At 59.0% G+C, this 228624-nt stretch carries 215 protein-coding genes, 2 tRNA genes and 10 pseudogenes (2 of these 227 cut by a window edge); 103 read left to right on the top strand and 124 right to left on the bottom strand.

Going from position 1 to position 228624, the window contains the following annotated elements:
* From NL116_RS31100 to NL116_RS31090, 3 genes are all read left to right on the top strand, one after another.
* Positions 1-712, top strand: partial view of a toxin VasX gene (locus tag NL116_RS31100; RefSeq protein ID WP_494375376.1) — the end only. The gene continues 2186 nt to the left of window position 1, outside the view; only the last 712 of its 2898 coding nucleotides appear in the window; its start codon lies off the left edge, out of view; it ends in the stop codon at positions 710-712.
* Positions 709-1647: a hypothetical protein gene (locus tag NL116_RS31095; protein WP_494375375.1), complete on the top strand. Its 939-nt coding sequence runs from the start codon at positions 709-711 to the stop codon at positions 1645-1647. Before NL116_RS31100 ends, NL116_RS31095 begins: the two co-directional genes overlap by 4 nt.
* Before the next feature lie 251 nt (positions 1648-1898).
* Entirely contained in the window at positions 1899-2612 is a 714-nt protein-coding gene (locus tag NL116_RS31090; protein WP_494375374.1) for a transposase, read from the top strand.
* Positions 2613-2812: 200 nt separating this feature from the next.
* On the opposite strand, the gene NL116_RS31085 is transcribed toward NL116_RS31090, so the two are convergent.
* The 11 genes from NL116_RS31085 to NL116_RS31035 form a co-directional block, all read right to left on the bottom strand.
* Positions 2813-3457, bottom strand: a complete 645-nt coding sequence (locus NL116_RS31085) for a methionine ABC transporter permease (protein WP_007945290.1) — start codon at positions 3455-3457, stop codon at positions 2813-2815.
* Positions 3447-4568, bottom strand: coding sequence for a methionine ABC transporter ATP-binding protein (locus NL116_RS31080; protein ID WP_494375373.1), 1122 nt, complete (start codon positions 4566-4568; stop codon positions 3447-3449). The genes NL116_RS31085 and NL116_RS31080 overlap by 11 nt, the downstream gene beginning before the upstream one ends.
* A 2-nt stretch (positions 4569-4570) precedes the next feature.
* A complete protein-coding gene (locus NL116_RS31075) occupies positions 4571-5380 on the bottom strand; it encodes a MetQ/NlpA family ABC transporter substrate-binding protein (protein ID WP_494375372.1) in 810 nt (269 codons plus the stop codon).
* Positions 5381-5519: 139 nt separating this feature from the next.
* Entirely contained in the window at positions 5520-6878 is a 1359-nt protein-coding gene (locus NL116_RS31070; protein WP_494375371.1) for an LLM class flavin-dependent oxidoreductase, read from the bottom strand.
* Positions 6878-8071 (bottom strand): SfnB family sulfur acquisition oxidoreductase, encoded by a 1194-nt coding sequence (locus tag NL116_RS31065; RefSeq protein WP_494375370.1) that lies wholly within the window; start codon positions 8069-8071, stop codon positions 6878-6880. The genes NL116_RS31070 and NL116_RS31065 overlap by 1 nt, the downstream gene beginning before the upstream one ends.
* Positions 8072-8109: 38 nt before the next feature.
* The gene (locus NL116_RS31060; protein ID WP_494375369.1) at positions 8110-9351 is read right to left on the bottom strand and encodes an SfnB family sulfur acquisition oxidoreductase; all 1242 of its coding nucleotides are present in this window, start codon (positions 9349-9351) and stop codon (positions 8110-8112) included.
* Positions 9352-9619: 268 nt separating this feature from the next.
* Positions 9620-10384 (bottom strand): hypothetical protein, encoded by a 765-nt coding sequence (locus NL116_RS31055; RefSeq protein ID WP_494375368.1) that lies wholly within the window; start codon positions 10382-10384, stop codon positions 9620-9622.
* 489 nt (positions 10385-10873) lie between these two features.
* A complete protein-coding gene (tcyN, locus tag NL116_RS31050) occupies positions 10874-11626 on the bottom strand; it encodes an L-cystine ABC transporter ATP-binding protein TcyN (RefSeq protein WP_494375367.1) in 753 nt (250 codons plus the stop codon).
* A gap of 4 nt (positions 11627-11630) precedes the next feature.
* A complete protein-coding gene (gene tcyL / locus NL116_RS31045; RefSeq protein WP_494375366.1) occupies positions 11631-12296 on the bottom strand; it encodes a cystine ABC transporter permease in 666 nt (221 codons plus the stop codon).
* The gene (tcyJ, locus tag NL116_RS31040) at positions 12296-13096 is read right to left on the bottom strand and encodes a cystine ABC transporter substrate-binding protein (RefSeq protein ID WP_494375365.1); all 801 of its coding nucleotides are present in this window, start codon (positions 13094-13096) and stop codon (positions 12296-12298) included. The genes tcyL and tcyJ overlap by 1 nt, the downstream gene beginning before the upstream one ends.
* Positions 13097-13296: 200 nt before the next feature.
* On the bottom strand, positions 13297-14289 hold the full coding sequence (locus tag NL116_RS31035; RefSeq protein WP_494375364.1) for a D-cysteine desulfhydrase: 993 nt from the start codon (positions 14287-14289) through the stop codon (positions 13297-13299).
* Positions 14290-14479: 190 nt separating this feature from the next.
* On the opposite strand from NL116_RS31035, the gene epsC reads away from it, so the two are divergent.
* Positions 14480-15406, top strand: coding sequence for a serine O-acetyltransferase EpsC (epsC, locus tag NL116_RS31030; protein WP_494375363.1), 927 nt, complete (start codon positions 14480-14482; stop codon positions 15404-15406).
* A 277-nt stretch (positions 15407-15683) separates the two neighbouring features.
* On the top strand, positions 15684-17639 hold the full coding sequence (gene betT / locus NL116_RS31025; protein ID WP_177327593.1) for a choline transporter BetT: 1956 nt from the start codon (positions 15684-15686) through the stop codon (positions 17637-17639).
* 17 nt (positions 17640-17656) lie between these two features.
* Here betT and NL116_RS31020 read toward each other — a convergent pair whose 3' ends face one another.
* Entirely contained in the window at positions 17657-17917 is a 261-nt protein-coding gene (locus NL116_RS31020) for a hypothetical protein (RefSeq protein WP_494375362.1), read from the bottom strand.
* 138 nt (positions 17918-18055) lie between these two features.
* Positions 18056-18346, bottom strand: a pseudogene (locus NL116_RS31015) (SDR family oxidoreductase); the annotation flags it as partial.
* A gap of 196 nt (positions 18347-18542) precedes the next feature.
* On the opposite strand from NL116_RS31015, the gene mgrA reads away from it, so the two are divergent.
* Positions 18543-19580, top strand: coding sequence for an L-glyceraldehyde 3-phosphate reductase (mgrA, locus tag NL116_RS31010; RefSeq protein WP_494375361.1), 1038 nt, complete (start codon positions 18543-18545; stop codon positions 19578-19580).
* A gap of 79 nt (positions 19581-19659) precedes the next feature.
* On the opposite strand, the gene tauD is transcribed toward mgrA, so the two are convergent.
* The 7 genes from tauD to NL116_RS30975 form a co-directional block, all read right to left on the bottom strand.
* Positions 19660-20502, bottom strand: coding sequence for a taurine dioxygenase (gene tauD, locus NL116_RS31005; RefSeq protein WP_494375360.1), 843 nt, complete (start codon positions 20500-20502; stop codon positions 19660-19662).
* 147 nt (positions 20503-20649) lie between these two features.
* Positions 20650-21483 (bottom strand): taurine ABC transporter permease TauC, encoded by an 834-nt coding sequence (gene tauC / locus NL116_RS31000; protein WP_494375359.1) that lies wholly within the window; start codon positions 21481-21483, stop codon positions 20650-20652.
* On the bottom strand, positions 21480-22274 hold the full coding sequence (gene tauB / locus NL116_RS30995; RefSeq protein ID WP_494375358.1) for a taurine ABC transporter ATP-binding subunit: 795 nt from the start codon (positions 22272-22274) through the stop codon (positions 21480-21482). The genes tauC and tauB overlap by 4 nt, the downstream gene beginning before the upstream one ends.
* 16 nt (positions 22275-22290) lie before the next feature.
* Positions 22291-23268, bottom strand: coding sequence for a taurine ABC transporter substrate-binding protein (gene tauA, locus NL116_RS30990; protein WP_494375357.1), 978 nt, complete (start codon positions 23266-23268; stop codon positions 22291-22293).
* 241 nt (positions 23269-23509) lie between these two features.
* Positions 23510-25093 carry a glutamate--cysteine ligase gene (gshA, locus tag NL116_RS30985; RefSeq protein WP_494375356.1) on the bottom strand — a complete coding sequence of 528 codons (1584 nt, stop codon included), beginning with the start codon at positions 25091-25093 and terminating at the stop codon, positions 23510-23512.
* Positions 25094-25367: 274 nt separating this feature from the next.
* Positions 25368-25751 carry a PaaI family thioesterase gene (locus NL116_RS30980; protein ID WP_104451219.1) on the bottom strand — a complete coding sequence of 128 codons (384 nt, stop codon included), beginning with the start codon at positions 25749-25751 and terminating at the stop codon, positions 25368-25370.
* Positions 25751-28075 carry a Tex family protein gene (locus tag NL116_RS30975; RefSeq protein WP_494375355.1) on the bottom strand — a complete coding sequence of 775 codons (2325 nt, stop codon included), beginning with the start codon at positions 28073-28075 and terminating at the stop codon, positions 25751-25753. Before NL116_RS30975 ends, NL116_RS30980 begins: the two co-directional genes overlap by 1 nt.
* Positions 28076-28436: 361 nt before the next feature.
* Here NL116_RS30975 and ompR point away from each other — a divergent pair, with 361 nt between their 5' ends.
* Together ompR and NL116_RS30965 are read left to right on the top strand one after the other, a co-directional pair.
* Complete coding sequence (ompR, locus tag NL116_RS30970; protein ID WP_494375354.1) at positions 28437-29177, top strand: osmolarity response regulator transcription factor OmpR; 741 nt, start codon at positions 28437-28439, stop codon at positions 29175-29177.
* A gap of 103 nt (positions 29178-29280) precedes the next feature.
* Positions 29281-30594, top strand: coding sequence for an ATP-binding protein (locus NL116_RS30965; protein WP_494375353.1), 1314 nt, complete (start codon positions 29281-29283; stop codon positions 30592-30594).
* 70 nt (positions 30595-30664) lie between these two features.
* Here NL116_RS30965 and rimK read toward each other — a convergent pair whose 3' ends face one another.
* Together rimK and rimB are read right to left on the bottom strand one after the other, a co-directional pair.
* Complete coding sequence (gene rimK, locus NL116_RS30960) at positions 30665-31570, bottom strand: 30S ribosomal protein S6--L-glutamate ligase (protein WP_007949201.1); 906 nt, start codon at positions 31568-31570, stop codon at positions 30665-30667.
* Complete coding sequence (rimB, locus tag NL116_RS30955; RefSeq protein ID WP_007949200.1) at positions 31567-32046, bottom strand: retropepsin-like aspartic endopeptidase RimB; 480 nt, start codon at positions 32044-32046, stop codon at positions 31567-31569. The genes rimK and rimB overlap by 4 nt, the downstream gene beginning before the upstream one ends.
* A 217-nt stretch (positions 32047-32263) precedes the next feature.
* On the opposite strand from rimB, the gene NL116_RS30950 reads away from it, so the two are divergent.
* Positions 32264-32671, top strand: a complete 408-nt coding sequence (locus NL116_RS30950) for an RNA-binding S4 domain-containing protein (protein ID WP_027922234.1) — start codon at positions 32264-32266, stop codon at positions 32669-32671.
* A 116-nt stretch (positions 32672-32787) separates the two neighbouring features.
* Here the strand turns inward: NL116_RS30950 and NL116_RS30945 are convergent.
* Positions 32788-32994 (bottom strand): annotated as a pseudogene (locus tag NL116_RS30945) (phosphatase PAP2 family protein); the annotation flags it as partial.
* Between the two features lie 77 nt (positions 32995-33071).
* On the opposite strand from NL116_RS30945, the gene hslO reads away from it, so the two are divergent.
* Positions 33072-33974: an Hsp33 family molecular chaperone HslO gene (gene hslO, locus NL116_RS30940; RefSeq protein WP_494375352.1), complete on the top strand. Its 903-nt coding sequence runs from the start codon at positions 33072-33074 to the stop codon at positions 33972-33974.
* A gap of 180 nt (positions 33975-34154) precedes the next feature.
* Positions 34155-35696, top strand: coding sequence for a phosphoenolpyruvate carboxykinase (locus NL116_RS30935; RefSeq protein WP_494375351.1), 1542 nt, complete (start codon positions 34155-34157; stop codon positions 35694-35696).
* A gap of 90 nt (positions 35697-35786) precedes the next feature.
* Here NL116_RS30935 and NL116_RS30930 read toward each other — a convergent pair.
* The 3 genes and pseudogenes from NL116_RS30930 to NL116_RS30920 all read right to left on the bottom strand — a co-directional run.
* Positions 35787-35993 (bottom strand): annotated as a pseudogene (locus tag NL116_RS30930) (EamA family transporter); the annotation flags it as partial.
* Positions 35994-36036: 43 nt separating this feature from the next.
* Complete coding sequence (locus tag NL116_RS30925) at positions 36037-36390, bottom strand: DUF1493 family protein (protein WP_494375350.1); 354 nt, start codon at positions 36388-36390, stop codon at positions 36037-36039.
* A gap of 364 nt (positions 36391-36754) precedes the next feature.
* A complete protein-coding gene (locus NL116_RS30920) occupies positions 36755-37042 on the bottom strand; it encodes a hypothetical protein (protein ID WP_494375349.1) in 288 nt (95 codons plus the stop codon).
* Between the two features lie 721 nt (positions 37043-37763).
* Between NL116_RS30920 and NL116_RS30915 the strand changes: the two genes are divergently transcribed.
* The 3 genes from NL116_RS30915 to NL116_RS30905 all read left to right on the top strand — a co-directional run bounded on the left by NL116_RS30915 (position 37764) and on the right by NL116_RS30905 (position 41478).
* Complete coding sequence (locus tag NL116_RS30915) at positions 37764-39698, top strand: RecQ family ATP-dependent DNA helicase (protein WP_494375348.1); 1935 nt, start codon at positions 37764-37766, stop codon at positions 39696-39698.
* Positions 39699-39801: 103 nt separating this feature from the next.
* Entirely contained in the window at positions 39802-41028 is a 1227-nt protein-coding gene (locus tag NL116_RS30910; RefSeq protein WP_494375347.1) for a 3-hydroxyacyl-CoA dehydrogenase, read from the top strand.
* A 30-nt stretch (positions 41029-41058) separates the two neighbouring features.
* Positions 41059-41478, top strand: coding sequence for an acyl-CoA thioesterase (locus NL116_RS30905; RefSeq protein ID WP_494375346.1), 420 nt, complete (start codon positions 41059-41061; stop codon positions 41476-41478).
* Positions 41479-41561: 83 nt separating this feature from the next.
* Here the strand turns inward: NL116_RS30905 and NL116_RS30900 are convergent, their stop codons facing one another.
* The 4 genes from NL116_RS30900 to NL116_RS30885 all read right to left on the bottom strand — a co-directional run bounded on the left by NL116_RS30900 (position 41562) and on the right by NL116_RS30885 (position 46558).
* Complete coding sequence (locus tag NL116_RS30900) at positions 41562-42056, bottom strand: glycine zipper domain-containing protein (protein WP_494375345.1); 495 nt, start codon at positions 42054-42056, stop codon at positions 41562-41564.
* A gap of 337 nt (positions 42057-42393) precedes the next feature.
* Positions 42394-44742 (bottom strand): FdhF/YdeP family oxidoreductase, encoded by a 2349-nt coding sequence (locus NL116_RS30895; protein ID WP_494375344.1) that lies wholly within the window; start codon positions 44740-44742, stop codon positions 42394-42396.
* Complete coding sequence (gene fdhD / locus NL116_RS30890; RefSeq protein WP_494375343.1) at positions 44739-45578, bottom strand: formate dehydrogenase accessory sulfurtransferase FdhD; 840 nt, start codon at positions 45576-45578, stop codon at positions 44739-44741. The genes NL116_RS30895 and fdhD overlap by 4 nt, the downstream gene beginning before the upstream one ends.
* A gap of 92 nt (positions 45579-45670) precedes the next feature.
* Positions 45671-46558, bottom strand: coding sequence for a LysR family transcriptional regulator (locus tag NL116_RS30885; protein ID WP_494375342.1), 888 nt, complete (start codon positions 46556-46558; stop codon positions 45671-45673).
* A gap of 136 nt (positions 46559-46694) precedes the next feature.
* Between NL116_RS30885 and lysM the strand changes: the two genes are divergently transcribed.
* Positions 46695-47135, top strand: a complete 441-nt coding sequence (lysM, locus tag NL116_RS30880) for a peptidoglycan-binding protein LysM (RefSeq protein ID WP_494375341.1) — start codon at positions 46695-46697, stop codon at positions 47133-47135.
* A gap of 99 nt (positions 47136-47234) precedes the next feature.
* Here the strand turns inward: lysM and yrfG are convergent, their stop codons facing one another.
* On the bottom strand, positions 47235-47897 hold the full coding sequence (yrfG, locus tag NL116_RS30875) for a GMP/IMP nucleotidase (RefSeq protein ID WP_494375340.1): 663 nt from the start codon (positions 47895-47897) through the stop codon (positions 47235-47237).
* A gap of 89 nt (positions 47898-47986) precedes the next feature.
* On the opposite strand from yrfG, the gene nudE reads away from it, so the two are divergent.
* Together nudE and cysQ are read left to right on the top strand one after the other, a co-directional pair.
* Positions 47987-48553, top strand: coding sequence for an ADP compounds hydrolase NudE (gene nudE / locus NL116_RS30870; protein ID WP_494375339.1), 567 nt, complete (start codon positions 47987-47989; stop codon positions 48551-48553).
* Positions 48550-49383, top strand: a complete 834-nt coding sequence (gene cysQ, locus NL116_RS30865; RefSeq protein ID WP_494375338.1) for a 3'(2'),5'-bisphosphate nucleotidase CysQ — start codon at positions 48550-48552, stop codon at positions 49381-49383. The genes nudE and cysQ overlap by 4 nt, the downstream gene beginning before the upstream one ends.
* A gap of 161 nt (positions 49384-49544) precedes the next feature.
* Here cysQ and NL116_RS30860 read toward each other — a convergent pair whose 3' ends face one another.
* The 5 genes from NL116_RS30860 to rfbB form a co-directional block, all read right to left on the bottom strand.
* On the bottom strand, positions 49545-50000 hold the full coding sequence (locus NL116_RS30860; protein WP_494375337.1) for a thioesterase domain-containing protein: 456 nt from the start codon (positions 49998-50000) through the stop codon (positions 49545-49547).
* A 40-nt stretch (positions 50001-50040) separates the two neighbouring features.
* Positions 50041-51432 (bottom strand): sigma-54-dependent transcriptional regulator, encoded by a 1392-nt coding sequence (locus tag NL116_RS30855; RefSeq protein WP_494375336.1) that lies wholly within the window; start codon positions 51430-51432, stop codon positions 50041-50043.
* Positions 51429-53237: a sensor histidine kinase gene (locus NL116_RS30850; protein ID WP_494375335.1), complete on the bottom strand. Its 1809-nt coding sequence runs from the start codon at positions 53235-53237 to the stop codon at positions 51429-51431. The genes NL116_RS30855 and NL116_RS30850 overlap by 4 nt, the downstream gene beginning before the upstream one ends.
* A 98-nt stretch (positions 53238-53335) precedes the next feature.
* Positions 53336-53881, bottom strand: coding sequence for a dTDP-4-dehydrorhamnose 3,5-epimerase (gene rfbC, locus NL116_RS30845; RefSeq protein ID WP_494375334.1), 546 nt, complete (start codon positions 53879-53881; stop codon positions 53336-53338).
* An 81-nt stretch (positions 53882-53962) separates the two neighbouring features.
* Entirely contained in the window at positions 53963-55045 is a 1083-nt protein-coding gene (rfbB, locus tag NL116_RS30840) for a dTDP-glucose 4,6-dehydratase (RefSeq protein WP_494375333.1), read from the bottom strand.
* Positions 55046-55220: 175 nt separating this feature from the next.
* On the opposite strand from rfbB, the gene NL116_RS30835 reads away from it, so the two are divergent.
* From NL116_RS30835 to NL116_RS30795, 9 genes are all read left to right on the top strand, one after another.
* Positions 55221-58133, top strand: a complete 2913-nt coding sequence (locus NL116_RS30835; RefSeq protein ID WP_494375332.1) for an aminotransferase — start codon at positions 55221-55223, stop codon at positions 58131-58133.
* A 303-nt stretch (positions 58134-58436) separates the two neighbouring features.
* Positions 58437-59315 carry an N-carbamoylputrescine amidase gene (gene aguB / locus NL116_RS30830; RefSeq protein ID WP_494375331.1) on the top strand — a complete coding sequence of 293 codons (879 nt, stop codon included), beginning with the start codon at positions 58437-58439 and terminating at the stop codon, positions 59313-59315.
* Positions 59316-59320: 5 nt separating this feature from the next.
* The gene (gene aguA / locus NL116_RS30825) at positions 59321-60427 is read left to right on the top strand and encodes an agmatine deiminase (RefSeq protein ID WP_494375330.1); all 1107 of its coding nucleotides are present in this window, start codon (positions 59321-59323) and stop codon (positions 60425-60427) included.
* A gap of 243 nt (positions 60428-60670) precedes the next feature.
* Positions 60671-60883 (top strand): HAD family hydrolase, encoded by a 213-nt coding sequence (locus NL116_RS30820; protein ID WP_123435406.1) that lies wholly within the window; start codon positions 60671-60673, stop codon positions 60881-60883.
* 224 nt (positions 60884-61107) lie between these two features.
* On the top strand, positions 61108-61722 hold the full coding sequence (locus tag NL116_RS30815) for a DsbA family protein (RefSeq protein ID WP_494375329.1): 615 nt from the start codon (positions 61108-61110) through the stop codon (positions 61720-61722).
* Between the two features lie 331 nt (positions 61723-62053).
* Positions 62054-62803 (top strand): 2OG-Fe dioxygenase family protein, encoded by a 750-nt coding sequence (locus NL116_RS30810; protein ID WP_494375328.1) that lies wholly within the window; start codon positions 62054-62056, stop codon positions 62801-62803.
* Between the two features lie 46 nt (positions 62804-62849).
* Positions 62850-63263: a GNAT family N-acetyltransferase gene (locus NL116_RS30805; protein ID WP_185045211.1), complete on the top strand. Its 414-nt coding sequence runs from the start codon at positions 62850-62852 to the stop codon at positions 63261-63263.
* Positions 63260-63979, top strand: a complete 720-nt coding sequence (locus NL116_RS30800) for an AzlC family ABC transporter permease (protein WP_494375327.1) — start codon at positions 63260-63262, stop codon at positions 63977-63979. Before NL116_RS30805 ends, NL116_RS30800 begins: the two co-directional genes overlap by 4 nt.
* Positions 63958-64275: an AzlD domain-containing protein gene (locus NL116_RS30795; RefSeq protein WP_081743912.1), complete on the top strand. Its 318-nt coding sequence runs from the start codon at positions 63958-63960 to the stop codon at positions 64273-64275. The genes NL116_RS30800 and NL116_RS30795 overlap by 22 nt, the downstream gene beginning before the upstream one ends.
* On the opposite strand, the gene NL116_RS30790 is transcribed toward NL116_RS30795, so the two are convergent.
* On the bottom strand, positions 64192-65118 hold the full coding sequence (locus tag NL116_RS30790; protein ID WP_494375326.1) for a LysR family transcriptional regulator: 927 nt from the start codon (positions 65116-65118) through the stop codon (positions 64192-64194). The two genes, NL116_RS30795 and NL116_RS30790, sit on opposite strands and share 84 nt — an antisense overlap.
* 520 nt (positions 65119-65638) lie before the next feature.
* Between NL116_RS30790 and NL116_RS30785 the strand changes: the two genes are divergently transcribed.
* Positions 65639-67252, top strand: a complete 1614-nt coding sequence (locus NL116_RS30785; protein ID WP_494375325.1) for a Fic family protein — start codon at positions 65639-65641, stop codon at positions 67250-67252.
* 50 nt (positions 67253-67302) lie between these two features.
* On the opposite strand, the gene NL116_RS30780 is transcribed toward NL116_RS30785, so the two are convergent.
* Positions 67303-67596, bottom strand: a complete 294-nt coding sequence (locus NL116_RS30780) for a DUF3077 domain-containing protein (protein WP_494375324.1) — start codon at positions 67594-67596, stop codon at positions 67303-67305.
* Positions 67597-68009: 413 nt separating this feature from the next.
* Here NL116_RS30780 and NL116_RS30775 point away from each other — a divergent pair, with 413 nt between their 5' ends.
* The 4 genes from NL116_RS30775 (at position 68010) to NL116_RS30760 (ending at position 70548) form a co-directional block, all read left to right on the top strand.
* Positions 68010-68231, top strand: a complete 222-nt coding sequence (locus NL116_RS30775; protein WP_494375323.1) for a tautomerase family protein — start codon at positions 68010-68012, stop codon at positions 68229-68231.
* Positions 68228-68884, top strand: a complete 657-nt coding sequence (locus tag NL116_RS30770) for a DsbA family oxidoreductase (RefSeq protein ID WP_494375322.1) — start codon at positions 68228-68230, stop codon at positions 68882-68884. The genes NL116_RS30775 and NL116_RS30770 overlap by 4 nt, the downstream gene beginning before the upstream one ends.
* 43 nt (positions 68885-68927) lie before the next feature.
* Positions 68928-69638, top strand: coding sequence for an SDR family NAD(P)-dependent oxidoreductase (locus NL116_RS30765; RefSeq protein ID WP_494375321.1), 711 nt, complete (start codon positions 68928-68930; stop codon positions 69636-69638).
* A 67-nt stretch (positions 69639-69705) separates the two neighbouring features.
* Entirely contained in the window at positions 69706-70548 is an 843-nt protein-coding gene (locus tag NL116_RS30760; protein WP_494375320.1) for an oxidoreductase, read from the top strand.
* A 167-nt stretch (positions 70549-70715) separates the two neighbouring features.
* Here the strand turns inward: NL116_RS30760 and NL116_RS30755 are convergent, their stop codons facing one another.
* A complete protein-coding gene (locus NL116_RS30755) occupies positions 70716-70922 on the bottom strand; it encodes a hypothetical protein (RefSeq protein ID WP_494375319.1) in 207 nt (68 codons plus the stop codon).
* Positions 70923-71347: 425 nt separating this feature from the next.
* Here NL116_RS30755 and NL116_RS30750 point away from each other — a divergent pair.
* Positions 71348-71668, top strand: a pseudogene (locus NL116_RS30750) (hypothetical protein); the annotation flags it as partial.
* A gap of 63 nt (positions 71669-71731) precedes the next feature.
* On the opposite strand, the gene alr reads toward NL116_RS30750, so the two are convergent.
* Together alr and dadA are read right to left on the bottom strand one after the other, a co-directional pair.
* On the bottom strand, positions 71732-72805 hold the full coding sequence (alr, locus tag NL116_RS30745; RefSeq protein ID WP_494375318.1) for an alanine racemase: 1074 nt from the start codon (positions 72803-72805) through the stop codon (positions 71732-71734).
* A gap of 107 nt (positions 72806-72912) precedes the next feature.
* Entirely contained in the window at positions 72913-74217 is a 1305-nt protein-coding gene (dadA, locus tag NL116_RS30740; protein ID WP_494375317.1) for a D-amino acid dehydrogenase, read from the bottom strand.
* A 583-nt stretch (positions 74218-74800) separates the two neighbouring features.
* Between dadA and NL116_RS30735 the strand changes: the two genes are divergently transcribed.
* From NL116_RS30735 to NL116_RS30700, 8 genes and pseudogenes are all read left to right on the top strand, one after another.
* Entirely contained in the window at positions 74801-75961 is a 1161-nt protein-coding gene (locus NL116_RS30735; RefSeq protein ID WP_494375316.1) for a 2-aminoethylphosphonate--pyruvate transaminase, read from the top strand.
* A gap of 298 nt (positions 75962-76259) precedes the next feature.
* Positions 76260-77594: an MFS transporter gene (locus NL116_RS30730; protein ID WP_494375315.1), complete on the top strand. Its 1335-nt coding sequence runs from the start codon at positions 76260-76262 to the stop codon at positions 77592-77594.
* Positions 77595-77640: 46 nt separating this feature from the next.
* Complete coding sequence (gene phnX, locus NL116_RS30725) at positions 77641-78468, top strand: phosphonoacetaldehyde hydrolase (protein WP_494375314.1); 828 nt, start codon at positions 77641-77643, stop codon at positions 78466-78468.
* 135 nt (positions 78469-78603) lie between these two features.
* Positions 78604-80124 (top strand): acetaldehyde dehydrogenase ExaC, encoded by a 1521-nt coding sequence (gene exaC, locus NL116_RS30720; RefSeq protein WP_494375313.1) that lies wholly within the window; start codon positions 78604-78606, stop codon positions 80122-80124.
* A 99-nt stretch (positions 80125-80223) separates the two neighbouring features.
* A pseudogene (locus NL116_RS30715) lies at positions 80224-81255 on the top strand (cache domain-containing protein); the annotation flags it as partial.
* A 162-nt stretch (positions 81256-81417) separates the two neighbouring features.
* Positions 81418-82161 carry a methyl-accepting chemotaxis protein gene (locus NL116_RS30710; protein WP_494378159.1) on the top strand — a complete coding sequence of 248 codons (744 nt, stop codon included), beginning with the start codon at positions 81418-81420 and terminating at the stop codon, positions 82159-82161.
* Positions 82162-82262: 101 nt separating this feature from the next.
* Positions 82263-84218, top strand: a complete 1956-nt coding sequence (gene acs / locus NL116_RS30705; RefSeq protein WP_494375312.1) for an acetate--CoA ligase — start codon at positions 82263-82265, stop codon at positions 84216-84218.
* 587 nt (positions 84219-84805) lie between these two features.
* Entirely contained in the window at positions 84806-85111 is a 306-nt protein-coding gene (locus NL116_RS30700; protein ID WP_494375311.1) for a hypothetical protein, read from the top strand.
* A 604-nt stretch (positions 85112-85715) separates the two neighbouring features.
* Here the strand turns inward: NL116_RS30700 and NL116_RS30695 are convergent.
* The 17 genes and pseudogenes from NL116_RS30695 to NL116_RS30615 all read right to left on the bottom strand — a co-directional run bounded on the left by NL116_RS30695 (position 85716) and on the right by NL116_RS30615 (position 98199).
* Positions 85716-86612: an EamA family transporter gene (locus NL116_RS30695; protein ID WP_494375310.1), complete on the bottom strand. Its 897-nt coding sequence runs from the start codon at positions 86610-86612 to the stop codon at positions 85716-85718.
* Between the two features lie 87 nt (positions 86613-86699).
* Positions 86700-86918: pseudogene (locus NL116_RS30690) on the bottom strand (MFS transporter); the annotation flags it as partial.
* 733 nt (positions 86919-87651) lie between these two features.
* Positions 87652-87861 carry a hypothetical protein gene (locus NL116_RS30685; protein ID WP_494375309.1) on the bottom strand — a complete coding sequence of 70 codons (210 nt, stop codon included), beginning with the start codon at positions 87859-87861 and terminating at the stop codon, positions 87652-87654.
* Positions 87862-88431: 570 nt separating this feature from the next.
* Positions 88432-88938 (bottom strand): GNAT family N-acetyltransferase, encoded by a 507-nt coding sequence (locus NL116_RS30680; protein ID WP_494375308.1) that lies wholly within the window; start codon positions 88936-88938, stop codon positions 88432-88434.
* A gap of 55 nt (positions 88939-88993) precedes the next feature.
* A complete protein-coding gene (locus tag NL116_RS30675) occupies positions 88994-89104 on the bottom strand; it encodes a transposase domain-containing protein (RefSeq protein WP_494375307.1) in 111 nt (36 codons plus the stop codon).
* 14 nt (positions 89105-89118) lie between these two features.
* Positions 89119-89667, bottom strand: a pseudogene (locus NL116_RS30670) (transposase); the annotation flags it as partial.
* Positions 89668-89730: 63 nt separating this feature from the next.
* Positions 89731-90066, bottom strand: a complete 336-nt coding sequence (tnpB, locus tag NL116_RS30665) for an IS66 family insertion sequence element accessory protein TnpB (RefSeq protein WP_494375306.1) — start codon at positions 90064-90066, stop codon at positions 89731-89733.
* On the bottom strand, positions 90063-90395 hold the full coding sequence (tnpA, locus tag NL116_RS30660; protein ID WP_494375305.1) for an IS66-like element accessory protein TnpA: 333 nt from the start codon (positions 90393-90395) through the stop codon (positions 90063-90065). Before tnpA ends, tnpB begins: the two co-directional genes overlap by 4 nt.
* Before the next feature lie 247 nt (positions 90396-90642).
* Positions 90643-91380 carry a hypothetical protein gene (locus NL116_RS30655; RefSeq protein WP_494375304.1) on the bottom strand — a complete coding sequence of 246 codons (738 nt, stop codon included), beginning with the start codon at positions 91378-91380 and terminating at the stop codon, positions 90643-90645.
* A gap of 629 nt (positions 91381-92009) precedes the next feature.
* Positions 92010-92582: a hypothetical protein gene (locus NL116_RS30650; protein ID WP_494375303.1), complete on the bottom strand. Its 573-nt coding sequence runs from the start codon at positions 92580-92582 to the stop codon at positions 92010-92012.
* 92 nt (positions 92583-92674) lie between these two features.
* A tRNA-Thr gene (locus tag NL116_RS30645) sits at positions 92675-92750 on the bottom strand.
* Positions 92751-92827: 77 nt separating this feature from the next.
* A complete protein-coding gene (locus NL116_RS30640; protein WP_494375302.1) occupies positions 92828-93652 on the bottom strand; it encodes an FkbM family methyltransferase in 825 nt (274 codons plus the stop codon).
* Positions 93653-93995: 343 nt separating this feature from the next.
* Positions 93996-95225: a methyltransferase gene (locus NL116_RS30635; protein WP_494375301.1), complete on the bottom strand. Its 1230-nt coding sequence runs from the start codon at positions 95223-95225 to the stop codon at positions 93996-93998.
* Positions 95206-95895, bottom strand: a complete 690-nt coding sequence (locus NL116_RS30630; RefSeq protein ID WP_494375300.1) for an ABC transporter permease — start codon at positions 95893-95895, stop codon at positions 95206-95208. The genes NL116_RS30635 and NL116_RS30630 overlap by 20 nt, the downstream gene beginning before the upstream one ends.
* Positions 95892-96587 (bottom strand): ABC transporter permease, encoded by a 696-nt coding sequence (locus NL116_RS30625; RefSeq protein ID WP_027922191.1) that lies wholly within the window; start codon positions 96585-96587, stop codon positions 95892-95894. The genes NL116_RS30630 and NL116_RS30625 overlap by 4 nt, the downstream gene beginning before the upstream one ends.
* 78 nt (positions 96588-96665) lie before the next feature.
* The gene (locus NL116_RS30620) at positions 96666-97412 is read right to left on the bottom strand and encodes an ABC transporter substrate-binding protein (protein ID WP_494375299.1); all 747 of its coding nucleotides are present in this window, start codon (positions 97410-97412) and stop codon (positions 96666-96668) included.
* 13 nt (positions 97413-97425) lie between these two features.
* On the bottom strand, positions 97426-98199 hold the full coding sequence (locus NL116_RS30615) for an ABC transporter ATP-binding protein (protein WP_007897462.1): 774 nt from the start codon (positions 98197-98199) through the stop codon (positions 97426-97428).
* 551 nt (positions 98200-98750) lie between these two features.
* Between NL116_RS30615 and gabP the strand changes: the two genes are divergently transcribed.
* Positions 98751-100142 (top strand): GABA permease, encoded by a 1392-nt coding sequence (gene gabP, locus NL116_RS30610; protein WP_494375298.1) that lies wholly within the window; start codon positions 98751-98753, stop codon positions 100140-100142.
* 180 nt (positions 100143-100322) lie between these two features.
* Here gabP and NL116_RS30605 read toward each other — a convergent pair whose 3' ends face one another.
* The 4 genes and pseudogenes from NL116_RS30605 to NL116_RS30590 form a co-directional block, all read right to left on the bottom strand.
* Positions 100323-100775 carry a hypothetical protein gene (locus NL116_RS30605; protein ID WP_494375297.1) on the bottom strand — a complete coding sequence of 151 codons (453 nt, stop codon included), beginning with the start codon at positions 100773-100775 and terminating at the stop codon, positions 100323-100325.
* A 6-nt stretch (positions 100776-100781) separates the two neighbouring features.
* Positions 100782-101198: a hypothetical protein gene (locus NL116_RS30600; protein WP_494375296.1), complete on the bottom strand. Its 417-nt coding sequence runs from the start codon at positions 101196-101198 to the stop codon at positions 100782-100784.
* Between the two features lie 30 nt (positions 101199-101228).
* Positions 101229-102203, bottom strand: a complete 975-nt coding sequence (locus NL116_RS30595) for an alpha/beta hydrolase family protein (protein ID WP_494375295.1) — start codon at positions 102201-102203, stop codon at positions 101229-101231.
* Between the two features lie 126 nt (positions 102204-102329).
* Positions 102330-102500: pseudogene (locus tag NL116_RS30590) on the bottom strand (PDDEXK nuclease domain-containing protein); the annotation flags it as partial.
* Positions 102501-102744: 244 nt separating this feature from the next.
* On the opposite strand from NL116_RS30590, the gene NL116_RS30585 reads away from it, so the two are divergent.
* Entirely contained in the window at positions 102745-103206 is a 462-nt protein-coding gene (locus NL116_RS30585) for a carboxypeptidase regulatory-like domain-containing protein (RefSeq protein WP_494375294.1), read from the top strand.
* A gap of 442 nt (positions 103207-103648) precedes the next feature.
* On the opposite strand, the gene NL116_RS30580 is transcribed toward NL116_RS30585, so the two are convergent.
* From NL116_RS30580 to NL116_RS30550, 7 genes are all read right to left on the bottom strand, one after another.
* Positions 103649-104716 (bottom strand): SAVED domain-containing protein, encoded by a 1068-nt coding sequence (locus tag NL116_RS30580; RefSeq protein ID WP_494375293.1) that lies wholly within the window; start codon positions 104714-104716, stop codon positions 103649-103651.
* A gap of 8 nt (positions 104717-104724) precedes the next feature.
* Positions 104725-105180: a Mov34/MPN/PAD-1 family protein gene (locus tag NL116_RS30575; RefSeq protein WP_494375292.1), complete on the bottom strand. Its 456-nt coding sequence runs from the start codon at positions 105178-105180 to the stop codon at positions 104725-104727.
* Complete coding sequence (locus tag NL116_RS30570; RefSeq protein ID WP_494375291.1) at positions 105170-106888, bottom strand: ThiF family adenylyltransferase; 1719 nt, start codon at positions 106886-106888, stop codon at positions 105170-105172. Before NL116_RS30570 ends, NL116_RS30575 begins: the two co-directional genes overlap by 11 nt.
* A complete protein-coding gene (locus tag NL116_RS30565) occupies positions 106885-108090 on the bottom strand; it encodes a nucleotidyltransferase domain-containing protein (protein ID WP_494375290.1) in 1206 nt (401 codons plus the stop codon). Before NL116_RS30565 ends, NL116_RS30570 begins: the two co-directional genes overlap by 4 nt.
* Before the next feature lie 1154 nt (positions 108091-109244).
* Positions 109245-109502: a hypothetical protein gene (locus tag NL116_RS30560; RefSeq protein WP_494375289.1), complete on the bottom strand. Its 258-nt coding sequence runs from the start codon at positions 109500-109502 to the stop codon at positions 109245-109247.
* 1384 nt (positions 109503-110886) lie between these two features.
* The gene (locus NL116_RS30555) at positions 110887-111138 is read right to left on the bottom strand and encodes a bacteriocin immunity protein (RefSeq protein ID WP_494375288.1); all 252 of its coding nucleotides are present in this window, start codon (positions 111136-111138) and stop codon (positions 110887-110889) included.
* A gap of 7 nt (positions 111139-111145) precedes the next feature.
* Complete coding sequence (locus NL116_RS30550; protein WP_494375287.1) at positions 111146-112552, bottom strand: S-type pyocin domain-containing protein; 1407 nt, start codon at positions 112550-112552, stop codon at positions 111146-111148.
* A 308-nt stretch (positions 112553-112860) separates the two neighbouring features.
* Here NL116_RS30550 and NL116_RS30545 point away from each other — a divergent pair, with 308 nt between their 5' ends.
* Positions 112861-113562, top strand: a complete 702-nt coding sequence (locus NL116_RS30545) for a helix-turn-helix domain-containing protein (RefSeq protein ID WP_494375286.1) — start codon at positions 112861-112863, stop codon at positions 113560-113562.
* Positions 113563-115592: 2030 nt separating this feature from the next.
* On the top strand, positions 115593-115886 hold the full coding sequence (locus NL116_RS30540; protein WP_494375285.1) for a hypothetical protein: 294 nt from the start codon (positions 115593-115595) through the stop codon (positions 115884-115886).
* A gap of 565 nt (positions 115887-116451) precedes the next feature.
* On the opposite strand, the gene NL116_RS30535 is transcribed toward NL116_RS30540, so the two are convergent.
* The 9 genes from NL116_RS30535 to NL116_RS30495 all read right to left on the bottom strand — a co-directional run bounded on the left by NL116_RS30535 (position 116452) and on the right by NL116_RS30495 (position 121414).
* Positions 116452-118386, bottom strand: coding sequence for a DUF927 domain-containing protein (locus NL116_RS30535; protein ID WP_494375284.1), 1935 nt, complete (start codon positions 118384-118386; stop codon positions 116452-116454).
* On the bottom strand, positions 118383-118640 hold the full coding sequence (locus tag NL116_RS30530) for a hypothetical protein (RefSeq protein WP_494375283.1): 258 nt from the start codon (positions 118638-118640) through the stop codon (positions 118383-118385). The genes NL116_RS30535 and NL116_RS30530 overlap by 4 nt, the downstream gene beginning before the upstream one ends.
* Positions 118633-119529: a toprim domain-containing protein gene (locus NL116_RS30525; protein WP_494375282.1), complete on the bottom strand. Its 897-nt coding sequence runs from the start codon at positions 119527-119529 to the stop codon at positions 118633-118635. Before NL116_RS30525 ends, NL116_RS30530 begins: the two co-directional genes overlap by 8 nt.
* A 108-nt stretch (positions 119530-119637) precedes the next feature.
* Positions 119638-119913 carry a hypothetical protein gene (locus NL116_RS30520; RefSeq protein WP_494375281.1) on the bottom strand — a complete coding sequence of 92 codons (276 nt, stop codon included), beginning with the start codon at positions 119911-119913 and terminating at the stop codon, positions 119638-119640.
* 5 nt (positions 119914-119918) lie between these two features.
* Complete coding sequence (locus tag NL116_RS30515; protein ID WP_494375280.1) at positions 119919-120194, bottom strand: hypothetical protein; 276 nt, start codon at positions 120192-120194, stop codon at positions 119919-119921.
* Positions 120191-120445, bottom strand: coding sequence for a hypothetical protein (locus NL116_RS30510; protein WP_494375279.1), 255 nt, complete (start codon positions 120443-120445; stop codon positions 120191-120193). The genes NL116_RS30515 and NL116_RS30510 overlap by 4 nt, the downstream gene beginning before the upstream one ends.
* On the bottom strand, positions 120442-120642 hold the full coding sequence (locus NL116_RS30505) for a hypothetical protein (protein ID WP_494375278.1): 201 nt from the start codon (positions 120640-120642) through the stop codon (positions 120442-120444). Before NL116_RS30505 ends, NL116_RS30510 begins: the two co-directional genes overlap by 4 nt.
* Before the next feature lie 308 nt (positions 120643-120950).
* Positions 120951-121205 carry a hypothetical protein gene (locus NL116_RS30500; protein WP_494375277.1) on the bottom strand — a complete coding sequence of 85 codons (255 nt, stop codon included), beginning with the start codon at positions 121203-121205 and terminating at the stop codon, positions 120951-120953.
* Positions 121202-121414 (bottom strand): hypothetical protein, encoded by a 213-nt coding sequence (locus NL116_RS30495; RefSeq protein WP_494375276.1) that lies wholly within the window; start codon positions 121412-121414, stop codon positions 121202-121204. The genes NL116_RS30500 and NL116_RS30495 overlap by 4 nt, the downstream gene beginning before the upstream one ends.
* Positions 121415-121762: 348 nt before the next feature.
* Between NL116_RS30495 and NL116_RS30490 the strand changes: the two genes are divergently transcribed.
* From NL116_RS30490 to NL116_RS30470, 5 genes are all read left to right on the top strand, one after another.
* Entirely contained in the window at positions 121763-122053 is a 291-nt protein-coding gene (locus tag NL116_RS30490; RefSeq protein ID WP_494375275.1) for a type II toxin-antitoxin system RelE/ParE family toxin, read from the top strand.
* A gap of 9 nt (positions 122054-122062) precedes the next feature.
* Entirely contained in the window at positions 122063-122389 is a 327-nt protein-coding gene (locus NL116_RS30485) for an addiction module antidote protein (RefSeq protein WP_494375274.1), read from the top strand.
* Positions 122379-122537, top strand: coding sequence for a BrnA antitoxin family protein (locus NL116_RS30480; RefSeq protein ID WP_494375273.1), 159 nt, complete (start codon positions 122379-122381; stop codon positions 122535-122537). The genes NL116_RS30485 and NL116_RS30480 overlap by 11 nt, the downstream gene beginning before the upstream one ends.
* The gene (locus tag NL116_RS30475; protein WP_494375272.1) at positions 122534-122812 is read left to right on the top strand and encodes a helix-turn-helix domain-containing transcriptional regulator; all 279 of its coding nucleotides are present in this window, start codon (positions 122534-122536) and stop codon (positions 122810-122812) included. Before NL116_RS30480 ends, NL116_RS30475 begins: the two co-directional genes overlap by 4 nt.
* Before the next feature lie 207 nt (positions 122813-123019).
* The gene (locus NL116_RS30470; RefSeq protein WP_494375271.1) at positions 123020-123421 is read left to right on the top strand and encodes an addiction module antidote protein; all 402 of its coding nucleotides are present in this window, start codon (positions 123020-123022) and stop codon (positions 123419-123421) included.
* Positions 123422-123668: 247 nt separating this feature from the next.
* On the opposite strand, the gene NL116_RS30465 is transcribed toward NL116_RS30470, so the two are convergent.
* From NL116_RS30465 to NL116_RS30425, 9 genes are all read right to left on the bottom strand, one after another.
* Positions 123669-124280 carry a KilA-N domain-containing protein gene (locus NL116_RS30465; RefSeq protein ID WP_494375270.1) on the bottom strand — a complete coding sequence of 204 codons (612 nt, stop codon included), beginning with the start codon at positions 124278-124280 and terminating at the stop codon, positions 123669-123671.
* Between the two features lies 1 nt (position 124281).
* Positions 124282-124536, bottom strand: a complete 255-nt coding sequence (locus NL116_RS30460; RefSeq protein WP_494375269.1) for a helix-turn-helix transcriptional regulator — start codon at positions 124534-124536, stop codon at positions 124282-124284.
* Positions 124537-124634: 98 nt separating this feature from the next.
* Positions 124635-125225 carry a hypothetical protein gene (locus NL116_RS30455; protein ID WP_494375268.1) on the bottom strand — a complete coding sequence of 197 codons (591 nt, stop codon included), beginning with the start codon at positions 125223-125225 and terminating at the stop codon, positions 124635-124637.
* A 58-nt stretch (positions 125226-125283) separates the two neighbouring features.
* A complete protein-coding gene (locus NL116_RS30450) occupies positions 125284-126495 on the bottom strand; it encodes a tyrosine-type recombinase/integrase (protein WP_494375267.1) in 1212 nt (403 codons plus the stop codon).
* 236 nt (positions 126496-126731) lie between these two features.
* A tRNA-Phe gene (locus NL116_RS30445) sits at positions 126732-126807 on the bottom strand.
* A gap of 103 nt (positions 126808-126910) precedes the next feature.
* Entirely contained in the window at positions 126911-127183 is a 273-nt protein-coding gene (locus NL116_RS30440; RefSeq protein ID WP_494375266.1) for an oxidative damage protection protein, read from the bottom strand.
* Complete coding sequence (mutY, locus tag NL116_RS30435; RefSeq protein ID WP_494375265.1) at positions 127180-128247, bottom strand: A/G-specific adenine glycosylase; 1068 nt, start codon at positions 128245-128247, stop codon at positions 127180-127182. Before mutY ends, NL116_RS30440 begins: the two co-directional genes overlap by 4 nt.
* Positions 128244-130466, bottom strand: coding sequence for an AsmA family protein (locus NL116_RS30430; protein WP_494375264.1), 2223 nt, complete (start codon positions 130464-130466; stop codon positions 128244-128246). The genes mutY and NL116_RS30430 overlap by 4 nt, the downstream gene beginning before the upstream one ends.
* Positions 130467-130545: 79 nt before the next feature.
* Positions 130546-130950 carry an acetyl-CoA sensor PanZ family protein gene (locus NL116_RS30425; protein WP_494375263.1) on the bottom strand — a complete coding sequence of 135 codons (405 nt, stop codon included), beginning with the start codon at positions 130948-130950 and terminating at the stop codon, positions 130546-130548.
* 222 nt (positions 130951-131172) lie between these two features.
* Between NL116_RS30425 and NL116_RS30420 the strand changes: the two genes are divergently transcribed.
* The 7 genes from NL116_RS30420 (at position 131173) to NL116_RS30390 (ending at position 136990) form a co-directional block, all read left to right on the top strand.
* Positions 131173-132837: an OFA family MFS transporter gene (locus NL116_RS30420; protein WP_494375262.1), complete on the top strand. Its 1665-nt coding sequence runs from the start codon at positions 131173-131175 to the stop codon at positions 132835-132837.
* A gap of 270 nt (positions 132838-133107) precedes the next feature.
* Entirely contained in the window at positions 133108-133701 is a 594-nt protein-coding gene (gene hisB / locus NL116_RS30415; protein ID WP_003218037.1) for an imidazoleglycerol-phosphate dehydratase HisB, read from the top strand.
* Positions 133701-134339, top strand: coding sequence for an imidazole glycerol phosphate synthase subunit HisH (hisH, locus tag NL116_RS30410; RefSeq protein ID WP_494375261.1), 639 nt, complete (start codon positions 133701-133703; stop codon positions 134337-134339). Before hisB ends, hisH begins: the two co-directional genes overlap by 1 nt.
* Entirely contained in the window at positions 134340-134597 is a 258-nt protein-coding gene (locus NL116_RS30405) for a DUF2164 domain-containing protein (protein ID WP_050682512.1), read from the top strand.
* Positions 134598-134639: 42 nt separating this feature from the next.
* A complete protein-coding gene (gene hisA / locus NL116_RS30400; RefSeq protein ID WP_017336056.1) occupies positions 134640-135377 on the top strand; it encodes a 1-(5-phosphoribosyl)-5-[(5-phosphoribosylamino)methylideneamino]imidazole-4-carboxamide isomerase in 738 nt (245 codons plus the stop codon).
* Between the two features lie 9 nt (positions 135378-135386).
* Positions 135387-136157: an imidazole glycerol phosphate synthase subunit HisF gene (gene hisF, locus NL116_RS30395; protein WP_007897430.1), complete on the top strand. Its 771-nt coding sequence runs from the start codon at positions 135387-135389 to the stop codon at positions 136155-136157.
* A 77-nt stretch (positions 136158-136234) separates the two neighbouring features.
* A complete protein-coding gene (locus tag NL116_RS30390) occupies positions 136235-136990 on the top strand; it encodes a substrate-binding periplasmic protein (RefSeq protein WP_494375260.1) in 756 nt (251 codons plus the stop codon).
* Positions 136991-137114: 124 nt separating this feature from the next.
* Here NL116_RS30390 and NL116_RS30385 read toward each other — a convergent pair whose 3' ends face one another.
* The 4 genes from NL116_RS30385 to gpmI all read right to left on the bottom strand — a co-directional run bounded on the left by NL116_RS30385 (position 137115) and on the right by gpmI (position 142204).
* Positions 137115-137891: a divergent polysaccharide deacetylase family protein gene (locus tag NL116_RS30385; protein ID WP_494375259.1), complete on the bottom strand. Its 777-nt coding sequence runs from the start codon at positions 137889-137891 to the stop codon at positions 137115-137117.
* A 1-nt stretch (position 137892) separates the two neighbouring features.
* The gene (locus tag NL116_RS30380) at positions 137893-139212 is read right to left on the bottom strand and encodes a S41 family peptidase (RefSeq protein ID WP_494375258.1); all 1320 of its coding nucleotides are present in this window, start codon (positions 139210-139212) and stop codon (positions 137893-137895) included.
* A gap of 31 nt (positions 139213-139243) precedes the next feature.
* Entirely contained in the window at positions 139244-140542 is a 1299-nt protein-coding gene (locus NL116_RS30375) for a murein hydrolase activator EnvC family protein (protein ID WP_494375257.1), read from the bottom strand.
* Between the two features lie 132 nt (positions 140543-140674).
* Positions 140675-142204: a 2,3-bisphosphoglycerate-independent phosphoglycerate mutase gene (gene gpmI / locus NL116_RS30370; protein WP_494375256.1), complete on the bottom strand. Its 1530-nt coding sequence runs from the start codon at positions 142202-142204 to the stop codon at positions 140675-140677.
* Between the two features lie 153 nt (positions 142205-142357).
* Here gpmI and NL116_RS30365 point away from each other — a divergent pair, with 153 nt between their 5' ends.
* Genes NL116_RS30365 through secB form a run of 3 tightly spaced genes read left to right on the top strand, consistent with a single transcriptional unit; the run spans position 142358 to position 143566 of the window.
* Positions 142358-142777, top strand: coding sequence for a rhodanese-like domain-containing protein (locus NL116_RS30365; protein ID WP_494375255.1), 420 nt, complete (start codon positions 142358-142360; stop codon positions 142775-142777).
* A 1-nt stretch (position 142778) separates the two neighbouring features.
* Complete coding sequence (grxC, locus tag NL116_RS30360) at positions 142779-143033, top strand: glutaredoxin 3 (protein WP_008058538.1); 255 nt, start codon at positions 142779-142781, stop codon at positions 143031-143033.
* A gap of 41 nt (positions 143034-143074) precedes the next feature.
* A complete protein-coding gene (gene secB, locus NL116_RS30355) occupies positions 143075-143566 on the top strand; it encodes a protein-export chaperone SecB (protein ID WP_027922165.1) in 492 nt (163 codons plus the stop codon).
* 132 nt (positions 143567-143698) lie between these two features.
* Here secB and NL116_RS30350 read toward each other — a convergent pair whose 3' ends face one another.
* Positions 143699-144154, bottom strand: a complete 456-nt coding sequence (locus NL116_RS30350) for a tRNA (cytidine(34)-2'-O)-methyltransferase (protein WP_133837827.1) — start codon at positions 144152-144154, stop codon at positions 143699-143701.
* Between NL116_RS30350 and NL116_RS30345 the strand changes: the two genes are divergently transcribed.
* Complete coding sequence (locus tag NL116_RS30345; RefSeq protein WP_494375254.1) at positions 144153-144593, top strand: hypothetical protein; 441 nt, start codon at positions 144153-144155, stop codon at positions 144591-144593. The genes NL116_RS30350 and NL116_RS30345 overlap by 2 nt on opposite strands.
* Before the next feature lie 543 nt (positions 144594-145136).
* On the opposite strand, the gene ntrC is transcribed toward NL116_RS30345, so the two are convergent.
* The 6 genes from ntrC to glnA all read right to left on the bottom strand — a co-directional run bounded on the left by ntrC (position 145137) and on the right by glnA (position 151038).
* Entirely contained in the window at positions 145137-146573 is a 1437-nt protein-coding gene (gene ntrC / locus NL116_RS30340) for a nitrogen regulation protein NR(I) (protein WP_027922162.1), read from the bottom strand.
* The gene (glnL, locus tag NL116_RS30335) at positions 146570-147655 is read right to left on the bottom strand and encodes a nitrogen regulation protein NR(II) (RefSeq protein WP_008024908.1); all 1086 of its coding nucleotides are present in this window, start codon (positions 147653-147655) and stop codon (positions 146570-146572) included. The genes ntrC and glnL overlap by 4 nt, the downstream gene beginning before the upstream one ends.
* A gap of 230 nt (positions 147656-147885) precedes the next feature.
* Positions 147886-148506 (bottom strand): DUF4124 domain-containing protein, encoded by a 621-nt coding sequence (locus tag NL116_RS30330; protein WP_494375253.1) that lies wholly within the window; start codon positions 148504-148506, stop codon positions 147886-147888.
* Positions 148503-149012 carry a DUF4124 domain-containing protein gene (locus tag NL116_RS30325; protein ID WP_494375252.1) on the bottom strand — a complete coding sequence of 170 codons (510 nt, stop codon included), beginning with the start codon at positions 149010-149012 and terminating at the stop codon, positions 148503-148505. The genes NL116_RS30330 and NL116_RS30325 overlap by 4 nt, the downstream gene beginning before the upstream one ends.
* Positions 149013-149038: 26 nt before the next feature.
* Complete coding sequence (locus NL116_RS30320) at positions 149039-149446, bottom strand: cupin domain-containing protein (RefSeq protein WP_494375251.1); 408 nt, start codon at positions 149444-149446, stop codon at positions 149039-149041.
* 185 nt (positions 149447-149631) lie between these two features.
* Positions 149632-151038, bottom strand: coding sequence for a glutamate--ammonia ligase (gene glnA, locus NL116_RS30315; RefSeq protein WP_027922158.1), 1407 nt, complete (start codon positions 151036-151038; stop codon positions 149632-149634).
* Positions 151039-151368: 330 nt separating this feature from the next.
* Between glnA and thiI the strand changes: the two genes are divergently transcribed.
* Positions 151369-152823: a tRNA uracil 4-sulfurtransferase ThiI gene (gene thiI, locus NL116_RS30310; RefSeq protein ID WP_494375250.1), complete on the top strand. Its 1455-nt coding sequence runs from the start codon at positions 151369-151371 to the stop codon at positions 152821-152823.
* Between the two features lie 139 nt (positions 152824-152962).
* Positions 152963-154783: a translational GTPase TypA gene (gene typA / locus NL116_RS30305; protein ID WP_027922156.1), complete on the top strand. Its 1821-nt coding sequence runs from the start codon at positions 152963-152965 to the stop codon at positions 154781-154783.
* Between the two features lie 123 nt (positions 154784-154906).
* On the opposite strand, the gene NL116_RS30300 is transcribed toward typA, so the two are convergent.
* Positions 154907-155347, bottom strand: coding sequence for a YkgJ family cysteine cluster protein (locus NL116_RS30300; RefSeq protein ID WP_123435589.1), 441 nt, complete (start codon positions 155345-155347; stop codon positions 154907-154909).
* A 260-nt stretch (positions 155348-155607) separates the two neighbouring features.
* Between NL116_RS30300 and NL116_RS30295 the strand changes: the two genes are divergently transcribed.
* The 5 genes from NL116_RS30295 (at position 155608) to NL116_RS30275 (ending at position 165113) form a co-directional block, all read left to right on the top strand.
* A complete protein-coding gene (locus NL116_RS30295) occupies positions 155608-158058 on the top strand; it encodes a glycogen/starch/alpha-glucan phosphorylase (protein ID WP_494375249.1) in 2451 nt (816 codons plus the stop codon).
* 197 nt (positions 158059-158255) lie between these two features.
* A complete protein-coding gene (locus tag NL116_RS30290; protein WP_494375248.1) occupies positions 158256-161834 on the top strand; it encodes a DUF2339 domain-containing protein in 3579 nt (1192 codons plus the stop codon).
* Complete coding sequence (locus NL116_RS30285) at positions 161831-163204, top strand: DUF3999 domain-containing protein (protein WP_494375247.1); 1374 nt, start codon at positions 161831-161833, stop codon at positions 163202-163204. Before NL116_RS30290 ends, NL116_RS30285 begins: the two co-directional genes overlap by 4 nt.
* Positions 163205-163496: 292 nt before the next feature.
* Positions 163497-164507, top strand: coding sequence for a class 1 fructose-bisphosphatase (locus tag NL116_RS30280; RefSeq protein ID WP_059181786.1), 1011 nt, complete (start codon positions 163497-163499; stop codon positions 164505-164507).
* A 3-nt stretch (positions 164508-164510) separates the two neighbouring features.
* The gene (locus tag NL116_RS30275; RefSeq protein ID WP_494375246.1) at positions 164511-165113 is read left to right on the top strand and encodes a DUF924 family protein; all 603 of its coding nucleotides are present in this window, start codon (positions 164511-164513) and stop codon (positions 165111-165113) included.
* Between the two features lie 78 nt (positions 165114-165191).
* Here NL116_RS30275 and NL116_RS30270 read toward each other — a convergent pair whose 3' ends face one another.
* The gene (locus NL116_RS30270; protein ID WP_370694468.1) at positions 165192-165956 is read right to left on the bottom strand and encodes a methyl-accepting chemotaxis protein; all 765 of its coding nucleotides are present in this window, start codon (positions 165954-165956) and stop codon (positions 165192-165194) included.
* Positions 165957-166097: 141 nt separating this feature from the next.
* Positions 166098-166949 (bottom strand): annotated as a pseudogene (locus tag NL116_RS30265) (cache domain-containing protein); the annotation flags it as partial.
* Positions 166950-167366: 417 nt separating this feature from the next.
* Here NL116_RS30265 and NL116_RS30260 point away from each other — a divergent pair.
* Positions 167367-167621 carry a lipoprotein gene (locus NL116_RS30260; RefSeq protein WP_046052167.1) on the top strand — a complete coding sequence of 85 codons (255 nt, stop codon included), beginning with the start codon at positions 167367-167369 and terminating at the stop codon, positions 167619-167621.
* Between the two features lie 31 nt (positions 167622-167652).
* The gene (locus NL116_RS30255) at positions 167653-168222 is read left to right on the top strand and encodes a lipocalin family protein (protein WP_027922146.1); all 570 of its coding nucleotides are present in this window, start codon (positions 167653-167655) and stop codon (positions 168220-168222) included.
* A 119-nt stretch (positions 168223-168341) separates the two neighbouring features.
* On the opposite strand, the gene NL116_RS30250 is transcribed toward NL116_RS30255, so the two are convergent.
* Positions 168342-169706: a formimidoylglutamate deiminase gene (locus NL116_RS30250; RefSeq protein WP_494375245.1), complete on the bottom strand. Its 1365-nt coding sequence runs from the start codon at positions 169704-169706 to the stop codon at positions 168342-168344.
* A 146-nt stretch (positions 169707-169852) separates the two neighbouring features.
* On the opposite strand from NL116_RS30250, the gene hutC reads away from it, so the two are divergent.
* The 20 genes from hutC (at position 169853) to NL116_RS30150 (ending at position 194395) form a co-directional block, all read left to right on the top strand.
* Positions 169853-170563 (top strand): histidine utilization transcriptional repressor HutC, encoded by a 711-nt coding sequence (hutC, locus tag NL116_RS30245; RefSeq protein ID WP_154505298.1) that lies wholly within the window; start codon positions 169853-169855, stop codon positions 170561-170563.
* Positions 170564-170573: 10 nt separating this feature from the next.
* A complete protein-coding gene (locus tag NL116_RS30240; protein ID WP_494375244.1) occupies positions 170574-171143 on the top strand; it encodes a HutD/Ves family protein in 570 nt (189 codons plus the stop codon).
* A gap of 450 nt (positions 171144-171593) precedes the next feature.
* The gene (hutU, locus tag NL116_RS30235) at positions 171594-173294 is read left to right on the top strand and encodes a urocanate hydratase (RefSeq protein ID WP_494375243.1); all 1701 of its coding nucleotides are present in this window, start codon (positions 171594-171596) and stop codon (positions 173292-173294) included.
* A gap of 167 nt (positions 173295-173461) precedes the next feature.
* Positions 173462-174931, top strand: coding sequence for a purine-cytosine permease family protein (locus NL116_RS30230; protein WP_494375242.1), 1470 nt, complete (start codon positions 173462-173464; stop codon positions 174929-174931).
* 69 nt (positions 174932-175000) lie between these two features.
* Positions 175001-175969, top strand: a complete 969-nt coding sequence (locus NL116_RS30225; RefSeq protein ID WP_027922140.1) for an ABC transporter substrate-binding protein — start codon at positions 175001-175003, stop codon at positions 175967-175969.
* A gap of 70 nt (positions 175970-176039) precedes the next feature.
* The gene (locus NL116_RS30220) at positions 176040-176891 is read left to right on the top strand and encodes an ABC transporter permease (RefSeq protein WP_494375241.1); all 852 of its coding nucleotides are present in this window, start codon (positions 176040-176042) and stop codon (positions 176889-176891) included.
* The gene (locus tag NL116_RS30215; RefSeq protein WP_494375240.1) at positions 176888-177718 is read left to right on the top strand and encodes a quaternary amine ABC transporter ATP-binding protein; all 831 of its coding nucleotides are present in this window, start codon (positions 176888-176890) and stop codon (positions 177716-177718) included. Before NL116_RS30220 ends, NL116_RS30215 begins: the two co-directional genes overlap by 4 nt.
* Positions 177719-177870: 152 nt before the next feature.
* Positions 177871-179394, top strand: a complete 1524-nt coding sequence (locus NL116_RS30210) for an HAL/PAL/TAL family ammonia-lyase (RefSeq protein ID WP_494375239.1) — start codon at positions 177871-177873, stop codon at positions 179392-179394.
* Between the two features lie 120 nt (positions 179395-179514).
* A complete protein-coding gene (gene hutH / locus NL116_RS30205; protein WP_494375238.1) occupies positions 179515-181047 on the top strand; it encodes a histidine ammonia-lyase in 1533 nt (510 codons plus the stop codon).
* 100 nt (positions 181048-181147) lie between these two features.
* Positions 181148-182353 carry an imidazolonepropionase gene (gene hutI / locus NL116_RS30200; protein WP_494375237.1) on the top strand — a complete coding sequence of 402 codons (1206 nt, stop codon included), beginning with the start codon at positions 181148-181150 and terminating at the stop codon, positions 182351-182353.
* A 10-nt stretch (positions 182354-182363) separates the two neighbouring features.
* A complete protein-coding gene (gene hutG, locus NL116_RS30195) occupies positions 182364-183167 on the top strand; it encodes an N-formylglutamate deformylase (RefSeq protein ID WP_494375236.1) in 804 nt (267 codons plus the stop codon).
* Between the two features lie 268 nt (positions 183168-183435).
* On the top strand, positions 183436-184383 hold the full coding sequence (locus tag NL116_RS30190; RefSeq protein ID WP_494375235.1) for a choline ABC transporter substrate-binding protein: 948 nt from the start codon (positions 183436-183438) through the stop codon (positions 184381-184383).
* Between the two features lie 61 nt (positions 184384-184444).
* Entirely contained in the window at positions 184445-185362 is a 918-nt protein-coding gene (locus NL116_RS30185) for an alpha/beta hydrolase (protein ID WP_494375234.1), read from the top strand.
* 104 nt (positions 185363-185466) lie between these two features.
* Complete coding sequence (gene pip, locus NL116_RS30180; RefSeq protein ID WP_494375233.1) at positions 185467-186438, top strand: prolyl aminopeptidase; 972 nt, start codon at positions 185467-185469, stop codon at positions 186436-186438.
* Positions 186435-186872 carry a D-aminoacyl-tRNA deacylase gene (gene dtd / locus NL116_RS30175; protein ID WP_494375232.1) on the top strand — a complete coding sequence of 146 codons (438 nt, stop codon included), beginning with the start codon at positions 186435-186437 and terminating at the stop codon, positions 186870-186872. Before pip ends, dtd begins: the two co-directional genes overlap by 4 nt.
* 321 nt (positions 186873-187193) lie before the next feature.
* Positions 187194-189008 carry a glucan biosynthesis protein G gene (locus NL116_RS30170; RefSeq protein ID WP_494375231.1) on the top strand — a complete coding sequence of 605 codons (1815 nt, stop codon included), beginning with the start codon at positions 187194-187196 and terminating at the stop codon, positions 189006-189008.
* Positions 189001-191571: a glucans biosynthesis glucosyltransferase MdoH gene (gene mdoH / locus NL116_RS30165; protein WP_494375230.1), complete on the top strand. Its 2571-nt coding sequence runs from the start codon at positions 189001-189003 to the stop codon at positions 191569-191571. Before NL116_RS30170 ends, mdoH begins: the two co-directional genes overlap by 8 nt.
* Positions 191572-191774: 203 nt before the next feature.
* Positions 191775-192572, top strand: coding sequence for a transporter substrate-binding domain-containing protein (locus NL116_RS30160; RefSeq protein WP_494375229.1), 798 nt, complete (start codon positions 191775-191777; stop codon positions 192570-192572).
* A gap of 136 nt (positions 192573-192708) precedes the next feature.
* Complete coding sequence (locus NL116_RS30155) at positions 192709-193668, top strand: amino acid ABC transporter permease (protein WP_494375228.1); 960 nt, start codon at positions 192709-192711, stop codon at positions 193666-193668.
* The gene (locus tag NL116_RS30150; protein ID WP_140668167.1) at positions 193661-194395 is read left to right on the top strand and encodes an amino acid ABC transporter ATP-binding protein; all 735 of its coding nucleotides are present in this window, start codon (positions 193661-193663) and stop codon (positions 194393-194395) included. The genes NL116_RS30155 and NL116_RS30150 overlap by 8 nt, the downstream gene beginning before the upstream one ends.
* Before the next feature lie 43 nt (positions 194396-194438).
* Here the strand turns inward: NL116_RS30150 and NL116_RS30145 are convergent, their stop codons facing one another.
* From NL116_RS30145 to ubiE, 11 genes and pseudogenes are all read right to left on the bottom strand, one after another.
* Positions 194439-195143 (bottom strand): methyl-accepting chemotaxis protein, encoded by a 705-nt coding sequence (locus NL116_RS30145; RefSeq protein WP_494378158.1) that lies wholly within the window; start codon positions 195141-195143, stop codon positions 194439-194441.
* Between the two features lie 201 nt (positions 195144-195344).
* Positions 195345-196355, bottom strand: a pseudogene (locus NL116_RS30140) (methyl-accepting chemotaxis protein); the annotation flags it as partial.
* A 130-nt stretch (positions 196356-196485) separates the two neighbouring features.
* Positions 196486-197193, bottom strand: a complete 708-nt coding sequence (locus NL116_RS30135; protein ID WP_494375227.1) for a 16S rRNA (uracil(1498)-N(3))-methyltransferase — start codon at positions 197191-197193, stop codon at positions 196486-196488.
* Entirely contained in the window at positions 197190-197984 is a 795-nt protein-coding gene (gene tatC, locus NL116_RS30130; protein WP_027922121.1) for a twin-arginine translocase subunit TatC, read from the bottom strand. The genes NL116_RS30135 and tatC overlap by 4 nt, the downstream gene beginning before the upstream one ends.
* Entirely contained in the window at positions 197981-198433 is a 453-nt protein-coding gene (gene tatB, locus NL116_RS30125; RefSeq protein WP_494375226.1) for a Sec-independent protein translocase protein TatB, read from the bottom strand. The genes tatC and tatB overlap by 4 nt, the downstream gene beginning before the upstream one ends.
* A gap of 10 nt (positions 198434-198443) precedes the next feature.
* Complete coding sequence (locus NL116_RS30120) at positions 198444-198722, bottom strand: twin-arginine translocase TatA/TatE family subunit (protein ID WP_494375225.1); 279 nt, start codon at positions 198720-198722, stop codon at positions 198444-198446.
* A gap of 25 nt (positions 198723-198747) precedes the next feature.
* A complete protein-coding gene (locus NL116_RS30115; RefSeq protein WP_027922119.1) occupies positions 198748-199080 on the bottom strand; it encodes a phosphoribosyl-ATP diphosphatase in 333 nt (110 codons plus the stop codon).
* Positions 199073-199474 carry a phosphoribosyl-AMP cyclohydrolase gene (hisI, locus tag NL116_RS30110; RefSeq protein WP_046816940.1) on the bottom strand — a complete coding sequence of 134 codons (402 nt, stop codon included), beginning with the start codon at positions 199472-199474 and terminating at the stop codon, positions 199073-199075. The genes NL116_RS30115 and hisI overlap by 8 nt, the downstream gene beginning before the upstream one ends.
* An 81-nt stretch (positions 199475-199555) precedes the next feature.
* Positions 199556-201160, bottom strand: a complete 1605-nt coding sequence (gene ubiB / locus NL116_RS30105) for a ubiquinone biosynthesis regulatory protein kinase UbiB (protein ID WP_494375224.1) — start codon at positions 201158-201160, stop codon at positions 199556-199558.
* Positions 201157-201780 (bottom strand): ubiquinone biosynthesis accessory factor UbiJ, encoded by a 624-nt coding sequence (locus tag NL116_RS30100; protein WP_494375223.1) that lies wholly within the window; start codon positions 201778-201780, stop codon positions 201157-201159. The genes ubiB and NL116_RS30100 overlap by 4 nt, the downstream gene beginning before the upstream one ends.
* The gene (gene ubiE / locus NL116_RS30095) at positions 201780-202550 is read right to left on the bottom strand and encodes a bifunctional demethylmenaquinone methyltransferase/2-methoxy-6-polyprenyl-1,4-benzoquinol methylase UbiE (protein WP_007948968.1); all 771 of its coding nucleotides are present in this window, start codon (positions 202548-202550) and stop codon (positions 201780-201782) included. Before ubiE ends, NL116_RS30100 begins: the two co-directional genes overlap by 1 nt.
* 155 nt (positions 202551-202705) lie before the next feature.
* Between ubiE and NL116_RS30090 the strand changes: the two genes are divergently transcribed.
* From NL116_RS30090 to NL116_RS30080, 3 genes are all read left to right on the top strand, one after another.
* Positions 202706-202981, top strand: a complete 276-nt coding sequence (locus tag NL116_RS30090; protein WP_027922116.1) for a polyhydroxyalkanoic acid system family protein — start codon at positions 202706-202708, stop codon at positions 202979-202981.
* A gap of 249 nt (positions 202982-203230) precedes the next feature.
* On the top strand, positions 203231-203653 hold the full coding sequence (locus tag NL116_RS30085) for a phasin family protein (protein WP_494375222.1): 423 nt from the start codon (positions 203231-203233) through the stop codon (positions 203651-203653).
* 10 nt (positions 203654-203663) lie between these two features.
* Positions 203664-204536 carry a phasin family protein gene (locus tag NL116_RS30080; RefSeq protein ID WP_494375221.1) on the top strand — a complete coding sequence of 291 codons (873 nt, stop codon included), beginning with the start codon at positions 203664-203666 and terminating at the stop codon, positions 204534-204536.
* A 191-nt stretch (positions 204537-204727) separates the two neighbouring features.
* On the opposite strand, the gene NL116_RS30075 is transcribed toward NL116_RS30080, so the two are convergent.
* The 9 genes from NL116_RS30075 to argS all read right to left on the bottom strand — a co-directional run bounded on the left by NL116_RS30075 (position 204728) and on the right by argS (position 215198).
* Positions 204728-205348: a TetR/AcrR family transcriptional regulator gene (locus tag NL116_RS30075; protein WP_027922113.1), complete on the bottom strand. Its 621-nt coding sequence runs from the start codon at positions 205346-205348 to the stop codon at positions 204728-204730.
* Positions 205349-205408: 60 nt separating this feature from the next.
* Positions 205409-207091: a class II poly(R)-hydroxyalkanoic acid synthase gene (gene phaC, locus NL116_RS30070; RefSeq protein ID WP_494375220.1), complete on the bottom strand. Its 1683-nt coding sequence runs from the start codon at positions 207089-207091 to the stop codon at positions 205409-205411.
* 110 nt (positions 207092-207201) lie between these two features.
* Complete coding sequence (gene phaZ / locus NL116_RS30065) at positions 207202-208056, bottom strand: poly(3-hydroxyalkanoate) depolymerase (protein ID WP_123435489.1); 855 nt, start codon at positions 208054-208056, stop codon at positions 207202-207204.
* 145 nt (positions 208057-208201) lie between these two features.
* Positions 208202-209881, bottom strand: coding sequence for a class II poly(R)-hydroxyalkanoic acid synthase (phaC, locus tag NL116_RS30060; RefSeq protein WP_494375219.1), 1680 nt, complete (start codon positions 209879-209881; stop codon positions 208202-208204).
* Between the two features lie 257 nt (positions 209882-210138).
* The gene (locus tag NL116_RS30055) at positions 210139-210516 is read right to left on the bottom strand and encodes a gamma-butyrobetaine hydroxylase family protein (RefSeq protein WP_494375218.1); all 378 of its coding nucleotides are present in this window, start codon (positions 210514-210516) and stop codon (positions 210139-210141) included.
* Positions 210517-210595: 79 nt separating this feature from the next.
* Positions 210596-211936: an ATP-dependent protease ATPase subunit HslU gene (hslU, locus tag NL116_RS30050; protein ID WP_494375217.1), complete on the bottom strand. Its 1341-nt coding sequence runs from the start codon at positions 211934-211936 to the stop codon at positions 210596-210598.
* 55 nt (positions 211937-211991) lie between these two features.
* Positions 211992-212522 (bottom strand): ATP-dependent protease subunit HslV, encoded by a 531-nt coding sequence (hslV, locus tag NL116_RS30045; RefSeq protein ID WP_007899242.1) that lies wholly within the window; start codon positions 212520-212522, stop codon positions 211992-211994.
* Positions 212523-212752: 230 nt separating this feature from the next.
* Positions 212753-213460 (bottom strand): SPOR domain-containing protein, encoded by a 708-nt coding sequence (locus NL116_RS30040; RefSeq protein ID WP_027922107.1) that lies wholly within the window; start codon positions 213458-213460, stop codon positions 212753-212755.
* Between the two features lies 1 nt (position 213461).
* Positions 213462-215198, bottom strand: coding sequence for an arginine--tRNA ligase (gene argS, locus NL116_RS30035; protein ID WP_494375216.1), 1737 nt, complete (start codon positions 215196-215198; stop codon positions 213462-213464).
* On the opposite strand from argS, the gene NL116_RS30030 reads away from it, so the two are divergent.
* Positions 215197-215319: a hypothetical protein gene (locus tag NL116_RS30030; protein ID WP_310266620.1), complete on the top strand. Its 123-nt coding sequence runs from the start codon at positions 215197-215199 to the stop codon at positions 215317-215319. The genes argS and NL116_RS30030 overlap by 2 nt on opposite strands.
* A gap of 36 nt (positions 215320-215355) precedes the next feature.
* Here the strand turns inward: NL116_RS30030 and NL116_RS30025 are convergent, their stop codons facing one another.
* Entirely contained in the window at positions 215356-217575 is a 2220-nt protein-coding gene (locus tag NL116_RS30025; protein WP_494375215.1) for a primosomal protein N', read from the bottom strand.
* A 202-nt stretch (positions 217576-217777) separates the two neighbouring features.
* On the opposite strand from NL116_RS30025, the gene rpmE reads away from it, so the two are divergent.
* The 3 genes from rpmE to NL116_RS30010 all read left to right on the top strand — a co-directional run bounded on the left by rpmE (position 217778) and on the right by NL116_RS30010 (position 220274).
* Positions 217778-218008, top strand: a complete 231-nt coding sequence (gene rpmE, locus NL116_RS30020; protein ID WP_007899231.1) for a 50S ribosomal protein L31 — start codon at positions 217778-217780, stop codon at positions 218006-218008.
* A 14-nt stretch (positions 218009-218022) separates the two neighbouring features.
* A complete protein-coding gene (locus tag NL116_RS30015; RefSeq protein ID WP_494375214.1) occupies positions 218023-218823 on the top strand; it encodes a thermonuclease family protein in 801 nt (266 codons plus the stop codon).
* 182 nt (positions 218824-219005) lie between these two features.
* A complete protein-coding gene (locus tag NL116_RS30010) occupies positions 219006-220274 on the top strand; it encodes a malic enzyme-like NAD(P)-binding protein (RefSeq protein ID WP_494375213.1) in 1269 nt (422 codons plus the stop codon).
* A 159-nt stretch (positions 220275-220433) separates the two neighbouring features.
* Here the strand turns inward: NL116_RS30010 and NL116_RS30005 are convergent, their stop codons facing one another.
* Positions 220434-222875, bottom strand: a complete 2442-nt coding sequence (locus tag NL116_RS30005) for a penicillin-binding protein 1A (RefSeq protein ID WP_494378157.1) — start codon at positions 222873-222875, stop codon at positions 220434-220436.
* 219 nt (positions 222876-223094) lie between these two features.
* Between NL116_RS30005 and NL116_RS30000 the strand changes: the two genes are divergently transcribed.
* The 7 genes from NL116_RS30000 to aroB form a co-directional block, all read left to right on the top strand.
* Positions 223095-224159 carry a pilus assembly protein PilM gene (locus NL116_RS30000; RefSeq protein ID WP_494375212.1) on the top strand — a complete coding sequence of 355 codons (1065 nt, stop codon included), beginning with the start codon at positions 223095-223097 and terminating at the stop codon, positions 224157-224159.
* On the top strand, positions 224159-224725 hold the full coding sequence (locus NL116_RS29995) for a PilN domain-containing protein (protein WP_494375211.1): 567 nt from the start codon (positions 224159-224161) through the stop codon (positions 224723-224725). The genes NL116_RS30000 and NL116_RS29995 overlap by 1 nt, the downstream gene beginning before the upstream one ends.
* Positions 224722-225345: a type 4a pilus biogenesis protein PilO gene (pilO, locus tag NL116_RS29990; RefSeq protein WP_494375210.1), complete on the top strand. Its 624-nt coding sequence runs from the start codon at positions 224722-224724 to the stop codon at positions 225343-225345. Before NL116_RS29995 ends, pilO begins: the two co-directional genes overlap by 4 nt.
* Positions 225342-225869, top strand: coding sequence for a pilus assembly protein PilP (locus NL116_RS29985; RefSeq protein WP_494375209.1), 528 nt, complete (start codon positions 225342-225344; stop codon positions 225867-225869). Before pilO ends, NL116_RS29985 begins: the two co-directional genes overlap by 4 nt.
* Positions 225870-225882: 13 nt before the next feature.
* Complete coding sequence (locus NL116_RS29980) at positions 225883-227949, top strand: type IV pilus secretin PilQ (protein ID WP_494375208.1); 2067 nt, start codon at positions 225883-225885, stop codon at positions 227947-227949.
* 4 nt (positions 227950-227953) lie between these two features.
* Complete coding sequence (gene aroK, locus NL116_RS29975; protein ID WP_027922095.1) at positions 227954-228472, top strand: shikimate kinase AroK; 519 nt, start codon at positions 227954-227956, stop codon at positions 228470-228472.
* 150 nt (positions 228473-228622) lie between these two features.
* Positions 228623-228624: a 2-nt sliver of a 3-dehydroquinate synthase gene (gene aroB / locus NL116_RS29970; RefSeq protein WP_494375207.1), read on the top strand. It continues 1099 nt past the right edge of the window; a 2-nt sliver of its 1101-nt coding sequence is all that appears in the window; only part of the start codon is in view: it crosses the right edge, with 2 bases visible at positions 228623-228624; its stop codon lies beyond the right edge, outside the window.

Raw genomic sequence — 228624 nt, 5'->3', positions numbered from 1 at the left:
CGGGATCTTCCAGCAAACCCCGCTGCAAAACTTCCTGAGCTTCTGCTGCTGGTCAAAGGCGCGGGCGTTTGATCTGGTGCCCGTTGCGCCTAAAGCCCAACAGGATGAACTCGACCGGCTGTACTTCATCCTGTACGCGCCTCGGGTCAGCATGCAAAGCAGATCGGAGCCGACCACTGATAATGGCCCTTCCGGGCTCGCTTTCGTCAGTGCCATCAAGGCCCTGACCATCGACTTGCCAGGTGCTGAGCCCCGCAGTGTCTACCTGGAATTGAGCATCGTCGGTGACCCGGAGGATAGCCAGGGCTACCGTGATCTGATCAAAAATAGCCTCACTGATAATTTCCAGCCACCGCGTCCTTGGCGAGACATGACACCTCACTGGTTGTCCAGCAGCGTCTGTCAGTGGATACCGTTCAAGGAAGGTCAGGGCTTACGCCTGAGTGGCCCGTTTAACACACTGCCAAATGTATTGAGGACACCACCCAGCACCGTTTCCCTACGATTACGTTATCGCACACCATTGACCGCAATACTCGGCGCCCGAACCTTTATCGGCGGCGAGCGAGGGCTTGCCTTTATCCTGAATCACTCAAGGGGCGTGATAGAGCTGCGGGCCGACCCGACGCCCCATTTGGATCGTGTGCCGAACTACCTGCTTGGCGAGGACCACCCCGGCGCGACTTACCTGCAACCCAAGGACAAACGATGAGCACACCCGCGGCAGGCACCACGACAAAACGGACGTTTTCGCGCAATGACTACTTGGCGCCATTGCCCATTCCTACGGGTAGAAAGCCCTCTGATGTGCTCAATACTATCTGGCGCAAGAACGAGGTATTTCTTGATGTTGGTAACTACAGCATCGGCTCTGCGGTGATGGTCATGTGGCCGACGCTGATGGTGTTTGTGCTTATGGCTTACATCACACCTGAGCCTGGAATGATCTGGATCGGGGCATTAATCATCATTGGTATCCCTTCAATGATCTTGATCCAAGGCCTCTTCCGCGAAGTCCCTTTACCTGTGCGCTTCAACCGCCAACGCAGGGAGGTCTGCGTAGCCCGCGACGACGGCGAGTACTGGATCGTCCCGTGGGAAACCGTGACTGCCGCCGCCACCCAGCAGTCGTCAGTCAGTCAGGCCGGTAAAGCCACGATGGGTTTACTGGTCATCGGTTTCGAAAACCCCGACCCGTTAGCCAAGGAAGACAACAAGCATTTTTCGCTGGGCTTCAACTGTGGAGGCGGCACCACGGCCATGGCGTTATGGGAGTGTATGCGCAGTTACATGGAGATTGGGCCTGAAGCTGCACCGGAGGCCGCAGCCGTTAACTCAGGCGCGAACCTGCGTTACTACATCGATTACATGAAAGATAAGGCCAAAGAGCGTGGCTGGTTTTTGACCCTGCTGTGGGAAGGCGTATTTGGCGTATTTATTTTCAATGCGCCTCTCGCTACCTATCTGCAAAGAAAGAAGCTGTACCCGCCACCAGACTTTCCCGATCCCGACATCATCGAATGGTCAAAACCATTGCCCCGCGAGCAGTGGGCCAAACGCTCGCCGGAACTTGAATCAGCCATAGTCAAACGCGACGCTGAACTGGCCGCGCAGGCGGAACAAGCGTTGCTTATGGAACAGCTTTAGAAACTGTAATGCCCCAACTTCCCTCACTGCCCATCTCCGGACACGGCGAACTACCGGACTACGACGCGTGCCTCCCGGCAAACCTGCGTCCCGACGCCGATCGTTTGATCCGCTATCTGCATGAATTGCCGCATCGGCGAGTGAAGTACTGCCCCAGGTGTGGCAATACCAACGTGACCCTCTATAACAATCGCGTCCGACAACGGCTCCCGCGTTACTACTGCGGTTCCTGTCGCAAGAGTTGCAACAGTTTGAGCGATTCTCCCTTTGCACTCCTGCGCCGGATGGACCTGTGGTCAACGTTTGCCGTGTACCTGTTGGCCGGTTGGTCCAGCGTCCAGATAGCGCCGCGTTTGGGCGTGAACCATAAGGTTTACTTCAGCTGGGGGAAGGCGGTTCGGGAGGTGATGGCTGAGGAGTGCCCTGATTTGCATCAGTGGTGGACAACACGCCATTCACGGGAAAATCTGCAACCGCCCGAACACATTGCAGCGCAACAGCAAGCGGTCATCACCTGGATCGAGTCGACGTTGAATGCACTGCACGCGACATGCCCAAGGTGTGGAGGAATACGGACCTATCGAATTAAAGGTGTTCGTCCGAAGTTCAAGTGCGATCCCTGCGTGACCTGCTTCTCCATTCTGTCCGGGACACCGCTGGTCGGGATGATTCGACCTGAACTCTGGGTCGATTTCGTCAAAGGGGTGATGGATGGCCAAAGTATCCCGGACCTGAAACGGCGCTCAGGGCTGGGCATGGGCGGCAGTGCACGCTGGCGTGAGCAGTTTCTATTTCTTATCGATCAACTGGGGCACTCTGAACTGTTGCAATGGATCACTTGGATGCGCAGTCGTCGTAATAACGAAGCGGTCAGCTTTGTGCGCCGGGGAGGGTATCTGGACAAAGCGACACGCTCCGTCTATCCGCAAGGAACGCGAAAGGGCAGGTTTGTTTCGCAAAAATAGGCGCTGCGCAGGCTGCGATCTTTTGATTTATCGCTGCTCCAATTGTGGCGAGAGAGCTTGCTCCCGCGGACTGCGAGGCAGTCCTAAACCCTGACGCCCCATTCCCACCAACACACTGTACCGCCCGACTTACGACAGGTACGCCGCCGAGGACGCGGCGCGCCATCCTTCGCCACAAAGGCTCGGTAATTCCACCCCAATCAGCGTTTGTTCAATCCCCGTGCCAACCGATCCCCGCCCAGTTGAATCACCGCCACCAACACCACCAGCAACACAATCACCGTCAACATGATCTGGCTGTCAAAGCGTTGATACCCATACCGATACGCGATGTCACCCAACCCACCGGCCCCAATCGCCCCGGCCATGGCCGACGAGTTGATCATTGTCACCAGAGTGATGGTGAATCCCCCGACAATTCCCGGCAGCGCTTCCGGCAGCAGCACATGCCAGACGATGTGCCAACGCCGGCAGCCCATCGCCTGCGCGGCTTCGATCAAGCCGAAATCCACCTCGCGCAGGCTGACTTCGGCAATTCGTGCAAAGAACGGCGTTGCGGCGATGGTCAGCGGCACGACCGCTGCCCAGACGCCGTACGTGGTGCCGACGATGAGGCGGGTAAATGGAATCAGCGCCACCATCAAAATCAAGAATGGAATCGAGCGGAACAGGTTCACGAACGCGCCCAAGGCGCGGTTCAGCGTCGGTGCTTCGTAGATGCCGCCCTTGGAACTGGTGACGAGAAACACCGCCAGTGGAATGCCCGCCAACAGCGCGATCAATGACGACACGCCGACCATCAGGAAGGTGTCGATGAAGCCTTGCAGCAAGCGATCAAACCACATAACCCAACACCTCCACTTGTTGCGCCCATTGGCTGGCGCGCTGGCATAGATCCTCGGCATCGAACGGTGAGCCGGTGACTGCCAATAACAACTGCCCCAACGCATGTCCCTGAATCCGCTCCACACCACCTTGCAGCAAGCGCACGCGACCACCGAGGGCGCTGAACAAGGCGGCCAGGTCCGGTTCGTCGGTGGCGCTGCCGGTGAACTGCAAGCGCAGCACCACCGCCGCGTCCGAGGAGTGCGGCAGTGGGCGCAATCGGCTTTGCAGTTCTTCCGGCAGGGCATGTTGCAACGGTGCGAGCAAGGTCTTGCTGACCTCATGCTGCGGGTTGCCGAAGACTTCCCACACCGGCCCTTGCTCGACAATTTTGCCGTGTTCCAGCACCACGACGCGGTCGCAAATATCGCGGATCACCGCCATCTCGTGGGTGATCAGGACGATGGTCAACCCCAGGCGCTGGTTGATCTCGCGCAGCAGGCCGAGGATCGATTGAGTGGTCTCCGGGTCCAGCGCCGACGTGGCTTCGTCGCAGAGTAAAATCGCCGGGTCATGCACCAACGCACGGGCGATGCCCACACGCTGTTTCTGCCCGCCGGACAGCTGCGCCGGATAGGCCGTGTGCTTGCCTTGCAGGCCCACCAGTTCCAGCAACTCGCGAACCTTCTGCTCGCGTTTGTCCTTGGGCACACCGGCGACTTTCAGCGGCAGTTCGACGTTCTGCCACACCGTTTTGGCCGACATCAGGTTGAAGTGCTGGAAGATCATGCCGATCCGTCGGCGCAGCGCCACCAAGCGGTCTTCATCGAACTCGCCGATATCCACCTGATCGATCAGCACGCGGCCGGTGCTCGGTTGCTCAAGGCGGTTGATGGTGCGGATCAGCGACGATTTTCCGGCACCGCTGCGACCGATGATGCCGAACACTTCACCGTGCTGGATCGCCAAGTCGATGCCGTGCAAAGCCGCCACCGGACCCTGCTGGCCGTTGTAGGTTTTGCCCAGGCCGATGAAGCGCACATGCGCCCGATTGAACTCGGGGTGCAGTTCGGTGTGCCGGGCGTTTTTGAGCTCTGGAATCTCCAGTCGCAGTTGGGTGGCGGCCGTCATTCTCAGCTTTCCCAACCGGCTTGGTAGAGCTTGCCATGGGCCTTGTCCAGAGCTGCACGAACGGCCGGCGAATGCTGGTAGATGTCGACGAATTTGATCAGGCGCGGGTCGGTTTTGCTCTTCGGCTGGATCACGAACTGGATCACGTATTCCTTGTGGTCGAGGCCGTCGAACAGCAATGCAGAGCCGGCATCGAAGGTCTTCGACAAACGAATGTAAGCAGGATAGCCCTGGACCAGATCAGCATCGTCGTAGGCGCGTACCAGTTGCACGGCTTCGACCTGGAGGATTTTGATCTGCTTCGGGTTGGCGATGATGTCTTCTTCGGTGGCCTTGTAGCCGACGCCCGGTTTCAGCGTGATCAGGCCGGCCTTGGCCAGCAGTTGCAGCCCGCGCCCGCTGTTGATCGGGTCGTTGGCGATGGCCACGCTGGCGCCTTGTGGGAGTTCGTCGAAGCTTTTGTATTTCTTCGAGTAGAGGCCGACGTTGTTGATGATCCCCGGCGCGAACGGCACCAGGTCAAAACCGGAAGCAGACTTGGCGTTTTCCAGGAACGGAATGTGCTGAAAATAGTTCACGTCGATGTCGCCGGCGGCGAGGCTGACGTTGGGGGCGATCCAGTCGCTGAACTCCACCAGTTCGACTTTCAGGCCTTGTTTGGAGGCTTCTTCGACGGCGGCTTCGAGGGGGATGGCGAAGGCGGCGGTGGTGCCGATCTTCAACGGAGCGTCGGCGGCGAATACCGCCGAACTGAACAGGCCGAGGGCCAGGGCCAGTGCTTTGACTGGGTGGGTCAGAAATGTTTTTTTCATGTGGAATGTCCAGTCATAAGTTTTTTTGGGAACAGCACAGATCAACTGTCGGAGCTGGCTTGCCTGCGATAGCGGTGGGTCAGTTGAAGCAGTGGCTGCTGACACTCCGCTATCGCGGGCAAGCCCGCTCCCACAGGGTTCAATGGCGGTAGGTAGAGCCGGTGTGTTGCTCAGGCAAATGCGCCTCGCCCTGGAACAGCTTCTCGCGCAAGCTGCCCTGGTCATAAGCGGTCTTGTACGACCCACGCCGTTGCAACTCCGGAATCACCAGCTCAATGAAATCCACATAGCTTTCCGGGGTGACAATCCGCGTGAGGTTGAAGCCGTCGAGGCCGGTTTCGGCGATCCACGATTCCAGTTCATCCGCCACTTGCCCGGGCGAACCGACCACCGTGATGTAGCGACCACCGAGGGCGTGTTGTTCGAGCAATTTGCGCCGGGTCCAGTCGTTGTTTTGCAGGTTTTTGGTCGCCGACTGAATCGCATTGCTCTTCACGTACTGGATCGGTTCGTCGATGTCGTATTCGGAAAAATCGATCCCGGTCGACGCCGAAAAATGCGCGACGCCGGCCTCGGCACTCGCGTAGCTCAAGTACTCGGCGTGCTTGGCCCAGGCCAGCTCTTCAGTGGCGCCAACAATCACGTTCAGGCCCATGAACACCTTGATGTCCTCGGGATTACGCCCTGCTTCGACGGCGCTGGCGCGAACCTTGTCCACCTGGATTTTGGTCGTCGGTTTGTTCTGGCCGCTGATGAACACGCACTCGGCATGACGCCCGGCGAACAGCAAACCGCGATCCGAACTGCCGGCCTGGAACAACACCGGTGTGCGTTGCGGTGACGGCTCGCACAGGTGATAACCCTCGACCTGATAGAACTCGCCCTTGTGCTCGACCTTGTGCACTTTCTCCGGCTGCGCGTAGATCCGTTGCTCGCGGTCGTTGAGCACCGCGCCGTTTTCCCAACTGCCCTCCCAGAGTTTGTAGAGCACTTCCAGGTATTCATCGGCCTGGTCGTAACGACGGTCGTGCTCGACCTGTTCGCTCAGGCCCATGGCCTTGGCGGCGCTGTCGAGGTAACCGGTGACGATGTTCCAGCCGACCCGGCCACGGCTCAGGTGATCGAGCGTCGACATGCGCCGGGCGAACAGGTAGGGCGGTTCGTAAGTGAGGTTGGCGGTCAGGCCGAAGCCGAGGTTTTTGGTCACGGCGGCCATGGCCGACACCAGCAGCAACGGGTCGTTGACCGGCAGCTGGATCGATTCTTTCAGCGGCACGTCCACCGAATTCTGATAGACGTCGTACACACCGACGATGTCGGCGATGAACAATCCGTCGAACAGTCCGCGCTCCAGCAATTGCGCCAGTTCGGTCCAGTATTCGAGGGTCTTGTACTGCGTGGAGTTGTCCCGTGGATGAGTCCACAGGCCATGGTTGATGTGCCCGATGCAATTCATGTTGAACGCGTTGAGCAGGATTTTCTTTTTGGCGTCGGCCATCAGATGGTCCCTCGTAACGGAGGGTTTTCAGCGTTCAGGTAGTAGTTGCCCACCGCGTGATACTTCCAGCGCACCGGGTCGTGCAACGTGTGCACGCGCGCGTTGCGCCAGTGCCGGTCCAGCCCGTGTTCGATCAGGGTCGCCTGGCTACCGGCCAGTTCGAACAGCGTGCTGCCGGCGGCGAGGGAAATCTCGGTGCTGATGGCCCGGGCTTCGGCGACGGCAATCGAGGCGGCAGCGACGGTCTCGGCGTTGGTGTCGGCCTGGGCCTTGTCGAGGAATTCGCCGGAGCGTTCCAGCAGGGCTTCTGCGGCGTGCAGGCGAATGCTCAGGTGCCCGAAACTCTTGATCGTCAGCGGATCTTCGGTGGCTTTTCCATGGGTGGCGTCGATCCATGGGCGAGTTTTTGTGCGCACAAAATGCAGCGCATCTTCATACGCCGCGCGGGCGATGCCGGTGTCGATGGCGGCGTGGAGAATCTGCGCCAGCGGGCCGACAGTGGTCGGGCGTTCGAACGCGCTTTGGAACGGAATCACGTCTTCGGCCGCCACATACACGTCTTCGAACACCACCGAACCGCTGCCGGTGGTGCGCTGACCAAAGCCGCTCCAGTCGTCGATGACGGTCAGGCCTTTGCTGTCGCGCGGCACGAACACCAGTTGCTGCACGCCGTATTCATTCACCACCGAGGTCGGGATGCGTTGCGCGTAAATCGCGCCAGTCGCGTAGAACTTGCGACCGCTGATGCGATAGCCGTCACCGTCGCGCTTGAGGCTGGTTACGCGGTCGTGGGCGGTTTTGGTGCCGAGTTCGGCGAGCGCATTGCCGAAGCGCTGGCCGGCCAATACTTCGGCGTACAGGCGCTTTTTCTGTCCTTCGCTGCCGTTCACGCGCAGAACTTCGAGGGCATAGAAATGGTTCTGCGGGATTTGCCCGAGCGAGCCGTCCGCCTGGGCAATCAACGCGATCACTTTGGCCAGCGTCACGTTGGACACACCGGCCCCGCCGTACTCTTTGGGCACGCTGATACCCCAAAGGCCCGAGCGGGAAAACACTTCGAGTTCCGGGTAGGGCAAACGGCGTTCGCGGTCACGCAGTGCGCTGTCGCGTTTGAAGTCGTCGGCCAGATCACTGGCGACGATAAGGGCTTGCTCATCGCTGGTGATGACCGCGACATGGTGGGAATAAGTCATGTGTTTCTCCAGAGATCTGGTCAAAAGGGTACGGGTCATCAGATCCAGGAATGCCGCGCCGGCAGCGTGCCATTGAGGTGATAGGTGCCGACGGCGTAATACTTCCAGCGCACCGGGTCGTGCAGCGTGTGCACGCGGGCGTTGCGCCAATGGCGGTCGAGATTGAATTCGGCAAGGGTGGCGCGGCTGCCGGCCAGTTCGAAGAGCTTTTCGCTGGCCAGCAGCGAGATCTCCGTGGTCAGTACTTTGGCTTCGGCCACGGCAATCGAAGCGCGGGCCGCCGACTCGGCTGTGACGGGGGCGGCGTTGACCTGATCCAGTACCTGACCGGCCTTGCGCAGCAGCGCTTCGGCGGCGTGCAATTCGATTTTCAGTTTGCCGATATCGGCAATCACGTAGAGGTCGTCACTGGCCCGTTCAACGTTGGCGTCGATCCATGGACGCGCGCGGGTTTTTACGAACTCGATGGCGTCGTCGATGGCGCCCCGTGCGATCCCCGCGTCGATGGCGGCCTGAATCAGCTGCGACACGGCGCCCTGGAGATTTGGCGTCTCGTTGATCTTCCAGTTGTCCACCACCAACTCGGCGTCGACCCGCACGTTGTTGAGCAAAATGGTGCCGCTGGCGGTGGTGCGTTGACCGAAGCCCGACCAGTCATCAACGATGCGCAGCCCCGGTGTGCCGCGACGGACGAAGGCCAGCACTTGCTTGCCGTCATCGTTCAATGCTTTGACCGCGACCCAATGGGCGAACAGTGCGCCCGTGGAGTAAAACTTCTGGCCATTGAGGACAAAACCGTCACCGTCGGCGGTGATCCGTGCCTTGAGTTCCAGGGTGTTTTTAGTGCCGCGTTCAGGCCCGGCGTTACCGATGCGCCAACCGTCGAGCACGCTTTTGAACAGCTGCTTTTTCTGCGCTTCAGTGGCGCTGCCCAGTACCAGATTGAGAATGCCGAACTGGTTTTGCGGGATCTGCCCCAATGCCGGGTCTGCCGCGGAAATGATCGCGAACACCTCGGCAACGGTGACGAAAGAAACCTGTGGGCCACCGTACTCACGCGGGATGGCAATGCTGCCTAAGCCGCTGCGGGTGAACTGTTCGATTTCCGACCATGGCAACTTGCGCTGCCGGTCACGTTTGGCCGCGTGCAGACGAGCGACTTGTGCCAGTTCATGGGCGGCTTTGAGGGCTTGTGCGTCGTTGCGCAAGACTTGCGCGGGCAACAACAAGGGGGCGATGTCCAGATCACTCTGAACGATTGCATCTGCCAGACTGGACATCAGTGCCGCTCCTTGGCTGCACGCAATGCCCTGGCGATCTGCACTGGGGTGATTGTGTTCCGGACCATACCTACCTCACATCTCATGGGATCGTCGCGGGGTGGCGACGAATAAAATCAAGAATGTCCGGTGGTCCGGTGTATATACCCTAAGCGCGTATAAATAATTAATAAACTAACTTTTAGGAATATACATAGAAGGGGTCACGCCTCCCTGGAATAGCTCAAGACGCCTCCCCACAAAAAATTCATAAGCCCGGTAATGGGTGTCATTTTTTACGTGGCTCGGCCGCCATCAACATTTCTCTCGGCCGTGCCTTCAGATAGGGGTTGGCGCAGCCAATCTTCAGCCAGCGCGGTGGCGCCCAACGCGAGTTGTTGCCCACACGGTCGAGGATGCAATAGGTCACTTCCAGTCGCAGGTCTTCGCCGGCTTCGAGAATGATTGCCGGCGGCACCCAGACCTGAATCGGCTGGTCCACTTCGTCTGCCTTGAGCCGGGGCAGGTCCATGCGCACATCGCCCCAGCGCAGGGTGATTTCATCGTCGACGGCCATGTTCAGATAAGGCTCGATGGTCAGCGGTACGCCGCGCTTGATCTGGTTCGGATTGACCCCTTGGCGGCGAATGGTTTCGGGGAGGCCCACCGGCGCCAGGCTCTGGTTTTCGTCGCCACACTGGGCTGGTGGCGGGCCACCGGGGCAATCCAGCTTGATCTGCACCCGCGTCGCCGGCGACAACGCAGGCCCTTGCCCTACTTGCATGACCTTGTAATGAATGCGTGCGCAGCCGTTGGCAATGAAGCTTTCCGGCACCCGCAGGCCAATGACTTCACCGACGTCGTCGGCGCACAGCACACGGGATGCGACGTAGCAGTTGTCCCAGAACAGTTCGATCAGGTCGCCAGCGTCCATGCCGGGGTAGGGCGCCACGTCAATCATGAGGTGAGTCGCCGCGATTATGTTGACCCCGGCCTTGTGCGATTGCGCCAGGGTCGGGGCCGCAAGTTCGGGGGTGTTCGAAGTGCTTGTCATGGTTTTTCTCCTTGAAGCCTTGCAGCGAAGTTCCGTTTCTTAACGTTCAAAGACGCGCGTTGCCTGGCAATAAACTGGCTCATTTCTTGAAGATCAAATGATGCTTAAGTGCAAGAGTTGGGCGCCTGTTGGTGACTAGATAAGAGTGCGCTTGAATAGGTGTCAATAGAGTTGGCTGGTTAAGTGTTGGATCGACTGTTATTCAGAATAATCCTACGTGCTGAAGTTAATAAGCTACGGTGCGCTGTCGAACATGACCATGGGTTCAACGGCGCATTCACGCTGCTGATGGCTTGGGCTTGTTCGTTAATAAGCGCTGGGTTTAACAAATATTGGGCGAGAAAGACCTGTTGCAGGACATATATATGTACCGCACAACGCAGTGGCTAAGTTGTTTAAACCAGGGGCGATAAAAATGGGTGGAAGGGGGCGTTGGTCAGGCAGTTGTTACTTCCATCCATGGAAGTTGACAAGTGGAGAGGCGATACTTTAGTGGGTGTTGTTCAAAAACTTGCTGAGGAACTGTTTTGTCCGTTCTTCTTTCGGATTGGCAAACAACGCTTTTGCTTCACCTTGTTCAACGATCACACCCTTATCGAAAAACACCACGCGATTGGCCACGTCCCGGGCAAATTGCATTTCGTGAGTGACGATGACCATGGTGCGCTTCTCTTCGGCGAGGCTGCGGATAGTCGCCAACACTTCACCGACCAGTTCCGGATCGAGCGCCGAGGTCGGCTCATCGAACAGGATCACTTCCGGCTCCATCGCCAGCGCACGGGCAATCGCCACGCGCTGTTGCTGACCACCGGAAAGGCGCCGCGGGTAAGCATCCTCCTTGCCCGCCAGGCCAACCCTGGCCAAGAGCTTTTTACCCAGGACAACGGCTTCGGCGTGCGGGATCTTCTTGACGATGATCGGGCCTTCGATGACGTTTTCCAGTGCGGTGCGGTGCGGGAACAGGTTGAAGTTCTGAAACACGAAGCCAACATGTTGGCGCAGGCGTCGTACCAGACCTTGCTGCTGATTCAGCGGGCGGCTGCCATCGATTTCGATGTCGCCGACCTTGACCCGGCCGCTGGTGGGTTCTTCCAGAAAATTCAGGCACCGCAGGAACGTGGTCTTGCCCGAGCCGCTCGGCCCGATGATCGCCACGACCTCGCCTTCCTTTACTTCAAGATCGATGCCGTTGAGCACGACTTGACCCTTGAACTGCTTTGTCAGTTTTTCCACGACAATCATGGGGTCAGGACTCCTGGTCGTGCCGATTGACCCGTGCTTCCAATGTGTTCTGCAGGTGCGAGAGCACCGTGGCCAGAATCCAGTAGATCAGCGCGGCGGCAAGATACATGGTGAAGACTTCGAAAGTCCGGGCGGTAATCAGTTGTGCCTGACGGAATAGCTCCGGCACCTGAATGGTGGCGGCCAGTGCCGTGTCCTTGACCAGCGAAATGAAGCTGTTGCCCAGCGGCGGCAAGGCCGTGCGCATCGCTTGCGGCAGGATGGCCCGGCGCAGGGTCTGCGCACGGGTCATGCCAATACTCGCGGCAGCTTCCCACTGGCCCCGTTCGATGGAGCTGATCGCGGCACGGAGGATTTCGCAGGCGTAGGCGGCCATGTTCAGCGAGAAGCCAATCAGGGCCGCCGGCAGCGGATCCAGTTCGATCCCCAGTTGCGGCAAGCCGTAATAGATCACGAACAGTTGCACCAGCAACGGCGTGCCGCGAAAGAACGACACGTAGATGCGGGCGATCCAGCTCACCAGCTTGAAGCGCGACAGGCGCATCAGGGCCAGACCGAAACCCATCACCAGGCCGAAGAACATTCCGCCCAGGCTGAGGATCACTGTGTAGTACGCGCCCTTGAGCAGAAAGGGCGCGGAATCCAGTGCGAGTTGGAAAGCTTCTTCCATTATTGGGTGACGTCAGCGCTGAAGTATTTTTCCGAAAGCTTTTTCAGCGTACCGTCGGCACGCAGCTTGTCGATGGCCTTGTCGATTGCAGCCAGCAGCTCAGGCTCGCCCTTGCGCAGGGCAATACCGGCTTCCTGACGGGAGAACGCTTCGCCGGCGGCCACGGTTTTCGGAGCTTTCTTGGCGTATTCAAGCGCAGCCAGACGGTCGATCAGGATGACATCGGTACGGCCATTGTTCAGGTCGGCGAACTTGGTCGGATCATCGTCGTAGGTGCGCACGTCGGCACCTGGCACATTGGCTTTTACCCACTGTTCGTAGTTGGTACCCAGGCCTACGCCGACTTTCTTGCCGGACAAGTCAGCGGCTGTCTTGATGTTAAGCGCGGCTTGCTTATCCTTCAGTACCAGCGCCTGAATCCCGGAAACGGTATACGGCGTGGAGAAGTCATACTTCTTCTTGCGCTCTTCGGAGATGGTCACCTGGTTGATCACCACGTCCAGACGCTTGGATTCCAGCGCCGCGAGGATCCCGTCCCATTTGGTCGGTTGCAGTTTTGCCTTCACACCCAGCTCTTTGGCCAGGGCTTCGGAGAACTCGACTTCGAAGCCGGACAGTTTGCCGTCCTGGTCAACGAAACTGAACGGTGGATAAGTGCCTTCCAGGCCGACGTTGATCACGCCAGCGTCCTTGATTTTTTGCAGCTGCTCACCGGCAACGGCCTGGCCGAGCAAACCGGCGCTCAGCGCCAGGCCCAGCGAACCCACCAGCAGGTTTCGACGTAGTGCGGAAAAATTCATGACAAGCCCCTGTGTTTTCTTATGGAAGACGCTTTAGGAATGTTGGCAAATCCGGGATTTGGACGACTGCGATATCCTGCCCTAAAGCAGCATATGCGTCTCGCTGCAAATTCGCCTGCGGCGCGACTATATGATGATGTCTATAGATTGGAAAATAATAAATATTGATCTGATTATTCCTTTAGTGCATATGTAATCGATCACAAAAAGTCTTTGTAGGCGAACAACGCCGGTGCCCCGCCAGTGTGCAAGAAAATAATCGGCCCCTCATCGAAGCGCCCGCGTCCGATCCCGTCCAGTAGCCCGGCCATGGCCTTGCCGGTATACACCGGGTCCAGCAGTAATCCTTCCTGACTTGCCAGCAGCTTCACTGCGGACAGTGTTCCTGCATTTGGCTCGCCATAGCGCGGCCCGAAATATTCGTCCCACAATTCAATTTTGAAATTCGCTGGCAACTGGACGCCGAGCAGTTCGGCCGTGCGTTCGGCGAGCCCCTGGACTTTCGGTCGCTGGTCTTCATCACTACGGGAAACCGTGACGCCCACAACTGGCAAATCCGGCAACGCTTCACTCAGCGCCAACGCCAGGCCGCTGTGGGTGCCGGCGCTGCCCGAGGCCAGCACCACGGCGGCGAATTTCAAACCGCTGTCCTTGATCTGCTCGGCCAACTCCAGCCCGGCGCGCACATAACCCAACGCGCCCAGCGCATTCGAACCACCAATCGGCACCAGGTACGGCTTCTTGCCGCTGTTGCGAAGGCGTTCGGCCAAGGCCTGCAATTGCTCGTCGGCGTTGTCGAGGTTTTCCACCCGCTCGATCTTGGCATCGAACAGGTCCAGCAACAGGCGATTGCCATTGCCGAGATAGTTGGTGTCGTCGGTGCCCAAGGGATTTTCCAGCAGCGCGACGCAACCCAGGCCCAGTTTGGCGGCAATGGCAGCGGTCTGGCGCACGTGGTTGGATTGCAGCGCACCCGCGGTGATGAGTGTGTCGGCACCTTGTGCCAGTGCATCGGCGGCCAGGTATTCGAGCTTGCGCAGTTTGTTGCCACCCATGGCCAGTGGCGTCAGGTCATCGCGTTTGACGTACACATCGCGGCCCAACCAGGTCGACAAGCGTTCAAGTTTTTCCAGGGCAGTGGGGTGGCCGAGTAAATCGAGACGGTTAAAGCGAGCGAGCTGTTGTTTGATCATGGGTCCGTACTGGCGGAGAAAGATGAAAGGACTATAGGCACGCCCATTTGGCTGGGCAACCGTCAATCGCTTATAGCCAAAGATTCTGAGCTCTGCACAATTGGTTCTTAATTCGGCCTCAAGACCTTGCCGTAAAGTGAACGCCGTCAGCGCGGCCAGACAGTCCGGCTGCCCATGAGGAGTTTTTACCGTGAGCGAGCGTTCCAGTCATTGGCAACTGCAGACTATCGTCAGCCAACTGCGCACGGCGCGTGCGCAGTGGCGCGCACAAAATGGCCGGGCCAGCACCGAGCAGGGCGGACGCGAATTGCCGTCGCGAGCGGCCATGGCGGAGATCCTTGAAGCGCTCTGTGGGGCGTTGTTCCCGATGCGTCTGGGGCCGGTGGATTTGCGCGAAGAGAGTGAGGACTTCTACGTCGGCCACACCCTGGATGTGGCGCTGAATGCGCTGCTGGCTCAGGCGCGACTCGAATTGCATTATGCCGCTCGCCACAGCCAACAGGCGGAGGCCGACATCGAGGCCAACACCATTCAGATCATTCAGGACTTCGCGCTTGCCCTGCCGGGGCTGCGCAGTTTGCTGGACAGCGATGTGCTGGCGGCCTATCACGGCGATCCGGCGGCGCGCAGTGTTGACGAAGTGTTGCTCTGCTATCCGGGGATTCTGGCGGTGATTCACCATCGCCTGGCGCACCATTTGTACCGCGCCGGGTTGCCGTTGCTGGCGCGGATCAGCTCGGAGATCGCCCATTCGGCCACCGGTATCGACATTCACCCTGGCGCGCAGATTGGCCGCAGTTTCTTCATCGATCACGGGACGGGCGTGGTGATCGGCGAGACCGCGATCATCGGCGAGCGCGTGCGGATTTATCAGGCGGTCACGCTGGGCGCCAAGCGCTTTCCGTCCGATGAGGACGGTCAGTTGCAGAAGGGCCATCCGCGCCATCCGATTGTTGAGGATGATGTGGTGATCTATGCCGGTGCGACGATTCTGGGGCGGATCACGATTGGCAAGGGTTCGACCATTGGCGGTAACGTCTGGCTGACCCGCAGCGTGCCGGCGGGGTGCAACCTGACGCAGGCGAATTTGCAGCATGATGACGGGACGCAGAAGTAGGCCTTTCTTAAAAGCAGCCTGGATTCTGTGGCGAAGGGGCTTGTCGGGACGCCGCACCGCCCCCTCGCCACAACAGCACCGCCGAGCTCAGGGATTAGTCCTTAGCCCCCTATTCATGTTTAACTTGAACGTTCATTCAAGTTAAACCGGCGGTTCGCTGCCCGCTCACAACAGGAGGCTTGCCTTTGCTGAGTCCGATTTCTACAGCCACGTTTTACCCCCTTGAGGTGCACGTTTCATGAGTGCATCGTCCCTTCCTCCAAGCGGCCTGGTCCGCATGAACCCGCCGGTGTTCTACTTCTCGGCGAGCTTTATTCTGCTCTTCGGCATTGTCGTTATCGCCATGCCTGAACAGGCCGGTGCCTGGCTGCTGGCGGCGCAAAACTGGGCGGCCAATACGGTCGGCTGGTACTACATGCTCGCGATGACCCTGTATCTGGTCTTCGTGGTGGTCACCGCCTTGTCCGGCTACGGCAAGATCAAGCTCGGTGCCGACCACGACGAACCCGAATTCAGTTACCTGTCCTGGGCCGGCATGCTGTTCGCCGCCGGGATCAGCATCACGCTGTTTTTCTTTTGCGTGTCCGAACCGCTGACCCACCTGGCGCAACCGCCTCAAGGCACGGCCGGTACGCCCGAGGCTGCGCGTCAGGCGATGCAGATTCTGTTTCTGCACTGGGGCCTGCATGGCTGGGGCGTGTTCGCATTTGTCGGCATGGCGCTGGCCTACTTCGCTTACCGCCACAACCTGCCGCTGGCCCTGCGTTCGGCGCTGTACCCGCTGATCGGCAAGCGCATCAACGGCCCCATCGGTTACGCGGTAGACGGCTTCGGCATCATCGCCACGGTGTTCGGCCTCGGTGCCGACATGGGCTTCGGCGTGCTGCACCTCAACTCCGGGCTGGATTACCTGTTCGGCATCGCCCATACGCAGTGGATTCAGGTCGGCCTGATCACGTTGATGATGGGCGCGGCGATCATCGTCGCGGTGTCCGGCGTCGATAAAGGCGTGCGGGTCATGTCCGACATCAACATGCTGCTGGCCTGCGCGCTGCTGCTGTTCGTGTTGTTCGCCGGCCCCACGCAGCACCTGTTGAACACGCTGATCCAGAACATAGGCGACTACCTCGGCGCCTTGCCGATGAAGAGTTTCGATCTGTACGCCTACGACAAACCCAGCGACTGGCTGGGCGGCTGGACGGTGTTCTATTGGGCCTGGTGGATCGCATGGTCGCCGTTCGTGGGCCTGTTTATCGCGCGGATTTCCCGTGGCCGGACCATCCGCGAATTCGTCTTCGGCGTGCTGCTGATCCCGCTCGGTTTTACCCTGGCGTGGATGTCGATCTTCGGCAACAGCGCCATCGATCAAGTGCTCAACCACGGCATGAGCGCGCTCGGCATGTCGGCCATCGACAACCCGTCGATGACCCTCTACTTGCTGCTGGAAACTTACCCGTGGAGCAAAACGGTGATCGCCGTGACGGTGTTCATCAGCTTCGTGTTCTTCGTCACCTCGGCCGACTCCGGCACGGTGGTGTTGTCGACATTGTCCGCCAAGGGTGGCAATCCGGACGAAGACGGGCCGAAATGGCTGCGGGTGTTCTGGGGCGCGATGACCGCGCTGGTGACCAGTGCGCTGTTGTTCTCCGGCAGCATCGATGCGTTGAAGTCGGCGGTGGTGCTGACTTCGCTGCCGTTCTCGCTGATCCTGTTGTTGATGATGTGGGGGCTACACAAGGCGTTCTACCTGGAGTCCCAGAAGCAGATCGCGCAACTGCATTCCCTGGCGCCGGTGGCCGGCTCACGACGCGGTGGCTGGCGTCAGCGCCTGAGCCAGGCGGTGCATTTTCCGTCCCGGGATGAGGTGTACCGTTTTCTCGATACGACGGTGCGCCCGGCGATCGAGGAAGTGTCGGCGGTGTTCGTCGAGAAGGGTTTGAACGTGATCACCCAACCGGACCCGGTAAACGACAGCGTCAGCCTGGAAATCGGTCACGGTGAAGAGCATCCGTTCATTTATCAGGTGCAGATGCGCGGTTACTTTACGCCATCGTTTGCCCGCGGCGGCATGGGCTCCAAACAGCTCAACAACCGTCGTTACTACCGGGCCGAAGTGCATCTGAGCGAGGGCAGTCAAGATTACGACCTGGTGGGTTACACCAAGGACCAGATCATCAATGACATCCTTGACCAGTACGAACGGCATCTGCAGTTTTTGCATTTGGTACGTTAGCAAAGCGGGGCCTGTTTTCAGGCCTCGACGCTCAACACCATGAACAGCACCAGCGCCGCCACCGGCACACTGAACACCACCGTGCCGATGCCCAGCTCCGAGCTCAAGGACTGGCCGGCAGTGACCACGCCGATGGCGCCGTTGATCACAGTCAGCGCCAGCCACAGGAGCACGAAGCTGTAGGTCAGGGTCTGGCGGCTGAAGCCGATTTTCTCGCCGATGAACAGCATCAGGGCGAGGAGGGCCAGGCCGAAGGTGATGATGATGGCTGTGTGCATGGTGGGTTCACCTGGTCGTTGTGTGTTGCCTGATAAACCGCTATCGCGAGCAGACCCACTCCTACAGGGCTCACTACGATCCTTGCAGGAGTGAGCCTGCTCGCGATTCGGGTCGCTGCGGTGTCAGTTTGAGCTTAGTTAAACCCACCCACCATTAGCGCGCAAAATCTGCCCGTCGACCCAGGCCGAATCCGGCCCGACCAGAAGCGACACCACCCGAGCAATATCCTCTGGCTGACCCAGGCGCTCCAGCGGTGGCATCTTGGCGAAGTTCTGAATCTGTTCCTCACTCTTTCCGTGCAAAAACAACTCGTTGGTCACCGTGCCCGGCGCCACGGCATTCACGGTGATGTTGCGCCCGCGCATTTCCTTGGCAAACACTTGGGTTAACGATTCCACCGCTGCTTTGCTGGCGATGTACACCGCGTATGTCACCACGGGTTCAGGTGGTTGTGGATTGGTTGGGGGAGGTGTTGGCGGGGGCGGGGTAGGCGGTCAGATCAGAAATCTGTGAAACGATTCAGCATTTTCTCGAGTCCGAGGTTTATCGGCGTTTGTCTGGGCGTATGCTGGGCAACTTGCGAAGCAGTCGATACCACGTTCAAGACCGACAAGAGAGGATTCGATGACCTACACCGCTGCCGAAAACCGCTACGATTCCATTCCTTACCGCCGCGTGGGTCGCAGCGGTCTGGTGCTGCCGGCGCTGTCCCTGGGCCTGTGGCACAACTTTGGTGACACCACGCCGATCGACACCCAGCGCGCGTTGTTGCGCACGGCGTTCGACCTGGGCATCAACCACTTCGACCTGGCCAACAACTATGGCCCGCCGTACGGCAGTGCCGAGATCAACTTCGGGCGTTTGCTGCGTGAAGACTTCAAGCAGCATCGCGACGAGCTGATCATCTCCAGCAAGGCTGGCTGGGACATGTGGCCAGGGCCTTACGGGCAGGGCGGTGGTTCGCGCAAATACGTGCTGGCCAGCCTGGATCAGAGTCTGCAGCGCCTGGGCCTGGATTACGTGGACATTTTCTACTCCCACCGTTTCGACCCGGACACCCCGCTGGAAGAAACAGCCAGCGCACTGGCCACGGCTGTGCAACAAGGCAAGGCGTTGTACATCGGTATCTCGTCGTATTCGGGGGTGAAAACCCGTGAAATGGCAGCACTGTTGAAAGAATGGAAAGTGCCGCTGCTGATTCATCAGCCGGCCTACAACCTGCTCAATCGCTGGGTTGAAAAGGATCTGCTGGACGTCACCGACGAACTCGGCACTGGCGTGATTGCTTTCACGCCGTTGGCGCAGGGGCTGCTGACCGATAAGTACCTCAACGGCATTCCGAAAGATGCGCGGGTCAATCGTCCGGGCGGTGGTTCGTTGCAGTCCTCGCACCTGTCCGAGGACAACATTGCGCATGTGCGTGGGCTCAACGAAATCGCCAAGCGCCGTGGGCAGAGCCTGGCGCAACTGGCGTTGGCGTGGACGTTGCGTGATCCGCGAGTGACCTCGGCGCTGATCGGCGCGAGCCGGCCGGAGCAGATCATCGAGAACGTCGGGGCGTTGAAGAATTTGAGCTTTAGCGCAGAGGAACTGGCGGAGATTGACCGGTTTGCCCAGGAAGGCGGGATTAATCTTTGGGAGAAGCCTTCGACGGCTGAATAAGCGTTTGGCGCTGGATTATTTGGCGCCTGTTACATCGCCTTCGCGAAGGGGCCATATCAATCACCGTGGAGTTCAGGAATCACCGAAAAAACGGCACATCCCCCAACACCGTCGCCCGCTGCATCACCCGCCGCGCCGGGCGGTAGTCATCCACCGCGTAATGCTGTGTCACGCGGTTATCCCAAAACGCCACGTCATCCTTCTGCCAGCGCCAACGAATGGTGAATTCCGGCCGTGTTGCGTGGGCAAACAAAAACTTCAAAATCGCTTCGCTTTCGGTGTCCGACAGTTCATTGATCTTCGACGTGAAGCCTTCGTTGACGAATAATGAGCGGCGTCCGCTCACCGGGTGGGTGCGAATCACCGGGTGCGATAACGGCGGGTTCTTGCGCCGCGCTTCTTCCCATTGAGCCAACGCTTCAGGCGTATTGCCGTAGCGCTCAAGTGGGAACGAACGAGTGAAATCGTGAGTCGCAGTCAGCCCTTCAAGCAAGGTTTTCATCGGCGCCGACAGCGCTTCATAGGCAGCAATCCCGCTGGCCCACAACGTGTCGCCACCGAATTCCGGCAGCAGCTTGGCGCTAAGTACCGCGCCCATGGCCGGGGTCGGCAGGAAGGTTACGTCGGTGTGCCAGATCGCGTTGTCGCGCACGTCGGTGACGGCGGTGTCGAGGATCAGCACTTCCGGCTGTTCCGGCACATTCGGGTAGATGGGGTGGATGTGCAGGTCGCCGAAATGGGCGGCGAATCGTGCTTGCTGTTGTGGGGTGATCGGCTGGTCGCGGAAAAACAGCACTTGATGCTTGAGCAGCGCTTGTTCGATGGCGTTGCGTTGTTCCGGGAGCAGCGGCTGGCTGATGTCGATGCCGCTGATCTGTGCGCCGAGGGCGGAGCTTAAAGGAACGATGGTCAACTGGCTCATGGTGGTTCTCTTCAAATTCGGGGGGCGTGCTTTTTGTGGAAGCGAGCTAGCTCGCGATAGCGGACTGTCAGGCGACACCTGTGTTGAATGTCCAACCGTCATCGCGAGCAAGCTCGCTCCCACAGGGTTTTTTCACCAGGCAACGGTTCAGTGAGCCTGGCCGTGCCATGGCACCAGTTTGCGTTGCAGGGCACGCAAGCCCATTTCCATGGCGAAGGCAATCAGCGCAATCACCAGAATCCCCAGCACCACCACATCGGTGACCAGGAACTGCGCGGCCGACTGCACCATGAAGCCCAACCCGCTGGTGGCGGCGATCAATTCGGCGGCGACCAGTGTCGACCAGCCCACGCCCAGCCCGATGCGCACGCCGGTCAAAATATCCGGCAAGGCACTCGGCAGAATCACATGACGAATCAACTGCGCCCGGGTCGCCCCCAGCGACTGCGCTGCACGTAATTTGGCCGGGTCAACGGTGCGCACGCCGGTGGCGGTGGCGATGGCAATCGGGGCGAAAATCGCCAGGTAAATCAGCAAGACTTTCGACAACTCACCGATGCCACACCAGATCACGATCAGTGGCAAATAGGCCAGCGGCGGAATCGGCCGGTAGAACTCGATCAGCGGATCGAGGACGCCACGCGCGATGCGGTTATGACCGATGGCGATGCCAACCGGCACCGCCGTCAACACGGCAAAGCCCAGGCCCAGACCGATGCGGCTGAGGCTCGCGCCCAAATGCTGCCACAACGTCGAATCCATGTACCCCGTGGTCGCCAGCAGCCAGCTCTTTTGCAACACGGAGGACGGCGGCGGCAGGAACAGCGGTTCGATCATCCCCGTGGCGGTGACGGCCCACCAGAGGGCAACGAGGGTGACCAGTGTCAGTACGCTGATCCAGCGGGTGCTCAAACTGCGGCGAACCGGAATCACAGTCGAGCCGGGTTTCACCGCGATGGCCGGAATTTGATAGCTGCTCATGCGCGCTCCTGCCGCGTGGCGGCGCTGCGTTGGGAGAACACTTTGGCGAGTACGTGTTCGCGGGTTTCGATAAAGCGTGGGTCGGACTTGATGGCTCGGGCCGACTCACCCGCGGCGTAACGCTGACCGAAATCCAGGCTCAGACGCTCGACGATTTGTCCCGGATTCGGCGCCAGCAGAATCAGGTCGGTGGCGAGGAACACGGCCTCTTCAATGTCATGGGTAATCAGGAATACGGGTTTGGCGGTGCGCTGCCAGACTTGCAGCAGCAACGCTTGCATCTGTTCGCGTGTGAAGGCGTCGAGGGCGCCGAAGGGCTCGTCCATGAGCAAGACACGAGGATCGGCGGCCAATGCGCGAGCGAGGCCGACACGTTGCTTCTGACCGCCCGAGAGCTGCCAGATGCGACGGTTTTCGAATCCGGTCAGGTCGACCAGTGCGAGCATTTCCCGAGCGCGAATTTCGCGTTTCTCCCGGGAAACGCCGGCCAGTTCCAGACCGAATCCGACGTTGGCCAGCACATCCTGCCAAGGCAGTAATGCGTCGTCCTGAAACACCACGCCGCGCTCGGCGCTCGGGCCGTTGACCGGCACGCCGTCGAGGGTGATGCGCCCGGCGCTTGGCTCGACAAAACCGGCAATCAGGTTCAACAGCGAAGTCTTGCCACTGCCGGACGGGCCGAGGGCGACCAGCAATTGCTGGGGCCCAAGGCTCAGGGAAATATCCGCCAGTACCGGTTCCGGGCTGCCGGGGTACTGTGCGCTGATGCGCTCCAGCTGTAGCAAGGCCATCGCGGTTAACTCCCGATCAGTTGGTGATGAACTTGGCGCTGACATACGGCGCGTAGTCCGGCAGCACGGCTTCGACCTTGCCTTGTTCCTTGAGGAACGTGGCGGTGTCGGTAATGGCTTTGGTGGTCGGCGCGCCGAGGGTGATCACTTGATCAGCGGCGAGCGGGTAGACGTTGCCTTGCAGCAGCAGCGGAATGTCGCTGGCCTTGGCACCGGACAGCTTCACCAGTTTGTCGACGTTGGATTGATTGGCGAGCCAGGCTTGCGGGTCTTTGCGGTAATCGGCGTAGGCATCCAGGGTCACTTTGGCGAACGCGGTGACGATTTCCGGGTGCTTCTCGGCGAAGTCTTTGCGCACGATCCAGGCATCGAAGGTCGGCGCGCCAAACTTGGCCAGTTCACCCGAAGTGATCAGCACTTTGCCGTTTTCCTTCGCCACGCCAAGGGCTGGGTCCCACACGTAAGTAGCGTCGATGTCACCGCGTTTCCACGCGGCAATGATCGCTGGTGGCGCGAGGTTGAGCACAGTGACTTTCGATGGATCGATGTTCCAGTGCTTCAACGCGGCGAGCAGGCTGTAGTGACCAGTGGAGACGAAGGGCACGGCGATTTTCTTGCCGATCAGGTCCTGTGGGGTTTTGATCCCGGAACCGTCACGAGCGACCAGCGCTTCAGCGGCGCCGATCTGGGTGGCGATGAGGAAGGTTTCGACTGGGACTTTGCGGGTGATCGCAGCGGTCAGAGGGCTGGAGCCCAGGTAGCCGATCTGCACGTCGCCGGAGGCAATGGCGGCGATGATGTCGGCGCCGTTGTCGAATTTGCGCCAGTCGATTTTGGCGTGGGTGGCTTTTTCGTACGCGCCGTCGGCTTGGGCGACTTTCGCCGGGTCCACGGTTGTCTGGTAGGCGACGGTGACGTCAGCCGCCTGGGCAAAGAAGCTCGCTGCGGCCAAAGAGGCGGCCGCCAGGAAGCGAAGAGGGAAATGCAGTTTCATTGGGAAGCTCCTTGTCAGGCGACCGAGAGTCGGCGTGAAAGGAGACTAAATGATCTAAGAATACGAAAATAAATAACTTTTTCGAATGAGCTTATGTGTGGAAAACGCTATGCCTTCCACTGATCGTTCCCACGCCCCGCAGGGGAATGCAGCCCGTGACGCTCCGCGTCACCTGGACAAGGAGCGTCCTTTGAGGCGTTCCCACGCCAAGCGTGGGAACGATCAAGGACAGAAGTTGGTGTTAGTTACTGATCGCCAGAATACTGGCCTGATACGACCCGACAAACACATCGAAATCGCCGACTTCGTTCTGCTCCAGCTCGATCTGAGCTGCCAGCGACGAACGTGCCAGTGCTTCAAATTTCGCTTGGTCTTCAACACTCAAAGGCTCGCTGCGGAAAAACTCAGCATGCGCCCGGCTCTGACGCAAAGAGAACTGGGCAAAGCTTTCCTTGTGCTCGGCCATGGCCGCGAGCACCTGAGCAGAAGGCGTCAGGGACGGATCCTTGACCTTGGCCAACTGCGTATCCAGCGCCTTGCTATGAGCATCGCCACCCTGGCTCTGATCGAGCATCGCAGCCAGTGGCGCAATCTGCTCCAACAACTCGCTGGCCCACTCTTTCAGGTCCACCGGCTGACCGTTGCGGTGCAATTGCAGGCCCGGACGGCGACCTTCCTTGACCACGCTGAGGAAGTTGGAGGTGGCGTTGCTGCAAGAGGTATTGGTCAACAACGGGCTGTCGTTCAGGGCGCAATACAGCAGGAACGCGTCGAGGAAGCGCGACTCGGTAAGGTCGACGCCCATCGGCAGGAACGGGTTGATGTCCAGGCAACGCACTTCAACGTACTGAATGCCACGGGCCACCAGCGCCTGAATCGGCCGTTCACCGGTATAGGTCACGCGTTTCGGGCGGATGTTGGAGTAGTACTCGTTTTCGATCTGCAGGATGTTGGTGTTGAGCTGAACCCACTCACCGTCCTTGTGCGTGCCGACTTCAACGTACGGCGCATACGGCGTGGCGACCGCTTTGCGCAGGCTGTCGGTGTAGCTCGACAGGTCGTTGTAGCACGGCGTCAGACCAGCCTGGGCGTTGCTCTGGTAACCCAGGTCGCTCATGCGCAGGCTGGTGGCGTACGGCAGGTACAAGGTGTCCGGGTCCAGTTGTTCCAACTGGTGCGAACGACCGCGCAGGAATCCGGCGTCCAGCGCAGGCGAGGCGCCGAACAGGTACATCAGCAGCCAGCTGTAGCGGCGGAAGTTACGGATCAGCGCGATGTAGGCCGAGGACTGATAGTCGCGGTCGGTGCCGACAAAGCCTTCCGACGCCTTGAGCAGCGGCCAGAGCTTTTCCGGCAGGGAAAAGTTGTAGTGGATCCCGGCAATGCACTGCATGGTCTTGCCATACCGCAGGGCCAGGCCCTTGCGGTACACATATTTGAGCTGTCCGATGTTGGACGTGCCGTAATAGGCGATCGGGATGTCTTCCTCGGCCGGCAACGGGCACGGCATCGAGGGGCTCCACAGAAGCTCGTTGCCGAGCTTGCTGTAGGCAAAGCGATGGATCTTGTCCAGGCTCGCCAGCGTGTCTGCCGGATCGGGCAGGGCGGGCGTGATGAACTCCAGCAGCGACTCGGAATAGTCGGTGGTGATTTGTTCGTTGGTCAGCGCGGAACCCAATTCTTCCGGGTGCGGCGTTTGCGCCAGGCGACCTTCGCCGGTCACGCGCAGGCATTCACGTTCGATGCCGTGAAGGCACTGTTCGAGCAGAGAGAGGTTAGCGCGCTCGCCAAGCAGGGCCAGGCGGCGGTTGAGAAGTTCGCTCAAGTTGGATTCCTTCACGCGTCAGTCGCCCCAATATGGGGGTGGGCAAGACGGTCTACAAGGGTGAAGTTAAAACTGGCGTTTTCGCCTGGTTTTTTCGAGCCGCACAGGCCTAATGCCGGTCAGTCAGGAATTGCACAATCCCTGTGGGAGCGAGCCTGCTCGCGATGGCGGTGTGTCAGACGACGAATAGGTTGACTGACACTCCCTCATCGCGAGCAGGCTCGCTCCCACAGGTTGCTTTGCGCTGAAATTAACTCAAATCGATGACATCTAGCTACAGGACAGCGAACGTGCCTTGTGCTTTTGCGACCAGTTTGTCGCCTTGCATCACGTCGGCCTCGACCACCAACGTGCGGCGACCCGGGTGGATCACCCGCGCCGTGCACATTACTTCACCGTCTGAGACGGCGCGAATGTAGTTGATCTTGCATTCGATGGTCGCGCTCTGCTGATCAAAGCCGTGGGTGCTGGAACAGGCCAGCCCCATGGCAATGTCCACCAGACTGAACAAAGCCCCGCCGTGCAGCTTGCCGCCGCGATTGCGCAGCTCTGGCTCCAGTGCCAGGGCGACGTGCGCCACCCCGGTTTCCAGGCTGTGCAAGCGACACCCCAGCAGCTTGAAAAAAGCGCTTTCGGTCAGCCCGGCAGGGATGTCCATCAGCGTTTCTTCAACTGTTTGGCGTTGGCGAACAACGAAGCCATGGCGTTGTTGGCCGGGGCCGCTGCCGTGGTTTCTTTACGCGGTGCGTTGTTTTGGGACGGGCGTGGTGCCGACCCTGGGCGTGCACCGCGAGCGCCATCGATTTTCTCGCCCGGGGTGTCGCTCATGCGCATCGACAGACCCACGCGTTTGCGCGGGATGTCGACTTCCATGACCTTCACCTTCACCACATCACCGGCCTTCACCGCTTCACGTGGATCCTTGATGAACTTCTCCGAAAGCGCAGAGATGTGCACCAAACCGTCCTGATGCACGCCGATGTCAACGAACGCGCCGAAGTTGGTCACGTTGGTGACGACGCCTTCGAGGATCATGCCCAGTTCGAGGTCCTTGAGGTCTTCGACGCCTTCCTGGAACTCGGCGGTCTTGAACTCGGGACGCGGGTCACGCCCGGGTTTTTCCAGCTCTTGCAGGATGTCGGTGACCGTTGGCAGACCGAAGGTTTCATCGGTGTACTTCTTCGGATCAAGACGCTTGAGGAAGCTCGCGTCGCCGATCAACGAGCGGATGTCACGGTCGGTCTCAGCGGCAATGCGCTGCACCAGCGGATAGGCTTCCGGGTGAACGGCCGACGAATCCAGCGGGTTGTCGCCGTTCATCACACGCAGGAAGCCTGCGGCTTGCTCGAAGGTTTTTTCACCCAGGCGTGCGACTTTCTTCAACGCGGCGCGGGTTTTGAACGCGCCGTGTTCGTCACGGTGGCTGACGATGTTTTGTGCCAGGGTCGCGTTGAGGCCGGAGATACGGGCCAGCAGCGCCACGGAGGCAGTGTTGACATCGACGCCCACGGCGTTCACGCAGTCCTCGACCACCGCGTCCAGGCCGCGCGCGAGTTTCAGCTGCGACACGTCGTGCTGGTATTGGCCGACACCGATTGATTTCGGATCGATCTTCACCAGCTCGGCCAGTGGGTCCTGCAAGCGACGGGCAATCGATACTGCGCCACGGATCGATACGTCCAGGTCCGGGAATTCCTTGGAAGCCAGTTCGGATGCCGAGTAAACCGATGCGCCGGCCTCGGAAACCATGACCTTGGTCATCTTCATGGCTGGGTATTTCTTGATCAGCTCAGCGGCCAGCTTGTCGGTTTCACGGCTGGCGGTGCCGTTGCCGATGGCGATCAGGTCGACCGAATGCTTGGCACACAGGGCGGCCAGGATCGCGAGGGTCTGGTCCCACTTGTTGTGCGGCACGTGCGGGTAAACCGTGGCGTGATCCAGCAGCTTGCCGGTGGCGTCGACCACGGCGACCTTGCAGCCGGTGCGCAGGCCCGGGTCGAGACCCAGCGTGGCGCGCGGGCCGGCCGGGGCCGACAGCAGCAAGTCGTGCAGGTTATGCGCGAACACGTTGATCGCTTCGGTTTCCGCGCCATCGCGCAGTTCACCCAACAAGTCGGTTTCGAGGTGGGTGTAGAGCTTGACCTTCCAGGTCCAGCGCACCACTTCACCCAGCCATTTGTCGGCGGCGCGATTCTGGTTCTGGATGCCGAATTGCTGGCCGATCATGCCCTCGCACGGGTGCATGGTGCCCGGCAGCTCGTCGCCGACTTTCAGTGCGGAGCTCAGAATGCCTTCGTTGCGGCCACGAAAAATCGCCAGCGCGCGGTGCGATGGCATGCTTTTCAGCGGTTCGTCGTGTTCGAAATAGTCACGGAACTTGGCGCCTTCCTCTTCTTTGCCGGCGATGACGCGGGCACTGAGAGTGGCTTCCTGCTTCAAGTAGCTGCGCAGTTTGTCCAGCAAACCGGCGTCTTCGGCGAAGCGTTCCATGAGGATGTACTTGGCGCCTTCGAGGGCTGCCTTGACATCGGCCACGCCTTTTTCGGCGTTGATGAAGCGTGCGGCTTCGGTGTCCGGGGTCAGGGTCGGGTCGTTGAACAGACCGTCGGCCAGCTCGCCGAGGCCGGCTTCCAGGGCAATCTGGCCCTTGGTGCGGCGCTTCTGCTTGTACGGCAGGTAAAGGTCTTCCAGGCGGGTCTTGGTGTCGGCGAGTTTGATGTCGCGCTCGAGTTGCGGGGTCAGCTTGCCTTGCTCTTCGATGCTGGCGAGGATGCTGATGCGCCGTTCGTCGAGTTCTCGCAGGTAGCGCAGACGCTCTTCCAGATGACGCAACTGGATGTCATCGAGGCTGCCGGTCACTTCTTTCCGGTAACGGGCGATGAAGGGAACGGTAGAGCCTTCATCGAGTAGCGCGACGGCCGCTTCGACCTGTTGTGGGCGTACACCGAGTTCCTCGGCGATGCGGCTGTTGATGCTGTCCATAAAACCACCTGACAAATTGTGAAAGCAGGCTCGCAGGCCCGGAAATAAAGGCTCTGCGAGTCTGGTTGAGCGGCCTGGCCTGCGCCGCTGCCTGGATCAAAGGGCACCCCATTGACCCGTGAAATCGAACAATTACTGCGCACACCAGGGAAATAAATGGCGCCGCTCTGTAGTACCTGTCTGACGTTGCCTGACACAAAAGGCGGCGCATTATAACCAGCGTTCGGCCGTTCGGGGGCATCGCAGCCTGGACGGACAATGGCCTGTTTGCTGGCGGTGGAGGAAAAATCTGCTAACAATGCACACGGTGCGTATAACGGCAGCTACGCCATAATGCGCGCCGAGATCAAAGGAGCATCTAATGAGCAGCACTGCAAACACTGCTGAAGGCGAAAAAATTCTTATTGTTGACGACGATCCGGGGCTCAGCAGCCTGCTGGAACGCTTTTTCGTCAGCAAGGGCTACCGTGCCCGCGCCGTTCCGAACACCGAGCAAATGGATCGCCTGCTGGCGCGCGAAGTGTTCAACCTGGTCGTCCTCGACCTGATGTTGCCCGGCGAAGATGGCCTGACCGCCTGCCGCCGCCTGCGCACGGCAAACAATCAAATCCCGATCATCATGTTGACCGCCAAGGGCGACGAGCTGAGCCGTATCAAGGGCCTGGAACTGGGCGCCGACGATTACCTGGCCAAACCGTTCAACCCGGACGAGCTGATGGCCCGCGTCAAAGCGGTCCTGCGTCGTCAGTCGACGCCTGTGCCGGGTGCACCGGGCAGCGAAGACGAAAGCGTGACCTTCGGTGATTACGAACTGTCGCTGGCGACCCGCGAACTCAAGCGCGGTGACGAAGTGCACATGCTCACCACCGGTGAGTTTGCGGTCCTCAAGGCATTGGTCATGAACGCGCGTCAGCCATTGACCCGCGACAAACTGATGAACCTGGCCCGTGGCCGCGAGTGGGATGCCCTGGAGCGTTCCATCGACGTGCAGATCTCCCGTCTGCGCCGGATGATCGAACCCGATCCGTCCAAGCCGCGTTACATCCAGACTGTCTGGGGCGTGGGCTACGTGTTCGTTCCGGATGGCGCCGCCACCAAGTGATCGGCGATTTGTAGGAGCGGGTCTGGCGGCCGAAGTTGTCCGCAGACTCGCGATCCGCAATGTGCGAGCATCGCTCGCTCCTGCAAGTGTGTAGCGGTTATCCATGAAAACCCCCGTTTGGTTCCCCCAGAGCTTCTTCTCCCGCACCCTTTGGCTGGTGCTGATCGTCGTCCTGTTTTCCAAGGCGCTGACCCTGGTTTATCTGTTGATGAACGAAGACGTGCTGGTGGACCGTCAATACAGCCACGGCGTCGCCCTGACGCTGCGCGCCTATTGGGCCGCCGACGAAGAAAACCGCGCCAGAATAGCCGATGCCGCCACCCTGATCCGGGTAGTGGGGGCCGGTGTGCCGGAGGGCGAGCAACATTGGCCGTACAGCGAGATCTACCAGCGGCAGATGCAGGCCGAACTGGGCGCCGATACCGAAGTTCGATTACGCATGCACTCGCCACCCGCGCTGTGGGTCCGGGCGCCGAGCCTGGGTGACGGCTGGTTGAAAGTGCCGCTGTATCCGCATCCGTTACGTGGCCAGAAAATCTGGAACGTGCTCGGTTGGTTCCTCGCCATTGGCTTGCTGTCGACTGCATCGGCCTGGATTTTTGTCAGTCAGCTCAATCAACCATTGAAGCGTCTGGTGTATGCCGCCAGACAACTCGGACAGGGGCGCAGCGTGCGTCTGCCGATCAGCGATACGCCGAGTGAGATGACCGAGGTGTATCGCGCCTTCAACCAGATGGCCGAAGACGTCGAGCAGGCCGGACGCGAGCGCGAATTGATGCTGGCGGGGGTGTCCCACGACTTGCGCACGCCATTGACCCGCTTGCGGCTGTCGCTGGAACTGATGGGCGATCGCACCGACTTGACGGACGACATGGTGCGCGACATCGAAGACATGGACGCAATCCTCGACCAGTTCCTGGCGTTCATACGCGATGGCCGTGACGAGTCGGTGGAGGAAGTGGACTTGAGCGATCTGGTTCGCGAAGTCGCTGCGCCGTATAACCAGAACGAAGAAAAGGTACGCCTGCGCCTGGAACCTATCCAGCCGTTTCCGTTGCGTCGGGTGTCGATGAAACGCCTGTTGAACAACCTGATTGGCAATGCCTTGCACCACGCGGGCAGCGGCGTGGAGGTGGCAGCCTATGTCTCCGGGGATACCAGCGCGCCGTATGTGGTGCTGAGTGTCATGGACCGTGGAGCGGGGATTGATCCTTCCGAGCTGGAAGCGATCTTCAATCCGTTCACCCGGGGGGACCGTGCCAGGGGGGGCAAGGGAACCGGGTTGGGTCTGGCGATCGTGAAGCGGATCGCTTCGATGCATGGCGGGAATGTTGAGCTGCGCAATCGTTCCGGTGGCGGGCTGGAAGCTCGGGTGCGGTTGCCGCTGGGGCTGATGTTGCCTCGGGATGCGGTTTAACAGCTGATACTTTGGTTGGGGCTGAAGGCCCTCGCGAAGGCGGCCTTTCAGCCGCCCTAAATTTCAGGGTTTAACCTTTCCCTTTGGTGCGCGTCATATTCGGCCCGCCATTCTTCTCCAGATGCTCAATGATGATCCCTGCCACGTTCTTCCCGGTGGTGGTCTCAATCCCTTCAAGGCCCGGTGACGAGTTCACCTCCATCACCAGCGGCCCGTGATTGGAGCGCAAGATATCCACACCTGCAACGGCCAGGCCCATCACTTTTGCCGCACGCAATGCAGTCATGCGCTCTTCAGGAGTGATCTTGATCAGGCTGGCGCTGCCACCTCGATGCAGGTTGGAGCGAAACTCCCCAGGCTTGGCCTGGCGCTTCATCGCCGCAATCACCTTGTCGCCGACCACGAAGCAACGAATGTCCGCACCGCCGGCTTCCTTGATGTATTCCTGGACCATGATGTTCTGCTTCAGGCCCATGAACGCTTCGATCACCGACTCTGCCGCCGTGGCGGTTTCACACAACACCACGCCAATGCCTTGTGTGCCTTCCAGCACCTTGATCACCAGCGGGGCGCCGTTGACCATGTCGATCAGATCGGGAATGTCATCCGGGGAGTGCGCGAACCCGGTCACCGGCAAACCGATCCCGCGACGTGACAGCAATTGCAGCGAGCGCAATTTATCCCGCGAGCGGGCAATGGCCACCGATTCATTGAGCGGAAAAACGCCCATCATTTCAAACTGACGCAACACCGCGCAGCCATAGAACGTTACTGATGCACCGATCCGGGGGATCACCGCATCGAACCCTTCCAGCGGCTTGCCGCGGTAGTGGATCTGCGGCTTGTGGCTGGCAATGTTCATGTAGGCGCGCAGGGTGTCGATCACCACCATTTCATGGCCACGCTCGGTACCGGCTTCAACCAGACGACGAGTGGAATACAGACGCGGGTTCCGCGACAGCACAGCGATCTTCATGCAACACCTGTGGAGGAGGTAGATACCGGGAACACCGGCTTGTCTTGTACATACTTGATGCCCGGATTGACCACCAGTTGGCCGTGAATCAGGGCTTTGGAACCGAGTAACAGGCGATAACGCATGGATTTGCGGCAGGCGAGCGTGAACTCGACCCGCCAGACCCGATCACCGAGGGCCAGGGTGGTGCTGACCACGTATCGCTTTTGCGCGTGACCATTGGAGCTTTTAATGGTTTTCATCGTCACCAGCGGCGCTTCACAGCGTCGATGACGCAATTGCACCACCGTGCCCAAGTGGGCGGTGAAGCGGACCCACTGCTCGCCATCGCGCTCGAAAGGCTCGATGTCGGTGGCATGCAGGCTGGAGGTACTGGCGCCGGTGTCGATTTTTGCCCGCAGGCCCGCGACTCCCAAATCCGGGAGCGCCACCCACTCGCGCAGACCGACAACGGTCAAATGATCAAATGTCTTCAAAATTGCTCAACCGGTAGAAACCGCACAGGCCCGCAAGCGGCCGAATTCGCGGTATTCACGCAGAATAATGGTTAAAAGGCGACAGATATCTACGGCCCGGATTTCCAGCCCTTCGAGGAGGTTCTGGAATGCATGCATTGTAATCCGCTCCGGTGGAATTCTTGGTACGACTGAAACGGTAGTACAGTTCATCAATATTTCAGAATGAGGAAATCCCATGGCACAAAAAAACGAAGAGGACGACAAAGTCCGTCTCGATAAATGGTTGTGGGCTGCGCGTTTTTACAAAACCCGAGCCTTGGCCAAGGCTGCGATTGAAAGCGGCAAGGTGCATTGCCGGGGTGAGCGCTGCAAGCCAGGCAAGGAGCCAAGAGTAGGCGATGAATTTGTGATTCGCGCAGGTTTCGAAGAGCGCACGGTGGTGGTTCAGGCTCTGTCGATCGTGCGTCGTGGCGCGCCGGAGGCTCAGACGCTCTACGCCGAAACCGAGGCCAGTATCGCCAAACGCGAAAACGCCGCCGCCCAGCGCAAGGCGGGTGCGTTGGGGATGACCACCGATGGCAAGCCGAGCAAGAAGCAGCGCCGGGATCTGTTCAAGTTCCGTGGCAGCAGCAACGACGAGTGAGTTATACAGCCATCGCGGGCAAGTCCGCTTCCACAGGGATATACGGTTGACTGTGGGCGCGTGGCTTGCCCGCGATCGAGTGCGCAGCACTCGCCTGACGCCACCTTATCCCCAGGAAGACTTGCAATTGCCCGATCGAGCAACCATATCGGGTGATTCGCCAGTGGCGCATCGAGCGGACAAACAGCCACTCGTCGAAAATCACACACAGCCTCTGACCTGTAGGCCATAACCAGAAGGCCGGCAGTGCCAGAGACGCAAAATCGCGAGAACCCAAACCGGCGGACGTTCCACCTTGCTTGGAACAACCACGGATTGTTCATAAAATGCCGGCCATGGCCGAGCGCACGCGATTTTTGACCGTTGAACTCCAATGTCACCCATTCAGATACCCAGACCTATGACCGACCTACCGGATAACGACTTCACCCAACGCTTCATCTTCGATGACAGCGACACCCGTGGCGAGCTGGTCTCGTTGGAGCTCAGCTACGCCGAAGTCCTGGCCAAGCACGCCTATCCGGAACCGGTCCAGCAACTGCTCGGCGAACTGATGGCGGCCGCCTCGCTGCTGGTTGGCGCGCTGAAGTTCGATGGCTTGCTGATTCTTCAGGCCCGTTCCGACGGCCCGATCCCGCTGCTGATGATCGAGTGCTCCAGTGAGCGCGATATCCGCGGCCTGGCCCGATACGAAGCCGACCAGATCGCTCCTGATGCGACGCTCGCCGACCTGATGCCCAACGGCGTCCTGGCGCTGACGGTCGACCCGACCCATGGTCAGCGTTACCAGGGCATCGTCGACCTCGACGGCGAAACCCTTTCCGAGTGCTTCACCAATTATTTCGTCATGTCCCAACAGGTCGGTACGCGCTTCTGGCTGTACGCCGATGGCCGTCGTGCCCGTGGCCTGCTGCTGCAGCAACTGCCTGCCGACCGCTTGAAAGACGAAGAAGAACGCGCCGCCAACTGGCAGCACCTCACGGCGCTGGGCAGCACCCTGACCGCCGATGAACTGCTGAGCCTGGACAACGAAACCGTGCTCCATCGCCTCTATCACGAAGAGCAGGTGCGCCTGTTCGATGTACAAAAACTGCGCTTCCGTTGCAGCTGCTCGCGCGAACGTTCGGCCAATGCCCTGGTCAGTCTGGGGGTGGAGGATGCGCAGGATCTGGTCGTCGAACACGGTGGCAACATCGAGATCGACTGCCAGTTCTGCAATCAGCGTTACCTGTTCGACGCCGCCGATGTGACCCAATTGTTCGCCGGAGCGGGCGTCGATACGCCGTCAGATACCCGTCACTAAAACGGTTCAGCGCAGGTAAATTCACTGGTTAGTGCCGGTATTACGCCGTTACGACGGGAGGGCCCTACTCTTTTTGGGCTTTTCTGGCATAATCCGGCCCACTTTTTCTCGCGGTAGTAGTGCACGACTTTCTACTACAAAACGTTTGGAGCACTCGGCCACTGGCCGATGGGGAACCTCATGACGCAAGCCAATAACGCCGTGTACACCGATCTCAGTGTTGATGATCTGGTTAAAGAAGCCCTGAATCGCGGTGAAGGCGAGCTTGCCGATACCGGCGCGCTGGTTGTTCGCACTGGTCACCGTACCGGCCGTTCGCCAGTCGACCGTTTCATCGTTGACGAGCCGACTACCCAGGCTGCTATCGCCTGGGGGCCGATCAACCGCAAGTTCCCGGCCGACAAGTTCGATGCCCTGTGGGATCGCGTCGAGGCGTTCAACAACGCGCAAGAGCATTTCGTTTCCCACGTGCATGTAGGTGCGGCGGCCGATCACTACCTGGCCGTAAAAATGACCACTCAGACTGCCTGGCAGAACCTGTTCGGTCGTTGCCTGTTCATCAACCCGGCTCAGTACAACCCGGCTGGCCGTGATGAATGGCAAGTGCTCAACGTCGCCAACTTCGAATGCGTGCCTGAGCGTGACGGCACCAATTCCGATGGTTGCGTGATCATCAACTTCGCTCAGAAGAAAGTGCTGATCGCCGGCATGCGTTACGCCGGTGAAATGAAGAAAGCCATGTTCTCCGTGCAGAATTTCCTGCTGCCGGCTTCCGACGTGCTGCCAATGCACTGCGCTGCCAACATCGGCGAAGCAGGCGACGTGACCCTGTTCTTCGGTCTGTCCGGCACCGGTAAAACCACCCTGTCGGCCGATGAAAGCCGTTACCTGATCGGTGACGACGAACACGGCTGGGGCGAGGGCGTGGTGTTCAACATCGAAGGCGGTTGCTACGCCAAGTGCATCGACTTGTCCGAGAAGAACGAGCCGGTTATCTGGAAAGCCATCAAGCACGGCGCAGTTCTGGAAAACGTCGTTATCGACGATGCCAAGCACGCCGATTACGCTGACGTCAGCCTGACCCAGAACAGCCGCGCAGCCTATCCGCTGGAGCACGTTGCCAAGCGTTCCGAGAAGAACCTCGGTGGCGAGCCAAACGCTGTGATCTTCCTGACCTGCGACCTGACCGGCGTGCTGCCACCCGTGTCGATCCTTAGCGAAGAACAAGCGGCCTACCACTTCCTGTCCGGCTACACCGCTCTGGTGGGCTCGACCGAAATGGGTTCCGGCAGCGGCATCAAGTCGACCTTCTCCACCTGCTTCGGCGCCCCGTTCTTCCCGCGCCCGGCTGGCGAATACGCAGAGCTGCTGATCAAGCGCATCCGCGGCTTCGGCTCCAAGGTTTACCTGGTCAACACCGGCTGGACCGGTGGCGGCTACGGTGTTGGCAAGCGCTTCAACATCCCGACCACCCGTGGCGTGATTGCAGCGATCCAGAGCGGCGCGTTGATCGGTGCTGAAACCGAACACCTCGACACCATCAACCTCGACGTGCCATTGGTTGTACCGGGCGTTGAGACTGGCCTCTTGAACCCACGTAACACCTGGGCTGACAAGGCTGCTTACGATGAAGCAGCGAAAGCGCTGGCCGGGTTGTTTGTCGAGAACTTCAAGAAATTTGAAGTGAGCGACGCGATCAAGGCTGCCGGGCCTAAGTTGTAAGTGCTGGTTTGATGTCATGAGAAAGCCGCCCTTTGGGGCGGCTTTTTTGTGGGCGCTGTCTCAGGTTTTCAGATACAGCACGAACGCGCCGACCAAGACCAACACAACACCCAGCACGTCGAGCGATGCCGACAATGATTTGAGAATAAAGACAGGGAAGGCGATCAGCAGCACGCTCATGATGCTGAAACCCAACGCCTGACCGACGTACACCGCGCGTATAACGCCGACCGCACGGGCGTTCGAGCCCACCAGAAAATCCGTACCGCCCCACAGCACGGCAGCCAGTAAATCCATCACTACGTCCACGCTATGTCCTTATAGGTGTGCGCTGCGGACGTTAGAGGCCTTCCAGCGTCTGAGTGTCCCAGCGTTGAGCCTTGATGGCCTGATAGAGCATTGCAATGGTCAGCGGCAGTTTGTTGCCACGTCCCTTGGCTTTGCGTTTAAGGAACACATCGTAGCCTTCGGGTTGGAAGTAGCGATAGCCGTCGTAGTCGATGAAGTCGATCCCGAACTGTTCTTCCAGCGTTTCTATCAAATGTCGCGCATCGGCACCGTCGCAACCCAGGTCGAAGTTGATCGAGGTGGCGAGGCTGATGGTTTTGCGTTCGGGCAGACCGAGTTCTTCGTGCAGCAACTGCATGAGCAGGTGCATGGTGTGGTCGTCGGGGAAGTTGGGGGCGAGGTTCATTACGCAGGTGTCTGGTTGGGCTTGCGCGGATCTTATTGGGGGGCTGACTTTGGGGGAAGGGGTGGATCTGCTTTTGCCTTCGACAAAGGCATTTGGAACGATCCCGGTTTTCCCTGGCTTGCCCTTGTAGTGCATCAATCTGGAATTCGCGGGAAGGCCGACGCTCACCTCTTGAGGTTTCGTCCATCTGCCGCACGCTTTCCCGTAGATCATCAAAAAAGGTGCTCATTGTTTTCCTGAATTTGATCGTTCCCACGCTCCGCGTGGGAATGCAGCCCGGGACGCTCTGGCTCCCAAGAGCCGAACGCGGAGCGCCCGTAGAGACATTTCCCCGCAGAGCGTCGGAACGATCTTCACGCCGGCGTCAGGCAGGCGCTTTCCAGCCCATCATGCGGTGTTGCGCGACTTGCATCAGGTCGAACCCGTCCTGGGTCAGCAGGTATAGCGCGTGGGTGATGTGGGGGATGTCTTCGACGTCGCCGTGTTTGAAGCAAATGCAGTGCAGGGTTTCGAGCAGGCCGCTGGCGGCGCGGATGCGTTGGCGGGCAGCGTCGAGTATTTCGTGGGGATCTGCGTCAGTGTCGATGACCAACACGGGTGTTTCGCTGTAACTGGTTTTGAGTGGGCGATAGCGGTCTTGCATGAGGTTCATCCTGTTTTCAGCGGCGCGGCAAACTATAGGGGCGTACATCCAGGCCTCGCAATACCGCGCAAATGGACAGGGTTTGTAGGGGATTTACTGCTGTTGTCGCCTTTTGCCTACGCATGGCCCGAGGTTTTTTTCAGCAATACCCTTGGGAGGCGAATTTCCTACGGGTTTGTCAGGCTCAGCGCTCCAAGCCTCGGTAGGGCTGCGTCAAAATCTGTAGGATGTTTCGAAATCGACTGTGCAACGCTTAAGGGAATCAGCCCGGCTCATGCTGCGTGGGCGAGCAAGAGCCGGGGCACTTGACCCGCAGTTGTCAGGAAGTTCGCGAGGCTTGTTGGGCCGAATACTCCAGGGTGTCACACGTCGCGAGCAAAGGTGGCTCCGTAGGGGGGCCGCCACAGGCACTCAACAGTAGGGAAGTCAGGATCAGCGCAACGGCAAACATCGATTTTTGAAGCATGATCATTCCTTGTTCAAATGCCGCGCCCATCAGGCGTCCTGCCGTGATGTGGAGTGCGCGGACAGTTGTTTTGCGAGAAAGACCTTAACGTCAGAGTGAACGGCACTGCGAGGAACAAAGTGTTTCGTTTGTTTCATTCTGTGGCCAAGCCCCGGTGGGGGACGCTGTATCATTCCGTATCGTTTTGGTCCCCGACCTTTTCTCGACTCGCTGCGTTTGCCGGCTAGGCTTTGGACTTCGCGGCGGTCAACGGAGTGACAGCTTATGCATAACACCCTGGAACAGGTTTTCGGTTATCCACAGTTTCGTCCCGGTCAGGAGGCGGCAGTCAGCGCGGTGCTGGCCGGGCGCTCGGCGGCGGCGATTTTCCCCACTGGTTCCGGCAAGTCTCTTTGCTATCAGCTGCCAGCCCTGTTGCTGCCGCACCTCACGCTGGTGGTGTCTCCGTTACTGGCGTTGATGCAGGACCAATTGGCGTTCCTGCAACGCCACGGCATTGCGGCCGGCAGTATCGATTCGGCGCAGAGTCGTGATGACGCCAGCGATGTGATGACCAGGGCCAAGTCCGGCGAGCTGAAGATTTTGATGATCTCGGTGGAGCGCCTGAAAAACGAGCGCTTCCGCAACTTCTTGCAGCAAGTCCCCATCTCGCTGCTGGTGGTGGACGAGGCGCACTGCATCTCGGAGTGGGGCCACAACTTTCGCCCCGATTACCTCAAGCTGCCCGACTACCAGCGCCAATTCAATATTCCGCAAGCGCTACTGCTGACCGCGACCGCTACGCCCAAGGTGATCGTCGACATGGAGGCCAAGTTCGCCATCGCTCCGGAAGATGTCGTGACCACTGGTTTTTACCGGCCAAACCTGAACTTGTTGGTCGAGCCAGTACGCGGTCAGGACAAGCGCCGACGCCTGGTCGAGTGGATGAGCGAACGCCCCGATCAGCCAAGCATTGTCTACGTCACCCTGCAGAAAACCGCTGAGCACATCGCCGAACATCTGGGGCGCAACGGTATTCAGGCCGAGGCCTACCACGCCGGTTTGCCTCACGATCAACGGGAAGCGATCCAGAAGCGGTTCATGGCCGGGCAGTCCAATTGCATCGTCGCCACCATTGCGTTTGGCATGGGGATCGACAAGAGCGACATCCGCAACGTGGTGCATTTCGACCTGCCCAAATCCATTGAAAACTACAGCCAGGAAATCGGCCGCGCGGGGCGTGACGGTCAGCCGTCCGACTGCCTGGTGTTGGCTAACCGCGACAGCCTCAACGTGCTGGAAAACTTCGTCTACGGTGACACACCTGAGCAGGACGGGATTCGCTGTGTGCTCGATGAACTGCTCGCCGCCACGCCTGAGGGGCAGTGGGAGTTTTTGTTGGGGCCATTGGCGGATCAGAGCAACATCCGCCAATTGCCGCTCAAGACGTTGCTGGTCCAATTGGAGCTGCGTGGTTTGATCGCCCCGCGCTACGCGTACTACGCCGAATACCGGTTCAAATATTTGCAGGAGCCGGAAGCCTTGCTTGCGCGCTTCGAGGGTGAACGCAAGGATTTCGTCGCCGCGATCATCCAGACCTCAAGCCGCGCACGGACCTGGGCCACGGTGAATTTCGATGCGCTGTACGAGCAACATCAGGCGGAGCGCAACCGGGTGGTCAAGGCACTGGATTATTTCCAGGAGAAGGGTTGGGTCGAGCTAGAAAGCAAGCAGATGACTGAGGTGTACAGCCTGCTGCAAACGAGCTTTGACAGTCAGGCCCTGAGTGCCGAACTGCACGCTTATTTCACACAACATGAGCGTACCGAGATCGCGCGGATTCACGCCATGCTGGACCTGTTTGCTACAGACCACTGCCTGGGCTATCGCTTGGCCGAGTACTTCGGTGATGAAAACGCGCCTCGACAATGTGGGCATTGTTCGGTGTGTCACGGTCATGTAGCGAGACTGCCAGCACCGCCGGAATTACCACCGCTTGTGGATAAAAATTTCGATGCGCTGTGTGGTGTCTTTATCCACAGGCATGAACAGCACACCGGTAACGCTCCTTCGGCCGATCGCCTGACGCGTTTCCTCTGCGGGATTAGCGTGCCGCTGTTTACCAAGCTGAAGGCGCGAGCGATATCCGGGTTTGCGGCGCTGGAAGATTATCCGTATGCCGAAGTGCGCGAATGGGCAGAGGCGTATTTGCCGGTTTAGATCCATCCGCTGAATGTTGCTCATCACAGGAATAAATTTCAAAAAACCGCGATGGCTGACTATGGTGGAGGCTGTCTTTGGATCGCCAACAAGAGAGCAAATCATGAGCCAGACGCCATTCAACATTCAGCGCGCCGCCGTCATCGGTGCAGGCACCATGGGCCGTGGCATTGTCATGTGTCTGGCCAATGCCGGGGTGCCGGTGCAGTGGGTGGATAACAATCCGCAGATGCTTGAACAAGCGCTGGCCACGGTGGCCGAAACCAATGCTCACAATGTGCGACAAGGACGTATCGATCAGGCGGAGGCAGACACGCGTATTGCGAGAGTGACCGCAGCAGCAGATTACGCAGCGATCCGCGAGGTCGATCTGGTCATCGAAGCGGTGTACGAAAACCTCGAACTGAAGCAGAAAATCTTCCGCGAACTGGACGGTCTGCTCAAACCCGAAGCGATTCTGGCGAGCAATACGTCGGCGCTGGATATCGACGCTATTGCCGCGGTGACGCGTCGGCCACAGCAGGTGCTGGGCCTGCACTTCTTCAGCCCGGCCCACATCATGAAACTACTGGAAGTCGTCCGTGGCGCCCGGACGGCGCCGACGGTGCTTGATGCGGCATTGGCGCTGGGCAAACGCATGGGCAAGGTCAGCGTGGTGGCGGGCAATTGCGATGGTTTCATCGGAAACCGCATGCTCAATACCTACGTGCTCGAAGCGCGCAAGATGCTGCTGGAGGGTGCTTATCCGTATCAAGTGGATGCGGCGCTGCAAGGTTTCGGTTTTGCCATGGGGCCGTTCCGCATGTACGACGTAGTCGGCGTCGACCTAGGGTGGCGCGCTCGGGAACTGGCGGGCACAGGTCAGGATGCGCCGCAGGTTCAAGTGGATAATCGGCTCTGTGAACTCGGGCGTTTCGGTCAGAAGAGCGGCAACGGTTATTACCACTACGAGCCGGGCAGCCGTCAGGCAGTGCACGATGTGGAAGTCGATGCGCTGGTGCTGCAGGTCAGCGAAGAATTGGGTTTCCAGCGTCGTGAGATCAGCGCTGAGGAGATTCTTGAGCGTTGCTTGCTGGCACTGGTCAACGAAGGGGCGAAAATCCTTCAGGAAGGCATTGCGCAGTCAGCGCACGATATCGATCTGGTGTACCTCAACGGTTACGGTTTCCCGGCGGCGAAGGGCGGACCAATGGCTTGGGCAGATCAGCAAGGCCTGGCAGACATCCACCAGCGCTTGATGGCGCTGGAAACCCGGCAGGGCGACCACTGGAAGCCGGCGCGCTTGATCGGTGAGCTGGCAGCGGTGGGTAAAGGCTTTGCGGACCGGTAGACTTCAGCCACTTCCAGACGAGAGTTGCGCATGAACCAACGCACCGACTACCCACACTTCCAGCCCATCACCACGCGCTGGCACGACAACGACGCCTACGGTCACGTCAACAACGTCACCTATTACAGCTTCTTCGACACGGCGGTAAACACTTACCTGATCGAAGTCGGTGGCCTGGATATCCATGACGGCGAGGTGGTGGGTTTTGTCGTGAGTTCGGCGTGCGATTACTTTGCGTCCATCGCCTTTCCAGACCGGATCGAGATCGGCCTGCGGGTCGGCAAGCTTGGCAACAGTTCAGTGCAATACGAGTTGGCGGTGTTCAAGCAAGGGGAAGAAGAGGCCTGCGCGGCCGGGCGCTTCGTGCATGTGTTTGTTGATCGTGCTTCGAATCAGCCCGTATCGATTCCGGCCGGATTGCGTGAGTCGCTGGAGCGCCTGGTGGTGTAAACCCGGCAAAAAAAAATCGCAGCCCTTGGGCTGCGATTTTTAGGCGCCGGTCAACTAAGTCGGCCAGCGAGGCGATGGAAGCTTCAGTCGCGGTAATACCGGTGATGCTTGCGATGCCCATAGGCATGGCCGCGACCTGGATGGCCGTCACGGTAGTAGCCACGATCACCATGCCCACCACGGTAGCGACGATCGTTGTCGTTATCGCCTTCGTTATCGTATTTGTTGCCCATGTAGTTGCCCAGCGCGCCGCCGGCGCCGCCGCCTGCTGCGGAGCCGATCAGGCTGCCGGTGGTGCCGCCCATGCTGCGGCCGACCACGTTACCGCCTGCTGCGCCGAGCGCACCACCGATGGCGGCTTCGCCACGGCTGTGTTTGTTTGCGCCGACTGCGCTACCACCCGCGCCGCCCAGGGCCGCGCCGATGGTGGAACCTGTATTGCCGCCCAGCGATTGACCGACGACCGAGCCAAGAACCCCGCCCAATGCGCCGCCCACACCTGCTTCGGTGGTGCCGCCAGCAGAAGCAAGGCCACTGAACAAGCCAAGGGACAACAAGAGAATCGAGGAGAACTTCATGGAGGAACCTCAAGGGGATGACGACGCGATCCTGAGGCTGTGTCAGAGTGGTGACAATCGAAATCCGACGAGTAACACGACTTCAGCACATTTCTATAAGTTACTGTTTTATAGATGGAACTTAAGTATTTTTCGTCGGTCTTTAGTTACTTCGGACGGGCCGTTTCTTTATAGAAACGGCCTTTTTTGTGGGCGATTGGAAAGTGTTTGATCCGACAAATTCGCCAGAACAACTATCGCCATCGCGAGCAGGTTCACTCCTGCAATGGATCTATGTTGAACACAAAATCCCTGTGGGAGCGAGCCTGCTCGCGAAGCGGCCAGTTCAGACGCAGCATTAAGCCGACTTGGCCAATATCAACCCGGTCTCACTCGCCATTTCCAACCGGATCGCCACAAACTTGGACGTTGGTGTATGGCTGCCATCCCCGATGCTTTCCAGCGGCACCAACGGATTCACCTCTGGATAGTAAGCCGCTGCTTGCCCCGCCGGAATATCAAACGCCAACAGCGTGAAGCCCTTTACGCGACGCTCACGCCCGTCATCCCAGATCGAAACAATGTCGGCCTTCTGCCCCGGTTTGAAACCCAGGCGAATGATGTCGGCTTCGTTCACAAACAACACATCGCGCTGACCTTTCACCCCGCGGTAACGGTCATCAAGACCATAAATAGTGGTGTTGTACTGATCGTGGGAGCGCATCGACTGCATGATCAGATCCGGCAACACGCCCGTCGCGCGGGTCCGTTCATGCACGAGGTCTTTGGGCAGCACGTTCGGCCGGAAGTTGGCACGCCCCGACGCGGTGTTCCACTTACGGGCACCGGCACTGTTGCCGAGGTAGAAACCGCCCGGATTCTTGACCTTCTCATTGAAGTCCCGGAAGCCCGGGATCGTGTCGGCAATCAGGTCGCGGATGCGGTCGTAATCGGCCACCAGCCAGTTCCAGTCCACCGGTTTGCTGCCCAACGTGGCGGCGGCGATGCCGGCAATGATTGAGGGCTCCGAGCGCATCTGGCTCGACAGCGCCTGCAACTGGCCGTTGGAGGCGTGGACCATGCTGAACGAGTCTTCCACGGTCACCGCTTGCGGGCCTTCGGTCTGGATATCGATGTCGGTGCGGCCAAGGCACGGCAGGATCAGCGCATCTTTACCGTGGGCCAAATGACTGCGGTTGAGCTTGGTGCTGATCTGTACGGTCAGGTCACAATTGCTCAACGCCTGGAAGGTGCGCGAGCTGTCCGGCGTGGCTTGGGCGAAGTTGCCGCCCAGGCCGATGAAGACTTTGGAGCGACCGTCGGCCATGGCATGGATCGCTTCGACGACGTTGTGGCCATTGTCACGTGGCACCTTCAACTGGAAGCGTCGTTCCAGCGAATCGAGGAACGCCACCGGCGGACGCTCGTTGATGCCCATCGTCCGGTCGCCCTGCACGTTACTGTGGCCACGCACCGGACACAGACCGGCACCCGGCCGGCCGATGTTGCCGCGCAGCAGCATCAGGTTGGCGATTTCCTGAATGGTTGCCACCGAATGGCGGTGTTGGGTGATGCCCATCGCCCAGCACATGATCACGTTCTTGGCCTTGGCGTACATGCGCGCCGCTTGCTCGATTTCCACCAGGGGCAGGCCGGACTGTTCGACGATCTGCTCCCACGGCGTATCGTCGACGGCGGCCAGATATTCCAGCACGTTGGCGCTGTGTTCATTGAGGAAGTCGTGGTCGAACACCGCAGGCTCACCGGCCTTTTGCGCATCGCGTTCCCATTGCAGCAGGAACTTCGCCATGCCGCGCATGATCGCCATGTCGCCGCCCAATGCCGGGCGGAAATACGCGGTGTTGGTCGGTTTGTCGCCGTTGGTGAGCATTTCGATGGGGTGTTGCGGGTGCTGGAAGCGTTCCAGGCCACGCTCTTTCAACGGGTTGATGCACACCACCTGCGCACCGCGTTTCACCGCCTCGCGCAGCGGTTCGAGCATCCGTGGGTGGTTGGTGCCGGGGTTCTGGCCCCAGACGAAAATCGCATCCGCATGTTCGAAGTCGTCGAAGGTCACGGTGCCTTTGCCGACGCCAACGCTCTGCGCCAACGCCACACCGCTGGCCTCGTGGCACATGTTCGAGCAGTCGGGGAAGTTGTTGGTGCCATAGGCGCGCACGAACAGTTGATAGAGGTACGCCGCTTCGTTGCTGGCGCGGCCCGAGGTATAGAATTCCGCCTGGTTCGGGCTCGACAGGCCCTGCAAATGCTTGGCGATCAAGGCGAACGCGGCTTCCCAGCTGATCGGCTTGTAGCGATCGGTTTCGGCGTCGTAGCACATTGGCTCGGTCAAACGGCCTTGGTACTCGAGCCAGTAATCACTTTGCTCGAGCAACGAGCTGACGCTGTGCCTGGCGAAAAACGCACCATCGACACGGCGTTTGGTCGCTTCCCAGTTCACCGCTTTGGCGCCGTTCTCGCAGAACGCCACCATGCCGGCTTCCTTGGAATCGCCCCAAGCGCAACCCGGGCAGTCGAAGCCACCGTTCTTGTTGGTCTTGAGCATCATGCGCAGGTTTTTCAGCGCGTTGTCACTGGTCAACCAGGCCCGGGCAACGCTGGCCAGTGCGCCCCAACCACCGGCCGGACCTTTGTAAGGCTTGTAACGAGGAACAGGTGTCTGGTCGGCTTGACGGTGTTGACTCACGCTTGATTCTCCAAAGCCGGGCTGTAAACCCGTGGCGCATTCTTCTGGGGCAGATGGATGAGGTTGAGGTTGTGACGACGGGCCCATTGCACGGCAAGGCCCGTGGGTGACGACAGGCTGACCAGGGTCTGAATACCGGCGCGCAACACTTTCTGGATCAATTCGAGGCTGCAACGGCTGGTGACAATCGCCAGGCCGCCGGTGATCGGGATCTTCTGGCGGATCAGCCCGCCAATCAGCTTGTCGAGGGCGTTATGGCGGCCGATGTCTTCGCGGCCCAGCAGCAACTCGCCCTGACCGTTCATGAACACGGCCGCGTGTACCGCGCCGCAGTGCTGACCGAGCGGCTGGAATGCGCCGATGCGCTGGCGCAGGCCCTCGAGCCATTCGGCGGGCGGCAGTGGCGCGCCCGGCAACACCTTGAGGTCGGGCAATGCCTGTTCAACTGCCTCAACACCACACAGTCCGCAACCGCTGGTGCCGGCCAGTTGCCGACGCTGCTGCTTGAGGTTCCAGAAGGCGCGATTGGCGATGGTCACTTGCGCGTACTGCGCCGACCCCGAGCCGCTGAGTTGCAGGTCATAAATGTCGGCGGCGTCTTCAATGATGCCGCTGCCCAGGCTGAACCCGACAATGAAGTCTTCAAGGTCAGTCGGCGTCACCAGCATCACCGCCTGGCTGATACCGTTGTAGGCAATCGCCAGCGCCACTTCCTCGGCGAGCGCGGTGCTGGCTGATTCGGTGTATTGAAGGTCGCTATAGCTGTAGGTCTGGCTTGCGTCTGGCGCGGGCGTTTCAAGGGCTGGCGCCGCGCAGGAAGGGCGCTTGGCGTTCATGGCATCACCGACGGATTGGTCAGGCTTAAGCCTAGGCGCGTCAATAGGTCGCGTCTAATCGCTATTACTGATCTGCCGATAGATGACGTCGATCAAGAGTCTGTTGGTGATTTCTGATAGATCGCAAAACACGCTTCCGCCAAGGCCGAACGTGGCGCGCTGCGGCGCATGATCAGCCCCAGTCGGGCGAGGGTCTGGGCTTTTTCGATGGGTTGCAGGCGCAAATGATCGGTGAGGTTTTCCAGGCCGCTGTCTAAAGGCATCACCGCACAGCAGAGTCCGCCGTGCACTGCTTGTAACAATTGATGGACGGCGTCGGTTTGCAGCAGGGGTTGGGGCGTCAAACCGCGACTGTGGAAGTTGTGATCGATGGACTGACGAAAGTGCATGCCGCTGGTGAGCATGCCCAAGGGCAACTCGATCAGCGATTCCCAGGTGAGCGGCGCTTCGCCGAAACTGAAGAAGCGATGATCGTAGAGCAAGCCCATGCGGGTTTCGCTGAAGGCCAGTGAATCGAAACGCTCGCCGTCCAGGCGTTCCAGATAGGACACGCCGAGGTCGAGACGGTTGTTTGCCAGTTGTTCGAGGATCTGCTCAGAGCTCAATGCCGAAAGTTCGAAACGCAGGTTCGGGTGCTCGGCGTGCAAACGTTGCATCAGCGGCAGGGGATCGAAACTCGACAACGGCACCACGCCCAGTCGCAATGTACCGACCAGATTACCGCGACACGCCGCGGCTTCGGCCTGCAAGCCATCGTAGGCTGCCAGCACCGTGCGTGCCCACGCCAGCACCCGTTCACCCGGCGCCGTGAACCCTTCAAAGCGCTGACCGCGATTGACCAGCGGCAGATCGAGCTCTTCTTCGAGGCTGCGCAGGCGCATGGACAGGGTCGGCTGGGTGATGTGACAGCGCGCGGCGGCCTGGCCGAAGTGCCGGGTTTCGTCGAGGGCGACGAGGAATTTCAGCTGCTTGATGTCCATCTTCGCTCCAGGGCGCGGTGAGGAGGGGATTCTAGCGCTTGCGCCAGATCAACGTCATTGGTCGGGTTTGGACCGGAGATGACGCGCTTGGTCTAGTCTTTTGCGTCTGGAACCTGAAACCCAAGGAGCGTGCACCATGAGTCTGTTGAGCTTTGTGAAAGAAGCGGGCGAAAAACTGCTCGATTTGCTGACACCCGGCAACGCCAATGCCAGCGCACAGTTAAAGGAACACATCAGCAAGGTCGGCCTGGGTAACCCGAATGTGCAAGCCACGGTGGATGGCGACAAAGTGACCGTGACCGGGGAAGTCGGCAGTCAGGAAGAGAAGGAAAAGATTCTGCTGGCGGTGGGCAATATTGCCGGTGTGGGCCGTGTGGATGACCAGATCACCGTGACCGGGCCGGTGACTTTGGCCGCGCGATTCGTCGTTGTTGAAAAGGGCGATACCTTAAGTGCGATTTCGTTACGCGTTTACCATGACGCCAACAAGTATCAGAAAATCTTTGAGGCCAACAAACCGATGCTCAAGGATGTGAACAAGATCTATCCGGGGCAAACCTTGCGGATTCCTGAGTAATCCTAAAGACCGTGTGATGGCCATCGCGGGCAGCCACGCTCCCACAGTGTTTGTATCTGCTGTGGGAGCGTGGCTTGCCCGCGATGCAGGCCATAAAGTCTAAAGCCCTGCAATAAGCTCCCGATAATCCCCCACCGCCGCAAACTCCGCCGTGTCCTTGGGCCCTTTGCGACTGTCCGGCTCACTCACCGCCAACAGATGCGCTACGCCAAATTGGCGCGCGCTGCGCAGAATCGGCAACGTATCGTCGATAAACAGACTGCGCGCCGGGTCAAAGTCGATGTCTGCCTGCAACGCTTCCCAGAACTGCGGATTTTCCTTGGGAAAACCGTAGTCATGCGAGCTGATCAAACGCTCGAAATACGGTGCCAGCTCAATCCTTTCCAGCTTCAATGACAGCGAATCGCGGTGCGCGTTGGTGATCATCACCACCCGCTTGCCCGCTTGTTTGATCGCCGCCAGAAACGTATCCGCATCCGGGCGCAAGGCGATCAGGTGCGCGGTTTCCAGTTTCAGTTCGCGCACCGGCAGTTTCAATTCGGCGCTCCAGAAATCCAGGCAGTACCACTGCAACTGGCCGGCATTGCGTTCGAATAGCGGCTGCAATTCCATCTCGGCCATGGCCCGGCTCACCCCGTGCAACTCGGCGTAACGCTGTGGCAAGTGCTCCATCCAGAAATGGTTGTCGTAATGCAGGTCCAGCAGCGTGCCGTCCATATCCAGCAGAACGGTGTCGATGTCGCGCCAGGGCAGCAGGGACATAAAAACTTCTCCAGCGGTAAAAGAGATATCCGAGGTCAACAATCAGGATAGGCCGGGTATAGTAACGCGTTCACGCCCAGGAGCTTTTCATGCGCCAGAAACCCACCGTACTCGCCCGCGAGATCGTCGCCACCAGCCGTCTGTTCTGTGTCGAAGAGCTGAAACTGCGCTTTTCCAATGGCGTGGAGCGTACCTACGAGCGTTTGGTTGGCAAAGGCGCGGGCTACGGCGCGGTGATGATCGTGGCCATGCTCGATGCCGATCACGCGGTGTTGGTCGAGGAATACTGCGGCGGCACCGATGAATATGAACTGTCCTTGCCCAAGGGCCTGATCGAGCCGGGTGAAGACGTGCTGGCGGCGGCCGAGCGTGAGCTCAAGGAAGAGGCCGGGTATGGCGCGCGGCAACTGGAGCACCTGACCGAGTTGTCGTTGTCGCCGGGCTACATGAGTCAGAAGATTCAGGTGGTACTGGCCACCGATCTTTATGAGGAAAGCCTTGAGGGCGACGAGCCCGAGCCAATGGGCGTGGAAAAGATCAATTTACGCGAACTGTCTGCGCTGGCGCAGAACCCGCGTTTCACTGAGGGGCGTGCCCTGGCGGCACTGTACCTGGCCCGTGACTTACTGACCCAACGTGGGGTGTTTTTGCCATGAATCTGAATTTCCCCCATCCGTTGATGGCTCCTGTGGTTGAACTGGCCTTGAAGGCGGGCGAAGCGATATTGCCTTTTTGGCGCATCGGCACAGCCGTGACGGCCAAGGCGGACGATTCTCCGGTGACGGCGGCCGATCTGACGGCTCACCATTTGATTCTGGCCGGGTTGACTGCGCTGGACCCCAGCATCCCGGTGCTGTCCGAAGAAGACGCCGACATCCCGCAAAGCGTGCGCGCCAGCTGGCAGCGTTGGTGGTTGGTAGACCCGTTGGACGGTACCAAGGAATTCATTTCCGGCAGCGAAGAATTCACCGTCAATATCGCGCTGATCGAGCAAGGTCGGGTGGTGTTTGGTGTGGTGTCGATGCCAACCAACGGGCGGTTCTACGTCGGTGGTGCCGGTTTGGGCGCCTGGCGTGGCGACAATTGCAGCTCGCCATTACCGATCCAGGTCCGTGAAGTGCCTGCGGCGGGAGAGGCGTTTACCGTAGTTGCCAGTCGTCGACATTCGAGCCCGGAGCAGGAACGTTTGCTGGCCGGGTTGAGCGACAGCCTGGGTGAGTTGCAATTGGCCAACATCGGCAGTTCGCTGAAGTTTTGCTTGTTGGCGGAAGGGGCGGCGGATTGTTATCCACGTCTGGCGCCGACTTCGCAGTGGGACACGGCAGCGGCGCAAGGCGTGCTGGAAGGCGCGGGCGGCGAGGTGCTGGACCTGAGCGGTGCGCCGTTTTGCTATCCGGCGCGGGAATCGTTGTTGAATACATCCTTTTTGGCGTTGCCGGCGAAGGCGGCGTGGCGCGAAAAACTGCTGGAACTGGCCCGTTCCTGACCGCGGTTAGAGGGGCTCTGCCCAGCAATCTGCCAACTATGCAAAACCCCTGTGGGAGCGAGCTTGCTCGCGATGACGGTTGAACATTCACCGATGATGTTGACTGATAGACCGCTATCGCGAGCAAGCTCGCTCCCACAGGTTTTGTGCTGGCCCCTGACTTAGCGATGCAGGACGTACTGCCCGGTGAACCGCACCGCGTCCTCATCGCTGTCGACATTCACGATCCTGGAATGCAGCGTCAACCGCGCTCGCCCATAACGGTGATACATCGCCAGAAACTTGTTCCACATCGCCGCACTTGGCGCCTGGCAAATCGCTGTCGCGTCCATGGTTACCGGCAGTGGATAGGTGATCTGCCCTTCGTGAATCACGATGTGCCCGTCTTCAATTCCTTCTTCTCGCAAGCGCAGATGCAACCAGCCCCAACCCGCCAGCACCGCGCCGCAATACAGGCTGCCGCCGAACATGGTGCTTTTGTGGTTGACGTTGGCTTCCAGCGGCAAGGACAAGCGCAGTTGCCGGTCGTGCCAGTCGAGCACTTTGACGCCCATCGCCTGCGTCAGGGGGATGTCGTGATGGAGAATCGATTCCAGGTGACGACTGTCGCGGTTCATGCACAGGCCTCTTGTTTGAAAGTGATGATTTAACGGTCGCTCAATCGATATCGTCGCTCGTCCCGCTGGCGCCACCCGAGAAGTTCAGTCCATGTTTGCGCAGCTTGTCATGCAGGGTTTTGCGCGGGATGCCCAGCGCTTCGGCGAGGCTGCGCACAGAGCTGTGAGCGCGCGCCAGTTCGGCGGCGATCAGGTTTTTTTCGAAGTTTTCCACTTGCTCGCTCAAACCGACGCTAACCCCTTCAACCGGCATGCCGGTTCCCCCCTCAGACGCCGTGTTGTCCAGCGCCAGTTCAAGGCCCAGGGCAAAGCGTTCGGCTGCGTTCTGCAGTTCACGAACGTTCCCGGGCCAAGTGTGGCGCAGCAACAGGGCGCGTTGCCCCGGTTGCAATTCATGGGGCGGTAAACCGTGGCGGGCGCTGGCTTCGTCGGCGAAATGCTGGAACAACATCAACGCGTCTTCGCCGCGCTCGCGCAGTGGTGGAATGCGCAGCGGCGCGACGTTCAGGCGGTAATACAAGTCAGCGCGGAAGCGCCCTTGATCGGCGGACTGGCGCAGGTCCTCCTTGGTCGCGGCGATGATGCGAATGTCCAGCGGGATCAACTGATTGCCACCCAAGCGCTCGACGACACGCTCTTGCAGCAAACGCAGCAATTTCACCTGCACATCCAGGCTCATGCTTTCAATTTCATCGAGGAACAGTGTGCCGCCGTTGGCGAATTCGAACTTGCCGATGCGACGTTTTTGCGCGCCAGTGAACGCCCCCGGCTCATGGCCGAACAACTCGCTTTCCACCACCGACTCGGCCAGTGCGCCAGCGTTGATCGCCACGAACGGACCGTTACGACGGTTCGACAAATCATGCAGTGCACGGGCCACGACTTCTTTGCCCGCGCCGGTTTCACCGAGGATCAACACGTCAGCCTTGGTCGCGGCCAGTGCGCCGATCTGCTCGCGCAGGCGCAGCATCGGCGCCGATTGCCCGACCAGTCGGGTGCTCAGTTCGTTGCGATCACTCAGGGCCAGACGCAAGCTGCGGTTATCCAGCACCAATCGGCGCAAGGCCAGTGCGCGGCGCACGCTGTCGAGCAGGGCGTCGCTGGCGAACGGTTTTTCGAGGAAGTCATAAGCCCCGGCGCGCATGGCTTGGACTGCCAGCGGCACATCGCCGTGGCCGGTGATCAGCAGCACCGGCAGCTCCGGGTCCTGAGCGTGCAGTTCGGTCAACAACTCGAGACCGTCCATGCCCGGCATCCGAATGTCGCTGACCACCACGCCCGGCCAGTCGCGCTCCAGTTGCGCGGCCAGGCCTTTGGCTTCGGCCAGCGGCAGGATTTTCAGGCCAGCCAGATCCAGCGTCTGGCTCAAGGCTTGACGCAGATGGGGATCGTCGTCGATCAATACGACCTGAATGCGATTGTCGATGGTCATGCACTTCGGTCCTCGGACGGTTGCAGGCTCACGCCCGGTGCGCCAGCGCGCAGCTTCAGGGTAATCAGGGCGCCACCTTCCTTGTGGTTGGCGAACGACAGTTCACCACCGAAGGCACGCATCAGGGTTTCGCAAATCGCCAGCCCCAACCCCAGCCCTTGTGTGCGGGTCTTGGTGGTGTAGAAGGGCTCGCTCGCACGCCCCAAGGCTTCCATGCAAAAGCCGGGACCGTTGTCGCGAATGTACAAAGTGACGCTGTCCGCGGTGGATTGGGCACTCAACCAGAGTTTACGCGGCGGACCTTTTTCGGTCAGCGCATCGAGGGCGTTGGCCAACAGGTTACCGAGCACCTGACGCAGACGGGTTTCCCCGGCCTCGACCCACAGCGTGGCGGCGGGCAGGTCGCGAATCAATTCGACTTCCATGCTGCGTCGGCGCTTGGCCAGTAACGCCAGCGCGTCATCCAGCGCCGGTTGCAGGGCCACGCTTTCCGGCGCGTGCCGATCACGGCGGGCGAAGGCGCGCAGGTGAGCGATGATCGAGGCCATGCGCCCGGTCAATTCGCTGATCAATTTGAGGTTGCCGCGCGCATCGTCGGTGCGCTGATGATCGAGCAGCACCTCGGCGTTTTCCGCATAGCTGCGAATCGCCGCCAGCGGTTGATTGAGTTCGTGGCTGATGCTCGCCGACATGGTGCCGAGTGCCGACAATTTGCCGGCCTGGACCAAATCATCCTGGGCGCGCACCAGTTCCTGCTGGGCATGCTCGCGCTCCAGCACTTCCTGTTTCAGGCGGCGGTTGAGGCCTTCGAGGTCGCTGGTGCGTTCGGCGACCCGGCCTTCGAGTTCACGTCGGGCCTTGGCTTCGAAGGCGATTCGTTCGAGGTAATGGCGGCGGCGCTGCATCATCAGCCCGAGCAGCAACATCACCACCAGCAGCGTTGCGCCCCCGATGGCAACCACTGTGCGCACGGGGCGATCGATCAGGGTGCGCGGGGCGAGGATGCTGACATTCCATCCGGTTTCTGCGATCTGCTGGGTCTGCGTCAGCCAGGCGTTGGGATTGAGTTTCAACGGCTTCGGATCGCGGGTCGGATACGGTTGGATCGCGGTAATGGCCTTGTTTTCTTCATCGCTCAACGGGCGGGTCGAGCGAAAGCGCCACTCCGGTCGCGATGTCAGGATGACCACGCCGTTTTGATCGGTCAGCAGAAGTTGTTCCGGGGTTTTGCCCCATAGGCTTTCGGTGTGGTCCAGGTCGACCTTGACCACCAGCACGCCGATGACTTTTTCGCCGTCGCGTACCGCGCCGGCGAAGAAGTAACCGCGTTTGGCCGAGGTCGTGCCCAGGCCGAAAAACCGTCCCGGCCGCCCGGCCATGGCTTCGCTGAAATAGGGCCTGAAGGAAAAATTACGCCCGACGAAGCTGTCGTGCTTGTCCCAATTGGACGCCGCCAGTGTCTTGCCACGCGTGTCCATCAAGTACATGACTTCGGCACCCGTTTGGGTGCTGATGTTTTTCAGCAAGCGGTTGGCATTGCCCTGGGTGACGCTATCGTCAGGCGCACCGAGTACGGCTCGCAGGGCCGGCAAGTCGCCGAGGATCTGCGGCAAGACTTCATAACGATGCAATGTGCCCAGCAGGTTGGCGACGTACAGGTCGAGCGTCTGACGGTTCTGCCCGGCCAGTTCGCTGCGGTAATAGCGCTCCGCCAAGTGTTCCAGCGGCCACAGCAGCGGCGCCAGGCACACCGCTAGCAGGGCGAGGCTGCGCCAGCGGGGTCTGCGAGGAAGGGTCGGAGTCATGAGCATCGGGCGCCTGAGGGGACAGGCGCATTATGCCTAGGCTTGTCCGGCAAGACACTCGCGCGCGAACTGACCATTGCGACCACCAACGACTGTGCTCACGGAAACAGATCAGCCTCCAGGAAAAGTTGACCGTTCTGATCCTTGTCCGACAGTTGCGGGGCTTCTTCCAGTTGCCAATCGATGGCGAGCGTCGGATCGTCCCAGCGAATGCATCGCTCGGCGGACGGCGTGTAGTAATCCGTGGTCTTGTAGAGGAACTCGGCAAAGTCGCTGAGCACCACAAATCCATGGGCAAAGCCTTCGGGTACCCAGACTTGTCGATGGTTTTCGGCGGACAACCTTACGGCCACCCACTGGCCGAAATTCGCCGAGCTGCGACGGATATCCACCGCGACGTCGAGCACTTCACCGGCAGTCACCCGCACCAGTTTCCCTTGCGTGTTCTGCAGTTGATAGTGCAGGCCGCGCAGCACACCCTGGCGTGATCGGGAATGGTTGTCCTGAACAAACCGAGTGTTCAGGCCCGTGGCTTCTTCGAACGCCTTGGCATTGAAGCTTTCATAGAAAAAGCCGCGTTCGTCACCGAAGACTTTGGGCTCGATGATCAATACACCGGGCAAGCCGGTTTCAGTCACATTCATTGTTTTTCCCCTGCCAGCATGAAGAGGTATGGGCCATGACCGGTCTTGCCGAACGTGTGCCCGTCAACACTACGCCTTTGATCACGCGAGCAATTCACTGATCTTGATAGCACCCAGTCGTTGACCCTGATAGCTGCCGTCCTGAACACGCTGGCACCACTCCAGGTTATCCAGATACCACTGAACGGTTTTACGCAGGCCGGTTTCAAAGGTCTCTTCGGGGACCCAGCCGAGTTCGCGTTCGATCTTGCTGGCGTCGATGGCGTACCGCTGGTCGTGGCCGGGCCGGTCCTGGACGAAGGTGATCAAGTCGGTGAAATGCACCACCCCTTCAGGCTTTTGCGGTGCCAGTTCTTCGAGCAGGGCGCAGATGCCACGCACTACGTCGATGTTCTTCTGTTCGTTGTGCCCACCGATGTTGTACGTCTCGCCAACCACCCCTTCGGTGACCACTTTGAGCAGCGCGCGGGCGTGATCCTCGACGAACAACCAGTCACGTACCTGCAGGCCATTGCCGTACACCGGCAGGGGCTTGCCTGCCAGGGCGTTGAGAATCACCAGCGGGATCAGCTTCTCGGGGAAGTGGAACGGCCCATAGTTGTTCGAACAGTTGGTCAGCAACACCGGCAAGCCGTAGGTGCGCTGCCAGGCTCGGACCAGGTGATCGGACGCCGCCTTGCTGGCGGAATACGGCGAGCTTGGCGCGTAGGGCGTGGTTTCGGTGAACAGATCGTCGACGCCGTGCAGGTCGCCGTACACCTCATCGGTGGAGATGTGATGAAAGCGGAAGGCGCTTTTTTCCGGTTCGGCCAAGGCCTGCCAGTAGGCGCGGGTGGCTTCGAGCAAGCTGTAAGTGCCGACGATGTTGGTCTGAATGAAATCCGATGGACCGTCGATGGAGCGGTCGACATGGGATTCGGCCGCCAGGTGCATGATCGCGTGCGGCTGGAAGCGCGCCAGCACCGCGCTCACGACCGCTTGGTCGACGATGTCGGCCTGCACGAATTCGTAGCGGGTATCGGTGGCAATACTGGTCAACGATTCGAGATTACCGGCGTAGGTCAGTTTGTCCAGGTTGAGCACTTCGTGCCCAGTGTTTCGGATCAAGTGACGAGTCAGGGCAGAACCAATGAAACCGGCACCGCCGGTGATGAGAATACGCATGTTGGCCAGCCTTTTTCCGTAAGACGATAAAGCGAATGAGCATAGCTTGTCGGCAGGAGCGGGGTGGTGCAAGAGGGTTGTCGGTCGTATTTGGCTTTTGTGATGTCGACGGGGGTTGATTATCGACCGAGGCAATGGCGATATAAGCGCCTAATAAAATTTCAGGGGTCGTTGTATGCCGCTCGCCACGTTGATTCATCGCGCCAGTTTGCCCAGCCCGCACGTGTCTGCGCAGCAAGCGCTAGAGCTGCTGGAGGGGCATTACGGGCTGAGCGGGAAGTTGCAGGCCCTGGGTAGCCAGCAGGATCTGAACTTTCGCGTCGACAGCGACCAGGGGCGTTTCGTCCTGAAAATCTGCCGTGGCGATTATTCCGCGCTGGAACTGCAAGCCCAGCACGCGGGGCTCAAGCATTTGCGGGAGCAGTCCGGCGTGAAGGTGCCGCGAGTGATCCCGGCCAAAAATGGTGCTGATCTGCTGACGCTGGACGTCACTGGCCAATCGGTACACGTGCGCCTGCTCGACTACATCGAAGGTCAGTCGCTCACTCATCTGGATCACCTGCCGGGTGCCGTGGTGGCGGGTTTCGGTCAATTGTGCGGCGAAATGGATCTCGCCTTGGCCGCATTCGACCATCCGGGCCTTGAGCGCACATTGCAGTGGGACGCCCGCCACGCCAACGCATTGATCGGTCATTTGCTGCCGGTGATCAAGGATGACGCGCAACGCCGGTTGATCGCCGAGGCTGCCGAACGTGCCGAACGTCATCTGCAACCGCTGGTGGAAAAGTTGCCGGTGCAGGCCATTCACATGGACATCACGGACGACAACGTGGTCTGGCAGCGCGATGCGCAACGTCAGTGGCAATTGCAGGGCGTGATCGATTTCGGCGACCTCGTCCGCACCTGGCGCATCACCGATCTTTCGGTGACGTGCGCGGCGTTACTGCACCACGCCAACGGTGATCCGTTCTACATTTTGCCGGCGATTGAAGCCTTTCATGCCGTCAATCCTTTGCAGCGTGAAGAGCTGCTGGCGCTCTGGCCGCTGATCGTCGCGCGTGCGGCGGTGTTGGTGCTCAGCGGCGAGCAGCAAGTCAGCATTGATCCGGGCAACCAATACAGCCGCGATAACCTGACCCATGAGTGGGAAATTTTCCGCGTGGCCACTTCGGTGCCGCTGGAACTGATGGAAGCGGCGATCCTGGCGTGCGTCGGCCAGAGCTTGCCGCGCATCGGCAGCGAAGGCTTCGCGCCATTGTTGCCGAGCCTGGTGGGGCACGAGTTTGCGCTGATCGATCTGGGTGTCCTCAGCCCGCATTTCGAGGCGGGCAACTGGGAACAAGAAGGGATCGATCAACGACTGCTGACCGAAGCCGCCGCGACCCACGGACTGGCGGCCAGCCGCTACGGACAATACCGTTTGTCGCAAACGCGGCCAGACATAGCGGTCGAACCTGAGACTTGTCCGTTGCACGTCGAGTTGCGCGTGCCCCACGGCACCGCAGTCGAATCGCCATTTGCCGGTGTGGTTCATCAGACATCGGCGGGTGTACTGCAACTCGACGGTCCGCAACTGAGCGTACGACTGTGGGGCGTGACCCCTTCGCTGCACGCGGGCGCGGCGCTGGTCAAAGGCCAGGTGCTGGGCTCGGTCAGCGGGCCGTTGATCGTGCAGTTGTGCCGAGGCACGGCGTTCAATGCGCCGCTGTTTTGCACACCTTCGCGGGCCTTGGCCTGGCAAGCCTTGTGCCCGTCGCCGGCCGCATTGCTGGGGCTGGCCTGTGATGCTGAAGCAGAACTGGATTCGCAGACCCTGCTGGCACGCCGCAGCGCCAGTTTCGCCCGCACCCAGAAGCACTATTACGTTGATCCGCCGCGCATCGAGCGCGGCTGGCGCAACCACCTGATCGACATGCAGGGCCGCTCCTACCTCGACATGCTCAACAACGTCGCGGTGCTCGGCCATGGTCATCCGCGCATGGCGGCGGTCGCCGCTCGCCAATGGTCGCTGCTCAACACCAACTCGCGTTTCAACTATGCGGCGGTCGCCGAGTTTTCCGAGCGCTTGCTGAAGCTGGCACCGGATTCCATGGACCGAGTGTTCCTGGTCAACAGCGGCAGCGAGGCCAACGACCTGGCGATACGCCTGGCATGGGCTTACAGCGGCGGGCGCGACATGCTCAGCGTGCTGGAGGCCTATCACGGCTGGACGGTGGGCGCCGATGCGGTATCGACGTCGATCGCCGACAACCCCAAGGCCTTGAGCAGCCGCCCGGACTGGGTGCATCCAGTTGTTGCGCCGAATACGTATCGCGGGGAGTTCCGTGGCCCGGACAGCGCGCCGGACTACGTGCGCAGCGTCGAACACAATCTGGCGAAAGTCGCTGCGCAGGGACGCAAACTGGCCGGTTTCATTTGCGAACCGGTGTACGGCAATGCCGGCGGGATCTCGTTGCCGCGCGGCTATTTGCAGCAGGTCTACGCCAGGGTCCGCGCCCAGGGCGGCGTGTGCATCGCCGACGAAGTGCAAGTCGGGTACGGGCGTATGGGCCATTTCTTCTGGGGCTTTGAAGAGCAGGGCGTGGTCCCGGACATCATCACCATGGCCAAAGGCATGGGCAACGGCCAGCCGTTGGGCGCGGTGATCACCCGCAAGGAAATTGCCGAAGCGCTGGAGGCCGAGGGTTATTTCTTCTCGTCGGCGGGCGGCAGTCCGGTCAGTTGCCAGGTCGGCATGGCGGTGCTGGATGTGATGGAAGAAGAAAAGCTCTGGGAAAACGCTCAGCTCGTGGGCGGCTATTTCAAGGAACGCCTGGAAGCGCTGATCGATATTCATCCGTTGGTGGGCGCGGTGCACGGTTCCGGGTTCTATCTGGGCGTCGAGCTGATCCGCAATCGCGACACGCTGGAGCCAGCGACCGAAGAAACCACGGCGCTGTGTGATCGCCTGCGCGAGCTGGGGATTTTCATGCAGCCGACGGGCGACTTCCTCAACGTCCTGAAGATCAAGCCGCCGATGGTGACCTCGCGCCAGAGCGTGGATTTCTTCGTCGACATGCTCTCGAAGGTGCTCGCGGAGGGCCTGTAAACCCATAACCCTGTAGGAGTGAGCCTGCTCGAGATGGCGCGGGATCAGTCGACATCCCTGTTGAATGTTCGGCCGCCTATCGCGAGCAGGATCACTCTTGCAGAGGCAAGGAGTTAATTCGATAGATATCGGCTTTAAAGTAAAAAAATATGACAGAAGGTTTGTTGGTGGCTTCTAAAGCCGATATTTATCGGCTATAAAGTCACCGCTGCCTCGGTGTGGACGACCCACGCCCGGCGCTTCCCATGTCTGTCACGGGTCGATGCCACACTCGACCCCAAGCCTTTGCTCAGGAGCCGATTCATGAGCCGTATCGTTACCGTCGCCGCTACCCAGATGGCCTGTTCCTGGGACCTTGAAGCCAATATCGAAACCGCTGAGAAGCTGGTTCGTGAGGCGGCAGCCAAAGGCGCGCAGATCATCCTGATCCAGGAGCTGTTCGAAGCCCCGTACTTCTGCCAAAAGCCCAACGCGGATTACCTGCAACTGGCCACGACCGTTGAAGACAATGTCGCGATCAAGCATTTCCAGAAAGTTGCCAAAGAGCTGCAAGTGGTGCTGCCGATCAGCTTCTACGAACTGGCCGGCCGCGCGCGCTTCAACAGCATCGCGATCATCGATGCCGACGGCGCCAACCTCGGGATTTATCGTAAAAGCCACATCCCGGACGGTCCTGGCTACCACGAGAAGTACTACTTCAACCCGGGCGATACCGGTTTCAAAGTGTGGAACACCCGTTACGCAAAAATCGGCGTGGGCATCTGCTGGGACCAGTGGTTCCCGGAGTGTGCGCGCAGCATGGCGTTGCAAGGCGCGGAAATCCTGTTCTACCCGACCGCCATCGGCAGCGAGCCGCACGACAAGACCATTTCTTCCCGTGATCACTGGCAGCGCGTGCAGCAGGGCCATGCGGGCGCCAACCTGATGCCGCTGATCGCCAGCAACCGCATCGGCAACGAAGAGCAGGACGGCTACGACATTACCTTCTACGGGTCTTCCTTTATCGCCAACCAGTTTGGCGAAAAAGTTCAGGAGCTCAACAAAACCGAAGAAGGTATTCTTGTGCACACTTTCGACCTCGACGAGCTGGAGCACATTCGCAGCGCGTGGGGTTCGTTCCGTGATCGTCGCCCGAACCTGTACGGCGCACTGAAAACTCTCGACGGTTCCCTGGAGTCCTGATTCTCATGACCACTTTGCACACCACGCCTCGCGCCGACGGCTTCTACATGCCGGCCGAATGGGCGCCACACACCCAGACCTGGATGATTTGGCCCGAGCGCCCGGACAACTGGCGCCTGGGTGGCAAACCGGCGCAAGCTGCACACGTGGCGGTGGCAAAAGCCATCGCGCGTTTCGAGCCGGTGACCGTTGCGGTTTCCGCAGGCCAGTACGAAAACGCTCGCGCCCGTCTCGACGTGCCGAATATTCGTGTGGTGGAAATGTCCAGCGATGACGCGTGGGTGCGCGACACAGGTCCGACATTCGTCATCAATAACCGTAGCGAAGTCCGTGGCGTGAACTGGGATTTCAACTCCTGGGGCGGTTTCGACGGCGGTCTGTATTCGCCGTGGAACCGTGACTCGCAGGTCGGCGGCAAGATCCTCGAGATCGAGCGCAGCCAGCGTTACCGCACCGAGGGCTTCGTGCTCGAAGGCGGTTCGATTCACGTTGATGGCGAAGGCACCCTGATCACCACCGAAGAATGCTTGCTGAACCGCAATCGCAATCCGCACCTTGATCGTGAAGCAATCGAAGCGGTGCTCAGCGCGAATCTGGCGGTGGATAAAATCATCTGGCTGCCGGACGGTTTGTTCAACGACGAAACCGACGGCCATGTGGATAACTTCTGCTGCTACGTGCGCCCGGGCGAAGTATTGCTGGCCTGGACCGATGACCCGCAAGACCCGAACTACCCGCGCTGCCAGGCGGCCATGAAAGTGCTGCAAAGCAGCACCGACGCCAAGGGGCGCCCTTTTACGGTGCACAAGATGCCAATTCCGGGGCCGCTGTATGCGACCGAAGAAGAGTGCGCGGGTGTCGACCCGGTGGATGGTACTCAGGAACGCAATCCGTCCGTTCGTCTGGCCGGTTCCTACGTGAACTTCCTGATCGTCAATGGCGGCATTATCGCGCCAAGCTTCGACGACCCGTTGGACGGCCCGGCAAAGGAAATTTTGCAGACGCTGTTTCCGCAACACGAGGTGGTGATGGTGCCGGGCCGGGAACTGTTACTGGGAGGCGGTAACATTCACTGCCTTACCCAACAGCAACCCGCGCCGCACAAGGAATGAGTGGGGTTGTAACAGCCTGAGTCGGTTGCTAAATCAGCTGAGTCACGGTTAACCCTCTGCGTACCCTGAAAAGCCCGCAGCCCTTATGGGCCGCGGGCTTTTTTGTATCCGCTTGTCGACAGTTCAGAAACATTGGCACAGCTCTTGTATCTGTCATGGCGTAACAGGGAGGGGGAGAACTGCGATGTTCTGTCATAAACCTTGGATAAGTTAGCCGCTCACGAACCAGGAGAGAGCGCTGAAATGAACGCCGAAGTGAACGTAGTGAGCGAGCGGGCGTTGCATCCCCTGGCAATTAATAGCGAATCGCTCCAGGTCCTTGCGCACTGGTTCAAGTCCAATGGAACGCGTCAGATCAGTGAACCTGATCCGCGCCGGATGATGATCGAGCGCTACCCCGCTGGTTTGTTCAGCGAAGCGGAGCTGGAAGCGTTGTGGGATGTGATGGAAGGATAAGAAGAAAAAACAAAGGATTGATAAAGCGCTGCCGGGATGGCGGCGCTTTTTTATGGGCGATGGTTTTTCAGGACCACTGTAGATCACCTGCAGGTCAGAGATCGGTTGGCGTCATTCGTCCGATCCACGAAACAGACTGAAAGCCATTCCGGCGTTTTTCGGCAACCACCTTAGGATTAGTCTGCCGGCATTGAATTTTCCTACTTAAATGCCGGAGCCTTCCCATGATCCTTCATTACATTTATGACCCGTTATGCGGCTGGTGCTACGGCGCCAAACCGCTGGTGCAGGCTGCCCAAAACGTATTGCCGGTGATCGCTCACGGTGGCGGTATGATGACCGGCGCTAACCGTCAGGCTGTTTCACCACAGCTGCGCAATGACGTAATACCCCATGACCGGCGCATCGCCGAGTACAGCGGCCAACCCTTCGGTGACGCGTATTTTGAAGGTCTGCTGCGCGATGAGACGGCAGTGTTTGATTCCGCGCCGCCGATTGCGGCAGTGCTGGCCGCAGAGCAAATCGCCGGACGCGGGATAGAGTTGCTGGGGCGTTTGCAGACTGCGCATTACGTTGAAGGCCGGCGCCTCGCCGATAAATCGGTGCTGATTGAGTTGGCGAAAGAGATCGGCCTGGAGCCTCTGGCCTTCGAAGCGGCCTTGAAAAGCACCCCTACCGACCAGCACATCAAAGACAGTCGCGCCCTGTTGGCCACAGTCGGCGGACAAGGTTTTCCGACGCTGGCGCTTGAGCGAAATAGCCAATTCACGCTGGTCGATGTCAGCCCATGGCTCGGTAAGCCCGAGGCGTTTGCGATCTGGCTGGCACAGTTCGCTTAGACGCGTCTGTCCGTAGTCAATTCATCAAATTGCCACAGCAATAGGGGCGCGACCAAGATCCCGCCAAACGTCCATGACTCCCCGATCAACCTCTTCTGATGGTCGAGTAAACGTATAAAAAATCGAAAATCCCTCGACTGGCTCGGGGGATTTTTTTTGCCGCCTGACAGTGGGAAAGCACTAAAAACAGCTGTTTTCAGTCGCAAAAAGTCGAATTGAAGCAACTTCAAACTCCGTTTCAAGTCGCGCTTGATATGCCTGAAATTCTTTCTCATGGACGCAAATCCTGTGCTCTTTAGATTAGGTTGCTAAATGCACGGAGATTTTGAAAATGCTCGTTTTGAATAAAGAAGTGGGCGAATCGCTACGGCGCGACAAATACGTCAACGTCAAAAGTAGTGACTTCAATTTGTTCGGTCACTTCTCCGACTTTGTCAGATTGACCAGAAGTTGGGAAAACATGGAGCCCGACAGTTACTACGGTCAGGCTGAGGCGGGCAATCGGTACCGACGCTACAGCGATTTCGAATACAACCCGGTGACGCGCGAGCTGACGCAGCTGGAGCACCGCGCTTACGTCCAGTCCAAGGCCAACAACAGCTACGTAGGCGGAATGGTCCGGCACTTCCAGGACTTCTCCGATGAAATCATTCATTCGCCGGTGATGCGCAGCCTGATCGACACGGATTTCGAGGTGTACAAAAACGTTCTGCCGCCGGAACTGCACGATGAAATCTGGCAATGCCAGATTCACCAGATCCGGATCGAGATCAAACCAGGCAAGCAACTGGAGATCACCCCGGAAGGCATTCACTGCGACGGTTATCCGTTCAGTGGCGTGCATTTCTGGGGGCGCAATAACGTGGAGGGCGCGGAGAGCCGCTTGTATAGCGCCCATGAACAAGAGCATCTGGCGTCGACGACTTACACAGACATTCTCGATACCACTTACTTCCTGGATCGGGACATGCGCCACTACGTCACGCCGGCGCGCAACACCCATTCCCACGCTATGGCTTATCGCCAAATTCTGGCGATCTCCTTCTCGCGGCCCGGGACCGCTTTCGACATTGTTCGCTGAACAGTACAACGCCGCGACCAATCTCGCCGAATGCCCTGCGCCGGTGATGTTGAGGCGTACGACAGCCAAGGATGCCCAGCGTCTGGAGCGCTTCTTCCGGCAATTCGAAGAAGTGTCTTTCTGCGAATGGCAGGACGCCAAATGCCTGCGCGGTGTGTTGGTGCAAAAGACCACCACCGCCTTCATCGCGCTGGACACCAGTGGCGAAATCGTCGGCGCGGTGCTGGGCGGCATGCTCGGCAGTCGTGGCACGATCAATCATTTGGCGGTGAGCCCGCTGTATCGTAGCCAAGGCGTGGGTCAGCGGTTGGTTGAAGCGGCTTCGGCGGACATGAAACGCGTGGGCGTGCTGCGCATGTTCCTGTTTGTCGACGATGCCAACCTCGCCGGCAAACGCTTTTGGAGTGCCCAGGGTTTTTGCGAACCGCGTGGCGAAAGAACATTTGAGAGGGACCTATGAATGAGACGTCCAGCAGCCGTCCGCTGATGGTCGGGCCGCAGCAACGTTCGCGCACTTTTGCAGAAGCCAGCCCGGTGGTGGCCGGTTATTTCACGGTGTCGTTCGTGTTCGGCCTGATGGCGGTCAATGCCGGGATGCCCGTGTGGTTACCGGTCGCGATGTGCCTGTTTGTCTACGCCGGCGCTTCGCAGTTCGCCGCGTTGGCGCTGATTACCAGTGGCGCGTCGCTGACCACCATCGTCCTCACCACGTTTCTGATCAATGCGCGGCACATGCTGATGTCCGTCTACATGGCCAAGGCGTTGCAGGCGATGGGGCTCAGCCGAATTGAGCGTTGGTGTTACGCGGGTGGTTTGACCGATGAATCGTTCGCCTTCCACAGCGTCAAACTGGGCAAGGGCGCGCCGGTCGATGTGCGCTACCTGATCGGCTTCAATCTGTATTGCCACACGTCATGGGTGCTCGGCGGTTTGCTCGGGGCGGTTTGCGCACAATACGCGGCGCATTTGATCAAGTATCAGCTCGACTACGCGCTGACGGCGATGATGCTCTACGTGTTGGTGTCGTTGTGCAATACGCGTAACAAACTCATCGCCGCACTGGCCGCGATCGCCTGTATGGGCGCACTGAGCCTGGTCGGCAGTTCGCCGTTCAACGTATTCATCGCCACCTTTGTGGGCTGCGGGGTGGGTGTATGCCTGACCAAACGTTCCTGATTCTGGTCGTCGTCCTGATGATGGCCGTGACCTTCCTGCCGCGTGCGCTGCCGCTGCAAGTGAACACCGACCATTGGCCGCCCTTTGTCGCCCGTGCGCTGGAATACTTGCCGGTGGCGATCGTCGCGGCCATCAGCGTCACGCCGTTGTTGATCAAGGATCAGCACGTGCAACTCGATCGCCCGGAATTTTATGCCGCGATTCCGACGTTGTTATGTGCGTACTTCAGCAAAAACCTCTTTCTCTCCGTTGCGGTGGGAACGGCTGCGTACATTGCGCTCGGTTCGTTCATGTAGCGGCAGGTCGACCACGTCATGCAGCGCCTGGTCCGACAACTCGGGGTTATTGACCGCCAACCGCACTTCGAGGGCATCTTCGAAGCCCGGAAAAATGGTCAAGCCGTTACGTTGGGCCGCGTCGCGGGACACCATGCCCAGGCCATCCATTTGCGTGATCAGCGACAGCGTCAGCGTTTCACTGCAGGAATAGACCATTCGCTTGTTCGACTCGTAATTGCCAAGACCGGCGTCGAGAAAGCGCAGGAAGCTGTGGGAATACGGACAATCGTCAGCCGGACGCACCTGAAACTTGTTGCCGAGCATCACCAGCGGATCATGTTCCTGGCCGCAATGGGCACCGACCACCTGGACCTGAACCTCGGGCAGGATAATGCTCGGTAATCCCGGCTGCTGCGGGCCGATCAACACCGCCAGGTCGAAGTCTTCATTCTTCAGCTTGCTGAGGTTTTCCATCGACTCGGCGTAGCTGAATTCCAGCTGATAATCGGGAAACACCTCAATCAGGCGTCCGATCATTCGCCGATTGAAGTCAGACGAAAGCGTCGTGTTCAGCGCCACCCTGAGCGTGCGCTGCCCAGGCTCTTTCAATGCCGCGACTTTTTCTTCGAGTTGTCGCGTGGCCACTAACACCTTGTCCATGAAAGGCGTGAGTTCCGTGCCTTGCGTGGTCAGGGTCAACCCCTTGTTGGAGCGACGAAACAACCGAAAACCGAACTGCTCTTCGACCTTGTTCAACTGCGCGGCCAACGCCTGCACCGTTAAACAGGAATGCTCTGCCGCCGCCGACAAAGAGCCGGTCTGCACAATGCGCATCAGGTTGCGTAGGGTTCTGCTATCCATTGGGTAATGCCCTCTAATGTGGGCTGGCTATTGTTGAGTACCTGGCCGCCGGTTGGGCGATACGTGCTGGCTATAATCCTGCACCTGAACACGCTTGTCCCGAGTTTAGTAGCGAATTGATGCTGCGTCCGATGGTTGGAGGCTTACATAGAGTCGAGGTTTTTTGGGAACGCTGGGTGATCAGGGTCAAAAAAATGCTCAGGCTGGGAGGTTTGGGCATTTTTTTGGGGTGAAAACGAGGTTGCCAGTGCGGGTTTCGTCCTGCTGGGACTTCGTATGGCTGGCCGACCTCGAAACGTTTTTATGCAAAAGTAGACATTTGTGATCGTTTTTGAGCACGGAAACTCGTTTTTATGCGTTTTGGGTCAGGGCCGGACCAATCTGACGCGTCTCAAATGTTTGTTTTTAGGCAAATCCATCAAAAAATAATCGTTTTTATGCAGCAAAACCTGATTTTGATCGTTACTCTCCATTTGTAGGCATTTTTGATTTCAGCCGAGCTGTTCAAAGGAGTGTGACCGTGAGCGAGTTTCCCGTAGACCCCATCGGTGCCGCCTGGCTAGCGACGACATTCGGCGTGCTGCCGATGGCGCGGCTACCGGTGTTAAGTCAGGTGGGTAGCCGGCGGTTGACTCAAGTCGAAGACGGGTTTCGTCTTGAGACGTATACGGAGAATATGCGCCCCGATCCGGACCTCTCATCCCATCTGCAATTTCACCTGCGGCATGAAGTCCCGAACCTTGAGTTCTTGAGCCGGCTGTTTACCAAGGTGGGAGCCGCACCGGTACAAGACTGGTTAAATGTAGAGCCCACTGGCCAATATGCACGCCGGGCAGCGTTCCTGTTTGAGTGGCTCACCGGCGGGCAACTGCAAGCGCCCGAGCCTATAGGCGGTAAGTATGTCGACGCCATCAACGCCGATCTGATGGTGGCCGCGTCACCCGAAGCTGCGGTGAAAGTGCCGCGTTGGCGGGTGAATGACAACCTGCCAGGCACGCGCTATTTCTGCCCAGTCGTCGTCAAGACAACAGCAGTCCAGTCAGCAGCGGACCTCGATGTGCCTCACCTCTTCGGTCAACTGACTGCAGAGTTTGGCGAAGCGCTTCTGCTGCGCGCCGCCGCATGGATGACTCTGCGGGAAAGCAAAGCCAGCTTCGCGATTGAAGGGGAGGCGGATCGCTCCACGCGTATCCAGCGTTTCGCAGATGTACTGGCGCGACGAACCGGTCAGGGCGAACTGCCGCTTACCGATGCTGCACTGGCTGAGATGCAAGAAGAAATCCTTGGAGCTGTGACCACACTGACACGTTTGGGGATTCGGCAATCGCCGGTGTTTGTTGGCGAAACGGTCCGCTATCAGGAGATCGTCCATTACGTCGCGCCACCGGAAAGTGATTTGGAGCGGATGTTAGAAGGAGTTCACGTCTTTCTGAATCGCACTCAAGGGCAATCCCCAGTCATGCGCAGCGCTGTGGCGGCGTTTGCTTTCGTCTATATCCATCCGCTGGCTGATGGCAACGGCCGGGTCCATCGCTTCCTGATCAACGACATTTTGCGTCGTGATGGAGCCATTCCAGATCCGGTGATTCTTCCGATTTCAGCGGTTATCACCGACGACTCGGCCGAGCGGCGGCTTTATGACAGCGTGCTGGATCAGGTTTCAAAACCGCTCATGCAGGGCATACGAGACCAGGTAACGTTCGCCAGTACTCGCACGCACTACCCTGACGGCGTGGTCTCGAATATTGAATTCACAGGCCAGGATCAGGCCCGTCCGGTGTGGCGATATCCCAACCTGGGGCCACATGTCGTGTTCATCTCGAACGTCATCCGCCGCACGATCACCGAGCAGATGCGTGAAGAGTCGCGGTATTTACGCAGCCACATCAGGGCCAGGCAGGCGATCAAGGAGATCGTTGAAATGCCCGATCAACAGGCTGATCGGCTCTTGCGGTCCATTGAGCAAAACGAAGGGAAGCTGAGCAACGTACTGGCAAAGGAAATGCCGGTGCTGACAAGACCGGATATCTGGGCCGCTATTATCGAAGCGGTGGCTCAGTCGGTTCGGGGGGAGGAGCCGATCGACAGTGGCGTGAGTGATCGGTATCACCCGAATCAGCCAGTGGGCAGATGATGAGTCTACGCACAAAGCCCCGATTGATTCGGGGCTTTGTGCCGCCTGGATTATGAGGCGACGTTACTGGCGCGGTTGTTACACGGCGCGGCTAGCACCTTCACCACATCGTCGATGATCGCCTTACTCATGTCCTGCAAGTAATGCGATGCCCAAGCATGGCGGTCGGTGTCGCGAACCATGGCGGCATCTGATGCGAGGAGCTTGGCGATGTGCAGCAGATCGGAAGCGTGAGAGAGAGCCTGGATCACCGGGACGCCGGCGTTGATGCGGAACAGTGCATCGTTGGCGTGGTAGGAGAAAGGGGTGAGGCCGATGGTTTTCAGGTCTTGGGGATTGGTCATTGGGCACCTCCGGTTTTTGGGCGGTTGTGTGTGGACCAGTGAAGCGGGAACGCAAATTTTGGACGGATCGATAGCGGGCATTAGCAAAAACTCCTGAATCAACGTTAGAGCTACCACGTTCGTTATCAGGCGAATGGGTGGCAGCTGTGCGCGGGCTGATAAACCGGAGATACAGGAACCCGGCAGACCCGAAGATCTCCCACGCACAGCCGCCATTAACGTTGTAGTAAATGGAAGTTGGCCGATCATTCATTTTTGACCAAACAGTTTTAGTGCCTTCCAGCGAGGAAATCATTACACCAAGTAACTAATGATGTTCCCGCTCCCATCTTTATCCCTTCCAGCTAACGCCCTACATTGAACTCCAACGCCTACCCATTCATTCCGAAGGGCAGGTCACTTGGAGATTCCTCATGCCTTTCGTAAGCGTACGCATCACCCGCGATGGCGTTACCTCTGAGCAGAAAGCTCAGGTGATCGCCGAAATCACTGAAACCCTGGAGCGCGTCCTGAAGAAGGATCCGCACCTGACCCACATCGTGATCGAAGAAGTCGACACCGATAACTGGGGCTACGCCGGCATCACCACCACCCGGTACCGAAAGCAGCTGGCTGAGGCGGAGGACAAGTCATGACCGCGTCCGTCTCCATCGATTTCATCTCCGACGTGGTGTGCCCGTGGTGTGCCTTGGGTGCGACGGCGCTGGAGCAAGCGATCGAGAACGTGGCCGGTGAGATTTCGGTCGAGCTGACCTACAAGCCTTTCGAGTTGAACCCGGATATGCCGGCGGTCGGTGAAAAAGCGGTTGAGCATTTGATGCGCAAATATGGACGCACCGCCGCAGATGTCGCCGCCGGTAAAGCGATGCAGATCGAACGCGGCGCGGCCCTGGGATTCACGTTCGATCTGGAGAAGCGCACTCATTTCTACAACACGTTTGATGCGCATCGGCTGTTGTTGTGGGCGTTGCAGGAAGGGCAGCAGGTCGCTCTCAAGAAAATCCTGCTCCGCGCTTACTTCACCGACGGCCAGAACCCGAGCGATCGCGAGACGTTGGTGAGTCTGGCTGCTGAAGCGGGACTGGATGCGGCGGCGGCTCAAGAGGTGTTGGCGTCCGGCGCGTTTGCCAACGAAGTGCGTGAGCTCGAAGCGTTTTACCGCCAGCACGGCATCAACTCGGTCCCGGCCATGGTGCTGAACGGCCGCCACCTGGTGTCCGGTTCGCAGTCGGTCGAGTACTACGAACAGATGTTGAGACAAATGGCCAAGGCCCCCGCCGAAGCCTGATTACTTACTTTTTTAAACCATCATTTATTAGTAGAGGTTCATCATGAGCAATTCGAAAAAAGTCATCGTTATCACTGGCGCATCCCAAGGCCTCGGCGCCGGTATGGTCAAAGCCTTCCGCGATCTGGATTACAAAGTCGTCGCCACTTCGCGTTCGATCAAACCGTCCACCGACCCGGACATCCTCACCGTGGCCGGTGACATCGGCGACCCGGCTGTCGCGCAGCAAGTGATCCGTGAAGCCGTCGCACGCTTTGGCCGCATCGACACCCTGGTCAACAACGCCGGTATCTTCGTCGCCAAGCCGTTCACTGCTTACACCGCTGAAGACTACGCCGCAGTGCTGTCGGTCAACCTGAATGGCTTCTTCTACATCACCCAACTCGCGATTACCGAGATGGAAAAACACGGCAAAGGCCACGTCGTCAGCATCACCACCAGCCTGACCGACCACGCGATTGACGGTGTGCCGTCGGTACTGGCTTCGCTGACCAAAGGTGGTTTGAACGCGGCGACCAAGTCTCTGGCGATTGAGTACGCCAAGCGCGGGATTCGGGTGAACGCGGTTTCCCCTGGCATCATCAAGACCCCGATGCACGGCGAAGAAACCCATGCAGCGCTCGGCAGTCTGCATCCGGTCGGCCACATGGGCGAAATCAGCGACATCGCTCAAGCGGTTGTGTATCTGGACAACGCCAACTTCGTCACCGGCGAAATCCTGCACGTCGATGGCGGTCAGAGCGCCGGTCACTAAGACCTGAGTTGACTTGTCCACAGCGCCGTCGATCACTATCGACGGCGTTTTTATTGGAGAGCGCAACATGAACACCCATGTTCACAAGGTTTTCCTGATCACCGGCGTCAGCTCAGGTTTCGGCCTGGCCTTTTCCCAAGCAGCCCTCGCGGCGGGGCACACGGTAGTTGGCACGGTGCGGCGCGAATCCGAGCGTGCCGCGTTCGAAGCGCTGGACGCCCACCGAGCTAAAGCGTTCGTGCTCGACGTCACCGATTTTCCGGCCATCGAGCCGTTGGTGGCCGACATCCTGAGCGAGGTGGGGCAGATCGACGTGCTGGTCAACAACGCCGGCTATGGTCACGAAGGCATTCTCGAAGAATCGCCGCTGACTGAAATGCAACGCCAGTTCGACGTCAACGTGTTTGGCGCGGTGGCGATGATCAAAGCGGTGCTGCCCGGCATGAGAGAACGGCGCAGCGGACATATCGTCAACATCACCTCCATGGCCGGCTTCATCACCTTGCCGGGCATCGCTTACTACAGCGGCAGCAAATTCGCCCTCGAAGGGGTCAGCGAAGCGTTGGCCAAAGAAGTCGAAAACCTGGGCATCCACGTGACCGCTGTGGCACCTGGTTCATTTCGTACCGAATGGGCGGGGCGCTCGATGATCCGTTCCGATCGCACTTTAAGTGACTATGACGCGGTGTTTGATCCGGTGCGCAAGGCGCGGGAAGAGAAGAGTGGCAGGCAGGCCGGTGATCCGCACAAAGCAGCGCAGGCGTTGTTGGCCTTGATCGCCGCCGAAAAACCGCCGGTTCATCTATTGCTGGGCAAGGATGCGGTGAGATTGGTACGTGAAAAGATTGCTCGCCTGCAGGAGGACATTGACGCTTGGGAGCATCTTTCGGTTTCGACGGAGTTTGAGTGATTGCTGGCTGCTGTATAAAAATCCGAAACCCAGAAACATCAAAGCCCTCGTATTTCTACCAGGGCTTTGATGTGTGGTATGGGCACCAGATTTGAAAAATCGATCTGAACTTCATCTGGCCGGCCCCCCGATCTTTCGTAGGTGGCGCGTGATTCCATTCGCTACAGTCAGGAAAACTCCACATCTTCGTCGTCAGGAACTTCGTCCGTAACAATCACGCGTGCGTGCGCGCTGTGCTCGTCCTCCATGCGCAACCCGAAGTAGCGGGTATCGTTGGCGTCCCAAAATGCCTCTATCTGCGCCATGGGTGCATGTTCAAGCAGCACCTCGGCGCTGTGCTCCAAGATGATCGAGTAACGTCGTTCGGTGTTCATTACAAAGGGGCTCGCAACGGCGGAGAGGGTTGTGCATAAGCACTGCTGCCATTATGCCGCCTCACAGATTTTCGACCGTAACCGCTCATCGTTTCGAGGAGGGATGTAGATGCGCGGTACCCGAACGGGATGCGGCGATTCGCGATCCTTCCGCGAGAGGGGCGAGCGTAAGACCCACAAACGAAAAAGGCCCACCTTTCGGTGTAATGCTGTTCACTTAAGCATTTGAGCTCACGCCGGGCTCCGTGCGCACGCGGAAAACAAAAAAGCGCAGAACGAACGATTGGAGATTGAGCATGGCGAATGGCTGGATCCGAATCCAGAACCATTGACCCGTGAGCGTTTTTACACACTCTTCGCCAGGATCAGTCATTCAATCTATCTAGGAAGTCAGTGACAATTCATGTCGAGCGCGAACCGCTCTTGGCTATCCCGGTAGCGGCGTCGGTCCATGTCATATGGGAGGGCAAATCCTTTCGTCGCTGGTTTTGGGAAGACACAAACTTTGGAAGCGCTCGCCGCTGGTTCAAGGTCCGCTCAGCCATTTCCCATCTGAGCCGATCCGCTACCCGGGTTCGCTGATGGTGCGCAACGTCATTCGCCATAAGGAGCATGCCGAGGATCAAGATTTACGCCCTTGTCGACTGGATGTGCGCCTGGCGAAGTTTGCCGCGGCGGCCGGCAAGTCAGGCAATGTCTCGATCACGCAGCGAACCTTCACGTTTGCCATCAAAAAAGCCGCCTAGGTATTGGTTGGGCGGATTTTTTTGTTTACAACACGAACTGGACAGAGGGGCGGTACGCTTCGGTCAAGCTTCTTTATAGAGTTTTGGGACCCGACGCAGGTTGCAGAAGATCTGGTACGGAATCGTACCGGCAGCCATGGCCACGTCGCTGGCGAGGATGTTTTTACCCCACAACTCGACGGTCGAACCCAGCCCGGCCTGCGGGATATCGGTCAGGTCGACGCAGAGCATGTCCATCGACACCCGGCCGATCAATTGGCTGCGTTGCCCGGCAACCATGACCGGCGTGCCGGTCGGTGCATGTCGCGGGTAACCGTCGGCATACCCCATGGCGACCACGCCAACGCGCATTGGCTTGGGTGTAATGAACTTGGCACCGTAACCGATCGGCTCGCCGGCCGGCAGTTCTCGCACGCAAATCACTTTGGATTCCAGGGTCATCACCGGTTGCAGGCGAGCGGCCACGGTGTTGGCTTCTTCGAACGGCGTTGCGCCATACAGCATGATGCCGGGGCGAACCCAATCACTCGGAATTTGCGGCCAGCCCAACACGGCGGGTGAGTTGCGCAAGCTGACTTCCGCCGACAAGCCTTTACGCGCCGCTTCAAATACCGCGACCTGCTCGGCACTGGCCTGTTCGTGCAACTCATCGGCCCGGGCGAAGTGACTCATCAGCACCACTTTCGCGACCTTGCCGCTGGCCAGCAGCCGTTGATAGGCGTCCTGATAATCCTTTGGGTGCAGGCCGACGCGGTGCATGCCCGAATCGAGCTTGAGCCAGACCGTGATCGGCTTGCTCAGTGTGGCTTTCTCGATCGCTTCGAGTTGCCACAGCGAATGCACCACGCACCAGAAATCATGCTCGACGATCAGCGCCAACTCATCGGCTTCGAAGAACCCTTCCAGCAGCAACACCGGCGCCCGAATACCCGCCGCGCGCAGCTCCAACGCTTCTTCGATGCAAGCCACGGCAAAACCGTCGGCCTCGGCTTCCAGCGCCTGGGCGCAACGCACCGCACCGTGACCGTAAGCATCCGCCTTGATCACCGCGAGGGCCTTGGCCCCGGTGATTTCACGGGCGATTCGGAAGTTGTGGCGCAGGGCTTGAAGGTCGATCAGGGCACGGGCAGGACGCATGGCGGCAGCCTTTCTTAGCAGTAGTGTGAAAAATAAAAACCGACGCTGGCACACGGCGATTTGGCCGTGCGCAGCGCTTGGTGCCGGGTTGGCTTATACGTTCTCGCTCATTGGTGAACTGGCGATGGATCGCCCTGCTCTATTGTTTCCGACGAATCACTGCCATAACGGGAAATATCAAGGCCTTCGGCGCTGATCTGCGGCGTTTTCTTGGCCATCAGGTCGGCCAGCAAGCGACCGGAGCCACACGCCATGGTCCAGCCGAGCGTGCCGTGGCCGGTGTTCAGGAACAGGTTCTTGAACGGTGTCGCGCCAACGATCGGCGTGCCGTCGGGAGTAGTCGGACGCAGACCGGTCCAGAAACTTGCCTGAGCCAGATCGCCGCCCTGAGGATAAAGGTCGTTGACGATCATCTCCAGGGTTTCGCGCCGGCGCGGGTTCAGAGACAGGTCAAAACCGGCGATCTCCGCCATGCCGCCGACGCGGATGCGGTTGTCGAAACGGGTGATCGCGACCTTGTAGGTTTCGTCGAGAATGGTCGAGGTCGGGGCCATCGCCGGGTTGGTGATCGGCACGGTCAACGAGTAGCCCTTGAGCGGGTACACCGGCGCCTTGATCCCCAGCGGCTTGAGCAATTGCGGCGAGTAGCTGCCGAGGGCCAATACATAGCGGTCCGCGGTTTCCAGCTTGCCGTCGATCCACACGCCGTTGATCCGATCACCGGCGTAGTCGAGTTTCTGAATGTCCTGGCCGAAGCGGAATTCCACACCCAGCTTCACCGCCATTTCGGCCAGGCGGGTGGTGAACATCTGGCAGTCGCCCGTCTGGTCGTTCGGCAGGCGCAGGGCGCCGGCGAGGATGTCGGTGACGCTGGCCAGCGCTGGCTCAACGCGGGCAATGCCGGCGCGGTCAAGCAGTTCGAACGGCACACCGGACTCTTTCAGCACGGCGATGTCTTTCTCGGCGCCATCGAGTTGGGCCTGGGTGCGGAACAGTTGGGTCGTGCCGAGGCTGCGGCCTTCGTAGGCAATGCCGGTTTCGGCGCGCAATTCGTCGAGGCAGTCGCGGCTGTACTCGGACAGGCGGACCATGCGCTCCTTGTTCACCGCGTAACGGCTGGCGGTGCAGTTGCGCAGCATCTGCGCCATCCACAGGTATTGGTCGATGTCGGCAGTGGCCTTGATCGCCAGCGGTGCGTGGCGCTGCAGCAACCACTTGATGGCTTTGAGCGGAACGCCCGGCGCGGCCCACGGCGAGGCATACCCCGGCGAGACTTGGCCTGCGTTGGCGAAACTGGTCTCCATCGCAGCGGCCGGCTGACGGTCCACCACCACCACTTCAAACCCGGCACGGGCCAGATAGTAAGCACTGGCGGTACCGATGACACCGCTACCAAGCACCAGAACGCGCATGTTCATTCCCTCAAGTGGCTAATCGCTGAAATTGTTGTAGGTCTCGAGGGGCGCAGTCTAAAAAAGAATAACCAGTGGTTTTCACTATATAACTAGTTTTGTTTGGCGATAATTCTCGGCGTAAACGCCTTTGGCGGAGGCGCATCCCCTATTTCCATCAACAGTTGAAGCAGCCTGAACGTAGGAAAATTGAGCGCACACATCCTGCTAGAGAGGTGGGCTGAGAAGCGCCAGCCTTCACCTGTGGAAGAAAAAAGTTCGTATTTCGACGACGCACTTAGCCGACCGCAATGGTCCGGCGCTTGGAGCGCGGAGGATGTTTTGCCAGATGAGATCGAATTCCCACCGTCACGGGTACGCCCATTCAGGATTTCGTTTACGCCGGGGAAGTGGGGGAAGGCGTGAACCTCGATCTAGAACTGAAGCCGATGCAAATCTCACATATGAAGCAAAAATCAACAGCTCAACTTATAAGCTCAGCTTGTTTGTGACATGTGATAAATCGATTTCAGTTATTTTTAGGCGAATGTTTTTATTGGCCCATGCATCACTCCTCACAAAAACAACACCGCCGGAGAAGATCATGACCAAAGCAGAATTTCCGACCACACAGGCGCTGGCTACCCCAGCCTTGGGTGAACCCTACCTGCTGACCCCAGGTCCATTAACCACGTCCAAAGCCACCAAGGAGGCCATGCTGCGTGACTGGGGTTCATGGGACGTTGCCTTCAATCAAGTCACTGCTGAAGTTCGCCAGAACTTGCTCAGCATGGCAGGCGTAGAGGACGACAGCTTCGCCTGCGTGCCGTTGCAAGGCAGCGGCAGCTACTCGGTCGAAGCCGCATTGGGCACTGCCATCCCTCGTGATGGTAAAGCACTAGTGCTCATGAATGGCGCCTACGGCCAACGCGCCACCAAGACCCTCGAGTATCTGGGTCGCGCCTTCATAACCTTGGACAAAGGTGATTACCTGCCGCCGCAGCCCGAGGAAGTCGACGCCCTGCTCAGGGACAACCCGGACGTCACCAATGTCTTTATCGTCCATTGCGAAACCAGCTCCGGCATTCTCAATCCACTGCGTGAAATCGCCGATGTGGTGAAGGCACATGGCAAGAGTCTGATCATCGATGCCATGAGCTCCTTCGGTGCCGTGCCTTTGACAGTCAATGAAATAGCCTTCGACGTGGTGGTGTCGTCTGCCAACAAATGCATCGAGGGTATTCCAGGGTTTGGTTTCGTCATCATCCGCCGCTCCGTGATCGAGGCCGCCAAAGGCCGCGCCAATTCACTCAGTCTCGACCTGTATGAGCAGTGGGTCTACATGGAGCGCACTGGTCAATGGCGTTTCACGCCGCCGACCCACAGCGTTGTAGCGTTCCATAAAGCCTTGGAGCAACACACTGCCGAAGGCGGCGTGCATGGTCGTTTGGCGCGCTACACCCGCAATCGCGATGTTCTGGTCGCAGGCATGCGCAAACTGGGCTTCAGAACGTTGCTTGAGGATCGTTGGCTGTCGCCAATCATCACCACATTTTTCAGCCCAGAACATCCAAACTTTGAGTTCAAACGATTCTACGATGAACTCAAAGCACGTCAGTTCATCATCTACCCCGGCAAACTGACGGTAGCCGAAAGTTTCCGCATCGGCTGCATCGGCCAGATCGATGAACACATCGTCCACCAGCTGCTGCGTGCCATCGCCGACAGCCTCCTTCAGATGGGCGTGGAAATGGAAGCGGCATAACCAAATTTCCCCTTTTGGGTCGCCGCCACTCTGGGTGTGTCGGGGCGGGTGTTGGGAACGCACCTTCTTTACGGCGACCTCTTTTTTCCATGGATCTGGTTATTCACAGCCCGGCAGCGCCGAGCAGGAGCCAGCGATATCGCCCATCCATAATCTGATGTCTGAAGCCAGAAGCCTCAAGCCTTAAACCTCGCCTACTGCCCTACAAACAGTTCGCCTGGACGGGATTGCGGCACCCAAAACAAAAACAAAAACAACTTTTTGCGCTGTACGGCAACCCACACGGGATCAGAAGACCATGAACAACATCACAGGCGCTTCAGCTAGCGGCTGGAAATCAATCCAGCGCTGGCGTGTACAGATTTTCCTCATTACCTGGGTGGCCTACGCTGCCTTCTATTTCACGCGTAAAGCCTTCTCCGTCGCCAAACTCGGCATCGGCGAAGACCCGACATTCATGCTTGAAAAGGCCACCATGGCCAACCTCGATGCGCTGTATCTGGCGGCCTATGCCGTGGGGCAGTTCCTTTGGGGCAACTTTTCCGACCGCTTTGGACCTAGAGTCGTAGTACTCAGTGGTCTAGTGATTTCCGCGTTGGCGGCATTGGTCATGGGGACCTACGCCACCATCCCGATCTTCGTTACCTGCACCCTGGTACAGGGTCTGGCCCAATCCACTGGCTGGTCAGGTCTTTGCAAAAACATTGGCAGTTTTTTTACTACTGCTGAGCGCGGCCGGGTATTGGGTTACTGGTGCACTTGCTACGCTTTTGGTGGTCTGGTCGCAACGCCCTTCGCGGGTTGGTGGGCTTACTCGATTTACCATGACTGGCGCATGGCGTTTATCAGCAGCGCCGCCGTGGTAATGATCGTAGCTGTGCTGTTCTTCCTGCTACAACGCAACAAACCGGAAGATGTAGGTTTGTCTCCCGTTGAGATCGAGCCTGCCAGCGATGCCAGCATACCCCGTGAAAGCCTTTTAGTCGGGCTACGCAGTGCAATGAAGAATCGGACAGTGCTGGTGCTGGGCGTTGCTTACTTCCTGCTCAAACCCGCACGCTACGCCATCCTGCTCTGGGGACCAGTGATCATTTATGAGCGCATGCCTGCGATAGGAAAAGTGGCATCCGCTATCGTTCCCACCGCTTTTGAATTGGCCGGTCTCATCGGTCCGATCCTCATAGGTTATGCCTCGGACAAACTCTTCGGTGCCCGTCGCATGCCAGCGTGTGTCATCAGCCTCGCGCTCCTCACAGTCTGTCTGGCGCTGTTCGTGCCTTCGATGCAAAGCGGCAGCCTGTACATGGTGGTCGGCCTGCTGTTCATGATGGGCATGACGCTCTATGGGCCGGATTCGATGATCAGCGGCACGGCCGCGATCGATTTTGGCAGCAAGGACGGCGCGGCTTCCGCTGCCGGTTTCGTCAACGGTTGTGGCTCGGTGGGTGCCATCCTCGGCGGTCTGCTGCCTGGCTATTTCGACACCATCACGGTGTTTCTGGTGTTCACCGGCGCGGCGTTGGTGGCCAGTGTGATGCTGATCCCGTTCTGGAACAGTCGGCCGAAAACACTGGAAGTCCTGGACAATTTTCAATCGATTGGGCAACCGGCAGTCTCCGGCGCCAAGGGCTGATTTCGGCTACTTAATTTTCAATGGTCCATCTACGAGAGACATCCCGATGAATTACAAGAAACCTAGCAAACTGCAAGCCGTAGTACTCGACTGGGCCGGTACCGTCGTTGACTTCGGCTCCTTCGCGCCTACCCAGATTTTTGTTGAAGCCTTTGCCGAGTTTGGTGTGAAGGTCTCCCTGGAAGAGGCACGTGGCCCTATGGGCATGGGTAAATGGGATCACATCCGCACGCTGTGTAATGAGCCGCAGATTGCCGAGCGTTTCCATACTGCCTTCGGTCGCCTGCCGACCGATGATGACGTCACGGCGCTGTACGAGCGATTCATGCCGTTGCAAATCGAGAAGATCGCGTTGCACTCGGCGCTGATTCCGGGAGCGCTTGAAGCCATCGAGATTTTGCGCCACGAGGGATTGAAGATTGGTTCCTGCTCGGGTTATCCGGCAGTGGTGATGGAAAAGGTCGTGGAGCTGGCTCGGGAAAATGGCTACGTGGCAGATTACGTCGTGGCCACCGATGAAGTGCCCAACGGACGCCCACATCCAGCCCAGGCATTAGCCAACGTCATCGCTCTGGGTATCGATGACGTCGCCGCTTGCGTGAAGGTCGATGACACGTGGCCGGGCATCCTCGAAGGCCGCAGCGCAGGCATGTGGACCGTAGCGCTGACTTGCTCCGGCAATGCGTTGGGACTGACCTATGACGAGTTCGTAGCGATGCCATCGGACAAGTTAGCCATCGAGCGAGCGCGCATCATCGCGATGTTCGAAGGCTCACGCCCGCACTACTTCGTCGACACAATCCTCGACCTTCCTTGGGTGGTTGAAGACATCAACGCACGCCTGGCGCGTGGTGAATCGCCACAATCGTTTTAATCACTCCTGCCTATGACTGGTCGCCGAGAAGCGACCGGTTATAGAGGGGCGATTACCGCAGGATCATGCTTTGACCCGTGCGCCAGATCAGTGGCGCAAATGAGCAGCCAACCAATAACAAAAGTGAGAACCATCATGATATACGCCCAACCTGGCACTCCCGGTGCAGTCGTGTCGTTCAAACCTCGCTACGGCAATTTCATCGGCGGCGAGTTCATCGCGCCGGTCAATGGTCAATATTTCACAACCACTTCGCCGGTCAACGGTCAGGTGATCGCTGAATTCCCACGCTCCTCGGCCGAGGATATCGACAAGGCGCTAGACGCAGCTCATTCCGCTGCGCATTCGTGGGGCGCCACCTCCGTGCAGGCCCGCTCGCTGATCCTGTTGAAGATCGCCGACCGGATCGAGCAAAACCTTGAGGTCTTGGCGCTCACCGAAACCTGGGACAACGGCAAGGCCATCCGCGAGACCCTGAACGCAGATATCCCCTTGGCCGCCGACCATTTTCGCTATTTCGCCGGTTGCCTGCGCGCCCAAGAGGGCAGCGCTGCCGAAATCGACGGTAACACCGTGGCCTATCACATCCATGAACCGCTGGGCGTGGTCGGGCAAATCATTCCGTGGAACTTTCCGATCCTGATGGCCGCCTGGAAACTTGCCCCGGCCCTGGCCGCTGGCAATTGCGTGGTGCTCAAGCCTGCCGAACAAACCCCGCTGGGCATTACCGTGTTGGTCGAACTGATCGGCGACCTGCTGCCGCCGGGCGTACTTAATGTGGTGCAAGGTTTTGGCCGCGAAGCCGGTGAAGCCCTAGCCACCAGCAAGCGCATCGCCAAAATTGCTTTTACCGGCTCGACTCCGGTCGGCTCGCACATCATGAAATGCGCCGCCGAAAACATCATTCCGTCCACCGTGGAGCTGGGTGGCAAGTCGCCGAACATCTTCTTCGAGGACATCATGCAGGCCGAGCCAAGCTTCATCGAAAAAGCCGCCGAAGGGCTGGTGCTGGCGTTCTTCAACCAGGGCGAAGTGTGCACCTGCCCGTCCCGTGCCCTTGTGCAAGAGTCGATCTACGACGAATTCATGCAAGTGGTGATGAAGAAAGTTTCGCAAATCAAACGCGGCGACCCACTGGACACCGACACCATGGTCGGTGCTCAGGCGTCCGAGCAGCAGTTTGACAAGATCCTCTCCTATCTGGAAATCGCCCAACAGGAAGGCGCGCAGATCCTTACTGGCGGCGCGGCGGAGAAGCTGGAGGGTGGCCTCGCAAGCGGTTACTACATTCAACCGACCCTGCTCAAAGGCCATAACAAGATGCGGGTGTTCCAGGAAGAGATTTTCGGGCCAGTGGTGGGCGTCACGACTTTCAAGGACGAGGCCGAAGCCCTTGCCATTGCCAACGACACCGAGTTCGGTCTGGGTGCCGGCCTCTGGACCCGCGACATTAATCGCGCCTATCGCATGGGACGCGGTATCCAGGCTGGTCGCGTGTGGACCAATTGCTACCACTTGTACCCGGCACACGCCGCGTTTGGCGGTTACAAGAAGTCCGGCGTCGGCCGTGAAACTCACAAAATGATGCTCGATCACTATCAGCAGACCAAAAATCTGTTGGTCAGCTACGACATCAATCCGCTGGGCTTCTTTTAAGGCTCAGTGACGGCTGCGTGCGTAGTCACCCAGGCAGCAAGGTCCAGTTCTTCAGTAACAGATCGGGTCAGGCATCTCGACAGCAAGCCTTGCGTCGAGATGCCTCGAACTCGGGTGGCCGAATTGATTGCTAACGACCCTTCGGAGCTTTTGATGAAAATCCGTTACAAGGTAAGCCTAGCGGCTGCTTGTGTGCTGTTTGTGACGACCAGTCTCCTATCGCTGATCCAGGTGGAGCAGATCCGGACGATTTTGCGTATCCAGGTCGAGTCGAGTATCTCCGAGTCAAGCAATGCCGTAGCACGTCAGATCGAAAACTGGCTCAACGGCAAACTTCGTCTGATGGATTTGGCATCCCAGGCGATCGACAGTCAGTACAGTCCGCTAGCGACCCAAAGAATCATCGATTCGCCCATTTTGAAAGATGAATTCAAGTTGGTATTCGGTGCTCTTGAGTCCGACGGAAAACCCATCAAGAACACTGCGTCCTGGAATCCAAAACCCGATTATGACGGTCGTACCCGCCCTTGGTATGCGACTGGCAAAGCCGGTAGCCAAGCAGTTTTAACCGAACCCTATAAGGACTCCACCACAGGTGAAATTCTGATCTCGGCTGTCGCTCGGATCAGCGATGCGGGTCACTCTCTCGGGGTGTTCGGCGGTGACATCAGCCTGACTACTGTTGCCAATGCGATCAATACACTGGATTTCGGTGGGGCCGGTTACGCGTTCCTGCTCAGTAAAAGTGGCAACATCATTTCTCACCCAAACGCTGAACTGAATGGCAAACCCTACAGCCAACTTTTCGAAGGACGCGTCCTACCGCTCGACAGTCAGCTTCAGGAAGTCAACAGCAGCGGAAAGTCCCTCCTGGTGTCCTTCATCCCGCTCACCGATCTCAAGGGCATGGATTGGTACATCGGTGTTGTGCTGGATCAAGACATCGTCATGGCTGCGCTTCATACCCTGAGTTGGCGAGCCGTTATTGGCACCGTCCTCGGCGTGTTAATCAGCCTCTTTCTTTTAGGCATGCTGGTGAAACGATTGCTTAGGCCGCTCGAACAACTCAAAGAGTCACTCGCGGACATTAATCGAGGAGACGGTGACTTGACTCGGCAATTGAAAGTAAGCGGCACAGATGAAGTCGCATTGGTTGCCGGCGAATTCAATCGATTCCTGCAAAACCTGAAATCGCTCATTGGCGATATCAAACATAGCTCTCAACAAGTTCTTAAGAGCACCAAGGCGACTTCTCAAGAAGCAAATCAAGCCGCCAATCGCGTTCAGGTTCAAATGCAGGAATTGGATCAACTGGCCACCGCCATGACCGAGATGGCTACAACGGCCGAGGATGTGGCACGTAATGCTCAAGCGGCCTCCGAAGCTGCGGTCGCAGCCAATGTCCAAACATTGGAAGGCGTTAGTCTCGTCTCCAAATCCACAGCTGCAATCAATCACCTTGCCGATGAGATGGACGATACAGGCCATGCCATCAACGAGTTGTCCACACTCAGTCAAAGTATTGAATCGATCGTGGCGGTCATCACCAGTATTGCCGAGCAAACCAATCTGCTCGCGCTCAATGCAGCCATCGAGGCGGCAAGGGCTGGCGAATCGGGACGAGGGTTTGCTGTCGTGGCTGATGAGGTGCGCTCACTCGCGTCGCGCACTCAACAATCCACTCGGGAAATTCGGCTGATGATTGATCAGCTGCAGACAGGTGTGAAACAAGCCCAAACGCAGATGCAACAAAGTCGCGAGACTGCTAGCAAGACTGCCAATGTTGCCAATGCTGCCAATGACACTCTCGAGCAAATTCGTGACGCGATTTACCGTATCAATGACATGAACTTGCACATTGCCGCCGCGGCCGAAGAACAGAGTGCGACGACTGATGAAATCAATCGAAACACTACCAATATTCGCGACATTGGCCTGGAAGTGTCGGATGGCGCTGAACAGCAAGTCCGTCAATGTTCAACGATGGAAGACCATGTCAGCCAGCAAGACACGTTGCTTAGCCGATTCAGAATTTGAGTAACAAACTAGCTCCAGTAAACAGGCCATCACAGCCCGGTGGCCGCCATACCTAAATAAATAAAATTAAAATCGATTCGATCGTTGTCGAGGTAAGCAAGATGAGTGCTGCTTCTCTGTATCCTGTTCGTCCCGAGGTTCTGGCCAATACGCTGACTGACGAGGCGACCTACCGAAAGATGTACCAGCAGTCGGTCGTCAACCCGGACGGCTTCTGGCGCGAGCAAGCCAAGCGCCTCGACTGGATCAAGCCTTTCACCACGGTGAAACAGACGTCTTTCGACGATCACCATGTCGACATCAAATGGTTCGCCGACGGCACCCTGAACGTTTCCTACAACTGCCTCGACCGTCATCTGGCCGAGCGCGGCGATCAAATCGCGATCATCTGGGAAGGGGATGACCCTTCCGAAAGTCGCAACATCACCTACCGCGAGCTGCACGAACAAGTCTGCAAATTCGCCAACGCCTTGCGCGGCCAGGATGTGCACCGCGGCGACGTGGTGACTATCTATATGCCGATGATTCCCGAAGCCGTGGTCGCCATGCTGGCCTGCACCCGGATCGGCGCGATTCACTCGGTGGTGTTCGGCGGTTTCTCGCCGGAAGCCCTGGCCGGCCGCATCATCGACTGCAAATCCAAAGTGGTGATCACTGCTGACGAAGGCATCCGTGCCGGCAAGAAAATCCCGCTCAAGACCAACGTTGACGATGCGCTGACCAACCCGGAAACCAGCAGCATCCAGAAAGTCATCGTGTGCAAGCGCACCGGTGGCGATATCAAATGGAACCAGCATCGCGACATCTGGTTTGAAGACCTGATGAAAGTGGCGGGCAGTGTCTGCGCGCCAAAAGAGATGGGCGCCGAAGAAGCGCTGTTCATCCTTTACACCTCCGGTTCGACCGGCAAGCCGAAGGGCGTGCAGCACACCACCGGCGGTTACCTGCTCTATGCGGCGATGACCCACGAGCGCGTGTTCGACTACCGTCCGGGCGAAATCTACTGGTGCACCGCTGACGTCGGCTGGGTCACTGGCCACAGTTACATCGTCTACGGCCCGCTGGCCAATGGCGCGACCACGCTTCTGTTCGAAGGCGTGCCGAACTATCCGGACATCACCCGGGTGGCGAAGATCGTCGACAAGCACAAGGTCAACATCCTCTACACCGCACCGACGGCGATCCGCGCGATGATGGCCTCGGGCACCGCCGCCGTGGAAGGGGCCGACGGCAGCAGCCTGCGCCTGCTCGGTTCGGTCGGTGAGCCGATCAACCCGGAAGCGTGGAATTGGTATTACGAAACGATCGGCCAACAGCGTTGCCCGATCGTCGATACCTGGTGGCAGACCGAAACCGGCGGCAACATGATGAGCCCTCTGCCGGGTGCTCACGCGCTCAAACCGGGTTCGGCGGCACGTCCGTTCTTCGGTGTGGTGCCGGCGCTGGTGGACAACCTCGGTAACATCATCGAGGGCGTTGCCGAGGGCAACCTGGTGATTCTCGATTCGTGGCCAGGTCAGGCCCGTACCTTGTACGGCGATCATGACCGTTTCGTCGATACCTACTTCAAGACCTTCCGCGGCATGTATTTCACCGGTGACGGTGCGCGTCGTGATGCCGATGGTTACTACTGGATCACCGGTCGTGTGGATGACGTGCTCAACGTGTCCGGCCACCGCATGGGCACCGCCGAGATTGAAAGCGCGATGGTCGCGCACCCGAAAGTCGCCGAAGCGGCGGTGGTCGGTGTGCCGCACGACATCAAGGGGCAGGGCATTTATGTCTACGTCACCCTGAAAAATGGCGAAGAGCCGACTGAGCAACTGCGCCTGGAACTGAAAAACTGGGTGCGCAAGGAGATTGGTCCGATTGCTTCACCGGACGTGATCCAGTGGGCGCCGGGGCTGCCAAAGACCCGTTCGGGCAAGATCATGCGCCGCATACTGCGCAAAATCGCTGCATCCGAGTACGAAGGATTGGGGGATATTTCTACCCTAGCCGATCCGGGTGTAGTGACGCGACTGATTGACACGCGCCGCAGCATGACTTCGGCCTAAATCTCAGGCTTTATCCAAGCTCGACCGGTGGAAAAGAAATATCCAGCTCTTGGCTTGCGTGCTGGATATTTCAGACCCTCTGATCGTCTCTAGTTCGTATACATCCCCACGCCTTAAAATGAGATCCATTGGGAGGTGCCATGAGCAACCAGCGTTATCCCCAAGACTTCAAAAGCCACGCAGTCAATCATGGCCGGAAGGCAACTCCCTGTTTCAGAGATGGCTACGCGATTGGGCGTACCCGTGCAAAGTCTCTATGGCTGGATTAAGCGCGATACGAAGCCCCAGGCGTAGTAGGTTCAGGAATCCCATCAAATTGCTGAGCTGAACCAGGTGACGGAAGAGCTGGCCATCTTAAAAAGGCCGCTGCCTCCTGTGCCAAGGAGTGCATCTGAGTCCCCCTTTATTAAGCCTTTTTCGGGTGACGACCCATTCGACGGCTTTGCCTGACGCTGAAGGTTCGTCACAGCGGCTGCAACGCGTTGCTATCAGAACCAAAGACTGCGCGAGCCGAGTACTATCGATGGTGTAGCGGCACCGCTTTGAGCGTCCAAACTTAATTGAGGTGTTGAGGGAGGATTTTTGGGATGAAAATCACTGGGCGTGTGGAAGTTGATGCAATGATCGATGTGCGTTGCGACGTATGCGAACGCTCCGCTCGTCTGGAGAGCGGCAACCTGGAGTATGGGACATTGCATGCGCAATGGGGCTACGGGGCATTACACGACGGCGAGCAATATGAGATACATCTGTGCGAATCCTGTTTCTTTTCTACCATCGCTTATCTCAAGCAGGAACGACGCACTACAGCCAGAGTTGAGAACGACGCTCAAAAAACTGGTGGCTATTTCGGGTTAGCCCTAAGGAATGATTTTTTCCGCGATGGTTGCTGACAATCAAACCGCAATCGGACAATTGAATTCGGCTTCTTGGGATTAGGTCGTTTGTTATGGACCAGTTGTCAGGGCATCTTCGGTGGCGATCTTGCAGTTTGTGTTATCAGGCACGGAGATCGTCCTTGAGGAGTACCTCGGGATTTGCCCGTGGGACAATGCCCTCATATCTGGAACCTACGCCTTCATGACCTGCCACTGCCGCGCAAGCCATGGTGGAAATTCTGGTAGGCGGCAACGCGATAAAATCATTCGACGCTTCTTTACTGTTGGTTCTTGATGCCGAATGCCTGCTTCTGGCTGGTTGCAGCCCTTTGGGGCAGGGAGTAATTGGAGCGCCCGACTCAAAGGTTACGTGAGGCCTGATTCTTCAAATGCTACTCGAACGTCATCCAGCATTTGCCAAGGATTCTGGCTTGATTGGGCTCTTGCACACTTCTCGACGTGGGGGAAAATGTTTTCCCTGTCCGATTGTAACTGGCGACCCCCGCATCCTCTGCATCCATATCGTATGAATCTACGATGTCGTCTTGCTAAAGCTTGAGCACGGAAGTCACCCTAGGCTTCAGCAATGTCCAGAAGGTCTACAGCTCGTGCTGTTACATCACAATGGGCATCGCTCATAACGCTTGAGCACCGCACTGAGGACGCGCTGTCCGTATAGGCCGACGCCAAGACCCGACACGATGAGAACGACAGCAACCATTTTGTTCACTGACAGATTCTCATTGAAAATCATGACTGAACCGAGCAGTCCGAATACCGGCACCAATAACGACAATGGCGCGACCGTAGACACTGGATATCGTTTCAGCAATGAATTCCATGCCCAGTAGCCGAACAGTGTATTGGGGTATACCTGGAACAGGATCGACAAGACGGCGCGGTAGTCGAGTTGATTCACCAATGCGCTGTAACCCGTCGAGCCGTTAACAGCGTAATCAAGTGCGAAAAGAGGGATGGGCGAAAACGCACTGGACCACACCAGGAAAGCGAAGACCTGGTTGGTCTTGGCTTTTTTGTTGATCACGTTGGCCGCACTCCAGGCGACCGCTCCCAGCAGCACCAGAATCAGCCCGAGCGTCGTTACTGTCCCATCAACGATGGAGATGATGCTCAGCAGACCACACAGAGCGAGACCCATGCCCGCGTACTGAAATCGGGAAATCGCTTCCTTGAATATCCATGAGCCCAGCAGAATGGTAAAAAACGCGCTGAATTGAAGCACCAGCGAAGCGATGCCTGCTGAAAGACCGGACTGGATGCCAAGGTTAACGACGCCCCAAAGTCCGATACCGAAGACCAGACCGTAACCAATGATGTAGCGCCACTGCACATCAGGTTTCGGAATGAAAAAAATCGCTGGAAGTGCGCATAGCGTGAAGCGAATGCCAGCAAGAATCAGCGGATCAACGGTGGTGAGGCCCAGTTTGATAACCGAGAAATTCACGCCCCAAATGGCAGTAATCGAGATGGCGAGTAGTAGGTGCCTGGCTTTCATACTGATCTTCCTTTAATGATCGTTGAGAAATGACTTGTAAGAACCCACAGCGCCAAAGCTGTAGCGCTGGCAAGGCGCCCAGACCGCTACTGATAACAGGCACGCCCTACTCAGTGGCAGGCATGCAACGGGCAGCCAGATGGCGCACGCCTTGATCGCACTCTTCAGCGAACCGGCAACAGCCAAGCCGATCAGACCGCGACCAATGATCAGACCCAGTTCAGTATGGGAGACGCTGAAAATCAGCGAGCCCAATACAGCGAACAGAAGCATGGGTGCCTGCTCGCTGCGCGGACCGTATAAATCAGGATGGAGCGGACGATAGTAGGGCGGTCAAAGGGAGAAACGTTAGATACAGATTGACTAACAAAACGTCATACAGCGGTCGCAGCTCTTGGTGTCCACTCCCTAGGAATACGTTGCGACTTCAACGTGAGAAATGGCTTGCTCCAATAGCGCATCTAAACAGTCCGGCGCAGTCAACCACGGGCATTATGAGTGACCGCTTCAGCCGATTGCTGCCTCTCATGAAGGGCTGTATCGACAGGCTTTTTCGACCAAAAAAATAGGATGATCCCGATTAGTTTTGAAGTCGACAAACCGCATGATGATGAGGTATTCGCGCGGGCGCGCGCGTACTGCTCCGAAAAGTATCAAATCCCCCTCGTTCTTTAATGGCCTTCAGAATCATCGGTTTCTATTCGGCGAGAGGTGAAAGCAGTTCAGTGGTTCTGGAATCGAACCACTTCAAGCTCTAGTTTTACTTCCGTTTGGAGCAAGGAGTCATACGGAGTGCCCCATAGAGGGTTACATGTCGTACAAACTCGCAGCCATTACGCAGTAACCCCGTCGGTGCTTAGCTCGCCAAGCAGGCCATGGTTGGGGATGTGCTGCTCACAGGCTTGGCACCCCTTGGGCGTTGCATTGGCGGCCTTGGAGTAAAGGCTCGTCCGGAGCTGGGCGATGCGCTCGATAAGGTTCATGTGCTGTTGACCCGTAATGCGATTCGCCAGACTCGGTCTGCCAGTGGCCGCAATGGTCACTTCGGTGCCAACATCACCGCAAGCGTCATCTTAATGAACTCTTCGTTCTTGTCGATCGTCTGAAGGGCGCCGCGTATATTGCCGCCGATCTCGGCCGCTCCGCGCTGCTCGACCCAAAGCGTGAGCTCCATGATGGCAGCCTCCAAGGCGAGCTGGTTTTCGTTAATTTTGCTGAGCAGCGAAGGGAGCAAGTCTGAATTGTTCATTGAGCTCTTCCATGAAAACAGAAAGTTTAGCAGCTCGAAAATAAAGGACGGACAATCAGACTGGTGCATCATCCACGTAATAAGAAATTCGAAGCCTAATAAAAACCGCGGCCTCCAATTCATTTGAGCGTAATAAGAAGTCTTGTAAGTCATTGATTTTACGGTTTAAAGCACCTTCCTTGTAATCAGTAGGTCCCGGGTTCGACTCCTGGTGCCGGCACCATATAAATAAAGGCTCACAGCGATGTGGGCCTTAATTCTTTTTGGTGCGGGCTAACACCGGGCTAACGCAGGCTATAAATCAGGGCCTTGATTGGTGCCTCTCCTTGGGCTCGAAGCCTCGCGCGCGTACTAGTCCAGAAAGTCGCCGCTTTCCCCCGGGCAACTGCTTTTAACTCCAGGGCTATGGCCGGAAAGACAGAGGCAGCGATACGCGACAACTAGCTGCGCCGGGCGATTGGTCTGAAACCTTGCCTGGCGAAGTACGTCCGTCGGGGGATTGATCGTAAGCGAATGGCAAAGACACCCTAGGTTAGGTGGTAATGCCCAATTTTCTTGTTGATCGAGCAATCATAGGACACGCCACAATGTTTCACGAGTTGTGGCGTCCAATGTCAGCCATTGACGATCCATGACCTGTTTCAAGCCCTCAGCTATGTGTTCACTGGGCATCGTACGGAAGCCGTGTTTGCGGAACCAGGGGCCATTCCAAGGAGGCTCATGAAAAGTTGTTAAGCTCACTGCTTGAACCCCACGGCTTTCAGCATGCTCTATGACTGCTGTGAGAAGCTTTGCTCCGATCCCACTCCCTGAAGCATCTGGGTCGACGGAAATATTGTCTAAATACAAAAGCCCGTCCAGTGGTCGCATTGCCGCAAAGCCAATTATTTTCTGGCTTTCGTTATCGAGCGCCACTACGACACGACAGGCTTCAAATCTCGCTGGGGGCAGTGCAGGTGTTTCAGCAATATGGGCGAGTTTTGGAATGGCCTTGTAACGCAGACGAGCTTGAGCCGAGATACGGCATAAGTCCGCCACATCATCTATGCCACTAAGCCGGAGTTGGTAGTTATGCATGCTTTCTTCTCTCATTAAGATTCGCTGGACGAGTATTCCGCTTACCTCACATGACTCAGCCAGATACCCACTGATGTGGCAGCAGTAGCTCAATCTCGCTCGCCTGTTGCGTCGGCAGGCGCGTCAGCACATCTTTGAGATACGCATACGGATCATGCCCATTCATGCGGGCTGACTGGATGCGGTCGGAATGCCCTTGTCGATCACTTGGGCTGGCACCGGTGCCTGGATCAGCGTTTCACAATGACGGCAGGCCCATTTTCCACGTACATGTTGCTCAACGGTGAACACGCCCGGCGTGTAATCGAGCTTCTCGCTGACGTCCTCGCCGATGCGCTGAAGCTGGCAACCGCAAGTGCACTGAGTGTTTTCTGGTTCGTGATGAATGACGGTGCGTGGAAACCGCGGCGGCAGCGGTGCGCGCTTTGGTTTTTGGCGCACCTCTGCTGGAGCCGGAGCCGGCTGGAGTGCCGTCAGCTCAGCGTCGATAGCCTCAAGATCAGTGTTAAGCAGATCGTCGAGCAAGCTGCCTTGCTCAGGGCTGATCTGCTCGCTGCGCTTGGCAAACCTGTGACGCTTGAGGATCGCGATTTCGTGAGTCAGCTGTTCGATGATGGTTTGATCGCGATGGATCTTTCTGCCCATGGTGTCGACCTTCGACATCAACTGCGCAGCGAGGGCGCGCAGCTGGTCGGGGGTCATTTGGTCGAGGTTGGGCAAGGAAGTCATGCGGTGGATTTTACCAAAGCAGACCGCCTACGGCAGCAGGCCCAAGCGTTAATTACAGCCGTTTTAAAGGATCGTGATTGCGCCGCCAGCGCCCACGCGCTGCCACGGCAGACCAAGTATTAAGGCCTGAAGTTGCTCGGTATCCAGTTTCATTTCAGAGCCATGACGAATGCCAGGCCAGTGAAACTTACCTTGGTTCAATCGGCGCGCCGCCAGCCATATTCCGAAGCCGTCATGCACCAGCACTTTCATGCGATTGGCGCGGCGATTGGCGAACAGATAAGCACAGTGCGGCTGCGCCGCACCGAACACAGCGATCACCCTGGCCAGTGCCGTCTCGGTACCGGCGCGCATGTCCATAGGTTCGGTGGCGAGCCAGATGGCGTCGATGCGGATCATCGCAAAAGGTCTCGAAGAAAGTTCGCGCAGACGGCAGCACTTTCAGTTGGCCAGCTCACTTTAACGGTGCCCCGAGGGTGCTGGATCTCAACACATATATTCGATGACGCTGCGTGCGAACTTGCTCCGGCCAACGGCATGGGTAATGGAATAAGTGCAGGTTGCAGCGCCGGGCTGTTCTGCGTTTGCAGGCGAATCCATTTGTGGACGAGGTTTGCATTGAGGCTATGGCTGAGCGCGATGCTGGCAATCGAAGCGCCGGGCTGGGCACACTCTTGAATGACCTGGGCTTTGAAGGACTTGGAATAGGAACGGCGTTTTGGCTGCATGAAATACCCGCTTAAAAGGCTAGAACTGCTGCCCACTTAAATTTAAGTGCACACCATGTCCTGGCTTTGCGGGGCTGGGTAGATGACTTGGCCGGACGCTTACGATTTATCTGGAAACCTATTACCAGGTTAACGTGTGGAAGGACGAGCGCTGGTTCAAAAGCGGCAAGATCAATGATTGGTTGGGGGAGGGTGGTGCGCTTCCGGCCTTTTTAGTTTCCGGCGCGGGGTGAACCTGCTGCGGCTATTAATCTTGCAGTGCCGTATACATCTCCACGTCATTGGAGTCTTTGTCGAGTAAGTTCACCAGCCAAACAAATTGTTTACCCGCCTCCTTTGAGCGTTCGGGCATTAGACCCAATTTGCGGTGCTTCCAGATGATGCCCCGCAGCAATGCCAGATCTGACTGGAGAACGGATCTGGCCTCTTTCAGTTTCAGCAATGCGCGCGCTTCCAGATCCTCCGTGAAAGGATTCGACGAATGCATGTAACGACTAGCGTTCTGGTAAATGCTGATCAAGTCACGATGTGTCTTCGGACCGATAGCGCCATATGGGACGTGCTTTGTATTGTCTGGACCCGCGATAGGTTCCCCAGCCGATTGTGGAAGAAAGTCGCTATTGACCTTTTTTAGACGCTCAAGAATTTCCGCTGCTTTCCAGTCGGTGGTGTAGTCGCCCTTATCCCTATCCCTTTTTTCCGCTTCCCGAACCCTTTGGGCTTGATAGTGCCTTCGGTCTGCAATCAAGGCCGAGAAGGCAATGAGTTCAACGATTCGCCTTACTTGAGCAAAAACACATTCATTGTCGATGTCGATATCACCTGACACAGGCATATCGGAGTTGAGGATGTGATCGGCGGCACGGAACCGTCTCTTGACCTCGATCATTTGAAGAACGTACTTCTCTCCTGAGACAAGGGAAGCGACCTCCTTCGCCAGTGCTTCACGTTCCTGTTCCGTCCCTCGAGCCTTTGCTTGTCCCATAGCTATAACTCCCTCTGATCTGCTCAGCATACTAAAACTAACCCGGCGCGCGCACTCGTCCCCCGCCACACCGGCGGGCTAAATGTGTCGTTTTTTCTGCACCGCTGCACCCCGACTCAACCGGGCCTAGTCTGGGCCTGTGCGCGCGTATGTAAGGCGGAAAAAAGCTGCATACACTTGCAAGAGCGGGGTAAATACAAGGACGCCTCATGGCAGAACCAGGTTGCGATTTCGAGCGGCGGCTCGGGAAAAGGGTTAGGTTTTTAGTCGGCAGCTTAAGAGCGGCTGGAGGGTCCGTATTTACTGGACTTGCGGGCTAACTTTGGAGGGTTAGTTATGGTTAGGTGAAGGGTTACCTAATTTATAAAATATTGATTTATAAGAATAATATTATTTAAATTTTTTACATCGATAAAGGTTAGGAAATAGCCTATCGCTAACCAAAAGCTTACCTAGAGCGGTCGCCGTAAAGCCGCTTCAGACATGACTTTCAGAGCGGTCTGTCAAAAACTAACCTTCCTAACCGTTTTCCGAGGGGTCAATATGAAAAGACTGAAATAGCTAAAAGGAGTAGGCAATCGCCCCTTTCCGTACTTATTTAGATATCGTCGGCAATCGAAAGGACGCTGTCAGTCTTCGTCTTTCGCCAGGGGCAACGCTGCATTCAGTCGCTCTATCAGCCAAGAGCAAGATCCCCACATCATCGTGGCGTCCTCATACCCCATCTCCCGATCCGACAGATGCACTGCGTCGTTTCGAACTTTGGACAGCTGTAGAAAGGTTGAATAGATCAGGGGGTCTACGACTCGTTCGTCGAGCAGCGTTCGCATTTTCACGACGGGGCTGACTTTCGCCGAAAACTCAATGCCCAGTTCGTTTACCAAGTTGTCTACGGCCGCTTCAACTTCAAGCCATGAATGCAGGATGGCTCCTCGTGGCGATAACGCAGCGAGTTGAAGAGCAACAGGAGTTGGGAGGGGAGCTTTTTCATCTCCAGAAGGTACTTGAGGTTTGCCCGGGAGACTGTCCTGGACTGCCTTCAACTCCTCGGTGAGGTCGACGTGAAACTCGCCGTATTTGAAGCTACGGATTTTGGGAATGAGCCCCAGGATAGGATTTTTTAGCAGGCAAACGACCGTTACAACTGCGGCCGGCCATGCGAGGGCGGACATCAGCGCCGAAACAAACTGCATCCAATCCATGGTCACACTCCAAAAGCGGGCTCTTGTTACGTGGCTTGTTACGTATTGCAGATAAACAAAAGGCCCGCATTGCTGCGAGCCTTTGTTTTGTATGGTGCCGGCACCAGGAGTCGAACCCGGGACCTACTGATTACAAGTCAGTTGCTCTACCAACTGAGCTATACCGGCGTGTTGGGCGACGATTATAGCGATTGGATTGGTTCTGTAAACCCCTGAATTCAGACTATTTTTGCGCAGGTGTCAGGTCAGGCGCGCAGCAGGGTTTTCTTGAGTTTCTGGATGGCTTGCCAGGTGCGGCTGTTTTGCATCGCGCGCAGCTGTGCTTCGGCCTGTTCGGCGCGTTGCAGGGCGGCGGCGAGTTGATGTTCGGCGTCGCCGATGGGGTGGCTGAAGTTGTGGCCTTTGCAGAACTGGAATTCGTCCAGGTTGCACGGCGGAATGTCGAAGGCGGGTTTGAGGTTCAGGTGCTCTTCGGCGAGGTAGTAGGTGTTGATGCCGTCGAACAGGATGGAGTGGTAGCCGGCACCGGTGACGAGGGTTTCCCAGGTCTGGTCGCGGTCCCACGGGGTTTCGATGAGGATGACCCACGGCCGCCACCGGGTGAAGTCCATGCCGCGCAGGACGGTTTCTTCGTGGCCTTCGACGTCGATTTTCAGGAAGTGGATCGGGCGGCCCTGGGCGTGTTCTTCGCAAATGGAGGTCAGGGTGCGGGACTGCACGGTTTGGCTGCGCACGTCCATGCCGGCGTCTTTGTGCATTTGCGCCATCGCCGGGTCGACGGTCGAGAGGCCGGTGCCGGCGATGCCGTAGAAAGTCAGGCTGTCGGCGCTTTCGCCGGCCACGCATTGCAGGTTGGTGTCTTTGGGCCGCTGCTGACACAAGGCGTTGTAATAGTTGGGCATCGGTTCGACGTTGATGCCGGTCCAGCCGTGGTCGTAGAACGCTTTGGTGACCGAGTCATGGGTCGGATCGTTGGCGCCAACGTCGATATAGAAGCCGTTCTCGACGGTTTTCAGGGCGCGCCAGAGGCGTATGTCTTCGAAGTTCTGTGCGTAGGAAATGAACGTCACTGTCGCATCCTGTCGGTCGAATTTTCTTGTTCATGGCCGCGCTGACGGCGTCCTTGCGTGTTTGTATAACAAGAGTCGAGTGGAGGTGCAATTTTCCCTGCGTGACGTCCGGGTTTAGGCGCTTATGTCCTTTGCATTGAATGCTTATGCACAACAGCGGCGGTGGCATTCTGCGCTCACTGGCGTTTTTGTGGACCTGTTCTCATTTGTTCGCAAATCCCTGTTTTTCAGGATTTTTTCGTGAGTGTACGAAAAATGAACAGTTGCGTTTCACCCCTGAAACAGCCGTGGATATTGGATCCATGATATTTTCATCAACAGAGTTATCCACAGGCTGTGGGTTTTACGGGCGTTCCGCCAAAAGCAGGAAATTACGCGGCGTGAGCGGTGTTTCGCAGAAGGTGCCGAGGCGGACGGTGTAACCCTGATCGGCAAGGAAAAGGGCGCGGTCGAGTACCAGCCAAAGCTCCAATGGGCGTCGGAAAAGACCGCGCAGCAGCTCCAGATTACGTACGTGCGCCAATCGCTGCCAGCCGGCGGCTTCGAGAGCGGACCACTCTTGCGAGCCGACTGTGGATAACTCTTTCAATGCGGCCAGATGGTGGCAGTACTCGGCGAAGGATTTGTCCAGCCAAGCGCTCGGCAGGGAAGGGGTGGGCAGGTATTCATCAACGCCGCGCAGTTGCCGTTGCAACAAGTCGAAACCCAGGCGCCGAGCCATAGAGGTGTCGCGCTGACGTCGCACGCGGGCGCCGGCGGTGACGGTTTCGCTCATGGGAAGGGCGAGATCGTCGAGGGACAGTTGCAGGCCGGATCGTAAACCGATTGAGGAAAGCGGCTGATAGGCCGAGTGATTGATCCGGTTATAACAGCACGGCGCGACAGCCAGTTGCTTGCAGCCTGTCGCGCTGGCGAGCTGGATCAACCGCACATGCAGATCACCGCAGGCATGCAGCGCCACCGGTGTCTGATCAACCTTCAATAAATGCGCGGCGCCAGGCGCGAGCACATCCTGTTCGACGTGCAGCGCCCGCAATTGATGACGCTGGCTGAGCGCCTGTCCGCTGGCCACCAGCGCCGGGTCATATTCCAGACAGGTCAGTTGTTGCCCGGTTTGCAGCAAACGCCGACCCAAGTGACCCTTGCCCGAACACCAATCCAGCCAATGCGTCGGCGGCGTCGCAAACGACAGACGACGGGCGAACGCCTCGATCTGTTGCCACTTGCGCCCCGGTACATCGACGTTCAGCCGATGCCCGGCCGCTTGCAGCGAATGCGTCGGCAACTCACCCACAGAACTCAACTCAAGCGACAACGCCGCCAATGAAGTAAACGGCTCCGGCGCATCCAGCAAACACGGTTGGTTATGGGCAAGTTCTGCGTTGTCCAGCGACCGTCCCCGTAGCCAAAGCGCCAACTCCGGGTAGGACGTTTCCCAAGGCAGGTGAAGATGCGTAAACGGACGAGGCTTCCACAGCGCTTGATGCTCGATCAGGAAAGCATCCAGCGCGGTGAAACGGGCGAGCAGGTCCTCGCCCGTCAGCACGCAGGCGTCAGCGCCCTTGGCAGGCATCGACGCGCAACCAGCGCTCCAGCAGCTTGAAGCCACGAACCAGCACGTAAGCCATCAACAGATAGAACAGGCCCGCGGCGAAGAAGATCTCCACCGGCAGATAGGTCCGGGCAATGATGGTGCGGGCCATGCCGGTCAGTTCCAGCAACGTCACGGTACTGGCCAGGGCGCTGGCCTTGAGCATCAGGATCACTTCGTTGCTGTAGGCCGGCAGGCCGATGCGCGCGGCGCGCGGCAGGATGATGTAGAACAGCGCCTTGGGCCGGGACATGCCCAGCGCTCGCGCGGCCTCGATCTCGCCAGGTGGAATCGCCTGGATCGCGCCGCGCAAGATCTCGGCGATGTAGGCCGCGGTGTGCAGGGTCATGGTCGCGGTGGCGCACCAGAACGGATCGCGCAGGTACGGCCACATCGAGCTGTTACGAACTGCATCAAACTGCGCCAGGCCGTAATAGACGAGGAACAACTGAACGAGCAACGGCGTGCCGCGGAAAAAGAAGATGTAGCCGTAGGGAAATGCCCGTACGTACCAGAGCCGCGACGAACGCGCGATGCCCAACGGAATCGCCAGCAGCAAACCGGCGATGACGGCGATGGCTACCAGTTCCAGGGTCAGCGTTGCGCCTTGGGCCAGTTTCGGCAGCCATTTGATGATGACTTCCCAGTTCATTGGGTGCTCCTCGCGAAGCCGCGAGCGGCACGTCGTTCCATCAAGTGCATGCCGCTCATGGCGAGCACGGTCAGGCCCAGGTACATGAACGCGGCCACCATATAGAAGGTGAACGGTTGCTTGGACACGGTCACGCCGATTTGCGCATGGCGCATGATTTCTTCCAGGCCAATGACCGACACCAGCGCGGTGTCTTTCATCAGGATCATGAACAGGTTGCCAAGACCGGGCAGGGCGATGCGCCACATCTGCGGCATGATCAGTTTGGTGAAAATGCGGAATTTCGACAGGCCCAGCGCCACACCGGCTTCACGGTGACCTTTGGGAATCGCCAAAATCGCGCCGCGAAACACTTCGGTGGCGTAGGCGCCGAAGCACAAGCCCAGGGCGATCACGCCAGCGGCAAAGGCATTGAGTTCAAGGTCGGGATTGCCGAAAAACTCGCCCAAGGCACGCATCAGGTTAACCGTGCCGAAATAGATCAACAGCACCCATAGCAATTCCGGGATACCGCGAACCAGTGTCGAATAAGTGCCGCCAAGCCATTGCAACGGCTTGTACGGGGATGTCTTGGCCAAGGCGCCGAGCAAACCGAGCACCAGCCCCAGACACAAGGCCGAGAGTGCCAGTTTCACAGTCATCAGCGCGCCAGCGGCGAGCGCCGGGCCGAATCCGTAGAGATCGATAGTCATGGGTTTCTTTTCAAATCGCGGCAGGCAATGCCATGGACTGGCGCCGTGAGTAAACGGCGCCGGCCCGGCAGGTCAGAATCAATAGATGCTGAACGGGAAGTACTTGTCGTTGATTTTCTTGTAGGTGCCATCCTCGACGATTTCTTTCAGGGCGAGGTTCAGCTTCGCGCGGATCGGGTCGCCTTTACGTACGGCGATACCGATCTTGTCGCTTTCTTCCACCGGGTCGCCTTTGAATTCGTAAGGCTTGCCGGCGTCGCTTTTCAGCCACTCGTAGTTGACGTATTTGTCCGCCAGGATGCCGTCGAGGCGACCGGAAGTCAGGTCGAGGTAGGCGTTTTCCTGGGTGTCATAGAGCTTGGTTTCAACGTCTGGCATGTTGTCTTCAAGCCAGGTGCCGGCCAGAGTCGCGCGCTGGGCGCCGATCACTTTGCCCTTCAGCGCATCTTTGTCGGTTTTGAAGTCGACGTCTTTCTTGGCGATGAATTGCAGCTTGTTCGAGTAATAGGGGTCGGTGAAGTCGACCGCTTGCTTGCGCTCGTCGGTGATCGACATCGAGGAGATCAGGAAGTCGAATTTCTTGGCGTTCAGGGCCGGGATGATGCCGTCCCAGTCAGAGGTGACCACGGTGCACTCGACTTTCATCTTGGCGCACAGGGCGTCGCCGATTTCCTTGTCGAAGCCGACGACATTGCCACTGGCATCTTTGTTGTTGAACGGCGGGTAGGCCGCTTCGATGCCCATCTTCAGGGTTTCGGCCATGGCACCGGCGCTGAACGCCAGGGCGACGGCGGCAGCCAGGAAGACTTTTTTGAAGTTCTGCATGCGGGTAGCTCCGTTAGCGGTTGCTGGACATGAATTGTTTGCAGCGCGCCGAAAGCGGGTTTTCGAACACCTGCTGTGGCGATCCTTGCTCTTCTACCAGGCCCTGGTGAAGGAACACCACTTCGCTGGACACCTGACGGGCAAAGCCCATTTCATGGGTAACCAGCAACATGGTGCGGCCTTCTTCAGCCAGTGCGCGGATGACATTAAGTACTTCCTGGACCATTTCCGGGTCAAGGGCGGAAGTCGGCTCGTCGAACAGAATCACCTTGGGTTGCATCGCCAACGTGCGGGCGATGGCCGCGCGTTGTTGCTGGCCGCCGGACAGTTGCGCCGGGTAGGCATGGCGTTTGTCGGCGATGCCGACTTTGGCCAGCAGGGCTTCGGCGACTTCAATGGCTTCGGCTTTGCTTTGACCGAGCACGCGACGCGGCGCTTCGATGATGTTGTCGAGCACGCTCATGTGCGGCCAGAGATTAAAGTTTTGAAATACAAAACCAATCTCGCTGCGCAGGCGGTTGATCTGCTTGCCGTCGGCCGCGACCAGTTCACCGTTTTTCGCGGCTTTGAGTTTGAGTTCTTCTCCGGCCACCAGGATCTGGCCCTGGTGCGGGTTTTCCAACAGGTTGATGCAACGCAGGAACGTGGACTTGCCAGAACCGGAAGAACCCAGGATCGAGATCACGTCGCCGTCGCGGGCGGTCAGCGAGATGCCTTTGAGCACCTCTAGCTGTCCGTAGCGTTTGTGCAAGTTGCGGATTTCAAGCGCGGGCGTGGCCTCAGCCATGTGCGTTCCTCATAGTGTTTCGCTCCTGCTGTTGGCGGCCTTCCTGGCGAGGCGGCCAAGCTAGCATAGCGTTTGAATGGCAGCCAACAGCGCTGCGGGCGGTAAACGGACGTGACGTGGCAGGTTGTCGCATCGCTACAGCAGACTGTCGCGCTGCTATCAACCGAACAGCCGTTTGAACCTGTTGCCCGGCGGGTGCCATGTAAAAAAGGGCGCGATGTTGCCAGCTTTGGCGGGGTGTTGGAAGCGCTAACCGGCCAAACGTTCCTGATCTGCACTTTTATTGTGCGCCGGGACTTTTCCAGGTGTGTTTCCGGTGCGCCTATTCGTTCTTGAAGTGAGTCGCAGGGTAACGCTTTGGCAAAGTGCCATTACTTTCAATGACTTGCGATGACTGTCCGGTCTGGATGTGATCGCCGCGGTAGAGGGCTTTGAAACATTTTGGCGCAATTATTGCGTGCAGAATCAAGAACGCCCCGTTGGTTTCTTTTTACGAGAAAGAGATTGATGCGGAATGCACGCAGTCGTTTTTCCTTACAAAGGTAGTTTCAATGAGCAGTACCCCAAGCTCCAATGGCCTCGAACAGGGGCTCAAACCGCGTCATGTGACCATGCTGTCGATCGCCGGGGTAATCGGCGCCGGCTTGTTCGTAGGCTCGGGTCACGCCATCGCTGCCGCAGGCCCGGCCGTGCTGTTGGCCTACGCCGCTGCTGGCATGCTGGTCGTGCTGGTGATGCGCATGCTCGGCGAAATGGCTGTTGCTTCGCCGGACACCGGCTCCTTCTCGACGTATGCCGATCGCGCGATCGGTCACTGGGCCGGTTTCACCATCGGCTGGTTGTACTGGTGGTTCTGGGTCTTGGTTATCCCGCTGGAAGCCAACGCCGCCGCGACCATCCTGCACGCCTGGTTTCCGAACGTGGCGATCTGGGCTTTCACGCTGATCATCACCCTGCTGCTGACCGTGACTAACCTGTTCAGCGTAAAGAACTACGGTGAGTTCGAATTCTGGTTCGCCCTGATCAAGGTCGTGGCCATCATCGGTTTCATCGTCCTCGGTGTTCTGGCGATCTTCGGCTTCTTGCCGAGCAGCCAGGTCAGCGGCGTTTCGCACCTGTTCGACACCCAGGGCTTCCTGCCAAACGGCATGGGCGCGGTACTGGGCGCGATCCTGACCACCATGTTCTCCTTCATGGGCACCGAGATCGTGACCATCGCGGCCGCGGAATCGAAGAACCCGGGCCAGCAAATCTCCAAGGCCACCAATTCGGTGATCTGGCGGATCGGCTTGTTCTACCTCGTATCGATCTTCATCGTTGTGGCCCTGGTGCCATGGAACGACCCGATCCTGGCCAGCGTTGGCTCCTACCAGACTGTGCTTGAGCGCATGGGCATCCCGAACGCCAAGCTGATCGTCGACATCGTGGTTCTGGTTGCGGTAACCAGCTGCCTGAACTCGGCGCTGTACACCGCCTCGCGCATGATGTTCTCCCTGGGCAAGCGCGGTGATGCGCCGGCCGTTTCCCAGCGCACCAACAAGAGCGGCACGCCGTACTGGGCCGTTATGCTGTCCACCGGTGCTGCGTTCCTCGCCGTGTTCGCCAACTACGTGGCCCCGGCCGCTGTGTTTGAATTCCTGCTGGCCAGCTCCGGCGCCATCGCGCTGCTGGTGTACCTGGTGATCGCCATTTCGCAACTGCGTATGCGCAAACAGCGCATGGCGCGCGGTGAAAAAATCGCCTTCAGCATGTGGCTGTTTCCTGGCCTGACCTACGCGGTGATCATTTTCATCGTGGCAGCCCTGACCATCATGTTGTTCCAGGAGGCGCATCGCGTAGAAATTCTCGCCACCGGCCTGCTGGCGCTGTTGGTGGTCGCGGCGGGCGTGCTGGTAGCTCGCCGTCGTCACAATGAGAAGCTGGGCGCAGCGTTGGCGCGCTGAGTGGATCTAACTCAAGCCGTTTGTTGTTGAAGCATCGAAACGACCGCCATCAGAGATGATCGCGGTCGTTTTTTTGCTTTCATTCAGGTGCTTTGCTGCCTGATTGTTGGTTTGAAGGTTGCAAAAAACGGCCGCTGTCAGTGATGACGAGCGGCCGTTTTTTGTTTCTGCCAATCGCGTTTACTCGCTCTTTTCTTCCTGCGCATCCAGCGCCTGACGATAGCTGTCCAGGGCATGACCGAAGTCGGTGATGAACTGCGGATCGGTCAGCCAGGCTTGAGCCGTTTCCCGGTCCATGCCATCAGCCCACATGCGATAGTCGAGTAGCATGTCGGCGGCCAAGTGGGTGGCGGCCATGGCTTCGTTGTCGGCGTTTTCCATGTCCAGCAAGTCTGGATGGTCGCTGATGATGCCCGCGAGGTCCGACAGCAGGACCTGAAGCATGTCGCTGCGGCTGGTGGCTTCGGCGTCGTGCATCTTGCTGAACATCGCCAGCGTGTATTCCGGGATCGGCTCGCCGATTTCGTCCGGCTCATCGTCCAGCGCGGCAGGTTTGCGGCCGTGGATGTTGATTTGCTTGGCTTTGGCCTTTGCGCGCTTGGCGCGTTTCTGTTGCTTGTTCAGGGATGCCATGGGAGCTCAGTTTGTTTTCTGTTGGGTTTGCGCGGCGATGATATCGGACGCTGCGACATAATCAGCCTGGAAGGCTGGTGATTCGATCCACGCCAGGGCGCCGGCCTCGTCGACTTCGGTCGACCATTGGCGGTACTCGATCAGTGCGGCGAGGATGAAGTCCATCGCGCCTTCTTCGCCTTCCTGCTCATAGACCAGTTCCAGTAGCGGGTCTTCCAGGAAGGCTATGCACATCGCTTGCTGATTGGTCTTTTCGGCGTCGATCATTTTCTTGAACAGCTCGGTCAGGTCCACCGATTCGAAGTCGATGCGATCATCGTTCGGGTCCAGCTCGACCGGTGCGGCAGCCCGTTGGGTGCGGTTTTGCTTGGCCTTGGCTTTGGCGCGGGTGGCGCGTTTGTGCTGCTTGTTGGCGGAGGCCATGGACGTCTTTCCATCATTCGTTGGGAGGGCTCAGCTGCGCGGGACTTGCCGCCCGGGTGTGTCGGGGGCCAGTTCGGCGTTTTGCAGCCAGTACAATGCAATGGGCCATAGTGTGGCTTGGTATGCGCTGCGAAAAAAGGCGAAATGTCCGACTTCTTTTTCGTCGATGTCTTGCGGGGTGATTCGCAGATGAGTGCGGATGCTGTGAGTGAAGTAGTCGAGCAGGCGTTCGATGGCAGAAATCGTACCGTATGGATCGTCGCTGACGCTGATCGCGAGGATGTTTGCGCTGACGCGTTCGAAGGGTAATCGACCGGTTTCGCTATGCAGGCGCCGGCCGCTGGGGCGTGTTTCAAAGCGGTCGGTGGGCGTGCTCCAGTCGCGAACAACGCCGGCGGGTGTGTCTTCCAGCCAGCCGAGGCGCTTGCCGGGGAAGTAGCCGTGGAACATCGTCATCAACGGCATCAGCACATGCCACTTGCTGAACATGCGCCAGCGATGGGCGGGCGCATAGTCGCGCCAGTAAGCGAATTGCGCGCCGACCGTCACCATCCGTCGAATGACATGCCCGGACGCTCCCAGGCCTGCTGCACAGCCACCAAAGCTGTGGCCGACGACATCGATGGGCTGACCGGGGAATTCGCGCTCAGCGCGCTTGAGCATCGCTTCAAAGTCCAGCTCGCCCCAGTCGGTCCATGACGCATCGAGATTTTTGAGCGAGGCGGGACGAGAGTCGCCGATGCCCCGGTAGTCGTAGGTGATGACATCGAATCCGTTGGCGAACAGGTAATCGGCAAAGCGTGAGTAATGGCGGCAGCGAACCGAGGTTGCGGCGTTGATGATCACGACGGGGCGGGCCGGGTCTGGCGAACTGTGCTGCCAGGTGAAGCCACCGAGGATGAAGCCGTCTGCGGCGGACTCCGTGAAGGGGGCGCCGGGCAGGGTGGCAGGCAATGGTCGCTCGATCTGAGCAGGCGCCAGTGCAGGCGTGTCCTTGAAATTCATCGGTGACGTACCTTTGCGCGTAGGTGCCAACGATAGTCTTGGTGGTGCGGGTGGGCAATCCGCCCATTTTTATCGGCGCTTCCGATTGAGCAGCGCCTGTTCCCGATCCAGCTCCAAACGAAGTTACTCTTCACTCGGTGAGACCCGTTTGTACTTGCTGGCGAACCGTTGCTCATTGCCCTCTGGCGCGGAGTAACGCATCACTGATTCAATCCTTCTGTGCGCAAAGAATGACGCCGACAGTGGGCCATCCTCTGGTCCGCGTTTGAGATCGAAGATGACAAAGCATTTGAGCAGGTCCCATACCCAGCTCTACGAGCCGCCTCCTGCTCGAACTCGACAAGACGCCGCCCGATCTGCCAACAGGTTTGCACTTGGGCCGTATCGACCGCTCACAGCACTTTAAGGTATGCCTGGCGGGATACATCCTGTAGTCCTATTCGCAGCGCGACCCAGCACTAATCGATATAGAACTTGGGTGTCCCCTCAGAAATCTAAAAGGAGTAACGATAGGGTTCTGCAGAACCCGGGAGTCGCCATCATGAAATACGTCCATTCATTGATGTTGCCCATCGCTGCTGTTGGTGTGTTGATGTTTCCTGCCATGGCTTTCGCAACGCCTCCAGGACCTGTCGACACCGCCGGTGTGCAGATTCAGCCAGAACAACAGAATGGAATCAGCTACTTGTCAGGAGGCATTGGCCTGGATGAGGCACGCTTCGTTCAGCAATCTCATGGGTACAACTTGCACATGAGTTTCTCAGCCGGCCCTGCGAACGAATATCTGCCCGACGTGAGTGTGATCGTGCAGAACGCGCAAGGTCATTCTGTGTTCAGCCTGGATCAGGCCGGACCCTTGGTGTATGTGCAGCTTCCACCTGGAAAGTACACGGTAGTCACAACACGTAACGGCCAGGAACGGCGCAATACCGTGGATATCGGAAACGGCCCTGCCCGTGACCTGAACCTTCACTGGACCGGCCAACAATATGCGGGTTCATAACCTCAAAAATGCAATCACACAAAAAACCGCAGGAAGCGGTTTTTTGTAGGTGTCTGACGTGGCCGCCAATTCAGTAGGGAGAGGCAACGCTGAGCGCGAACGCCGTGCCTCATCAAATCCCAGGCATAAAAAAACCCTGAATCTTGCGATTCAGGGTTTTCGGTATTTGGTGCCAGAGACGGAATCGAAGTTTTCTCTGTGGGCGCCTGTTTAAAAGGGTTTTGCTGGTGTTGCTTGTTTGTTAGGCCCCCAAAAAGGCCCCCAAAACGAAAAGTGCCTTCGAATCGGCTAGAGCTAATGCTTGGTTATGTCTAGTTTCGGTTTCGCTCGAGAAAGTACTGCTTGTGCCAATAAGGGTATCGTCCCCAAGCCAAAAAGCTACCTGTCACCACCTCCAGCATTGCCTGCTTGCGCCGTATCTATCGGGGGGAGTTCCTTAACCTTATCGTTGTATCAACTCAGCATGTGCCAATCCCGCCACAGGCATCCGAACCGCCCAAGGGAATCGTTTGGGATCGCTTTGCTCATACTGGTTAACTTCGATAAGAGGAAGATTACGTTTGTCGTAAAGCGTACCCAATCGTAGCGTGAGACTCGCGGGTGCCGCCAGAAACAGGGAGATTTCGGTGACACCTTGTTGAGCCAGAGACATAACAGTATCTAGGAATTGCTGCGCGAGCTGCTGTTGCTTCGTCTCGGACCAGTGCGAACTGGTGTTGCGCCCTTCCAACTGCAATTTGATGATTGGAGCGTCAGTTTCAACAATACGTACATCAGCCTCAAGGACATCGTATGAAGCAGATACGCAAAGCGCCACTCGCTTCACCGCCGCGTTGGCAGCATCCAGCCCTGTAACAATGAAACGTTTTCCATCATCTTCATCTGCAAGCGCGCGCCACGCATGCTGTGTCCGATCCCAGTCCATGATGAGCGTTCTGGACTCATCATCGACAATCACGCCGAGTAGAAAAAGAAATGGTACCGGAGCGAGCCCACCGAGCACGAAGGAGATATCCGACCTGTCCAACCCATCACAACGTCGGGCGATATCATCGGGCAGACTAGCAAGGCGGCGTACCGCCGCATCAGGGCTGACGATTTGGCCATCTACTATCCCTTGCCTTAGATCGATTACCACCTGTTCGCGCCGCCCTGGTATTGAGGAAGGAGCTGCCGATGCCAATGGCTGCCCCTGCCAATCTCTCAACCCTCTCGCCTCAATGACAATGGCTTTCTTGCGACTCTCCTGGCGGATGTCGCGAATGATCAGGAAGAACCCCAATAAGACAATGAAGCTTGCGATGACGAACACTCCCCAACTTAGCGCGCCAGTACTGCCAGCCGAATCCCAACTGAAAATAAAGGGCCCACTGGATGTGGGTATAGTTACACCGACCGTGAGCCCTATAAGAACAAACCCAAAGAGTGGTACCCCAATTTTTACCAGTGTTACACCCGCTGATCGTCGCCTGAAGATCCAGTCAATTAATGACCGCAAGAAATAGTTCATCACCGTTATTACTCCAAAATATCAACTGACGAAGGGTTTTCGCTTTGGCAAAAAAGGGTGCAGGAGCAGGAAATTCTGCGCCACCAGTCCAACCTGGTGATCAGCAATACAGCGAACTCGATTCCCCGCTCCCCTTGAACCAAATCCATCATTGAGGCAACGTCCTCGGTGCTTGGCATTACCGAAAACCGAGGGTGGGAGTGCCACTCTCCCAAATAGTTGAATCGATTATATTGATGGCCCGTCTCGCGGAAGAAGGCGCTTAGAGCTTCGGTATGGGCCTCTGAACTGCGGACAAAATGAGCCCGCCCGCCAGTCTGACTATCAATCGACAAGTCGACGACCCGAAAATGCCCAGGCGCGATTTGCTCTCCCATGAGCACACCACCAATTTCTCGGCTACCAGCGGCTCTGAGCGCCCTACGCAACTTGTCTTTGACGTTATCCGCGATCTCAACCTGCATCGCTTGCTCCGGGTAGCAGATCGGCTAGCAATTGCTTGAAAGCCTCGGAATCACCTGTCTGCGCTTCTGTGTCCCACCCATCGCATGCCCCGAGGTCGATTGGTCTCACGTCGAAGGGAGCGCTGAATACCCACCTCTCTGCCATTCCGATGAGGTAGGCGGAAGAAGGGAAAATCGTCGAGTCGGGGCGGGCAAGAAGGTCAATGGCGAAGCGAGACAAATGTGCTGCAATAACGGAAACATCTGCGTCATCAGCTATCAACGGTACACCTGCACCGTCAATCTCCGAGTAAGGCTGTGATGCGCCATCATCAGGCCACGCGACACCCTGCTCCGCATACCAGGCCTCGATCCGCTGTCGGGCTGCGAGAGGAGTCGGATCTATCCCGGGCCGTAGACGAACGACAATTCCACCAGCGCCGCCACCGAATACTTGTGCCCAGCACATATGTTTCTTCGCCCTACGTGCAATGGACGCGCATAGATTGAAGACCGCCGGATCGGCGGTGGCATCTATGATCAAATCACAGTCCGCGATGAGCCCCATCGTCGCAGAAGTTGCTCCGCCACTCTCCTGCCCTCCCAAGACTGTAGTGCGACTGAGAACTTCGCAATCAGTGCTGACTTCCTGAAGCCGGGCTGTCAGAGCCTGCGACTTATGCATTCCAACTGCCCGCCAGTCGAGTTCGTTTCGGACTAGGTTGCCTGAGGCAAGCACGTCTCCATCTACGAGTACAAACCGGCCGACACCCGATCGAGCAAGTTGCACAGCGACTTTAGATCCGACGGAACCACAGCCGACCACTGCGACTTTCGCTGCTTTGAGCCGAGCGTACTCAGGATCGAGGCGCTCGCCATCAAGTTCAGCAAAGACCAGGTCATAGTTGATAAGCTTCCGGGATCCGGCCTCACCGAAGACCATCGGGACCAAGATACTCGCGCCATTAAAGATGATGACCCCTATAGTGCTAGAAGCTAGCAATAGCTCGGGGACCAAAGATTCGAAGCCGTGACGCTCAAGGAGCGCAACCAGATCATCAAGCGTTCGACACTCGGCTGACGCGCCTTCAGGCAAACGGACCACCTTGCCCGCTAACGAGCTAGCTCCGTAACCGCGCCTATTCGGTTCGACCCATATAGACGCGTCTGAAGGACCAATGCGCGCAAGCTGGGCCGCACAAAAACCGGCGAAATAGTGCTCCTGCATTTCAGCGTCTACCACGCGCCCCACTTCGACCATCAACAAACCGGCCAATACGTTCCGCGAGTAGAGGAAGCGAAACACTGCGCTTCTCGCTCGCTGAGCCGGAAGGGTTCGGTGCTCTGATAGTGCAGGTTCACCGGTTTCCTGTTCCGATGACAGCAAGCGATAAGCACTTTCAATAAGCATGGCGCCTGTGACTTCTGGCGTCCAATTGTCGGGACGGTACTGCAAACAAAGCTCACCAGATACACCGTATTGATGGCCCGACAAGAGAACGCCATCCCGAGGAACAACCGAAGGAGTTGTATCCGGAAAAAACTCGGGGTAGGTAAGTGTCAGCGGAATAATCCGCTCACCGACTTGCAGATCGAAGTCAGCAGCGATCTGTAAGTTGGTCGCAAACCTCCATGTTATGGTCACGAGCCATGGGTTCTGATCTGCCAAGTCCGAGACGGCGGCACGCTCGGACTGCGCACGACCAGGCTGCTCCGCCCACCAAATCAAGCAAACCCCCTAGGCGAAGTTGGCTCCCGTGGAGTGTTTGGGAAAACCGGAGTACTAGCGGCGGCTGCACCGACAGCGGCCGCGGCCGTAGCGGGATGTAGCATGGTTCCTGGAGGTGGCCCGAGACGTACGGCAGCTCTGTCCGCCACTGCGCCCATGCGAGGCTGGATGCTTTCGATCAAGCGACGCCTCTCGACCTGGCCCGCAAGAGTTTCGAAGTCCTGCCGGGCCTGCTGCAACCACTCAAAGAATGCAGCTTCTCGTTCAGGATGCTCAGGCCACTTATCTGCAAAATTTTCGAGGGGGTCGGAAGGATTACGAATGATGCAATGGTGCCCATCATGCTCGACGAACTGGTCCATTCGCGAAAGGATTGAGTAGAGAGCATCGGCGATTTTTTCTTCGCCGTTGTAAGCATGAGCGGAAAGCGTGGTGATGATGATCGAAATGGGTCGCTCGTCATACCGCCCTTCAAACATACCGTCACGGTGGCGCTTCAATATCATGATGGCAGACTGAAGAGGCGTCCGAACTTTGTAGTCCGGAATATCCTCTACGCTAGCTTTGATGGATTCCGCCAGCGCCCGCCTCCGCCGTTCGAAAAGGTCGCCCATTCGCTGTCTGAACCACTCGAAATACCCTTTTGGGTTCGAACGCTGCCAATCATCCGAGAGCACCCTATATGCAGGCGACTTGATGTCTGTGATAACCATTGCGGTCTCAGACCATTTCAAGTCCAACCCACGAGCCTCAAGCAACTTGCGCTGGCGGGCGGCGTTCGGGATAGAGGGGACTATATCCATATGGAACTGAGCACCATCCGCATAGTCCAGGACCCAGCATCGGCGCCCTTCGCGAACGGGCTTAATCATGTTCTGAGCGTTGCGGTAAGCTTTTATCTCGTCGCCAACCAACTTTTTCAGTTGGCTCTGAGTAAGGTCCTTCGTTCCGAGGGTTCTAAGCAAACAGACTGAGTCGACGTCGTATTCCTCCTCATCGTTCAAAGGGCGAATCGCCGTTCCCAGTCGAAAGGATCCTTGCACGTAAACCTGCGGATCGTACTGAACGACAGTGGACTCCGGACGGTGGAGCCAGTCACCAAGTGACGCATAGCTACGGCGCGCCTGCTCGTATCGTGATTCACTAATTGCAAGCTCGTCCGCAAGTGCGGCGAGATAATCTTCGGCGGTTTTTGTTGGCAACTATCAATCCTCTCTGGTTTGGTCTGTGTTCTAAAATTAAATTTCAGCGATTAGAAGCGCGCAGTTGCATAGTTGTCCAGCTTAACGAAAGCCAAGTTCTTGGTTGAGTGATCCCCAAAATGCTGAGGCACCAACGCTAGTAACTTTGACCGTCTCGCGACGGAGGCTCACTTTTACGTAGTCCGTCGGTGCCCCTGTCGCCTGAAAATTTCAAGTATCTACCTCGCTTTTACGCATAATCGTACGTGCGGATTCGGGGATTTCTGTCCGGAGCGGCTCCGTGGAGGTGAAGGGAATCGAATTAATCATATAAGCCGGTGCCTGTAGTGCTTTAAAGGCTTTAGGCATACATACAGGCATACACCGTGCCCACTACCGGGGTTTTTTTGATCGTTTTTTGATCGTCTTATTTACGCTGATGGCCGTTGCCCGAACTCATCTGAAGGACCTATTGGCCGATCCCGTTCTACATACCCGGATTTCAGGGCATGAAGAAACAGTAGGGCATGACCAGATGCGGGCGGATGCCGGTCGGTTGCTCCCTTTGAAACGGCGGTACCTTCGTGAATTCCCCGATTTCAAATCGGAGTAATACGCTGAAGCTGAATCGATGCGCCCACTGGCTTGACAGCGCTAGGCTAGATCGAGATTTTCCGCTTCTTCGATCCAGTCCCTGTACTGCATGCGAGACATGTGCAATACAAATTCATCGGTTAACTCTGGGTTGAGCAGTCGTGTCAGAGCCCACATGGACATCGATGCCTCCACCCAGCTCAGCAAGGCTTGTCTGGTAAAGGGGCACGGTAGCCAATCGTTCAGAGCGTTTGCGGTATTAACGATTAGCACCTGATCTATTGCAGGGACTGAAAGTGGCGTTTCCTTTTCGCCAGGGTAAGGGGCGCGCACTTCATAGCAGGAATGGTTCCGACGCGACCGAACGATCCCCGCTGCTAAGCACCACACGGATGCGAGGAGCATCATTCCCAACAGAGCAATTACCCATTTCATGAGATCGGACCTTTGACAGCATCAAGCCGCGCGGCGTGATTCTAGTGGGCCTCCATGCTTTGGTTTGACATATCCGTAGTTCATTGGCATGCGGTGGTTTCCCGATTTCAAATCGGAGAACCTCGGACGACACGAGTCATTCACCATTACGCCTTGCGTGATTCGGATTCACTTTCATTGCGCGCGTCATCAAGCGCGCCGGCTGTCACCAGGTCCGCGATGGCTGCGCGAATAAAGAACAGATTATTGTCCAGTGTCTCAAGTGTCCGACGAACGTTGCCGGATACGGAGCTGGGACTCAGTCGTTCAACATGGCCACTCAGTTCCTTCATTGCGCCGCTCAATGCCAGTTGGTTTTGGTTCAGTCGGTCGAGTAGTCCCGCGATCAACATCAGATTGCTCATGACTGGACTCCCTGATGTTCGGGAAAGGTGGCATGGAAGGAAAGTAGGTCGCGCCCTGTCGTCAGCTTGGGGCACTCAGTTGTAAGCCGGGGGACTGAGATGGCTAACGACAGCGCACCAACTGCAGAGCATTCCTGCATGCTGGCCGGGGCTTCCCTATGCAGGAGGTTAGGGCATTCCGAGGGGCTGTCCAGCGTCGGCGAATGTTTATTTTTGACTGCCAGCTGATTGCTCGAAGTGCCCGGTAGATGGGCGTCTCAGGTGCGGAACACATCATGCAGTTGGAACGTCTCAGGTGCGGAACAGTCCCCATAATCGGCCTGGAATTATGGCGATATTGGTAGACCTACCTGTCGTCGCTCTGACAAGCCTCTGAGCCTCACGGAGCTATCCTCTGTCATTGGCTGGACGCTGACCGTCTGCCTTGCCTGTGTTGTGAGGAGGTGGAGTGGATAAGTTCCTTGAGGAACATCCGGTATTGGCGCTATGTATCGTACTGCTGTTCTTTATCGCCGCCAGCTCGGTGGGCATGCTGGTATAGCTCAGGCAGCGCTTAACCGCTGGAAACCTCAGTGGAAACCTCGGTTGTGGAAACTGGGGCGGTGCGCACTTTCCTTGCGTACCAGGTTGCGTACCAGCGTTTTGCGTACCAAGGCGGCGGTCGATGTTCGGTGGTGCGCCCCTCAGGCAGTGATGGCCGAACCTTGGTAAACAGCCATCTGGTAACCGGTGCGCACCAGCAGGAAACACTTCTCTGTAGGAGCGAACCCGAGTCGACTGGGGTGCGCAAACCGTGGCAACCACGCTGGCAACCTCGGCATGGCAACTAGACCAAGTGAACGGCCCTTTTATTGTGTACCACGCTGTTTTATTCGGTTTTGTTTACCGCGTCCGTGTGGCGCGCACCGCAACCTCAAACACAAGTTTCCCGTACCCTTCATGGGGTTAGCGACACTTAACGCTTTTCCCGTCCATTGCTCCAGTTCGACGGAAATGGCTGGCGGCGCGACGGCAGTGCTGTTTTCTGTGCTTCGGCTTGCTCGGCGCGGCGGTTGGCCTCGGCTCGAACTAGATAGCTTCCATGCGCCGTAACAGGTTTTCAGGGATGGGCACTAACTGTGCGGGCCTATTCACCTGGTCAACTGTAGCGGCCTCGGATTTTGTGGATACCAGCGTGGATACCGGCTTGATGGATACCTGGCCAACGGGGTGCGCACCTTCTTGGATGCCACTGCGCACCTGGTGCGCGGCACTGCGTCTGTTTGAAACGGAAGCAGTCCATGCCGCTGATGAAGTCGGATTTCACATCCGACGTGGCCACCGGGGTTTCCCGATTTCAAATCGAAGAACCAGCGGCATGCGATCCGTCAGGGTCGCTCACTACTTATCGCTTGAACCCCGGCAACCCCTGGCTCGCTCTCCATGTCTTTACAGTCCGTGCAACGCCTTCGGCTGAATTGTCCTCGCCCGGCTCCGGATAGAAAATCAGATCCGTACCATCAGGGTGGCCTGCTAGTTCCCTGAATTGGGCCAGAAGTGCCCCAAGTTCATCATCCGATCCGCTCTTGTTGGCAGCGCGGATCTTATGAATGAAGCTGATGAAGTTCGCTTCGGTGTAATCGGTAATGTTGGCCATGGTCTGCTCACGGTTTTCTATGTTGGTTGATATGGTTCTTCGGGGTGTTCACCCGCAGATTGTCTACGTCATAAACCGCGCCACCGTCTTTGATGAGTTCCACGTGATGAATCTCGAATACGCCCCGTGTCCCTACTGCCTCTTTGTCACGAACAGCAGGGGCATTGCCTGACCTCAAACGGTCTTGAGCATCCTGGTTGAACTGATCTAACAAAGCCGGATCATCCCGCACTGCATTCCAAAAAGCTTTCCGAAACGCGTCGAAACTGGAGAACTCACGCGCCCGAAGCGCGTCCGCAATGCGTGTCGGTATCGGCGCCCCTAACCCAGATCCCGCGCCAGCAAGCCAGATGCCAGTCACGTCCTCGCCGATACCTGTCACGGTGCCGGGGCCGTAGCGTGGGCCAGCCTTCGAAAACACCAGGTACAGCGACCTTAGGCCGGTGTCTGCCGGGAACACCAGAATGAAGTCGTCGGTCTCGATGTCATCGCCAGCCGGGTAGCCGTCTATCTGCGAGTCAGTGTTCTCGGCGATGGGGTGGACGTAGATTTCAGCCCGACGGGTGTCACTGTGCTCGGGGTGAACCATGTCCGGCAGGTCCAAGCCCCGCTTCGGCGTCCAGAGGATAGTCGCGCCGTTCATGTCGGCTTCGATGGCGGTGTTGTCAGCGTTCCACTTGGCCTGCACGGTGCGAACGGTATCGTCACCCTCTGGCCCAGTGTGGATGCCGTACACCTGTAGCACGCCCTCGGCATCGCGGCGGAACTGGAAGCGCACGCGAGTGGGCACTTGAGTCATCTTGCGTAGCTGGTCGTCGGTGTAGAGCGTGCCGTCCCCCATCTGGGTCGGAAGCATGCCCATGACGAACATGCCAACCGGGTTCCCGCGTAGTGCCCAGGTGAATCGCTGTTGCAGGATGCCGCCACCGGCCATCCTGCCCAGCATCGTATCGAAGCCCCGAGCGATGGCGCCCGCATGCGTCGACGAGGGGACGGCCATAACGCCCGCCAACATGACCTTCCCAAAGTCCGAGGCGGGGGCGGGGTCACGTCCTTCGCTCGTGCTGCCCCTTTTTTCGGGTATGCAGCACTTGGCAAAGACTTGGTCGTCCCGCTGTTTGTCCTGTGGCCAGGGATCTTTGGGCGGGATGTAGACGGACTCCAGCTCTGGTGCTGCTCTGGCCATGAAGCCACCACTTGAGCTGGCGAAGCTTTTCTTTATCACCAGCAAGTCCCCCTTGCGGACGGCCTCGACGATATCGCTGTCACTGGTGATGCGGGAGTGGTGGCCAAATTTATCGAGACCCTCGATGTTGTGGCGACCGCGCATCAGCGCGTCTGTCACCAGCCGTACGGCCGTGTCGGAGCTCTCGGTCTGTTCTAGGCCTCTGTCGGCATTCCTTATCAAGCGCATGGCATTCCCTTTGGTTAAGTCCTTGGAGCATTTTGGAGAGCATGGCGCGCGCCGGGCGATAAATAGTTTTGCCGCATTTGTCCACGCCGCTCGGTTCAATCAGGTCTTAGGCGCTCAGTGTGGTGCGGAGACGGAGCCGTATCACTATCGTCACCAGCGGAATGGCGAGTTGGCGCCGCCCAATTGCGCTGGTGATAATGGTTCGGGAGAACACGACGATGTGAATCGAAAGCCATGAAGAACAAGGGGTACAGCCGAATATGTACGGGGATAGTGAGACGGTAGCAGGCAGATGCCAGGCGACGGGAATGGAGCACGCCGCCGTCGCGCCGCGGCTTTCGAGTCGGTCGAGAAAAGCGCGTGGCGATGCGGTGGCACGAGAGCGCCAACGCGTTGAAAACCAGCAACTGATGACACTACTGGGCAGCAGGCTGCGGCGAGCTCGTACGCTGTCAGGGCATTTGGCAAGTACCGTCGCGGCGGTGCTCAATCATCGCGGTGTCACCCAAATCAGCTTGTACGAGAACGGTTGCCGGTTCCCCAGCTTCACCAATCTGCGGTTGATGGCTCGGTTCTATGGCGTTACCACCGATTACCTATTGGGCGGGCACGACAATGTTCTGGCGCAACCGGCAGAGGGCAATCAGGCGGTAGTGCGCGGCATCGTGAGCGCGTCCCTCACTCAGGACTTCGAGCATTTCGTCCAGGTGCTGGCCGCACGCAACGCCCTGCAGATTGAAGGACTGAGCCTCGATCGCGTCTTGTTGCACGAGCTGGGCGCCCATACCGTCGAGCTGGCCAGCGCCCTCGATGAGGTCAAGCGCCACGCCGTGGACTTCGATGGCATGCGCGGTGGCGCGACGCTGGAACGCGTGATTCGAGCGCTGCACACCCAATTGCAGAGGTTCATTCCAGCGCCAGTATCGGCAGACGGTCGGCTCGCGCCTGAAACCCTCGCTCCGGCGCCTGACGTCCTCGCGCAGCGGGTGCGCTCGTTACTGGAAGGGTAACGCCGACGGAAACCGATTGAGCGGCCTTCACCTGAGCTGGGCCATGGCGTAAGAAGTTGTCCATGCGCCCACGGTGAATAGCGACAACATTGCGCTTTTCCAATGTCATGACCGGCCTATCGCCCGCGGCGGTCTGAGGGGGGAGGCGGTGGTTGAACTGATGGCGAGGGGGCGGGGTAGGCTCTGGCCTACAAGGGGGAAGAGGTGGCGTGCAACGGATTGCGGCACAACGACCTGACGACCGCCCAAAAGAAAAGGCAATGCTCGATTCCTGTGAAGTGTCCCCTGATCACAAATCAGGGCTTCCACAAGAACCAAGCATTGCCTCAGAGAGCGGAAGTTCCCCGGATCACAAATCCGGGCGTCCGCACATGAGCCGATGTTCCCCGGATCACAAATCCGGGCATGGGCTCACGCACATGTGCAAACGTTTCCCTGATCACTATTCAGGGCAATTTGCACATAAGCAAACGTTCCCCGAATCACAAATCCGGGCATCTGCTCGGCGCCAGTGTAAGGCAGGATAACGGGCGCTGTCATGTGGGAAGGCATGGACGGCCTGGTACTGAGCGCGTTGTTGGCGCCCACAAACGACAAAGCCGCATCAGCGCGAGGCGGGTGCGGCTTTGATTCGACGTGAGTTGTTCCGAGGTCCAGGGTGCCTAGTGAGCCAACAACAAGCCCGGATCGACTTCCTCACCCTTGCTCACTATGGCGCCCAGTGTAAGTCAGGGCATGCCGCTTCGTCCCGAAAAATATGGGCGGTTAAGTCGGTACACGCAAAAGTTAATCAACGTCGATTTTTTCATCGTGATTAACACCCCCGCAACGGTGCCTTTTTTCGCCCAAGCCTTTGATTTTGCTAGGCGTGAAGCCGGGCACAACGACCGGAAGCTGCTAATTAAAGTTAATGTCAAAAGCGGGGGGTATTAACCATTGCGCTGTAAATGGCGTTTCCACACGCGGGTGTACGGTCCCATTGCTGGCGCAGATCGGAGCGGGCCCCGGGTGTGTACCGCGGTGAGCACTCCATGATTTGGGCTCGGGCTAACACCGTTTTCATGACGCGGGGTGGCGGTACCGGGCAGGGCTTGGGGCGAATCTGTATTCCGTTGCACCAGGCGGCCGGTCCCTAGCTCGGCGCTGTTCCGCGGTCATGCGCGAGAGTAGGCCCTAGCGATGGCACAAAGGTCTCTCCACGCGGAAAAAGTCGTGTTAAGTGGGGACGTCGCAATTGTTAACCAACGTCGATTTTTACATCGCAATTAACACATGGCATCTGTGCCTGTTTTTCGCTGAACACCCCGGTTTTGCTGGTTCTGGTCAGTCGGTTGGCAGGTGCTTGGCTGTTAAGATTGGTTATGTCGTTTTTTCAGCACAATTAACAATCGAGCTGTTGAGGCCTCTCCCGTAATGGCGGGGCGCTGGCGAACAATCGCCAACGCCGTGTCAATGCCGCACATCGGCGTGCAACCAGGTGAGTACTCCATAAATGGTGTCGGTGGTTCTGCTCCCACGACGGAGAGGCCGGGCGGTCGTTGCTGCGGCACTGGCTGGCGAGTACCCGATATCGAGGGCGCGGATGTCGAGGCTTCTCGAGGGGCTCAGTGTTCACAGGCCTCGTCTCGATCCGCCTGGCGGATGAGAACGCCAAAAAAAGAGAGATCGAGGGCGGTGCGCCATTGCTAAGGTGCTTCGATTTTTTCAGCGCCATTAACACACGACATCCGTGCCTGTTTTTTCGCTGAAGCCCCCGTTTTTGCTGGCCTGAGAGCGTCGGAACTCTGATTCAAGGTTGGTAAGATTTGCTAAGGGTGAAATGGGTGGTAAGCAAGATCCGCGGCACGGCATGGCGGGCGCTCCATTGGCGTAAGGTCGTACCGCTGGCGCAGATCATCCCCCACCGCACAGTGGCGAGCCGTTGGCGCGGGTTTGGTTCGTTCTGATATAGCGCCATGACGGCTTTACACCTGGTGTAAAGACGGCGTTTCAAATCGGCTCTTAACACCGGCAGAAGGGCGTCGAATTGTATGCAGCACGTAGTCCGGCGCCAGCATTGCAATACCGACCTGTGGGCGCGTGACAGCCGCGACACCCGAAGATATGAGCGTGATAACGGTCACGGGCCTGACGCCATGTCGGCGAAGCGGTGGCTGCGGACAGGTGGCGTTGTAGTCCGTCACTGGGAGCGCTGGTGGACTCGAACATTGAATCGCATGTCCGGCGCAAAACCGCTGGCGCTGGTGGTACCTCCCATCGATCTGAACGAATCAGTCGCGCCGCTTGAAGGATGCCGCCGCGCTCGTCCAGGTCGTCGGGTGTGACGCGCTCGGACTCCAGCAGCCAAGCGGGATCGCATCCCAACACGTCGGCCAAACACTGTAACCAACGGGCTATGTCGAGCACCGTAGCGTTGGACGGCGAAAAAGGCGTAATAACGTCCATTTTTTGCACCAACGGCGCACTTTGGCGCAGAAATTCGCTCAAGGCGGGCAAATCTAGACGATGTGTCATAAAACACCACTTTTATGCACTTTAAGTGCACATGAAAACAGGGTGATCCCTAGCAGGGCTGGGGCTTTCGTTCGTTTTTCCGTCCAAAAACGCAGTTCTGCACCTGTAGTTTGTGGAGGAGACAGCGGAGACAGAGGAGACAGCCAGTAAATACGCGGGCTGTAGCTGTCACCGCTGTTTAAAGATGGAGGAGACAGAGGAGACAAAAAACGGTCTGAGTAACTTTTATCAATACTGTTTTGTCTCCTCCTGTCTCCGCTCTGTCTCCTCCGTGTCTCCTCCTCTCAATTGCCTCTAGTCCCACAAAACCGGGGCTTTGCGGCGCTGTCTCCGCTGTCTCCGCCGTTTTGGGACCTTCCGCCTGCGTTTTCACGGCTATTCCTCCGTGGCCGCTAACAAGGCCGCTGGATTGATAACGTAAACCCGGGGGCGGCCTTCGCCTTGGATGCGTACTTGCTTCGTCAGGTGCTTGGGGTCGCGTTCTTCGATAGCGCCAGCATTGTCGAGGCAGGACAGGACGCGCTTGAGGTCGAAGCCTTGGGCCGCGTCGATCAGCGCCTGTGTCGTGAACAGGTACAGGCGCCCGTCACCATGCGGGCGCCACCAACCGGCGCGCTCATGCACTGAGGTGGTGTCGCTCCCATCAGCATTGGCAAATCGGGAGGCATGGCGGTCAATGAAGCCCAGCACCGCGCGCAGGATCTTGGCGTCTTCCGATTGTCCACGCCCACGGAAGGCGCTCCACTCGGCGTACAGCTCCAGCATGGCGTCACGAGCAGATCCGGGCGGCCATGGCAACAACCCGGACTGGATCGCCATTTCTCCGGCCAAGGCGGCCACGGCGAAGCGTGCGGCGGCCCGCGCTTCTTGTCCGTTACCTACCGGGAACGCCTGGCGCATGATGGTGTAGGCGGCCTCCAGTTCGGCTGCGACCTGTTCAACGGTGGCGTCATCGAGCGGTGCACCGTTCGGGCCTTGCACACGCGCTACCAACTGCGCGACAAAGGCCGGGCCGAGATGGCCATAGTGCTTGGCGGTGGCGCGTTTGAGGGTATCGGCGAATGCGCGGCCTGCGCCTTTGCGGCTTTCCTCAATGGCGGGGTTGTGGTCCAGTGCCAGGCCATGCAGTTCGTCGAAGGCGCCATATTTGCGGTACGCGGGCACGTCGAGCAGGCGCAGCTCCTGACCGGCCTTGCTGCGAACACCAGCGCTCTCCATGTGTTTGCCCATGGTCAGCTCGCCACTGGAGAGCACCACCACTCGCCATTTCTGCACCTGGCGCGGAAGGCCGGAAACCTTGCCGCGCTGGCGCCCGGTGCCATTACCCAAGGCGTAGATGATGCCGCCGACATCCTGCGCCTTGGCCTCGCCGATTTCGTCCAGCGCCAGCATGGTGTCATTGCGCAGGGTGGCAACGCCTTCCAGTCCGGTGCTGGTGGCGTTCCAGGTGCGCAGGAAGTCACGCGGCTTGCCCCATCCACTGGACGCCACCAGTAGCGCAATGCTCTTACCGCTGGAACTGTCGCCAATGATGTGAAAGCCACCCCCATCGGAGTCGAGCAGGGCGAGTAACGGTCCGGCCAGCGCGCCGCAGATCCCGAGCATAAGGATTGGGTTACCGACGCACCTGGCGCCGACTTCTGTTTGCCAACCTTCGAGCGTGCCCGCCTTGGCGTATTCATGGCCGCCCGCCTCGGTGGATTGAAACACCACGTCACCGCCACCGATCACCTCGCGCGGCATGACAAACAACGCCGGACCATGCCAGCCCGTGCGGGTCGCGGCCATGGCGTGACGGTTGGGGTTGCTGGTCATCAGGTAATCCATCAGGCCTTGGCGTTGCTTGTGTGGAATGGTCGCGCCCAGATTGAGCAGCACCGCGCGCAGTTCGGAGCCGTCCCCGGCAAGCATTTCCATGGGTGCTGCCCACTGGCGCCAGGCACCGCCCTTGGGTTGCAGCCGGATCAAACGTCCGAAGTTCTCCCCGCGTTCGTCGCAGGTGATGGCCAGCACCTCCAGCGGCGAACAAATCAGGGTATCGGTCTCGGCGTCGTCGCGAATGCCGTGGAAGTAGAGACCCGCCGCCAAGATGTGGCCTTGGCTGGTCTGCACCCATTCCGCGTGGGTGGCGTAGCTGGGTCGGGCAGGCGTGACGACGGGGTATTTCTTCCGTTTGGAAACTGGGGCGGTTAGCCGTTTCGCGGGCTTGCGTTCGACCTTGGCGGAGCGCTTACCGCTGGATTTGCTTGTGCCATCGTGGGCCAAGCCTGTCGTCTGCGCGTTCTCGGGCGTGTGGGTGAAGTCGGTCATGGTCGGCCTCCTTGCGCTTGAGTCTGAGCAACGTCGGCGAGCATGATCGCCATCAGCGGGGCGAGGGCCTGTTTCAGATGGCGTCGGGCGCGCTCCTTGTCGGTGGCGGCATCCAGTTCCTGCAAGGTGCCTTCAATGCCGCTGATCACTTCAAGCAAGGCAACGGGTATCTGGTCAGGGTTAATCCCAAACAGCGCACCTAGCAGGTCGGCGCTTTCGGTGCGGCGCGGCGGTGCCGTGCATGGGTCAGTCATGTGGTGTCTCCTGGCTGGCGAGCCAGCAATGCAGGTCGTTGAAGTCAGTCAAGTGGTCGGGCGCATCGTCGGGCCAGGTGGGCGCCGCGACCATGCAACCGGCGGCCACAGCGGCGGTATTGGCGGCGTACCAGCCCGGATTACCCTCGGTCAGGCGGTCGTCATCACTGGCCACCAGCAGATCAAGGGCATGGCCGAAGCGTTCGCGCAGCGCCAGCGCCACCGGTTTGAGGTTCCCGGCATTCATTGCACAGGCAACCCCGTGCACGTCGTCGTAGTGCTCGAGCAACGTCGCACCCGTGGCCCAGCCTTCGCAGACGTACAGCGTCTGGTTCGGATCGATGCGCCCCAGCAGGTGGAACGCCCCCTGTACCTGGCCACCGTAGAGAAAGCGTTTGTCGCCGTCGGCGCCGATCCGTTGCAAGTTGACCAGGACACCCGCGGCGTTGCGCAGAGGGACCAGCAGCTCACCGGATCGCTGGCGCAGACCGTGAGGCTGGGCGCACTTGGCGATGAGATACGGGTGTAGCGGATTGGCGGGCAAAGCGGAGGCCCACAACCGTTGTGCCTGTGCGGCGGTGGCCTGCTGGCGCTTGAGTCGTTCGGCTTCACGCTGGCGCCGGGCCTGCTCGACACGCTGACGGACTTGCATCACTTCCAGATGGTCAACCGGTTCGCGACTGCACCAGGTGTGGGTACCGCCCGCCTTCCAACTGCCGAACGCGCCCGAGGCGATACCGTCCAGGTACAGCACGTACCAACCGTTCTCACTGGCGGGCCTGTCGCCCGGGACGTGGAAACGATGAATCACCCCATCCGGTACTGGCAACCAATCCAGCAGGCCGAAGGTGTCCTGCAGGACTTCACGAAATGCAGTTTCGGCGTTCATGGCAGCACCAGCATGGCCAGGGCGATGATCAGCACCAGCGACAGCAGCAGATCCGCCGCGGTTGGCCCCGGGCCTGAGGGTGGCAGTGGTGTCGGAGAGTGCACGGCGTCAGTCATGGCGAACACCTCCGGCAAAAGCCCGGCAGATCTTGCCGTTATTCACTGCGTGCCAGCGGGTGATGTCGTCTACGGAATCGACCAGCGCGGACGTGACCATGGCGCCAGCACTGCGCATGACGATGCGCCCACACTCGGCGTCAGCCTGAGTCAGGAACGGCCCCAGCAACGCCTTGGGCGCCTTTGAATGGGTGACGTAAAACAGTTCGGCGGGTTTCTTCGGGCAAGCCTTCGGCGTACCCGCTGTTTTGCAGGTTGTTGAGTTCATGGCGGTTATTCCGTTACGAGGCTGGTGGGCGCATCCGGGGTCGGTGACTTGTTGGCCTGCGACGGCTCAAGTCGGGCGATCAGCGCCCCAATGTCCTCGATGATTTCGGAGAGCCAGGACGCACGCCCAAAGCACTGCTCCAGCTCGTAGTAGTCGCTCAACTCGGCGTGGGTGTCCATCAGCAGGCACAAGCTGCCATTGTCGATGGCGGGCGCTGTCGGCACGCAATGATCCGCGTCACCTGCATCCGGTGTCGCGATGGCGTTGAGCGTGGTGTTCATTGCTCACCTCCAGCAGCAGTGTCGAGTTGGCGTTTGATATGCGACGACTGGTTGTCCAGGTAACTGGCGCATTCGCTACTGATCACACCGCCGAGGGCGGCCAGATCGATCGATCCCCGTCCCTGATTGTGCTCGCCATCCAATTGAATGGCTTTCATCAGGGCGGTCAGCCATTTGAGCTGGATTTGCCCGTACGACAAAAGCTCAAGAGCGTCGTCGGCAATGTCGGTGATGCTGGCGGACGTATTCATTGCGCGTCCTCCCGGGCCGACGTGGCGTTAGCCTGGGCTTCCAGTTCCAGTTCCAGAGCTTTTGCCATGTGCTGGTTGTAACGGGTTTGGCGTACGGCGGTGCTGGAGTCGGAGTAGAGCGCGGATAGGGCCATGGCACGGAATGCAGCGGCGTGGCGCTTGAGGGGATTGAGACAGAGGGTATGACGTTTTGTCATGAGTACAGCTCCTTGATTTGGGGAACTGCCACGGTCCTTCTCAGGGGATTGGGTGGCAGCTGTGCGCGGGCTGAGAAACCGGGAATCAAGGAACCCGGCGCACCCGAAGGTGCCCCACGCACAGCCGCCATAAAACGATATTGCGGGCGTAAAAAAAGCGCCTGCAATGGTGTCTTGGGCGCTGCTGTTGCGCCTTGATTTACTCAGGTTCTCAGGCCCGGTCGCCATGTGGGCGACGGGCGGACTGTACCGAGATGAATGGCGCAAGGCAAGACTGCGGTGTGTTGTTGAGGGCTGGCGGGCGGAGTTCATGCGTCACCCCCAGTGGCGTCAAGTTGGTCCTGCAGGGTGTCGATTTGGAAATCGAGGCTGCTGATCATGTTCTCGCCGAGCACCATGCCCATGGACGTCAGAGCGTCGAGGTTGATGGCCTGGCCTTGAAGAGCATCGGCACGAATGGCGCTCATCAGCGCATGCAGCCGGGAAACCTGAGCGAGGGTGGCACGCATGGCGCTGAGGGCTTCGACAGCGGTTTGGCTGGCGGTCTTGATGGCGATGTTCATGCAGCACCTCGGGCATTCAGGCTGGCGGCAAGGGTGGCGCGATCGTCGGCGTTCAGCGCCCCAAAGGTGTTGGCCATCTGTACCAGGCCAAGAAGGCGAGCGCGTTGCTCAGGCTTGCGGTTGACGCGGTAGGCGATCAGCTCGGCGCCGATGATGGCGAGTGCCTGGCTGTTGCTGGACGGATTGAGGGCGGGGGAATGCTCGTGCATTTGTGAAGCTCCTTCTTTTTTCGAGGAGCTACCGACATCACTTGGCGATGAAAGGCGGTAGCGCTGTACGGGCCGCCAAGACCAGGTAAGAAGAAACCTGGCAGAGCCGAAGCTCTCCCGCACAGCACCACCATAAAACGACATTGCGGACACAAAAAAAGCGTCTGCAATGCTGTGGACGCTGTGGCGTCTTCTTAATCCCAGGCTTGGCGTCCCGGTCGCAGGATTGACTGCGACGGGCAAACCATACCGGCTGTCGGAACGCTTGGCAAGGGTCGGGAGGTTTGGGGCATTGCAAACGGCAAGTGGCGGCACTACTATGTGTATCCCAAACCGTACAGAGTCATCATGAAGATCATCTCCACCACCGATGTGTTTGATAGCTGGTTTGATGGACTGCGAGATAAGCAGGCCGCTCGCCGCATTCAGGCCCGGATTGATCGGGTCGAAGACGGCAATTTCGGTGATTGCGAGCCTGTAGGCGAGGGAGTTTCCGAGTTGCGTATTCACTACGGCCCCGGATACCGCGTGTACTTCATACAGCGCGGCTACGAGCTGGTAATTCTGTTGGCGGGTGGTGACAAGTCCACTCAATCGAAAGACATCAAGGGCGCGCTCGATCTTGCGCGCCAGCTCTGAGGAGGCAACATGGCCATCAAATTGCGTAAGTGGGACAGTGCCGAGCACCTTAAGACCGACGAGGACATGCTCCAGTATTTCGAGGCGTGTATTGAGGAAGCCGGGGATGATGCCGCATTCATCGCCAAGGCCTTGGGCAACATTGCTCGCGCCAAAGGGGTGAGCCAGCTGGCGCGGGATACCGGGCTTGGTCGTGAGAGCCTTTACAAAGCGCTTTCCGGCGAAGGTAATCCCAGCTTCGCAACCATCCTCAAGGTGACGCATGCGCTGGGCATGACCTTTCACGCCGGAATGAAGCCGGCTGAGGCTGAGGCGGTTGCCGCTCATGCCAGATAAAAAAATGGCGGGCGAATGGGTCGAAGTCTGGCTTGATGCCGAAGTTGTCGAGGCATTCAGGGCTGCTGGCCCAAACTGGAAAGAGCTTATCAATGCGGCGTTGGCCGACTGGCTCAAGACACACTCGTTGGATGAATTGAAGCTATGACCGAAAAGCTCACCAGTTGGAACGTCACCGACCATATTCAGACCGCCGAGGCGCAGGTGTTGTACCTCGACGCCTGCCTTGAGGATTGCGGGGAGGACTCGGCGGCCATGCTCCAGGTGCTGCGCGATATTGCTTCCGCTCAGGGTGTGGACGACTTGGCCACGCTCGCCGGGATTGATCCCGATTGCCTTTCCGACGGTTGCGAGCTGACTCTTGAGACCTTTATCAAGGCCGCCCATGTGATGGGATTTCAGATCGGGGCGAGCCGTCTCTAAGTGCCACGCTGGCGCATTGTGTAAGTCAGAAGCGCGGGAACGATGATGAGTCGTTGGCCCGCGCTTTGTACTTGTGGTGACTCTAGATTCGGCCAACGGAGCGCGCCCAATCACGCTCGGGATAATCTGACGCACGCAAGGGACACCGCGCGTCTGAATGGATCCATTTAATTGGATGATGTCGGGCATATGATCTAGATTTTCGGTATGCGCTTCCTCACCAGTACCTGCACGGGAAGCGTCTCGGGCAAGGCGGATGGAGACCGGCGCATCCCCGAGGAAGTCGATATGAATCAAGCATTGTCCGTCCAGCCAGCTGTCGTCGGCCACCCCGTCACTTCTGAGCAACTGGCCATCCATCTGCAAAGTTGCATGCGAGAAAATGACCCCGGTCTTTTGGCTGGTGCCTTGGGGCGTATTGCTCGCGACAGGGGTGTCACTCAGCTTTCGCGTGACACCGGCATCAGGCGCACAACGCTTTACAGGATCTTGACTCTGGAATCCGATCCGAGTTTTTCGGACATTCTCAAAGTTGCTCGCGCGTTGGGCTTCAGATTGAGTTTTGGAGCTCTGAGCCAGCAAGCGAGTGGCGCTCATGAGCCTGAATGAGCCGACACCTGGTGCGGACCAGAACAGGCCAAACGTCGAACGGGCGCAACTCGACAACAATGCGCCATCAGAGCCCGAATGGTTTGACTCGATGGATGCTCGCGTCTTGCTCAACGGCATGACTCGAAAGGTACGCACGGGACCGGCAGCCAAGCCGCTTGAGCGTACATAGGAACTGGTGACCTGCTTCCCCTTCAAGGGTGAACCAGTAGCGCGGGGGCGGCCATGAGCTGTTACCCCGCGTTTTTTATTGGTGGCTGTCATTGGTAGCGTCCTCCAGTCCGAGGGTCAGTTGCAGTTGCTCTTTCCAGTAGGCGAGGTCGCGTACCAGGCTGCGTTTGTCCCAACGGAAGCGGGCAAGGCTGCTGCCATCGTTGCTCGCTTTCTTCGTTCGGGTCTGAAGCCTTTGACTGGCGAGTCCATACCCTCGGCGAATCGTCGGATCACTGTTCAGAAGGCCATCAATGCGCATGTCGCACCAGACGGCAAAGTCGTCAGAAAGCCAACGAGCGAATGAAACCGCTAGCTTGGGATGGAGCCACGTGCCTTGCTCTCTGCCGCCGCGCTCAGTGTGAACAAGACCGAAGTGGGATTTCCCCACTTCGCTTTCCAAGCAGAGTGCACGAGCCAACGCCGACATGTAGCGCTGGCTGGTTGGTAGGCGTAACCACTCGGCTGGGCGCTTGTTGAAGCGAAAGGCTGCTTGGGTCGCATTGATCCACCCGTCGCCGTTGAAGGTCACGGCCCGGCCTTGATAGTTGAAGGGAATAACACCGATCGCAGCATTATGGTTGCCGGTGGTGCTATCGCCCTGTGAGTGGCTGGCTTCTCCATGTATTGGGGAGTTGGCCCTTTTCATTTCAGGCCACCTCGCCGCGACTTTCTGCAATGCGCGCCTCGCACCAGCCGAGCACTTCGGCCTCGATCCAAACAGCGGACTTCGGCCCGAGCATTACTTGCTTCGGGAAGTCTCCGGTTGCCATGCGGCGGTAAATCTGAGTGATGCTGATCCCGGTCATGTCCTTGACCTCGGGTATTTTTATAAAACGGATAGCTGGCTTTTCGCCTGGTGCGGGAAGGGATTGTTGGGTGGTGCTGGAATGAGTGTTTGCCATCGTCTGCGCTCGCTTGGGCGGTTTGGGTAACTGACGATGGCAACTCTAGGGAGTGATTTGTTGGTGCGCAGCCCAGCTAGCGCGTTAGGTATCTCAAATTATTTAGCCAAATGTTCCTTTATCCATTTGACGATGGAGCTTCGGCACTTTACGCCAGGGAAGGCGTCAAGCATTTCGTCAACAAATTTAGCGTGCTGACCCTTTCCCAAGGGAAAGCTCGCGTCGATTTCTATGCGTTTTTGTAATTCGTTAATGACGTGCATCCGGTCGGGGTGCCATCTACGAGGACGTGGTTTTGATGCTGCGTTGTGAGCTTGTTCCGACTGTTTAGTTTCGTAGGCGTGCTTGCGAATCGCGTGAGCGCTGGCAATGAGTAACGCCGGTAAATTTGGGCATTGACGAGCGATCGCGTCTGGGTCTGTTGTTTGGGCAAGCATTGCTAGCGGGAGAATCTGTTCTATGGCACGTTCTTCCAGCTTTGCGAATAGGGCCATAACAATATGGGCTGGGAAGGGGCCAGCATCCGAAAGGGTGGCGCTATGCCGTTCGTATCGTGCTCTGAGGAAGGAATAATCGGAGCCGCTTTCTGACCACATAAGCGCGATGAAGTCTTCGGTGAGCATGTCGACGGCGCGCATTTGATCTACGACGCGCTGTTGCTTGGTTTTGATGTTCTTCTTAATTTCCATCGTCGGCGCACCTTCTTCGGAGGGGGCAAAAGTTATTTAAGTCATTCGGAATTGATGCTTAGGACTGGGCCTGTCGTTTGATGCTCACAACGTTGGCGCCAGCGCACTGGGCATCAATTGAATCCGCCCACGCTTGCATCATTTCCCGACGCTGCTCGACGTAGGCGGCATGGTTATAGGTGCCGCGGATTTCGTCGGTGTCACCGTGGGCCAGCTGGCGCTCAATCCAATCTTTGTTGTAACCCCGTCCGTTGAGCTCAGTGCTGAGCAGGTGGCGGAAGCCGTGGCCGGTCTGGCGCCCCTCGTACCCCATCATGCGAAGCGCCTTGTTGACTGTGTTCTCGCTCATTGGTCGTGCGGGGTTGGCGCCAGCGAATACAAGGGCATAGCGTCCGGTAACGTCTTGAAGCTGGCGCAGGATGGCAACTGCTTGTCGTGGAAGCGGTACAACATGAGGGCGCCTAGCTTTCATGCGATCTTTCGGTATTGTCCAGGTGGCGGCATCGAGGTCGAACTCGGCCCACGGGGCGGCGCGCAGTTCACCTGGTCGGACGGCGGTCAAGGCTAACAAGCGAATGGCATGGCGGGTGAGAGTATGAATTCTTGCAACGTCGCACTTGGCCAGCAGATCGGGAAGTTCTGAGAAGGCGACGTGAGGGTGGTGGCGGGGTGCTTTCGTGGGAGCGGCTACCACGTTCAAGTCAGTCGCTGGGTTCGCTTCCACCGCGCCCTTAGCCAGCCCGTAGCGGAATATCTGATGCAGCCATTGGCGGATCTTTCCGGCGGCATTCAGGGTGCCCCTGGCTTCCACCTTGCGCACCAGCTCTACCAGTTCGGGGCGAGTAATCGACTTGAGAGGTCGCGCGCCAATACTGGGGATGATGTCGTTATCCAAGTACAACTTGGCCTTGTACGTGGTGGCTTCTGCCCAGCGTGGTGCGTTATATGCGAACCACTCCCGGGCCAGCTTCTCAAAAGTCAGGCCCTCGACCTTCTGCGCTTGCCTTGCGGCCTTTTTTGCTTCGCTGGGATCTAGGCCGTCGGCTAGCTGCTGGCGTGACTCGTCGCGACGTTGTCGGGCCTGTAACAGCGTGATCGACGGATAGGCGCCGATGGACAGTTTTTTTTCTTTGCCTGCAACACGGTACTTGAGGCGCCACAACTTGGAGCCGTTCGGCGTTACCTCCAAATACAACCCTTGTGCGTCGCTCAGCTTGTAGGCCTTGTCTCTAGGCTTGGCTGTTTTGATGGCGCTATCAGTCAGCGGCATGAAGGGCGCCCTCCAGTGCAATCGTTGCACAAGGGATGAGGGAGAGCGTTGTCTGCTGCGGTTTTGCGTCCATTCTGGGGGCCTTTTTCTCGACCGAACTGAGAGGCCACCAATTAAGCCCCCAATTTTGTGGGCTTGCAAGGTTCTGGTCGGGAAGTTTGGGCAATAAAAAACCCGCTCAGGGGCGGGTTTCTTATGGGTTTCAGGTGGTTTCGACACCACCTGAAAAAGATAGGTGGTGCCCAGAGACGGAATCGAACCGCCGACACGGGGATTTTCAATCCCCTGCTCTACCGACTGAGCTATCTGGGCAACGGGGCGCATTAAACTGGTTTTTCAGGGGGTCGTCAAGAAAGTTTTCAAAAAAAATTTAATTATTACCGTCGCTTACGATCCGACCCCCGAGAAATCGGGATTATTCAGCCGGCGGCACGTAGCCGTCAGCCTTGGCGTATTCCTCGCCAGAGAAGTACTTGTCCATCTCGCCCTGAAGATATTTGCGGTCTTCGGCGTTCATCATGTTCAGGCGTTTTTCGTTGATGAGCAGGGTCTGGTGCTTTTGCCAGTCAGCCCAGGCCTTGGCCGAGACGTGGTCAAAAATGTCCTGGCCTTTTGCGCCAGGGAAGGGCGCGCGTTCCAGGGCGGGCAATGTTTCTTTGTACTTGCGGCACATGATGGTGCGGGTCATGACGACTCTCCTGCGTTCAATACGGCGGCCGCGCGTTCGAGCAAGGTTTTGACCGGGGCGGCAAGGCCCAGGCGCGGCGGGGTAGCGAGGTTATACCAGAGCCAGTCGGCCTCGGCCACGTGATGGCCGGCCTCCTGGACCTGAACCAGCCAGGGTTCGATGGACAATTGGAAATGGCTGAAGGTGTGCACCAGGCTGGGCAGCGCCTGTTGCGTGCCCAGTTCCAGCGAGTGCTGCGCGGCCAGGTGTGGCAGGTCGTCGAGGTCATCGAGCTCCGGCAAACTCCAGAGACCGCCCCACAGGCCCGTGGAAGGCCGCCGGTAAAGCAGAATCGCACCTTCACCGTTGGCGAGCATCGGCATCAGCGTGCGCTTCTGTGGCACGGTTTTGCGCGGTTTGGGGATGGGGTAGCGGGTTTCCAGGCCCAGCAGGTGCGCTTCGCAGCCCTTTTTCAGCGGGCAGAGCAGGCAACTCGGCTTGCTGCGCGTACACAGCGTAGCGCCCAGATCCATCATCGCCTGGGTGTAGGCGTTGACCCGATCATGCGGCGTAAAGCGCTCAGCGTTCGCCCAGAGCTGTTTGGCGACCTTCGGCTCCCCCGGATAACCCTCCTGCGCGGTAAAGCGTGCCAGGACGCGTTTGACGTTGCCATCGAGGATCGGCGCCCGCAGGCCCATGCTCAGGCTGGCGATGGCGCCCGCCGTCGACAGGCCAATGCCCGGCAGCTCAACCAGCTTTTCAACATCACGGGGAAACTCGCCACCGTATTCAGCGACGACAATCTTCGCGGTCTTCTGCAGATTGCGCGCTCGGGTGTAATAACCCAGGCCGGTCCACAGGTGCAGCACTTCGTCTTCCGGCGCGGCGGCCAGGGCTTCGACCGTCGGCAACGAAGCCATGAAGCGATCAAAGTAATTCAGCACGGTGCTGACCTGGGTTTGCTGCAACATGATTTCCGAGACCCACACCCGATACGGGGTAATGCCTTGTTGCCAAGGCAAATCGTGGCGGCCGTGGCGGTCGTACCAATCCAGCACCGCCGATGAAAACTGCTCGGCTCTCATCGCTTGAACAGCCCCTTCAATGCGTTTTTCAGTTCAGGACTGACCTTGTCGCCCAGTTTCTCGTCGATTTTTTCGCTGATCTTGTCGCCCGCCATTTTGCTCGCGACCTGACCCATGCGTTCGTTATCCAGACGGCAGGCCTTGGCGCCGAGTTCCAGCGGGCCTCGGCAACGCAGGGGCCACTCGACACCGACAAACTTGTCGCCGACCTGGCAGGCCGGGTCCGGCATGGCACTGGTATCACCTTCAACGATGATGCCCACGCGGTAATCCATCCCCAGCACGCGCAGGTCAACGTCGCCGTCGCCATTCACGGTCATGCCCGGAATGCGCACTTTCAGGTCCGGGTTGCTGGCCACGCCGTTACGGAAGGTCAGGTTGCCCTTGAGTTCCTGAAACGGTGTGTCCTTGCCCCGTGGCTCGCCGCTCAGGGTTTTTCGGTTCAGGGTGGCAATGCCTTTGCACAGCTGTTGCTCAAGGTTGGCATTGAGCAGCACACCGTTGTTGATAACGAAACTGGCAGTGCCGTTGAGGCTGTCGATCAGCGCTTTCTGGCTGTTGCCGCTGGCGGTCAGCGCACTGTTGAGTGTCACGAGGCCTTTGACCGGTGGATTCTTGCCTTGGCTTTCGAGGATTTTTTCCACCGGCACTTTGTTGATCAGCGTCTGCATGTTCAGCGCAGGCACCTGCTGGCGCACGTCGAGAGTGCCCTTGGCTTCAAAGTTGCCCTCGTACAGATCGCCGCGCAGGTTCTCCAGGGTCAGCAGACCGCCCTGGCCGGTGGCCTTGAGCGCCGCGTTGTTGATCGGCAACTTGTCGAGAGTCAACTGGCCAAATGTCAGGTCGGCGTCCACGTCAAGTTTGCTCAAACGCTCGACCGGCAGCAGGCGTTCGGTGCTCCACGCTGTCTTGGTCGGCGACTCTGGCAGCGGCGTGCTGCCCGCGCCGGCCATGGCGTCGGCCTCGGTGCTGGCGACTTCGGCCTGACGCACTTGCGTCGCGCTGTTGGCTTCGGCGGATTTGGGTGGCAGATAACGATCGACGTTGAACGTGTCAGCCTTGAGGGCCGCACGCAGCGACTGCTTGGCAAAGTCTTCGACAGCGATGCGGCCACTGAAGGTGCTGTCATCGATTTTCAGGTTGATGTTGTCGAATGACACGCTGGTTGGCGTGCCGGCCACACGGCTGACCAGTTCGACTTTGCTCAGGCTGCCTTCGGCCATTGCTGGCAGTGTCTGGCCGATACTGTCGACGAACTTCGCCAGGTCGAACTGGGCAATCGAAATGCCGCCGCTGACCTGTGGCGTCTTGTCGAGGTCGTTGACCTTTATTTCACCCAATGCACGCAGTTGGTTGGCGGAAATCTTGATGCCGGTCCATTCGGCGACGTTCGCTGCTTTATCCAGCAGTAATTGCCCTTGAGCCGCGAAGGTCATGGTCTTGCCCTGCAGTGGATCACCTGCCACTTCGCCAGTCAGTTTCATGTCTTCAAATTTGTAACGCTGTAAGGCGCGTTCAAAGCGCAACTGGCCATTCAGCTCGGTACGCACCCGTAGAACCGGTTGGTTGGTGCCCAGGAACGCGGTGAGTTTGACGGGGATATTGGTCGAGTCATGGACCGGACCGGTGCTGAGCTGGATGCTTTCGGCGCTGAACTGCTTGCCCGTCTGCTCGTCGTTGTACTCAACGCGGGCGTTATTGACGGTCAGGCTGTCGATGTCCAGGCGAGCGGGCTGGGGCGGTTTCTCCACTTGAACGGTGGTTTCTGGTGCGGGTTCGCCAGGCGTCGCCGGCGTGGCTGGAGTGGCTGGCGCCGGGACCTTGCCAACGTCCTGCCAGTTGCCATGGCCGTCCTTGTCGCGGGTCAGGCGCAGGTTCAGGCCTTCCACGCGGACATCGCTCATTTGCACTTCGCGGCGCAGCAGCGGCAACACCCGCACCGACAGGCCAAGCATCTGCAAGTCGGCAAACGGCTCCGTCGGCTTGACCAAGGTCGCGACACTGGCGTCGTGCAACTCCAGCCCCAGCCACGGGAACAGGCTCCAGCCGATGTCGCCATTGAGCGTCAGCTCGATGTGGGCCTTGTCGCGGGCAATCTGGCGAATCTCGTTTTTATAGTCGTTGGGATCGAAGAGGTGGGTCAGGGCGAAGCCCAGCGCCACAATGATCAGCAACAGCCCGAGAAGTACCAGACCCAGGATTTTGCCGAACGCTTTCATGGGCGAGTCCTTGTAGTTAGTCAAATTCGAAATTTAGCCGGGGAGTATAGCGCTCCGTAGCGGACGACCGGTCAGGCGATCACGCTGGCAACACATCCAGCGGCAGTTTCAGTTTGGCCGCCAGCGCCTGAGCTTCAAGATGCCCGGAGGGCGCCAGCAGGCGCAGGGTGGCGCCGGATTCAGAGGCCATTTTCCGGGCTTCGTTCACCAGCCGCTCGGCGACGCCACGGCGGCGGGTAATTTTTCGTACGCAAAGTTGGGACAAGTGCCAAACGTCCTGGTGCCGTTGCAAACGGGCTGCGCCCAGCAGCCGATCATTGAAGCGTCCGGCGATCAGCGAACCGTCCCGCAAACAGCTTTCTATCAGCTGCACATCCCCGGAAAACGGGGCGTACAGCCAGTCCGGGGCGTCTCGGTAGATTTTCTGCAGATCTTGCTGATCCTGATAAGTGGCCTCGTTCAGCGGTTCGACAATGATCGGCATAGCGTCTCCTTGAGAGGTACGAGAACAGATGACTTGCAAAAGGTGATATCAGTTTGGTTTTTCTGTCACGTGCAAATGGTAACCTTTGCCCGTTCGTCCGTCCCGCTGCGACCCGATGTCGCATAAAAAAGGCACTTCACCCAACAAAACGGTCATGCGTGCGCATAAAGGCCGGGGGCGAGGAGTGGCTGGCGAGCCCTACTAATAATTGGGGGATACACAATGACTACGAGCCTCACGGCGGACGGCCTCAACGCCGGCCAGCCTGCGTTCCTTTCCAAGGAACGCATCATCGCCAAGCCCGGTTTCAACCGCTGGCTGGTACCACCGGCCGCGTTGGCCATTCACCTTTGCATCGGCATGGCCTACGGCTTTTCGGTGTTCTGGTTGCCGCTGTCCAAAGCCTTGGGTGTGACCAAGCCAGTGGCCTGCGCGCCGGACATGAGCTTCATTTCGCAGGTTTTCTCTTCACAATGCGACTGGCCGATTTCGATGCTCGGCTGGATCTACACCCTGTTCTTCATCTTCCTCGGCTGCTCGGCAGCGATCTGGGGCGGCTGGCTGGAACACGCCGGGCCGCGCAAGGCTGGCGTTGTATCGGCGCTGTGCTGGTGCGGTGGTCTGCTGATTTCGGCGCTGGGGATCTATACCCACCAGATCTGGCTGATGTGGGTCGGTTCCGGGGTCATCGGCGGTATCGGTCTGGGGTTGGGCTATATCTCGCCGGTGTCGACGTTGATCAAGTGGTTCCCGGACAAGCGCGGTATGGCGACCGGCATGGCGATCATGGGTTTCGGTGGTGGCGCGATGGTCGGTGCTCCGCTGGCCGCAGCGCTGATGGGCCATTTCGCTTCGGCAGAAAGTGTGGGCGTATGGCAGAGCTTCCTGGTGATGGCCGCGATTTACTTCGTGTTCATGATCGGTGGCGCACTGTCCTACCGCGTTCCGCCAACCGGCTGGAAGCCTGAGGGCTGGACCGCTCCGGCGAAAAAAGCGTCGAATGCGATGATCACTCACCGTCACGTTCACGTGAATGTGGCGTGGAAAACTCCACAGTTCCGTCTGGTGTGGCTGGTGCTGTGCCTGAACGTATCCGCCGGTATCGGCATTCTTGGTATGGCATCGCCGCTGTTGCAGGAAGTGTTCGGTGGCAAATTGATCGGTGTTGATCTGCCATTCGGTCAACTGGATGCCGGGCAACTGGCTTCGATTGCGGCGATTGCTGCCGGCTTCACCGGTTTGCTGAGCCTGTTCAACATCGGCGGCCGTTTCTTCTGGGCCTCGTTCTCGGACTACCTGGGTCGCAAAAACACCTATTTCGTGTTCTTCGCCCTCGGTTTCGCGCTGTACGCGTTGATCCCGAACCTCGGTCACCTGGGCAATGTTGCGCTGTTCGTGGCGGCGTTCTGCATCATCCTGTCGATGTACGGCGGTGGTTTTGCGACGGTCCCGGCGTATCTGGCGGACCTGTTCGGTACGCAAATGGTCGGTGCGATCCACGGTCGTCTGTTGACGGCGTGGGCAGCGGCGGGCGTATTGGGTCCGGTGTTGGTGAACTACCTGCGTGAGTATCAGCTGAGCATTGGCGTTGAACGCGCCGCCGCTTACGACATCACCTTGTACATCCTCGCGGGCCTGCTGGTGCTGGGCTTCCTGTGCAACCTGCTGGTGCGTCCGGTGGCCGACAAGTACTTCATGACCGACGCTGAACTGGCCGCCGAACAGGCGCTGGGCCACGACAAGGGTGCTGACAGCAGCACCGTGCTGGAGTGGAAAGCGGCGCCGGGCAGCAAGCCTTTGGCGATTGCTGCGTGGTTGGTGGTGGGTGTTCCGTTGGCGTGGGGTGTTTGGGTGACCTTGCAGAAGACGGCGGTTCTGTTCCACTAACGCAAAAACCCTGTGGGAGCGGGCTTGCTCGCGAAGAGGGAGTATCAGTCGACATCAATGTTGCCTGACACACCGCTTTCGCGAGCAAGCCCGCTCCCACATTTGGTCTCCACAAGGCACAGCATCCGTGTTTGCTGGCTTGTATGGACATGTCTATCCCCGACAGCGCGGGGTTCTGTCCGTCAGTGATATCACCTCTCGTGTTTCTGTTTCGGCCCCGCGTGCCTATAATGGCTGCCTTTTTCGCCCAATGATTTTGCGGAGCTGGTGATGGCCGAACGTAAGGCGTCAGTCGAGCGCGACACTCTGGAAACCCAGATCAAAGCCTCGATCAACCTGGATGGCACCGGAAAGGCCCGATTTGATATCGGTGTTCCTTTTCTTGAGCACATGCTGGACCAGATCGCCCGTCACGGGCTGATCGACCTGGATATTGTCAGCAAGGGCGACCTGCATATCGACGACCACCACACGGTGGAAGACGTCGGTATCACCCTGGGTCAGGCCTTCGCCAAAGCGATCGGCGACAAAAAAGGCATCCGTCGCTACGGCCACGCCTACGTGCCGCTCGATGAAGCGCTGTCGCGCGTGGTGATCGACTTCTCCGGCCGCCCAGGCCTGCAGATGCACGTGCCGTACACCCGCGCTACCGTTGGCGGCTTCGACGTTGACCTGTTCCAGGAATTTTTCCAGGGCTTCGTCAACCACGCCCTCGTCAGCCTGCACATCGACAACCTGCGCGGCACCAACACCCACCACCAGATCGAAACCGTGTTCAAGGCTTTCGGCCGCGCCTTGCGCATGGCCGTAGAGCTCGATGACCGCATGGCCGGTCAGATGCCATCGACCAAAGGCGTTCTGTAATGCAGACGGTCGCGGTTATCGATTACGGCATGGGCAACCTGCACTCGGTGGCCAAGGCCCTCGAGCACGTCGGTGCCGGCAAGGTCTTGATTACCAGCGATGCCGACGTGATTCGCGAAGCCGACCGGGTTGTATTCCCCGGCGTTGGCGCGATTCGCGATTGCATGGCGGAGATTCGTCGCCTGGGCTTCGATTCGCTGGTGCGTGAAGTCAGCCAGGACCGCCCGTTCCTCGGCATTTGCGTCGGCATGCAAGCCTTGCTCGACAGCAGTGAAGAGAACGACGGCGTCGACTGCATCGGCCTGTTCCCGGGCGCGGTGAAGTTCTTTGGCAAAGACCTGCATGAAGACGGCGAACACTTGAAAGTCCCGCACATGGGCTGGAACGAAGTGACGCAAAAGGTGAGTCACCCGCTGTGGCACGACATTCCGGACCTGGCGCGTTTCTACTTCGTGCACAGCTACTACATCGCCGCCGGCAACGCGCGGCAGGTGGTGGGTGGCGGTCACTACGGTGTCGATTTCGCTGCAGCGCTGGCCGATGGCTCGCGTTTCGCCGTGCAGTTCCACCCGGAGAAGAGCCATACCCATGGCCTGCAATTACTGCAGAACTTCGCCGCGTGGGATGGCCGCTGGTAAATGGCCGTCAAGAAGAAGCCACCGATCCTGACCCTCACTCCTGAACAGGAGAACGAGGCCAACCAGAAGATCAAACGCTTTATGGAGGATCGCTTCGAACTGGACCTGGGTTCGTTCGAAGCGGCCGAAATCCTTGAGCTGTTTACCCGTGAAATTGCTCCGCACTATTACAACAGGGCGATTTTCGATGTGCAGACGCACCTCAAAGAGAGGTTCGAAAGCATCGAAAGCGACTTGTGGGCGCTCGAGAAAAACTGATTTCCGAGCGAAGCTGAATACTCGAATTTGAAGGTTTGCCAGATGCTGATTATTCCCGCTATCGATCTCAAAGACGGTGCCTGTGTTCGTCTGCGCCAGGGCCGCATGGAAGATTCCACGGTGTTCTCCGATGACCCGGTGAGCATGGCTGCCAAGTGGGTGGAGGGCGGTTGCCGTCGTCTGCATCTGGTCGACCTGAACGGCGCCTTCGAAGGCCAGCCGGTCAACGGCGAAGTGGTCACCGCCATCGCCAAGCGCTACCCGAACCTGCCGATCCAGATCGGCGGCGGTATCCGCTCCCTGGAAACCATCGAACACTACGTGAAAGCGGGCGTGAGCTACGTGATCATCGGCACCAAAGCCGTGAAAGACCCGGCCTTCGTCGCCGAAGCCTGCCGCGCGTTCCCGGGCAAAGTGATTGTCGGTCTGGACGCGAAGGATGGTTTTGTCGCCACCGACGGCTGGGCTGAAATCAGCACCGTTCAGGTGATCGACCTGGCCAAGCAATTCGAAGCCGACGGCGTGTCCGCGATCGTTTATACCGACATCGCCAAAGACGGCATGATGCAGGGCTGCAACGTACCGTTCACCGCTGCGCTGGCCGCTGCCACGCGCATTCCGGTGATCGCGTCCGGCGGTATTCACAACCTCGGTGACATCAAGTCGCTGCTCGACGCCAAAGCGCCAGGCATCATCGGTGCGATCACCGGCCGGGCGATCTACGAAGGCACCCTCGACGTCGCTGAAGCGCAAGCTTTCTGCGATTCGTACAAAGGCTGAGGACTGACCATGGCGCTAGCCAAACGCATCATCCCTTGCCTGGACGTGGATAATGGCCGGGTCGTCAAAGGTGTGAAGTTCGAGAACATTCGCGACGCCGGTGACCCGGTGGAAATCGCCCGTCGTTACGACGAGCAGGGCGCCGACGAGATTACGTTCCTCGACATCACCGCCAGCGTCGACGGTCGCGACACCACGCTGCATACCGTGGAGCGCATGGCCAGCCAGGTATTTATCCCGCTGACTGTGGGCGGTGGCGTGCGCACCGTGCAGGACATTCGCAACTTGTTGAATGCCGGCGCGGACAAGGTCTCGATCAACACCGCTGCGGTATTCAATCCGGAGTTCGTGGGCGAGGCGGCGCAGCATTTCGGTTCGCAGTGCATCGTGGTTGCCATCGACGCCAAGAAGGTCTCCGGCCCGGGCGAAACTCCGCGCTGGGAAATCTTCACCCACGGTGGTCGCAAGCCAACCGGCCTCGACGCCGTTGAATGGGCGAAGAAGATGGAAGGCCTCGGGGCCGGTGAAATCCTGTTGACCAGCATGGATCAGGACGGCATGAAAAACGGCTTCGACCTGGGCGTGACGCGCGCCATCAGCGATGCGCTGGGCATTCCGGTGATCGCCTCCGGTGGCGTCGGCAACTTGCAGCACTTGGCTGACGGCATCCTCGAAGGCCACGCCAGCGCGGTACTCGCGGCAAGTATTTTCCACTTCGGCGAATACACCGTGCAGGAAGCCAAGGCTTACATGGCCCACCGCGGAATCGTCATGCGTTAAACAAACGATACAGGCCAGTGGACATCATGGCGGGCTCAAGGCACTCTTGGGTACGCCATGGATTTCGGTAGCCAGACATGCTTAAACGCTTTCTTCTCGTCCTCGCCAGTGCCTCCCTCTTGTTTATCAGCGGAGTGCGTGCCGCAGAAAGTCCCGACACCGATCTGGTGTTACTGACGGAAAATTTCCCGCCCTACAACATGGCGAAGAACGGCAAAAACTTCGCTCAAGACGAGAACATCAACGGCATCGCCGTGGACATCGTCCGCGAAATGTTCAAACGTGCCGACATCACTTACAGCCTGACGCTACGTTTCCCTTGGGAGCGGATCTACAAACTCGCCCTGGAAAAACCCGGTTACGGCGTGTTCGTGATGGCGCGTTTGCCTGATCGCGAGAAGCTCTTCAAGTGGGTGGGCCCGATTGGTCCGGATGACTGGATCATGCTGGCCAAAGCCGACAGCAAGATCAGCCTTCAAACGCTGGATGACGCGCGCAAATACAAGATTGGTGCGTACAAGGGCGATGCGATTGCCGAGACGCTGGGCAAGCAGGGGCTGAATCCGATCGTTGTGCTGCGCGATCAGGACAACGCGAAGAAGCTGGTCAATGGCCAGATCGACTTGTGGGCCACCGGTGATCCCGCCGGGCGTTATCTGGCGCGGCAGGAAGGCGTGAACGGTCTGAAAACGGTGCTGCGCTTCAACAGCGCCGAGCTGTACCTGGCGTTGAACAAAGACGTGCCGGATGAACTTGTCAGCAAGCTTCAAGTAGTGCTGGATCAGATGCGCAAGGAAGGCGTGGTGGACGACATCATGGCGCGATACCTCTGACACCACGCTATTCAAATGTGTGCGGGCTTGCTCGCGAAGGGGCGTGTCAGACGACATTAATGTTGCCTGATACACCGCATTCGCGAGCAAGCCCGCTCCCACATTTGAACTGAGGTGTGGCGACTTACCGGTAAACGCCATCCTTCCCGTGAGCTGCCGTCGCCCGATTGCTGCGCAAGCTGATCATCATTTTGATGTCAATCCACTCAATCCCCTGAGCCTTCAGCTTCGGCAACTCGCGTTCCAGCACCGCCAGTGTTTGCGGATACGGATGCCCGATCATCACCGCCGAACCCTGCTTGCGTGCCAGGCTTATCGCTGTCTGTAGCTGCGTGAAAATTGCCGCTTCGGTGCGCTCGTCATCCAGAAACACATCCCGCGAAACACTCGGCAACCCAATTTTCTGCGCCTCGGCTGCGGCAACGGTGTGCGCGCTGGTACGGCTATCGAGGAAGAATTTGTGGTGTTGCTGCAAGTCCGCCATCAACCAGGCCATGGCCGGTTGCTGGGCAGTCATGCGGCTGCCCATGTGGTTGTTGATGCCCGCGGTATAGGGCACGACCTTGAATGCTGCGTTCAGGCGTTTTTCCAGTTCTTCGATGGGCAAGTCAGGATGCCAGGCAAACGGGCCGGTGGCCGGGTCCATGGGCATGTGCAGGATGACGATTTTGCCGGCGCGGTGGGCTTCGCGAGCGAATTCGGTGGCGTGGGGTGTGTCGGGCATGATCGCCGTGGTCACCGGGCCGGGCAGGGCCAGCACGCGGCGATCCCGGGGCAGGTTTTGCCCCAGGTCATCGATGATCAGGCTGAGATAGGCTTTTTGAGGAGAAGTCTCGACGGGCGCTGCGTGAGCAACACCCGTCAGGCAAAGCAATAAACCCAGGACAAACCGCTGGAACATCTCAGCGGCCGGACGTGATGCTCAACCCTTTGAGCAGGCTCAAGGCCTGGGCCAACTGGTAATCATCATCCTGCGGCATGGCCTTGGCTTTGCCACTGGAGCTGGTCGGCTTGTCGGCGCCGCCGTTGCCATTGCCCAGGTGACCTTGCAGATCGGCTTCCTTGAAGTATTCGCTGTCCTGCTCGTTGGTGATCTTGGCCTTGCGTACCTCGATGTCCGGAACGATGCCTTGGGCCTGGATCGAGCGGCCGTTGGGCGTGAAGTACAACGCCGTCGTGATCTTCAGCGCGCGATCGTTGTTCAGTGGCAGCACGGTTTGAACCGAGCCTTTGCCGAAACTGGTGGTGCCCATCAGCACCGCGCGTTTTTGATCCTGCAAGGCACCGGCAACAATCTCGGACGCCGAGGCACTGCCGCCGTTGATCAGCACGACCATTGGCACGGCTTCGCTTTCGTCCTTGCCGGTCGCGGAGAAGCGCAGCTCGGAATTGGCGATACGGCCTTTGGTGTAGACGATCAGGCCCTTCTTGATGAAGTGATCGACCACTTCCACCGCCGCCTGCAGCACGCCGCCGGGGTTGTTACGCAGGTCGAGGATTATACCGTTGAGCTTCTTGCCGTTTTCCTTGCGCAGCTTGGCCAGGGCCTGGGAGACCTCTTCGCCGGTCTTGACCTGGAACTGTGTGATGCGGATATAGCCGTAGCCGTTTTCCAGCAGCTGCGACTTCACGCTTTTAACCTGGATAACGGCGCGGGCCAGGGTAACGTCGAACGGAGTACCGCCATCGCGTACCAGCGTGAGCGTGATTTTCTGGCCGATCTTGCCGCGCATCTTGTCCACGGCTTCGGTCATGGTCTGGCCGCGAGTCGGCTGGCCGTTGATCTTGACGATGAAGTCGCCAGCCTGAATGCCGGCCTTGGAGGCCGGGGTGTCATCGATCGGCGAAACCACCTTGATGAAACCGTCTTCGGCACCGACTTCAATGCCCAGGCCGCCGAATTCACCGCTCGTGCTTTCCTGCAGTTCGGTGAAGTCTTCCGGGCCCAGGTAGGCGGAGTGCGGGTCGAGATTGCTCAGCATGCCTTTGATGGCGTTTTCCAGCAGGGTCTTGTCGTCCACCGGTTCAACATAGGCAGCCTTGATCCGGTCCATGACCTCGGCAAAGGTGCGCAATTCTTCCAGTGGCAACGGTGCCTTGGTCGTCGCGGCAGTGCCCGCAGGCGCGACTGCCGGGGCCGGTTGCGCGGCGAACGCCAGAGGCGCGCCGATCACCAGGGCGATCGTCAGGGCCAGCGAGGTAAGGCGGGACAAATGCAGCATGTCGAACGAACTCCTGAATTAGGTAGCGTGCTTATCCTTGCGCACGACACCATTGCGCCGGATCACTCGGGTGACCCTGCTGACGAATTGCGAAATACAGTGCTGGTGTGTCCTGCCCGCCACTGTTACCGACAGTGGAGATGGACTCACCGGCTTTTACCACGTCACCCGCAGACTTGAGCAGCGTCTGGTTGTGACCATAAAGACTCAAAAAACCGTTGCCGTGGTCGAGAATCACCAGCAGCCCGGCGCCACGCAACCAGTCGGCAAACACCACGCGACCGCCATGCACGGCGTGCACCTGGCTGCCGGCGGAGGCGCTGATCATCACGCCGTCCCACTTGGTGCGGGCATCGTCGCCACGGGACTCGCCGAAGCGTGCCAACAATCGACCATCAACCGGCCAGGGAAGTTTTCCCCGAGTTGATGCGAAAGGACCGCCAAAGGTCTCGCCTGAGCTTGAAACCAGCGCGCCGGGTGTCGACTTGACCGGTTTGCGTGGGGCGTCGGTGGTCTCTGCGTCTGCAGCCGCCTGGGCCTCACGTAAACGCTTTTTTTCGGCTTCCTGCTGGGCGATCAGCGCTTTTTGCCGCGCTTCTTCTGCCTCACGGGCCTGGCGAGCCAAGGTTTCTTCAATGGTTTTAAGGACTTTAGACAGGTCTGCCTGATCTTGCTCGCGGGATGCCAGTTTTTGGTCGCGGGCCTTTACGTCGTCGTTGAGCTTGGCCAGGACTTGCTGGCGTTCCTTGCGGACTTTGTCGAGCTCATCGCGCTGGGTGTCGAGGCTGCTCTTCTGTACGAGCAACTGCGCCTGTTGGGTGTCGATGTCTTTTTCGACATTGGTCAGTTGGCGCAGGGTTTCGTTGAAATTCTTCAGCTGCTCCAGGCGGGCCTGACTCAGGTAGTCGTAATAGGTGAGGGTGCGGGCGAATTTTTCCGGGTTCTGCTGGTTCAGCAGCAGCTTCAGGTATTCCTGACGGCCGTTTTGATAGGCGGCGCGGGCCTGTATGGCGATCAGTCGTTGCTGTTCAGTGCGCGCGCTCTGGAGTTTTTTTTTCTCTGCATCGAGTCGCTGCAGCTCGGATTCGCTTTTCTTCAGCTCTTTTTGCAGAGCATCGACCTGCTTCTCGAGCTTGCCCATTTCAGTCTCGGTGCCCTTGAGCTCTTTCTGCACACCGGATTTTTCTTCCTGGAGCTTGCCCAGCAGTTTTTTCAGCTCGGCAATGTCCTGACGCGTGGCGTCCAACTGTTGTTGGGTTTGCTCGCGCTCGTCAGCAAAAGCCGGTTGGAGCAGGCAAGTCAGTGCAAGGGCTATCAGGACGCGGAGCATAGAGGCGGGCGACACCAGGGAAAGGGACGGCCTAGTATGCCCGCCAAGCGTGGCAAAAAAAATGCCCAATTGGGACTGTGTGATAACTGGACAAAAAAACACCACAAACCCTGTGGTGTTTGACGAAGCGGGTTACACCAGAATCGATGTCCCGGTCATTTCTGCCGGTTTTTCCAGGCCCATCAGCATCAGCATGGTGGGCGCCACATCTGCCAGTACGCCGCCTTCACGCACCTTGAGGTCACGCTTGCCGACATAGATGAACGGCACAGGCTCGGTGGTGTGTGCGGTGTGCGCCTGGCCGGTGGCTTCATCGGCCATCTGCTCGACGTTGCCGTGGTCAGCGGTGATCAGCGCTTCGCCACCGACCTTGTCCAGGGCTTCGACGATGCGGCCGACGCACTGGTCCAGGCATTCAACGGCTTTCACTGCGGCATCAAACACGCCGCTGTGGCCGACCATGTCACCGTTGGCGTAGTTGACCACGATCACGTCGTAACGCTGATTGTCGATGGCATCGACGATGCGGTCGGTGACTTCCGGAGCGCTCATCTCTGGCTGCAAGTCATAGGTAGAGACTTTTGGCGATGGGATCAGAATGCGTTCTTCGCCCGGGAACGGTTCTTCACGACCGCCGGAGAAGAAGAAGGTCACGTGCGCGTACTTCTCGGTTTCGGCGATGCGCAGTTGCGTCTTGCCGTTTTTCGCCAGGTAATCGCCCAGTACGTTTTCCAGGCTGCCCGCGGCGAACGCCGAGGGCGCAGGAATGCTCGCAGCATATTGGGTCAGCATGACGAAACCGGCCAGTTTCGGCTGACGGCTGCGTTCGAATTCCTTGAAACCGTCTTCGACGAACACGCGAGTCAGCTCACGGGCGCGGTCGGCGCGGAAGTTCATGAACACCACCGCATCACCGTCTTCGACCTTGACCGGCTCGCCGATGGAGGTGGCTTTGACGAACTCGTCGCTCTCGCCACGGGCGTATGCGGCTTCCAGACCTTCCTGGGCGGTTGCGGCGTTGAATTCGCCTTTGCCGTCGACAATCAGGTTATACGCTTGGGACACGCGGTCCCAACGGTTGTCGCGGTCCATGGCGAAGTAACGGCCGATGATGCTGGCGATCCGGCCTTTGCCCAGCGCCTGGAAGGTCGCGTCGAGCAGTTCGATGGACGACTGGGCGCTTTTCGGCGGCGTGTCGCGGCCATCGAGGAAAGCGTGCAGGTAGATTTTTTCAGCGCCGCGTTTGAACGCCAGTTCAGCCATGGCGATCAAGTGGTCCTGGTGGCTGTGAACGCCGCCATCGGACAGCAGGCCCATGAAATGCACGGCTTTGCCGGCGGCAACGGCTTTATCCACAGCGGCGCAGATGGTCGGGTTTTCGAAAAACTCGCCGTCGCGGATCGATTTGGTCACGCGGGTGAAGTCCTGATACACCACACGGCCGGCGCCGAGGTTCATGTGGCCGACTTCGGAGTTGCCCATCTGGCCGTCCGGCAGGCCGACATCCATGCCGCTGCCGGAAATGAGGCCGTTCGGAACGGTGGCCCACAGTCGGTCCAGTACGGGCTTCTTCGCGGCAAAGATAGCGTTGGATTCAGGGCTCTCACTGTGACCGAAGCCATCGAGAATAATCAGGACCAAAGGTTTAGGCGTGGTAGTCATGGATTCCACTCGTGGCTGAGTTAAAAGAGGGCGTTGGAAAAGGGAGTGGCAGTTTAAAGCGAAGTTCCGGCCACGTCACCGCCGGACGGGGTTTGGCCCACCATAGTGGCTGTGTATACTGGCCGACATTTTAACGCCCTGGAACCTCCTTCGATGGTTGCTCACCTGATTGAATTTGCCACTAACCACTACATTCTTGTCGGTATCTTCGTCGTACTGCTGGCGGCGCTGATTGCCTATCAAATGCAGGGCGGCGGTCGTAGCCTGAGTACCGGTGAACTGACCGGGCTGGTCAACAAGGACGCTGGCGTCGTGGTCGACATCCGTTCGACCAAGGACTTCGCCGCCGGTCACATCGTTGGCGCGTTGAACATTCCTCACGACAAACTGACCGCACGCATTGGCGAACTGGAAAAGCACAAGGCCAAGACCATTATTCTGGTCGACGCCCTGGGCCAGACCGCCGGTACCCATGCCCGTGAACTGATGAAATCCGGCTTCACCGCCGCCAAGCTCTCCGGTGGTATTTCCAGCTGGAAGGGCGACAACCTGCCGCTGGTCAAGGTGAAGTGATATGAGCAACGTCGTCGTCTATTCCAGCGATTACTGCCCTTACTGTTCACGAGCCAAGTACCTGCTCGAGAACAAAGGGGTGGCCTTCGAAGAGATCAAGGTCGATGGCAAGCCGCAGGTGCGCGCCGCCATGGCTCAGAAAGCCGGACGTACGTCTGTGCCGCAGATCTGGATCGGCAGCACCCACGTGGGTGGTTGTGATGATTTGTTTGCCCTTGAGCGTGCCGGTAAGCTCGATGCCTTGCTCAAGGCCTGAATACCTTCCCTATAAGACCCCAAGATCAGAAAGGATCTGAGATGACTGACCAACAGAACACTGCAGCTAGCGAAGAAGAAACCGCACCGCAATTCTCCTTGCAGCGCATCTACGTACGTGACTTGTCCTTCGAAGCCCCGAAAAGCCCGGCGATTTTCCGTCAGCAGTGGGAGCCGAGCGTCGGCCTGGATCTGAACACTCGCCAAAAGGCACTGGAAGGCGACTTCCATGAAGTCGTGCTGACCTTGTCCGTAACCGTGAAAAACGGTGAAAACGGCGAAGTGGCATTCATCGCTGAAGTACAACAGGCCGGGATCTTCCTGATCAAGAACCTGGACGACGCTTCGATGAGCCACACCCTCGGCGCGTTCTGCCCGAACATCCTGTTCCCGTACGCTCGCGAAACCCTGGACAGCCTGGTCACCCGTGGCTCGTTCCCGGCCCTGATGCTGGCACCGGTGAACTTCGACGCGCTGTACGCACAAGAACTGCAACGCATGCAGGCGGCTGGCGAAACTCCGACCGTTCAGTAAGCAGTCCTGAGAGTCGACGCAAGTCCAATGTGGGAGCGGGCTTGCTCGCGAAAGCGGTGTAACAGTCAACGAAGATGTTGAATGTTATGGCCCCTTCGCGAGCAAGCCCGCTCCCACATTTGTTATGCGGTGTTACTTGAAACCGAGCTGGCGCCAGCCTTCATACACGGCGACGGCCACGGTGTTGGACAGGTTCAGGCTGCGGCAGCCTTCGCGCATCGGCAAGCGCAGGCGTTGTTCGCCGGGCAAGGCGTCGAGCACGTCGGCGGGCAGGCCCCGGCTTTCCGGGCCGAACAGGAAGGCGTCACCTTCAGCAAAGCTGGCGTCGTGGAACGGTCGCGAGCCTTTGGTGGTAAAGGCGAACAACCGTGGATGACCCAGGCTCTCCAGGCAGCTGGCGAGGTCGGCGTGGCGTTGCAGGGTGGCGTACTCGTGGTAATCGAGGCCGGCCCGGCGCAGGCGCTTGTCGTCCATCTCGAAGCCCAGCGGCTCGATCAAATGCAGGTGGCAGCCACTGTTGGCGCACAGCCTGATAACGTTGCCGGTATTCGGCGGAATTTCTGGTTGAAAAAGGATGACGTGAAACATGCACGGCTCCGAAGGTAAAGATGACGGGCATTCTACGCCGCCAAAGGACCCCCGTTCGAAACTATTCCCACGAGTGCTCGGTTCGTTGGCGATTGTCGGGATGATGGTGGGGCTGATGATCGGTCGCCTGACCGCGCCAGACCCGACTGTCTTGCAGCAAGTCGAGGTCACGAGCGACGGCCTGGTGGTGTGGTTCAACAACGAACCCAAGAGCCACGGCGAATTTGTCGACGGTAGCCTCGCGCTGCTGTTCGAGGCTGAGGGCAAGGCGCAGAAAGGTCAGCTCAGGCTCGACGATAAAAACGTCAACTGGCGTGTTCGCTTGAGTGATGGGGGGTTGTTGCTGTCAGTGGTGGCGGCCCGGCCGCTGCAAGGCGAATGGGCCGGTCGCGAAGTCGATGACCGCTGGCGGCTGGAGATCCATCTCCGGGAGCAATAAAAGAGGGAATCCCCGGCCTGCCTGTACCAAGGTTCCCAAAACGGCAGGGCTCATGCATTGCGTCGTGAGCCCGGTGTAAAGAAGGAACCCCTGACCTGCCTGTATCAAGGGCCCCAAAACGGGGTGGGCTCGTCGCCTGTGCGGTGTGAGCCCGATGTAAAGAGGGGAATCCCCGGCCTGCCTGTACCAAGGTCCCCGAAACCGGGTAGTGAACTGAATCACTGAATGGACTATTGCAGGGGGCGTGCCATTTTTTAACAAGTTGAAACAGAAAGCCGCGCTGAAACGTCGAAAGCCCCGTATTCCGGGGCTTTCGTGTTTTTTCGATAGGGGTTCGATTGTGAAAAATGGCGGGGGGCGGGATCAGTGTTTGTGCGCGATTGCGGTTCACGGTGCATTGCGGCGGTGCACGTTGGCCCCAAAAGCTTCGCGGGCAAGCCTCGCTCCTACAGGGTTTGTGCCAATTTAAGATCGGCGCATGACCTGTAGGAGCGAGGCTTGCCCGCGAATGGATGTCGCTGTCAGCGAAGAGCTGAAGGTTGCTTAGCCTTCATCCCCCTCATCATCATCCCCACCGTCCACCTTCATCCCCAATTCCTTGATCTTGCGCGTCAGGGTATTACGCCCCCAACCCAGCAAGACCGCCGCATCGCGGCGGCGGCCGGCGGTGTGTTTGAGGGCGGTCTCGATCATGATCCGCTCGAAAGCCGGCACGGCGGTGTCCAGCAGGCTCGACTGACCCCGCGCCAACGCCTGATCGGCCCACTGGCGCAACGCTTGTTCCCAGTTGGTCACCGGCGCCGAATCCTGCGGCAGGCTCAGCAGCTCCGGCGGCAGGTCGCTGATGTGCACTTCGCGACCCGAAGCCATCACCGTGATCCAGCGGCAGGTGTTCTCCAGCTGGCGCACGTTGCCGCCCCACGGCAAGTTCTTCAGGTATTCCTCTGTTTCACTTTTCAGTAGCTTCGGCTCGACCGCCAGTTCCTGCGCGGCGCGGCTGAGGAAGTGCTTGGCCAGGGTCGGGATGTCTTCGCGACGGTCCGACAGGCGCGGTATATGGATGCGGATCACATTGAGGCGGTGGAACAAGTCCTCACGGAATTTCCCGGCGTGCACCAGAGTTTCCAGGTTCTGGTGAGTGGCGGCGATGATTCGCACATCGACCTTGACCGGCACATGACCGCCAACGCGGTAGAACTCGCCGTCGGCCAGTACCCGCAGCAAGCGGGTTTGGGTGTCGGCCGGCATGTCGCCGATTTCATCAAGGAACAGCGTGCCGCCATCCGCCTGTTCAAAGCGACCGCGGCGCAAGTTGGCCGCGCCAGTGAACGCGCCTTTTTCGTGGCCGAACAGCTCGGACTCCATCAAATCCTTTGGAATCGCCGCCATGTTCAGCGCGATGAACGGCGAGGCCGCCCGTGGGCTGTGGCGGTGCAGGGCGTGAGCCACCAGCTCTTTACCGGTCCCGGATTCGCCGTTGATCAGCACCGTGATGTTGGAATGGCTCAAGCGCCCGATGGCGCGAAATACTTCCTGCATCGCCGGTGCTTCACCGATGATTTCCGGGGTGCGGGTCAGGGCGACCGGGACTTCCAGGCCTTGCTGTTCCTGCGCGTGCTGATTGGCGCGCTTGACCAGGGAAACGGCTTCGTCGACGTCGAACGGCTTGGGCAGGTACTCAAACGCGCCACCCTGATAGGACGCGACAGCGCTGTCCAGATCGGAGTGAGCGGTCATGATGATGACTGGCAACCGTGGGTGCTGTTCGCGAATCCGTGCCAGGAGGTCCAGGCCACTGGCGCCCGGCATGCGGATGTCAGAGATGATCACGTCCGGTTGCTGGCGCGCCAGGCGGCTCATCACGCCATCGGCGCTGTCGAAGCTCTGCGTGGTCATGCCTTCCTGCTGCAAGGCTTTTTCCAGAACCCAACGGATAGAACGGTCGTCATCGACGATCCACACGGTTTCACTACGGCTCATGTCGATGTGGCTCCTTGTTCCAGTGGCAGAAAGATCGAGAAAGTGGTGTGGCCTGGGTGGCTGTCACATTCGATCAAGCCCTGGTGCTGGCTGATGATGTTCTGGGTAATGGCCAGACCGAGTCCGGTACCGTCCGGGCGACCGCTGACCATGGGAAAGAAGATGGTTTCCTGAAGTTCCGCAGGAATGCCCGGTCCGTTGTCGATGATTTCGATCTTGGTCACCAGGCGATGGCGCACATGGCCTATGGTGAATTGGCGCATGGCGCGGGTGCGCAGGCTGATGCGGCCCAGGCGCAATTCGTTCTGGCTGCTGATGGCCTGCATCGCGTTGCGCACGATGTTCAGAACCGCCTGAATCATTTGTTCACGGTCGATCAATACGTCCGGAATGCTCGGGTCGTAGTCGCGCACCAAGGTAATGCAACCCTGGCTTTCCGCTTCTACCAGATGGCAGACGCGCTCCAGCACTTCGTGGACGTTGCACATGGCCAGCGACGGCAATTTGTTCGAGCCGAGCATGCGGTCGACGAGGTTGCGCAGGCGATCGGCTTCTTCAATGATCACGTTGGTGTAATCGCGCAGGCTTTCTTCCGGTAGTTCGCGGGCGAGCAATTGTGCGGCGCCACGAATTCCGCCCAGCGGATTTTTGATTTCATGCGCGAGGCCGCGCACCAGCATCTTGCTGGTTTCCTGCTTCGACAATTGCGCCTCTTCCTTGGTGATCCGCAGCAGGCGGTCACGGGGGTGGACTTCCAGCAACAGCATGGTGGCGCCGTTGGCCAGGATCGGTGTGACCGCGTAGTCGACAGTCAGGGTCTGGCCGGTCAGGGCCGTGAGCATCGCTTCACGCTTGGTGAACGGGTGTGCCTGTTCTACCGCTTGGCGCAGTGAATTCAGCGCTTCGGTGGATTCGGTAAACAACTCGCTGATGAACTGCCCATGACTGCGCTGGCCGCTGATGGCCAGCAGCATCTCCGCCGCCGGGTTCATGTACTCAAGGCGCAATTCGGCGTCGAGCAGGATGGTGGCGGTGGTCAGGTTGTCGAGTAGCAAGCGGTGCAGTGCGTCGCTAATGGTCATCAGGACCTCTTTTGGAGCGGAGCGTGCGCAAGAAACAAGCGCTGATGCGGGGAAAATGCAAAAACCAAACCAAGGCTCCGAAAAGAAGCAATTAACGCCTGAAACGGACGTTTGACGCTCGTTTGCGTGGCGTTCTGCCAGCTTTTGCGGGTACTTTCGAACCAAAATGGGTTGCGATGTGGGTACAGTGCACCCTCTCGCACCAATATAGTGCGCAAAGCTCAGCGGTGTTAGAACAAACGCATGAAGGGATTTTTTTCTTCTGCCGGTTTTTCTTCCGGGGGACACTCGGGCCGCTGGCCGTAGTCGACGAGGGTGCAGGGTTTGACCCGGCGTTGTTGTGCGAGTGAGGTGCGCATCATGTGGAGGGGCTGATTGGCCGTGCGTTCTACAGTACGACCTTGTTCGTCGAGGATTTCCACTGACAGGTTGTGGCTGCCGCGATCGATATTGCTCAGAGGGAAAACAGGGCTCAGGCCCGGTTCGGCAGTGGGTTGGTCGTCGAGCAGCAGGCGGTAGCGATGACCCGGTTGCAGGCCGGGTTCATTGGTGACGCTGACGATAATTTCGCCGGCATTGCTGCGGATCGTCGCGTCCGGCTCTGGCACCAGGATGCGCAGCAAGTCGTAGTGAAACAGTGGTTGCTCTTCGGGCGGGTTCGCGGCAATCAGCGCCTTCGCAACAGTGGGCTGGGCAGCCATGCGATTGCTGGTCGTCAGCGGTACGCGTTTGGCGTTGCCGTGCTGCGGCAGGTCGGTGAAGGCGCGATTGCCTTGTGCGTCGACATAGGTGAACACCTCGGCATTGGCAGGGAAGGCGATCAAGCAGGCGATCAGTAGCCAAAGCTTCATGGCTTGTGCACACGTTGCACCGTGAACATCACGGTCGGACTTTGCTGAAGGATCGCCTCGCCATTGATTACCTGCACCGCCAGGCTGTGTTCGCCACGGTCGATGTTCACCAGTTGCAGAATCGGCACATTGCTCGATTGCCCATACGGCTGGCCATCCAGCAGCAATCGCAACAGATGCGGCGCTTGCAAGCGGGGCTTGATCAGGACGCTGACGGTGAACGTCCCGTTATTCGCGCGCAGGGCCTCATCGGTGGGCAGGCCTGCCAGTTGCAGCGCCTCATAGGTGCTCTGTGGCTGCTGATTGTTAACGCCGTCGGTAGACGCTGCGGGAGGAGGCTGGCGCTCAACACTGTTGAGTGGCGCAAGCTCAACCGGTTGGGCTCTGACGCCATCAGGCGGTTGATTGCTATAGGCGATATTGCCGTCGGCGTCGGTGTATTTGTAGATTTGAGCTGCCACTGGATAAGCGAAGAACAGCAGCAAAAGCAATAAAAGTGGCCGCATTCAGACTCCCTGTGAGCAGCAAGGATTTACTCCGACAGTGGAATACCTTCGCTGCCAGCATAGAACACAATAAGTTCTACCGGTTCATCACCAGTGACCCCGCGATGGACGACGTCGACCATTTCCGCCACGGCTTCACCTTGTTTGACGCGCCTGCTCTGGCCATTGTCTTTACTCTCGATCAGCAGTTCGCCAGAGAGGACGTAGCCCGTGTTGGGAATGGCGTGGGTGTGCCAAGGCAATTGGGTGTTGGCCGGTATCTTGAGTCTGAGCACTGTCAGCTCGGGCGCCGCAGCCGGGTAGCGAACGTAAGGTGAGTTGTCCCACGACTGGCTGCTTTTGAGCAGGATTTCTCGTTCGATTCCCGTGGGTGCGGTGGCTGTTGTGCAGCTTTGAAGGGCAAGGGCGCCGAGAGCGAGCGTAAGGGTTTTCATCGATCCATCCTTTGAGTTCGGGCAAAGGACAGGCTACGAGTCATCAAAGGTGTTTGATGCCGGACGATACTGCGTGCGCCCGAGGAGATGGCGAATTTCATTGTGGGAAATTGCCCCCACAAAAAAAGAGAGGCCCCCCGAAGGAGGCCTCTCTTTGTCACGCCGCGTGCTGCAGCGTTACCGGATCAGCAGCTGTAGTACAGCTCATATTCCAGTGGGTGTACGAAGGTGCGAACCTTGATTTCTTCTTCGCTTTTCAGAGCGATGTAAGCGTCGATGAAGTCGTCGGAGAACACGCCACCTTTGGTCAGGAACGCGCGACCCTTGTCCAGCTCTTCCAGGGCTTCTTTCAGGCTGCCGCAAACTTGTGGGATCTCTTTCGCCTCTTCAGGCGGCAGGTCGTACAGGTTTTTGTCAGCTGCGTCGCCAGGGTGGATCTTGTTCTGGATGCCGTCCAGGCCAGCCATCAACAGTGCAGCGAAGCCCAGGTACGGGTTAGCTGCCGGGTCCGGGAAGCGGGCCTCGATACGGCGAGCGCGAGGGCTGGACACGTAAGGAATACGGATCGAAGCGGAACGGTTGCGAGCCGAGTAGGCCAGCATCACTGGAGCTTCGAAACCTGGGACCAGACGCTTGTAGGAGTTGGTCGACGGGTTGGTGAAGCCGTTCAGGGCCTTGCCGTGCTTGATGATGCCGCCGATGAAGTACAGGGCGGTGTCGGACAGGCCGGCATAGCCTTCGCCAGCGAAGGTGTTCTTGCCATCTTTGGCGATGGACAGGTGAACGTGCATACCCGAACCGTTGTCGCCGTACAGCGGCTTAGGCATGAAGGTCGCGGTGCGGCCGTATGCATCAGCAACGTTGTGTACGCAGTACTTCAGGGTTTGAACTTCGTCAGCCTTGGCAACCAGAGTGTTGAACTTCACGCCGATTTCGTTCTGGCCAGCAGTTGCCACTTCGTGGTGGTGAACTTCGATGACCAGGCCCATTTCTTCCATGGCGTTGCACATGGAGGTACGGATTTCGTGGTCGTGGTCGAACGGTGGAACAGGGAAGTAGCCGCCTTTGACGCCTGGACGGTGGCCACGGTTGCCGCCTTCCACGTCCTGGTCGGACATCCACGAACCTTGTTCGGAGAAGATTTTGAACATCGAACCGGAGATGTCGGACTTGAACTTCACTTCGTCGAAGATGAAGAACTCAGGCTCTGGACCTACGAATACGGTGTCGCCGATACCGGTCGACTTCAGGTATTCCTCGGCGCGCTTGGCGATCGCACGAGGGTCGCGGTCGTAGCCTTGCATGGTCGAAGGCTCGATCACGTCGCAAACCAGGATCAGGGTCGGCTCTTCGGTGAACGGGTCGAGTACGGCGGTGCTGTCGTCCGGCATCAGGATCATGTCGGAGGCTTCGATACCTTTCCAGCCAGCAATGGAGGAGCCGTCGAACATTTTGCCTTCTTCGAAGAAAGCGTCATCCAGCGCGTCGCGAGCCGGCATGGTCACGTGGTGCTGAGTGCCTTTGGTGTCCGTGAAGCGCAGATCAATCCACTTGACGTCATGATCTTTGATGAGTTGAACCGACTTCGACATAGTGTCCTCCGGGTGGCTTCGGGCTTAGTAGTGGATGCCCTTAGAATGTGGGTGATGCCGGCGCGAATACTCTGCCAAGGCAACCTGCCTCACAAGGGAGCAAATTGCATGCCAGTGCCCCACCATGGGTTTTTTGCCCCAATTTCACGCTTATAAAGGTACAAAGCGTCTGTCAGCGGAAAATCTCGCCCTACAATGTAGCGTTAAAATCCATAAATGACCCGTTTTGGTGCGCGCAAAACCTTCTGCACATTAACTGGTTAAACCTTGAGCAATTTCCGCTATAATCCGCGCCCCCCTTTTTCGGCTGGCCCAGCGCGCGCTGTTTTCATGAAACTAATCGTAAAAGTCTTTCCCGAGATCACCATCAAGAGCCGCCCGGTACGGATGCGTTTCATCCGCCAATTGGCTAAAAATATCCGCACCGTGCTCCGCGATCTGGACCCGGCCGTGGTGGTGAACGGTGTGTGGGACAATCTCGAGCTGGAAACCCGCGTCAGCGAGCCCAAAGCCCTGAAGGAGATGACCGAGCGCCTGAGCTGCATGCCGGGCATCGCGCATTTCCTGCAGGTCGATGAATACCCGTTGGGCGACTTCGACGACATCGTCGCCAAGTGCAAGCAGCACTTCGGTGAATCCCTGGCCGGCAAGATCTTCTCGGTGCGCTGCAAGCGTGCCGGCAAGCACGAATTCAGCTCGATGGACGTCGAAAAATACGTCGGCAGCCAACTGCGTCGTCAGTGCGGCGCCGCCGGAATCTCGCTGAAAGAGCCGGAAATCGAAGTTCGCATCGAAATTCGCGACAAACGGTTGTTTGTGATCCACAGCCAGCACAACAGCATCGGCGGTTATCCGCTGGGTGCGCTGGAACAGACGCTTGTGCTGATGTCCGGTGGCTTCGACTCCACCGTGGCGGCGTATCAGATCATGCGTCGTGGCCTGATGAGCCATTTCTGCTTCTTCAATCTGGGCGGAAGGGCCCATGAACTGGGCGTCATGGAAGTCGCGCACTTCATCTGGAAGAAGTACGGAAGCTCCCAACGCGTGTTATTTGTCAGTGTGCCGTTCGAGGAAGTTCTGGGAGAAATTCTCGGGAAAGTCGATAACAGTCATATGGGTGTAGTTTTGAAGCGTATGATGTTGCGCGCTGCTTCCCGTATTGCTGATCGGCTGGACATCGAAGCGCTGGTTACCGGTGAAGCGATTTCCCAGGTGTCGAGCCAGACGCTGCCGAACCTGTCCGTGATCGATTGCGTGACCGACAAGCTGGTCTTGCGTCCGCTGATCGCCAGTCACAAGCAGGACATCATCGACCTGGCCAACGAAATCGGGACTGCCGATTTCGCCAAGCACATGCCGGAATACTGCGGGGTCATCTCGGTGAACCCAAAGACCCACGCCAAGCGTCCGCGCGTGGAGCATGAAGAGAAAGAATTCGACATGGCGATTCTTGAGCGTGCGCTCGAGAACGCCAAACTGGTACCGATCGATCGCGTAATCGACGAATTGGGCCAGGACTTGCAGATTGAAGAAGTCAGCGAAGCGCTGGCGGGGCAAATCATCATCGACATCCGTCACCCGGATGCCGCTGAAGATGATCCGCTGGCCCTGGCTGGTATCGAGGTACAAGCGATGCCTTTCTATGCATTGAACGCTCGTTTCAAGGAACTGGACCCTACTCGCCAGTACCTGCTGTATTGCGACAAAGGCGTGATGAGTCGCCTGCATGCCCACCATTTGCTCAGTGAGGGGCATGCCAATGTGCGCGTTTATCGACCGAGCTAAGAGCCCGGGGCTGTATGCCTGTGGCCTGCGTCACCGGCCCCCCGACTCTGCCGTCAAGCTGTAACGGCAAGGCCTGACTCTACTGTTAATCGCTGCCAAGACTTGTCAGCACACCGAATCCTCTGATCGAGATACACAAGTGATCGAAAATCTACGCAACATCGCCATCATTGCTCACGTTGACCATGGTAAAACCACCCTGGTAGACAAACTCTTGCGTCAATCCGGCACCCTGGAGCGCAACGAGCTCAACGACGAGCGCGTGATGGACTCCAACGACCAGGAGAAAGAGCGCGGTATTACCATTCTGGCGAAGAACACCGCCATCAACTGGAACGGCTACCACATCAACATCGTGGACACCCCGGGCCACGCCGACTTTGGCGGCGAAGTTGAACGCGTAATGTCGATGGTTGACTCCGTTCTGCTGCTGGTTGACGCTCAAGACGGCCCTATGCCGCAAACCCGTTTCGTGACCAAGAAGGCTTTCGAAGCCGGCCTGCGTCCAATCGTGGTCATCAACAAGGTTGACCGTCCAGGCGCGCGTCCGGACTGGGTTCTGGACCAGATCTTCGACCTGTTCGACAACCTTGGTGCTACCGAAGAACAGCTGGACTTCAAAGTGGTCTACGCCTCGGCCCTGAACGGCATTGCCGGTCTGGAACACACCGACATGGCTGAAGACATGACCCCGCTGTACCAGTCGATCGTCGACAACGTACCTGCGCCGAAAGTCGACCGTGATGGTCCGTTCCAGATGCAAATCTCCGCTCTGGACTACAACAGCTTCCTCGGTGTTATCGGCGTTGGCCGTATCGCTCGTGGCCGCATCAAGCCGAACACTCCGGTTGTCGCTATCGACGCCGACGGCAAGAAGCGCAACGGTCGTATCCTGAAGCTGATGGGTCACCACGGTCTGCACCGTATCGACGTTGACGAAGCAGCTGCCGGCGACATCGTCTGCATCAGCGGCTTCGACCAGCTGTTCATCTCCGACACTCTGTGCGACCCACTGAACGTCGAAGCGATGAAGCCGCTGACCGTTGACGAACCAACCGTTTCCATGACCTTCCAGGTAAACGACTCGCCTTTCTGCGGTAAAGAAGGCAAGTTCGTGACGTCCCGTAACATCAAGGAACGTCTGGACAAAGAACTGCTCTACAACGTTGCCCTGCGCGTTGAAGAAGGCGACACCGCCGACAAGTTCAAAGTCTCCGGCCGTGGTGAGCTGCACCTCTCGGTACTGATCGAAACCATGCGTCGCGAAGGCTTCGAAATGGGTGTTGGTCGTCCGGAAGTGATCATCCGCATGGTTGACGGCGTGAAGCACGAACCGTACGAAAACGTGACCATCGACCTGCCGGAAGAATCGCAAGGTTCGATCATGGAACAGATCGGTATCCGTAAGGGCGACCTGACCAACATGGTTCCGGATGGCAAGGGCCGTGTGCGCCTTGAGTACAACATCCCGGCTCGTGGCCTGATCGGTTTCCGTAACGAGTTCCTGACCCTGACCTCCGGTGCAGGCATCCTGACCTCGATCTTCGACCGTTACGACGTGATGAAGTCCGGCGACATGTCCGGCCGTCAGAACGGCGTGCTGGTGTCGGTTGCTACCGGTAAGGCTCTGACTTACTCGCTGGAAACCCTGCAAGCTCGCGGCAAACTGTTCCTGGGTCACGGTGAAGACGTGTACGAAGGTCAAATCGTCGGCATCAACAGCCGCGACAACGACCTGGGCGTCAACCCAACCAAAGGCAAGAAGCTCGACAACATGCGTGCTTCGGGTAAAGACGAAACCATCGCTCTGGTTCCGCCTATCCGCTTCACCCTGGAGCAGGCTCTGGAATTCGTTCAAGAAGACGAATTGTGCGAAGTCACTCCTAAGTCCATCCGTCTTCGCAAGAAGATCCTGGGCGAAAGCGAGCGTACCCGCGCTGCGAAGAAGTCCGGTAACTAAGTCATTTAGTTAGCTGACAAAAAAACGCCCCCGACCGCAAGGTCGGGGGCGTTTTTGTTTGTCCGGGGTTTGATGATCACTGTGGCGAGGGGGCAAACCCCCTCGCCACAGGTGAAGTGCAGATCAGAACTTATCGAGCGGTCGACGGCTCTCGCTGGTCTCGCGCACCACTTCTTTCGGCTTGTACGCGCAATACCCCGGCCGCGGCCCGATTTTCGGGTGATTGCGGCAGGTATCCGGGCGTTTTTCATAAATAGTGCACAGACGGCTCTTGCGATCCAGGTACAGGCAATCGTTATTGCTCATGCGCTGGAGGGTAAAGATCTCGGTCTTCTGGCTGTAACGCTCGACGATCCCTTCCTTCTGCAGTCGCTTGGCGATGTTCTTCGCCGGCTCGCCGCGCTCGAACTCGTCGACGATGCCGATACGGATCAGGTCCTTGATCTTGACCTCGACCGGCAGCGTGCAGCAGCTGGACACGCAGGAACCGCACATCGGCGCAGAGTACTTGGCCCAGGTATCGAGGCGATCGATCTCTGCGGCGGCGATCAGGTTGGGCTTCATCATCGGTTGTTACCAGCTACGTGTATCAGGGCGCGCGATCATACCGGGACTGGTGGATTTTTGAACAACCTTTCGCCAGATTTTTTCAGTGCCGCCCAAAAAGCATCGTTAATCCGGCACGGCCCCTGCATTGATTCAGGCACACGACAATTTAATTCCCAGCTATCTCGCACTATCAGGAAAAACTGCCGAACCAGAGCCCCCGCCGTCTGTCAGACCGTCTAGGCTCAACAACTCCACGCTCGCTCGAGGTCCTATCGATGACTCAAGAACCACTTGTTCGCGAAGCAGAGGTGGCCGCATTCCGCGACGCCGTCTTGACCAAACTCACCTACGCGGTGGGTAAAGACCCGGATCACGCCTTCGACCACGACTGGTTTGAAGCCATCGCCCTGGCGGCGCGGGATCACATGGTCGAGCACTGGATGGACCACACCCGGCAGATTTACCGCAAAGGGCAGAAACGGGTTTATTACCTCTCCCTCGAATTTCTCATCGGCCGGCTGCTCTACGACAGCCTGAGCAACCTTGGCTTGCTCGACGTTGCTCGTGAAGCGCTGACCGAACTCGGTGTCGACCTCGAACGCATCCGCCTGCTGGAGCCCGATGCGGCGCTGGGCAACGGTGGCCTCGGTCGTCTGGCCGCGTGCTTCATGGAAAGCATGTCGACCTTGGGCATCGCTGGCCACGGCTACGGCATTCGTTATGAACACGGGTTGTTCCGCCAGGCTATCGTCGATGGCTGGCAGCAAGAACAGACCGAACACTGGCTGGACTTCGGCAACCCGTGGGAATTCGAGCGACCAGAAGTCGTTTACCCGATCGGCTTCGGCGGCAGCGTCGAAACCGTCACCGATGAAAGCGGCAAGACCAAGCAAGTCTGGTCCCCGGCGGAAACCGTGCGGGCGATTGCGTATGACACGCCGGTGGTCGGCTGGCGCGGGTCGAGCGTCAATACACTGCGTCTGTGGCGCGCCCGGGCGATGGAAGATTTGCACCTGGAACGCTTCAACGCCGGTGACCACTTGGGCGCCGTGGCAGAAGTCGCCCGGGCCGAAAGTATTTCCCGGGTACTTTATCCGGCGGACAGCACCGAAGCCGGCCAGGAACTGCGCCTGCGCCAGGAATACTTCTTCGTCGCTGCGTCCTTGCAGGATTTACTGCGTCGTCACCGCAACATGCACACCTCGGTGCTCACCCTCGGCGACCACGCGGCGATCCAGCTCAACGACACGCACCCCTCGATTGCCGTGGCCGAATTGATGCGCCAACTGGTCGATGTCTACGACGTCGCCTGGGATGCGGCGTGGCAGGTCACCGTGGACACGCTGTCGTACACCAACCACACGCTGCTGCCCGAAGCGCTGGAAACCTGGCCCGTCGGCTTGATGGAGCGGATGTTGCCGCGGCACATGCAGATCATTTACCTGATCAACGCCCAACACATCGATTCGCTGCGGGCCAAAGGCATTCACGACTTCGATGTGCTGCGCGCGGTGTCGCTGATCGAAGAAGACAATGGCCGTCGTGTGCGCATGGGCAACCTCGCGTTCCTGGGTTCGCACAGCGTCAACGGCGTGTCCGGGTTGCACACGCAGCTGATGCGCAAAACCGTGTTCTCCGAACTGCACAAACTCTACCCCGACCGGATCAACAACAAGACCAACGGCATCACCTTCCGCCGCTGGCTCTACCAGGCCAACCCCGAACTGACGTCGATGATGGTTGATGCCCTCGGGCCTGATTTGCTGGACAACCCCGAAGAGCGCTTGCTCGACCTGGAACCTTTCGCCGAGAAATCCGCGTTCCGTAAGGCATTCGCCGAGCAGCGCCTGCACAGCAAAAAAGCCCTGGCGTACATCATTCACGAACGGCTCGGGGTCGCGGTCAACCCGGCGGCGATGTTCGACGTGCAGGTCAAGCGGATCCACGAGTACAAGCGCCAGTTGCTCAACCTGATGCACACCGTGGCGTTGTATCAGGCGATTCGTGCCGAGCCGGAAATAGACTGGGTGCCACGCGTGAAGATCTTCGCCGGCAAGGCTGCCGCCAGTTATCACCAGGCCAAGCTGATCATCAAATTGACCAATGACATTGCCCGGGTGGTGAACAACGACCCGACCGTGCGCGGTTTGCTCAAAGTGGTGTTCCTGCCTAACTACAACGTCAGCCTGGCGGAGAGCATTATTCCGGCGGCGGATTTGTCGGAGCAGATTTCCACGGCAGGTTTCGAAGCTTCCGGCACCAGCAACATGAAATTCGGCCTTAACGGTGCACTGACCATCGGCACCCTCGATGGCGCCAACGTCGAAATGTGCGAACGCATCGGCGCCGAGCACATGTTCATTTTCGGCCTCAGCGCGCAGCAGGTTGAGGCGCGCAAACAGAACCATGAGTTCAATGCGACGCCGGACATCGCCGCGTCTCATCGGCTGAATGACGTGCTGCAAGCAATCCGTGGCGGAGTGTTCTCGCCGGATGATCCGTCCCGTTACACCGGGCTGATCGATTCGCTGGTGGATTACGACCGTTTTCTGGTTTGTGCCGACTTCGACTCTTACTGGGACGCGCAGATGCGCGTCGAAGCCCATTGGCATGATTCCAAGGAATGGTGGCGCTCGGCGGTGTTGAACACATCGCGGATGGGCTGGTTCTCCTCGGACCGGACCATTCGTGAGTACGCGACGGACATCTGGAAGGCATTGGAGTAACTTTTTGCAATAATTGCGTGCCAGGCCCGACGTGCGTTGGGCCTGGCCGATATACTAAGCACCAGTTTCAGTGAGCGCTGCGCGCTCAATCGCGGGCAAGCCACGCTCCCACATGTAAATCCTGTGGGAGCGTGGCTTGCCCGCGATGGCGTCAGTGCAGACGCCACAAGGCAATGGGCCGCTTAGGGATATCGACCATGCAATGGATTTTCATGCTGATTGGGCTGGTGCTCGGCTGGATACTCGACGAGTCATTCAGTGATGCGCTGTTGGGCGCGTTGCTCGGCTTGGGTATTGGTCAAGCCATTCACATCGCCCGTTTGGGTTCAAAAGCGGCCGAGCAACACCTCGTGCTGGAGCAGACACAAGTTGCGCTGAATGCCGTGCAGCAACGTCTCGCCTTACTGGAAGTGTCTGGCGTCAAAGCGCCTGAAACCAGCGAACCGATCGCCAACGAGTCCGTTGCACCTCCTGAATTTACCCTCGACGACATCCCTGCCGACACCCCGGAACTGATCTGGGACCTCCCTGCCGAACTCGAACCGATCACCGTTGCGGCGACTGAATCCAGTCAGCCGCTGCCCGCCGATGCCTGGAAACCCGAGCCGGTCGCCCGTGAACCGGCCATCCCGCGTGGCCCCAACTTCATCGATCGTGCCATCCGCGGCGCCCGCGCCTGGCTGTTCGGCGGCAATACTGTGCTGCGGGTCGGTGTGGTGCTGTTGTTCCTGGGTCTGGCCTTTCTGCTGCGATACGCGACCGAAGGCATGGTGGTGCCGATTGAACTGCGCTACGCCGGGGTTGCGGCGGCGGCATTGGGGCTGCTCGGTCTGGGCTGGTGGCTGCGTCATCGCAACACGAATTACGCATTGATGCTGCAAGGCACCGGCATTGCCGTGCTGTACCTGACGGTGTTCGCCGCCATGCGTTTGCATCCGCTGCTTGATCCGACCGCAGCGCTGGGCCTGCTGGTGGCGGTGACGGTGTTCTCGGCCATTCTGGCGATCACCCAGGATTCCCTGGCGCTGGCCTGCGTCGCCGCGCTGGGCGGTTTTGCCGCGCCCATTCTCACGTCCACTGGCGCCGGCAACCACGTCGCGCTGTTCAGCTACTTTGCGTTGCTCAATGCCGGCATCCTTGCCATCGCCTGGTTCAAGGCCTGGCGATTGCTCAATTTGATCGGTTTTGTCGGCACCTTCGGCATCGGTTTTGCCTGGGGCCTGCGTTCCTACACGCCAGAGTTGCTGTGGAGTACCGAGCCGTTCCTGATCCTGTTTTTCCTGATGTACCTGGCCATCGGCCTGCTCTTCGCCCGACGCAAGTTGCTGGAAATGAGCGATGCGCCCGAGGATGACAGCCGCGAGGCGTTGCTGCGCTGGTCGGCGCGCAAGGGTGATTACGTCGACGGCACGATGCTGTTTGGTCCGCCGTTGGTGGGCTTCGGTTTGCAGTTCGCGCTGGTCCAGCCTTTCGAGTTTGCTGCCGCGTTCAGCGCATTGGTGTTGGGCATGATTTACACGGGGCTGGCCCGATTGCTGATGGGTGGCCGCGCGTTGCTGCTGGCAGAAACCTGTCTCGCACTGGGTGTGATCTTCGCCAGCCTGGCAATTCCATTGGGCCTTGATGCGCGCTGGACAGCCGCGGCCTGGGCCGTCGAAGGTGCCGGGATTTTCTGGCTCGGCTTGCGTCAGCGACGCCCGCTGGCCAGAGCTTTTGCCTTGCTGCTGCAATTGGGCTCGGCGCTGGCGTTTGTCAGCGAGCTGCGGATCGGCGAAAGCAGCCTGCTCGATGGCTCACCGTTGGGCGCGTTGATGCTCGGCGTGGCATTGCTGTTCAGCTTCTACCAATTGCGCCAAGCCTCGCCAGAGCACACGGCGCAATGGGAACGCAAAGGGCTGCCGGTGCTGGCTTGCCTTGGCCTGTCGTTCCTTTATCTGCTGGCGCCGTTGTTTTTCTCCACCCACGGTACGGCGATCAGTTGGGCGCTGGCCGGTCTGGCAACGCTGTTTGTCGGTCTGCGCCTGCAATCGCGTACATTCCTGTTTACCGCGTTTGCCGTGCAATTGCTCGGTGGGGCGTTGTTCCTGCTGCGCCTGCAAGGTGCTGGCGGTGAATCGGCGGCGGTGTTCAGCGCCGGCTGGAGCGGGTTGCTCAGTGCCTCGTTGATCGGCCTGGCCTTGATCGCCGGCATGCTGTTGGCGGCGCGCGATGAGATGGTGCGCAGCGACGTGCGACTGCTGCGCGGTTTGTCGGTGGTGTTGCTGGCTGGCCTGGTGCTGATCAATCTGGCGGTGCTGTTCGTGCTGCCATGGCAAACCGCGAGCGCGGTGTGGGCGGCCAGTGGTTTGTTCATCATCTGGTTGAGCCTGTACCTGAAACAGCGCGTGAGTTTTGTCTTCGGTCTGCTGTTGCAGGTGATTGGCGGCGCGGCGTTCCTGTTTGCCGCGCCTGACCTGCTCGGTCCGTTGGCCAGCGAAGGATTGAAGCCGCTGGCGCACAGCGGTTTCTGGACGCCGTTGGTTCTGGGCTTGGCGGCGCTGGTCGGGGCCTGGCGATTGCAGCTGGGCAACCCTGCTTCGGCGTTCAATGTGTTGAGCTTGCAGCGTTTGTCCGACGTGCTGCTGGTGTGGGGTGCAGGTTGGTGGGCACTGGCGTGGGTCAGTGAAGTGCTGCGCTTTGCGCCGGTGAATCTGCAAGCGACGTTATTGCTGGCGGTCGCGGCCATCAGCGTGGCGCTGTGGACGCTGTTGGCACTGCGCTTGAAATGGCCGTCGCTGGGTTTGCTCTGCACCCTGCTGATGCCAGCGGCCGGCGTGGTGTTGCTGACGGCGTGGCACTCGCGTTATCACCCGGCGGCCGATGTCGGTTGGTTGGCCTGGGTGGCGGTGTTCGTCGTGCATTTCGTCTCGCTGAAGCGACTGGCGCCGATGTTGCTGGCGCGCGCGGTCAGCACTGCGCATGTGCTCGGCTGCTGGTTGTTGATCGGTGTGCTGGCGCTGGAATTGCGTTACGGCTTGCTGCTGTTGTCCGAGCAGTACAACGCCTGGCGCTGGTTGGGCTGGGCGATTCTGCCGAGCCTGTACCTGGTGCTGATGGCGGCGCCGCGCACTTGGCCATGGCCGGTGTCGGCGTATCCCCGCGAGTACCGACTGTATGCCGCAGCACCGCTGGCGCTGCTGATGCTCGGCTGGTTTTGGCTGGCGAACGTGGTCAGCGACGGCACCGCCGAACCGCTGCCCTATGTGCCGCTGATCAACCCGCTGGAATTGGGCCTGCTGTTTGCGCTATTCGGCGTCTACGTCTGGTCGCGCAGCGCGGTAACGCAACTGGCGATTCGCAAGGACTACGCCGAGAACGCCACGCAATTGATCGCCGGGGTTTCGCTGTTCGTGTTCTTCACCGCGTTGGTGATGCGCACCGCGCACCATTGGGGCGGTGTGCCGTTCGAATTCGATGCCTTGCTGGAGTCAATGCTGGTGCAGGCCGGCCTGTCCATCGTGTGGACTCTGATGGCGCTGAGTCTGATGATCGGCGGCCATTTGCGCCATCGTCGCGAGGTCTGGCTGATCGGTGCGGCGTTGATTGGCGTGGTGGTCGCCAAGCTGTTCTTCGTTGAATTGAGTAACCGTGGCGGGCTGGCGCGGATCGTGTCGTTTATCGGCGTCGGTGTGTTGTTGCTGGTGGTGGGCTATTTCGCGCCGCTGCCGCCCAAACGCGTCGAGGCTGTGCCGGCGTCTGAAAAACCGGCCCCGGAAACCGAGGGAGTGTCGTCTTGAGTCAGAAGCTGAACTTTGGCTGGTTGGGCGTGGTGGCGTTGGGTGTATCGCTGTCAGTCGGTGCCCAGGAACAACCGATGGATTTCACCACTCAAGTGCCGTTGTCCGTGAGCGGCGAAGGCCCGTGGTATCGCCTCGAATTGCCGTTGAGCGCGCAGTTGAGTGCGCGGCAAACCGACCTGAGTGATGTGCGTGTGTTCAACGCTGCCGGTCAGGTCCAGGCGTATGCCCTGGCGCGCGAGCTGGCCCAGACCCGGGAACATCGCACGTTGACTGACGTGAAGTGGTTCCCGCTGTACAACTCGGCGGATTCCACCGAGCACGCGCCCGGTGTGCGGGTGCAATCGAGTGCCAACGGCACGTTGGTTGAGGTGCAGCCGTCCAGCCAGTTGGAGGCGGGCGAAGAAGTCCTGCGTGGCTGGTTGCTCGATGCCAGCGGCATCAAGGCGCCGCTGCAGCAATTAGTCCTCGACTGGACCAGCGAGCGTGACGGCTTCCAGCGATTCAGCATCGAAGCCAGCGACGACTTGCAGCATTGGCAATCCTGGGGCGAAGGGCAGGTTGCACGGCTGACATTTGCCGACGAGCGGGTCGAGCAACATGAAGTCGGACTGCCGGGTCAATCGGCACGCTATCTGCGTCTGCTGTGGAATTCACCGCAATCGGCGCCAGCGCTGACCTCGGTGCAGGTGGAAAGCGCCAGCACCCGCAGCCTGCCGCTGCCGTTGGTCTGGTCGCAACCGTTGGCCGGCAGTAGCGCGAAGGCCGGTGAATACACTTGGCAGTTGCCGATGGGGCTGAATGTCGAGCGTGTGCAGGTCGAGCTGAGTCAGCCCAACAGTCTGGCACCGGTGACGTTGTCGGGTCGCCGTGAGAGCAGTTTGCCGTGGCAGCCGCTAGGCAGCGGTTTGCTGTATCGCCTGACCCAGAATGGCCAGGACGTGGTGCAGAACGAATTGCAGTTGCCGGGGCAAACCGTGCAGCAGTTGAAGCTGGTGGTGGACGAGCGTGGTGGCGGCCTGGGGTCCGAAGCGCCGACGCTGAAGTTCGCCGTGCGTTCGACGCAACTGGTGTTCCTGGCGCGCGGCCCCGGGCCATACACGCTGGCGCTGGGGAGTGCGACGGTGAAAGCGGCGAGCTTGCCGCTGTCGACGCTGATTCCGGATTACAGCGCGCAGAAACTGGCGGCATTGGGCAAGGCATCTGTGGACGGCGGGGCAGGGTTGACGTCGACATCGACGCTGACCACGACGGTGACGGCGGGTACGAACTGGAAAAAACTCGGGTTGTGGGCGGTGTTGTTGCTGAGTGTGCTGTTCCTGGCGGCGATGGCGTTCAGCTTGCTGCGCAAGCCCCCGGCCGCACCCTGAGAATGACTGGCGCTGCACGCCATTCGCGAGCAAGTCCGCTCCCACGTTTGATCGCATGCTAAGCCACTGACTCGGTCTAATGTGGGAGCGGGCTTGCTCGCGAAGGCTGACTATCAGGCAAGGAAAATCTTCAAACTGCCACCTGCCACCGGCCTACATCCGCCCCGTTTCGAACTACGCTCATCCCGGTGCATGAACTCTCTTGGGCGTATCACGTCTGATAGGAGGAAATGCGCCTCGACTCGCGTTAAACTGCGCGGGTTTTTAGCCCCCCATTCCACCGGAGCCTTCCATGTCCCGCGTTACCCTGAGTCGCTATTTGATTGAGCAGACCCGTAGCAACAACACCCCTGCCGATCTGCGTTTCCTGATCGAAGTGGTGGCGCGTGCTTGCAAAGAGATCAACCACGCCGTGTCCAAAGGCGCCCTCGGTGGTGTTCTGGGCAGCATGGGCACGGAAAACGTCCAAGGTGAAGTGCAGAAGAAACTCGACGTGATCTCCAACGAGATTCTGCTCGAAGCCAACGAATGGGGCGGTCACCTGGCCGGCATGGCGTCCGAAGAAATGGACAATGCCTACCAGATCCCGGGCAAATACCCGAAAGGCGCGTACCTGCTGGTATTCGACCCGCTGGACGGTTCGTCGAACATCGACATCAACGCGCCGGTCGGCACGATCTTTTCCGTACTGCGTTGCCCGAACGAGTACCTGAGCCAGAACGAGCCTTTGAACGAAAAGGCTTTCCTGCAGCCAGGCACCGAGCAAGTAGCGGCCGGTTACGCGATCTACGGTCCACAGACCATGCTGATCCTGACCCTGGGTGATGGCGTCAAAGGCTTCACGCTGGATCGTGAAATGGGCAGCTTCGTGCTGACCCACGAAGACATCAAGATCCCGACCTCCACTCAGGAATTCGCAATCAACGCCTCCAACCAGCGTCACTGGGAAGCGCCGGTACAACGGTACGTCGGCGAATTGCTGGCGGGTGAAGAAGGCCCGCTGAAAAAGAACTACAACATGCGTTGGGTCGCCGCGATGGTTGCGGACGTGCACCGCATCCTGACCCGTGGCGGTCTGTTCATGTACCCACGTGACAGCCGCGAGCCGTCCAAGCCGGGCAAGCTGCGCCTGATGTACGAAGCCAACCCGATGTCGTTCCTGGTTGAACAGGCGGGCGGTGCTTCCACCGATGGCCATCAGCGCATCCTCGACATCAAGCCGGACGGCCTGCACCAGCGTGTTGCGGTGTTCCTCGGTTCGAAAGAAGAAGTCGAACGCGTCACGGCGTACCACAAGGCGTAAACCATGACCGCGCCCTGGCAGCCGTTGCTCGATTGGTGGTTCGGTTCTTCCGGATCAGCGAAAGAAACAGCGGCCGCCAAGGGCAAGTTATGGTTCGGCAAGCGCGACAGCCAGGACCTCGAAGCGCAAACGCGTTTCGGGGACTGGGTCGAGCAGGCTCTGGCCGGCGGATTGACTGACTGGGCGCAACGCCCCGAAGGTTGGCTGGCCCTCGTGCTGCTGCTCGATCAACTCCCGCGAATGATCTATCGCGACACTCCAGAATCCTTTTCCGGCGATCTCAGGGCTCAGGCACTGGTGGCGCAAGGCATTGCTGCGGATTTTGATCGGCAATTGAAGCCGATTCAGCGGGTGTTTATTTACCTGGTGCTGGAGCATTGCGAGCAACTGGCGGTGCAGGACGAGGCGGTTTCACGCCACATCGATCTGGTTGCGCAGCAGCCGGAAACGGATCGAGCGCTGTTTGCCGATTACCTGGATTACGCCAGGAAGCATCAGAAGGTGATTGCGCAGTTTGGGCGGTTTCCGCATCGCAATGCGGTGTTGGGGCGGGAATCTACGGCTGAGGAGTTGGCGTTTCTTTCCAAGCCGGGGTCACGGTTCTAGTTTTTCGTTGTTGCCAATGCCGCCTTCGCGAACGAGCCCGATTGTGGGCTTGCTCGCGAAGGGGCCTTTGGAAGCAGCTTAAATCCTGAAGCTGCCCACCAACTGCTTCAACCGCGCCGCCTGCTGTTCAAGATCCGCACACGCACGCAAGGTCGACTGCAGGTTCTCCACACCTTCCTGGTTCAACGTGTTGATCTCGGTAATGTCGACATTGATCGACTCCACCACGGCCGTCTGCTCTTCCGTCGCCGTCGCCACCGACTGGTTCATCCCGTCGATCTCACCAATGCGCTGCGTCACGCTACCCAAACGCTCACCGGCCTGATTGGCGATACCGACGCTGCTTTCGCTCTGTCGCTGGCTGTCGGTCATGGTGCTGACCGCTTCACGGGCGCCGACTTGCAGCTCCTCGATCATCTTCTGCACTTGCTGCGCCGAATCCTGAGTGCGGTGGGCGAGGTTGCGCACCTCATCCGCCACCACGGCAAAACCACGACCGGCCTCACCGGCACGAGCTGCTTCGATGGCCGCGTTCAGGGCCAGCAAGTTGGTCTGCTGGGAGATGCTGGTGATCACCTCCAGAATCTGCCCGATGTTCACCGTGTTGCTGTTGAGCGTTTCGATGTTGCCGCACGAGTCGCTGATCTTCGCCGACAATTGCTGCATCGCCGCGATGGTTTTATCCACCACTTGCTGGCCGTCTTCAGCCAGGGCGCGGGCGTCGCTCGAATGCTGCGAGGCGAGGGCGGCGTTCTGGGCGATTTCCTGCGCGGCAGCGCCCAGTTGGTTGATCGCTGCGGCCACGCTGCTGGTGCGCGAGGCTTGCTGGTCGGAGTTGAACATCGACGAGTTGGAAGCCGCCACCACGCGCAGGGCCACTTCGTTGACCTGGCCGGTGGCCGAAGACACTTCGCGAATCGAGGTGTGAATACGCTCTACAAAACGGTTGAACGAGGTGCCCAGTGCGCCGAATTCGTCCTGGCCGTGGATGGTCAGGCGCTTGGTCAGGTCACCTTCACCTTCGGCGATGTCATGCATTGCGCGGCCCATGGTCAGCAATGGCTGCATCAGAAAACTGATCAACATGCCCAGCAGCGCGATGATGATCACCACGGCGATGACCATGGCGATGATCGCCGAGGTGCGGAATTCGCTGAGCATCGAAAACGCTGTTTCCTGATCCAGCACCAGTGCCACGTACCAGTCCGCTGACGGCACGCCGTTGACGTGGGTGAAGGAGATGAACTGGGTCTTGCCGTCGAGCTCGACTTCTTTCATGCCCGGGCTGACGTTCGGCGCGCCGTTCGGGTAGGCGTCGGCCAGCCCTTTGAGTACCAGCTTGCTGTCCGGGTGGATCAGGATCTTGCCGTCGGCGCTGACGATGAACGCATGACCGTGGCCGCCGAAGTTCAGCGAGTTGATGATCGCACTGACGCTGGACAAGTCGATGTCCGCACCGGCGACGCCGATCATCTGACCCTGATACTTCACGGGCGTGGCGACGGTGATCACCAGTTTGCCGGAAGACGCGGCAATGTACGGTTCGGTGACGATGGTCTGTTGGGCGCTATTGGCCGCCTTGTACCAGCCACGGACCCGAGGATCATAGTCGGCGGCGCGATTGCCGGCCGGAACCGAGAACATCACACCGTCAGTGCCGCCGAAATAGCTCAGCTGGAAGTTGCTGGTGTAGGCCGGCAGGTCGATGGCGCGTTTCAGGTTGGCGGGTGCGCTGCCATCCACGGCGATCTGCTGGGACAACGATTGCAGCAACTGGATGCGGCTTTCCAGCCAGGTCTGGATGTTGCTGGTGGTCAGGCTGCCGAGTTCCTGCATCGAGGACTCGGTACTGCTGCGCAGTGTCTGGCGCTGGCGGTAGTCGTTGAACAGGATAAAGCAGGCGAACGCAACGGCGACCACGAGGGCGGCGGCCAGCAAGATCTTGTGGCTGAATTTCATGTTTCTGGTCATTAAATGCACTACCGCGGAGGGGCTGATCAGCGAGGGGCGTCAATTCGCCACAGTCGAGGGCTTTACGCAGCTTCTATGTCGACTGGCCGGCGCCAAAGATTAGGCGTCTTTTTGCAAAAACGGACGAAATACTCAATGGCGCAGGAAAGTGGCTGATTTTTCAAAAAAAGGCAGACGAGTGGCCTGATAAATAGCGAAGCGGTCGGGGAACCAGATGGGGGTTTTCTCTTCTAAGCTTCAGCTTGGCAGCCATGCCATTCCCTTCGTTCCAGGAGTTTCACCATGTCGCTGCGTTCAATCGCCTTGCTCTCGTTCTGCGTGTTGTTGGCCGCATGCAGCAAGGTCAATCAGGAAAACTACTCGAAGCTGTCGTCCGGCATGCCTAAGGCCGAGGTCGAAACGTTGTTGGGTAAACCGGCTGATTGCTCGGGCGCGCTCGGCATGTCCAGTTGCACCTGGGGCGACAAGAACAGCTTTATCAGCGTGCAGTACGCCGGTGACAAAGTATTGATGTTTTCCGGCCAAGGCCTGAAGTAAACCGGGGCGTTGCGCCCACGGGAGAAAAACAATGAAGCGGTTCCTGTTCGTACTTTTTGCCGGCCTGGTATTGGCTGGCTGCGCCACTTCTGGCCATGATTCGTTGGCACCCAAAACCGTCAACAGCGTCAACCTCAAGCGTTACCAAGGAACCTGGTACGAATTGGCTCGCCTGCCGATGTATTTCCAGCGAGATTGCGCTCAGTCCGAAGCCCATTACAGTCTGAAGCCTGACGGCAACATGGCGGTGTTGAACCGCTGCCTGACGCCGCAGTGGCAGTGGGAAGAGGTCAAGGGCACGGCTTATCCACAGGTGTCGGGTAAATTCGACAAACTGTGGGTCGAGTTCGATACCTGGTTTTCTCGACTGCTACCCGGTACGGCGAAGGGCGAATATTGGGTGTTGTACGTCAGCGATGACTACAAGACCGCCATTGTCGGCGATCCGAGTCGCAAGTACCTGTGGCTGCTGTCACGGACCCCGACGGTCAATGGCGTCGTGCGAGAGGAGTTGCTGAGCAAGGCGCGCCAGCAAGGTTACGACACCACGCGGCTGATCTGGCGTGCGACTGATACGCAGATGGCCAAGACCTCGAACTAACGGTTAGCGCATAACAAATGCGGGAGCGGGCGTGCTCGCGAAGGCGGACTGTCAGTCAACATATCTGTTGAATCTGATGACCCCTTCGCGAGCAAGCTCGCTCCCACAGTCGTTTGTGGTTAGCCCAAGAGGTCGCGCAGGACTTGGGTAAAGGCGCGATTGCTTTCTTCTTCTCCGGCATGGCGCCCGTCACGCACGACCCACTGGCCATTGACCAGCACATCGCGAACCTGGCGATCACCACCGGCAAACAGCCAGCGATTCAGAATCCCGTCACCACTGGCCGTCGCCAGGTACGGATCGTCACCGTCCAGCACCAGCCAATCCGCACGCTTACCGACTTCCAGCGCGCCAATCGGTTGGCCCAGCGCCTGAGCGCCGCCATCCAGTGCCGCGTCGTACAGTGTGCGACCGACCATCGGCTGCTGCGCGCCATATAAGCGGTTACGCCGCTGATCGCGCAGACGCTGGCCGTATTCCAGCCAGCGCAATTCTTCCACCACGCTCAACGACACATGGCTGTCGGAGCCGATGCCCATGCGTCCGCCTTGAGCGAGGAAATCCACCGCCGGGAAAATCCCGTCGCCGAGGTTGGCTTCGGTCGTCAGGCACAAACCGGCAATGGCGCGACTCTTGGCCATCAGCGAGACTTCTTCGGCATTGGCGTGAGTGGCATGAACCAGGCACCAGCGCTGATCGACTTCGGTATTTTCGTACAGCCACTGCAATGGACGACGACCGCTCCAGGTCAGGCAGTCGTCGACTTCCTTCTGCTGTTCGGCAATGTGAATGTGCACTGGGCATTGCTTGTCGCTGGCGGCCAGCACTTCGCTGATCTGCTGCGGCGTGACGGCGCGCAACGAGTGGAAGCACAAGCCCAGCGACTGCGCCGGTTGCTGCGCAAGGACCGGCTGCAAGCGCGACTGAAGTTTCAGGTAGTTTTCGGTGCTGTTGATAAAGCGGCGCTGGCCTTCGTTAGGCATCTGGCCACCGAAACCGGAATGGCTGTAGAGCACTGGCAGCAGGGTCAGGCCGATACCGGCGGAACTGGCGGCCTGGCTGATGCGCAGCGCCAGCTCGGCCGGATCGGCGTAAGGCTGGCCATGGGTGTCGTGATGTACATAGTGGAATTCCGCGACCGATGTGTAACCGGCCTTGAGCATTTCGATGTACAGCTGACGGGCGATGACGCCGAGTTGGTCCGGGCTGATTTTTCCGACGAGGCGATACATCAGATCGCGCCAGGTCCAGAAACTGTCATTCGGATTGCCCGCCACTTCCGCCAGACCGGCCATTGCTCGCTGGAAGGCATGGGAGTGCAGATTCGGCATGCCCGGCAGCAGCGGACCGCTTAGCCGTTCGGCGCCATCTGCGTGAGAATCGGCCTGGATATGGGTCAATACGCCCGCGGCGCTGACCTCAAGACGTACATTGTTGGCCCATCCACTAGGCAGCAGCGCGCGTTCGGCAAAGAAGGCGGTCATGGTTCAGCACCCCATCGTGTGTTATTTGTATATACATATACAGACGTTTGCCTGCTCGGTAAACTCCGGCAAGCTAGCAACTTCCATCAAACGACCAAGGATTAAACGTGCCGACTCCGCCCCAAGTGTCACCGTTGGCCGCGAACATGGGCGACAGTCCGGCGCCCTTGTACGCCCGCGTCAAACAGATGATCACCCAGCAAATCGACAGTGGAAACTGGCCGCCGCACTACCGCGTTCCGTCGGAAAGCGAATTGGTCAGCCAACTCGGTTTCAGTCGCATGACCATCAACCGCGCGTTGCGCGAGATGACTGCCGACGGCCTGTTGGTGCGCATGCAAGGCGTCGGCACGTTTGTCGCTGAGCCGAAAAGCCAGTCTGCATTGTTTGAAGTGCACAACATCGCCGACGAAATCGCCTCCCGTGGTCATCGCCATACCTGCAAGGTCATCACCCTTGAGGAAGAGGCCGCCGGTTCCGAGCGTGCTTTGGCTCTGGATATGCGCGAAGGGCAGAGGGTTTTCCACTCGCTGATCGTGCATTTCGAAAACGATATCCCGGTGCAAATCGAAGACCGTTTCGTCAACGCGCTGGTCGCCCCGGACTACCTCAAGCAGGATTTCACCCTGCAAACGCCTTACGCCTATCTGAATCAGGTCGCGCCGCTGACCGAAGGCGAGCATGTGGTCGAGGCGATCCTCGCCGAGGCGTCCGAGTGCAAGTTGCTGCAGATTGAAAAGGGCGAGCCGTGCCTGCTGATTCGCCGCCGCACCTGGTCCGGCCGTCAGCCAGTGACGGCTGCTCGTTTGATCCACCCCGGTTCCCGTCATCGTCTGGAAGGTCGGTTTCATAAATAGAGCGCCATAAATGAATCAAGTGAAGGTTTTACGCGCCATCGATTACCCACGCATGCCGTGGAAGAACGGCGGCGGCAGCACTGAAGAAATCACCCGCGATGCAGGCGTTGGCCTTGAGGGTTTCGGCTGGCGCCTGTCGATTGCCGACATTGGCGAGTCGGGGGGCTTCTCGACGTTCACCGGTTACGAGCGGGTTATCACCGTGCTGCAAGGTGACGGCATGACCTTGCGGGTCGATGGCCAGGACACGCATCCGTTGTTACCGCTGCACCCGTTTGCCTTCAGCGGCGAGAGCGTGGTGTCCTGCACACTGCTCGGCGGGCCGATCCGCGACTTCAACCTGATTTATGCGCCGCAGCGTTACAGCGCGCGGTTGCAGTGGCTGGCGGGCGAGCAGCGGTTTTTCAGTTCGGCGGGCACCGTGCTGGTGTTCAGCATCGCGGACGCCTTGGAAGTGGATGCCGGTAACAGCGTTTCGCAACTGGGGCGCCATGATTGCCTGCAACTCGACGGCAACACCGGGCTGCTGGAAGTTTCTGTCAATGGCCCGTGCTGCGTGATCGAACTGACTGCACGCTGATTCAACACCGAGTCGCCTATATCGCGGGCAAGCCCGCTCCCACAGGTAATCATCGTACTTGTGGGAGCGGGCTTGCCCGCGATGCTTTTCGCCTCGCGAAATATGTTCCCCTGCGCGCACCATCTTGTTACCGAACGCCCCAGCGTGGCGCAAAACCTCGCTCAAGTAACAGCTGCTCCCCCTCGCACAATATCCCCCAAAAAATTTCATATCCTTCAAAACCCTTGATGTACAAGCCTTCCAGACCCACCCGGAACTTTTCTTGAACACTCATCCCAGAAGTTGGCCGCTTGATTGCATATGCTTGTATGTACAAGTAAAGACGTATGCGTATGAGTCGATCGAGACTCTCCGCAGCGTCCACTGATTCGCTTGTTGCGCAACGATGCGCACAGGCTGGCTTGCCCACTGCCAGGGTTGGTTTGAATTGATCGCTGAGGAGTCTTTTTCGTGACTGACAATACCCAGAAACCTACGCCTACGTTTACCAAGCGCCGTGACGTTGAAATCCGTGCCGCACGCGGTAACAAGCTGACCGCCAAGAGCTGGCTGACCGAAGCGCCACTGCGCATGCTGATGAACAACCTCGACCCTGAAGTCGCCGAGAACCCTAAAGAACTGGTGGTTTATGGCGGTATCGGTCGTGCGGCACGTAACTGGGAATGCTACGACAAGATCGTCGAAAGCCTGACCAACCTGAATGACGACGAGACCCTGCTGGTGCAATCCGGCAAGCCGGTCGGCGTGTTCAAGACCCACACCAACGCACCGCGCGTGCTGATCGCCAACTCCAACCTGGTGCCACACTGGGCGAGCTGGGAACACTTCAACGAACTGGACGCCAAAGGCCTGGCCATGTACGGCCAGATGACTGCCGGCAGCTGGATCTACATCGGTAGCCAGGGCATCGTTCAGGGCACCTACGAAACCTTCGTCGAAGCCGGTCGCCAACACTACAACGATGACCTGAAGGGTCGTTGGGTCCTGACCGCCGGTCTGGGCGGCATGGGCGGCGCTCAACCTCTGGCCGCGACCCTGGCCGGCGCTTGCTCGCTGAACATCGAATGCCAGCAGGTCAGCATCGATTTCCGTTTGAACAGCCGCTACGTCGACGAGCAGGCCAAAGACCTCGACGACGCGCTGGCCCGCATCGAAAAATACACCAAAGAAGGCAAAGCGATTTCCATCGCGCTGCTGGGTAACGCCGCTGAAATCCTGCCGGAACTGGTTCGTCGTGGCGTACGCCCGGACATGGTCACCGACCAGACCAGCGCCCACGACCCGCTCAACGGTTACCTGCCGGCCGGCTGGACCTGGGAAGAGTACCGCGCTCGCGCCAAGACCGAGCCAGCTGCTGTGGTCAAAGCCGCCAAGCAGTCGATGGCCGTTCACGTTAAAGCGATGCTGGATTTCCAGAAAATGGGCATCCCGACTTTCGACTACGGCAACAACATCCGTCAGATGGCCCAGGAAGAAGGCGTGGAAAACGCATTCGACTTCCCAGGCTTCGTACCGGCTTACATCCGTCCGCTGTTCTGCCGCGGCATCGGTCCATTCCGTTGGGCTGCACTGTCTGGCAACGCTGAAGACATCTACAAGACCGACGCCAAAGTAAAAGAGCTGATCCCGGACGACGCCCACCTGCACAACTGGCTGGACATGGCCCGCGAGCGCATCAGCTTCCAGGGGCTGCCGGCACGTATCTGCTGGGTTGGCCTGGGCCTGCGCGCCAAGCTGGGCCTGGCGTTCAACGAAATGGTGCGCAGCGGTGAATTGTCCGCGCCAATCGTGATCGGTCGTGATCACCTGGACTCCGGCTCTGTTGCCAGCCCGAATCGCGAAACCGAATCGATGCAGGATGGTTCCGACGCTGTGTCCGACTGGCCACTGCTCAACGCTCTGCTGAACACGGCGAGCGGCGCGACCTGGGTTTCCCTGCACCACGGCGGCGGTGTCGGCATGGGCTTCTCCCAACACTCGGGCATGGTAATTGTCTGCGACGGTACTGACGAAGCGGCCGAGCGTATCGCTCGCGTCCTGCACAACGACCCGGCGACCGGCGTTATGCGTCACGCTGATGCGGGTTATCAGATCGCGATCGACTGCGCCAAGGAACAAGGGCTGAACCTGCCGATGATTACTGGCAAGTAACACGCAAAACCTGTGGAACTGCTTTACCTGTGGGAGCGAGCTTGCTCGCGATGAGGCCAGCACATTCAACACCTGTGCAGACTGACAGATCGCAATCGCGAGCAAGCTCGCTCCCACAGAAAAGCAGAACCACGCGAATTCCCATAACAATCCACAGAGGTTGAACCATGGCTGTCAACGATCGTGCAGGCAACAAACCGTTGATCGAGAAGCGCTCGATCGACTACATCCCGGAAGCGGAAAGACACGGTCGTCTATTTAGCCAGTTCACCCTGTGGATGGGTGCCAACCTGCAAATCACTGCGATAGTCACCGGGGCCTTGGCCGTGGTACTGGGCGGTGACGTGTTCTGGTCGTTGATCGGTCTGTTGATCGGTCAACTGCTCGGCGGCGGGGTCATGGCGTTGCATGCGGCGCAAGGGCCCAAGCTGGGCCTGCCGCAGATGATTTCCAGCCGGGTGCAGTTCGGCGTGTATGGCGCGGCCATCCCGATCGTGCTGGTCTGCTTGATGTACCTCGGCTTCACCGCAACGGGCACCGTGCTTTCCGGTCAGGCGCTGGGCCAGTTGTTTGGCGTCAGCGACAGCGTCGGCATCCTGATCTTCGCCAGTGTCATCGTGCTGGTCACGGTGCTGGGTTATCGGGTGATCCATTGGATCGGCCGGGTGGCCAGTGTCATTGGCGTGATTGCCTTTGTTTATCTGTTCAGCCGCCTGATGAGCCAGGTTGATGTGGGCGCACTGTTGCAAATCCGCCACTTCAGCTGGAGCAGTTTCTTGCTCGCGGTATCGCTCGCGGCGTCCTGGCAGATCGCTTTCGGTCCTTACGTGGCTGACTACTCTCGCTACCTGCCGAGCAAGATTTCCTCGGTGAAAACTTTTTTCGCCGCAGGTGCCGGTTCGGTCATTGGTGCGCAGGTCGCGATGGTCCTCGGCGTGTTCGCTGCCGCATCGGCCAACGGGCAATTCGCTGGTCATGAAGTCGCCTACATTGTCGGCCTGGGCGGTACCGGTGCCACCGCTGCGCTGCTGTATTTCAGCATCGCGTTCGGCAAGGTCACGATCTCCACGCTGAACTCCTACGGCAGCTTCATGTGCATTGCGACCATCATCAGCGGTTTCCGGGGTGACCTGAAGGTATCGCGCTTGCAGCGTCTGGTCTTCGTGCTGGTCATTGTTGGTGCTGCGACCCTGATGGCGTTGCTCGGTCAGCACTCGTTCCTCGGTGCGTTCAAGTCCTTCATCCTGTTCCTGCTGGCGTTCTTCACGCCATGGAGCGCGATTAACCTGGTGGATTACTACTGCATCACCCGCGAGCGCTATGACGTGCCGGCGCTGGCCGATCCTAACGGTCGCTACGGCCGTTGGAACGCCCTCGGTATCAGCGTTTATGTCTTCGGTGTGCTGGTGCAGTTGCCGTTCATCTCGACCAAGTTCTATACCGGTCCGCTGGTGGCCGCTTTGGGTGATGTGGATATTTCCTGGATCATCGGTCTGGTGATTCCCGCAGCCCTGTATTACGTGTGTGCGAAAAAATGGCACGGCTCCGTGCCTGATCAACTGATCCTGCCGGTCGAGCAGGACAGCGTTGTACAACCTAAAACAAGCGGGACCGGTCGCGTTGCGACGCAGGCCTGATTGGACGTGGACAGGGCTGGATGCCTCTTGACTGCCGTAAGCCAATTCATGATTAGGAGCGTCACAACAATGAAATCGAACAAGACCCTGCTGACCACACTGCTTTCCATGGGCCTGCTGGCCAGTGCCGGCGCCACCCAGGCAGCCGGTTGGTGCGAGTCGGGCAAACCGGTGAAATTTGCCGGCCTGAACTGGGAAAGCGCCATGCTGCTGACCGACGTGATGCAAGTCGTGTTGGAGAAAGGCTACGACTGCAAGACCGACAGCCTGCCGGGTAACTCCATCACCATGGAAAACGCCCTGAGCAGCAACGACATTCAAGTGTTTGCCGAAGAGTGGGTCGGCCGCAGCGAAGTCTGGAACAAGGCTGAGAAGGCCGGCAAAGTCGTCGGTGTCGGCGCACCTGTGGTGGGCGCAATCGAAGGCTGGTACGTGCCGCGTTACGTCATCGAAGGCGATGCCAAGCGCAAGCTGGAAGCCAAGGCCCCCGACCTGAAAAACATTGCCGATCTGGGTAAATACTCGGCGATTTTCAAGGACGCCGAAGAGCCATCCAAGGGCCGTTTCTACAACTGCCCGGCCGGCTGGACCTGCGAGTTGGACAACAGCGAAATGCTGAAAAGCTACGGCCTGGAAAGCACCTACACCAACTTCCGCCCAGGCACCGGCCCGGCGCTGGATGCTGCCGTGCTGTCGAGCTACAAGCGTGGCGAGCCGATCCTGTTCTACTACTGGTCGCCAACCCCGCTGATGGGCCAGATCGATGCGGTGAAACTCGAAGAGAAACCCGGCGTGAACAAGACCGTGGATATCAAGGTCGGCCTGTCCAAGACTTTCCACGAACAGGCCCCTGAACTGGTGGCCGTGCTGGAAAAGGTCAACGTGCCAATCGACATCCTCAACCAGAACCTTGGGCGCATGACCAAAGAGCGGATCGAGTCGCCAAAACTGGCGAAGATCTTCTTGAAGGAACATCCTGAAGTCTGGCACGCGTGGGTGAGCGAAGACGCAGCCAAGAAAATCGACGCGGCCTTGTAGGTTGAGCCTCTCCGACTGCCGGTAGCGGCAGTCGGACGCTTGATCGCAACCCCTTGATTGAGAGTCTCCTATGTTTCCCGAAAGCTTTACCTTTTCCATCGCCGACTGGGTCAACGGTTGGGTCGATTCGCTGGTCACCAACTACGGCGACGTGTTCCGGCAGATCTCTGACACGCTGCTGTGGGCCATCGTCAACCTTGAAGGCCTGCTGCGTGCGGCGCCCTGGTGGCTGATGCTCGCCATCGTCGCGGGCATTGCCTGGCACGCCACGCGCAAAGTGGTGACCACGGCCGTGATTGTCGGCTTGTTGTTCCTGGTGGGGGCGGTCGGCCTCTGGGACAAGCTGATGCAAACCCTGGCGCTGATGATGGTGGCGACGATCATTTCGGTACTGATCGGCATTCCGCTGGGCATTCTCTCGGCACGCAGCAATCGCCTGCGTTCGATCTTGATGCCGCTGTTGGACATCATGCAAACCATGCCGAGCTTCGTGTACCTGATCCCGGTGCTGATGCTGTTTGGCTTGGGCAAGGTACCGGCGATTTTCGCCACCGTGATCTACGCCGCCCCCCCGCTGATTCGCTTGACCGACCTGGGCATTCGCCAGGTTGACGGTGAAGTGATGGAAGCGATCAACGCCTTCGGTGCGAACCGCTGGCAGCAACTGTTTGGCGTGCAACTGCCCCTGGCGTTGCCGAGCATCATGGCCGGCATCAACCAGACCACCATGATGGCGCTGTCGATGGTCGTGATTGCTTCGATGATCGGTGCCCGTGGCTTGGGCGAAGACGTACTGGTGGGGATTCAGACACTCAACGTCGGACGTGGCCTGGAAGCCGGTCTGGCGATCGTGATTCTGGCTGTGGTGATCGACCGCATTACTCAGGCGTACGGTCGGGCACGGCATGAGGTGAGCAAATGAGCAACGCAACCGTGAGCAAGATCGAAGTCAAAAACGTCTTCAAGATTTTCGGCAACCGCTCCAAAGATGCGCTGGCGATGATTGGCCAGGGCAAAACCAAGGACCAGGTGCTGTCCGAAACCGGCTGCGTGGTCGGCGTGAACGATCTGTCCCTGAGCATCGGCACCGGTGAGATTTTCGTGATCATGGGCCTGTCGGGTTCCGGCAAATCGACCCTGGTGCGCCACTTCAATCGCCTGATCGACCCGACCAGCGGCGCAATCCTGGTGGACGGCGTGGACATCCTGCAATACGACATGGACGCGCTGCGCGAATTTCGCCGCCACAAGATCAGCATGGTGTTCCAGAGTTTTGGCCTGTTGCCACACAAAACCGTGGTGGATAACGTCGCCTACGGCCTGAAAGTGCGCGGTGAGAGCAAGCAAATGTGCTCTGAGCGCGCGCTGCACTGGATCAACACCGTGGGCCTCAAGGGCTACGAAAACAAATACCCGCATCAGCTGTCGGGTGGCATGCGTCAGCGTGTGGGCCTGGCCCGCGCCTTGGCAGCGGACACAGACATCATCCTGATGGACGAAGCGTTCAGCGCCCTCGACCCGTTGATTCGCGCCGAGATGCAGGACCAGTTGCTGGAACTGCAAAAGACCCTGCACAAGACCATCGTCTTCATCACCCATGACCTGGATGAGGCTGTGCGCATTGGCAACCGCATTGCGATCCTCAAGGACGGTCGCCTGATTCAGGTCGGCACCCCGCGCGAGATCCTGCATTCGCCGGCGGATGAGTATGTCGACCGGTTCGTGCAGCGTCGGGCTGCGGTGGTGTAAGAGATTTGCGGTGACTGTGCCGGCCCCTTCGCGAGCAGGCTCGTTCCCACATGGATTTTGTGAGCACTGGAGATCCACTGTGGGAGCGAGCTTGCTCGCGATGAGGCCGGTAGGGCTGCATCAATATTCAAGTTGCAGGCACGAGGTTAATGATGTCCCAGGCTGAAAAAATCGTTATCGCTGACGCCCCGTTGCGTTGGCAGGATGTGGTCGCCGTAGCCCGTCACGGCGCACAGCTTGAGCTGTCGGCGCAGGCTTGGGCACGTATCGAAAACGCCCAGGCAATCGTCCAGCGCATTGTCGCCAGCGGCGAGCGCGCCTATGGCGTGAATACCGGCCTCGGCGCGTTGTGCAACATCTCGCTCAAAGACGAACAACTCAGCCAACTGTCGCGCAACACCTTGCTCAGCCATGCCTGCGGCGTGGGCGCGCCATTGGCCGACGAGCAAACCCGCGCCATCATGTGCGCTGCCGTCGTCAACTACAGCCACGGCAAATCCGGCCTGCACCGCCAAGTGGTCGAAGCTCTGCTGGCATTGCTCAATCGTGGCCTCACCCCACAAGTGCCGTCCCAGGGTTCCGTCGGCTACCTGACCCACATGGCGCACATCGGCATTGCCTTGCTGGGTGTCGGCAACGTCAGCTATCGCGGGCAAATCGTTTCGGCGCAGCAAGCCCTGGCCGAAGAAGGCCTTCAGCCGGTCAAGCTTGGCGCCAAGGACGGTTTGTGCCTGGTCAACGGCACACCGTGCATGAGCGGGCTCAGCTGCCTGGCCATTGCCGACGTTACGCGCCTGCTGCAATGGGCAGACGTCATCAGCGCCATGAGCTTCGAGGCCCAGCGTGGGCAGATCGCCGCATTCGATGCCGAGATCATCGCGCTCAAGCCGCATCCGGGCATGCAGCAAGTCGGTATCAACCTGCGAGCGCTGCTTGATGGCAGTGAAGTGATCGCCAGCAGCAAAGGCATTCGCACCCAGGATGCGCTGAGCATCCGCTCGATCCCGCAGGTACACGGTGCCGCGCGTGATCAGCTTGCGCACGCGACCAGACAGATCGAAACCGAGCTCAACGGCTGCACCGATAACCCGCTGCTACTGGGGACGCCGGACAACTTCCGTGTCATGTCCCAGGCCAACCCGCACGGCCAATCGGTCGCAATGGCGGCGGATTTGCTGGCGATTGCCATGGCCGAAATCGGCTCCATCGCCGAGCGTCGCCTGGACCGTTTGATCAACCCCCATGTCAGCGGTCTGCCAGCATTTCTGGTGGCCAATCCCGGGGTGAATTCCGGGATGATGATCGTGCAATACGTCGCCGCCTCGCTGTGCGCGGAAAACCGTCAATTGGCGCAACCGGCCGTGCTCGACAACTACGTGACTTCAGGTCTGCAGGAAGATCACCTGAGCATGGGCACCAACGCCGCGCTGAAGCTGCACCGCGCGTTGGAAAACTGCACGCAGATCCTCGCCATCGAGTACCTGCTGGCGGCGCAGGCGTTTGAGTTTCTCAAAGAACAACGCTTCGGCGCCGGCACCGATACGGCGTGGCGTCTGCTGCGTGAGCGCGTTCCGGCCTACGATCAGGATCGCTGGCTGGCACCGGACATCGCCGCTGCTGCGGGCGTTTTGAAAGACCCGATTTTGCTGCACAACGCTTTACCGAATCTGAACTGATCTCACACAACACCAGCGTGCCAAGGCGCCAGCCCTCTCAAAACGAGGGAAGCGACGGACAACGGATATCTCCGGAGCGTCTGGTAGTTAATTTAAAAAACTCTCAAAAGGAGCATAAAAATGACTGCGCTAAACCTGATTCCCGGCCAACTGAGCCTTGCCCAACTGCGTGATATCTATCAGCAGCCGGTGAAACTGACCCTCGATCACAGCGCCTCGGCCCAGATCGAAGCCAGCGTGGCCTGCGTGGAACAGATCCTCGCCGAGAACCGCACCGCTTACGGCATTAACACCGGTTTCGGCCTGCTGGCTTCGACCCGCATCGCCAGCGAAGACCTGGAAAACCTCCAGCGCTCGCTGGTGCTGTCGCACGCCGCCGGTGTCGGCGAGCCCATCAGCGACGCGTTGGTACGGCTGGTCATGGTGCTCAAGGTCAACAGCCTGAGCCGTGGTTTTTCCGGGATTCGCCGCGTGGTCATCGATGCGCTGATCGCCCTGATCAACGCTGAGGTGTACCCGCACATCCCATTGAAAGGTTCGGTCGGTGCTTCGGGGGATTTGGCGCCGTTGGCGCACATGTCGCTGGTGCTGCTGGGCGAAGGCAAGGCGCGCTACAAGGGCGAATGGATGGAAGCCACCGAAGCGCTGAAAATCGCCGGTCTGACCCCGCTGACCCTCGCCGCGAAAGAAGGCCTGGCGCTGTTGAACGGCACTCAGGTGTCGACTGCTTACGCCTTGCGCGGTCTGTTCGAAGGTGAAGACCTGTTCGCTGGCGCTGTCGCGCTGGGGGCATTGACCGTTGAAGCGGTATTGGGCTCGCGCTCGCCGTTCGATGCGCGTATCCATGCAGCGCGTGGCCAGAAGGGCCAGATCGACGCCGCTGCCGCTTACCGCGATCTGCTGGGCGAGCGCAGTGAAGTGTCCGACTCGCACGAAAACTGCGAGAAGGTCCAGGACCCGTACTCCCTGCGTTGCCAGCCCCAAGTCATGGGCGCCTGCCTGACCCAGTTCCGCCAGGCCGCCGAAGTGCTTGCCATCGAAGCCAATGCCGTGTCGGATAACCCGCTGGTGTTCGCGGCTGAAGGTGACGTGATTTCCGGCGGTAACTTCCACGCCGAACCGGTGGCCATGGCTGCCGACAACATGGCGCTGGCCATCGCGGAAATCGGCTCCCTGAGCGAACGCCGCATCTCGCTGATGATGGACAAACACATGTCGCAACTGCCGCCGTTCCTGGTGGCCAATGGCGGCGTGAACTCCGGCTTCATGATCGCCCAAGTGACTGCGGCGGCACTCGCCAGCGAGAACAAGGCCCTGGCGCATCCGCATTCGGTGGACAGCCTGCCGACCTCGGCGAATCAGGAAGACCACGTGTCCATGGCTCCGGCGGCGGGCAAGCGTCTGTGGGAAATGGCGGAAAACACCCGCGGTGTCCTGGCGGTGGAATGGCTGGCAGCGGCTCAGGGCCTGGACTTGCGCAATGGCCTGAAAACTTCGGCGAAGCTGGAAAAGGCCCGCGCCATCTTGCGCAAAGAAGTGCCGTTCTATGAGAAAGACCGCTTCTTTGCACCGGACATCAATGCCGCGACTGAGTTGTTGGCGACCCGTTGCCTGAATGAGCTGCTCTCGGTGAAGTTGCTGCCTAGCCTGTAAGGCCCTTCGCGAGCAGGCTCGCTCCCACAGGGAGTACGCAATCTCCTGTGGGGAGCGAGCCTGATCGCGAATCGATTTTGAACAAGACGAGGAATTCGGGATGAAAACTCTCTGGCAACACTGCCACGTCGCAACCATGGCGCAAGGCGTCTACTCGATCATCGAGGATGCGGCCATCGTGACGTCCGGTGCGCGCATTGAGTGGATTGGCCCACGCACTGAGCTGCCGGCGGGTGAATACCCTGCCGTCAACGATTTGAAAGGGGCCTGGGTCACGCCGGGCCTGATCGACTGCCACACCCACACGGTGTTCGGCGGTAACCGCAGCGGCGAATTTGAACAGCGTCTGCAAGGTGTCAGCTATGCGCAAATTGCCGCGGCCGGTGGTGGCATTGCCAGCACCGTGCGCGCCACCCGCGCGGCCACTGAAGACGAACTGTTCGCCAGCGCCGCCAAACGTCTGAAAAGTCTGCTGCGCGATGGCGTGACCACGGTCGAGATGAAGTCCGGCTACGGCCTCGACCTGGCCAGCGAACGCAAGATCCTTCGGGTTATCCGTCGTCTCGGTGCAGAATTGCCGGTCAGCGTGCGCAGTACCTGCCTGGCCGCCCACGCCTTGCCGCCGGAATACGCGGATCGCGCCGACGACTACATCGACCACATCTGCGCCGAAATGCTCCCGGCCCTGGCAGCCGAAGGGCTGGTGGATGCGGTGGATGCGTTCTGCGAATACCTGGCGTTCTCGCCGGCGCAGGTCGAGCGTGTGTTCATCACCGCACAGGAACTCGGTCTGCCGGTGAAGCTGCACGCAGAACAACTATCGTCGCTGCACGGTTCGAGCCTGGCGGCGCGTTATCACGCACTGTCGGCCGATCACCTGGAGTTCATGACCGAGGACGACGCCATCGCCATGGCCCAGTCCGGCACCGTCGCGGTGCTACTGCCGGGCGCGTTCTACTTCCTGCGCGAAACCCAGTTGCCGCCAATGGAAGCCCTGCGCAAACACCGGGTGAAAATCGCCATTGCCAGTGACCTCAACCCCGGCACCTCGCCGGCGCTGTCGTTGCGTTTGATGCTGAACATGGCGTGCACCTGTTTCCGCATGACCCCGGAAGAAGCCCTGGCCGGTGCAACGATTCATGCCGCCACCGCGCTGGGCATGGCCGACACCCACGGTTCACTGGAGACCGGCAAGGTCGCCGATTTTGTCGCCTGGCAAATTGATCGTCCGGCCGACCTGTCGTACTGGCTGGGCGGTGACCTGGAAAAACGCGTCGTGCGTCACGGCGTCGAGACAAGCGTTTAGGAGAGCAGTTGTGGATAAGGTTCTGAACTTCAAACAAGGCCGCGTACCGCTGCTGATCAGCATGCCCCATGCCGGCGTGCGCCTGACCCCGGCGGTCGAAGCCGGGTTGATCCCCGACGCCCGCAGCCTGCCGGACACCGACTGGCACATTCCGCAGCTTTACGAGTTTGCCGCCGAGTTGGGCGCGAGCACGTTGGCGGCCGAGTATTCGCGATTCGTGATCGACCTGAACCGGCCATCCGACGACAAGCCTTTGTATGTCGGCGCGACCACGGGCCTGTATCCGGCGACGCTGTTCGATGGCATTCCATTGTTCCGCGAAGGGCTGGAACCGTCGAAAGAAGATCGCGCGACCTATCTGGAGCAGATCTGGACGCCGTATCACACGACTTTGCAGAACGAACTGGCGCGACTGAAAGCCGAGTTCGGTTATGCGTTACTGTTCGATGCGCATTCGATCCGCTCGATCATCCCGCACCTGTTCGACGGCAAACTGCCGGATTTCAACCTTGGCACCTTCAATGGCGCCAGTTGCGATCCGCAGTTGGCCACTCAACTGGAAGCGATTTGCGCCAGGCACGCCGATTACAGCCATGTGCTGAACGGGCGCTTCAAGGGCGGCCACATCACCCGGCATTACGGCAATCCAGCCGCGAACATCCACGCGGTGCAACTGGAACTGGGCCAGTGCACGTACATGGAAGAGTTCGAACCATTCCGCTATCGCCCGGATCTGGCCGAGCCGACACAAGTGGTGCTCAAGGAATTGTTGCAAGGCTTGTTGGCCTGGGGCGAGAAACACCACAAACGTTAAACCCAGACGAATGACCCTGTGGGAGCGAGCTTGCTCGCGATAGCGGACTGACCGACAACAGAGATGTTGAATGTTATGCCCTCATCGTCGGAGCGCCGCCCGGAGCAAGCTCGCTCCCACAGGTGAGTGATCATCTCGACCACAGTCGCCACCGTGCAAATCTCGGTCGCCACAGTTCACTTTTACCCTCTCGCTGCTGCGTAATGTGCAGGACACGGTGCACGAAGACACCGGCCCTCACAATAATCTGCCGCGCGAGACTCTCCCGATGAAAAGACTGTTCACCCGCTGTCTCTCGATCCTCTGCGGCACAGCGCTCCTGAGCACCAGCGTCCTGGCCAGTGACGATGCTTCCTGCAAGGCCGTGCGCATGGGCGTGGTCAACTGGACCGACGTCATCGCCACCAGCGGCATGGCCGATGTGCTGCTCAATGGCCTCGGCTACGAAAGCAAGCAAACCAGCGCCGTGCAGCAAATCATCTTCGCCGGCATCCGCGACAAGCGCCTCGACATTTTCCTCGGTTACTGGAAACCGGCGATGGACAAAAATATCGCGCCGTTCGTGGCCGCCAACCAAGTGAAAGTCATGGATAGGCCGAGCCTGGCCGATGCTCAAGCGACGCTTGCGGTGCCCGATTATGTGGCCGCCGCAGGATTGAAAACCTTCGCCGATATCGCCAGATTCAAGGACCAGCTCGGTGGCAAGATCTATGGGATCGAACCGGGCAGCGGCGCCAATACCACGATCAAAACCATGATCGAGACCAACCACTTTGGCTTGAAGGATTTCAAACTGATCGAGTCTGGTGAAGCCGGCATGCTCGCCGCCGTGCAACGCGCGGTGAATCGCAAGGAGTTCGTGGTGTTCGTCGGCTGGACGCCGCACCCGATGAACATCAACCTGAAGATCGCGTATCTGACCGGCAGTGAAGATGTGTACGGGCCGAACGAAGGCGCGGCCACCGTTTCCACCGTCACCGCGCCGGACTACGCCCAGCGTTGCCCGAATGTGAATCGCCTGCTGGAAAACCTGACGTTTACCGCGTCTCAGGAAAGTCAGTTGATGGTGCCGATCATGGAGCGCAAAACGGCGCAGGACGTGGCCAGGCAATGGTTGCGTGATCACCCGGAGGATTTGCAACGGTGGTTGGCGGGCGTGTCCAGTTTTGATGGCAAGGATGGTGTCGCAACCGTACAGGCCAGCCTGAAAAACTGACTGCAGGCTGACTCCCTAGGGTTGCACTCCACACCTATCTGAACGGACTGGCACCAGGCTCATGACTTCCTACCCGCTTTCCGAACAGATGACGGCTTTCGTCGAGAAAACCGTCAGCTTCAACAGCACCGACACCAGCCTCGCCGGTTTGCGCCTGGCCTACAGCCAGATGTGCCGGGCGTTCACGCCGCCACGTCCTGAAGGGCTCTATGTTGTCGATTTCGATTTGGCCGGTGTGGCCGTCAGGTCTTACCAGTCACACGCCTCGCCATCGACGGATGCGTGCCCGTGCATTGTGTATCTGCACGGCGGCGGATGGGTGGTGGGGGATCTGGATTCCCACGACTTCATCTGCGCCGAGCTGGCCTCGACACTCGGTGTGTTGGTGATTGCCGTCGATTACCGTCTGGCGCCGGAGCATCCGTTTCCGGCGGGTTTCGATGATTGCCTCAAGGTCTGGCGCGCGTTGCGCACCGGGCCGTTTCGGCTTGATCCCGAGCGGACGCTGGTGATGGGGGACAGTGCCGGCGGTAATCTGGCCGCGGCAGTGTGCCTGGCGCTGCGCGATGCCCACGAACCACTGCCTGCTGCACAGGTCCTGATCTATCCGGGCCTGGGCGGCGATCAGCAATCGTCATCGCGCAGTGAATGCATCGACGCGCCGTTACTCAGCAGCAGCGATGTCGATTGCTACCACGCCTTGTACTTGCGCGGCAGCCGACAGCCAGGAGCCTACGCCATGCCGTTACTCGCCGGATATTTCGGAGGACTGCCGCCGGCATTGATTGCCGTCGCGCAATTCGACCCGCTGCGTGATGACGGCGTGCGCTACGCCGAACAACTGGAAGCCGCCGGCGTGGACACCACGTTGTATTACGGCGAAGGTCTGGTTCACGGCTGTTTGCGCGCGCGCGGCCAGGTCGCCGAGGTCGATGCACTGTATGAAACCCTCCTCGGGTTTTTGGCTGACAGACTCTGAAGCAGCAAGGGCATGCTCATTGATGTAATTCGGGTTTATGATGCCGGACGGCAGAATAATAGAAGTCCCCACAGGGATGACCTCGACCCCTTACGGAGCGCGCAATGCAGACTTTGTACCCGCAGATCAAACCCCACGCCCGGCACGATCTGGCCGTCGATGACACCCATACGCTCTACGTCGACGAAAGCGGTTCACCGGAAGGGTTGCCGGTGGTATTCATCCACGGCGGTCCCGGCGCCGGGTGTGATGCCCAGAGCCGGCGGTATTTCGATCCAAACCTGTATCGCATCGTCACCTTTGACCAGCGTGGTTGCGGTCGCTCCACCCCTCACGCCAGCCTCGAAAACAACACCACCTGGGATCTGGTCGCCGACCTGGAGCGGATTCGCCAGCATCTGGGCATCGATAAATGGGTGCTGTTCGGCGGCTCCTGGGGTTCGACCCTGGCGCTGGCCTACGCACAAACCCACCCGGAGCGTGTTCACGGTTTGATCCTGCGCGGGATCTTTCTCTGCCGTCCGCAAGAAATCGAGTGGTTTTACCAGGCGGGCGCCAGCCGTCTGTTCCCTGATTACTGGCAGGATTACATTGCGCCAATCCCGCTGGACGAGCGCGGCGACTTGCTCAGCGCTTTCCACAAGCGCCTGATCGGCAACGACCAGATTGCCCAGATGCATGCGGCCAAGGCCTGGTCCACGTGGGAAGGCCGGACCGCGACGTTGCGTCCGAACCCCCTGGTGGTCGATCGCTTCTCGGAACCTCAGCGGGCGCTGTCGATTGCGCGCATCGAATGTCACTACTTCACTAACAATGCTTTCCTTGAACCCAACCAGCTCATCCGTGACATGGGCAAGATTGCCCATTTGCCCGGTGTGATCATCCACGGCCGCTACGATGTGATTTGCCCGCTGGATAACGCCTGGGAATTGCACCAGAACTGGCCGAACAGTGAGTTGCAGATCATCCGTGACGCCGGTCATGCCGCCGCCGAACCGGGTATTACTGACGCGCTGGTTCGGGCCGCTGGTCAGATGGCGCGCCGCTTGCTCGACCTGCCACCCGAAGAAGCATGAAGGGCCTGTTGCAACGCGTACGGGGTGCGCGAGTCGAGGTCGCGGGGGAAGTGGTGGGGGCGATCGACCAAGGGTTGTTGGTACTGGTCGCCGTCGAGCCTGTGGATACTCGGGCCAGCGCCGACAAACTTCTGAATAAGCTGCTTAACTATCGGGTATTCAGCGACGCCGAGGGCAAGATGAATATGTCCTTGGCGGATGTCGGTGGCGGGTTGCTGCTGGTCTCACAGTTCACCCTGGCTGCTGACACTAAAAGCGGGCTGCGTCCGAGTTTTTCGACCGCGGCCCCTCCCGCGTTGGGTGAGGAGCTTTTCGACTATCTATTAGGCAAAGCGAAACAGGTGCATGGCACTGTGGCATCAGGTAGATTCGGCGCGGATATGCAGGTGCACCTGGTCAACGATGGCCCGGTAACCTTCCTGTTACAGACCTGAAAGCGCTTGAAACAACTTTTTAAGGGCTTTTCGACTGAAAACAGGCATTTTTCGCGAGAAATACTTTGTTGCGCCTGATGCGTTGTAACGCGGCCTGCTAGATAATCGCGCGCTACGGGGATCGGCGTTCGTTGGTCCATTTTGACTTAGGTAGAGACTTGTCCTGGACCGTTTGGGGAATCATTTAGCCCCATCGGAGTCGGAACAATGCTCGCCAACTTGGCAAGAGTGGTTTGCAAGGTCGGTTTTTTCATGCCGTTTACCGTGCACACCCTTCAACTGGCCGTTGGTTTTTTGATCTGTTTTCGGCGAGGGTTGCTCGTGATTGTTAGTCCCTGTAATGCACCAAAATTGACTGCCAAACGGTTCCGAAGCGCTCTGGTGGCGGGTTCTGCGCTGCTGTGCCTGTTCAGCGCCGGCCAACTGTGGGCATTCAATCTGGAGGATGTGTCGGTCAAGGCAAAAGAGCTGGCCGCACAAAAATACGAAGCTCCGCGCAGTAACCTGCCGAACGAGTTCCGCGAGATGAAATTCGCGGACTATCAGAAAATTCGTTTCCTGACCGAAAAAGCCGAATGGGCCGACCAGAAGACCCCATTCAAGCTTTCGTTCTATCACCAGGGTATGCATTTCGATACACCGGTGAAAATCAACGAAATCACGGCTAACTCCGTCGAAGAGATCAAATACGACCCAAGTCGTTTCGATTTCGGCGATGTGAAGTTCGATCCTAAAGCCACCGAACAACTGGGTTATGCCGGTTTCCGGGTGCTGTACCCGATCAACAAGGCGGACAAGCAAGACGAAATCATGACCATGCTCGGCGCCAGCTACTTCCGCGTTGTCGGCAAGGGGCACGTCTATGGTTTGTCCGCACGGGGCATGGCCATTGACACCGCGTTGCCATCCGGCGAAGAGTTCCCGCGTTTCACCGAGTTCTGGATTCAACAGCCAAAGCCGGGTGACAAGCATCTGGTGATTTTCGCGCTGCTGGATTCGCCACGTGCAACCGGTGCCTATCGCCTGACCCTGCGTCCGGGCAGCGACACCATTGTCGACGTCAAGGCGCAGATGTTCCTGCGCGACAAGGTCGGCAAGCTGGGTATCGCTCCATTGACCAGCATGTATCTGTTCGGCGCCAACCAGCCTTCGAAAGTGCTGAACTACCGTCGTGAACTGCACGATTCCAGCGGCCTGGCGATCCATGCCGGCAACGGCGAGTGGATCTGGCGTCCATTGAACAACCCGAAACACCTGTCGGTGAGCAACTTCTCGGTCGAGAACCCGCGTGGTTTTGGTCTGCTGCAACGTGGCCGTGATTTCAGCCACTACGAAGACCTCGACGACCGTTACGACAAGCGCCCAAGCGCCTGGATCGAGCCGAAGGGTGACTGGGGCAAAGGTACCGTGGATCTGGTCGAGATTCCGACTGCCGACGAAACCAACGATAATATCGTTGCTTTCTGGAACCCGGAAAAATTGCCAGAGCCTGGCCAGCCGCTCGATGTTGCCTATCGCATGCACTGGACCATGGATGAATCCGCGATTCACGCACCTGACAGTGCCTGGGTCAAACAGACCCTGCGTTCCACCGGTGACGTCAAGCAGTCCAACCTGATTCGTCAGCCGGACGGCAGCGTTGCTTATCTGGTGGACTTCGAAGGCCCGTCCCTGGCGGCATTGCCACCCGATGCAGACATTCGCAGCCAGGTCAGCGTGGGCGACAACGCCGAACTGGTCGAGAACAGCGTGCGTTACAACCCTGAAACCAAGGGCTGGCGCCTGACGCTGCGCATGAAGATCAAGGACGCGGGCAAAGCCACTGAAATGCGTGCGGCACTGGTGCAGAACATCGTGCCGGCAGACCTGGCCAAGACCTCGATTCCCGCGTCGAATTCGTCTGTCGCCAAAGCCGACAAGGTTGCCGCCAAGCAACAGGAAAAAACCGACAAGGAAGCCAAGCAAGCTGAGGCCAAGCAGGCCGATGCCAAGCCGGTTGCAGACGCCAAGGACAAGGCTAATAAAGACGCCAAGCAGCCAGTGGCTGCCGACGCGGCCCCAGCCACACCGGAATCGGCACCGACTGAAGAAGTCCTGACCGAGACCTGGAGCTACCAGTTGCCTGCCGATGAGTAATTCTCAAGTACAGCCAGAGACGCTTGCCGAGTATCTGGCGCATTTACCGATGACTGACCAGCAGCGCGCGGAACTTGCGGGCTGCCAGTCCTTCAGCGAATTGCACCAGCGTCTGTCATCTTCGACGTTCGACGCTCCTGCCGAGGCTGCCCAAGCCTCGGTAGGCCGTCGCTTGACCCTGAACACCGCGCAAGAACTGGAAGACGCGGAAATGCTCGCAGTCGACGCCAGCGGTCGGGTTTGCCTCAAGGCGACCCCTCCGATCCGTCGGACCAAAGTCGTGCCGGAGCCGTGGCGCACCAACATTCTGGTGCGAGGCTGGCGTCGTCTGACCGGTCGTACCAATCCGCCGGCGCCGCCGAAAGATGAACGCGTGTTGCCAGCGGCTCGCTGGCGCACCGTCGGTTCGATACGTCGCTACATCCTGCTTCTATTGATGCTAGGGCAGACGATCGTCGCCGGCTGGTACATGAAAGGCATCATGCCGTATCAGGGCTGGTCGTTCGTCGATCTCAACGAAGTGCTGCATCAACCGCTGCTGCAAACTGCCACGCAAGTGCTGCCTTATGCCTTGCAAACCAGCATCCTGATTCTGTTCGGGATTCTGTTCTGCTGGGTGTCGGCCGGTTTCTGGACCGCGCTGATGGGCTTCCTTGAATTACTCACCGGCCACGATAAATACCGCATCTCCGGTAAAAGTGCCGGTAATGAACCGATTCCGAAGGACGCGCGCACCGCACTGGTGATGCCGATCTGCAACGAAGATGTGCCGCGTGTATTTGCCGGTCTGCGGGCGACATTTGAATCGGTGGCGGCCACGGGTGACCTGGATCGCTTCGACTTCTTCGTCCTCAGCGACAGTAACGATGCCGACATTTGCGTGGCCGAGCAGCAAGCCTGGCTGGACGTCTGCCGTGAAGCCGGTGGCTTTGGCAAGATTTTCTATCGCCGCCGTCGCCGTCGCGTGAAACGTAAAAGCGGTAACCTCGACGACTTCTGCCGTCGTTGGGGGGGTGACTACAAGTACATGGTCGTGCTCGACGCAGACTCCGTCATGACCGGCGAATGTCTGACCAGCCTGGTGCGCTTGATGGAAGCCACGCCGGACGCCGGGATCATCCAGACCGCGCCGCGTGCGTCGGGCATGGACACCCTTTATGCACGCATGCAGCAGTTTGCAACGCGTGTGTACGGTCCATTGTTTACCGCCGGTCTGCACTTCTGGCAGTTGGGTGAATCCCACTACTGGGGCCACAACGCGATCATCCGCATGAAGCCGTTCATCGAGCATTGCGCGCTGGCGCCGTTGCCCGGTAAAGGTGCTTTCGCCGGTGCGATTCTTTCCCACGACTTCGTTGAAGCAGCGCTGATGCGCCGTGCCGGCTGGGGCGTGTGGATTGCCTACGATTTGCCGGGCAGCTACGAAGAACTGCCGCCGAACCTGTTGGACGAACTCAAGCGTGACCGTCGCTGGTGCCACGGTAACCTGATGAACTTCCGCCTGTTCCTGGTCAAGGGTATGCACCCGGTTCACCGTGCGGTGTTCCTGACCGGCGTGATGTCTTACCTGTCGGCGCCGTTGTGGTTCTTCTTCCTCGTGCTGTCGACGGCGCTGCTGGCGGTCAACACGCTGATGGAACCGCAATACTTCATGGAACCGCGACAGCTGTATCCGCTGTGGCCGCAATGGCATCCCGACAAGGCTGTCGCGCTGTTCTCCACGACCGTCGTGCTGTTGTTCCTGCCGAAGCTGTTGAGCATCATCCTGATCTGGGCCAAGGGCGCGAAGGAGTTCGGCGGCAAGTTCAAGGTGACGATGTCGATGCTGCTGGAGATGCTGTTCTCCATGCTGCTGGCGCCGGTGCGGATGATATTCCACACCCGTTTCGTACTGGCTGCGTTCCTCGGCTGGGCCGCGACATGGAACTCGCCGCAACGTGACGACGACTCCACGCCATGGAGCGAAGCGGTCAAGCGCCACGGTCCGCAAACCTTGCTGGGCTTCTTCTGGGCCTTGCTGGTGATCTGGCTGAATCCGAGCTTTCTCTGGTGGCTGGTGCCAATCGTCGGTTCGTTGATGCTGTCGATCCCGGTGTCGGTGATTTCCAGCCGTGTCGGTCTGGGCCTGAAGTCTCGTGACGAAAGCCTGTTCCTGATCCCTGAGGAATACAATCCGCCGCAGGCGCTGCTGGCCACAGATCAGTACACCCACGAAAACCGTTATCACGCACTGAACGACGGCTTCGTCCGGTCGGTGGTCGATCCGCAGCAAAACGCCCTGGCGTGCTCGCTGGCGACCTCGCGTCACGGTCAGGCCGAGCCCATCGAGTGGTTGCGGGTTGAGCGGGTTCGTCACGCCTTGAAAGTCGGGCCTGAAGGCCTGAACAACAATGAGCGTGTGCAATTGCTGAGTGACCCGGTGGCATTGGGTCGTCTGCATGAGCAGATCTGGAGTGAGGGGCACCCTGAATGGCTGCAAGCCTGGCGTCAATCGGTGCAAGCCGATCCCCACGCGCCGTTGCTGCCGCTCAAGCCGCTGAGCGCACAACCTCAGTTGGCGTAATAAAACACCCCGCGAAAGCGGGGTTTTTTTTGCGCAGTGTCAGGCAACAAATCCTGCTTAAGACCTTGTGCAAACGGGCGAGTAGTTTAGGATCCGTCCCCGAATTGGTGCGCCCGGATAATTTTTGTCCGTATGGGTGAGTTTCCTGAGGGAAACCGCCGTTTTTGCGCGCCTCACACCGCAATGGTTTTGGGGACATGATGATGAACAAGTATCTCTCGATGCTGCTGGTCGGCGTCACGGCATTGGTGGCCGTCAGCGCGGCGCAGGCGGGTGCCATCGATGACGCGGTCAAGCGCGGCACGTTGAAAGTCGGCATGGATCCGACCTACATGCCATTCGAGATGACCAACAAGCGCGGCGAAATCATCGGTTTCGAAGTCGACATCCTCAAAGCCATGTCCAAAGCCATGGGGGTCAAGCTGGAGCTGGTGTCCACCGGCTACGACGGCATCATCCCGGCCCTGATGACCGACAAATTCGACATGATCGGCAGCGGCATGACCCTGACTCAGGAGCGCAACCTGCGCCTGAACTTCAGTGAACCGTTCATCGTCGTCGGCCAGACCCTGCTGATCCGCAAGGAACTGGAAGGCACCATCAAGTCCTATAAAGACCTGAACACCGACGAGTACCGCATCACCTCCAAGCTGGGCACCACTGGCGAGATGGTCGCCAAGAAGCTGATCTCCAAAGCCAAGTACCACGGCTATGACAATGAACAGGAAGCCGTTCTGGACGTGGTCAATGGCAAGGCTGATGCCTTTATCTACGATGCGCCGTACAACGTGGTGGCGGTGAACAAGGTTGGCGCGGGCAAATTGGTGTTCCTCGACCAGCCGTTCACCTACGAACCGCTGGCCTTCGGTCTGAAGAAGGGTGACTACGACAGCCTCAACTTCATCAACAACTTCCTGCACCAGATCCACGAAGACGGCACCTACGATCGCATCCATGACAAGTGGTTCAAAGACACCGCTTGGCAGAAAGACATGGAATAAGGCTCGGTCAGACAGACCGAGTCGCGCCATTCGCGAGCAAGCCCGCTCCCACAGGAATACGCATTCCAATGTGGGAGCGAGCTTGCTCGCGATGAGGCCCTCCCTGGCGACACAGAATTCGGAACCTTCAAACTCAATGAAACAAAAAAAATCCCAATGGCCCTGGCACGTTTTAACCGTGCTGGTGCTGATTGGCTTGGCCGGCGCGCTGTATTACGCCACCTCGCTGATGTCCTACGAATGGCGCTGGAACCGCGTGCCGCAATACTTCGCCTACCACGCCGAAGAATCCCAGCGCGCCGACGACATTTCCACCGTCAGCGAACTGGTGCACAAGGGCGATAAAGCCGAAGTCACCCTGCGCAACGACTCGGGTGATGAGCAACGCGTGACCGTCGACGACAACAGCCTGCAAGTCGCCCAAGGCGATGATGTGGCCGAAGGCGATGTGATCGGCGTGACTCGCCATTGGGCTGCCGGCCCGCTGCTTTGGGGCCTGTGGACCACTTTATGGCTGTCCGTAGTGTCCGGTGTACTCGGCCTGTTGATCGGCCTCGTCACCGGCCTGTGCCGGCTGTCGCACAACCCGACCCTGCGTGATCTCTCGACGATCTACGTCGAACTCGTCCGCGGTACGCCGCTGCTGGTACAGATCTTCATTTTCTACTTCTTCATCGGCACCGTGATGAACCTGTCCCGGGAATTCGCCGGGATCGCTGCGCTGTCGCTGTTCACTGGCGCCTACGTCGCGGAAATCATCCGTTCCGGCGTGCAGTCCATCGCTCGCGGCCAGAACGAGGCCGCGCGTTCGTTGGGTTTGAGTGCTGGCCAGTCGATGCGGCACGTGGTGATGCCGCAAGCCTTGAAGCGGGTGCTGCCGCCCTTGGCCGGACAATTCATCAGCCTGGTCAAGGACACGTCGCTGGTTTCGGTGATCGCGATTACTGAGCTGCTGAAAAGCGGTCGCGAAGTCATTACCACCTCGTTCTCGCCGTTCGAAATCCTGTTCTGTGTGGCCGGGTTGTACCTGTTGATCAACCTGCCGCTGTCGAAAATCGCCAGCCGGCTTGAGCGGAGGCTCGCGCAAAGTGATTGAAGTTCGCGATCTGGTAAAAGTCTTCGACACCCGTGGCCAGGTGGTTCGCGCGGTGGATAACGTCACCACGCAAGTGGCCAAGGGTGAAGTGCTGGTGGTGATCGGTCCGTCCGGCTCCGGCAAGTCGACCTTCCTGCGTTGCCTCAATGGCCTGGAAGCATTCGACTCGGGTTCGGTGAGCATTGACGGCCTGCAACTGGCCGACCCGAAAACCGACGTCAACGCCTACCGCCGCGAAGTCGGCATGGTGTTTCAGCACTTCAACCTGTTCCCGCACATGACCGTGTTGGAAAACCTCTGCCTGGCGCAGAAAGTCGTGCGCAAGCGTGGCAAGAAGGAGCGCGAGGCCAAAGCCTTGGCATTGCTGGAAAAGGTCGGTATTGCACAGAAGGCCAACGAGTTTCCATCACGGCTGTCCGGAGGCCAGCAACAGCGTGTGGCGATTGCCCGGGCGTTGGCCATGGAGCCCAAGGTCATGCTGTTCGATGAGCCGACCTCGGCGCTCGACCCTGAAATGGTTGGCGAAGTGCTGGATGTGATGAAAACCCTGGCCGTGGAAGGCATGACCATGGTTTGCGTCACCCATGAAATGGGCTTTGCGCGGGAAGTGGCGGATCGGGTGTTGTTTTTCGATCACGGCAAATTGCTGGAAGACGCTTCGCCGGCTGAGTTCTTCGATGCGCCGAAGGACCCGCGGGCGCAGGCCTTTTTGCGTCAGGTCCTCTAGTCGATCGTTCCCGCGCTAAACGTGGGAACGATCATGCGGCTGTTCAAACCTTGAACCTGCCCACCAGCATCTGCAGATGCGTCCCCAGCCGCGCCAGCTCAATGCTGGACGCCGCTGTTTCTTCACTCGCTGCCGAGGTCTGCTCGGACACATCACGCACGTTGAGCACGCTGCGGTTGATCTCCTCGGCCACCGCCGTTTGCTGTTCGGCAGCGGCGGCGATCTGCTGGTTCATCGACTGAATCGCCGACACGGTGTGGGTGATGCTTTCCAGTGAGCCGCCGGCGCGGCGGGTCAATTCGACGCTGCTGTCGGTCAGAAAGCGGCTGTTGTCCATGATCGTGGCGACTTGCTGGGTGCCATTTTGCAAACCGACAATCAGCTCTTCGATTTCTTCGGTGGACTTCTGGGTGCGCTGCGCGAGGCTGCGAACTTCATCGGCCACCACTGCAAAACCCCGTCCGGCTTCACCGGCTCGGGCAGCTTCGATGGCGGCGTTGAGGGCCAGCAGGTTAGTTTGCTGGGCCACGGATTTGATCACATCGAGCACGCTGCCGATCTTGTCGCTTTCGCGTTTCAGATCGCCCATTGCCGCGGTGGAATTGCCGACTTCGAGGGCCAGGCGCTCGATCTGGGCGATGGCTTCACCGACCACTTTGTCACCCTCACGCGCTTGTTGATCGGCGGCGACGGCGGCTTCTGAGGCTTCTTCGGCATTACGTGCGACTTCTTGCACGGTGGCGGTCATTTCGTTCATTGCGGTCGCTACCTGATCGGTCTCGACTTTTTGGCTGTTGACCCCGGCGCTGGTTTGCTCGGTGACCGCCGATAACTCTTCGGCGGCGCTGGCGATCTGCGTGACCCCGTCGCTGATGCCGCCGATCAATTCCCGCAGGCCCAGGGTCATGCTCTGCATGGCACGCTGGAGCTGGCCGAGTTCGTCGCGGCGCTTGGAGGTCAGGTTGTGAGTCAGGTCGCCGGCGGCCACGCGTTCGGCGACTTTCAGGGTCTGGTTCAGCGGGATGACGATCTGGCGAGTGATCGCCCAGGCCGCGACCATGCCAAAAGCCAAGGCCAGGGCGGTGGCCATCAGCAGCATGTTCTTGGCGTGAGCCGCATCGGTATCGCGGACGATGGTTTGTGACACGGTGAGTTTCTTGCTGACGTCGAGCAGGATGTCGCCTTGCGCGGCCATGCGCACGAGTGCGGCGGCGCTGGCAACCTGGGAGTCACGGTATTGGCTGACAGCGGCACGGTAAGCCTTGAGCGAGTCGCTGGCCTGTTGCAGGTTGGTGGCGTGCTCTTCCGGCAGTTTGGACGTCAGGCTTTCGAGGTTTTTCAGGGCGTTGTCAATGGCGTCCAGCGCAGGCTGTTCGGCTTCGGGTTTGGCGCTGTAGGTGTACCCGCGAACCTGGAAACGCGCCTGCTGAATCAGTTTGCTCAAATCGATCACGCTGTTGAACTGGGCGACGTTGTCACCTTGCAGCAGGGATTTTTCAACTTCAGCGACACGGGCAACAGCGTTATCGGCCGTGGCCCCGAGTTTGCTGCGGGCATCTTCGCGGTTGGTGCCGGCCTGGATCATCGCGCTGAACGCTTGTTTGTACTGGCTGACGGCGGCCAGTTGCTGGTCAACCATCGCCGCGTCGGCCGGTTGTTCAATCAGTTTGCGCGCGGTCTGCAAGCCGGCATCGAGTTGCGCCAGCTTGTCGTTGACCGCCGCCGGGCCTTGTTCGCCCCGGCGCATTTCATAGTCCAGGCGGGCCAGGCGCAGGTCTTTGGTCAGGTCATTGAGGCTGGCAATGAAACCGAGCTTGTCGCCGCGGCTCGTCACGTCACTCAGCCCAGTCCAGCCGGTGAAGGTGATCAACAGGGTAAGCAGCAGCACCAGACCGAAACCGATTCCCAGTTTGCGATTGACGCTGATGTTCCCCAGATTCTCGGCTAGCCATTGGTACATGCTGCAACTCCCTGGACCACTGATTGGTTTTGTGGGAACTGTATCGGCAGGCGAAAGAGAATCTGTAGGCGAACACGTTGGTCGGGAATACGACTTTCCCACAGGTTCTGTGCCTGAAGGTGGAGTGAGGTTAGAACAGGCGGGCGAGCAGGGCGGTGACGGCAGTCTCGACGCGCAGGATGCGCTCGCCGAGTTGCACCGGTTGCAGGCCGGACTTGCCCAGCAGGTCGATCTCGTAAGGGATCCAGCCACCTTCAGGGCCGATGGCCAGGGTCACCGGTTCGTCGAGGCCGCGGGGGCAGGGCGGGTAATTACCGGGATGGCCAACCAGGCCGAGAGTGCCCTCGGTGATCGCCGGCAGACGGTCCTCAACGAAAGGCTTGAAGCGCTTCTCGATAACGATCTCTGGCAGCACGCTGTCCCGGGCCTGTTCGAGGCCGAGGATCAATTGTTCGCGAATCGCCTCGGGTTCCAGAAACGGGGTTTGCCAGAAGCTCTTCTCGACGCGATAGCTGTTCACCAGCACGACGCGCGGCACGCCCATGGCGGCCACGGTCTGAAACACCCTGCGGAGCATTTTCGGACGTGGCAGGGCCAACACCAGGGTCAACGGCAGCTTGCTCGGGGGTGGTTGGTCAAGGGTGACGCGCAATTCGGCTTCATCGGCGTCCAGGCGCAGCACCTCGGCCGCACCCATCAACCCGCCGATCCTGCCGACACGCATGCTGTCACCGACTTCGCAGCGGTGAACTTCCTGCATGTGCGTCAACCGGCGATCACGCAGGATCACCCGGTCGGCCGCAATGAAATCGGCCTCTTCGAGGAGCAGCAGGTTCACGGTTGGGTCGCTGGCGGCTGGTCGTTGTGATCGTCCACCGGCTGGTCGTCCGGATGCTCGCCACGTTTGCTGATCAGGCTGCCAAACAGAATGCCGATCTCGAACAGCAGCCACATCGGAACCGCCAACAGCGTCTGCGAGAAAATGTCCGGCGGCGTCAGGATCATGCCGACCACGAAGCAGCCAATGACCACGTACGGACGTATTTTTTTCAGGTATTTGACGTCGACCACGCCGATCCACACCAGCAGCACCACGGCCACCGGGATTTCAAACGCCACGCCAAAGGCGAAGAACAGCGTCATGACGAAATCGAGGTAGCTGGTGATGTCGGTCATCATTTCCACGCCGGCCGGGGTGGCGGCGGCGAAGAACTTGAAGATCAGCGGGAACACCAGGTAATAGGCGAACGCCATGCCGGTGTAGAACAGCACGATGCTGGACATTAGCAATGGCACCGCGATGCGCTTCTCATGCTTGTACAGGCCCGGTGCGATGAAGCCCCAGATCTGATGCAGGATCACCGGGATCGCCAGGAACAGCGAGACCATCATGGTCAGCTTCAGCGGTGTCAGGAAGGGCGACGACACGTCGGTGGCGATCATCGTCGCGCCGGCGGGCAGGTACGCGCGCAGCGGCGTGGAGACGAAGGTGTAGATCTGCTGGGTGAAGGCAAACAACCCGGCGAAGATGATGAAAATCGCCGCTACACAGCGCAGCAGGCGGGTACGCAACTCGGTGAGGTGCGAAACCAGCGGCATGTGCTGGTCGTTTTCAGGGAGATCGCTCATGGGGCTCGCGGCGGCAATGTTGGGTCATGAGGGGCCGGCGCTGTCGGCGCGACGGCAGGAGCAACCGGTTCAACCGGCGTTGCTGATACAGCGGGCGCAGATGGCTCGGTTGCTACAACGGGCGCTGGCGTTGGTGCAGTGGCAGCGACAGGCGCGTGAATCGTCTGTTCCCCCACATGCTCCACCGGCGTCGGCTCCTGCTGGGTTGGCGAGAAAATCTTCCGCGCCTCCTGCTCCAGCGACAGAATGTGCTCGTTGTGCAGCTGCCGACGAATCTCGTCGGCACCAATTTCACGTTCAACTTCCTGTTTGATCGCGTTGAAGCTGCGCTTCAAGCGCCCGACCCACAGGCCGGCGGTGCGCGCAGCACCCGGCAAGCGCTCGGGGCCCAGCACCAGCAGGGCAACAAGGCCGACGAGCAGCAGTTCAGAGAAGCTGATACCAAACATTAGTCAGTGCTCACACGTCTTTGCGGATTGGCTCTTCGACTTTTTGTGCCTGCACGTCAATGGTGTGCGGCTGGTTCACGGACTGGGTGGTCTGCGGCTGCACCGGCGGAACCGGTTGCGCCGGGGTCGCGGTCGGATCGGCCGGTTTTTCGTCATCGTTCATGGCTTTCTTGAAGCCCTTGATCGACTCGCCAACGTCCGTGCCGAGGTTTTTCAGTTTCTTGGTGCCGAATACCAACACGACAACAACCAGGATGACGATCCAGTGTTTCCAGTCAAAAATGCCCATGTTGCTGCTCCTCTCTAATAATTGTTCAGGCGGACGGGCGCGATGCTTTCTCGGCGTGCCCGGACAGACCGAAACGACGGTCCAGTTCATCAAGTACAGCCTGTGGATGCTGCCCCAGTTGGGCGAGCATGACCATGCTGTGGAACCACAAATCGGCGGTCTCGTAGATCACATCGCTGCAGTCACCGCTGATGGCGGCATCCTTGGCGGCGATGATGGTTTCGACCGACTCTTCGCCGACTTTTTCCAGAATCTTGTTCAAGCCCTTGTGGTACAGGCTGGCGACATACGAGCTGTCGGCGGCGGCGCCTTTGCGCTCTTCCAGCACTGCGGCCAGGCGGGTCAGGGTGTCACTCATGTTTGTGTCCTGCGGAATAGATAGCGTGCGGGTCTTTCAGGACCGGGTCGACCGTTGTCCAGTCGCCGTTCTCAAAGACTCGGTAGAAACAGCTCTGGCGGCCGGTATGGCAAGCGATGTCGCCGATCTGCTCGACCATCAGGATGATCACGTCCGCGTCGCAGTCCAGGCGCATCTCATGCAGGGTTTGCACGTGACCGGACTCTTCGCCCTTGCGCCACAGCTTGCCACGGGAACGCGACCAGTAAATGGCACGGTTCTCGGCAGCGGTCAGTTCCAGCGCTTCACGGTTCATCCAGGCCATCATCAGGACGCGCCCGGTCTTATGATCCTGGGCAATCGCCGGCACGAGGCCATCAGCGTCCCATTTGATCTCGTCCAGCCAGTTTTTCATCTTCGACTCCGACAGCGGGCTCAACACTTCATTAGTCAAACCCAAGCGTCCGAACAGTGTGCCAGCGAGTTGCGTGACTGGCTATCGACGAACGACCAGATACAAGCCGACGGCCATCATGATTCCTGCCGGCCAGTAGGCCAGTTGGTTCAGAGGCCCTCCGGCAGCGAGTATCGCGCCCCCGGCCAGATGGGCTGTACCGAGTAGTCGCAGGAACCAGTCGTCCCGGCGTTGGTGCCACGGTGGCGGTGGATCGTAGGCATGAGGTTGAGACATGCGTTCGAGCAGGTCGCGGGCCATGTTGGCCAGGTGCGGCAGCTGTTCGAACTGGCTCTGCACGTTGCCGAGCAGGGCTTTGGGGCTGACGCGCTCGCGCATCCAGCGTTCAAGGAACGGCTGCGCGGTGTTCCACAAGTCCAGGTCCGGGTATAGCTGACGGCCCAGGCCTTCGATGTTCAACAGGGTTTTTTGCAGCAGCACGAGCTGCGGCTGCACTTCCATGTTGAAGCGTCGAGCGGTCTGGAACAGGCGCATCAGTACCTGACCGAAGGAAATATCTTTTAACGGTTTTTCGAAGATCGGTTCGCACACGGTACGGATCGCCGCTTCGAATTCGTTGAGTTTGGTTTCAGCCGGCACCCAGCCTGAGTCGATGTGCAGTTGCGCCACACGACGGTAATCACGCTTGAAGAACGCGAACAGGTTGCGGGCCAGATAGTCCTGGTCTTCCGGGGTCAGGCTGCCGACGATGCCGCAGTCGATTGCAATGTACTGCGGGCTCCACGGGTTGACGGTGCTGACGAAGATGTTGCCGGGGTGCATGTCGGCGTGGAAGAAGCTGTCGCGGAACACTTGGGTGAAGAAAATCTCCACACCGCGTTCGGCGAGCATTTTCATGTCCGTGCGCTGGTCGGCCAGCGTCGTCAGGTCGGTGACCTGGATGCCGTAGATGCGCTCCATCACCAACACTTTCGGCCGGCACCAGTCCCAATAGACTTGCGGCACGTAGAGCAGCGGCGAGCCTTCGAAGTTGCGCTTCAACTGGCTGGCGTTGGCTGCTTCGCGCAGCAGGTCGAGTTCGTCGTAGATGGTCTTTTCGTAATCGCTGACCACGTCCACCGGGTGCAGCAGACGCGCATCGGCCGAGAGCTTTTCAGCGGCGCGGGCCAGAATGAACAGCCACGCCAGATCCTGGGCAATGATCGGTTTGAGGCCCGGGCGAATCACCTTGACCACCACTTCTTCGCCGGTTTTCAACTGCGCGGCATGCACCTGCGCCACCGAGGCGGACGCCAACGGTTCGACGTCGAAGCGGCTGAAGACTTCACTGATCTTTTTGCCGAGTTGCTCTTCGATCAACTTCACCGACACTTGCGAGTCGAACGGCGGCACGCGGTCCTGCAGCTTCATCAGCTCATCGGCGATGTCTTCCGGCAGCAGGTCACGGCGGGTGGAGAGGATCTGCCCGAACTTGATGAAAATCGGCCCCAGGTCCTGCAATGCCAGGCGCAATCGCGCGCCACGGCTCAGGTCCAGCGTCTTGCGCGGGAACCAGCGCCACGGCAAGGCGTAACGCAATGCCAGCAGAAACCACGGCAGTGGCAGGGCAAACAGCAGGTCATCGAGGCGGTAACGAATCACAACGCGCTGGATGCGCAACAAACGGCGGACGGCAAGCAGCTTCATGCGTTATCGCTTGGGTCGAGGGATCGGGAAAGGCGCTCGAAGCGCGCCTCGAGACGTTCCAGATCGAGTTTGATCTGGTCCAGTTCACTGAAACGGGCTTCGGCTTCGCGCTGACCAACGAGGGTGCGCGACTCTTCAGCCAGGTATTCGCCCAGGTTCTGCCCCAGGCTGGCGAACCCTTGTTGATACCAGCGGGCGCGACTGCGCAGGTGGCCGCCGACCAGTTGCGTGGCGACCGGTCCCAGCCAACGCGAGAGTTCGTACTCCCAGTCCAGTTCCAGGTCTTGAAGGATCGCCGCCAGTTCCAGCAGCACGCCGCTGTCACCGTCGAGTTCGACTTCAGGGCCATGCAGGACCGAGGTCTTGTCCTTGCTCATCGCCAGCCTCAACAGGCTTGAGGCCGGTGCACGCAAGGTGCAGTCGGCGCCGGTTTCCCAGTGGGAAGCGAGCATCAGGCCTTCATCGCTGGGCAGGATGAACAGCTGCAACGCCGGGCTGCGGCAGTCGACGGCAATCACCCGGCCGCTCAGATGCGCCAGGCGCGGTAGCGCCGTGCTGTCGAGACGCAGCACCCGGTTCAGACCGAGTTCAACGCTGGCGAGCAGGCCGGCCAGCAACATCAGGGTTTGATGCCGCGGTGCAGGGCGACGATGCCTGCGGTCATGTTGTGGTAGGTCACGCGGTCGAAACCGGCCTCGACCATCATCGACTTCAGGGTTTCCTGATTCGGGTGCATGCGGATCGACTCGGCCAGGTAGCGATAGCTTTCCGAGTCGTTGGTGATCAACTTGCCCATCAGTGGCATGAAGGCGAACGAGTAGGCGTCGTAGGCCTTGGACATCAGCGCGTTGGTCGGCTTGGAGAACTCAAGCACCAACAGGCGACCGCCAGGCTTGAGTACACGCAGCATCGAACGCAGGGCGTCTTCCTTGTGCGTCACGTTGCGCAGGCCGAAGGCGATGGTCACGCAGTCGAAATGGTTATCCGGGAACGGCAGCTTTTCAGCGTCGGCCTGAACGAATTCAACGTTGCCGGCCACACCGAGGTCCAGCAGGCGATCACGACCGACCTTGAGCATGGATTCGTTGATGTCGGCCAGCACCACCTGGCCGGTCGGGCCGACGAGGTGCGAGAATTTTTTGGTCAGGTCGCCCGTACCGCCGGCGATGTCCAGCACACGATTGCCGGTGCGCACGCCCGAAAGCTCGATTGCGAAACGCTTCCACAAACGGTGCATGCCGCCCGACAGGAGGTCGTTCATCAAGTCGTACTTGGCGGCTACCGAATGGAAAACCTCGGCGACTTTTTCCGCTTTTTGGCTTTCCGGAACGTTTTTGAAACCGAAGTGAGTGGTGGGTTCGGCATCGCTGCCTTTGCGCTGATCAGTCATATCGCTGTCACCAGAAGAGAATGCGGGACATTCTAATCCCCAAGGCATGCTTTGTCTTGGCAAGGCTGAAGGTAAGATGGGCAACCACCGGGACGTTTTGACGCAGTAATGGTCAAGATGCTTCAGGAAAGTATCCATAACGCAGGAGTCATTCGATGGCCCGTATTAGTGTTGAGCGTGCCCACGGCCTGGGCAAAGAAGCGGCCCGCGAAAAGGCCGACAAGCTGGCGCAGAAACTGTCCGATCAATATGGCCTGGAGCCGCAGTGGTCCGGTGACACGCTGAACCTCAAGCGCTCCGGAGTAAAAGGCGCAGTGCATGTCAGCGAAGACTCGATCCGCGTCGACGTGGAGTTGGGGCTGATGATGTCGGCCATGAGCGGCATGATCAAATCGGAAATCGAGAAGGCGCTGGATAAAGCATTGGTCTGATTCGCGCTGGATTGGTGAATGCAATCCTGTGGGAGCGAGCTTGCTCGCGATAGCGGTGTATCAGGCAACATCTGTGTTGAATGTTATGGCCTCATCGCGAGCAAGCTCGCTCCCACATTTTTATTGCGGTGTTTCCCAAAGGTTTATGTCAGTTGTTAGGGTGCCGTTTCTAATTATTCTCCCTACTTTGTGCCTGAGCCCGACACTTGTCCGGGCAGTTCCTCAAACCTTCTGCGCGTGAGGTGCACCATGGCCAAAGTTATTTTGAAGAAAAAAATCGACGCTTCGACTACCGCTCTGGGCGACGTCAAATCCTATGCCCGCAAGATCTGGCTGGCAGGCCTGGGTGCCTACGCCAAGGTCGGTCAAGAGGGTAGCGAGTACTTCCAGGAGTTGATCCAGGCTGGTCAAACTGTTGAAAAGAAAGGCAAAAAAGCAGTGGCCGAGAAACTGGAAGCCGCTAACGCCGAGATCGTTGAAGCCAAGAGTGAAGTGAGTACTTTCAAAGGCAAGGTCGAAGTACAACTCGACAAGGTCGAGAAGGCTTTTGACTCGCGTGTCGCAAGTGCCTTGAATCGTATCGGCATTCCGTCTAAACATGACGTTGAGACACTCTCTGCTAAGCTCGATGAGCTGACGGCATTGCTCGAACGCGTCGCGCGTAAATCTTAAGGAGAACGGGATGGCTGTTAAAAAGAACACCGCAAAAGAAGGCAGCTCGTGGATCGGGAAAGTCGAAGACTACTCCCGCAAAATCTGGCTGGCTGGTTTAGGCGTGTACTCGAAGATCGACACTGACGGCAGCAAGCTCTTCGATACATTGGTCAAAGATGGCGAGAAAGCCGAGAAGCTCACCAAGAGCGCTGTTGGCAAGAAAGTCGACGCCGCCAAGGATTCTGCTTCGTCGGCCAAGTCGCGAATCAGTGGCGTTAAAGATCGTGCACTGGGCAAATGGGATGAGTTGGAAGGGGCTTTCGACAAGCGCCTGAACAGTGCCATTTCGCGCCTCGGTGTCCCGAGCCGCAACGAAGTGAAAGCACTGCACAGCAAGGTCGACACCCTGACCAAGCAAATCGAAAAACTCACCGGTGCCAAGGTTGCGCCTGTTGCGGCGAAAACCGCAGCGGCCAAACCAGCGGCTAAAACCGCTGCCAAGCCATTGGCCAAAGCCGCCGCTAAGCCGGCAGCCAAACCTGCTGCGAAAGCAGCGGCCAAGCCTGCTGCCAAAACGGCTGCGGCAAAACCTGCTGCAGCCAAGCCAACGGCCAAACCGGTCGCCGCCAAAGCAGCCGCCAAGCCAGCGGCTAAACCAGCTGCCAAAACCGCAGCTGCCAAACCGGCCGCCAAGCCAGCAGCAAAACCTGCTGCAGCGAAGAAGCCAGCGGTGAAAAAACCGGCAGCGCCGAAAGCCGCCGCACCAAAACCAGCAGCAGCTGCTGTTGCCAAACCGGCAACCCCGGCCGCCCCGGTCAGCGCATCGAACTCTGCTACCGCGCCGACCCCTGCTGTAACCCAGACTGTAGCGCCAGCAACGACGCCAACCAGTCAGTCCTGATTTTCAGGGCTCAAAAAAACGCCCGGCCTGCCAAGGTCGGGCGTTTTTGTTTGTGCGCGGATTCAAGGACACCCTGGAACCAATGTGGGAGCGAGCTTGCTCGCGATGGCGGTGTGTCAGTCACAGAAGTTTTGAATGTGATGGACTCATTGCGAGCAAGCCCGCTCCCACAGGGTTATTTGTAGTCAGGTCTACTCGTGTTCCTCCAGGTATTGGAGCGCCATCTGCTCGGTCGCGACCTTGATCGGCGGCAACAAGTGCGGCGCCACCAACATCATGATCTGGTAAACCACCAGCCTCACCTCGCCCTCACGATCCAGAATCCGCTGGTAGTCCAGCGAGAACAGTAATGTCATGGTGATCTGCTCCACCAACTGCCCCAACGCTTGCGTATCGCTGACCAACTGCCCTTGAGCCTTCAACTGCGCGAGCAGTGACGCCAGTGTGCGCTTCAGCGCATTGAGCAGGTTGCGTATGCCTTTGGCCAGTTTGGGCAGGCGACCAGCGAGGTTCGACAGGTCCTGGAACAGAAACCGGTAATGCGACAGCCGTTCGACGATCAAGTGCAGGAACAGCCAGTAATCGTCCGGTGCCAGTTCCACATCGGCCGGTGGGTCGAGCAGTGGCGCCAGTTCAGACTGGAAGCGCTCGAACAACCCGAGAATCAGCGGTTCCTTGCCGTGAAAGTGGTAGTAGAGGTTGCCGGGGCTGATGCCCATCTCGTTGGCAACTTCCATGGTGGAAACGTTCGGTTCGCCTTTCTGATTGAACAACTGCAAAGCACATTCGAGAATCCGGTCGCGGGTTTTCATCCAGTCTTCTTAATGGTCGAGTCAGTGCCACGGCGAGCGTCGGCCGTGGTGGGTTGAACGTCAGCGCACACGCACGTAAGTACCGGGTGCTGCCTCCTGCGGTGGATAGTTCTGATTGCCGAGGGCCATGTGGGTTTCTTTCAGCGCGCCGGAACGTTGCTGAATCCACTCCAGCCATTGCGTCCACCAGCTGCCGTCGACTTGCTTGGCGTCGTAATACCAGGCCCGTGGGTCGCTGCTCAATTTTGCGCCTTCGACGTAGTTGGCTTTCGGGTTGCTCGGCGGGTTGAGGATGCTCTGCACGTGACCACTGTTGGACAGCACGAAGCGTCGCTCGCCGCCCAGCAGCAGTGTCGAGCGGTACACCGCGTCCCACGGCGTAATGTGGTCGTTGATGCCCGCGACGCTGAAGCTGTCGACGGTGACTTTCTGCAAGTCGATGGGTGTGCCGCACACTTCAAGACCGCCCGGGTGGCTCAGCGGGTTGTGTTTGAAGAAGTCCAGCAGATCGCCATGAAAGGCCGCCGGCAGCCGTGTGTTGTCGTTGTTCCAGTAGAGGATGTCGAATGCTGGCGGTTCTTTGCCCAGCAGGTAGTTATTGACGAAATAACTCCAGATCAAGTCGTTGGGGCGCATCCAGGCGAACACCTTGGCCATGTCGCGACCTTCCAGCACACCTTTCTGATACGACCTGCGCTTGGCCGCTTCAAGGGTCTGTTCGTCGGCGAACAGCGTTGCCGGGGAGTCCATCTGACTGTCGAGCAGGCTCACCAGATAGGTCGCGCTCGACACGCGGCGCAACTGCCGCTTGGCCTGCAAGTGACCTTGCAGCGCGGCGATGGTCAGCCCTCCGGCGCAGGCGCCCATCAGGTTCACCTCGCGCGCGCCGGTGATCGAGCGGCAGACATTCATCGCTTCTTCCACGGCTTCAACGTAGGTCGACAGCCCCCATTCGCGATGGCGCACATCCGGATTGCGCCAACTGATCATGAAAGTCTGCAGACCGTTCTTGAGGGCAAACTGGACGAAGCTGTTGTGCGGACTAAGGTCGAAAATGTAGTACTTGTTGATCTGCGGCGGCACCACCAGCAGCGGTTTGGAAAATTGCTTTTCGCTCATGGGCTTGTACTGGATCAGCTCCAGCAGCTCGTTGCGAAACACCACCGAACCCGTCGTGGTGGCTACGGTTCTGCCCACTTCGAATGCTTGTTTGGTGACTTGCCGGGGCAGGCCGTCGTTGTGCAGGAAGTCGTCGACCAGATGGCTGACGCCGCGCACCAGGCTGTTGCCGCCGGAATTGAAGATTTCCTTGATCGCCAGCGGATTGAGCAGGGTGTTGGACGGCGACACGGCGTCATTGAGCAAGGCAAACGCAAAGTGCGCGCGGGCGCGATCATCGGGAGACATGGCGCTGTCGTCGATCCAGCTTTTGACCTGTTTCTGCCAGCTCAGATAGGCCTGCAGGCTGCGACGATAAAAAGGGTTGAGACTCCACGCCGGGTCGGTGAAACGACTGTCCCGCGGGTTGGTCGCGTGCAACGTTTCACCCAATAAGACACGGCCCAACTGACCGCCCAGTTTCAAGGCGTGTCGGGCGCTGTGCACCGGGTTGCGCAAGCCATGGGCCGCCACGCTGCGCAAGGTCGAAATCAGATCCCGGCCGCGCAGGCCGGTAATCGCACTCTGCGCGTTGATGAACGCGGCGGGAGTGGGTAAAGCGTCTCTCGCTGGTTTGTCGCGCATGTCTCAACACTCCTTCGTTTCAAGCCAAAAACAAACTCACTGAACCAGATCACCATAGACGCTGTTGTGGGTTGTTGCGCGGCGCGGCGTCCTGCCGGCCGATGAAGCGACTAACTGCCCAACGGCGAAGGATGCGGATGCATCACGGCGCGCTGACGTTCTTCCTCGAGGAATTTCATGATGATCGGTGCCACGGCTTCGGCGCGGGTGATCAGGAACAGATGCCCGTCATCGATGATGTGCAGCTGGGCGTTGGGAATTCGCCAGGCCAGCAGGCGCATGTTGACCAACGGGATCAGTGGATCGTCGTCACCGGCCAGTACCAGCGTCGGCTGGTTGATCTTGTGCAGCCAGTGGATGCTGGTCCAGCCCAGGCCGGCAAACAATTGCCAGTAATAACCGAGCTTGCCCGCCGAACGGACTTTCGCCGCGTGGCTGGCTGCCAGGGTGGGGTCGCGCCGGAAGGCGCCGCCATAGATCATCGGTGCAATGCGGATCACGTGCGACGGCTGGATGTAGCGCCTTGGGCTGGCCATCATCCACAGCACCTTCGGTTTGCCCGGCACCATCACCGCGCCCGCCGCCGTGGCCGCCAACACGAGTTTTTTGCAGCGCTCGGGGTAGTCATACGCAAACTGCTGGGCGAGGGCGCCACCCCAGGACACGCCGATCACGTTGACTTGTCCGTAGTCGAGATAGTCGAGCATTCGTGCCGTGAGTTTCGCCAGGCCGGGAAAGCGATACGGCCGATTCGGCGTCGACGAGCCGCCGACACCGGGCACATCGAAAGCAATGACCTCCAGGTCCGGGTCCAATGCCGCGACGAACGGAAACACCAGCTCCAGGTTGGCGCCGATGCCGTTGAAAATCAGCAAGGGCGTCAAGTGAGGCTTGCCGGGGCGTACCGCCGTGCGGAGGGTCTGGCCATCCAGGTCGACGGTACGGAATATGAACGGTTGCGGCATGCTTCAGGCCCTGTGGGTTAATTCATCCCCGATCCCCTGTGGGAGCGAGCTTGCTCGCGAATGCGTCCGTTCAGTCGACATCATTGTTGAATGATCAATCGCTTTCGCGAGCAAGCCCACGCCCTTCTGGGACAAGGTGTGTCAGTTACCGCTCATGCACATAAGTACCCGGAGCTGCTTCGCCGGCGGTGAAGGTTTTGTTGCCGTAAACCGTTGGGGCTTTCTTCAGTTTGCCCGAACGTTCGCCCAGCCATGCGTGCCAGTGCAGCCACCAGGAGTCGGTGTGCTTGGTGGAGTTTTCTTGCCAGTCTTCGGCCTTGGCCGGCATGTCGCTGCTGGTCATGTAGCGCGATTTCGGGTTGCCCGGCGGGTTCAGAATGCTCTGGATATGGCCGCTGCTCGACAGCACGAATTCGACCTTGCCGCCAAACAGCTGCGCCGACTTGTAGCAGGACTTCCACGGGGTGATGTGGTCAGTGGTGCCGGCCAGGCTATAAATGTCTGCGGTGACTTGCTTCAGGTCGATTGGCGTACCGCACACTTCCAGTGCATCGGGACGGATCAGTGGATTACTTTTGAACATCTCGATCAGGTCGCCGTGGAACGCGGCGGGCAGTCGAGTGGTGTCATTGTTCCAGAACAGGATGTCGAACACCGGCGGTTCGTTACCCAGCAGGTAGTTGTTGACCCAGTAGTTCCAGATCAAGTCGTTGGGGCGCATCCAGGCGAAGACTTTCGCCATGTCGCGGCCTTCCAGCACCCCGGCCTGATAGGACTGGCGCTTGGCGGATTCCAGGGTTTGCTCGTCGACGAACAAGGCAACGTCGCTGTCCAGAGTGGTATCCAGCACGCTGACCAGCAGCGTCAGGGCGTTGACCTTTTTCTCGCCGAGTGCCGCGTAATGGCCCAGCAACGCGGTGCAGGTAATGCCACCGGAGCAGGCGCCGAGCATGTTGATGTCTTTGCTGCCAGTGATGGCACTGACCACATCGACTGCCTCCTTGAGCGCTTCGATGTAGGTCGACAGACCCCACTCGCGCTGTTCCTTGGTCGGGTTGCGCCAGCTGACGATAAAGGTCTGCACATTGCTGCGCAGGCAATAGCGCGCCAGGCTCTTTTCCGGGCTCAAGTCGAATACGTAGAATTTGTTGATCTGTGGCGGCACCACCAGCAGTGGGCGCTCGAAAACTTGTTCGGTGGTTGGCTTGTACTGGATCAGTTCCAGCACGTCGTTGCGGAATACCACGGCGCCTTCGGTCACGCCCAGGCTCTTGCCGACTTCGAAGGCGCCCATGTTGACCTGGCTCGGCATGCCGCCGTTGTGCACCATGTCCTTGGCCAGGTGCGAAAGGCCATCGAGCAGGCTTTTGCCACCGGTTTCGAAGAAGCGTTTGACTGCCGCCGGGTTGGCCGCCGTGTTGGTCGGAGCCATGGCTTCGGTCATGAGGTTGATCACGAAGTGCCCGCGCGCGACATCCTTGGGCGCAAGGTTACTTTCGTCGATCCAGTCGTGGAGCTCCTTGCGCCACGCCAGGTAAGTTTGCAGATAACGTTTATAGAGCGGGTTCTGACTCCACGCCGGATCGGCGAAGCGACGGTCTTCGGGGGTCGGAAGAAGTTCGGATTTACCGAACAACACGTTCTTCAGTTCAAGGCCGAAATGGGCAACATGCTTTGCGCTGTGGACCGGTTGTTTGATGGCCTGCCTGAGCACCATGCGAGCAGACGCCAGTAGATCTTTACCACGCAACCCAACGACAGGATTCAGCCCTAAAGTGTTTTCCGAGGCTTGAGATTTCAAGTCATCGTTATTCTTGTTACTCATCTACGACGCTCCATTGTCCTGAGACGAGTACCTGAGCCTGACCGTGCAGTCACACAGTCAATGCCAGGTACTTCTGCTCGGGTGACCGTTAATACTGCATCGCTGCTTTTTAGTTCAGAGAGCCTGCAGGGAACTTGCCAGATCCATTGGTTACCCGAGTTTAATTTTTTTCGCAAGCGGGCCAATCATTGGCCCTGAGGCGGAGCATTCAAACAGATGAAATTAGAAAATGCCTTCTAAAGAGCAAGAGGCCTGACTTAGAGCATCAGCTTGACGACGGATTCGTTCGGGTCGCGGGTTTTTCCGGCGGCTTTGAGTTCCGCAAGATAATCGTCCCAGAGTGCGTCATGGCGTCGCGCAAGCTCGTACAGGTATTCCCACGTGAAGAGGCCACTGTCGTGACCGTCGTCGAAGGTCAACTTCAGGGCGTACTGACCGGCCGGTTCTACCTTGGTCAGGCCGACGTTGATCTTGCCAAATTGCAGGATGGGTTTGCCGTGGCCCTGGACCTCGGCGGAGGGAGAGTGCACGCGCAGGAACTCGGCGGGCAGGTGATATTCCTCACCGCTCGCGTATTTCAGCGACAGGGTTTTCGAGGCTTTGTGCAGTTTGATGTCGGTGGGAAGCTTAAGCATGGGAAGGGCCTTGGGCGGCAAGCTACAAGCCGCAAGCTTAACTCGATCAGCTTGCCGCTTGTAGCTTGCAACTTGAGGCTTACAGAATGTAGCGGGACAGGTCTTCGTTCTGCGCCAATTCGCCCAAGTGGCTGTTGACGTAATCGGCGTCGATCATGATCACCTTGCCGTCGTGGGCGCTGGCCAGGTCCCCGGCGCTGAAGGACACTTCTTCAAGCAGGCGTTCGAGCAAGGTGTGCAAACGACGGGCACCGATGTTCTCGGTCTTCTCGTTGACCTGCCAGGCGATCTCGGCAATGCGCTTGATGCCATCCGGCTGGAATTCGATGCCCAGGCCTTCGGTTTTCAGCAGCGCGCAATATTGCTCGGTGAGCGAGGCATGCGGTTCGCTGAGAATGCGTTCGAAGTCTTCCGGTGTCAGCGCCTTGAGTTCGACGCGAATTGGCAGGCGGCCTTGCAGCTCAGGCACCAGGTCGCTCGGCTTGCTCAGGTGGAATGCACCGGAGGCAATGAACAGGATGTGGTCGGTCTTGACCATGCCCAGCTTGGTGTTGACGGTGCAACCTTCGATCAGTGGCAGCAAGTCACGCTGTACGCCTTCACGGGACACGTCGACGCCGCCGGAGTTGCCGCGCTTGGCGACCTTGTCGATTTCGTCGATGAACACGATGCCGTGCTGCTCAACCGCTTCCAGGGCCTTGGCCTTCAACTCTTCATCGTTGACCAGGCGGCCGGCTTCTTCGTCACGCACCAGTTTCAGCGCTTCCTTGACCTTGAGCTTGCGGCTTTTCTTTTTGCCCTTGCCCATGTTGGCGAACAGGCTCTGCAACTGGTTGGTCATCTCCTCCATGCCCGGTGGCGCGGAAATGTCGACGCCGGCCACTTCGGCGACTTCAATTTCGATCTCCTTGTCATCCAGCTGACCTTCGCGCAGGCGCTTGCGGAACAACTGACGGGTGTTGGAATCGGCAGACGACGTCGATTCTTCGTTGCTGAAACCCATGCGTGCCGGTGGCAGCAGGGCGTCGAGGATACGATCTTCGGCAGCATCTTCGGCGCGATGGCGAACCTTGGTCATTTCCTGTTCGCGCAGCAGCTTGATCGCTGCGTCCGCGAGATCACGAATGATCGATTCGACGTCGCGGCCGACGTAGCCGACTTCGGTGAACTTGGTGGCTTCAACTTTGATGAACGGCGCATTGGCGAGCTTGGCCAGGCGACGGGCGATCTCGGTTTTACCGACACCGGTCGGGCCGATCATCAGGATGTTCTTGGGGGTTACTTCAACGCGCAGCTCTTCAGGCAGCTGCATCCGGCGCCAGCGGTTACGCAGCGCGATGGCGACGGCGCGCTTGGCATCGTCCTGGCCGATGATATGGCGATTGAGTTCGTGGACGATTTCACGGGGAGTCATGGACATAGTAATTGGCGGTCCTCAGGTAAAAGTGAGCCGTGGCGTGGTGGCCAAAACAGGCTTACTCAGCGAGGTCCTGCTCCTCAATGGTGAAGGTGTGGTTGGTGAATACACAGATGTCGCCGGCGATGCCGAGGGCGGTTTCGACGATTTCCCGGGCCGACAGATCGGTCTTCTTCAGCAGTGCGCTGGCAGCGGCCTGGGCATAACCGCCACCGGAACCCATGGCGATCAGGCCTTCTTCAGGCTCTACCACATCGCCGTTACCGGTGATGATCAGGGAGGCGTCTTTGTTGGCGACCGCGAGCATGGCTTCGAGGCGGCTGAGCGAACGGTCGGTGCGCCATTCTTTGGCGAGTTCGACGGCAGCGCGAACCAGGTGACCTTGGTGTTTTTCAAGCTGGCCTTCGAAGCGTTCGAAGAGGGTGAAGGCGTCAGCGGTGGCCCCGGCAAAACCGGCGATAACCTGACCGTGGTACAGGCGACGAACTTTCTTCGCGTTGCCTTTCATCACGGTATTGCCGAGAGAAACCTGGCCGTCGCCGCCCATGACGACTTTGCCGTGGCGGCGAACTGAAACGATGGTGGTCAAGGGGGAGTCTCCACGCAGCGGGGCGAAAATGCCTTATGCCATCTCATATGGGGGTGGTGGAGCGTTTTTCAACTGCGAGGCGGGAGAGGGGACGAGTGGTGCTAGTCAGGTGGGAGCTGTGGTGTTTGCCAGGGCCCCTTCGCGAGCAAGCCCGCTCCCACCTTGGAATGCGGTCAAATGTGGGAGCGGGCTTGCTCGCGAAGAACGATGACGCGGTGTCTCTGACGTGATCAGCGGCTTTGGCGTTGTTGTAACAACAGGTTGCTAAAGCCCGCGCCGGCCAGTTGTTTCTGCGCCGTTGTCAGCTGTTCGCGGTTGCTGAACGGCCCGACCAGCACGCGATACCACGTCTCATCCTTCACCGTGCCGGATTCAACCGCCACCGCCTGACCCAGCAGAATGATCTGCGCGCGCACCTTGTCCGCGTCAGTCTCTTTACGGAACGAACCGGCCTGCAAGAAGAACTTGGTCACCGGCGCCGCTTTGGAAACCGGTGGCGCTGGCGGTGGTGTAATCCCGGCCAACGCGGCCTGCGCGCGCGCCGTATCAATCTTCGCCGCTTCGGCCGGTGTCACCGGCGTGGTCGGGATCGCCGGCACTTGTGGCGTCGGCAAGGTTTTCTCCGGCACGGCGTCCGGCGGCACGATCACTTCCGATTCCGGCAACAAGGTGTAGAAGTCGTACTTCGGCTTCACCGGTTGCGTCGGGCTCGGCGGGGTCTTGTTGGCCTCGGCGATCTTGGCTTTCTGCTGCTGTTCCACCTTCTCGCGCTTGACCGTGTCGCTGCCCTTGCCGGGTTCCAGTTTCATCAGGAAGACGATGAACGCGCCTACCGTCAGGCCAATGGCCATCCACAACCAGCCCGGGATCGGCTGTTTTGCAGGAGCTTGGTAACGGCTGGCGCCACGCTTGGGTGCAGGTTTTTTCTTGGCAGCCAACTTACATACGCTCCAGAGTTTCCAGACCCAAGAGTTCCAGGCCTTGCTTGAGAGTGCGGCCGGTCAGCGCGGCGAGGCGCAGTCGGCTTTGCATTTGCGCCGGGGTGTCGGCGCTGAGGATCGGGCAGTTCTCGTAGAAGCTGGAAAACAGGCCGGCCACATCGTACAGGTAGGTGCAGAGGATGTGCGGCGTGCCTTTTTCGGCCACGTTGTTCAGGATTTCGCCGAACTGCGCCAGTTTGGCAGCCAACTCGTGTTCGTGTGCCGCTTCCAGCACGATCTGGCCTTCGACTTCGGTGAAGTCCTTGCCCAGTTTGCGGAACACCCCGGCAACGCGGGTGTAGGCATACAGCAAGTACGGCGCAGTGTTGCCTTCGAAGTTCAGCATCAGGTCGAAGTTGAAGCTGTAGTCGCTGGTGCGGTGCTTGGACAGGTCGGCGTATTTCACCGCGCCAATGCCCACCACCTTGGCGATGTTGCGCAACTCATCATCAGCCAGCTCTGGATTCTTGTCCTTCACCAGGGTGTAGGCGCGTTCCTGGGCTTCGGTCAGCAAATCGATCAGCTTCACGGTGCCGCCATCACGGGTCTTGAACGGACGGCCATCTTTACCGTTCATGGTGCCGAAGCCCATGTGTTCCATTTCCATCGGGTGCGTCACGAAACCGGCCTTGCGCGCCACGGCGAACACTTGCTGGAAGTGCAGGGCCTGACGCTGGTCGACGAAGTACAGCGCGCGATCCGCCTTGAGCTTGCCGCTGCGATAACGCACGGCCGCCAGGTCGGTGGTGGCGTAGAGATAGCCGCCGTCCGCCTTGACGATGATCACCGGCAGCGGGTCGCCGTCGGCGTTCTTGAACTCGTCAAGGAACACGCACTGGGCGCCATTGCTCTCGACCAGCATGCCGGCGGTCTTGAGGTCGTTGACCACGTTGATCAGGTCGTCGTTGTAGGCGCTTTCGCCCATCACGTCGGCCATGGTCAGTTTGACGTTCAGCAGTTCGTAGATTTTCTGGCAGTGCGACAGCGAGATGTCTTTGAACTTGGTCCACAGCGCCAGGCAGTCCGGGTCGCCGGCTTGCAGCTTGACCACCAGGCCACGGGCACGATCGGCAAACTCTTCGGATTCGTCGAAGCGCTGCTTGGCCGCACGGTAGAAGTTTTCCAGGTCCGACAGTTCGTCGCTGGTGATCGGGTTTTCTTGCAGGTACGCCATCAGCATGCCGAACTGGGTGCCCCAATCGCCCACGTGGTTCTGACGGATCACGTCGTCGCCGAGAAATTCCAGAACCCGCGCCACGCCGTCACCGATGATGGTCGAGCGCAAATGGCCGACGTGCATTTCTTTGGCGAGGTTGGGCGCCGACAGGTCGACCACCGTGCGTTGCACCGGGCCGGCCTTGCGCACGCCGATGTGTGCGTCGGCCAGTGCGTCGTCGAGGCGAGTGGCCAGGGCGTCGGTGTTCTGGAAGAAGTTCAGGAAGCCCGGGCCGGCGATTTCGGTTTTGCTGACGTTTTCATCAGCCGGCAGCGCAGCGATGATCTTTTCGGCCAGGTCACGCGGCTTCATGCCGGCCGGTTTCGCCAGCATCATGGCGATGTTGCTGGCGAAGTCGCCGTTCTTCTTGTCGCGGGAGTTTTCCACCTGGATCGCCGGCGACAGGCCTTCAGGCAACACACCTTCGTTGACGAGTTGGGTGATGGCTTGTTGGATCAGCTGGCGAATGGTGTCTTTCATGGTGGTCTCTTTCGACCGCAAGCGCGGTGCGCGCTTCGATGCGCTGGTGGAAAAACTGGGCATTATCCGTTGCGAAGACGAGCTTGCCAACTATAGCGGGCAGGATATGGATATGTGGTGACAAATAGTCAGCCTGCTCGCGAAGGCGGTCTCTCACTCAATACAAATCCACCGGATCGACATCCAGCGACCAACGCACCGCCCGTCCACTCGGCATCTGCTCCAGCACCAGTAGCCAACTGCTCAGCAAACGATGCAGCGGCGCCCGAGCCGTGGCCTGCAACAACAACTGCGCACGATAACGCCCGGCACGACGCTCCATCGGCGCGGGCACTGGCCCCAGCAACTCGAGCCCGCCCAGATTCTGCTCGGCCAGCAAGCGGTCGGCCTCGCTGCACGCCTCATCAAGGAATGCCTCAGCCTGCCCGGGTTTATGCGCTTCGGCCCGCAGCAGCGCCAAATGCGCAAACGGCGGCAAACCCGCGGAGCGACGTTCGCTCAACGCCTGCTCGGCAAACGCGAAATACCCTTGCTCGGTCAATTGCACCAGCAGCGGATGGTCCGCCAGGTGCGTCTGGATAATCACTCTGCCCGGCTCTTCGGCTCGCCCGGCGCGCCCGGCCACCTGAACGATCAATTGCGCCATGCGCTCGCTGGCGCGGAAGTCGCCGGAGAACAACCCGCCATCGGCGTCGAGAATCGATACCAGCGTCACCCGTGGAAAGTGATGCCCTTTGGCAAGCATCTGCGTGCCGACCAAAATGCATGGCTGGCCTTTCTGAATGGTCGCGAACAACTGATTCATCGCGTCCTTGCGCGATGTGCTGTCACGGTCGACCCGCAGCACCGGGACATCCGGGAACAGAATCGCCAGCCGTTCCTCGGCGCGCTCGGTGCCGGCACCCACAGGACGCAAATCGACTTTGCTGCATTTGGGGCAGCGCCGCGGCACGCGCTCGACGTAGCCGCAATGGTGGCAACGCAGCTCTCCGGAGCGCTGATGCACGGTCATTCGCGCATCGCAGCGCTGGCATTCAGACATCCAGCCGCAGTCGTGACACAGCAGCGTCGGCGCAAAGCCGCGACGGTTGAGGAACACCAATACTTGCTGGCCGGCGGCCAGTGTCTGACCGATGGCTTGCTGCATCGGCCCGGAAATGCCGCTGTCCAGCGGGCGACTTTTTACATCCAGGCGCAGGAAACGCGGTTGCTTGGCACCGCCCGCCCGCTCGTTCAGCCGCAGGAGGCCGTAACGGCCGGTGTAGGCGTTATGCAGGCTTTCCAGTGACGGCGTAGCAGAGCCGAGGACGATCGGGATGTTTTCCTGCCGGGCGCGAACCAATGCCAGGTCGCGGGCGTGGTAGCGCAAGCCTTCCTGCTGTTTATAGGAGCCGTCATGCTCTTCATCGATGATGATCAGGCCAGGGTTTTTCATCGGCGTGAACAGCGCCGAGCGGGTGCCGATAATGATGTCGGCGTCGCCGTCCCGAGCCGCAAGCCAGGCTTCGAGGCGTTCGCGGTCATTGACCGCCGAGTGAATCAACGCGATGCGCGCATTGAAGCGCTGCTCGAAACGAGCGAGGGTCTGCGGGCCGAGGTTGATCTCCGGGATCAGCACCAGCGCCTGCTTGCCGGCTTCAAGGGTTTCGCGGATCAGCTGTAAATAGACTTCCGTCTTGCCGCTGCCGGTGACGCCGGCCAGCAGAAACGCGTGATAGCTGTCGAACCCGGCACGAATCGCTTCATACGCAGCGCGCTGCTCCGGGTTGAGCGGCAGTTCCGGTTGCGCCAGCCAGTGTTCGTGACGCGCGCCGGGAGCGTGTTTGCGGATTTCCACCTGGACCAGGTCTTTGGCCAGCAGCAAATCCAGGCTATCCTTGCTCAGCATCAGTTTGCTCAGCAATTGATGCGCCACGCCGTGGGGATGCTGGGCCAGTGTCGCCAGGGCTTCGCGCTGGCGGGGCGCGCGGGCAATGCGCGGATCATCAAGGCTGGCGCCTGGCGCGGCGGACCAGAAGCGTTCCTGGCGTGCTTCGGCCAGTTCGCCCTGACGCAGCAACACCGGCAGCGCCCAACTCAAGGTGTCGCCGAGGCTGTGTTGGTAATACTGGGATGTCCACAGGCACAGCTTGAACAGCGCGGGCGGCAGTGGCGGTGTGGCGTCGAGCAGGGCAATCGCCGGTTTGAGCTTTTCCACCGGCACGTCGCTGGTATCGGTGACCTCCACCAGAATCCCGATCATTTCCCGCCGACCGAACGGCACCCGCAGGCGCATGCCCGGCTGCAACTGGGCGCGCAGGACGCCGGCCGGGGCACGGTAATCGAACAGGCGGCGCAGCGGCGAAGGCAGGGCGAGGCGCAAAATGGCGTCGGGCACGCGGGGGGATCTCGATCAGCAGGCAGTAAAAAGGAGCAGGCTCACCCCCACAGGGGACGGCGCTTTGGGTCGGGAGCCTAGCAGACGGTCGGTCTCAGCGACAGCTTGCGTGATTGGCAATGTCTGGTAGAATCCGCGGCCTAATTACGTGCGGTATTCAACAATAGTGTTGAGTGGCGGCACGCTAGCCTGAGGAATCATCATGAAAGCCGATATCCATCCAACATACGAAATCACCGCAGTTACCTGCAGCTGTGGCAACAAGTTCGAAACTCGTTCGAACCTGGCCAAGCCTCTGGCGATCGACGTATGCAACGAGTGCCACCCGTTCTACACCGGTAAGCAGAAGACTCTGGATACTGGCGGTCGTGTACAGCGCTTTGCAGACCGTTTCGGCGCTTTCGGCAAGAAAGCTCCAGCTGCTGCAGAGTAAGGTTGAAGGGCCCGATGGGCTTTTCCTTGCTGTTGAAAAAGGCGTCCCTCGCGGGCGCCTTTTTTGTGTCCGCGATTTGGCTGTCCGGCGCCCAGGCATTCTGCCCGACGCCGAGCGGACTGGCGTCTGTCACGGTGCAGCGGGTAGTGGATGGCGACACCTTGCGCTTGAGCGATGGCCGCAGTGTGCGCATGATCGGCTTGAATACGCCTGAACTGGGCAAGCAGGGCCGTTCCGACGAACCGTTTGCCGTGATCGCGCGCAAACGTCTTGAAGCGCTGGTGGCGGCCAGTGATGGCCGTGTCGGCTTGCTGCCGGGTAAAGACAGCAAGGATCACTACGGCCGCATGCTGGCCCATGTCTATGGCGCCAACGGGGCCAATCTCGAAGCGCAGATGCTCGCTGAAGGCCTTGGATTCCAAGTGGCGGTCGCGCCCAATGTCGATCTGGTCAATTGCCAGCAAGCCGCCGAACACAGTGCCCGACAGGCCGGACTTGGGGTTTGGCAGCAATCTCCTGTACTGAAAGCGGAGCAGATCAACGTTTCCGGCTTCGCTGTACTCAGCGGTCGTGTGAGCAAGGTTCAGCGCAATCGCGGCGGGGTTTGGATCGAGTTGCAGGATTCGGTTGTATTGCGTGTTGCACCCAATTTGCTAGGGCAGTTCGATGTACCGGCGCTGGAAAACCTGAAAGGCAAGCAAATCGAGGCGCGTGGCTGGGTATTGGACCGTTCACGTCGCGGAGGGCTGAAATCCGGACAGGCACGCTGGCTTCTGCCGCTCACCGATCGTTCGATGCTGCAAACCGCGCGATAAGAAAAAATTGTAGACATTTTTACTGTTGATTGTGAACAGTCTATCCCTTGTGTTCCGCGGCTCTTGGTCCAAAGTCCTAGGGCAGGGCGCTTGACAGGGGTGACCGGTCAGTCTTGTGGGGATTTTGCGAGGCGCGTATCCTCGCTGACCAGTCTGTCCAACAGTAAAAGCGGAATGCCCCCATGTCTGATTTGAAAACTGCCGCTCTCGAATATCATGCCCATCCTCGTCCAGGTAAGCTGAGCGTCGAGCTCACCAAGGCCACCGCTACCGCCCGCGACCTGTCGCTGGCCTACAGCCCCGGCGTAGCCGAACCAGTACGCGAAATCGCCCGCGATCCTGAGCTGGCCTACAAATACACCGGCAAAGGCAACCTGGTTGCAGTCATTTCCGATGGCACCGCGATTCTCGGCCTGGGTAACCTCGGCCCATTGGCTTCCAAGCCTGTGATGGAAGGTAAAGGCGTGCTGTTCAAGCGCTTCGCCGGCATCGACGTTTTCGACATCGAAGTCGACTCCGAAAGCCCGCAAGCCTTCATCGACACCGTCAAGCGCATCTCCATCACCTTCGGTGGCATCAACTTGGAAGACATCAAGGCACCTGAGTGCTTTGAGATCGAGCGCGCTCTGATCGAGCAGTGCGACATTCCGGTATTCCACGATGACCAGCACGGCACTGCGATCGTTACCGCGGCCGGCATGATCAACGCCCTGGAAATCGCTGGCAAAACCCTCGCTGACGCCAAGATCGTCTGCCTGGGCGCTGGTGCGGCCGCCATCTCCTGCATGAAATTGCTGGTGAGCATGGGCGCCAACATCGAAAACATCTTCATGGTTGACCGTACCGGCGTGATCCACTCCGGCCGTGACGACCTGAACCAGTACAAGGCTGTCTTCGCTCACGCGACCGACAAGCGCACCCTGGCTGACGCGCTGACCGGTGCTGACGTGTTCGTCGGCCTGTCCGGTCCGAACCTGTTGAGCGCTGAAGGCCTGCTGTCGATGGCGCCAAACCCGATCGTGTTCGCGTGCTCCAACCCGGATCCGGAAATCGCCCCGGAACTGGCACACGCCACCCGTAACGACGTGATCATGGCGACCGGCCGTTCGGACTACCCGAACCAGGTCAACAACGTACTGGGCTTCCCGTTCATCTTCCGTGGTGCCCTGGACGTTCGCGCCAAGCGCATCAACGAAGAAATGAAAGTGGCTGCGGCCAACGCCCTGCGTGAACTGGCCAAGCTGCCGGTTCCCCAGGAAGTGTGCGACGCCTACGGCGGCATCAAGCTGGAATTCGGCCGTGAGTACATCATTCCGAAACCAATGGATGCCCGTCTGATTACCCTGATTTCTGATGCTGTGGCTAAAGCCGCCATCGAGACCGGCGTAGCGACCCTGCCGTATCCGAAGAACTATCCGCTGAAAAGCGTGGATGACGTGTTCAACGGCTAAGCCGTTGTAGCGCTTCAACCAAAAAGCCCCGGTTCGTATGAGTCGGGGCTTTTTCATGTCTGGCAGGTGATCGTTCCCACGCAGAGCTTGGGAACGATCAGTGCAACAAAAAGCCCCGCTCTTCTCTCGAAGGCGGGGCTTTTACGTTGCGCTACCCGATCAGAACAAATCGATCGGTGCTGCTTCATCCGCTGGCAGCGGGCTGCCCGGCGCTGTGCCGTTACCCAGCTCATTCACCGACGGTGGCGTGTCTTCGGCCTTGAACAGTTCAAAGTACGCGCCTGGCGTGCCTGGGCTGGCGGCACGACCGCTGACCGGGTCAACCCGCAGGCTCAGGATGCCTTCCGGCTCTGGCTGCGTATGTGGCGGCTTGTCTTTGAGGGCGGCGCCCATGTAGCTCATCCAGATCGGCAGCGCGACGGTACCGCCGAACTCCTTGCGACCGAGGCTTTCAGGCTGATCGAAACCGGTCCAGACGGTGGTCACGTAATCGGCGTTGTAGCCGGAGAACCACGCATCCTTGGATTCGTTGGTCGTACCGGTCTTGCCCGCAATGTCGCCACGTCCCAAAGCCAGTGCGCGCCGGCCGGTACCAAGCTTGATCACGTCCTCCAGCATGCTATTGAGGATGTAAGTCGTGCGGCCATCGACGATGCGTTCGGCAACGGCCGGCGTTGGCGGCGCAGTGCTCGGCGCGGCGGGTGCCTCACCCGGTGTTGCGTTGACCGTAAACGCCTGTGCGGCCGGCGCAGCAATGCCGCTGGTCGCGGCATCGCCCTGAGGAACGCTTGGCGGGTTGGCGACGAACAGCGTGTCGCCGTTACGGCTTTCAATCTTGTCGATGATGTATGGGGTGATCTTGAAGCCGCCGTTGGCGAAGGTGCTCCAGCCCGTGGCAATTTCCATCGGTGTCAGGGTCGCAGTGCCCAGCGCCAGCGACAGGTTGGGCGGCAGGTCCTGCTTGTTGAAGCCAAAGCGGGTGATGTAGTCGATCGTCTTGCCAACGCCCATCGCTTGCAGCAAGCGGATCGACACCAGATTACGCGACTTGTACAGCGCCTCGCGCAGACGGATCGGGCCGAGGAAGGTGTTGGTGTCGTTCTTCGGACGCCAGACCTTGTCCAGGTATTCGTCGACAAACACGATCGGTGCGTCGTTTACCAGGCTGGAGGCGGTGTAGCCGTTATCCAGCGCCGCACTGTAAACGAACGGTTTGAAGCTTGAGCCTGGCTGGCGCTTGGCCTGCAAGGCACGGTTGTAGTTGCTCTGCTCGAAGGCAAAACCGCCGACCAGCGAACGAATGGCGCCGTTCTGCGGATCAAGGGATACCAACGCGCCCTGCGCCTGAGGGATCTGGCTGAATTTCAGCGAATTGTCCGGCTGGCGCTGCACGCGAATCAAATCGCCGACTTGAGCCACATCCGACGGCTGCTTCGGATTGGCGCCCATGCTGTTGGTGTTCAGGAACGGACGTGCCCACTTCATGCTGTCCCAGCCGACGTGTTCGTCACCGGTGCGGGTCATCACTTGCAGGCCGTTTTTGTCGACCTGAGTCACGATGGCGGGTTCAAGGCCGCTGATGGTGCGTTGCTTCGTCAGCTCGGTAGCCCAGGCTTCGCGCGTCTTGCCCGGCAGGCGCGACTCTGGCCCGCGGTAACCATGGCGCTGGTCATACGTCATCAAGCCTTCGTGAACCGCGGTGTTGGCCATTTCCTGCAGATTGCTCGGCACGGTCGTGGTCACGCGAAAACCTTCGGTGTAAGCGTCGCTGCCATAACGTCCGACCATCTCGGCCCGGGCCATTTCGGCAATGTACGGTGCATTCACTTCCGGCGTCGGCACGTGATAGCTGGCGTTCAGCGGCTCGTTGATCGCCGTGGTGTAATCCGCTTCGGTGATTTTCCCGAGTTTGTACATGCGCCCCAGAATCCAGTCGCGGCGCTCTTTGCTGCGGGCCGGGTTGGCCAGCGGGTTGAAGCGCGACGGGGCTTTTGGCAGGCCGGCGATCATCGCCATCTGGGCGAGGCTGACGTCACGAATTGATTTGCCGTAGTAAACCTGCGCGGCGGCTTCGATGCCGTAGGCGCGGTTGCCCAGGTAGATCTTGTTGACGTACAGCTCAAGGATCTCGTCCTTGGTCAACTGCCGTTCGATCTGCAAGGCCAGAAGGATTTCGGTGGTTTTGCGCGAGAAGCTGCGTTCGCTGGTCAGGAAGAAGTTCTTCGCCACCTGCATGGTGATGGTGCTGCCGCCAGACTGAATGTGTCCGCTTTTGACCAATTGGGTCGCGGCACGCATCAGGCTGCTAGGGTCGACGCCATAGTGATTGGCGAAATTGTCGTCTTCAGCACTTAGTAACGCATTAATGAAATTGGGGGGAATGTCGGCGAAACGGATCGGAGTACGGCGCATTTCGCCAAATTCTGCGATCAATTTGTTATCGCTGCTGTAGACCCGCAAAGGAATCTGCAACTGGATGCTTCTCAGCGCCTCCACGGACGGCAATCCGGGACTAAGGTAAAGGAAGGCGCCACTCAGACCCAGAAGCAGTCCGCAGAAAACGGCAACGATGGACCAACCGAAAAATTTCAGCAGACGAATCAAGGCTTTTGGACATCCAGGGCAAAAAATGAATGAGGCATCAGGGTTCGGATATACAGGGAACAACCCGCGCTTGAAGTAAAAACCGGAAAAAAACGCTGGGCATTATAAGCATTTTTCCGTGGGGAGCGTCATTGGCGCTTCTGTCAAGACGGGAGGTAATGAACGCAACGGATATTACAGAGTCCGTAAGACACGGATAGTCATAGGGAATGGGCAGTGCTGGGACTCTTCAATAAAAAAGCCAACACGCTGTTGGGGATCGACATCAGTTCCACGTCGGTAAAGCTTCTGGAACTGAGTCGTCAGGGTGACCGTTATCGGGTCGAGGCGTACGCGGTAGAGCCGTTGCCGGCCAATGCGGTAGTCGAAAAAAACATCGCTGAACTCGAGGGTGTCGGGCAGGCGCTTTCTCGCGTGCTGCTCAAGGCCAGAACCAGCCTCAAGAGTGTTGCGGTGGCGGTGGCCGGTTCGGCGGTGATCACCAAGACCATCGAGATGGACGGCGGTCTTTCCGACGACGAGATGGAAAACCAGCTCAAGATCGAGGCCGATCAGTACATTCCCTACCCATTGGATGAAGTCGCCATCGATTTCGAGGTCCAGGGCGTTTCCGCGCGTAACCCGGAACGGGTCAATGTGCTGCTGGCCGCCTGTCGCAAGGAAAATGTCGAAGTGCGTGAAGCGGCTCTGGCCCTGGCTGGCCTGACCGCGCGCGTGGTCGATGTCGAGGCTTACGCGCTGGAGCGCTCCTTCGGTTTGCTCTCGACACAACTGGCCGCTTCTCAGGAGCGCCTGACGGTCGCGGTGGTGGACATTGGCGCGACCATGACCACCCTCAGCGTGCTGCACAACGGCAAGATCATCTACACCCGCGAGCAATTGTTCGGTGGTCGGCAACTGACTGAAGAAATTCAGCGGCGGTATGGCCTGACGGTCGAGCAGGCCGGGTTGGCGAAGAAGCAGGGTGGCTTGCCCGACGACTACGTCAGCGAAGTCTTGCAACCGTTTCGCGAGGCACTGGTGCAACAGGTTTCGCGCTCGTTGCAGTTCTTCTTTGCCTCTGGCCAGTACAACGCGGTCGATCACATTCTGCTGGCCGGTGGCACGGCGTCGGTGTCGGGACTGGACCAGTTGATCGAACAGCGCCTGGACACGCCGACCCAGGTGGCCAACCCGTTCTCCAATATGGCCCTGAGCAGCAAGGTCAATGCCGGCGCCCTGGCCAGCGATGCGCCGGCCTTGATGATTGCGTGCGGGCTCGCCCTCAGGAGTTTCGACTGATGGCGAAGATCAATCTTTTACCCTGGCGCGAAGAGCTGCGAGAAGAACGGCGCAAACGCTTTTTGCTGGCATTGGTCGGCGTTCTGCTGTGCTCCGTGGTGGCCGTACTGGTCGCGGATCAGATCATCAGTGGCGCCATCGATCGGCAGACTGCCCGTAACACCTACATCGGCAAGCAGATCGCAGTGGTCGACGAGCGGATCGCACAGATCAGTGATCTGAAAGCCCGACGCCAGCAACTGGTCGAGCGCATGCGCATTATTCAGGACCTGCAAGGCAATCGGTCGATCAATGGGCGGATCTTCGATCAATTGGCGCGCGCGCTGCCGGACGGTGTGTATTTCACCGAAGTGAAAATGGTCGGCAAGACCCTGTCCATCACAGGCGCGGCGGAGTCAAACAATCGTGTGTCGGACCTGATGCGCAACCTGGATGCGTCCGACTGGTTCGATGCTCCGAGTCTGACCGAGGTCAAGGCGATGACCGCCGGTCAACTGGACCAGGCCAATGTCTTTCAGTTGACCGTTCGACAGACACAACCCGCTGCCATGGAGGGCGATCAATGAGTCCGTCACAGTGGCTGGAAGGGTTGCGCAATGTTGATCTGAACGATCTGGACACCAGCAACATGGGTTCCTGGCCGCCAGCGATCAAGGCCGTGGCAGGTGTTCTGCTGATGCTATTGGTGTTGGCGTTGGGGTACACCTTTTACCTCGGTGATCTCGAAGACCAGCTCATTCTCAAACGCGAAGAAGAGTCGACCCTCAAGGAGCAATTCGCGACCAAAGCCCACATGGCGGCGAATCTGGAGTTGTACACCCGGCAAATGAAAGAGATGGAGGCCTCCTTTGGTGTGCTGCTGCGGCAATTGCCCAGCGACACTGAGGTTCCCGGCCTGCTGGAGGACATCACCCGCACGGGCCTGGGCAGTGGACTGGAGTTTGAAGAGATCAAACTGCTGCCGGAAGTCACCCAGCCGTTCTACATCGAACTGCCGATCCAGATCACGGTAACTGGCGCCTATCACGACCTGGCGACCTTCGTCAGTGGCGTGGCCGGGCTGCCCCGGATCGTGACGCTGCATGATTTCGACATCGCCCCGGCCAGCCCTGAAGGTGGTCCGAAGTTGCGCATGAGCATCCTGGCCAAGACCTACCGCTACAACGATAACGGGGCGCAGAAATGAGTCCGGTTCGTTGTGTATCAATGATGGTGTTGTTCGCCAGCCTGGCTGCATGCGGCGGCGACAACGATGTTGGCGACCTGGATGCCTACATGAACGAAGTGCGTTTGCGAGCCCCAGGCAAAATTGAACCAACGCCGACGTTTCGGTCTTACCCAACGTTCACCTACAACGCCGCCAATCTGCGCAGCCCGTTTTCCCGGCAAGTCAGGGCGGACCTGGCCGGCCAGAAACGTGGATCGAGCAACGTCAAACCCGACCTCAATCGGGTCAAGCAGTACCTCGAAGGATTCAATATCGAACAGTTTGAAATGGTTGGCACGATCTCCAATGCCGTCGGCACCTTCGCGCTGTTGCGCGGGGCAGGCGGGGTGCATCGGCTGAAAGTCGGCGATTACCTGGGGCGTAACGACGGACGGATCGTCGCCATCAGCGGCTCACAAGTCGATGTGGTCGAAATTGTTCCCGATGGCGAAGGTGCCTGGCTGGAACGCCCACGGACCCTTCCTTTGAAAGAGCACTCATAGTGGAACTCGAATAATGAACAGGACTTTCACAACCCTCGGCATTTCGCTATGGATAGCGTTGGTGTCTCCGATGGTGCTGGCGACCAACCTCAAAGCGCTGGATGTTGCCGCGCTGCCGGGTGATCGCGTCGAGTTGAAACTGTCTTTCGATGGGCCACCACCGATACCGGACGGTTACACCACCGAGCAACCGGCGCGGATTGCACTGGACCTGCCCGGGGTGGTCAGTCAGTTGAAGAGCAAGACTCGCGACCTGGGAGGCGGCAATGCCCGCAGTGCCACGGTGGTCGAGGCCAACGACCGCACGCGACTGATCATTAACCTGACGCAGCTGACTCCGTATAACGCGAGGGTCGAAGGCAATAATCTGTTGGTGGTCGTTGGCCGGGGCGCCAGCAGCAAGGCATCGAAACCGGCGCCTCGCGCTGCGGTTGCAACACCGGCACCGGCTAAAACCTACGCCCCTTCGAGCAAGTCCATTCGCGGCGTCGACTTCCAGCGCGGCACCCAGGGCGAAGGCAATGTGGTCATCGACCTGTCGGATCCGTCCATCGCGCCGGACATCCAGGAGCACGAAGGCAAGATCATCCTCGGTTTCGCCAGGACCCAATTGCCCGAAAAGTTGCGCGTGCGCCTCGACGTCAAGGATTTCGCCACTCCGGTGCAATTCGTCAACGCCGTCGCTACCGGCGACCGGGCCACCATCACCATTGAGCCCGGCGGTGCCTTCGACTATTCGACCTATCAGACCGACAACAAGCTGACCGTCAGCATCCGGCCGATGACCGCCGACGATCTGCAAAAGCGCCACGCAGAGCGCTTCGCCTACACAGGTGAAAAACTCTCGCTGAATTTCCAGGACATCGACGTGCGCTCGGTACTGCAACTGATCGCCGATTTCACCAACCTCAATCTGGTGGCCAGCGATACCGTGCAGGGCGGCATCACGTTGCGGTTGCAGAACGTGCCGTGGGACCAGGCGCTGGATCTGGTGCTGAAAACCAAAAGCCTGGACAAGCGCAAGATCGGCAACGTGCTGTTGGTGGCACCGGCCGATGAGATCGCCGCACGGGAGCGACAGGAACTGGAATCCCAGAAGCAGATTGCCGAATTGGCTCCGCTGCGTCGCGAACTGTTGCAGGTCAATTACGCCAAGGCTGCCGACATTGCCAAGTTGTTCACTTCGGTGACCAGTGCCGAGGCAAAAGCCGACGAGCGGGGATCGATCACGGTGGATGATCGCACCAACAACATCATTGCCTACCAGACTCAGGACCGCCTCGACGAACTTCGTCGTATCGTCACGCAACTGGACATCCCGGTTCGCCAGGTGATGATCGAAGCGCGAATTGTCGAAGCCAATGTTGATTACGACAAAAGCCTCGGCGTCCGCTGGGGTGGTTCGGTGCGGAACAAGGGCAACTGGAGCACATCCGGGGCCAGCGAATCGAGGACCATTGGAACGCCGGAGAGCTCCACTACCAACTCCCCGTTTGTCGACATGGGCGCAGCAGGCGGTACCTCGGGCATCGGCATCGCGTTCATCACCGACAACGTATTGCTCGATCTGGAGCTGACGGCGATGGAGAAAACCGGCAACGGCGAAATCGTCTCGCAGCCCAAGGTAGTCACGTCCGACAAGGAAACCGCAAAAATCCTCAAGGGCACGGAGATTCCCTACCAGGAAGCCAGCTCCAGTGGCGCGACTTCGGTGTCGTTCAAGGAGGCCTCGCTGTCGCTGGAAGTGACGCCGCAGATCACTCCGGATAACCGGATCATCATGGAGGTCAAGGTCACCAAGGACGAACCGGACTACCTGAACAAGGTCCAGGATGTGCCGCCGATCAAGAAAAACGAGGTCAACGCCAAGGTCCTGGTCAACGATGGCGAGACCATCGTCATTGGCGGGGTTTTCTCAAATACTCAGAGCAAGGTTGTAGATAAGGTGCCATTTCTCGGCGATGTGCCGTATCTTGGCCGCCTTTTCCGGCGTGACGTGGTTTCGGAGAAAAAATCCGAGCTGCTGGTATTTCTCACTCCGCGTATCATGAACAACCAGGCGATTGCTGTGAGTCATTGATTCTGTGCGAAATTTGATTCTTGTTGGACCGATGGGCGCTGGTAAAAGCACCATCGGCCGGTTGCTGGCCAAAGAGCTGCGCCTGCCGTTCAAAGATTCCGATAAGGAAATTGAATTGCGCACGGGCGCCAATATCCCGTGGATTTTCGATAAAGAAGGCGAACCGGGCTTTCGTGACCGCGAACAGGCGATGATTGCCGAGCTGTGCGGCTGCGATGGCGTGGTGTTGGCGACTGGCGGCGGTGCGGTCATGCGCGAAGCCAATCGTCGGGCGCTGCATGCCGGTGGTCGGGTGGTCTACTTGCATGCTTCTGTCGAGCAGCAAGTCGGCCGAACCGCCCGCGACCGCAATCGCCCCCTGCTGCGCACTGCCGATCCGGCCAAGACCCTGCGGGACCTGCTGGCGATCCGCGATCCGCTCTATCGGGAAATCGCCGACCTGGTGGTTGAAACCGATGAGCGGCCGCCGCGAATGGTGGTGCTCGACATCCTCGAACGCTTGCAGCAACTACCGCCCCGTTAATGCGCAGCGCGAAATGCGCTATCCTCGGCGTCCTGTCATGACCGCTCAAGGTTGTGGCAGATGGCTACCGAACGGCGTCACACCAGCAGGCGCCGTGGACATTCGATAAATAAAGGCAGGACGCCTGATTCATCTTCACTGTGGGGACACAT

Source organism: Pseudomonas sp. FBCC-B1667, from assembly GCF_059133255.1.
Note: the sequence above shows the minus strand (reverse complement) of the source record. Positions and strands in the feature narration are given on the sequence as shown.

Bases quoted from the DNA above. Each gene is read 5' to 3' on its own strand.
- NL116_RS31095 (WP_494375375.1), top strand. From the start codon at position 709: ATGAGCACACCCGCGGCAGGCACCACGACAAAACGGACGTTTTCGCGC.
- NL116_RS31085 (WP_007945290.1), bottom strand. From the start codon at position 3,457: ATGTGGTTTGATCGCTTGCTGCAAGGCTTCATCGACACCTTCCTGATG.
- NL116_RS31080 (WP_494375373.1), bottom strand. From the start codon at position 4,568: ATGACGGCCGCCACCCAACTGCGACTGGAGATTCCAGAGCTCAAAAAC.
- NL116_RS31075 (WP_494375372.1), bottom strand. From the start codon at position 5,380: ATGAAAAAAACATTTCTGACCCACCCAGTCAAAGCACTGGCCCTGGCC.
- NL116_RS31070 (WP_494375371.1), bottom strand. From the start codon at position 6,878: ATGGCCGACGCCAAAAAGAAAATCCTGCTCAACGCGTTCAACATGAAT.
- NL116_RS31065 (WP_494375370.1), bottom strand. From the start codon at position 8,071: ATGACTTATTCCCACCATGTCGCGGTCATCACCAGCGATGAGCAAGCC.
- NL116_RS31060 (WP_494375369.1), bottom strand. From the start codon at position 9,351: ATGTCCAGTCTGGCAGATGCAATCGTTCAGAGTGATCTGGACATCGCC.
- NL116_RS31055 (WP_494375368.1), bottom strand. From the start codon at position 10,384: ATGACAAGCACTTCGAACACCCCCGAACTTGCGGCCCCGACCCTGGCG.
- tcyN (WP_494375367.1), bottom strand. From the start codon at position 11,626: ATGATTGTCGTGGAAAAACTGACAAAGCAGTTCAAGGGTCAAGTCGTG.
- tcyL (WP_494375366.1), bottom strand. From the start codon at position 12,296: ATGGAAGAAGCTTTCCAACTCGCACTGGATTCCGCGCCCTTTCTGCTC.
- tcyJ (WP_494375365.1), bottom strand. From the start codon at position 13,096: ATGAATTTTTCCGCACTACGTCGAAACCTGCTGGTGGGTTCGCTGGGC.
- NL116_RS31035 (WP_494375364.1), bottom strand. From the start codon at position 14,289: ATGATCAAACAACAGCTCGCTCGCTTTAACCGTCTCGATTTACTCGGC.
- betT (WP_177327593.1), top strand. From the start codon at position 15,684: ATGAACCCGCCGGTGTTCTACTTCTCGGCGAGCTTTATTCTGCTCTTC.
- NL116_RS31020 (WP_494375362.1), bottom strand. From the start codon at position 17,917: ATGCACACAGCCATCATCATCACCTTCGGCCTGGCCCTCCTCGCCCTG.
- mgrA (WP_494375361.1), top strand. From the start codon at position 18,543: ATGACCTACACCGCTGCCGAAAACCGCTACGATTCCATTCCTTACCGC.
- tauD (WP_494375360.1), bottom strand. From the start codon at position 20,502: ATGAGCCAGTTGACCATCGTTCCTTTAAGCTCCGCCCTCGGCGCACAG.
- tauC (WP_494375359.1), bottom strand. From the start codon at position 21,483: ATGAGCAGCTATCAAATTCCGGCCATCGCGGTGAAACCCGGCTCGACT.
- tauB (WP_494375358.1), bottom strand. From the start codon at position 22,274: ATGGCCTTGCTACAGCTGGAGCGCATCAGCGCACAGTACCCCGGCAGC.
- tauA (WP_494375357.1), bottom strand. From the start codon at position 23,268: ATGAAACTGCATTTCCCTCTTCGCTTCCTGGCGGCCGCCTCTTTGGCC.
- NL116_RS30980 (WP_104451219.1), bottom strand. From the start codon at position 25,751: ATGGACATCCCTGCCGGGCTGACCGAAAGCGCTTTTTTCAAGCTGCTG.
- NL116_RS30975 (WP_494375355.1), bottom strand. From the start codon at position 28,075: ATGGACAGCATCAACAGCCGCATCGCCGAGGAACTCGGTGTACGCCCA.
- ompR (WP_494375354.1), top strand. From the start codon at position 28,437: ATGAGCAGCACTGCAAACACTGCTGAAGGCGAAAAAATTCTTATTGTT.
- NL116_RS30965 (WP_494375353.1), top strand. From the start codon at position 29,281: ATGAAAACCCCCGTTTGGTTCCCCCAGAGCTTCTTCTCCCGCACCCTT.
- rimK (WP_007949201.1), bottom strand. From the start codon at position 31,570: ATGAAGATCGCTGTGCTGTCGCGGAACCCGCGTCTGTATTCCACTCGT.
- NL116_RS30950 (WP_027922234.1), top strand. From the start codon at position 32,264: ATGGCACAAAAAAACGAAGAGGACGACAAAGTCCGTCTCGATAAATGG.
- hslO (WP_494375352.1), top strand. From the start codon at position 33,072: ATGACCGACCTACCGGATAACGACTTCACCCAACGCTTCATCTTCGAT.
- NL116_RS30935 (WP_494375351.1), top strand. From the start codon at position 34,155: ATGACGCAAGCCAATAACGCCGTGTACACCGATCTCAGTGTTGATGAT.
- NL116_RS30925 (WP_494375350.1), bottom strand. From the start codon at position 36,390: ATGAACCTCGCCCCCAACTTCCCCGACGACCACACCATGCACCTGCTC.
- NL116_RS30920 (WP_494375349.1), bottom strand. From the start codon at position 37,042: ATGAACCTCATGCAAGACCGCTATCGCCCACTCAAAACCAGTTACAGC.
- NL116_RS30915 (WP_494375348.1), top strand. From the start codon at position 37,764: ATGCATAACACCCTGGAACAGGTTTTCGGTTATCCACAGTTTCGTCCC.
- NL116_RS30910 (WP_494375347.1), top strand. From the start codon at position 39,802: ATGAGCCAGACGCCATTCAACATTCAGCGCGCCGCCGTCATCGGTGCA.
- NL116_RS30905 (WP_494375346.1), top strand. From the start codon at position 41,059: ATGAACCAACGCACCGACTACCCACACTTCCAGCCCATCACCACGCGC.
- NL116_RS30900 (WP_494375345.1), bottom strand. From the start codon at position 42,056: ATGAAGTTCTCCTCGATTCTCTTGTTGTCCCTTGGCTTGTTCAGTGGC.
- fdhD (WP_494375343.1), bottom strand. From the start codon at position 45,578: ATGAACGCCAAGCGCCCTTCCTGCGCGGCGCCAGCCCTTGAAACGCCC.
- NL116_RS30885 (WP_494375342.1), bottom strand. From the start codon at position 46,558: ATGGACATCAAGCAGCTGAAATTCCTCGTCGCCCTCGACGAAACCCGG.
- lysM (WP_494375341.1), top strand. From the start codon at position 46,695: ATGAGTCTGTTGAGCTTTGTGAAAGAAGCGGGCGAAAAACTGCTCGAT.
- yrfG (WP_494375340.1), bottom strand. From the start codon at position 47,897: ATGTCCCTGCTGCCCTGGCGCGACATCGACACCGTTCTGCTGGATATG.
- nudE (WP_494375339.1), top strand. From the start codon at position 47,987: ATGCGCCAGAAACCCACCGTACTCGCCCGCGAGATCGTCGCCACCAGC.
- cysQ (WP_494375338.1), top strand. From the start codon at position 48,550: ATGAATCTGAATTTCCCCCATCCGTTGATGGCTCCTGTGGTTGAACTG.
- NL116_RS30860 (WP_494375337.1), bottom strand. From the start codon at position 50,000: ATGAACCGCGACAGTCGTCACCTGGAATCGATTCTCCATCACGACATC.
- NL116_RS30855 (WP_494375336.1), bottom strand. From the start codon at position 51,432: ATGACCATCGACAATCGCATTCAGGTCGTATTGATCGACGACGATCCC.
- NL116_RS30850 (WP_494375335.1), bottom strand. From the start codon at position 53,237: ATGACTCCGACCCTTCCTCGCAGACCCCGCTGGCGCAGCCTCGCCCTG.
- rfbC (WP_494375334.1), bottom strand. From the start codon at position 53,881: ATGAATGTGACTGAAACCGGCTTGCCCGGTGTATTGATCATCGAGCCC.
- rfbB (WP_494375333.1), bottom strand. From the start codon at position 55,045: ATGCGTATTCTCATCACCGGCGGTGCCGGTTTCATTGGTTCTGCCCTG.
- NL116_RS30835 (WP_494375332.1), top strand. From the start codon at position 55,221: ATGCCGCTCGCCACGTTGATTCATCGCGCCAGTTTGCCCAGCCCGCAC.
- aguB (WP_494375331.1), top strand. From the start codon at position 58,437: ATGAGCCGTATCGTTACCGTCGCCGCTACCCAGATGGCCTGTTCCTGG.
- aguA (WP_494375330.1), top strand. From the start codon at position 59,321: ATGACCACTTTGCACACCACGCCTCGCGCCGACGGCTTCTACATGCCG.
- NL116_RS30820 (WP_123435406.1), top strand. From the start codon at position 60,671: ATGAACGCCGAAGTGAACGTAGTGAGCGAGCGGGCGTTGCATCCCCTG.
- NL116_RS30815 (WP_494375329.1), top strand. From the start codon at position 61,108: ATGATCCTTCATTACATTTATGACCCGTTATGCGGCTGGTGCTACGGC.
- NL116_RS30810 (WP_494375328.1), top strand. From the start codon at position 62,054: ATGCTCGTTTTGAATAAAGAAGTGGGCGAATCGCTACGGCGCGACAAA.
- NL116_RS30805 (WP_185045211.1), top strand. From the start codon at position 62,850: ATGTTGAGGCGTACGACAGCCAAGGATGCCCAGCGTCTGGAGCGCTTC.
- NL116_RS30800 (WP_494375327.1), top strand. From the start codon at position 63,260: ATGAATGAGACGTCCAGCAGCCGTCCGCTGATGGTCGGGCCGCAGCAA.
- NL116_RS30795 (WP_081743912.1), top strand. From the start codon at position 63,958: ATGCCTGACCAAACGTTCCTGATTCTGGTCGTCGTCCTGATGATGGCC.
- NL116_RS30790 (WP_494375326.1), bottom strand. From the start codon at position 65,118: ATGGATAGCAGAACCCTACGCAACCTGATGCGCATTGTGCAGACCGGC.
- NL116_RS30780 (WP_494375324.1), bottom strand. From the start codon at position 67,596: ATGACCAATCCCCAAGACCTGAAAACCATCGGCCTCACCCCTTTCTCC.
- NL116_RS30775 (WP_494375323.1), top strand. From the start codon at position 68,010: ATGCCTTTCGTAAGCGTACGCATCACCCGCGATGGCGTTACCTCTGAG.
- NL116_RS30770 (WP_494375322.1), top strand. From the start codon at position 68,228: ATGACCGCGTCCGTCTCCATCGATTTCATCTCCGACGTGGTGTGCCCG.
- NL116_RS30765 (WP_494375321.1), top strand. From the start codon at position 68,928: ATGAGCAATTCGAAAAAAGTCATCGTTATCACTGGCGCATCCCAAGGC.
- NL116_RS30760 (WP_494375320.1), top strand. From the start codon at position 69,706: ATGAACACCCATGTTCACAAGGTTTTCCTGATCACCGGCGTCAGCTCA.
- NL116_RS30755 (WP_494375319.1), bottom strand. From the start codon at position 70,922: ATGAACACCGAACGACGTTACTCGATCATCTTGGAGCACAGCGCCGAG.
- alr (WP_494375318.1), bottom strand. From the start codon at position 72,805: ATGCGTCCTGCCCGTGCCCTGATCGACCTTCAAGCCCTGCGCCACAAC.
- dadA (WP_494375317.1), bottom strand. From the start codon at position 74,217: ATGCGCGTTCTGGTGCTTGGTAGCGGTGTCATCGGTACCGCCAGTGCT.
- NL116_RS30735 (WP_494375316.1), top strand. From the start codon at position 74,801: ATGACCAAAGCAGAATTTCCGACCACACAGGCGCTGGCTACCCCAGCC.
- NL116_RS30730 (WP_494375315.1), top strand. From the start codon at position 76,260: ATGAACAACATCACAGGCGCTTCAGCTAGCGGCTGGAAATCAATCCAG.
- phnX (WP_494375314.1), top strand. From the start codon at position 77,641: ATGAATTACAAGAAACCTAGCAAACTGCAAGCCGTAGTACTCGACTGG.
- exaC (WP_494375313.1), top strand. From the start codon at position 78,604: ATGATATACGCCCAACCTGGCACTCCCGGTGCAGTCGTGTCGTTCAAA.
- NL116_RS30710 (WP_494378159.1), top strand. From the start codon at position 81,418: ATGCAGGAATTGGATCAACTGGCCACCGCCATGACCGAGATGGCTACA.
- acs (WP_494375312.1), top strand. From the start codon at position 82,263: ATGAGTGCTGCTTCTCTGTATCCTGTTCGTCCCGAGGTTCTGGCCAAT.
- NL116_RS30700 (WP_494375311.1), top strand. From the start codon at position 84,806: ATGAAAATCACTGGGCGTGTGGAAGTTGATGCAATGATCGATGTGCGT.
- NL116_RS30695 (WP_494375310.1), bottom strand. From the start codon at position 86,612: ATGAAAGCCAGGCACCTACTACTCGCCATCTCGATTACTGCCATTTGG.
- NL116_RS30685 (WP_494375309.1), bottom strand. From the start codon at position 87,861: ATGAACAATTCAGACTTGCTCCCTTCGCTGCTCAGCAAAATTAACGAA.
- NL116_RS30680 (WP_494375308.1), bottom strand. From the start codon at position 88,938: ATGCATAACTACCAACTCCGGCTTAGTGGCATAGATGATGTGGCGGAC.
- NL116_RS30675 (WP_494375307.1), bottom strand. From the start codon at position 89,104: ATGAATGGGCATGATCCGTATGCGTATCTCAAAGATGTGCTGACGCGC.
- tnpB (WP_494375306.1), bottom strand. From the start codon at position 90,066: ATGATCCGCATCGACGCCATCTGGCTCGCCACCGAACCTATGGACATG.
- tnpA (WP_494375305.1), bottom strand. From the start codon at position 90,395: ATGCAGCCAAAACGCCGTTCCTATTCCAAGTCCTTCAAAGCCCAGGTC.
- NL116_RS30655 (WP_494375304.1), bottom strand. From the start codon at position 91,380: ATGGGACAAGCAAAGGCTCGAGGGACGGAACAGGAACGTGAAGCACTG.
- NL116_RS30650 (WP_494375303.1), bottom strand. From the start codon at position 92,582: ATGGATTGGATGCAGTTTGTTTCGGCGCTGATGTCCGCCCTCGCATGG.
- NL116_RS30635 (WP_494375301.1), bottom strand. From the start codon at position 95,225: ATGCCTGCCAAGGGCGCTGACGCCTGCGTGCTGACGGGCGAGGACCTG.
- NL116_RS30630 (WP_494375300.1), bottom strand. From the start codon at position 95,895: ATGAACTGGGAAGTCATCATCAAATGGCTGCCGAAACTGGCCCAAGGC.
- NL116_RS30625 (WP_027922191.1), bottom strand. From the start codon at position 96,587: ATGACTATCGATCTCTACGGATTCGGCCCGGCGCTCGCCGCTGGCGCG.
- NL116_RS30620 (WP_494375299.1), bottom strand. From the start codon at position 97,412: ATGCAGAACTTCAAAAAAGTCTTCCTGGCTGCCGCCGTCGCCCTGGCG.
- NL116_RS30615 (WP_007897462.1), bottom strand. From the start codon at position 98,199: ATGGCTGAGGCCACGCCCGCGCTTGAAATCCGCAACTTGCACAAACGC.
- gabP (WP_494375298.1), top strand. From the start codon at position 98,751: ATGAGCAGTACCCCAAGCTCCAATGGCCTCGAACAGGGGCTCAAACCG.
- NL116_RS30605 (WP_494375297.1), bottom strand. From the start codon at position 100,775: ATGGCATCCCTGAACAAGCAACAGAAACGCGCCAAGCGCGCAAAGGCC.
- NL116_RS30600 (WP_494375296.1), bottom strand. From the start codon at position 101,198: ATGGCCTCCGCCAACAAGCAGCACAAACGCGCCACCCGCGCCAAAGCC.
- NL116_RS30595 (WP_494375295.1), bottom strand. From the start codon at position 102,203: ATGAATTTCAAGGACACGCCTGCACTGGCGCCTGCTCAGATCGAGCGA.
- NL116_RS30585 (WP_494375294.1), top strand. From the start codon at position 102,745: ATGAAATACGTCCATTCATTGATGTTGCCCATCGCTGCTGTTGGTGTG.
- NL116_RS30580 (WP_494375293.1), bottom strand. From the start codon at position 104,716: ATGAACTATTTCTTGCGGTCATTAATTGACTGGATCTTCAGGCGACGA.
- NL116_RS30575 (WP_494375292.1), bottom strand. From the start codon at position 105,180: ATGCAGGTTGAGATCGCGGATAACGTCAAAGACAAGTTGCGTAGGGCG.
- NL116_RS30560 (WP_494375289.1), bottom strand. From the start codon at position 109,502: ATGAGCAATCTGATGTTGATCGCGGGACTACTCGACCGACTGAACCAA.
- NL116_RS30555 (WP_494375288.1), bottom strand. From the start codon at position 111,138: ATGGCCAACATTACCGATTACACCGAAGCGAACTTCATCAGCTTCATT.
- NL116_RS30550 (WP_494375287.1), bottom strand. From the start codon at position 112,552: ATGCGCTTGATAAGGAATGCCGACAGAGGCCTAGAACAGACCGAGAGC.
- NL116_RS30545 (WP_494375286.1), top strand. From the start codon at position 112,861: ATGGAGCACGCCGCCGTCGCGCCGCGGCTTTCGAGTCGGTCGAGAAAA.
- NL116_RS30540 (WP_494375285.1), top strand. From the start codon at position 115,593: ATGCAGCACGTAGTCCGGCGCCAGCATTGCAATACCGACCTGTGGGCG.
- NL116_RS30535 (WP_494375284.1), bottom strand. From the start codon at position 118,386: ATGACCGACTTCACCCACACGCCCGAGAACGCGCAGACGACAGGCTTG.
- NL116_RS30530 (WP_494375283.1), bottom strand. From the start codon at position 118,640: ATGACTGACCCATGCACGGCACCGCCGCGCCGCACCGAAAGCGCCGAC.
- NL116_RS30525 (WP_494375282.1), bottom strand. From the start codon at position 119,529: ATGAACGCCGAAACTGCATTTCGTGAAGTCCTGCAGGACACCTTCGGC.
- NL116_RS30520 (WP_494375281.1), bottom strand. From the start codon at position 119,913: ATGAACTCAACAACCTGCAAAACAGCGGGTACGCCGAAGGCTTGCCCG.
- NL116_RS30515 (WP_494375280.1), bottom strand. From the start codon at position 120,194: ATGAACACCACGCTCAACGCCATCGCGACACCGGATGCAGGTGACGCG.
- NL116_RS30510 (WP_494375279.1), bottom strand. From the start codon at position 120,445: ATGAATACGTCCGCCAGCATCACCGACATTGCCGACGACGCTCTTGAG.
- NL116_RS30505 (WP_494375278.1), bottom strand. From the start codon at position 120,642: ATGACAAAACGTCATACCCTCTGTCTCAATCCCCTCAAGCGCCACGCC.
- NL116_RS30500 (WP_494375277.1), bottom strand. From the start codon at position 121,205: ATGAACATCGCCATCAAGACCGCCAGCCAAACCGCTGTCGAAGCCCTC.
- NL116_RS30495 (WP_494375276.1), bottom strand. From the start codon at position 121,414: ATGCACGAGCATTCCCCCGCCCTCAATCCGTCCAGCAACAGCCAGGCA.
- NL116_RS30490 (WP_494375275.1), top strand. From the start codon at position 121,763: ATGAAGATCATCTCCACCACCGATGTGTTTGATAGCTGGTTTGATGGA.
- NL116_RS30485 (WP_494375274.1), top strand. From the start codon at position 122,063: ATGGCCATCAAATTGCGTAAGTGGGACAGTGCCGAGCACCTTAAGACC.
- NL116_RS30480 (WP_494375273.1), top strand. From the start codon at position 122,379: ATGCCAGATAAAAAAATGGCGGGCGAATGGGTCGAAGTCTGGCTTGAT.
- NL116_RS30475 (WP_494375272.1), top strand. From the start codon at position 122,534: ATGACCGAAAAGCTCACCAGTTGGAACGTCACCGACCATATTCAGACC.
- NL116_RS30470 (WP_494375271.1), top strand. From the start codon at position 123,020: ATGCGCTTCCTCACCAGTACCTGCACGGGAAGCGTCTCGGGCAAGGCG.
- NL116_RS30465 (WP_494375270.1), bottom strand. From the start codon at position 124,280: ATGAAAAGGGCCAACTCCCCAATACATGGAGAAGCCAGCCACTCACAG.
- NL116_RS30460 (WP_494375269.1), bottom strand. From the start codon at position 124,536: ATGGCAAACACTCATTCCAGCACCACCCAACAATCCCTTCCCGCACCA.
- NL116_RS30455 (WP_494375268.1), bottom strand. From the start codon at position 125,225: ATGGAAATTAAGAAGAACATCAAAACCAAGCAACAGCGCGTCGTAGAT.
- NL116_RS30450 (WP_494375267.1), bottom strand. From the start codon at position 126,495: ATGCCGCTGACTGATAGCGCCATCAAAACAGCCAAGCCTAGAGACAAG.
- NL116_RS30440 (WP_494375266.1), bottom strand. From the start codon at position 127,183: ATGACCCGCACCATCATGTGCCGCAAGTACAAAGAAACATTGCCCGCC.
- mutY (WP_494375265.1), bottom strand. From the start codon at position 128,247: ATGAGAGCCGAGCAGTTTTCATCGGCGGTGCTGGATTGGTACGACCGC.
- NL116_RS30430 (WP_494375264.1), bottom strand. From the start codon at position 130,466: ATGAAAGCGTTCGGCAAAATCCTGGGTCTGGTACTTCTCGGGCTGTTG.
- NL116_RS30425 (WP_494375263.1), bottom strand. From the start codon at position 130,950: ATGCCGATCATTGTCGAACCGCTGAACGAGGCCACTTATCAGGATCAG.
- NL116_RS30420 (WP_494375262.1), top strand. From the start codon at position 131,173: ATGACTACGAGCCTCACGGCGGACGGCCTCAACGCCGGCCAGCCTGCG.
- hisB (WP_003218037.1), top strand. From the start codon at position 133,108: ATGGCCGAACGTAAGGCGTCAGTCGAGCGCGACACTCTGGAAACCCAG.
- hisH (WP_494375261.1), top strand. From the start codon at position 133,701: ATGCAGACGGTCGCGGTTATCGATTACGGCATGGGCAACCTGCACTCG.
- NL116_RS30405 (WP_050682512.1), top strand. From the start codon at position 134,340: ATGGCCGTCAAGAAGAAGCCACCGATCCTGACCCTCACTCCTGAACAG.
- hisA (WP_017336056.1), top strand. From the start codon at position 134,640: ATGCTGATTATTCCCGCTATCGATCTCAAAGACGGTGCCTGTGTTCGT.
- hisF (WP_007897430.1), top strand. From the start codon at position 135,387: ATGGCGCTAGCCAAACGCATCATCCCTTGCCTGGACGTGGATAATGGC.
- NL116_RS30390 (WP_494375260.1), top strand. From the start codon at position 136,235: ATGCTTAAACGCTTTCTTCTCGTCCTCGCCAGTGCCTCCCTCTTGTTT.
- NL116_RS30385 (WP_494375259.1), bottom strand. From the start codon at position 137,891: ATGTTCCAGCGGTTTGTCCTGGGTTTATTGCTTTGCCTGACGGGTGTT.
- NL116_RS30380 (WP_494375258.1), bottom strand. From the start codon at position 139,212: ATGCTGCATTTGTCCCGCCTTACCTCGCTGGCCCTGACGATCGCCCTG.
- NL116_RS30375 (WP_494375257.1), bottom strand. From the start codon at position 140,542: ATGCTCCGCGTCCTGATAGCCCTTGCACTGACTTGCCTGCTCCAACCG.
- gpmI (WP_494375256.1), bottom strand. From the start codon at position 142,204: ATGACTACCACGCCTAAACCTTTGGTCCTGATTATTCTCGATGGCTTC.
- NL116_RS30365 (WP_494375255.1), top strand. From the start codon at position 142,358: ATGGTTGCTCACCTGATTGAATTTGCCACTAACCACTACATTCTTGTC.
- grxC (WP_008058538.1), top strand. From the start codon at position 142,779: ATGAGCAACGTCGTCGTCTATTCCAGCGATTACTGCCCTTACTGTTCA.
- secB (WP_027922165.1), top strand. From the start codon at position 143,075: ATGACTGACCAACAGAACACTGCAGCTAGCGAAGAAGAAACCGCACCG.
- NL116_RS30345 (WP_494375254.1), top strand. From the start codon at position 144,153: ATGCACGGCTCCGAAGGTAAAGATGACGGGCATTCTACGCCGCCAAAG.
- NL116_RS30350 (WP_133837827.1), bottom strand. From the start codon at position 144,154: ATGTTTCACGTCATCCTTTTTCAACCAGAAATTCCGCCGAATACCGGC.
- ntrC (WP_027922162.1), bottom strand. From the start codon at position 146,573: ATGAGCCGTAGTGAAACCGTGTGGATCGTCGATGACGACCGTTCTATC.
- glnL (WP_008024908.1), bottom strand. From the start codon at position 147,655: ATGACCATTAGCGACGCACTGCACCGCTTGCTACTCGACAACCTGACC.
- NL116_RS30330 (WP_494375253.1), bottom strand. From the start codon at position 148,506: ATGAAGCTTTGGCTACTGATCGCCTGCTTGATCGCCTTCCCTGCCAAT.
- NL116_RS30325 (WP_494375252.1), bottom strand. From the start codon at position 149,012: ATGCGGCCACTTTTATTGCTTTTGCTGCTGTTCTTCGCTTATCCAGTG.
- NL116_RS30320 (WP_494375251.1), bottom strand. From the start codon at position 149,446: ATGAAAACCCTTACGCTCGCTCTCGGCGCCCTTGCCCTTCAAAGCTGC.
- glnA (WP_027922158.1), bottom strand. From the start codon at position 151,038: ATGTCGAAGTCGGTTCAACTCATCAAAGATCATGACGTCAAGTGGATT.
- thiI (WP_494375250.1), top strand. From the start codon at position 151,369: ATGAAACTAATCGTAAAAGTCTTTCCCGAGATCACCATCAAGAGCCGC.
- NL116_RS30300 (WP_123435589.1), bottom strand. From the start codon at position 155,347: ATGAAGCCCAACCTGATCGCCGCCGCAGAGATCGATCGCCTCGATACC.
- NL116_RS30295 (WP_494375249.1), top strand. From the start codon at position 155,608: ATGACTCAAGAACCACTTGTTCGCGAAGCAGAGGTGGCCGCATTCCGC.
- NL116_RS30290 (WP_494375248.1), top strand. From the start codon at position 158,256: ATGCAATGGATTTTCATGCTGATTGGGCTGGTGCTCGGCTGGATACTC.
- NL116_RS30280 (WP_059181786.1), top strand. From the start codon at position 163,497: ATGTCCCGCGTTACCCTGAGTCGCTATTTGATTGAGCAGACCCGTAGC.
- NL116_RS30275 (WP_494375246.1), top strand. From the start codon at position 164,511: ATGACCGCGCCCTGGCAGCCGTTGCTCGATTGGTGGTTCGGTTCTTCC.
- NL116_RS30270 (WP_370694468.1), bottom strand. From the start codon at position 165,956: ATGTTCAACTCCGACCAGCAAGCCTCGCGCACCAGCAGCGTGGCCGCA.
- NL116_RS30260 (WP_046052167.1), top strand. From the start codon at position 167,367: ATGTCGCTGCGTTCAATCGCCTTGCTCTCGTTCTGCGTGTTGTTGGCC.
- NL116_RS30255 (WP_027922146.1), top strand. From the start codon at position 167,653: ATGAAGCGGTTCCTGTTCGTACTTTTTGCCGGCCTGGTATTGGCTGGC.
- NL116_RS30250 (WP_494375245.1), bottom strand. From the start codon at position 169,706: ATGACCGCCTTCTTTGCCGAACGCGCGCTGCTGCCTAGTGGATGGGCC.
- hutC (WP_154505298.1), top strand. From the start codon at position 169,853: ATGGGCGACAGTCCGGCGCCCTTGTACGCCCGCGTCAAACAGATGATC.
- NL116_RS30240 (WP_494375244.1), top strand. From the start codon at position 170,574: ATGAATCAAGTGAAGGTTTTACGCGCCATCGATTACCCACGCATGCCG.
- NL116_RS30230 (WP_494375242.1), top strand. From the start codon at position 173,462: ATGGCTGTCAACGATCGTGCAGGCAACAAACCGTTGATCGAGAAGCGC.
- NL116_RS30225 (WP_027922140.1), top strand. From the start codon at position 175,001: ATGAAATCGAACAAGACCCTGCTGACCACACTGCTTTCCATGGGCCTG.
- NL116_RS30220 (WP_494375241.1), top strand. From the start codon at position 176,040: ATGTTTCCCGAAAGCTTTACCTTTTCCATCGCCGACTGGGTCAACGGT.
- NL116_RS30215 (WP_494375240.1), top strand. From the start codon at position 176,888: ATGAGCAACGCAACCGTGAGCAAGATCGAAGTCAAAAACGTCTTCAAG.
- NL116_RS30210 (WP_494375239.1), top strand. From the start codon at position 177,871: ATGTCCCAGGCTGAAAAAATCGTTATCGCTGACGCCCCGTTGCGTTGG.
- hutH (WP_494375238.1), top strand. From the start codon at position 179,515: ATGACTGCGCTAAACCTGATTCCCGGCCAACTGAGCCTTGCCCAACTG.
- hutI (WP_494375237.1), top strand. From the start codon at position 181,148: ATGAAAACTCTCTGGCAACACTGCCACGTCGCAACCATGGCGCAAGGC.
- NL116_RS30190 (WP_494375235.1), top strand. From the start codon at position 183,436: ATGAAAAGACTGTTCACCCGCTGTCTCTCGATCCTCTGCGGCACAGCG.
- NL116_RS30185 (WP_494375234.1), top strand. From the start codon at position 184,445: ATGACTTCCTACCCGCTTTCCGAACAGATGACGGCTTTCGTCGAGAAA.
- pip (WP_494375233.1), top strand. From the start codon at position 185,467: ATGCAGACTTTGTACCCGCAGATCAAACCCCACGCCCGGCACGATCTG.
- dtd (WP_494375232.1), top strand. From the start codon at position 186,435: ATGAAGGGCCTGTTGCAACGCGTACGGGGTGCGCGAGTCGAGGTCGCG.
- mdoH (WP_494375230.1), top strand. From the start codon at position 189,001: ATGAGTAATTCTCAAGTACAGCCAGAGACGCTTGCCGAGTATCTGGCG.
- NL116_RS30160 (WP_494375229.1), top strand. From the start codon at position 191,775: ATGAACAAGTATCTCTCGATGCTGCTGGTCGGCGTCACGGCATTGGTG.
- NL116_RS30155 (WP_494375228.1), top strand. From the start codon at position 192,709: ATGAAACAAAAAAAATCCCAATGGCCCTGGCACGTTTTAACCGTGCTG.
- NL116_RS30145 (WP_494378158.1), bottom strand. From the start codon at position 195,143: ATGACCGCCACCGTGCAAGAAGTCGCACGTAATGCCGAAGAAGCCTCA.
- tatC (WP_027922121.1), bottom strand. From the start codon at position 197,984: ATGAGCGATCTCCCTGAAAACGACCAGCACATGCCGCTGGTTTCGCAC.
- tatB (WP_494375226.1), bottom strand. From the start codon at position 198,433: ATGTTTGGTATCAGCTTCTCTGAACTGCTGCTCGTCGGCCTTGTTGCC.
- NL116_RS30120 (WP_494375225.1), bottom strand. From the start codon at position 198,722: ATGGGCATTTTTGACTGGAAACACTGGATCGTCATCCTGGTTGTTGTC.
- NL116_RS30115 (WP_027922119.1), bottom strand. From the start codon at position 199,080: ATGAGTGACACCCTGACCCGCCTGGCCGCAGTGCTGGAAGAGCGCAAA.
- hisI (WP_046816940.1), bottom strand. From the start codon at position 199,474: ATGAAAAACTGGCTGGACGAGATCAAATGGGACGCTGATGGCCTCGTG.
- ubiB (WP_494375224.1), bottom strand. From the start codon at position 201,160: ATGAAGCTGCTTGCCGTCCGCCGTTTGTTGCGCATCCAGCGCGTTGTG.
- NL116_RS30100 (WP_494375223.1), bottom strand. From the start codon at position 201,780: ATGTTGCTGGCCGGCCTGCTCGCCAGCGTTGAACTCGGTCTGAACCGG.
- ubiE (WP_007948968.1), bottom strand. From the start codon at position 202,550: ATGACTGATCAGCGCAAAGGCAGCGATGCCGAACCCACCACTCACTTC.
- NL116_RS30090 (WP_027922116.1), top strand. From the start codon at position 202,706: ATGGCCCGTATTAGTGTTGAGCGTGCCCACGGCCTGGGCAAAGAAGCG.
- NL116_RS30085 (WP_494375222.1), top strand. From the start codon at position 203,231: ATGGCCAAAGTTATTTTGAAGAAAAAAATCGACGCTTCGACTACCGCT.
- NL116_RS30080 (WP_494375221.1), top strand. From the start codon at position 203,664: ATGGCTGTTAAAAAGAACACCGCAAAAGAAGGCAGCTCGTGGATCGGG.
- NL116_RS30075 (WP_027922113.1), bottom strand. From the start codon at position 205,348: ATGAAAACCCGCGACCGGATTCTCGAATGTGCTTTGCAGTTGTTCAAT.
- phaC (WP_494375220.1), bottom strand. From the start codon at position 207,091: ATGCGCGACAAACCAGCGAGAGACGCTTTACCCACTCCCGCCGCGTTC.
- phaZ (WP_123435489.1), bottom strand. From the start codon at position 208,056: ATGCCGCAACCGTTCATATTCCGTACCGTCGACCTGGATGGCCAGACC.
- phaC (WP_494375219.1), bottom strand. From the start codon at position 209,881: ATGAGTAACAAGAATAACGATGACTTGAAATCTCAAGCCTCGGAAAAC.
- NL116_RS30055 (WP_494375218.1), bottom strand. From the start codon at position 210,516: ATGCTTAAGCTTCCCACCGACATCAAACTGCACAAAGCCTCGAAAACC.
- hslU (WP_494375217.1), bottom strand. From the start codon at position 211,936: ATGTCCATGACTCCCCGTGAAATCGTCCACGAACTCAATCGCCATATC.
- NL116_RS30030 (WP_310266620.1), top strand. From the start codon at position 215,197: ATGGTGGTCTCTTTCGACCGCAAGCGCGGTGCGCGCTTCGATGCGCTG.
- argS (WP_494375216.1), bottom strand. From the start codon at position 215,198: ATGAAAGACACCATTCGCCAGCTGATCCAACAAGCCATCACCCAACTC.
- rpmE (WP_007899231.1), top strand. From the start codon at position 217,778: ATGAAAGCCGATATCCATCCAACATACGAAATCACCGCAGTTACCTGC.
- NL116_RS30015 (WP_494375214.1), top strand. From the start codon at position 218,023: ATGGGCTTTTCCTTGCTGTTGAAAAAGGCGTCCCTCGCGGGCGCCTTT.
- NL116_RS30010 (WP_494375213.1), top strand. From the start codon at position 219,006: ATGTCTGATTTGAAAACTGCCGCTCTCGAATATCATGCCCATCCTCGT.
- NL116_RS29995 (WP_494375211.1), top strand. From the start codon at position 224,159: ATGGCGAAGATCAATCTTTTACCCTGGCGCGAAGAGCTGCGAGAAGAA.
- pilO (WP_494375210.1), top strand. From the start codon at position 224,722: ATGAGTCCGTCACAGTGGCTGGAAGGGTTGCGCAATGTTGATCTGAAC.
- NL116_RS29985 (WP_494375209.1), top strand. From the start codon at position 225,342: ATGAGTCCGGTTCGTTGTGTATCAATGATGGTGTTGTTCGCCAGCCTG.
- NL116_RS29980 (WP_494375208.1), top strand. From the start codon at position 225,883: ATGAACAGGACTTTCACAACCCTCGGCATTTCGCTATGGATAGCGTTG.